Here is a 230,686-nt window from a genome sequence, read left to right on the forward strand (position 1 = left end):
GACCGTCGCGAGCGCTCTGGGTGAGGTTGACGGTGTACTGGTCCAGCGCCGGAGTCTTGCCGTTGCCCTTGGTGGTGGCGCCTGTGCTTGCGTCAGCGTTCGCCAGCGGCTTGCTCAGTTTGGTCTCGGGGCTGCCCTCGACCAGCGCGCTCAGGTTGAGACGCAGGTCGTCGGCGTTGATTTTTTCCAGTTCCGGGGCCGAACCGATGACCACGCGACGCAGTGCATCGTCGTCCAGCAGGGCCTGAATCAGGTGCCCGGTGCGAATCTGCGACTGACCGAACTCGATCGACGCCAGCACCCAGGCCTGTTCGATCATGCGGGTGATGTGCGGCGAGAGGGCCGGTGTACGTGTGTTGCCCTTCTTGAAGGTCCCCAGCGCCGTTACCAGCTGCGCTTGCAGGCGATCAGGCACCACATCGTAGTGACGCAGGATCACTGGCAGGTCGTTCTCGTTGCTGTCGAGCAATTGCAAAAGCAAATGCTCGACCTCTACGTCGTAATGGTTCTCCGACAGGCACAGCGCTGCAGCGCTCTCAGTGGCGGTACGGCTCGTTTCGTTCAGCTTGGCGAACAGGGACTTCAGGTTCACAGGGAGACCCCATCAAAAGGAATGTGAAAAAGGGCGCAACGTGAAGGCTCCACGTCGACACCGGGGCGTTTGAGCCAGCCAAGCCAGCCCAGAGATACGTTGCCTTGGCGGCCCAGTCGGGCCACGGGTACAGCTTCGGGTTTGAGCTTCGGCGCAATCTGGAAGTCCAGTTCGGCACCGATATAAAAACGCACCAGTTCAACCAGCTTCTGGTAATCCACAGCGCCCGGCTGGAAACGCTGGTAATCGACCAGCTCCAGCGGACCCATTTCGATACGCACGCACGACTGGTAATCCCAGACGCGATTGCCGGCCACGGCGCTTTGCCCGAGCACAGCATTTTTGCGACCCAGTTGCGTGCACTGGCTGCTGTCGAGCTTCAGCCAGCGTCCGGCAAACTGCTGGACCTTGAACGGCAGCGAGAAATAAAAACTCAGCATGACCTCCAGGTTCAGGGCATTACGGGGCTTCTGGGCAAACATTCCCGAGAAATAACTGAACAGTTCGCGACGCAGTGGCGACTCGCCCTTGTCGAATTTGCGTTTCAGCGCCTCAGGACCGAAGCCCACAAGGTTGAGCAAATAACGATCAAAGTTCGATGTGCCGCTGCGCTCGTACTCGATGTAAAACTTGTACTTCTGCCAGGCTTCGTAAAACAGCGTGGTCATGCGGTGCGAAAAAACATCCAGAAACGCATGCGCAGCGTCATCCCGATACTGGATGTGCCGATCGATAAGCAGCTCGGTGTAAGGGCGCGGCAATACGCCAGACGGCCCGACCAGCCCCATGAACGTGACTTGCACCTCGGACAGCGGCAAACCTGCGGCCGATACCTTGCCCTCGCGTTCGAACTGCAGATCACTGACTTCACTGGCCGGGAAGTTGAGTGACAGCTGCGAACGAAAACGCAGGGGGTCTTCATGCGGCCTGGTTTCCAGGTCCATGCGCCCGTTTCTGCTGTAGTGCAGGCGAAGCAAACGCACCAACTGAAAAAATTCGAATCGGTGCGGCTCAGCCCTTGCCTGGTCAATCAGACCAGGGGTTGATCGCCTGTTCGCGGGGGCCATTGGACCACTCTCTTTTCGCGCTGCAAGGTGCGAAGGGTTAATTGGGTAAAGCTGTTCATCGAGCAGTACTGGCCGAAGAAGTGGTCAAGCACCATGCCGAACAGAAATACGCCGCTGCCGGTGTACTGACTTTCATCGAATTTCAGCGTGATGCCGACGCCGCGAACAAAGTTCGGGCGTGGATGGCCGATACGCGCCACCACCGGTTCGCTGGTCACCGAAACAATGCCGTTGATCTGCTTGCGGATCGCCGACACGTTGCGGTAGTTGTAAAGCGACAGCAGCTCGAGCAGCACTTCGCGCCCCTTTGAAACCAGCGACATGTGGTTGAGCGACAGGTGGGAAATCAAACGCCAGATGACCCCGTTGCCCAGCGGTACTCGGACCGTCGCGGTGGGCTTGCGCAGGCAGCGAATGTCTTTGATCACCGAGTTGGACGGAATATTGAAGTCTCCGCGCTCGCCGCCAAATGGCAGCATCAGCGGCAGGTCGCGGTTGCTGCACGTCAGGCGGATACTCAGCGTGTCGTTATTGGAGTCAAGCAGCTCCAGATCACGGTCCACGACCCGGATGAACATGTTCGAGCCATCGCTTTGCCGGCTTTGCGTAGGGCGCCGCCGGGCTATCCAGAAACTCTGCCCCGGGCCTTGATCGCCGCGAGGTTCAAAGAACGGATGGCAGGTGCCGACCTGGTCGTTGCCGTTGATTTTCTTCACGCGGCGCACGCGGTCGATCGATACCACTTCGGCGGAGCTTTGCAGGCGCACGTCCGGCGTTACGGCGTATTCATGCTGCACGTGGGTCAGCTTGATCGGCTCGGCCTGTTGGCGGAACAGGTTGATTATCGGGGTGCAGTTGAGCTTGAAATTGTTACGGCCGATGTTCTGGGTCAGGCGTGCCAACCGATCTGTCAGGTCGTAATCGGAAAAGTAGAAATTGATTTCGACTTTGGCGATCTCTTTGCCCGCCAGGATGCGCGCAAAGCCCGACAGGTCGAAGAACATGAACTTGTCCGGGAACGTGAAGTACTCGTGCAGCAGTCGATAACCCAGAAACGAGCGCTCCGAGTAATCCACCAGGCCTTCATCCAGGCCATAGCCCACGGACTTCAACGCACCAGCTGGCAGTACCACCTCGCGAATCCGTCCTTCGTCTTCGAACGACAATGTGGCCTTGGCCAGGTTGTTGAACAGCAGCTCGTACAACTGATGCATGAGCGTGCTTTCGCCATCGAGGAAAAAGCGCAGGCGGTCCAGTTCCATCTTGCCAAACAGGACATCGGAAGTAGCGGCCAGACCGATGCGCAGGCGTGCAATCAGGTCTGCACTGTGGCCGTTGAACGCCGAGCGCTCCATTTCAATGAAAGAAGCGCTTTGCACTGCAACCGGCCACATCTCGACCGGGTAGCACGTACGAAACTTGCACACGATGCCGTCCACCGCATTGGCGTGCAGCTCTGTGTGGCGGGCCACTCGATAGGACTCGGTGACCTTTTCCTGCTTGCCCATGTTGAACTCGACGATGGACATCGAGGGGGTAGGGCGCAGGTAATGCGGGTACAGCACCTCCAGAAACGACTCGACGATTTCCGGAAACTCGTCATCGAGTTTCTTGTGTACGCGCGCAGAAAGGAACGAGAACGCCTCGATCAGGCGCTCGGTGTGCGGGTCCTCGCAATTGTCGCCTTCGATCAAAAGCCGCGACGCGATCTTCGGATATTGAGCGGCGAATTCCTGGCCCAGAAAGCGCAGGTGCGAGAGTTCTTTCTCGTAGTAGGGCAGCAGATCGTCGAGCATCAGTTGAGGTTCTGCACTTTGTATTCCTGAGTGTTGACCTGCAGCACAGCGTCAAAAGAAACCTGACGCGAAATGTCCTGCAGGCGCAGTACTGCGTCCACACGAAAAGTCAGCATGCGTTGGCCGGTCTGTTGTGCAAGCAACTGGACTTTCACGCTACGAAAGCGTCGGTCGCCCACGGTGATCGCCTTTTCCAGCTGACGCTGGATCAGCAGACGATCCTGTGGGTCGAGCACGCTCCGACTGGTGAAGTCGGGCATACCGTAATCGAGAATGGTACCGCTCAGATTGGCGAAGCCTTCCAGCTCGCCAGCGACCAGAGACTGGCGAGTGTTCACCAGAATCTCCAGGTCCCGAACGATGCTGGCCTTGTAATCGGCCAGCGAGCAAAGACGTTGCGATGATGCTTCCATGGACTGATGCGGACGATCGTCGAGCAATCGATCCAGCAATGAAGGCAACAGCTTGTGTTGGCTACTCATGTTGCCTCCCTGGCCACGTAATGGATGTTGTTAGCCGCGAGTTGATTGCGGCAATTCGGCGACCAGACGCAACGAAGCTGTCAGTTCATCCAGTTGGTAATGCGGACGCAGGTAAGTCACAGCCTTATAGACGCCCGGTTTGCCAGGCACTTCGAAGACTTCGGCCCGCGCTTCACGCAACGGGAACTTGGCCTTGGCTTCCTGGCTGGCGGTATCGTCCAGCAACACATAGCTCGACAGCCACTTGTTGAGGAACAGCTCGACGTCCTTGCGGGATGCAAAACTACCGATCTTGTCGCGCATGATCGCTTTCATGTAGTGAGCGATACGCGAGGTCGCGAAGATGTACTGCAGCTGCGCCGAAAGACGGGCGTTGGCGTTGGCGATATCGGTGTTGTACTGCTTCTGCTTCTGGGTCGACTGAGTGCCGAAGAACGCGGCGTAGTCAGTGCCTTTGCAATGCACCAGAGGGATGAACCCCAGGTCCGACAGCTCTTTCTCGCGACGGTCGGTGATAGCAATTTCAGTCGGGCATTTGAGCGCGATTTCGCCGTCATCGGTCTTGAAGGTGTGAGTCGGCAGGCCTTCGACCAGACCACCGCCTTCCACGCCGCGGATCGCCACACACCAGCCGTAGCGGGAGAATGCGTCGGTCACGCGAGTGCCCAGTGCGTAGGCAGCGTTCATCCACAGGTATTTGTTGTGGTCACGGCCATCGACGCTTTCGACAAAGTTGAATTCTTCGACTGGCGTGGTATCCGGGCCATACGGCAGGCGACCGAGCACGTGCGGCAGGGTCAGGCCGACGTAACGGGAGTCTTCGGAGGCGCGGAACGACTTCCACTTGGCGTATTCAACGGTGTCGAAGATTTTCGCCAGGTCGCGAGGACCGGCCATGTCGGTGAACGAGTCCCAGCCGAACAGCTCTGCCGAGGCTGCCGAAATGAACGGCGCGTGGGCTGCTGCTGCAACGTGGGAGATCTCTTCCAGCAGGTACATGTCTTCCGGGCTGCGGTTGAACTCGTAGTCACCCAGCAACATGCCGAACGGCGCACCACCGAAGGTGCCGTACTCTTCTTCGTAGATCTTCTTGAACAGCGCGCTCTGGTCGAATTCGGAGGAAGCCTTGAGGTCACGGACCAGGTCTTTTTTCGATGCGTTGAGCAGATGAATCTTCAGCGTGGTGCTGGTCTCGGTCTGGTCAACCTGGTATTTCAGGCCGCGCCAGGAGGCTTCGAGCTGTTGGAACTCACGAGCATGCATAATCTCGTTCATCTGCTCGGAAAGCATCGAATCGATTTCAGCGATGCGTGCATCGAGCACGGCGATCAGGTCCTTGCTCGGCGTCATCTCGCCTTCCAGCACCTGGGCCACGAGTTCGCCGATCAGGTCGCGGGTACGGGTACGCTCGGTTTCGGAGCGTGCAACGCGGCTTTCGGAAATGATGCTGTCGAGCAAGGAAGATTGCGGGGCGAAGTTTTCAACTTCAACCAGAGCGCCGTCCTGCTGAGTCGCGGTTTGCTTATCGGTCATCGTCAGGCTCCTCCTTACTCTTTGCTATCGGTGGCTGGAACGGCTGCTTCGCGACCGAACTCCTTGCCCAGGGTTTTAAGCTTTTCAGTGTTCTGCAACACGTCCATCAGCAGCTCTTCAAGCTTGTCGTTGCCTCCCATCTTGTTGCGCAGGTCAGCCAGCTTGTTGCGCACTTCCAGCAGCTTGCGCAGCGGCTCGACCTGACGCACCACGTTCTGTGGCTCGAAGTCTTCAAGCGCATTGAAGTTCAACTCGACGCCGAGCTGAGTACCGTCTTTGGCCAGCGTATTGTCGACGCGATAGGACAGGCGCGGCTTGATGCCCTTGAGAACGCCGTTGAAGTTGTCTCGATCAATGAAGATGAACTTGCGATCCTTCAGCTTGGGCAGCGGCTCCAGCGGGTTGCCGGAGAAATCCCCCAAAACGCCTACGACGAATGGCAGCTCTTTCTTTTCCTGAGCATCGCCGATATCGACGTCGTAGGTAATGTGGACCCGAGGCGCGCGAACGCGGTCAAGCTTGTGCTGGGTACTTTCCTTCTTCGCCATCGTCATCTCCTGTGCGAGCAACTCGCTGCAAGTCGTTTGCGTACCGGGCCTGCTGCAGGCCAGGCGCGATTAGAGTCCTTCAATCGTCAGCAAAAGGCGCTGACGGATTTCATCGTTCATTTCCAGAATATTTTCGTGTCCGACCAACTCTTCGAAGCTTGTATTACCTGCGATCTGCGTGCTGTTGCGGATGACCGATTCATCCGGCAGCTCGGAGCGCACAGGTGAACTGATCACACAAAACGGCAGATCGCCGAAGTCTTTCAAACGCTCGAAACTGACCGGAAAGCGCAGCCCTTCGAACAGGCGGCTCATGCCCGGCGACTTGCTCAGGCAATAGAACAGCACCAGATAATGCACAACGTAGCGATACAGCTCTGCGCTGCTGCGATTCGGGTCCTTGATCACTTTGCGAAACTGCGCCAGCTCGAACGAGTTGAAGCCCACCACCCAGCGAACCGGGCTGGTGATGCGAATGGTCTGCCCGCTTTGTGACAGCACCATGTCGTATTCAAGCGGGAACAGCTCAGGCGTCGTGCTGATCAGGTTCAGTGGCACTTCCAGTTCGTTGACCAGCTTGAACGGCTCTGCCGATGCAATGCGGTCATAGAGCTCCTTGAGCTCTTTGAAGTGGTGCTGTGTCTCGCGACCACTGCTACGTTGTGCGCCCTGCAGGTATTCACCGAAGAATGTCTGCGGGCGTATCAGCAACGCCAGGGTCGACAGATAGTCGGACGCCTGCACCTTGAGCGCGTCGGAAATAGCGCGCGTCTGTTTGCGCAGCTTGATCAATGCTTCTATATCGAACGTCTGAGTCATCGGTACATCGTCCTTGAACCCTTCACGACCGCTTCCCGGATCAGACCGGGGACGGGGAGGGGCTGCGAGTTTCTCGACTGCACACCTGCTCACGAAGTGGTTTTGAAATGAATCACTGCAAAACGCACGGACATAATGAGGAAGGATCTTGTACTGGCATATAGGAATCGTATAGCCAGCAATGTGGTCTATGGCAGTACTTTTGGTAGGAAAGTTCCTACAGACGGTAGATATTTTCTCGGTTTTGTTACACTAAGCAATGATGTCCATATGCTATCACGGTATTAGATTGCGCCCTGCATATAAGCTCAGGCTTTGATTTCAAAGGGTTTAGGCCGTGTGCTCGTATGCTTTTCCGGCGTCAAATTAAGCTTAAAAAGATGAACCGATTAAGCGACGAAGGATTAGTTTTCGGGGTTTAACGCTGACACGATGAAAATCGAAATGAATTGTCGCGAAGAAAAATGATGGCACCTCGAGTCTTTTTTCGTCCCGAGCGTGACTCAGTGCACAGCCGTGAGAAGCGCGGTTGATCGGTTGCGCGACGTTGTTACATCTTCGCGTGGAACGCGGTATAACGCCGTCAGCGCAATACCCTTCTGCAGTGATGCAAGGTGGATGCGCCTGTACGCATGCGCCAGTGGCGCTTTGTCTCATGGACCTGTGCTCGCCAAGGATAGCCAGCAGCGACGCACCTCTTGAGCCTGCCTCATGAAAATCTACAAGCTTATTGCTGTACTCATTTTGCTGCCCCTGGGCCTGAATCTGGTGGGCGTCTGGCAGTTACAGCGCAGTCTCGACAACACTCAGCGGCTGACCGAGATCCAGGCTGACCTGTTGCATGCTCGTCCCTCTCTCGAAAAACTTGCCAGATCGCCCAGCGCGCTTACCCGGACTATCGAGATAGACGGAGAAAATCTCAGTATCTCGATGGCGCTGTCTCGTCTCGAAGAGGCACAAGAGGGGCTCGGCACTGTGCTGGTGCTGGGCAACGTAACCACCTGGCTGGCCCGGGCTGTCATTATCCTTGGCCTGCTGGCTGCTCTGGTCGGCGCTGTCGGGCTGGCAGGGCTTAAATGGGCCGGCTCGCGCGCACTCCATTCCCGCGAGCGATTGCTGCATACCTTCAGCCGGGTCAGTCGTGTTATGCCTTTTGTATTGGTGGGGCACATCGTCGCGATGGGCGCGGCAGTCTCTGCCATCCTCAGCTTTGAAGCCCTTGGGATGTGGCACTTGGGGCGTATGTCGGCGGGCGAGCTCAAATTGATCATCGTGGTACTGATGGTGGTCGCTGCGTGCCTGTATTCGATCTGGCACATGGGTAAGCAGCTGCGCGTCATGCTGCGCATGTTCGAACCTGTCGCGATGCAGGTTCTGGGGCGGCAAGTCACGGCCGACGAGGCGCCGGTGCTTTGGACTTATGTTCGCGAACTGGCTGAGCGGCTCGGCGCGTTGTCGCCGGATCACATCGTGCTGGGCATGGCTGAAGGCTTTTACGTCACATCGAGCGACGTCTCCCTTCTTCCGTCCGAAGTCGTGCTCAAGGGGCGAACCCTGTATGTGCCAATCATGTACCTGGGGCTGCTCGATGCCGCCGAGACCAGTGCGGTGATTGGTCATGAGCTGGCACACTTTGCTGGCGAGGACACCGAGTACAGCCTGCGCTTTCTGCCGATTTACGACGGCATCGGTCGCAGCCTGGGCGTGATTGCAGAAACCATGCTGGTCAGCGATTTACTGCCGCGCACGCTTTTGCGGCCGGCATTCACGCTGGGCCTCTACTTGATGGAAAGCTTCGATCACGCCGTCAACCACTGGAGCCGCGTCCGCGAGCTGGCTGCCGATGCTGCGGGTGCGAGCCTGGCCGGTACTGCGCCAGCGGCCTCGGCGCTGGTGCGTATCTCGGCCATTGATCCGCTGTTGCAGGAGCGCATCTACGCGCACATTGCGCGTGCCACCAACCCCAGGCGCGGTGAAGTATTCACCAAGGATCTGCCAGACAGCGTGTTGCACGGGCTGGCCGACAAAGCATTCACGCTGCCTGACGAAGAAATGGGCGTACAGCTCCCGCATCCCTCGGACACGCACCCTTCAAACGGCGAGCGTATCGCCGCGCTGCAGGTTGCTGCCGACGAGGCGATCCGCACCGGCACCCGGCCTGTCGTGGCAGCCCAGGCCCGCGCCGCAATGGACCATTACTTCACCAACCCTCAGGCACTGCGCACTCGTCTTACCGAGGACTTCATCAAGCATCATGTGGCAAATGATGCTGAGGTGGTGACCGAACTGCGTGCCCAAGCGAGCACTGTCACCGGTGACGTTGCTTTGCATGAAGGCGCGTTTCTGCGGGGTGCGCTACTCAGCGTATTCCTCGGTTCTCTGCTGGTGCTGGGCATTTTTTTGATGGTCAAATCGCTGTCATTGCCAGAGACGATTACAGACAAACGAAATCATATGCTGATTGCCGGGGGCATCTTGACGATGTTCATGCTCATTCTGCTGCCAGCCTTGCTGCGTCTGTGCCTGCGAGCCGACAAGACCGCCCTGGCGCTTACTCCCGATCACTTCGTGTTCGCGAACCTTAAGTCCCCCGTCCCGGTCCACCACATCGCTGATTTCGGTCTGCATGTCGCCTATGGGACCATTCTGACCCTTTATCTGGAAGACGATGCACCCTTGCCCGAGCGCGCGTCACGTTCGTTCTCTATGCCGAACGCGAAAGTCCACGCGAAAAAGCGTCAGATCATTCTGATGCTGGCGCAGTTCTGCTGTGACGGCAAAAAGCTCAAGCCCGACGAGCTGGGCCAACTGCTCGCGGATTACGTCAACGCGGGTACTGCGCGACATTTGCTGCAGCAGCGCTTCAAGCAGGGCAAGCGATAAGCTGTGAGCGGGTTGACGTAAAGCGCGGGGGCTTTTCTGCAGGCAATAAAAAACCCGCCGAAGCGGGTTTTTCCAAGACCATCCCGACTCCCTGTCGGCTGCCTCCGAGGCGATGGTCGATCATCCTTGATCGTGGTGAACTCCTGTTCACCACTTGATGGATCCAATATTACGAGGCTTGGGAAGGGTCGGAAATAGCCAACTTCCTCCAGCGCGTGTAAGCCTTTCGCTATACCTCGTCGGGTCGGCCTCAAGAGAGGGGACGAGAGGCAGGGCATTTGACGTCAGGAAAAATCTTTGCACATGCCGATCGTTTGCAGGCAAAAATCGCAGGCAATAAAAAACCCGCCGAAGCGGGTTTGTACCAAGACCATTCCAACTCCCTGTCGGCTGCCTTCCCGGCGATTGTCGATCGTCCCTGATCCTAGCGAACTCCTTGTTCACCAGTTGTTGGATCCAATCTTACGGTTCTGACAGCAGGTGTAAAATAGCCATTCGCTTCATTGCGTGTAAGCCATTGGCTATACATGTGTACGTTTTTGCAGATTATCAGGTGCCCGGCCATCCACCGGAAATTAGCAAATACCGGCAAAACTACTGTGGCAGAGCGTCGCAGGCTTGTTTTTCAGGGTGAGAAAGTCGCAGTCACTTCACAATAGCGCTGCTGGGCTTTTTTACTGTCCTCGTCGCGATTTCTGACGGCGCGCTTGGTCCACTCGCGGCACTCTTCCCTGAAGTTGACCTCTGCCGCCTTGCGACACTCGCGTCGTTCGAATGAACGAATGGCGAAGTTTTCGCAAACGCTGTCAGCATCGATCGTGTTGCCGTACACCCGCCACTGCGCGCGGTAGCGGTTTCTGCCGTCCGCTTCGCGAATGGAGGCCGTCGCTACGTTGTAAGGCCTGGACGAGCGCGTGGAATTGCGTGAAGCATCTGCCTTGAAATCGGCCATATAGCCTGCAGACACCATGCCTTTTGCCGGTTCTGCCTGAGCGGGGCGAGGAAGCTGGCCAAATCGACAGTTCGCCACCGCCTCATCGATGACGTTGCCGTTTTTCATGCAGTCATCCAGAGGTTGCACAGGGGCGGGGGGCGCCAAAGTGGCCGCGATCGGCACAAGCTCTGCGGTTTTTCGAATGTGCGAGGGCGCAGTATTGGCGGCCAAGGGCTGCGTCTCGGCCTCGGCTGTCTCGGTTTCAGGTATGGACTGCACCACAGGCGTTACTGCCAGCGCTTTTGGACTTCGCGTATGTGAGGCGACCAGGCCGGCGACGCAGGCTGCAGCTATAAGACACGCCAGCCACAGGCCATAAGGGCGTGAACGGCGAGGCGTATCGACGCGCATGCGACGTGGATGGGAGCCCAGCACCACATCGACCTGACCGGGCACGAGGCGCTGAATGTGGATGATCCCATCGTCTTCGGGTTGTTGTAGGGAATCCATTCCTGCTCCTGATCAAGCGATGTTCGGTCGTGATATTACAATGATATCGGCCGGTGGGTAGAGTTTCTGCAACGTTTTGGCGCTATGTGCATCGAGCGCTGGCGCGCTAAGGTTGTGACCGTTTTGTTGACTGATGAAAGGACCACGAATGCACCAGCGTCTTGAACAGGTTTTTGGGTACACCCAGTTCCGACCGGGGCAGGAGGCAGCCATTAGTGCAGTGCTGGCGAGGCGTTCGGCGGCGGCCATCTTTCCGACTGGCTCAGGCAAGTCGCTATGTTACCAATTGCCCGCGCTGATGTTGCCGCATTTGACGCTTGTGGTGTCGCCTTTGCTGGCGCTTATTCAGGATCAACTGGCCTTTTTGCATCGTCACGGCATTTCGGCAGCAAGTATCGATTCGGCGCAGAGTCGTGATGATGTCGCTGACGTGATGGCAAGGGCGCGTTCCGGGGAGCTGAAAATCCTGATGATTTCGGTCGAGCGCCTCAAGAATGAGCGCTTCCGGAATTTTATCGCTCAAGTGCCGATTTCCTTGCTGGTGGTCGACGAGGCGCATTGTATATCGGAATGGGGGCATAACTTCCGGCCCGACTACCTGAAACTGCCGGACTATCAGCGCGAATTCAATATCCCTCAGACCTTGCTGCTTACCGCGACTGCCACGCCGCAAGTCATTATCGATATGCAGGACAAATTCGCCATTGCCCCGGACGACGTGGTCACCACCGGCTTCTACCGCGCCAACCTGCATTTGTGGGTCAAGCCAGTCAGCGGGCGTGACAAAAGACGACGTCTGGTCGAATGGCTCAACGAGCGACAGGGGCAGCCCACCATTGTTTACGTGACCCTGCAAAAGACCGCTGAGCACATCGCTGCACATCTTGAGCAGAACAGGCTACCCGCCAGCGCCTACCATGCCGGATTGCCCAACGATCAGCGCGAGTCGATCCAGAAACGCTTCATGGACGGCAGCCTCAACTGCATCGTGGCCACCATCGCGTTCGGGATGGGCATCGACAAAAGCGACATTCGCAACGTGGTGCATTTCGATCTGCCCAAATCCATCGAAAACTACAGCCAGGAAATCGGCCGGGCAGGGCGCGATGGTGCCGCGTCCGATTGTCTGGTGCTGGCTAATCGCGACAGCCTCAACGTGCTGGAAAACTTCGTGTATGGCGACACGCCAGAGCGTGAGGGTATTGCGCGTGTGCTGGAGGATCTACTCAATGCGCGCCAGGACGGCCAATGGGAATTTCTGCTCGGGCCGCTGGCAGATCTCAGCAACATTCGTCAGTTGCCGCTGAAGACACTGCTGGTACAACTTGAGCTGCGCGGGATCATCGCACCGCGATACGCGTACTTTGCGGAATACCGTTTCAAGTTCCTGCTACAACCCAATGACCTGATGGCGCGCTTCGAAGGGGAGCGGCAACAGTTCGTGCAGGCGCTGATCGACACATCCAGCAGGGCGCGGACCTGGGCCACGGTGAACTTTGATGCGATGTATCAGCAATACGGCGCCGAGCGCGCGCGTGTGGTCAAGGCATTGGACTACTTTCAGGAAAAGGGCTGGATCGAGCTTGAAAGCAAACAGATGACCGAGGTGTACAGCCTGCTGCGCAGCGATTTCGATCCGCAGGCGCTGAGCACCGAGCTTCACGACTATTTCGTCCATCATGAAGCCACCGAAGTGGCGCGCATTCACGCAATGCTTGATGTGTTCTCCAGCGATCAGTGCCTGACCCATCGACTGGCCCGCTATTTCGGCGACCACAAGGCACCTGAGCGCTGTGGGCATTGTTCGGTCTGCCACGGTGAAGTTGCCCACCTGCCCGAGCCGCCGGCATTGGAGCCGTTGCCGAACCGTGATTTTCAGCAACTGTGCGGAGGTTTTATCCACAAGCACCAGGATTACACTGGCCACCCGCCGAGTACTGAATGCCTGACGCGTTTCCTCTGCGGTATCAGTGTGCCGCTGTTCACTAAGCTGAAAGCCCGCGCGACCGCAGGTTTTGCCGTGCTGGAAGATTACCCTTATGCGCAGGTAAGGGCGTGGGTGCAGACGACGGCTGAAAGCTGAGACCAGCCAGAACGACAACCGGCCGCTCGAGAGCGGCCGGTTGTTGATGCACCAACGTTCAGGCGATCAGGTCAGTCGCGATAGCGACCACGATGACCGTGGTGTTTGGGGCGATGACCATTACCACGGTATTCACGACGGTCGTCACTGCGGCTTTTGTTGCCCATGTAGTTGCCCGCCATGGCACCGCCACCGCCACCTACCGCTGAACCGACCAGGCTGCCGGTACTGCCGCCGACGCTGCGGCCCAGAACGTTACCGCCTGCTGCGCCCAGACCACCGCCAATAGCGGCTTCTGTACGATTGCGACGGTCTGCGCCGACTGCGCCACCGGCTGCACCGCCAACGCCAGCGCCAATCGCTGAACCGGTGTTGCCGCCGAGCTGTTGACCGACGGCCGAACCGAGTACCCCACCCAATGCTCCGCCTACGCCTGACTCGAGATTGCCTGCAGAGGCTGCACCGCCGATCAGGGTAAGAGACAACAACAGTATCGAGGAATACTTCATGTGTGGAATCTCATAGGGATGACGGCGCGATATTGGTGTCAAGTGAAGAATGTAGCAATTCAAATCCGACGAGTAACACGTTTGCCACAAATAAGCCTAAGTTACTGTTTTAGCTAAGGAACTAAAATCAGAAAATGCAGTCTCAGGTTACTTGCAAAAGGCCCGTTTCAATTGAAACGGGCCTTTTTTGTGGGCGGATTCAAACGACCCTGTGCGTTAGATAATCCGTGCCGACTCTGCTGAACGCTCAAGTCGTATCGCGACAAACTTCGATGTCGGCGTGCTGCTGCCTTCACCGACGCTTTCCAGCGGCACCAATGGGTTGACCTCTGGGTAGTAAGCTGCAGCTTGACCGGCTGGAATGTCAAACGGCAACAGGGTGAAGCCTTTCACGCGGCGCTCGCGGTTGTCGCCCCAGATTGAGATCAGGTCGGCTTTCTGGCCTGGCTGGAAGCCCAGGCGAATAATGTCCGCCTCGTTGACGAACAGCACATCACGCTGACCTTTTACACCGCGATAACGGTCATCAAGGCCGTAGATCGTAGTGTTGTACTGATCGTGGGAACGCATCGACTGCATGATCAGGTCCGGAACCTCGCCGGTCGAACTGATGCCTTCATGGATCAGCTTCAACGGCAGGGCGTTGGGCTTGAAGTTGGCGCGGGTCGACGCAGTGTTCCAGCGGCGAGCACCGGCGGCGTTACCCAGGTAGAAGCCGCCCGGGTGCTTAAGGCGCTCGTTGAAGTCCTTGAAACCCGGAATGGTGTCGGCAATCAGATCACGAATACGGTTGTAGTCCTGCACCAGCCACAGCCAGTCCACCGGCTTTTTGCCGAGTGTGGCGTGGGCGATGCCGGCAATGATCGCTGGCTCCGAACGCATCTGCTTCGACAGTGGCTGCAACTGACCGTTGGACGCATGCACCATGCTGAACGAGTCTTCCACTGTGACCGCTTGCGGGCCTTCGCCCTGCATGTCGATATCGGTTCGACCGAAGCATGGCAGGATCAGCGCGTCCTTGCCGTGGAACAGGTGGCTGCGGTTGAGCTTCGTGCTGATTTGCACCGTCAGGTCGCATTTGCTGAGTGCTTCGGCGGTGCGATGGCTGTCCGGGGTTGCCTGTGCGAAGTTGCCGCCCAGCGCGATGAACACCTTGGAGCGCCCTTCGGCCATGGCGTGAATCGCTTCGACGACGTTATGGCCGTTGTCGCGCGGTACCTGGAACTGGAAGCGTTTTTCCAGTGCATCAAGGAAGAACGCCGGTGGACGTTCGTTGATGCCCATAGTGCGGTCGCCCTGCACGTTGCTGTGACCACGAACCGGGCACAGACCGGCACCCGGACGGCCAATGTTGCCGCGCAGCAGCATCAGGTTGGAAATTTCCTGGATGGTCGCGACCGAGTGGCGATGCTGGGTGATACCCATCGCCCAGCACATGATGACGTTCTTGCCTTTGGCGTACATGCGCGCCGACTGTTCGATGTCAGTCAGAGGCAGGCCGGACTGCTCGACGATCTCGTCCCATGACGTGTCATCAATAGCTGCCAGATAGTCCAGCACACCTTCGGTGTGTTCGTTGAGGAAGGCGTGGTCAAACACCGATGCTTCGTTGGCCAGCTGCGCTTCGCGCTCCCAGCGCAGCAGGAACTTGGCCATGCCGCGCAGCAATGCCATGTCACCACCCAGTGCAGGACGAAAGTAAGCGGTGTTGGTTGGACGGTCACCGTTGGTGAGCATCTCGACCGGGTGCTGCGGATGCTGGAAACGCTCCAGACCGCGCTCCTTGAGGGGGTTGACACATACCACCTGAGCGCCGCGCTGTACTGCTTCACGCAGCGGTTCAAGCATGCGCGGGTGGTTGGTGCCAGGGTTCTGGCCGAGGACGAAAATGGCGTCGGCGTGTTCGAAGTCTTCGAACGTCACAGTGCCTTTACCCACACCCACGCTTTGCGACAACGCAACGCCACTGGCTTCGTGGCACATGTTCGAGCAGTCAGGGAAGTTGTTGGTACCGAAGGCGCGCACGAACAGCTGGTACAGGTACGCGGCTTCGTTGCTGGCCCGGCCCGACGTGTAGAACTCGGCCATGTTCGGGCTGGGCAGGTTATTCAGGTGTTTGGCGATCAGCGAGAAGGCGTTGTCCCAGCTGACAGGCTTGTAACGGTCGGTTTCTGCGTCGTAAACCATCGGCTCGGTCAGACGGCCCTGATACTCAAGCCAGTAGTCGCTTTGCTCCATCAGGGAGCTGACGCTGTGACGGGCGAAGAAGGCCGGATCGACGCGGCGTTTGGTGGCTTCCCAGTTGACGGCCTTGGCGCCGTTCTCGCAGAACTTGACCATGCCGCTTTCCGGCGAATCGCCCCACGCGCAGCCCGGGCAGTCGAAACCGCCGTTCTGGTTGGTCTTGAGCATCATGCGCAGGTTCTTCAGCGCGTTGTCACTGCCCAGCCAGTGTTGCGTCACGCTGATCAGTGCGCCCCAACCGCCTGCCGCACCTTTGTATGGCTTGTAGCGGGGGATAGGAGTCTTGTCGGCTTGGTGATGAGTGCTCACGGTTGAATCTCCATCGCAGGGCTATAGACCCGCGGCGCACTGTGCTGCGGCAGGTGAATTAAATTGAGGTTGTGACGGCGAGCCCATTGCAGGGCAAGACCGGTGGGCGACGACAGGCTGATCAGTGTCTGGATGCCGGCGCGTAATACTTTCTGAATCAGTTCCAGGCTGCAGCGGCTGGTCACGATGGCCACGCCGCCTTGCACAGGTATGTCCTGGCGGATGAGCGCGCCGATCAGCTTGTCCAGCGCATTGTGTCGGCCGATGTCTTCACGGCCCAGCAGCAACTGGCCGGCGCCGTCCATGAACACTGCCGCATGCACGGCACCGCAATGCCGGCCAAGGGGCTGGAACTCGCCGATACGCTGGCGCAGGCCTTCCAGCCATTCAATCGGCGGCAGAGGCGCACCGGGCAAGACGTTCAGTTCAGGCAGTGCCTGCTCGACCGCTTCGACGCCGCACAGCCCGCAACCGCTGGTGCCAGCCAGTTGCCTGCGCTGCTGCTTGAGTTCCCAGAAGGCGCGGCTGGATATCTCGACATCGGCCTGCATCGCCGAGCCGCATCCGCTGAGTTTGAAGTCGTAGATTTCATCACGCGCGGCAATGATCCCGCTGCCCAGGCTGAAACCGACGATGAAGTCTTCGAGGTCGGTCGGGCTGACCAGCATGACGGCCTGGCTGATGCCGTTGTAGGCGATGGCCAATGCCACTTCTTCGGCGAGCGCATTGCGTGCAGCGTCCCGCCCCTCGAGGTTCGAGTAGCTGTAGGTCTGACTTGCTTCAGGGGCTGGCGCAGCAACGGGCGCCGAGCTGGCCTTGCGCGTGACGTGCATGGGCTTAGGTACCGGCAGATTGACATCTGCAAGACTAGGCGTCTTATTGGCTATCGTCTAATCGCTAATGCCGATATGCCGATAGATGACGTCGATCAGCACGTCAGCGAGGGATTTCTGCTACCAGTGCAAAACAGGCTTCTGCCAGCGCCGAGCGCGGCGCACTGCGGCGCATGATCAGGCCCAGCCGGGCCAATGTCCGTGCGTCGGCAATCGGGTGCAGACGCAGGTGCTCGGTGAGCGTTTCCAGACCGCCATCCAGCGGCATGATTGCGCAGCAGAAGCCGCCATGTACCGCCTGAAGCAACTGATGAACGGCATCGGTCTGGATCAGCGGGTGAGGTTGCAGGTTGCGGCTGTGGAAGTTGTGGTCGATCGATTGCCGAAAATGCATGCCGCTGGTCAGCATGCCCAGTGGCAGCTCGACAAGATCCGCCCAGCTCAGCGGATCTTCACCGAATGAAAAATGCCGACGGTCATACAGCAGGCCCATGTGCGTGTCGTCCAGGGTCAGCGAGTCGAAACGTTCACTGTCCAGTCGCTCCAGATAGGAGACGCCCAGATCGATACGATTGCTTGCCAGTTGCTCCAGCACCTGTTCGGAGCTGAGTGAAGATAATTCAAAACGCAGGTTGGGATGCAGCTGATGCAATCGGTGCAACAAAGGCAGCGGATCGAAACTCGATAATGGCACCACGCCCAGGCGCAGCGTACCGACAAGATGCCCTCGACAGGCAGCGGCTTCGGCCTGCAAGCCATCGTAAGCGGCCAGCACCGTGCGCGCCCATGCCAGCACCCGTTCGCCAGGCGCTGTGAAACCTTCAAAACGCTGGCCCCGGTTGACCAGTGGCAAGCCAAGCTCTTCTTCCAGATTGCGCAGGCGCATCGACAAGGTCGGCTGGGTGATATTGCAGTGCGCAGCCGCTTGGCCGAAGTGCCTTGTTTCGTCGAGGGCGATCAGAAATTTAAGTTGCTTGATGTCCATGTTCCCTCCGGTGGGCAGTCCAGGCCGTCGATTCTACTCGCTCAGGCTGAGGGTTGGTCGAGCAACCTGGTTCGCAAGCCTGCAGCCCGCGAGTTGCGAGGGCTGCAGCTGTCGGCGTCATAACCCTTTGATCAGCTCCCGATAATCTTCCACGGCGGCAAATTCCTCAGTGTCTTTCGGCCCTTTTTGGCTATTGGGCTGGCTGACGGCCAGCAACTGCGCAACGCCGAATTGGCGGGCGCTGCGCAGGACCGGCAGGGTGTCGTCGATGAACAGGCTGCGTGCCGGATCAAAGTCGGTCTCAGCCTGCAGGGCATCCCAGAATTGCTGGTTTTCTTTGGGAAAGCCGTAATCATGAGAGCTGATCATGCGTTCGAAATAGGGCGCCAGTTCGATGCGCTCCATCTTCAATGACAACGAATCACGATGTGCGTTGGTGATCATGATCACCCGCTTGCCGGCTTGCTTGATGGCCGCCAGAAAAGTCTCGGCATCCGGGCGAAGCGCAATCATGTGCGCAATTTCCCGTTTCAGGTCACGAACCGACAGCTTCAGTTCAGTACTCCAGAAATCCAGACAGTACCAGTTGAGCGTGCCGGCGTTATTCTCGAACAGCGGCTTCAGCTCGAGCCACGCCATGGCGAAACTGATACCGTGAAGTTCGGCGTAACGTTGTGGCAAATGCTGCATCCAGAAGTGTTCATCGTAATGCAGGTCGAGCAACGTACCGTCCATATCCAACAGGACGGTATCGATTTCGCTCCAGGGCATGGAAAGCATTCTGGCCTCGTCAGGGGTTGATATCGGTTAAGCATATCCGACACAGACATCGGGAAAAGCTCGGTATAGTACCTCGTTCATGTAAAGGAGCCTGTCATGCGTCAGAAACCTACCGTACTCGCCCGCGCAATCGTCGCCAGCAGTCGTCTGTTCCGCGTTGAAGAGCTGCAATTGCGCTTTGCCAATGGCGTCGAGCGGACTTACGAGCGTCTGGCCAGCAGGGGCACAGGCCCTGGCGCGGTGATGATCGTGGCAATGCTCGATGCCGACCACGCCGTATTGATCGAAGAGTATTGCGGCGGCACGGATGAATACGAGCTGTCCTTGCCCAAGGGTTTGATCGAGCCTGGCGAAGATGTGCTGGCGGCTGCCAACCGCGAGCTCAAGGAAGAAGCCGGGTTTGGTGCCCGACAACTGGAGCTGCTCACCGAACTGTCGTTGTCGCCTGGTTACATGAGCCAGAAGATTCAGGTGGTGCTGGCTACCGAGCTTTATGAAGAGCGGCTGGAGGGCGACGAGCCTGAGCCGATCCGGGTTGACCGGATCAACCTGCGGGAGCTGTCGAGCCTGGCGCAGAACGCGCAGTTCAGCGAAGGTCGGGCACTGGCCGCGTTGTACCTCACCCGCGACCTGTTGACCCAGCGTGGACTGTTCCAGCCATGACCGATTCGTTGCAAAAGCTGCCCCATCCATTGCTTGCTCCCGTAATAGAACTGGCTCGACTGGCGGGCGAGGTGATCCTGCCGTTCTGGCGTGCCAACGTCACCGTGACCACCAAAGCGGATGACTCACCGGTGACGGCCGCCGATATGGCCGCGCATCAGGTGCTGGTCGAGGGCTTGCAGGCGCTTGATCCGAGCATTCATGTGCTCTCCGAAGAGGACGCCGATATCCCACTCGGCGAACGGGCGAACTGGGAGCGCTGGTGGCTGGTCGATCCGCTGGACGGCACCAAGGAATTCATCTCCGGCAGTGAAGAGTTCACCGTCAATATCGCACTGATCGAGCGTGGCCAGGTGGTATTCGGTGTGGTCTCGATGCCCACCAACAACCGCTGTTATTTCGGTGGCGCCGGGCTCGGTGCATGGCGCAGCGATGACATCGATCACTGCGAGCCGATTGCCATGCGCAACCAGTCTGGTGACGGACAGACCTTTACTGTGGTCGCCAGCCGCCGCCATTCCAGCCCTGAGCAGGAGCACTTGCTGGCCGGTCTGGCCAGCGGGCTTGGACCTTTGCAACTGACCAATATCGGCAGCTCGTTGAAATTCTGCCTGCTGGCTGAAGGCGCTGCCGATTGCTACCCCAGGCTGGCCCCGACTTCGCAATGGGACACCGCTGCGGCGCAAGGCGTGCTTGAGGGTGCCGGAGGCGCCGTGCTGCAGCTGGACGGCAAGCCGTTCAGCTACCCGCCCCGCGAATCGCTGCTCAACCCGTTCTTCCTGGCGCTACCCGCCAACGCCGCATGGCGCGACAAGCTGCTGGTGCTGGCGCAGTCCTGAAGCCGGCGCGCTCTTGTGTGAGCGAGCCGAGCGACGCTTGGCTATCGTGCCAATGCGGAGCGTGGGGACGACTTTGATAAGCTCCCGCACACATCACCTGTGCAACACAAACTGTCCCACAAAACGCACCGCCTGTTCTTCGCTGTCCTGCTCTGTAATGCAGGTGTGCAGCGTCAGGCGAGCGCGGCCTCGGCGTTGGTAGGTGGCGATGAATCTGTCCCACTGCGCAGCGTCTGGCGCGTCGCAACGGGCGATGGCGTCGTTGCGTACCGGCAATGGGTAGCTGATTTGCCCATCCTGAATCACGATGTGCCCGTCGCCGATTCCCGCCTCGCGCAACCGCAGGTGCAGCCAGCCCCAGCCAGCCAGCACTGCACCGCAATACAGGCTGCCGCCGAACAGCGTGCTCTTGTGATTGACGTTGGGGGCCAGCGGCAGGTGCAGGCGTAGCGTGTGATGCTGCCAGTCAATCACCTGCATGCCCATTTCGCGGGTCAGCGGAATGTCGTGGTGCAGGACCTTTTCCAGCTCGCGGGCTGCACTTTCTTCAGGCTCAATCTGCGTCATCGGCGCCTCCGCTGTTATCGCCAAAATTCAGGCCGTGTTTGCGCAGTTTGTCGTGCAGGGTCTTGCGTGGCACACCCAGCGCTTCCGCCAGGCTGCGCACCGAGCTGTGTGGGCGGGCCAGTTCGGCGGCAATCAGGGCCCGCTCGAAGCTCTCTACCTGATCACTCAGGCCACCGCTAGGCGGGGGCGCCTGATCGGCATCACCGCCTTCCAGCTCCAGTTCCAGCCCAAGCGCGAAGCGTTCGGCGGCGTTCTGCAGCTCGCGGACATTACCCGGCCAGTTGTGGCGCAGCAGCAATGCTCTCTGCCCCGGCTTGAGCTCCTGCTTGAGAATGCCGTGGCGCATGCTGGCCGCGTCGGCGTAATGCTCGAACAGCAGCAGTGCGTCTTCGCCACGTTCGCGCAGCGGTGGTATCCGCAACGAGGCCACGTTCAGCCGATAATACAAGTCGGCCCGGAAACGGCCCTGATCGGCCGCCTGGCGCAGGTCTTCCTTGGTGGCGGCGATGATGCGGATGTCCAGCGGGATCTGTTGATTGCTGCCCATCCGTTCCACCACGCGCTCTTGCAACAGACGCAGCAGCTTGACCTGCACATCCAGGCTCATGCTTTCGATTTCATCGAGGAACAGCGTACCGCCGTTGGCAAACTCGAACTTGCCGATGCGTCGCTTTTGCGCGCCGGTAAATGCGCCGGGTTCGTGACCGAACAGCTCGCTTTCGACCACCGATTCAGCCAGCGCCCCAGCATTGATCGCCACGAACGGGCCGCTGCGGCGATTGGAAAGGTCGTGCAGGGCGCGGGCGACCACCTCTTTGCCGGCGCCTGTTTCACCAAGAATCAACACGTCGGCACGCGTCCCGGCCAGTGCGCCTATCTGCTCGCGCAAGCGCAGGATCGGCGGTGACTGGCCAATCAGGCGCGTGCTCAATTGCTGACGGTCGCTCAGGGCCAGACGCAGGCTGCGGTTGTCCAGCACTAGCCGACGCAGCGCCAGAGCGCGGCGCACGCTGTCGAGCATCGCATCACTGGCGAAGGGTTTTTCCAGAAAATCGTAAGCCCCGGCGCGCATGGCTTTGACCGCCAGAGGTACGTCGCCATGACCGGTGATGAGTAACACTGGCAGGTCAGGGTCCTGCTGGTGGAGCTGGTCGAGTAGTTCCAGGCCATCCATGCCCTGCATGCGGATGTCGCTGACCACCACGCCTGGCCAGTCACGCTCGATGCGCTCGGCAAGGCCCGAAGCCTGGGGCAGCGACAGAACATTCAGACCGGCCAGGTCCAGCGTCTGGCGCAGGGCCTGACGCAGGTGCGAGTCGTCGTCGATCAGCACCACCTGGATCTGGCTGTCGATGGCTGTGTCGGAACTCATGCGGAAAGGTCCTCTGGCGGTTGAAGGTTAGCCCCGGAAGCGCCGGCACACAGGCGCAGGGTAAGCACCGCGCCCCCGCTGGGATGGTTGGCGAACAACAGCTCTCCGCCCAGCGCGCGCATCAGCGTATCGCAAATTGCCAGCCCCAGCCCAAGGCCCTGAGTGCGGGTCTTGGTGGTAAAGAATGGCTCGCGCGCGCGCGCCAGCGCTTCCTCGGAAAAGCCGGGGCCGTTATCACGAATGTACAGATTGACGCCCTGAGCGGTTTGCTCGGCACTTATCCACAGCCTGCGCGGCGGGCCTTTTTCGGTAAGTGCGTCCAGCGCGTTGGCCAGCAGGTTGCCCAGCACTTGTCGCAAGCGGGTTTCGCCAGCCTGCACCCAAAGTGTCGCGTCGGGCAGGTCGCGGATCAGCTCGACTTCCATGGCACGCCGACGTTTGGCCAGCAATGCGAGTGCATCATCCAGCGCCGGTTGCAGCGCAACACTTTCAGGTGCGTGGCGGTCGCGTCGGGCGAAGGCGCGCAGGTGAGCGATGATCGAGGCCATGCGCCCGGTCAGCTCGCTGATCAGCTTGAGGTTGCCGCGTGCCTCTTCAGTGCGCTGGTGATCAAGCAGCACTTCAGCGTTTTCCGCGTAGCTGCGGATGGCGGCCAAGGGCTGATTCAGTTCGTGACTGATGCTCGCCGACATGGTGCCCAGTGCCGTGAGCTTGCTGGTCTGGACCAGTTCGTCCTGAGCCTGCACCAGTTCCTGCTGCGCCTGTTCGCGCTCCAGCACTTCCTGACGCAAGCGGCTGTTGAGGCCTTCAAGGTCGCTGGTGCGCTCGATCACACGCATTTCCAGTTCGCGTCGCGCCTTGGCCTCGAAAGCGATGCGATCCAGGTAATGACGCCGACGCTGCATCATCAAGCCCAGCAACAGCATCAACACCAGAAGCGCAGCACCGCCAATCGCTACCACTGTGCGCACCTGTCGGTCGAGCAGCGCACGCGGGGCTAGAATATTCACGTTCCAGCCGGTCTCGTCGATGGCCTGGGTCTGGGTCAGCCAGGCGTTTTCATCAATCCTCAAAGGGCGCGGATCGCGGGTCGGGTAGGACTGGATCGACACGATGGCCTTTTTCTCGTCATCGGTCAGGTCGCGGGTTGCCCGAAAGCGCCACTCGGGGTTGGACGTCAGGATCACCACGCCGCTCTGATCGGTCAGCAGCAGTTGCTCAGGCGTCTTGCCCCACAGGGTTTCGGTGTGGTCCAGATCGACCTTGACCACCAGCACGCCGATGACTCGCTCGCCATCGCTTACCGGCCCCGCGAAGAAGTAGCCTCGCTTGGCCGACGTGGTCCCCAGGCCGAAGAAACGACCGGTTCTGCCTGCCAGTGCGTCAATGAAATATGGGCGGAACGAGAAGTTGCGACCAATGAAACTGTCTTTGTGCTCTGAGTTGGAGGCGGCCAGGGTCAGGCCGTTGGCGTCCATCAGGTACATCACGTCGGCGCCGGTCTGACGGGTAATGTCGCTCAGCAGATGGTTGGCTTTTTCCAGCGTGGCGGCATCTTTCGGATCCGCCAGTGCGCCGCGCAAGGCAGGCAGGTTGCCGAGAATCTGAGGCAGAGTTTCGTAGCGGTGCAAGGTGCCGAGCAGGTTGGCGACATAAAGGTCGAGGGTCTGGCGGTTCTGATTGGCCAGTACATTGCGGTAATAGCGCTCGGCCAGATGCTCCAGCGGCCACAGCAACGGCGCCAGGCAGATCGCCAGAAGGGCAAGGCTGCGCCAGCGAGGGCGGGGTGGCAGAGCAGGGGTCATGGTCATCGATTGGGCGTCGCCGAGTGGTTGACGATGCCTGCGGGCAACATGGCCGCGACAGGCAACAGAAACACCCGGTCGATCCTGACATGGGCATCAGGCGCGTATTATGCCCGCCACCGACTTGTCAGGCACCCCGACAATTGGCCGGGCTGCCTTATGGCACAGGTTCAGGGGAACAGGTCGGCTTCTTTCAGGCTTTTGCCTTGCTGATCCTTGGCCGACAGGCTGGGTTGGCCGTCGAACTGCCAGTCGATGGCCAGGTCCGGGTCGTTCCAGGCAATGCAACGCTCGGCCGAAGGCGTGTAGTAATCGGTGGTCTTGTAGAGGAACTCGGCCTGCTCGCTGAGTACCACGAAGCCATGCGCGAAACCTTCCGGAACCCAAAGCTGGCGGGCGTTTTCGGCGGACAGCTCGACGGCGACCCATTGGCCGAAGTTCGGCGATCTGCGGCGAATGTCCACTGCAACGTCCAGCACTTTGCCAGCGGTGACTCGCACCAGTTTGCCCTGCGCGTTTTCGATCTGGTAATGCAGGCCGCGCAGCACGCCTTGCTGCGAGCGCGAGTGGTTGTCCTGCACGAACTGCCGGGTCAGGCCGGTGGCTTCCTGAAAAGCCTTGGCGTTGAAGCTTTCATAGAAGAAGCCTCGTTCATCACCGAATACTCTGGGTTCCAGAATCACGACTTCCGGCAATTTTGTTGCGACTACGTTCACGTGGCTTCCCCTGCGATGTTCAATAAATGGTGGCGGCTCGACAATCTGCACTGCGGTGCGCCTGTCGAGAAGAGTAAGGCTCAGGCAATCAAGTCTCTGGGTTCAGTGAAACCCAGGCGCTCGCCCTGATAACTGCCGTCCTGAACCCGGCGGCACCAGTCCAGATTGTCCAGATACCACTGCACGGTCTTGCGTAGCCCGGACTCGAAGGTTTCTTCGGGTGTCCAGCCCAGTTCGTTGTCGATCTTGCTGGCATCGATTGCGTAACGCTGATCGTGGCCCGGCCGGTCGGTCACGTAGGTGATCAGGTCGCTGTACTGTTGCACACCGTCCGGATGCTGCGGCGCGAGTTCATCCAGCAGGGTGCAGATGCCACGCACGACGTCGATGTTCTTCTGCTCGTTGTGACCGCCGATGTTGTACGTCTCACCGACCTTACCTTCGGTCACGACCTTGAGCAGCGCCCGCGCGTGATCCTCGACATACAGCCAGTCCCGCACTTGCAGACCATTGCCGTACACCGGCAGCGGTTTGCCCGCCAAGGCATTGAGAATGACCAGCGGGATCAGCTTTTCGGGGAAGTGAAACGGCCCGTAGTTGTTTGAGCAGTTGGTCACCACCACCGGCAGGCCGTACGTGCGATGCCAGGCACGAACCAGATGATCGGACGCGGCCTTGCTCGCCGAATAGGGCGAGCTGGGCGCATAAGGCGTGGTTTCGGTGAACAGATCATCGACACCGTGCAGGTCGCCGTACACCTCGTCGGTGGAGATATGGTGAAAGCGGAACGCCTGACGCTCGGCTTCCGGCAGCTTCAGCCAGTAGGCACGCGTGGCCTCCAGCAGGCTGTAAGTGCCGACGATGTTGGTCTGTACGAACTCGGCAGGGCCATTGATGGAGCGGTCTACGTGCGACTCGGCCGCCAGGTGCATAATTGCCTGGGGCGCAAACCGCTCAAGCACCGCGCTGACTCTGGACTGATCACAGATATCCGCTTGCACGAACTCATAGCGCGTGTCGGTGGCAATGGGCTGTAACGATTCGAGATTGCCTGCGTAGGTCAATTTGTCGAAGTTAAGCACGTCATGTGCGGTGTTGTTTATCAGGTGACGGATCAGTGCAGAGCCGATGAAACCTGCGCCCCCGGTAACCAGAATTCGCATGAACTGACCTTCTTGTGTGTTTTGAAGTAATGCAGCATAGCGTCTCACCGCCTGATACAGGACCTGGTCATCACACTTGAGTCGGGAATCGGGCAAAACGGCGCTCATCTCTTCGGGGTGCGGCGGCCGTTCGAAGGGGATGTGCGCCGATGCCCTATAGTGGGCTGGCTACCCTTGCACCTACAGCCCTTCAATACTCACAGGTTCTTACAGACATTGAGGTCATGATGCCGCTCGCCACGCTTATCCGCCGTTCCAGCCTGCCTTGCCCTGAGGTCAGTCTTGATCAGGCGCTTCAATTGCTCGAACGTCATTACGCTTTGAGCGGGACCTTGAAGGCGCTGGGCAGCCAGCAGGATCGCAACTTTCTGCTCGAAACAGGCACGCGCCGCTACGTGCTGAAAATTTGTCACGGCGCCTATTCTCCGGCAGAGCTGAACGCTCAGCATGCAGCGCTGGAGCATTTGGCCAGCCACCGTGTAGTCAGCGTACCGGGGGTGATCCGCACCAGTGACGGCCAGTCGTTGTTGTCTATCGAGATCGACGGCAAGGCGGTGCATGCCCGCCTGCTGGAGTTCATCGACGGTCAGTCCCTGGGCCACGTCGGTCATTTGAGCCACGAGGTGGTGACGGCGTTAGGCGAGCTGTGCGCCCACGTAGACCTGTCGCTGGCTGATTTCGAGCATCCCGGCCTGGAGCGCATTCTGCAATGGGACCCGCGCCACGCCCATGCGCTGATCAAGCACCTGCTGCCGGTGATCAAGGATGCCGACGCCCGCGCCTGTGTGGCCGAGGCGGGGGATCAGGCCCATCGCTGTCTTCTGCCATTGATCCCGGCCCTGCCGATACAGGCCGTGCACCTGGACATCACTGAGCACAATGTCGTCTGGCAGCGCAATAGCCATCGTCAATGGCAAATGCAGGGGCTGATTGATTTCGGGGATCTTGTCAGGACCTGGCGGGTGGCCGACCTGTCGGTGACCTGCGCCGCCCTGCTGCACCATGCCGAGGGCGATCCGCTGTACATCCTGCCGGCAATCCGCGCCTACCATGCGCTTAACCCGCTGAAGGCCGAGGAGTTGCAGGCGCTCTGGCCGTTGATTGTCGCGCGTTCTGCGGTGCTGGTGCTCAGCAGCGAGCAACAGGCCAGTGTCGAGCCAGGCAATGCGTACATTCAGGCCAACCTTGCGGGCGAATGGAACATCTTCGACGTCGCTACTTCTGTGCCGATGGCGCTGATGGAAGCGGCGATTCTGCAGGCAGTGGGCATGGATTTCCCCGCTGTCGATCAGCCAGTTTATCAGCCGCTGCTGCCCGCTCTGCAGGGGCTCAGGCCGACAGTGGTCGACTTGGGCGTGCTCAGTGAACACTTCGTCGCAGGCAACTGGGAGCAGAGCGGTATCGATGAATACCTGCTCTCGCAAGCGGCGGGTGACGATGGCCTGGCTGCCAGTCGTTTCGGCGAATACCGGCTGTCGCGCACCCTGCCTGACTGCGCGAAAGAGCCCGAGACTTTCGCCCTGCATGTCGAACTGCACGTGCCCGCCGACACCGCGCTGCATGCGCCATTCGATGCGACGTTGCGTCTGACCGCCGACGCTGCGTTGTTACTGATCGGGGATGGAATCAATCTGAAACTGTGGGGCGTGCTGCCAGCTGCGGCGCTGCCTGAGCGGGTTGAGGCTGGCGCATTGCTTGGGCGCGGCGCTGGCTCGCTGCTGGTGCAACTGTGTAGCGCCGCAGACCTTAACCCGCCGCTGTTCACCACGCCTTCCCGGGCGGCAGCCTGGCGCAGCTTCTGTCTATCGCCCTCGGCCTTGCTCGGTTTCGACTGCGACGCACCAGCGCTTCAGGACCCGACCGCATTGCTGGCGCGCCGTGACGCCAGCTTCGCCCGGTCGCAAAAACACTACTATCAGGCACCGCCCCAGATCGAGCGCGGCTGGCGCAATCACCTGATCGACATGCAGGGCCGCTCGTATCTGGACATGCTCAATAACGTCGCCGTCCTCGGCCACGGTCACCCGCGTATGGCGCATGAAGCCGCTCGACAGTGGTCGCTGCTCAACACCAACTCGCGTTTTCACTACGCGGCAATCGCCGAGTTTTCCGAGCGCCTGCTCAAGCTGGCCCCTAATGGCATGGATCGCGTATTTCTGGTCAACAGCGGCACCGAGGCCAATGACCTGGCGATCAGGCTGGCCTGGGCCTACAGTGGCGGGCGCGACATCCTCAGTGTGCTGGAGGCGTATCACGGCTGGTCGGTGGCGACCGATGCCATTTCAACGTCGATCGCCGACAACCCGCAGGCGCTCAGTACGCGACCGGACTGGGTGCATCCGGTGACTGCACCCAACACCTACCGCGGGCCGTTTCGCGGCGCGGACAGCGCGCCCGAGTACGTGCGCAGCGTCGATCAGGCGCTGACCACGCTGGCTGAGCAGCAACGGCAGGTGGCAGGCTTTATCTGCGAGCCGGTTTATGGCAACGCAGGCGGGATCTCCTTGCCACCAGGTTATCTGCAGCAGGTGTATCAAAAGGTTCGCGCTGCGGGTGGCGTATGCATTGCCGATGAAGTGCAGGTGGGGTATGGCCGCCTGGGTCATTATTTCTGGGGTTTCGAAGAGCAGGGCGTGGTGCCGGACATCATCAGCATGGCCAAAGGCATGGGCAACGGTCACCCGCTGGGGGCAGTCATCACCCGCCGTGAGGTTGCCGAGGCGCTGGAGGCCGAAGGGTATTTCTTTTCGTCGTCCGGCGGCAGCCCGGTCAGTTGCCGGATCGGCATGGCGGTGCTGGACGTCATGGAAGAAGAACAACTCTGGGACAACGCGCGGGAGGTAGGCGACCACTTCAAGGTGCGTTTGCAGGCGCTTGCCGACCAGCACCCGCTGGTAGGCGCAGTGCATGGCATGGGCTTTTATCTGGGCGTGGAACTGGTCCGCGACCGCCAAACTCTGGAGCCCGCTACAGAAGAAACCACACAGCTCTGCGAACGCCTGCGCGAACTGGGCATCTTCATGCAGCCGACTGGCGACTACCTGAACATCCTGAAAATCAAACCCCCGATGTGCACCACCCGCCAGAGCGTGGATTTTTTTGTCGATAACGTGTCGAAAGTGCTGCACGAGCTCGAATAGAGGACGCAGAGCGTCCAGAACGGCATGCCAACGTGGAGCATGGGCACGATAGAGCTCGCCGGACGCTATCGTTCCGCACGCTCCAGCGTGGGAATGCCTTGGGTTAGGCTCCGCGTCACACCCGGCCCAAGGAAATGAGCGTAGTCATGAGTTATAAGCAGATTAATATCGGCAAAATGTAAAAATATATCTAAGATATTCCATTTTTCCGCTTTTAATGCCGATTTGTATCCGTTATAAAGGCGTTCATAATCGTCATTGCTCGTCTGCTATGGTGTTAAGTCCTTTGCAACCGCCCCTAGAGATATTTTCATGAGCCGTATTGTTTCTGTCGCTGCTACCCAGATGGCCTGCTCCTGGGACCTGGAAGCCAACATCGAGACCGCTGAAAAGCTGGTGCGCGAAGCTGCCGCCAAGGGCGCCCAGATCATCCTGATTCAAGAGCTGTTCGAGACCCCGTACTTCTGCCAGAAGCCGAACCCGGACTACCTGCAGTTGGCGACTACTCTTGAGTCCAACGTCGCGATCAAGCATTTCCAGAAGATCGCCAAAGAACTGCAAGTCGTGCTGCCGATCAGCTTTTTCGAACTGGCGGGGCGTGCGCGTTTCAACAGCATTGCGATCATCGACGCAGACGGCACCAACTTGGGCATCTACCGCAAGAGCCACATTCCGGACGGCCCTGGGTATCACGAAAAGTACTACTTCAACCCAGGCGACACCGGCTTCAAGGTCTGGCAGACCCGCTACGCGAAAATCGGCGTCGGCATCTGCTGGGACCAGTGGTTCCCGGAGTGCGCGCGCAGCATGGCGTTGCAGGGTGCGGAAATCCTTTTCTACCCGACCGCCATCGGCAGCGAGCCGCATGACAAGACCATCAGCTCCCGCGACCACTGGCAGCGTGTGCAACAGGGCCATGCCGGCGCGAACCTGATGCCGCTGATCGCCAGCAACCGCATCGGCAACGAAGAGCAGGACGGCTACGACATCACCTTCTATGGCTCGTCGTTCATCGCCAACCAGTTCGGCGAGAAAGTCGCCGAGCTCAATGAAGCCGAAGAAGGCGTCTTGGTCCACAGTTTCGATCTGGACGAACTGGAGCACATCCGCAGCGCTTGGGGCACCTTCCGTGATCGTCGTCCGAACCTGTACGGCGCGGTCAAGACCCTCGACGGTTCGCTGGAGTCCTGATCGCCATGACCACGCTCAACAGCACGCCACGCGCCGATGGTTTCCACATGCCGGCCGAATGGGCGCCGCAAACCCAGGTATGGATGGTCTGGCCTGAGCGCCCGGACAACTGGCGCTTGGGCGGCAAGCCCGCCCAGGCTGCACACGTTGCCGTCGCCAAGGCCATCGCCCGCTTCGAGCCGGTGACGGTCGCGGTGTCTGCAGGGCAGTACGACAATGCCCGTGCGCGTCTGGACATGCCGAACATTCGTGTTGTGGAAATGAGCAGCAACGACGCCTGGGTGCGCGACAGCGGTCCGACTTTCGTCATCAATGACCGCGGCGAAGTGCGTGGCGTGAATTGGGAATTTAATGCCTGGGGCGGTTTCGACGGCGGGCTTTACGCGCCGTGGAATCTCGACTCGCAACTGGGCAGCAAAGTGCTGGAAATCGAGCGCTGCCCACGTTACGCCACCGAAGGCTTCGTGCTGGAAGGCGGTTCGATTCACGTCGATGGTGAAGGCACGCTGATCACCACCGAAGAATGCCTGCTCAATCGCAACCGCAATCCTCACCTGACTCGTGGACAGATCGAAGCGGTGCTGAGCGATTACTTGGCTGTGGATAAGACCATCTGGCTGCCCGATGGCCTGTTCAACGACGAAACCGATGGGCATGTGGATAACTTCTGCTGCTATATCCGTCCGGGTGAGGTGTTACTGGCCTGGACCGATGATCCCGAAGACCCCAACTACTCACGTTGTCACGCAGCGATGAGTATTTTTGAAAACACTCAGGATGCTCAGGGGCGTTCGTTTATCGTTCATAAAATGCCGATTCCCGGTCCACTGTTCGCTACAGAAGAAGAGTGTGCTGGCGTTGATCAGGTGCATGGTAGTCAGGAGCGCAACCCATCGGTACGTCTGGCCGGGTCTTACGTGAACTTTCTGATCGTCAACGGCGGCATCATCGCGCCGAGTTTCGATGACCCTATGGATAAGAAGGCCCGTGACATCCTGCAAACGCTGTTTCCAGAGCATGAAATAGTCATGGTGCCGGGCCGGGAATTGCTGCTCGGTGGCGGCAATATTCACTGCCTGACGCAGCAGCAGCCTGCTCCTCGTCACGGGTAATACTTCGTAACTAGTTGTATCTGGCACTAACCAACTGGTCCCGATATTGCTCTACTAAGCCCATCATCTGATGGGCTTTTTTGTAGTGGTCTAATGATTCCGGACACTCATTTAGGCGAGAATATCGCCAGATATAGAGGTGTCTGATGACCAAGCAACGCCGTACCTTCTCCGCTGAATTCAAACGTGAGGCCGCAGGCCTCGTGCTCGATCAAGGTTATAGCCATGTCGAAGCTTCTCGCTCGCTTGGAGTGGTCGAGTCTGCGCTGCGTCGCTGGGTTAGCCAGCTCCAGCAGGAGCGCAATGGCGTGACGCCTCAGAGCAAAGCCCTGACGCCCGAGCAGCAGAAAATTCAGGAGCTGGAAGCGCGCATCGCTCGTCTTGAGCGGGAGAAATCCATTTTAAAAAAGGCTACCGCGCTCTTGATGTCGGAAGAACACGAGCGCTTGCGCTGATCGATCAGCTAGGTGCCCATGAGCCGATCGAATTGCTGTGCGAGATGTTCGAGACACCTCGCTCGTGCTACTACGACCATTGCCAGCGGCGTCGGGCTCCAGACACCGAGCGGGTTCGTTTACTCAGTCGAGTCAATGAGCTGTTCGGGCAAAGTCGAAGCGCTGCTGGCAGCCGCAGTATCGTTTCGGTATTGCAGGAAGATGGCGAGCAAATTGGCCGGTTCAAGGTACGTGGCCTGATGCGGGAACTGGGATTAATCAGCAAGCAACCTGGCTCTCATGCTTATAAAAAAGCAACAGTGGAGAGGCCTGACATTCCGAACATTTTGAATCGGCAGTTCGATGTACCCGCGCCCAATCAGGTTTGGTGTGGCGACATCACCTACATCTGGGCGCAAGGAAAATGGCATTACCTGGCGGTGGTTATGGATCTTTATGCGCGTCGGGTGGTGGGCTGGGCGTTTTCAAACAAACCGGACACGGACTTGGTCATCAAGGCGCTGGACATGGCTTATGAGCAACGCGGCAAGCCTCAGGGCCTGCTGTTTCACTCAGATCAGGGCTCCCAATATGGGAGCCGACAGTTTCGCCAGCGGCTTTGGCGATACCGCATGCGCCAGAGCATGAGTCGCCGAGGTAATTGCTACGACAACTCGCCGATGGAGCGTGTATTCCGCAGCTTGAAAACCGAGTGGATACCCGCCGTGGGCTACATGACGGCCCAAGAGGCACAGCGGGATATCAGTCATTATCTGATGCATCGCTACAACTGGGTTCGGCCACACCAGTTCAATAATGGACTGGCACCCGCTCAGTACGAGAAAAAACTTAACGTCGTGTCCGGGATCAGTTGACCACTACACTAGCCTGTTTTTTGTCATTGTAAACTCAGTGACGACATTGATTAGGCGTATAGCCAGCATCGCTCCGGGCCCACTCTAGACCTATCCTAAACCTACTCAAGTCTTGAATAAACGCTGATACTCATATCGACGTAATGCATTGCGCTTCGGCCACTGCTCAGGAAGCCAGTGATCAGCTTAAGGTGTAGGGGCGAAGCATCATGCTACCGTCATCTATTCGCTTTATAAGGCGTCGGCATCGCTTAAGCCATCAATCGCGCATGTCGGGGAACTGCCTACTGCCAGGTTTGAAGCGCCAGATCTGCAGCGTGGGTCAAAGCTACGGCCGCGACCGACAGGCCGCTGGCTATGTTGTAATTAAACATCTTCGAGGTCATACGCTCGTGTGACCGCCGGAAATGCGCAGGTAAACGCCTCGATTTGTCGGGAAGTTTGCTTGTCTGGAATACTGGTTTTCGGTTTATGAGGATGAAGGAGGTGGCTGTGAGCGCGGACGAGATTGAGATACGCCGTTTTGTGCCGAGCGATGAGTCAGGTGTATTGGCGCTGATTCTGCCCATTCAGCGCGAGGAATTCGACATAGCCATCACTGCCGAGGATCAGCCTGACCTGAAGGCGATTTCGGTGTTTTATCAGACCGGTGCCGGCGACTTCTGGGTTGCCGTACAAGGTGAGCGCGTGATCGGAAGCATTGCGCTCAAAGACATCGGTTCAGGCCACGCTGCGCTACGAAAGATGTTTGTTGCGGCGCCGTTTCGCGGGCGTGAGTTTTCGGTTGGGGCAAGGTTGCTGGATTGCTTGATCAAGCAATCCACTCTCAGGGGCGTTACTGACATATTCCTGGGCACGACCGACAAATTCCTTGCTGCGCATCGGTTCTATGAAAAGCACGGTTTCAGAGAAATCGTCAAAGAAGCGCTTCCCGCGAGCTTTCCGTTGATCGCCGTTGACAGCAAGTTCTACCTGCTGGAACTCAGCGCAGAGTAGTCGCCTGGCCGCACAGGCGTTGGATCGGCTTAAGCCCACATCCGTGTACTGCTGGCAGCATAAGACGCAGGCGAAACCGCGTGCCCCTTCACGTTTAGGTTTGCTGTATGCCTGACTGGTTTTTAAGTGCGCTGAAAATACCCATGGCCGAGCTGTCACCCGAGGTGATGGTGGCGGCATAGTTGGCAGGGTATTGCGCTTTTTCTATGGGTGGCAGTTGGTCGTAGTGTGCGAGAAGCATGACCAGTGTTTGAGTGCTTTCGCCGGTTTCGTTGTATTCATCGGTGTAGCGCTTACAGATAGCTGCTTTCCATGTTTGCTCTTGAATGTGGTTCTCAAATGAGGCTGCACTTCTTTCGTTCACTGTAAAATCGCCAGATTCGTCGTACATAATCAGCCTCAGTTGATCCTGAGGCAAACCGGCAAAAGGGTTCGCCCCAGAACCATTATTGAATTTTGTAGCCTGTCTGGCCCTTTCGAGCAGCGCTGGATCGTCCGTGTCGGGTACTTCCGCATCGTGCAGCGCCCTGTGGGCGTAATAATGTGTACCCGCGATGTTATCGTTAATGGATTTTGCCAGCGCATTCAGTTCTTTGACGTTCAGGTTGGCGTCGCGAGCCAAGGCACGCACCGCGCTACTGTTCAACTGACTGGATAATGTTGAAAGTGTTGCTCTGTCAGCGGAGCGTTCAGAAGGTAGTTCAGTGGGTGCTAATGTGCGAACAAGAGGGGAGGCTGTTTTCGCGCTAGTTGTTATGACAGTACTGGGGGTGAGATTTGTGATGTAAGAGATGTCGAACATGCTGCGTCCTCGCGTCAGTGGCCGATCCATGGCTTAATATTCTGTCTCTGTATCGGCACTGCCAGGGTTCGCTTTAGGTTTCTTCGAGAAAAGGCGTACGCGTCGACATGCAACGCGCACGCCTTTATACTATTTCATGGTGAACTCGGCAGTCCATGCATAAGTGGAGAGGCTGGTTACTCTGGAGGTCGCAGTACAAATTGCACCTCCTTCTGGCGTTGCGGTCCGGTTCCATTTCGGCAGCTTGACCCCGCCCGCACCCTGAGCCTTTATGAAGGTGGTCGAGAATGCACAGGCTTTGGAACCCATGACGTAACGAACACTGGCGTAGTTGGTATCTGGTGAGATCTTGCTTTGTATGGAGTACGTATCTAAACCACCTGGGCGAACGTTAGATTCAATCGGTGATCTGGCGTTTTGCTTGGCTGACATCTCATTGCGGGTGACAGGTTTATATTCCGCCACCTCTGTCCCCAGATTTTTGAACACTACCGTTACCGGCGGTCCCGCATGCGCCGCAACGATGCTGAATAGTGTTGCAAGAGCAATGGCTGAGCGTAAAAAAATTTTGTTTTCCATGAGTGGTAGTTCCTGAGTTTATTACCGAATTTGTTGTTTGGGTAATGCGTGTCCGGGGCAATAAAGGTCAGCGTGAATTCACGGCCGACGGTTTTCGTTCAGGCAAGCATGGTGATGTGCCTGTACGTAAAGTGGGTGCGTCAGTCACATTAATTACTGTTGATTAGATAATAGATAGAGGAAATCTGCGCCGAAGATAAGCGCTGTTCCGCTGGGTGGGGCAGAAGAAAAATCTAAATTTCCGCAGCCCGTGAAGATATTTAACACAGTAGGCAGGTGAGTAAAGTAGGACGTTTCTGATTGTTTGTTAATCAGTTAATAAACATTATTGCGCTTGTCTTTTAGTGCAGTGTTGGATTAACTGCGCTGGCGGGAGTTATATACCTATGTAGAAAATGCGCCCTACAGAGCTGAAGGGCGCAACAAACTCGTTTCACGTCACCGCATAGAACTTGCGCACATACCCCGTGCTGGTCCACTTGCAGGGTGCGCCTTGGGCGACGAATACTGTGTCGCCTGTGTTCACCGTCAGGCTTGGGCCGTTTTCCAGACTCAGCTCGACGCTGCCTTCTATCAGGTTCATCAGTTCGTGGATCTTGTGCGGACGCGAGATGCGTTCGTAGGGGGTGGAATCCCACACACCGATGCGCAGGGTGCTTGCGGTGTCCTCGAACAAATTGTTGCTGCGGCACTGCGGCAGCGGGCTGATCATGATCGCCGGGTCTGGCGGCGAGGAGGGCGTGAGCATGGCGAGGCGGTCGAGCGGGACGATGCCGGGTTTGTCTGGCCCGCTGGTCTTAGTCGACGTGCAGAACGCCCAGAGGCTGTCCGGTTGTGCTTCGATTTGCACGTGAGTGCCGCGACCGATCACCGCGCTTTCACCGGTGCTGATGGTGATGCGGTGGGTGCCGGAGCTCAGCGTTGCGGACCCGCGATGCATCACGAGCATTTCGGTGTAGGGATAGGCCTCTACTGTTAGTGATGTGCCGAAGTGAACCACACCGGCAGCGATGCCCTGATCATCGATGAACGCCGTGCGACGGCCATTATCGAACGGGTCATGCGCGTCGAGGGGGCCGGCGGTGAATTCGGTGTCTACCGGGCTGAGGTCGGCACGGGCAAGCAGCAATACAGTTGGGTGGGGCATTGACTTGGTTCCTGAGTTTGACGAGTCGATGATCGTTCCCACGCTCTGGCGTGGTAATCCATTTCGTGACCTCTGCGTCACATGTTCAAGCCCGGACGCAGCGCGTCCGGAGCTGCTTGCCAGCGCGGAGCATTGGCAAGACAGTGTTCTTGAGCTGGCTCCTAACCGATTGCCTGAGTAATCAGCGCAAACTGGCGCACGCCCTGGCTAGATTGCGGCACTGCGCCCATGCTCATGCAGGTCACGCTGTCGACGCGTTTGAGGCCCGCCTCTTCCAGCCAGTCGTCCAGGCCACACTCGGCCGGGATATCGATGCGAACGAAGGCGTAGGGCACTTTGGTCAGCAATTGCCCGATCATGTGCCGGGCCTGATCGACTGTCTGGGCAACCACCGGACCAATGCACAGGCCACGGCCGAATGGGCGGAGTAAAGCGAAGGCCTGCAGTTGGCCGTCACGTTCGATACCGACGGCATGTTCGATGTCGTTCAGCAAATCGCCCAGCGTGACTGAGCGATCCATGCCCGAACCGGCGTTTGCCAGTTCCAGCACGCGAGGATGGTCAGCTTCGCTGAGGGCGCGACAGTCTTCCCCGGCGTTCAACCCGTTCGGTGTCGGTTGTTGCGCCTGACCCTGGCGCTGGTGAACCTCGCCAAAGCTGACGAACCCCATTTTTTCGTACAGTGGCGCGCCTGCCAGCGTCGCGTTGAGCACGGCGGTACGCGGTGGAACGCTGCCTACCGCCATCTCCATCAACTTGCGACCAATGCCCTTGCCCTGATAGTCACCGCTGACGATAACCAGCCCGATGGTCGAGAATTTACCCTGATGGCAGGCGAACGCACTGCCGATCAAACGGCCGTTATGTAACGCGACGAAGCCCTGCGCGACACGTTGCAGCATGGCCCAGTCTTCAAGTCGATGCGGCCACTTCAAGGCGATGGACAATTCATGAGCGTTGCCGACGTCGGCTGCGGTCATGGGGCGGTATTCAAAGTCGAGGCGTTGCTGAGCGAGCATGACGTGTCTCCGTCCAGAAGAATGCACAGGCAATAAAAAGATACTGCAGACGTGCTGTATCCCACCTGCGGCGAGAGGTGACAAGAGGCGGGCGAGCATTCGGCAGATTCCGCAAACCACCGTTCGCCAGACCACAGTTACTGCTTAAATGAGTCGAAGACCCGGCAGCAAATGCTTGTGGTTTTTCGTGCCGATGAAGCTCTATATATAGCTGTCGGATTTTGCTCTCTCACTAATCGGCATGGCGGCGCAGGTTCTGCGGTGCAAAGCCGCGTGCTTGAGCCTGAGCGCCCTGAAAAGGGTCAAAAAGGCACTGAAAACCGGGGTTTGCCCAAGGCTGGAGCGCCCCGCAAAGTCTGCTGAGCGCATGCCTCAAAACGGTGGTTTCTATCAAGCAGCCATCACTTTTAACGCCATATGCTGATTTCACGGTGTTGTAATGAGGGTGTGCTGCAGCGTGCATCACCGCCCTTGAGACGAGGTCGGACTGCTCGTCATGCCATGACCTCAACAAACCTTCAGGACCGCACAAAATGAGCTTTCTTCGACCAAAATTCATTACGTTCGACTGCTACGGCACCTTGACCAATTTCCACATGGGCACCATGACGCGCGAGCTCTTCGCCGACCGCGTTCCGGCTGAACAAATGGATCAGTTCGTCAAGGATTTCTCGGCGTATCGCCTGGACCAGGTCATGGGTGACTGGATGCCTTATGACGAAATCCTGAAAGTCGCACTGGCTCGTACCTGCAAGCGCTGGAACGTTGAATACCGTGAAGAAGGCCAGCTCTATTACGACGCCGTGCCGACTTGGGGCCCGCATGCCGACGTGCCGGCCGGTCTGTCGAAAATCGCCGACAAGATCCCCTTGGTGATTTTCTCCAACGCCAGCGACAGCCAGATCATGTCCAACGTCGAGAAACTCGGCGCTCCTTTCCACAAGGTCTTCACCGCTGAACAGGCCCAAGCCTACAAGCCCCGTCTGGCTGCTTTTGAGTTCATGCTCGACAACCTGGGTTGCGGTCCGGACGACATCTTGCATGTGTCTTCCAGCTTCCGTTACGACCTGTTCTCGGCTCACGACATGAAAATCAGAAACAAGGCGTTTGTGGCTCGAGGCCACGAGCAACCAGCCAACAGCTCCTACGAATACCACCAGATCCCGGACATCGGCGGTCTGGCCGGGCTGGTAGGCCTTTAAGCCAGGCGCACGGGCAACACCGGCATTTTTCAAGGTGCTCTTCAATGAGTGAGAAGGGGAACAGAATGCGCAGTGAGTCTTACTGGCTCGACACCGCTCCAGATTTTACCGGCGCGCAAGATGGCGCAGTGGAGGGGCAAGCTGACGTGGTGGTGGTCGGTGGTGGTTTTACCGGGCTCGCGGCAGCACGTGCATTGGCCTTGAAAGGTGCCAGCGTGGTGGTTCTGGAATCTGGTCGGGTGATCGGCGAAGCGTCTGGCCGCAATGGCGGGCAGTGCAATACCGGTGTGGCTCAGGACTATGCCTCTTTGAGCACGACCCTGGGTGCCGATCAGGCGCGTGAGTATTACAAGGCTTATGAAAGCGCCGTGCAGAGCGTCGTGAACGTGATCGAGCAGGAAAGCATTGCCTGTGACATCAAGCGTAACGGCAAGCTCAAGCTGGCCGCCAAGCCTGGGCATTACGAAGGTCTGGCGCGCACCTGCGAGTTGATACGCCGTGAGGTCGATCCGGACGTCGAGCTGCTTTCGGCTCAAGACGTACGCAGCGAGATCGGTTCAAACGAATTTCACGGTGGCCTGCTGCAGCGCAACGGCGTGCAGATGCACGTTGGTCGTTTTGGCCTGGGCCTTGCTGATGCCGCTGTGCGTCATGGCGCACGGGTGTATCAGGGCGCTACGGTGAAGGACTGGAAAGCCAACCGTGGCGGCTTCGTGGTAAACACTTCAAAGGGCTCGATTCAGGCCGGCCAAGTGTTGCTGGCGACGGGTGCCTGTCAGCATGGCGGGCTGGGCTGGTATCGGCGTCGCATCGTGCCGGTCGGCAGTTTTGTGATTGTCACCGAAGTGTTGCCGCAGGCGCTGATCAATCAGTTGTTCCCCCATCAGCGTGCTTACGTGACCAGTCGCTTGATCGGCAACTATTTCCGCCTCACACCGGATAACCGTTTGCTGTTCGGCGGTCGGGCGCGCTTTGCCATGTCCAACAGCAGCTCCGACGCCAAAAGCGGCAAGGTGCTGCAAGCGGCGATGGTGCAGATGTTCCCGCAGCTGGCGCACGTCAAGGTCGACTATTGCTGGGGCGGACTGGTGGACATGACTTCCGATCGTTTGCCGCGTGCAGGCGAACACGACGGCGTCTTCTACTCGATGGGCTACAGCGGTCATGGTGTGCAGATGTCGGTACACATGGGCAAGGTGATGGCCGAGGTCATGGAAGGCAAAGCGCAAGCCAACCCATGGAAAGACCTGAAGTGGTCCGCCATTCCCGGCCACTTCGGCAAGCCCTGGTTTCTGCCTTTGGTAGGCGCTTATTACCGCTATCAGGACAGCCGCCACTGATTTTTCGTTTGACCGTCGTTGTGTGTGCATGAAGGACGCTCCGGCCAACCGTGAGCAACTCGGAATTTCCCCTTTTCGACAGGTAGAACTGATATGACTGACAAAAAAAACGACTCCACGTTGATCACAGGCGAAGACAGCCTGCGGGTTTTCGAAGGGCTCAATCGCGGTCTGTCACGTCGCGATGCGCTGCGCATGCTGGGCGTTGCAGGTGTGGTCGCGGCCGGCTCCACCAGCCTGTTCAGCGCGGCAGGTAAAGTCTTTGCCGATGACGCGGATGCTCCGGTCAAAGGCAAGCCGGGCGGTCGCATTCGGGTTGCCGGCATGTCCAGCTCCACGGCCGATACACTCGACCCGGCCAAGGGCGCGCTGTCCACCGACTATGTTCGCCATTTCATGTTCTACAACGGTCTTACCCGTTTCGACAGCCATCTGGTTCCGCACATGGAGCTGGCCGAGAAGATCGAAAGCGACAACGCCACAGTCTGGACCGTGACCTTGCGTAAGGGCGTGACTTTCCACAACGGCAAGGCATTGACTGCTGGCGACGTGGTGTTCTCTCTGTCGCGTCACAAGGACCCGGCCACCGGCTCGAAAGTGTTGCCACTGATGGCGCAGTTTTCCGAGATCAAGGCCACCGGCCCGATGGAAGTGCAGATCACCCTCAGTTCGCCAAACGCCGAGCTGCCGTCGATCCTCGCGGTATCGCATTTGCTGATCGTGCCCGAAGGCACCACCGATTTCAGCAAAGGCATCGGTACCGGCCCGTTCACCGTCAAGGAGTTCAACCCTGGCGTGCGTTCGGTCAGTGCGCGTAACCGCAACTACTGGAAGCCGGGCCTGCCCTACCTGGACGAGATCGAGTTCATCGCGATTGCCGACGAACCATCGCGGGTCAACGCGTTGCTGTCCGGCGACGTACACATGATCAACGAGGTCAACCCGCGCTCCACCTCGCGCATTGCGGCCAGTTCCACGCACCGTGTGGTCGATGCGCCGTCCGGCAACTACACCGACCTGATCATTCGTCAGGATCAGATGCCTGGCAAGAGCCCGGAATTTACCGAGGCCATGAAATACCTGCTGGACCGCGAACAGGTCAAGTCGGCGGTGTTCCGTGGTTATGCACGCGTCGGCAACGACCATCCGATCTCGCCTGGCTCGCGCTATTTCAACGCGGATCTGCCGCAGCGCGCCTACGATCCCGAGAAAGCCAAATTCCTGCTCAAGAAAGCCGGCATGGAAAGTATCACCATGGCCGTGGCGGCATCGCCTGCTGCGACCGGTTCGGTGGACATTGCGGTGTTGCTGCAACAGTCGGCCAAGCAGGCTGGTCTGACCCTCAACGTCAACCGTCTGCCAAGCGACGGCTACTGGTCCAACCACTGGATGAAGCATCCGCTGAGCTTCGGCAACATCAACCCGCGCCCGAACGCCGACGTGATCTTCTCGCAGTTCTTCCAGTCCACCGCGCCATGGAACGAATCCGGCTGGAAGAACGATCAGTTCGACCAGTTGCTGATGCTGGCCCGTGGTGAAACCGACGACACCAAACGCGCCAAGATGTATGGCGACATGCAGACGCTGGTCAGCCAGAACTGCGGCGTCGGCATCCCGGTTTTCATCAGCAATATCGATGGTGTGGACAAGCGTATCCAGGGCTATTCCAGCAACCCGCTGGGCGGCTTCATGGGTTACATGTTCAGCGAGCAGGTGTGGCTGGACGCGTAAATGAAACGCTGAATCGAGCGGGAGGTGCAGATGAATAGCAACACACTCTGGTTGATCGTGCAGCGCTTCGGCGCGGCGATCGTGACGTTGTTGATCGTTTCCATCGTGGTTTTCGCCATTACGGCGGTGCTGCCTGGAGACGCTGCGCAACAGGCTCTTGGGCAATTTGCGACGCCTGAACAAGTCGCGGCATTGCGGACAAAACTGGGCCTGGATCAACCCGGTGTGGTGCGTTATCTGCATTGGTTGACCAATCTGCTCGGTGGCAACTTCGGTGAGTCCGTTTCCAACGCGATGCCGGTTTCCGAGCTGATTGCAGGGCGTTTTCCCAATACCCTGATGCTGTCGGCAACCACCGCGCTGGTGTCGGTGCCTGTCGCTCTGGCGTTGGGCATTGGTGCCGCGATGTATCGCGGCAGTCGTCTGGACAGCGCCTTGAACTTCATCACGCTGACGCTGGTGGCGGTGCCCGAGTTTCTGGTGGCAACCCTGGCGGTGCTGATTTTCGCCGTCAACCTGGGCTGGCTCTCAGCCCTGTCGTATGGCGGCGATGTCAGTTCACCCTGGCAGTTCATGCGCACCTACGCATTGCCGGTCATGACCCTGTGCTGCGTAATCGTGGCGCAGATGGCGCGCATGACACGTGCTGCAGTCATCGACCAACTGGACAGCCCTTATGTGGAAATGGCGCGCCTCAAGGGCGTCGGACCGGTTCGCATCGTATTACGTCACGCACTGCCGAACGCCATCGGGCCGATCGTCAATGCAGTGGCCTTGAGCCTTTCCTACTTGCTGGGCGGGGTGGTCATCGTTGAAACCATCTTCAACTATCCCGGCATTGCCAGCCTGATGGTCGATGCCGTGACCAACCGAGACATGGCGCTGGTTCAGGGCTGCACCATGCTGTTCTGTTCCGCTTACCTGGGTCTGGTGCTGATGGCCGACCTGTGTGCAATTCTTTCTAACCCGAGGCTGAGAACCCAATGACTGAATTCATTGCGAAATCGACGCCTGTTGCGGCGGAACCGATGCCGAGCAAAAAAGTGTCCCGGCCGACCTCCTGGTTGGGCCTGTTGGGCGCGACGGTGTGCTTCATCTGGCTGATGGTCGCGCTGTTCGGACCCTGGCTCGCGCCGCATCCGGTGGGTGAGGTGGTTTCCGACAACATGTTCGAAAACATCAGCGCTGCTTACCCCTTTGGTACTGACTACCTGGGCCGTGACATGCTCAGCCGGGTACTGGTCGGCGCGCGCTTCACGGTGGGCCTGGCCTTGATTTCTGCCGTGTTGGCCAGTGGTCTCGGCACGTTGTGCGCGCTGCTGTCGGTGGTCGCGCCCAAGTGGCTGGACGAAGTCATCAGTCGCCTGATGGATGCGTTCATCTCGATCCCCAGCAAGATGCTGGCGCTGATCATGGTGTCGGCATTCGGATCGTCTGAAGTCTTGCTGATCTGCACGGCGGTGCTCAGTTACACGCCGGGTGCATTTCGTATTGCGCGCAGCCTGGCGGTGAATATCGAAGCGCTGGAATACGTGCAGGTAGCGCGTACCCGAGGCGAGGGCCGCATTTATATCGCCTGTCGGGAGATCCTGCCGAATATGCTCAACCCGGTCATGACTGACTTGGGGCTGCGCTTCGGTTTCATTGTGTTGCTGCTCAGCGGAATGAGCTTTCTGGGGCTCGGCGTGCAACCGCCCGACGCCGACCTTGGTTCGCTGGTGCGCGAAAACATCGGCGGCCTCAGTCAGGGCGCTCCGGCCATTGTGATTCCTGCGCTGGCGATCGGTACGCTGACCATCGGTGTCAACCTGTTTATCGACCGGTTGGCTTCACGGCGCGGTCGCCGTTCGGGAGGGCATTGATATGAGCCAGTTGATTCGAGTGCAAGACCTGCGCGTGGTAGCCGACGGCGATCACGGCGAACTGGAAATCGTCAAAGGCGTCAGTTTCTCGCTGGAAAAAGGCGAAGTGCTAGCGTTGATCGGTGAGTCCGGCTCAGGCAAGACCACCATTGCCCTGGCGCTGCTTGGCTATGCCCGACGTGGCTGCAAGCTGGCCGGCGGCGTGGTTCAGGTTGGTGAGCACGACATGCTCAACCTGCCGGAAAGCCAGTTGCAGGGCCTGCGTGGCAATCGTGTTTCCTACATTGCGCAAAGTGCGGCAGCGGCTTTCAACCCCGCGAAAAAGCTGATCGATCAGGTGATCGAGGGCGCGCTGATTCATGGCCTGGGCAGCCGTGCGGCGCTGGAGGCCAAAGCTGTCGAGTTGTTCCGAGACCTTGCGTTGCCCAACCCGGACACCATAGGCAAGCGTTATCCGCACCAGGTCTCAGGCGGCCAGTTGCAGCGTGTGATGGCGGCGATGGCGCTGATCAGCGATCCATTGCTGGTGATCCTCGACGAACCCACCACGGCCCTGGACGTGACCACGCAGATCGATGTGCTGCGCGCTTTCAAGCGTGTGGTGCGCGAGCGTGGGGCAACAGCGGTGTATGTTTCTCACGACCTGGCCGTCGTGGCGCAAATGGCTGACCAGATTGTCGTGCTCAACGGCGGGCAGATTGTCGAAACCAGCAGCACCGCGGCGCTGCTCGGCGGCCCACAAGACCCTTACAGCCAGAGTCTGCTGGCGGCGGCGCGTCCGGACAGAGTGCTGACCCCGGCCAGCGAGGTGGCCAAGGACAGCACGCTGTTGACCATCAAGGGCCTGACCGCTGGCTATGGCAAGAAGGACCTGCAAGGCATGCCGATGATTCGCGTGCTGGAAGGCATCGACCTTACCATCCGCCGTGGTCAGGCGGTCGGTGTGATCGGCGAATCCGGCTCGGGCAAATCAACCTTGGCTCGTGTGGTTGCCGGTCTGTTGGACCCGGCCCTCGGCAGCCTGACATTCGACGGTGCGGAATTGTCCGGCTCGCTGTCAGGCCGCACTGAAGAGCAGTTCCGGCGCATCCAGATGGTGTTCCAGAATGCCGACACCGCGCTCAACCCGATGCACAGCGTCAGCGCTATTCTCGCCCGACCGCTGAAGATGTATTTCGGGCTGAAAGGCAAGCCGCTGAACGATCGTATTGGTGAGCTGATGGACCTTGTGCGCCTGCCGCGCGAGCTGGCGGATCGGCGCCCCAATGAACTGTCTGGCGGGCAGAAACAACGCGTCAACCTGGCCCGTGCTTTGGCGGCCAAACCGGATTTGATCCTCTGTGATGAAGTGACGTCGGCGCTGGATACCGTGGTCGGCGCGTGCATTCTCGAACTGCTCGGCGAATTGCGTCGCAAGCTGGGTGTTTCCTACCTGTTCATCAGCCATGACATCTCCACTGTGCGTGCGCTGTGCGATGACATTGTGGTGATGTACAGCGGCCACAAGGTCGAAGAGGGCACCCGCGAGTCCTTCAGCCGCGTGCCCTTCCACCCGTACACCGACCTGTTGGTGCATTCTGTACCGGAGCTGCGTCAGGGCTGGCTGGAAAGCTGCGGCGTGACCAGCGGCAAGCTGCCGCCGATCAGTGCCCCGGCCAGTAATCCTGAGCTGTGTACTTTTCTCAATCGCTGCCCGTCCCGCGTCGAGGGCCTGTGCAACAAGACCGCTCCAGGCCGTCGCCGGATTGCTGGCGGCAGCGAAATCCTCTGCCATCGCGACGGCGACGAGCTGCAAGCCGTGCAGAAAGACCTGAACCCTGTCACTGCCGGAGCGTACGCATGAACAGCCGTTTTTTGAGGCTGGGCGAGCGTGATCGTCCGGTGGTGAGCCTCACGGTCGATGGCGCGTCCATCGAAGCCTTGCAAGGCGATACGCTGATGGTGGCGTTGCTGACACGCACGGCCGCTTTGCGCCAGTCCGAATTCGACGCCGGGCGGCGTGCCGGGTTTTGTCTGATGGGTGCCTGCCAGGACTGCTTGGTCTGGACGCGCAGCGGTGAACGGCTGCGCGCCTGCTCCAGTGAAGTCCGCGACGGGCTGGATATCGTCACCACTCAACCGGAGGCGAAATGGCCACTTCTTCACGGTTAGACGTTCAGAAACCTGCCAGCGCTCGAGTGGTCATCATTGGCGCTGGCCCGGCGGGCACCCGTTGTGCAGAAACCCTGCTGGCCGCCGGGATCAGACCGATTCTGATCGATGAGAACCGGCGTGACGGCGGGCAAATCTACCGTCGCCAGCCGGAAGGCTTCAAGCGTGATTATCCGGCGTTGTATGGCACTGAAGCAGCCAAGGCGCGCGACCTGCACGAAAGCTTCGATCGCTTGCGCACGCAGATCGACTATCGCCCCGATACCCTCGCCTGGAACCTCACGCCAGGCGAGCTGTGCTGCGCCAGCCAAGGCCTGCACACCGTGGTCGAGTACGACGCGCTGATGCTGTGCGCAGGCGCCACCGACCGTCTGATGCCGATCAAGGGCTGGCAACTGGCGGGCACCTACAGCCTGGGCGGTTCGCAGATCGCGCTCAAGTCGCAATCGGTCTCGATTGGCAGTCGCGTGGTGTTCATGGGCAGTGGCCCGTTGCTTTATCTGGTTGCCAGCCAGTACGTCAAGGCCGGTGCCGATGTCGCAGCGGTGCTCGATACTTCTCCGTTCAGCAAGCGCGTTGCCGCGATGCCCAAATTGCTGGCGCGCCCCGGTGTGCTGTTCGACGGCATGAAGCTTTTGGCCCGTTTATACAGCGCCAGGGTGCCGGTGCATCTTGGCGTGCAGCCTGAAGAAATTCTGGGTGACGAGCAGGCCGGTGTCTCGGGCGTGCGTGTGAAGCTTGCCAATGGCAAGTTGCTGACCGTCGATTGCGATGCGCTGGCGCTGGGTTATCACCTGCGCCCGGAAACCCAGCTGGCAGATCTGGCCGGTTGCGGCCTGCGTTTCGATGAGGATTCCGGGCAATGGGTGCTGGCGGTCGACGAAGAGGGCCGCACTTCGGTCAAAGGTGTCTATGCGGCGGGCGATGGTGCGAAGATTCGCGGTGCCGATGCCGCCGAGCAGGCAGGTAGACTGGCCGCGATGGCGCTGCTGGACGACCTTGGCCTGCCTGTGGATAACGCGCGTCGTGAAGACGTGCGCAAGCATTTGGTGGTGATGGACCGCTTCCGCGTTGGTCTCACCGAAGCATTCCCCTGGCCCTCCGCTCAAGCCGCTGCACTGCCCGATGACGCCATTGTCTGCCGTTGCGAAATGATCAGCGCAGGCGAGCTCCGTGGCGTGGTGCGTGAGAAAGGCGCTTGCGAGGTCAATCGCGCCAAGGCGTTCAGCCGTGTCGGTATGGGCCGCTGCCAAGGGCGTTATTGCTCGCAGGCCGGCGCCGAAGTGATCGCTGCCGAGGCCGGTGTGCCGGTCGAGCAAGTCGGTCGCCAGCGCGGTCAAGCGCCGGTCAAACCATTGTCGATGCTGGTGGACGAGGTGATTTCATGAAGCAGCCCAAGGTCGATGTACTGATAGTTGGTGGCGGTTTCATGGGCTCGGCGTCGGCGTTTTTTCTGCGGCAGCACGGCAAGTCGGTGACGCTGCTGGAGCGCGACGTGATCGGCCAGTATGCCAGCGGCGTGAACTTCGGCAATGTACGGCGCCAGGGTCGCCATCTGGGGCAACTGGAGTTGGCCAATCGCTCCCGGGCGTTGTGGCAGAAGCTGCCGCAACTGATCGGCGAAGACCTGGAGTTCCTGCCCAGCGGCCATATGCGCGTCTGCTACCGCGAAGACGAAATCTGCGAACTGGAAGCCTACGCGGCGGCTCCTGAAGCGCGCGAGCTGGACCTGAAAATCTACAGCGGGAAAGCACTGCACGAGCGCTTTCCGTTTCTCGGCCCCGACGTGAAGGGCGGCTCTTATGCGCCGCACGACGGCCACGCCAACCCGCGTCTCGCTGCACCTGCCTTTGCCCGCGCCGCAATCAGGGCCGGGGCGCGGATCGAAGAGCGCACCGAAGTGGCACAGGTCGAAAAGGTCGGTAACGCGTTCGAAGTAACCACCACTGACGGACGTGTCTTCACTGCCGATCAATTGCTGATCACCGCAGGCGCATGGGGGCAGAAACTCTCTGCGCAATTCGGCGAGCCGGTACCGCTAGACACTCACGGCCCGCAGATGGCTGTTACTGAACCGGTGCCTTACGCGCTGCCGACAGTGATTGGTGTGTTCACCAAAATCCCTCATGAAGTCATCTATTTTCGGCAGATTGCGCGCGGTAACATCGTCATCGGCGGTGGTTTTCGCAGCAAGCCGGACATGGCCAATCGTCGTGCCCATGTCGAGCCACGCAGCATCATCAATCAGGTGCAGCAGATGCGTCGTCTGCTGCCCGGCGTCGGTAATCTGAACATCATCCGCGTGTGGAGCGGCATCGAAGGCTACACGCCCGATTCACTGCCGGTGATGGGCGCCAGCGGTAAGGTCGACGGGCTGTTCTATGCGTTCGGCTTCTGCGGCCACGGCTTTCAGCTCGGCCCTGGCGTGGGCGACGTGATGGCCGAGCTGATCAGTACCGGCGCGACCAGCACTTCGATTAGCCCGTTCGACATCCGTCGTTTCGACCTTTTCAATGAACAAGCGAGCAAAGCCTCATGAGCCCACGCGCACTGGATATCCTCAAGCGCCTGATTGCCTTCGACACTGTGTCGTCTGAGCCAAACATGGCACTTATCGAATACGTCCGCGAGCTGCTGGCCAGCAAGGGCATCGAGTCGTTGATCGTCAAGGACGAAACTGGCAAGAAAGCCAACCTGTTCGCCAGTACCGGACCGCAAGACGTGCCCGGTGTGCTGCTTTCCGGCCACACCGACGTCGTGCCGGCGGCTGGTCAGGCGTGGACGATGCCGCCCTTTCAGGCAACGCTGCGTGACGGGCGCATCTATGGTCGTGGCACCTGCGACATGAAGGGTTTTATTGCGCTGGCCATCGACGCAATGCTCGATGCCGCAGACATGACGCTGCTCCGTCCGCTGCAACTGGCCTTGTCGCATGACGAAGAAATCGGCTGCGTCGGCGTGCGTCGGCTGCTGGACGTGCTGCATCTGGCACCGATGCGGCCCTTCCTGTGTGTGGTGGGCGAACCCACGATGATGCAGTTTGCGGTCGGACACAAAGGCAAGGCGTCCTATCGCACGTTCTGTCGCGGTCAGGAAGCGCACTCTTCGTTGGCGCCCAGGGCGGTTAACGCGATTCATCTGGCCAGCGATTTCATCGCCGAACTGCGCAAGAGCCAGAAGCAGATCGAACAGCAAGGCGCGCGTGACGAGGGTTATGACATCCCTTACAGCACCGTACACATCGGCCGTATCGATGGCGGCAAGGCGCTGAATATTGTGCCGAACCTGTGCACCATGGAGTTCGAGTACCGCAACCTGCCGGGTGACAATCCCGATGCATTGCTGGAGCAATTGCGCGAGCGTGCCGAGGTGCTGGTACGTGAAGCGCGACTGCTGTCGGGCGTGGCCGCCATCGAGATCGAAGTCATGAACGAATACCCGGCACTGGAGACTCACCCAAGCGTCGAAGCGGTGCGCATGCTGCATGCTTTTGCCGAGCCGGGTACGCAACACATCAAGGTGTCCTATGGCACCGAAGGCGGTCTGTTTGCAGGGCGACTCAACGTGCCGGTAGTGGTTTGCGGCCCGGGTTCCATCGAGCAGGCGCACAAGCCGGACGAGTTTATCGAAGAGAGTCAGATGGACGCAGGCGAGCGTTTTCTGCAAAGTCTGCTCGGCTCGCTGAAGCAGTAGAGGCTGCCGTCCGGGCGTAAATTTCAGCATCGGACACTGCCGTTATCCCGCTTTCAGCATCCTGGACTGTGACGTCTGCCTAGACTGGCAGGTATCCCGAAACAGGACTCGACCATGCTCAAGAATCAGTTGAAAGACCCCAGCCTGCTGGTAGACCGCGCTTACATCGATGGCCAATGGATCAACGCTGACGACGGCGCAACGCTGAAGGTGACCGACCCGGCAACGGGCGAAGTGATCGCAACGGTTCCGGCCCTGCAAGGGGTTGAAACCCGCCGTGCCATCGAGGCCGCTGATCGCGCCTGGCCGGCCTGGCGTGCCCGTCCTGCCGCCGAGCGGGCGGCCCTTCTGGATCGCTGGCATCAGGCAATGCTCGAGAACGTCGAAGACCTGGCGCTGATCATGACCTTCGAGCAAGGCAAGCCGCTGAACGAGGCTCGGGGCGAGATTCGCTACGGTGCCAGCTTCGTCAAATGGTTCGCCGAGGAGGCGCGTCGTTCCTACGGGGAAACCATCCCTGCGCCCAGTGCCGACCGTCGCCTGATGACGCTCAAGCAGCCGGTGGGTGTCTGCGCCGCGATCACGCCGTGGAATTTCCCCAACGCGATGATCACCCGTAAATGCGCACCAGCGCTGGCCGCGGGCTGCCCGATCATCGTCAAGCCTTCTGACCTTACGCCGCTGTCCGCTCTGGCGTTGGCAGTGCTGGCCGAGCGTGTAGGCATTCCTGCTGGTGTCTTCAACGTGGTCACTGGCATGCCTGCCGGCATCGGCGAAGAGCTGACCGGCAACCCGGTGGTGCGCAAGATTTCCTTCACCGGCTCCACGGCGGTGGGCCGTCTGTTGATGCGTCAAAGTGCCGAACACATCAAGCGTCTGAGCCTGGAACTTGGCGGCAACGCGCCGTTTGTCGTGTTCGACGACGCCGATCTGGAACAGGCCGTGGCTGGCATCATGCTCAGCAAGTTCCGCAACGCCGGTCAGACCTGCGTGTGTGCGAACCGGATTCTGGTGCAGAGCGGCATTTACGACCGCTTCGCTGCGCGGCTGGTGGAAGAGGTCGCCAAACTCAAGGTTGGCAATGGCCTGGAAGACGGCGTGACGATTGGTCCGCTGATCAACCCGGCAGCCGTCAGCAAGGTAGCCCGGCACATTGATGACGCGTTGAGCCAGGGCGCGAAATTGCTGTATGGGAAACGTCCCGAGGGCGACAGCCAGTTCGTCCAGCCAACGGTATTGGGCGATGCTCATGCAGGCATGCTGCTGGCCAACGAAGAGACCTTTGGCCCGGTCGCCCCGCTGATGCGCTTCACCGATGAAGCCGAGGCGCTGGCACTGGCCAACGCAACGCCTTATGGCCTTGGCGCGTATTACTTTACCCAGGACCTGCGCCGTTCGTGGCGTTTCGGCGAAGCGCTGGAGTTTGGCATGATCGGCCTCAACACCGGCATCATCTCTATGGAAGTCGCCCCATTCGGCGGCGTCAAACAGTCCGGCCTGGGCCGCGAGGGCTCCAGCTACGGTCTGGACGAATACCTGGAAGTGAAGGCGTTTCACGTGGGTGGGTTGTAGGGCGCGCAGCACAACCGACTCTCGCGCCCGTGCCCGCGTGACGATGGTGCCCATGCTCCGCGTGGGCATGCAGTTCGTGACGCCCCGCGTCACAAACCCACAGAGCGCCGCACGCTCAGGCCCGGACGCGGAGCGTCCAGAACTGCATGCCCACACGGAACTCTGGAACGATAATAATTAGTCAGTAACCCTGCCCGCGATCAACCTCGCCCTGCATTGCCTCACCCCGCTCAAAGCGGCGGATGTTGTCGAGCAGACCGGGGAATGCGCTTTCCGGCTGGGTCATGGCCGCGACGTGCGGCGTCAGCAGGATCTTCGGGTGTTTCCAGAATGGATGATCGGCAGGCGCGGGTTCCTGTTGCAACACATCCAGCACCGCAGCGCTCAACTGGCCGCTGTCCAGCGCTTCAAGCAGATCAGCCTCTACCAGATGCCCGCCACGGCCCATGTTGATGAGGGCTGCACCTTTGGGCAAGTGATCGAATAACTGGCGATTGAGGATACCTTCGGTTTGCCCCGTCAGCGGTAACACGCAAAGCAGAATGTCGCACTGCCCGAGAAATGCCTCCAGCTGTACCTCACCCGCATAACACGTCACACCGTCAAGCTGATGTTCGCTGCGTGCCCAGCCTGACAGCTCGAAACCGAACGGCTTCAGGCTCGCCAGAATCTGTTGCGCCTGCAAACCTAGGCCCATGACGCCCACCCGACGCTTGTGCGCCGGTATCAGCGGGTGAGCTTTCCACACGCCTTCGATCTGCTGCTGCTGATAACGCAGCATCTCTCTGTGCAGGCTCAGCACCGCAAAAGAAGCGTACTCGCACATCCCGCGACTGATGCCTGGATCCAGCAGGCGAACCACCGGCAGGGCTTTCGGGATACGGCTCAGGTCCAGTTGATCCACTCCGGCCGAGAGAGCAAACAGCACTTTCAGGTTGGGCAGCAGCTCCTGCAGGTCATCAGGCGCCAGCCAGGCGCCCAAGTAGTGGATGTCGGCCGGGTCGCCGATTTCTGGCCACACCCGCCATTCGATGTCCGGCGCGTGCTCGGCAAACAGGACACGCCAGCGTTCGGCGCGTGCGGGATCAGCTTTGTAGAGCAGGGCGGGCATGGGCATTTCCTGAGCATGAAAGTGGAGCCCCATCATGCAGCAAGTCGGGAGCAGGATCTGTCGAAACGGCCGTTTCCAGCGCCTCGCCACGCCTGAAAAGCAGCGCTGCCCGGCAGATTGCATGGTGCTTGCGGGGCATGAAGGAATCTGCCGTTTGCAAGGCGAAAAACAGTCGATATGGACTTCTGAGGGGCGAAGTTCGGCGTAGATCATTTCGCTGAACGCTTAACCTGAACACCATCGCAGCCACCCCCGCCGGCTGCCTGGCCCATGATAGGTAAAACCATGAACAGCAAAGTCGACGACACCCCTCATCTGATCCGCCAGCGCGACCAGTTTGTGCCGCGTGGCATTGTCACGGCCCACCCGCTGGTCATCGACCGCGCCCAGGGTTCTGAATTGTGGGACGTCGATGGCAAGCGCTACCTGGATTTCGTCGGCGGTATCGGCGTATTGAACATCGGCCACAACCACCCGAATGTGGTCAAGGCGATTCAGGCACAGCTGACCAAAGTCACCCACGCCTGCTTTCAGGTAGCCTCCTACCAGCCATACATCGACCTGGCTAAACGCTTGAGCTTGTTGATCGCAGGCCAGAGCGGCATCGATCACAAGGCAGTGTTTTTCACCTCCGGCGCCGAAGCTGTGGAAAATGCGGTGAAAATTGCCCGCGCCCACACCAATCGTCCGGCGATCATCTCGTTCCGGGGCGGCTTTCATGGCCGCACGCTGCTCGGCACCACGCTGACCGGCATGAGTCAGCCGTACAAGCAGAACTTCGGCCCGATGGCGCCTGAAGTGTTCCACACCCCGTACCCGAACGAGTACCGTGGCGTGACCACCGAAGTGGCACTGGCGGCATTGCATGAGCTGTTGGCTACCCAAGTAGCCCCGGATCGAGTGGCAGCCATTCTGATCGAACCCATGCAGGGCGATGGTGGCTTCCTGGCCGCGCCGGTCGAGTTCCTCAAGGCATTGCGTGCCCTGACCGAGAAACACGGCATCGTGCTGATTCTCGATGAAATCCAGACCGGTTTCGGTCGTACCGGCAAGTGGTTCGGCTTCGAACATTCGGGCATCCAGCCAGATCTGGTCACCGTTGCCAAAAGCCTCGCTGGCGGTATGCCGCTGTCAGGCGTTGTCGGACGCGCTGAAATCATGGATGCACCGCTTCCGGGCGGCCTGGGTGGCACTTACGGCGGTAATGCTCTGTCGTGCGCCGCCGCGCTGGCGGTCATCGATACGTACGAGCAGGAAAACCTGCTGGCGCGTGGCAAGCTACTGGGCGATCGCCTGCGTGCCGGTCTGCTAGCGCTCAAAGAGCGTTACAGCTTCATCGGCGACGTGCGCGGCACTGGCTTCATGCTCGCTATGGAAATGGTCAAGGACGATGCCGCGCGCAGTCCGGACGCCGATCTCAACCAGAAAATCATCGATCAGGCGCGCATTGGCGGTTTGCTGGTGATCAAGTGCGGTGTGTACCGCAACGTGCTGCGTTTCCTGGCACCGCTGGTGACCACCGAGCAGCAGATTGATGAAGCGCTGACCATCCTCGATGCCGCCTTGGCACGAGTATTGAAGTCCAGCTGAGCGTGAGCGTGGTCGCAGCTGTTGCGAGACGCTGCGACCACCAGCGCTGGGGATCATTGTTGAATGGAGACGTTGCCTGCCATGGGGCTTATTGATTACCGCGCATTACTGATCGATTGTGATGAGGTTCTGGTGGACCGCGACTCAGGCGTCTGGTCGGCCTTGCAGCCGTTACTGGATAACGGTCTGAGTACACCCGGCAAAGACCAGATACTCACTGAATTCAATGATGTCATCCGCACGTTGTACCCGCGCTTTGATGAATTGGGCTTCAGCGGGCTGCTGTGCTTTGCGCATCGACAGCTAGCTGAACGACTGGGGATCAAGGCGAGCTGGGAGGAAGGCATGAGTTTCGCCCGCTCAGTGTCGAACTGGACGCTGTTCGAGGATGCACCGGGCGCGATGCTCTACCTGCGCAAGTTCTACCGGCTGTTGGTTTACGCCGACCGTGATCTGCAGGATCGCGGCATCCTGTGCGAGCGATTGGGGCTCGAGCCTGACAGCCTGCTGTCGTTGACCACGCACCCGCTGGATGACACACGCTGGCTTGCCAAAATGGATCTGGACACCCGCGACACCCTGCTAGTATCCCGTCCACCGGCCTCTGCGCCGGGCCTGGGCGGGTTGTGCCTGATCCGCCGCAGCCGCGAAGAGCACAGTCAGCCTTGCGCCGCAGATATCTGCATCAACAGCATGGCGGACCTCGTTGCTCAGCATCAGCTGTCTTTACGGCGCTGATTTTGCTAGAAGGTAGGCACCGTAATGGCAATACATGAGGTAGGTGATGGAAGGCTTGGTCAAACTGGATCGGATTGATATCAATATCCTGGTAGAACTCCAGAAAGACGGGCGCATGACCAACGTCAGCCTGGCCGATGCAGTAGGGCTTTCCGCGAGCCCTTGCCTGCAACGCGTCAAACGACTTGAGTCGGCGGGTTACATCTCCAGTTACAAGGCGCACCTCAATCTCGCGAAAATCACCGAATCGGTTACCGTGTTCACGGAAATCTCCCTCAGCGACCACAAGCGCGAAGACTTCGCCAAGTTCGAAGCCAACATCCGCCATGTGGACGAAGTGCTCGAGTGCCATTTGATCAGTGGCGGCTACGATTACCTCGTGCGCTTCATGACCCGCAGCATTCAGCACTACCAGGAAGTGATTGAAGAACTGCTGGACAAGAACATCGGCATTTCCAAGTACTTCAGCTACATCGTCATCAAATCCCCGGTCATGAAAGACGGCGTGCCGTTGCGCAAATTGTTGCGGCATTGAAGCGGCTAAAAAAGAGCGCCGGCTTGCTGTGACGTTTGATTGTGTAGAGACACAGGTCACATCCAGACCGCATCTCATAATGGATAATCTCCAATCTTCCTCACCAGCCCGGCGCGTAGCGGGTTAGCGACGACATAGCGAGCCAGGCCGACCATGTCTTGCTCGTTGCGTACGGCATGATCGTGGTACCCGGACTGCCATAGAGTTTCGGGGTGGTCTCTGACTTTTCCGATGGCTATCGAGCTGCGAGCTGCGAGCTTTGAGCTGTCGCATCAGCATGGGCAGATCATTCTGTCTTAGCTCAAAAAGCCAATGAACGTGGTCGGGCATCACGACCCAGGCAAGCGACTTGACCAGTTCCTGCTCTTCGCAACGCCTCAGTTCTTTCACCAGCAAGCGTCCGAGGCGGAAGTCGGCAAACACAGGTTCGCGCCCCTTCGTGACTGACGTCACCATATAAATCTGGCCTATTACGGAGCATAGGCCCGTGCGCAAACGGCGTGACGCAGAGTAAGCATGCATTCCATGACCTCAAAGGCTATCTGAAGGGGAACGTTAGCGCTTGGAGCGGCGAAGCAGCGGAGGAATGCTTTACGGCATATTAATTCGGCGGTTGATAGCCAGTCTTCGCGGACAAGCGAAGCGTCGCCCGGTCCACTCCCACAGGGATCTCCCATAAGGATTCCAGAACACAGTTGCCTGAGCTCAGGCAAACACCAACCCCGACGAGCGCAGCAGTTCCTGTGTGTAGGCTTGCTGCGGCGCGGCGAAGATGTCGCGGGATGGGCCTTGTTCGACTACCTTGCCGTCCTTGATCACGATCAGGTCATGGGCCAGCGCGTGAACCACTGCCAGGTCGTGGCTGATGAACAGGTAGGTCAGGCCATGGCGGATTTGCAGATCGCGCAACAGCGCAACGATCTGCTTCTGCACGGTACGGTCGAGGGCTGAAGTCGGCTCGTCCAGCAGAATCAGGTCCGGTTCAAGTACCAGCGCCCGTGCGATGGAAATGCGCTGGCGTTGACCACCGGAAAACTCATGCGGGTAGCGATGCCTTGTCGCCGGGTCTAGCCCCACTTCCTGCAATACCCGGATCACCGTCTGCTCACGCTCTTTCGAAGTGCCGATTTTATGCGTCACCAGCCCTTCGGCGATGATCTGCTCTACGGTCATGCGCGGGCTGAGGCTGCCAAACGGGTCCTGAAACACCACCTGCAATTGCCGACGCAACGGGCGCATCAAGTGCTGGCTGTGCAGGCTCAGTTCCTTGGTGCCGAAACGGATGCTGCCCTCTGAATCCACCAGCCGCAAAATTGCCTGGCCCAACGTCGACTTGCCCGAGCCTGATTCACCGACGATGCCCAGCGTCTTGCCCTTGAGCAGCTCGAAACTCACGCCGTCCACTGCCTTCACATAATGCGGCTCGCGCTTGAACCAGGCTTTGCCCAGCGGAAACCAGACCTTCAGGTCCTGCACCGACAGCAACGTGTTGCTGTGCGTGGACGGCACCGGTTCGCCATCCGGTTCAGCGTTGATCAGCAGACGGCTGTAAGGGTGCTGCGGGCAGTCAAAAAGCGTCTGGCAATCGGCTTGCTCGACAATTTCACCCTCACGCATCACACAGACCCGCTGAGCAATGCGCCGCACCAGATTGAGGTCGTGACTGATCAGCAGCAGTGACATGTTCAGTCGCTGCTGCAACGATTTGAGCAGCTCGAGAATCTTCACCTGTACGGTCACGTCCAGCGCCGTGGTCGGCTCGTCGGCGATCAGCAAGTCGGGCTCGTTGGCCAGCGCCATGGCGATCATGATGCGCTGACGCTGCCCGCCCGATAGCTGGTGCGGATAGGCCTTGAGCCGCGACAGCGGATCGCGAATGCCGACCAGCTCCAGCAGCTCCAGGGTCCGGCTCAGTGCGGCCTTGCCCTTCAGGCCCTTGTGCGTGACGAGGATTTCGCCAATTTGCTTTTCGACCGTGTGCAGCGGGTTCAGCGAGCTCATGGGCTCCTGAAAAATCATCGCCACCCGGTTGCCGCGCAGGCTGCGCAATTGCTTGTCGCTGGCCGTGACCAGATCCAGGCCGTCATAGCGAATCGAACCCTGTGTACTGACGTTTTTCGGTGGCAGCAAGCGCAGAATCGAATGCGCGGTGACTGACTTGCCGGAGCCGGACTCGCCCACCAGCGCTAGGCATTCGCCACGGCGGATATCGAGGCTGATGCCATGCACCACTTCGTGGCCGTTGAAGGCGACCCGCAGGTCGCGAATTTCAATCAGGTTGTCTTGCATGTCAGCTCCGAGGATCAAACGCATCGCGGCAGGCTTCGCCGATGAACACCAGCAACGAAAGGATCAAGGCCAGCACCACAAACGCCGTCAGGCCAAGCCAGGGCGCTTGCAGATTGCGCTTGGCCTCTCCAATCAGCTCGCCCAGCGAAGCACTGCCCGCCGGCATGCCGAAACCGAGAAAATCCAGCGCAGTGAGGGTGGCGATGGCGCCGGTGATGATGAACGGCAGGTAGGTCGGGGTGCTGGTCATCGCGTTGGGCAGGATGTGCCGCCACATCAGCGCGGCATCGGTCAGGCCCAGTGCGCGGGCGGCTTTGACGTACTCCAGATTGCGCCCGCGCAGGAACTCGGCACGCACCACGTCCACCAGCGACAGCCAGGAAAACAGCGCCATGATGCCCAGCAACCACCAGAAACTCGGTGATACAAAGCCGGACAAAATGATCAGCAGGTACAGCACCGGCAAACCCGACCATATCTCTTGAATACGCTGGCCGATAAGGTCGGTCATGCCGCCGTAATACCCCTGAATCGCCCCGGCACATATCCCTATCACCGTGCTGATTAACGTCAACAACAGCGCGAACAGAATGGAGATTCGCGCGCCGAACAGCACTCGTGCCAACACGTCACGCGCCTGCTCGTCGGTGCCCAGCCAGTTGATGTGGTCAGGCGGGCTGGGCGACGGCGCGTCCAGATCGTAGTTGATGGTGTCGTAGCTGAACGGGATCGGCGCAAACAGCATCCAGCCGTTTTTCGCGGCGATCAGCTTGCGCACGTAGTCGCTGGCATAGTCCGGTTCGAAGAGCAGTTCGCCGCCGAAATCGGTTTCCATGTAGGTGTGCAACACCGGGTAATACATCTGCCCGTCGTAGCTGATCAGTAACGGTTTGTCGTTGGCGATGAGCTCGCCGCACAGGCACACCAGCATCAGCCCGATGAAGATCCACAGCGACCACCAGCCACGCCGGTTGGCCTTGAACAGGTCGAGGCGCCGCCGGGTCTGGGGAGAGAATTCGAACATCAGGCGCTCCTCGCGGAAAAGTCGATGCGCGGGTCGACCAGCGTGTAGCACAGGTCACCGATCAGTTTGATCAGCAGGCCGAACAGCGTGAACAGGAACAGCGTGCCGAACACAATCGGGTAATCGCGCGAAACCGCTGCCTCGTAACTCATTCGCCCCAAACCGTCGAGGCCAAAGATGGTTTCGATCAGCAGCGAGCCAGCGAAAAACACCTCGATCAATGCCTGCGGAATGCCGGCGATGACCAGCAGCATGGCGTTGCGAAACACATGGCCGTACAGCACGCGATGCTCGGTCAGGCCCTTGGCCCGCGCCGTGACCACGTACTGGCGGCTGATCTCGTTGAGGAAGCTGTTCTTGGTGAGGATGGTCAGCGTGGCGAACCCGCCGATCACCAGCGAACTGACCGGCAGCACCAGGTGCCACAGATAGTCTTTCACCTTGCCCCAGGTGCTCAGGCTGTCGAAGTTGTCCGAGAACAGCCCTTGCGCCGGAAACCAGCTCAGATAGCTGCCGCCGGCAAATACCACGATCAGCAGAATGGCGAACAGAAACGCTGGCGTCGCATAGCCGATGATCACCAGCGTGCTGCTCCACACATCGAACGCACTGCCATGCCGCACCGCTTTGCGAATGCCCAGCGGGATCGAAATCAGGTAGGTGATCAGCGTCGCCCAGAGCCCGAGAGACAGCGACACCGGCAGTTTCTGTGCAATCAGTTCGGTGACCGACGCACCCCTGAAGAAGCTGGTGCCGAAATCCAGTTGCGCGTAGTTCTTGAGCATCAGCCAGAGTCGTTCGTGCATTGGCTTGTCGAAACCGTAGTGCTCCTTGATCTGCTCGATCAGCGCCGGGTCAAGCCCTCGTGTGCTACGGCTGGCGGTGCCGCTGGCAGCCACTTCACCACCACCGCCACCGACCCCGTTGGGGCTGAAACCCTGAATGCGGGCGATGGCCTGCTCGACCGGGCCGCCGGGCGCGGCTTGCACGATCAGGAAGTTGACGATCAGGATTGCCAGCAGCGTGGGGATGATCAGCAGCAAGCGTCGAATCACGTAAGCCAGCATCTCAATGCTCCTTCGCAGCGGTGGTCTTGCCGTTTAGTGCCGCGGCCTGAGCGTTGGTCAGCGGCGTCGGGCTTATCTGCCACCAGGTTTCCAGCCCCACGTCGTAGATCGGCGCCACCGCAGGCATGCCAAAACGGTTGGCGAACACCAGCGGCGTGCCTTTGGAATAGTAATTGGGAATCATGTAGTAGCCCCATTGCAGGACCCGATCCAGCGCCCGCGCATACAGCACCATGTCATTGCGAGTGTTGGCGCTCACCAGCCCGTCGATCAACGTGTCTACCGCAGGGTTGCGTAGCACCATTGCATTGGAGCTGCCCACTTCTGTGGCGCTTTGCGAGCCGTACAGGTTGTACAGCTCGCGCCCTGGAGAAATGATGGGGTTGCCGTTTTTCGGCAGTGTGACCACGATCATGTCGTAGTCCCTTGCGTTGAGCCGGTTGATGTACTGCGCCGAATCGATACGCAGAAAATCCAGGGTGATACCGATCTGCGCCAGGGTGCGTTTGAACGGCAGAATCAGTCGGTCGAAACCGCCCTGACCGTCGAGAAAACTGAACACCATCGGCTCGCCCGCAGCGTTGACCAGCTTGTTGTCTTTCGGGTGCCAGCCAGCCTCTGCCAGCAGCTTCAGGGCCTGCAATTGTTTGTCACGAATGTAACCGCTGCCGTCGGTTTTTGGTGGTTGATAGACCGTGGTGAATACTTCGTCCGGCACCTGAGCGCGCAATGGTTCTAGAATCTTCAGCTCGGCGGGTGTCGGCAGTTCGGTGGCGGCCATGTCGCTTTTCGGAAAGTAGCTCTGCTCGCGCACGTAGAAATTGCGCATGACCCGGCGATTGATCCAGTCGAAATCCCACAGCAGCGACAGCGCTTCACGCACGCGGCGATCCTTGAAGATCGGGTTGTCCAGATTGAACACAAAGCCCTGCGCGGCGACCGGGCGCTGCTGGGCGAAGATGCGTTTCTGCAAGCGTCCGTCGTCTATCGCCGGGCCGCTGTAGCCGACCACGAAGCCGGAAGAAGAGAACTCGCGGTTGTAGTCGAAGGTTCCTGCCTGCAGCAGTTGGCGGGCTATCTCGGTGTCGCCGTAGTAGTTCACGCTGAGGCTGTCGAAGTTATACAGCCCACGGCTGACCGGCAGGTCCTTGCCCCACCAGTCCTTGACCCGTTCGAAGGTGACGCTGCGCCCGGCGTCGACCTTGGAGACTCGGTAAGGGCCATTGCCCAGCGGCGGCTCGAAACCGCCACCGTTGGCAAAGTCGCGGTTCTTCCACCAGTGCTCCGGCAGGATGTGCAGGCTGGCAATGTCCAGCGCCAGCATGCGGTTGAGGTTGTTCTTGAAGTCGAAGCGAATCTGTAGCGGCCCCTCGATGGTCACCTCTTTGACGTCGGCGAACATGGGGCGATAGCTGAAGCTGGCCTTGGTGGTCATCAGCTCGAAGGTGTAGCGCACGTCTTGTGCAGTGACGGGTTTGCCGTCCTCGAAGCGCGCGTTGGGGTTGAGGAAAAAGCGAATCCACAGACCGTCGGGATCCATCTCCATTTTTTCGGCAATCAGCCCATACACGGTGTACGGCTCATCCAGCGAGCGGTAGGCCAATGGCGAGTAGACCCAGCTGTCGACCTCCCTCACGTTGATGCCCTGATCGACGTAAGGGTTGAGGTAGTTGAACTGGCCGATTTCTTCCGCTGAGCGTGTCAGCGAGCCGCCTTTGGGGGCGTTCGGGTTGACGTAGTCGAAGTGCTGGAAGCCAGCCGGGTATTTCGGAGCTTCGCCATAGACCGTCAAGGCATGGGTCGGCGCCGCCTGCGCGACTGGCCAGCAACTCAATAGCGTGACACCCAGAATCAGGCGCCGCAGAAAACGGGAATGACGCAGCATGATGGGGCTTTCCTCGTGCGCACTGAATGACGATGAGCCGCGAAAAAGCCCCCGGCCGGGGAAGGTGGATGAAGCCTGGGCCGGAGGGGGCGAGCTCGCAATCAGACGTGGCCCACGGAGCGTGTATGGGCCACCTCGTTACACTCAGAAGTGGTAAGTCGCGCGTGCGAACAGGGTGCGGCCCAGCGGGTCGGCGTAGCGAGGGTCATAGCCGGACTGGAAGTTGTAGGCCTGGTTGGAGAACGGCGGGTTGCGGTCGAACATGTTGCGTACCCCTGCATCGATATCCAGCACCTTGTCGAAGGTATGACCCACCGACATGTCCCACAGCGCATACGACGCGACGCGGGCGTTGGTGGTGCGGTCATAGTCGTTGTAGCCGCTGGTGAAGCGGTTGGTGAGGGATGCACGGGTGTCACCCAGCGACCAGGTGCCGGTCAGTACGTGTTTCCAGCGCGCGATCACGCCATCTCCCTGGAAGTCGCCTACCTTGTCGGTGTAAGGGCCGTCGATGATGTTCTGGAAGTCATAACGGGTGACGTAAGTACCAGTCATGCCCAGACCGAACTGACCGTACGGCGTGTTCGGAAAGCGATAGTCTAGGGTCACGTCGATACCGCTGGTCTTGACGATGCCCAGGTTGGCGTTGCCGGTGACGATGTTGGCAATCGAACCGTCGGCGGCGCGTACGTAGCGGTCAGCGTAGGTGTTCGGGTCATCGAAAACGGTCGACTCAGGGAACGACTGAATCTGGTTGGAGATATGAATCCACCAGAAGTCCAGGCCCATCGACAGGTTGTTGACCGGCTGATAGACGAAGCCCAGCGTCATGTTGCGAGCTTTTTCCGGGGCCAGCTCAGTGTTGCCACCGCTGTTGTTGAGGAACTGTTGCGCGCAATCGCGTCCGGCGTTGCCACCCGGTTGCACAGTGCCACCGGCACAGAGTACCGGATCGTTGTAGTAGCCTTGGGTGTAGCTCAGGCTGCGCGGTGCATAGAGCTCATACAGTGACGGCGCGCGGAAGCCTTCGCTGTAGGCACCACGGACCACCAGTTGCTTGAACGGCTGGTAGCGGAACGAGTATTTGGGGTTGGTGGTGCTGCCGAAGTCACTGTATTTGTCGTGACGAACAGCGGCGGTCAGCTCCAGGCTGTCCAGTACCGGTACGTTAAGTTCGGCGTATTCGGCTTTGACACTGCGGTCGCCTTCTACGCTGCCGGCTGCATCCAGCCCCAGGCTGCTGATGTCGTTGACGAAGGGGTCGAAGTCCTGGTGCATCTTCTCCTTGCGGTATTCGCCGCCCAGCGCCAGGCCGGACGGGCCCGCGCCGAACCAGTCGCCGATTTCCCGGCTGATGCGTGCATCCAGCCCGGCCACCCGGCCTACGGCGCTGGAGTACTGACCGTGGTATTCGCTGGCATCGATCAGCGCCTGGCCTTGCGCCGTTTGCGGGCCGAACGGGTTGAGCACGCCATTGGCAAGGCCGTTCAGCATCGCCGAGTCGCTGACATAACCACTGGTAACCGATGAAAGTACCTTGTTCTGGTTGTACGAAGCGCCGACGTTATAGTCCCAGCCGCCCACCAGCCCGTCGAAATTCAGCAGAAAGCGCTGGCTGGTGTTCTGATCGTTGCCGCCACGCGGGCCTGCTGCGGTTTCGCGCCAGGCGGTGTTGACCGGTAGCGTCGGGTCGATGGTGAAATCGGTAGGTGCCGGGGTAATGCCGTTGCCAGGGTAGAAGGGTGACGACGCGTCCAGCGAAAGACCTGTGAGCGGCGCAGGGCCAATGCCGGTGTGGTTATTGTTGCGTGCCCAGAAATATTCGAGGCTGACGTTGTGATCGTCGGCCAGCTTGCCGGTGGCCTTGCCGAAGAATGAGGTCTTCTCGGTCTGCGGGATCAAGTCGATGTATTCGCGGGTGCTGAACCGGCAGATACCGTTGCTGGCGATCAGATTGGGGCCGCTGCAGTTTCTGCCCAGCGGGTTGCCGGAGTTGTCGCCCTGATAATAGTTGGCCGGGTAGGCGGTCCCGGAAGTCTGATTGAGCCCGCGTCCTGGCTGGTAATCCCGCGTGAACGAGCGGTCGTTGGCGTCCAGGTTCTGTTGCTTGTTGTAGTTGACCACGCCCATGACGTTGAAGCGGTCTTCTTCCAGATCACCGAAGCCCCAGCTGGCGCTCATGTCCTTGCTGGCACCGCCACCACTGGCAGTCGGCGTCTCGCCACCCAGCGTCAGGGTGCCGTCAGTCAGCGACTTTTTAGTGATGAAGTTGATCACACCGCCGATGGCGTCGGTGCCGTACAGCGCCGAGGCACCGTCACGCAGCACTTCGACGCGGTCGATGGCGGCGAACGGGATCATGTTCAGGTCGATGGCGCTGCCATTGGGTGTGCCCACACCGGAAATCGCATTGTTGGCCAGGCGACGGCCGTTGAGCAGCACCAGCGTCTTGTTCGCGCCAATGCCACGCATGTCGGCGAAGGAGGCACCACCGGTGCTGGCGCCAACCGAGCCGGCGCTGTTCTGGATCGACTGGCTGCCGGTGATGCGCTGGACCATTTCCTGAGTGGTGGTCACGCCCTGTTTCTTCAGGTCGTCGGCACGCAGGATGGTGATCGGCACAGCCGTTTCGGCATCGACCCGACGGATCGCCGAACCAGTCACTTCGACACGTTGCAATTGGGTCGTGGCAGGCACAACCGCTGCACTGGTGGACACCGCCGAAGCGCCTGTGTCCGCATCGACGGCTTCAGCCGCCTGGGCACCGCTCATGCCCATCGCCAATGCACAGAGCAAGGCACGTGGATGACGTCGGACCGCGAGGGCCAGTGGTTTGAGGGTGCAACCGGGAAGATTCATCAGCATGGTTAGTTCCGACTTGATCCAGACATTTATTGAAATGGCCTTGTGAGCCCTCTGTTCCCGACGCGGTTGTGCCGAGCGGGTATTCCACTTCTTTTTTCCAGCAAGCCGCTCCCCTCCAGGGGCTTTTCAGCCCACGGACGACCGCATTCACGGGAGTCGGGTCAGACGGCTGCGCGCGGCGAAACCGTCAAATCACTCAAGGGTTATTTCGCCGTCATGACGGAGATCTTCGTAATGCCGGAGCGTTCGATGGACGCCATCGCCTTGGCCACCTGGCCGTAATTCACGGCAGTGTCGGCCTGCAGCTGAACGCGGATTTCCGGGTCCTTTGCCTTTTCGTCCTGCAGGCTTTTTTCCAGCAGCTCCGGGGCGATTTCCGATTTGGCGAGGTAGAACTTGCCGTCCTGATCGACGCTGACCACCACCGGGTTTTTCTTCTCGGCGGGGGCGACTGCGTCGGTCTTGGGCAAGTTGACCTTGATCGCGTTGGTCATCAGCGGCGTGGTGACGATGAACACCACCAGCAGCACGAGCATCACGTCGACCAGCGGCGTGACGTTCATTTCGCTGAGTACTTCATCGCTGTCCTGAGTGGAGAAAGACATTAGCTGGCCTCCCGAACGGCATGGCCATTCTTGCTGGCGATGGGCTGGCGCGTGACAGCAAAGGCGCTGCGCTGGGCGAGGGCGTCGAAGTCGTGGGCGAAGTCATCCATGTCGGCCACGGCGAGCTTGAGGCGGCGCAGGAAGAAGTTGTAGATCAGCACTGCCGGCACGGCGACGGCGATACCCACGCCGGTGGCGACCAGCGCGTGACCGATAGGCCCGGCGACCGCTTCAAGGCTGGCCGAGCCGGTCACGCCGATGCTTTGCAGCGCTTCCATGATCCCCCAGACCGTACCGAACAGGCCGATGAAGGGCGCGGTGCTGCCGATACTGGCGAGAATCGCCTGGCCGCTTTCCAGCGCGCGACGCTCTTTTTGTATCTGCTGGCGCAGGTTGCGCTCCAGACGGTCCGAGCGGTTGATGGTGTGCGCCAATTGTTGCGTGGTGCGCGGCGACTCATCGACCGCCATAGCTTCAAAGCCACTGTTGGCGATACGCGCCAGCGCGCCAGGGTATTGCGCAGAATGCTCGGCAGCGGTGAGCAGGTCCGGTGCGCTCCAGAACGCTTTGGTGAACTGCTTGTTCTGCGACTTCTGCCGGACGTACTGCGCCGACTTGATCAGCAGCAATGCCCAACTCAATACGGAAAATACAATCAATGCCCAGAGCACGGCCGGGACGATCATGGAAGAGAGCGATGCGTTCATGGTTTAAACCTCACCAGCTTTGATAATTGAATGGTCGGTTGTCAGGTGCCGGGTCATTCCGGCAGCTTGAAGTCAATGGTCTGCGTCGCGACGCCTTCTATCGGCGTGTCCCCGCGCTTGGCCGGAATAAACTTCCAGTTGCGCACGGCCTCTACAGCCGCCTCGTCCAGTACCGGTTTGCCGCTGGATTTGGTCACCTCTACAGCGCCTGCGCGGCCGTTGGGCAGCACCTTGATGCGCAGCACCACACGACCCTCCCAACTGCGGCGCAAGGCCAGCCCCGGATACTCCGGTGGCGGATTGCCCAGGCTGGCGAGCCCGGAAACAGCAGCGCTCTCCTTGACCGGGGCGGGTGCTGCAGCGGGTGCCGGAGGCGCGGGCGCAGGGGTTGGCGGCGCAGGCGGACTTGGTGCAGCAGCAAGCGTCGGCGCGGGCGGTGTAGGCTTTTTCACCGGTTCAACTTTCTTCACCGGCTTGGGCTTCTCGACCTTTGGCTTCTCCACCGGTTTGGGGGGCGGCTCGACCGCGTCCGGGTCCTCGACCGGTTGTTCCGGTTCGGGTGGCGGCGGCGGGGGAGGTGGCGGAGGTGGTGGCTCGGGCGGCGGCGGTTCCGGCGCGGGCGGTGTCGGGCTGGTCAGTTCGATAGTCATTTCCGGAACTTGCGGCGCAACTTCCGGCACGGCTGGCTGGGCAGTTTGCATGGTCCACCAGATCACCCCGTGAATAAGTACTGACGCAGCAATCAATACCATTACTTGCGGCCTGTTAAAGCCGCCCGGGCGTGACGTATTGGCGTTGAAAGGGATGCCCTGCCACGCCGTCGAAGTATCATCGGGCGAGGGGGAAGGGACCGCTTTCATTATTACCGCATCATTCATTAACGCTCCCTCGGGTAGTTGAAGGGCAATAAAAAGCCGTTCGAATATTCCATGAATATTCGAGTGTGGTTATCCGCACGTTAATCAGGTGCATGACACCGCTGAACCTGCACACGGTGCAGGTTCACAGAGGGTGGCGCGTTCTAAACTATGGCGTTCCCATTGCTGATCCTTGTTTTCTTATCGTCATGTACGCGCACGTACAGTCGTGTTCCTGAGTGGATGCATTGCAACCGTTGTGCCAGAAGGCTCATGGGCTGCACGTTGATTACGCTTGCGCGTCGCATTCCTGCAACTATTTATCGAATACGGCGCCACGATCACTAAATACTGACTTTGAGGCTGATCCTTTAACTAAATCCTGGGGTGAAACCAGCCCCTCTGACTGTTCAGACGAATTGGAAAAGCATGACCTGCGGGTCACTTTTCGGTATGCACCAATAAAGGATGCACGTGTTCAGGTTGGTGCGTTAGTTGGTTGTTTGTTCTGGGCGGTCCCCTCGGGTGTCGGCGATCGATAAAGTTCTGGAATAAATAGCCACGTAAATAAGATGGCCAACAGGGACGAGTCCCGATAAAAAGTGTTCGACAATTTTTGCTGGTTAGTTGCGGAAACTGTCAGTCAGACAGGCACTACACTTTTAGTGCGCGCACAGTTACCCGCAGCCCTGATCAATCAATCAGAACGTCCTAAGGCAGGCGCGAATTCGCTTACGTAAAAAAGTGTCGGGTGTTCAATAAAAGACCGACGGGTACGGCAAAAGATGAAACCGGTGGGCGCGGCTGGTCGACGTCAAACACTAGCGCGAGGGCTGGTCGTCGGTGCGGCACGGGTCTTGAACGGTACTCATTTGTCACAGCTAGATTCCTTTCCTGGCGAGGCACGAGACTTTTGATCTGTTGCCTGCACTGTTAATGGACGCGTCGGCATCCGAAAACTGCACGTTGGTGCGTGTAAGCACCCCTTTGAATGCAGTGAGCACCATTGGTTGATGGCACGACAGTTCCACTTGAAAGAACTGTGCCAATTTGTGTCTTTTTGTATCTGGAGAGGTACATTTTCATGAAAAGCGCGCGGCAGGCTGCCAGCCAGGCAGCCTTTGCGGGCTTCAGACAGGAGGAAATGCGAGGGGGGGAGCCACTACGGGATGAGCGGCTCGAAGCGTAGTGCTCTGACTACCAGAACGTAGCAGGTGCGCTGAGCGCCTTGCTGAAAACCTCGATGGCGCGCTCTACATCTGCCTGCGTGGTGTAACGGCCAAGGCTGACGCGAACGCTGGCCAAGGCTTTCGCTGAATCCATACCCAGCGCAAGCAGCACATGCGAGGGCGCGTTGCTGGCCGAGTTACATGCCGACGTCGAGGACAGCGCCAGGCTGTGTGACAACTGCGAGCTGCTGAAACCACTGCGGGTGATGCACAGGTTCAGGGTGTGCGGAATGCGTTGTTCCGGACAGCCATTGAGTTGCACATCCGGTAAGGCCAACAACCCTTCACGCAGGTGATGACTCAGTTCCTCGATACGACGATTCTCGGCATCGGCCTGACTGATCGCCAGCGCAAACGCTGTGCCCATGCCGACGATCTGATGCGTTGCCAGCGTGCCTGACCTAAAGCCCCCCTCGTGCCCGCCACCGTGTATCTGCGCCTGAAGCAGCGAATGCGCGCGCGGTCCTACATACAGAGCGCCGATACCTTTGGGGCCATAGGCCTTGTGCGCAGAAAATGACATCAGGTCCACGTCGAGCCTAGACAGATCGACCTTCACCTTGCCCACTGCCTGCGCAGCGTCCACATGAAATAGCGCCCCGTGTTCACGCACGATAGCGCCAATGCTGGCGATATCGGTCAGTGTGCCCAACTCGTTGTTCACCAGCATCAACGAGACCAGCAGTGTGTCTTCGCGCAGGGCAGCCTGTACGGCGTGAGGCTGGATCAGGCCTTTGGCGTCCGGTTTCAACCAAGTGACAGGAAACCCCTGACGCTCCAGCGTGCTGACTGTGTCTAGCACCGCCTTGTGTTCCAGAACGCTGGTGATGATGTGCCGACGCTGCGCTGTACTGTCGTGAGCAATGCCCTTGATCGCCAGGTTGTTCGACTCGGTGGCACCGGATGTCCAGACCACGGTATCCGCTGGTGCGCCCACCGCGTCAGCCACCTGGCGGCGCGCCTGCTCGACCGCCTGACGCGCAACCTGACCGTAGCCATGCCCGCTGGACGCCGGATTACCGAAATGACCTTCGCGGCCCATGCAGGCAACCATGGCTTCGATAACCTGTTCATCGACAGGCGTGGTAGCGGCGTAATCCAGGTAGAGCGCAGAGGTGGTCATGGGCAATTCACTTTGTAATCGAGTCAGAGTCAAGGGCCAGCCTCGCAAGGCTGATGGCATAAAAGGTTACTGATCCCGAGGCGAAAATTTTTTGATATTTCCCTGAATGTCGGCAGCGGATGTGAAAAATTATTCGCTTATGGTTAGATTAATGCGATTAAAAATTCTATGATCACTGACATGCAGTAATCTCGTTCCTCACGCTCCATTGCCCGGCGTTATACGCAAGTCATGAAAAGCCCGCAAATAGGGCTGATACCCCAGCTTCTTGTGGAGTACATGTCCCTGTGGGAGTGAGCTTGCTCACGAGGCTGAGCGCATGGCGTGAGGAACGATCAGTATCAGTACCGACTTGAATCAGGAATCACTTATGGACAAGTTTGACCGGGCAATCCTCGACATCCTGCAAACCGACTGCACGCGCTCGGTCGCAGACATTGCCGAGCGCATCGGCCTTGGCAGCACGGCGTGCTGGCGACGCATCCAGAAGCTGGAAGAGGCCGGCATCATCGACCGCCGCGTCGCCCTGCTCAATCCGCACCGACTGAATGTGTCAGTCAGCGTCTTCGCCGCGATTCGCACCAACCAGCACAACGCTGCATGGCTAGAACAGTTCCACGCCGCCGTGGGTGACCTGCCTGAAGTGGTCGAGTGCTATCGCATGGCGGGTGACACCGATTACATGTTGCGCATCGTAGTCGCCGATATCGCGGGTTACGACGCTATCTATAAACAGCTGATCAGCATTCCCGGTATCAGCGACGTGAGCTCCAGTTTTGCAATGGAACAGATAAAGTTCACCACCGGCCTGCCACTGCAATATGCATCGTTTAGCGGATGAACGACGCCACGCTCGTCAATTGAATCGAACCCTTAGCCTCCTGCTGCGTCCACTTTCTTTGGCAAACCAAAAGGTGGCTGACATGACGACCGATCCGATACTCACAAACAGCGTCCCGAAAGAAGACCCTGCCAGCGCCATACTGGGCCAGTACGACCGCGAAGCCGATCCTGTTCTCGCCATGAATGCGAACACGCCAGGTGTCGGTTCGGCACAGGGTGACGAAGTGAAGAAGCGCACCGAGCACGAAGAGGCTTATGAGGATGATGAGCCGGAAGTGTATTCGGACGATCCGGATATTGTGGCGGATGAGGGCGGCGGCGTTTCGCCTGGTTAACAGCCAAGCGTTTCCTGCTCTACTCCTGACGCATTATGTGCTCGAGAACATCCGGCGGTGCCTTGCCATCTTCAAGGCCCGCCGCTGCCCGATCTATTCATCACTACAAATATCTCCGCGCGGTTCTGGCTTTGCTCTTATTCCATTTTTCGGCGTGGATTTCAGTGCTTTAGTTATATAAACGTTGATTTATCAAGAAAGATTTAGTCCCGCCGATAGGTTTAAGGACTCTCGAAAACCAGAGCGTGGTGACTGTTTTTCAAGGCTCTAAGTTTTCAAGGCTCGTCGTCTGGGCGCGAGTGTTTACCCGCTCACCGCTGCTTTCGTGGATCGAAATCAGATTTAAACGGTGACGCAGGAATTGCACGACTATTCTTTCAGCCTGTGGGGCGAATCATGAAAGGGCGAGGCAAAAAAGCAGCCTCGTAGTGCTCGCCTCAAGCCCTCAGGGTTTCTGAATGGCACTGACCATTTAACGATGATGGATAATCAATGAACCTGATAAATCGCACCAGTTTCGCTAGCAAACTCATGGCTTCGTTCATCGCCTGCGCCATCATCACGCTGATTGTGGGCGGTCTCGGCATGCTCGGGATCAACCGGCTGTCTTACGCGCTGCAGCAGACGTTCTCGAATAACCTGGTTTCGGTCGCCAGTACAAACGAGACCCTGACCGCGCTGACGACTCACAACCGGGGCCTTTATCGTTTGCTCGATGCCAAGGACAAGCCCACCGCAGAAAAGATGCGTAACAGCATCAATGGCGAAATGGAACGCGCTCAGAAAGTTTATGCGGTCTACCGGGCTACTCCGCTGGAAGATGATGAGCGTGTCGCTGGCGATCAATACGACGCCGTAATGCCGGGTTATATCGCTGCCGCCCAGAAAATCTTCGCACTGCAGGATGCAGGTAATCTGGAGGAGGCTCGCAGGCGACTGAACGAGCTGGCGGAAGGCGATTTCAACAAAGCCCGTGGCTATCTCCAGATAATGACGGACTCCAATAAACGTCAGATCAAAGAAGGCGCGGAGGAGGCTGACAAGCTGCAGAGTACTTCGGTCACGATGTTGTCGGTCGGGGTTGTCATCGCATTTCTGGTCGCAATCATGCTGGGCATCATGATCACCCGCATGATCACCCGACCACTGAAAACAGCGATCGAAGTTGCCCAGCGCATCGCCTCAGGTGATCTGACCCAATCAATTTCCAGTACGCGTGGCGACGAGGCAGGGCACTTGCTCAATGCGATCGGCACCATGCAAGGCAGCCTGAAACGAACGATTCAGGAGATTTCCAGCGCATCTGACCAACTCGCATCCGCTGCCGAAGAACTTGGTGCTGTGACGGAAGAAAGCACGCGCGGCCTCACACGGCAAAATGACGAGATTCAGCAAGCGGCTACGGCGGTCAACGAAATGACTGCCGCGGTAGAGGAAGTGGCCCGAAATGCGGTGTCCACGTCAGATGTCTCCAAAACGCTGGCCAGCGATGCCGTTGATGGGCGTGGGCAAGTGGATGACACGGTCAGGGGCATCGGCACGATGGTCAGCGAGATCACCGAGTCCACGGGTTCTGTCACGACGCTTGCCGGCCATGTGCGGGATATCAGCAAGGTCCTTGAGGTTATCCGCAGCATCGCGGAACAGACCAACCTGCTTGCACTCAACGCTGCTATCGAAGCGGCACGTGCCGGCGAACAAGGCCGAGGCTTTGCAGTCGTGGCCGATGAAGTCCGCGCGCTGGCTCACCGGACCCAGGCGTCGACGGTGGAAATCGAAGGCATGATCGGCACCGTGCAGTCCGGTGCCGACGGCGCGGTGGCTGCCATGAGCAAAAGCCTTGCGACCGCCACAAACACCCAACAGCTGGCGCAGCGCGCGGGTGCCGCACTGGAGAAAATCACCGGTGGGGTGGGGACGATCAACGAGCGCAACATGGTCATCGCTTCTGCGTCCGAAGAGCAGGCCCAGGTTGCACGCGAAGTGGATCGCAACCTGGTCAACATTCAAGAATTGAGTGCGCAGTCGGCAGCGGGTGCCAATCAGACCAGCGCATCCAGCCAGGAATTGTCGCGTCTGGCCACGTCGTTCAACACGCTGGTTGCACAATTCAAACTTTGATTCGCCGATAAAAAGTATTCCCCCGTTCGCAGCGGGGGAATACTTTCGGTTATCTAAGGCGCGGCAACAGTTGCAGCGTTTTTAGCTGACTTTGCCTTTCCCATATCAGGGACGAGAGGCAATCTCGTCCAGATGGTTCAGCAGGTCCAATGGGTCCTCGTAAACCCTCAGCGCGCCAGCCCGCTCAAGCTCGCCAATGTCATAGCCACCTGAAAGCAGGCCCACGCCAGTTGCCTTGCAGCGACGTGCCGCCAGCATGTCCCAGATGGCATCACCGATCACCAGACACTCGTCGATAGGCGCCTGTATTTTCTCCGCTGCCGCCAGAAACAGATCCGGGTCAGGCTTGCCGTAACTGACGTCATCACGATTAACGATGTTGATCTTATTGATGTCCAGTTTCAGCGCCTTCAAGTTGATCGTCGCCGTATCAAGCCCACCGCTCGTGGCGATGCACCACTTGAGGTTTTCCTTGTCGAGCGTCTCAAGCAACTCGATGGCGCCAGGCAGCGCAATGATCTGACCCTGAAGCCGCTCATACGCCCGAGCATGCTTTTCGCTGAGCCGTTCGGCCTGTTCTTCGCTGATGTTCAAACCAGTCTCACGTGACAACGACTTCAACATCAGCCCACCGCTCATGCCGATCTTGCGGTGAATACGCCACATCGCGAGCGGGATATTTTCTGCGTCCAGAGCTTCTTTCCAGGCGGCGACGTTCTGGTAGACGCTGTCAGTCAGCGTGCCGTCGAGGTCGAAGATGAAGGAGGTTTGGGGTCTCATAGGGTTACTCTTTTGAATTCGGATTGACCAACTGGCGAGGTCCGGAGCTTTGTGCTCGACACCTGTTTGGGGTGTCGGGAGTAAGGCGATCATCGCTGAAGCGACGGCTGTACCGGGGCTCCAGATAAGTCGTTGCCAATTGACGGGAAAGGGCTGATTTTTTGAGGTCAGATACTTTCTGAGTGCGTGGTGGGATGGCGGTTCGATCTTTCGGGCAGAGGGCAGCCTGGTAGCAGAAAAGCCTGATGATTCTCCAGCCGCGTTAACGCTGTAAGTAACTCTCCACCAGCGCCTGAATTCGCTCGGCGTCATCAGTGGCAACCGGGTTATAAACAATCATCGACAGATCGGGCCTGCCGTCCACTGCGAAGCTCGAATACTCCAGCTCAATCAGCCCATGATCCGGATGCCGCAGGCGTTTGGTGCCTTCGCCCTGTGAACGCACATCGTTGTCGCGCCATAACGTCGCGAAATCGACGCTTAGTGTGCAGAGCTCGTCAGCGAGTTCGTGAAGTTCCGACGCGGCCCCGGCACGTGTGGCGTCTGCTCTGAATGAGGCGACTATAAAGCGCGCGACGGCATACCAGTCATCCTGCTTGGCCCGCGTGGCGGAGTTGCAAAACATCAAACGCATGATGTTTCGCTGCTCTGGGGGCAGCAGGCTGTAGTCAGTAAACACGGCCGCCGCAGCGTTGTTCCAGGCTAGAACATCCCATGTGGCTGTCCTGATAAAAGCAGGGCTGAACGCGAGCGTATCCAGAATGCGTTGCAAGCGCGGCGACACACTTTCAGGCGCGCTGTAGAGAACTTCGGGCAGATGACCAAACGCAAGCATGAACAAGTGTTCCCGCTCGGGTTTGGTCATCAAGAGACTTTGCGCGATCCGTCCGAGGACTTGGGCAGACGGTGATCCACCACGCCCCTGTTCCAGCCATGCGTACCACGTCGCGCTGATATTGGCGCGTTGGGCAACTTCTTCCCGACGCAAGCCTGGCGTACGACGACGCGTTTGGGAAAGACCCAGACTCGCAGGGTCCAGACGAGCCCTACAGTCCTTCAAATACTTTCCCAGCGAGTTCGTCATGATGATCCTGTTGGTTTTTATACCCTGATAACGTCACGTCTTTTACCGGATAAACGTTACGCGCACTCTGGCGACTTAAGCAAAGAGAGATTTTAATATGCGCGTATTTATAACCGGCTCCACAGGCTTTATTGGCACTCAGGTCATCCGGGAACTGATCAACGCAGGCCACCAAGTAGTGGGGCTGACACGTTCAGAGGAGGGGGCTCGAGCTCTACTTGCCCTAGGAGCCGAATTCCATCGCGGAGATATCGAAGACCTGTCCAGCCTTCAACGTGGCGCAGAAAAGTGCGACGCGGTGATTCACACAGCCTTTGATCACAACTTCGCGCGCTTCGTCGTCAACTGCCAGAATGACGCTCGCGTTATCGACGCATTAGGTTCTGCGCTGGAAGGCTCGAATCGCCCTTTGGTTATCACCTCCAGCACGGCGATGGGCTCTTCATCACTAGGGCAGGCCGCAGATGAAGATCATTTCGATCCGATGCATTCCAACCCCCGGGTCGCGTCGGAACTCGCCGGGCAGGCGCTGCTGCAACGCGGCGTCAACGTAGTGGTCATGCGCCTCTCGCAGATTCACAACCCCGTCAAACAAGGCTTGGTCAGCGAAGTCATCAAGCACGCGCAGAAAAAAGGATGTTCGGCCTATATTGATCGGGGCCTGAATCAATGGTCCGCAGCGCCCCTTGAAGATACGGCGCGCCTCTACCGCCTCGCTCTGGAGAAGCATCGACCGGGGGCTCGTTATCATGCGACTGCCGAATCAGGCATCGCTTTTCGCCTGATTGCCGAGGCTATTGGAGAACGCCTCGGTCTGCCCACTTTGGCCGTGCCCGCCCATGAGGCTGCCGCGCACTTCGGCTGGCTGTCGACATTTGTGGGCAAGGACATGATCAGCCTGAGTCACAAGACACGCGAGCGCTTGGGATGGCAGCCCGATGGGCCAGGTTTGATTGAAGATTTGGAAAGTTGTTTGAAGGGTTAGTGGCCGCAGTCGGCATTACCACTCGGCAAAAAAACCGAATTGTTATTAACCTGCTCAGACTGATGATCGTAGGCACAACGATATTGGCGCGTTGCGCTCGCGATCCGGAAAGGCGTTCAGTGCAGGAACTGGCAGTAAGCGGCACAAAGAGCATGCTGCAAACTGACTCGGGTATGCAGAACATGCAGAACGTCCTGAAAAAGTACGCCAGCCTCGATGCCAAAGGCATAGAAAAGACCGTACTCGAAGAGGCTTGCTAGCAGCCGACCATCGCTGATGCAGACAAAGGCGTGTTGGGTGATATGAAGCGACAGTTCACCGAACGCTTTGGTATCGGGTGTCACCAGCCTTGAAACAATGGTGCAGAGCGCTGCCGAAACATTGCCCGCGACTGTCTATACGCCTGAGGGAAAAGGGCCGTTTCCGGTGGTGCCGTATTTTCATGGTGGAGGCTGGGTAATCGCTGGCCGCCATCTATACGACGGTGGTGCTCTCGGCGCCGCTGCGGTGATGGAGAAAGTTCAGGAGGCTCAGCAATATGCGGGTCAGCGCCTTAGAGCGAGTTTCGCTAATTAAGGATTGAGTGCAGGGACCCGGGTTCAGGTCGAGTTTTGATCTGTTTGCCGGGGTACTCGCGCAAATAGCCTAGTGTGAGCGAGGATGCGGTCAAACGACCACATCCTCAAACAGCATTTATTTAGGACTTGGGCCAAACCGATTAGGGCCTGGCTGACCTTCTTGAATCAGGAACACGAGGTTGGCGATCGGGACCAGCAACCACCAGCCACTGCGGTCGGTGTCGTGCAGCCTGCGAACACCCACTGCAACGCCCGGGACCAAGACGGCCAGGGAATACAGGTTAGTGAGTATGCCGCCATCGCCGAACAGTCCGCCGACAAAGCCGATGACCATCGAGATCAACACGTTGAACAGGAAAAACATCCAGTATTCTTTTCTGCGTGCCCGACCGGTAAATACGGCATATTTTTTCAGAACTTCGAAATACCAGTTTCCTGAAGGTGGGGTATCTGTATTTGTACCGGCAGGTGAAATGACCAGCTGCGGTGCTCCACAATGCGGGCACGTGTCAGCGTCGTCACTGATTTCTTTTGCACAACCACGACAAAATACCATCTCAATTCTTCCCTAAATCAGTTAGTAATTAATCCAATGAATATCAGTAGTGACACGGCGGATAGAACAGTCCCCGCAATCGCCAACCCGTTACCGGGTTTCTTTTTGTTGATGCTGATGACGCCCAGAACAAGCCCGGCTATTGAGAACATACCGAGCCCGACAATGGTGTCCAGGTCCCACTCGCCGTCGTCAAACAGGGCCAGCGTGCAGACGATGCTCAAGACCAGAGAGGTAATAGCCATCCACGGAGAGCCTGCGTCGCGCAGCTGTTTTGCGGGTATTGCGGAGATTTGACTGGCGCCACATTGTGGGCAACTGAGCGCCGTTTCATGTATTTCCTTTGCACAACCACGACAGAAGACCATCGCCATTATATTTCCCTATATCAAATAGCGTTCACGCCACGAGCAAGCGTTTAGACGCCGTGAAATTCTGGGGTAAAACGTTGGTGCTGCCAAGGGTTAGTTAATTAAATATAAGGTCGCATGATAGAAATTCAGCATATTTTCCGAACAGGCAGTCGGCTTGCCGTGTGTGCCATTGCCGCTTTAATCGTCGGTATCTATGGATGACTGATTTTGGTCAGCGTCGCATTGGAGCCATTTATACGCACTACCGCTTCGCCAACACCCTGGCCAACACAGCCGTCACCACCACAGCCAACAAAACGGCAGTCGTAATAGACAGAAGCGCGCCCCATTGCAATATGGAATACCTGAGGGTCAGGTAAAAGCTAACCACCCCGACAGCGCCAATGGCATTGCCCCGCACTATCGCTGCCAGTTCATAATGTCCGCCTTGGACGTGGACGAACACTGCAAGCGGCCAGGCGATGACCGGGATCGGCGCCAGCAGCCCACTGACCACAGGGCCGAGCCAGGTAGCGCTTGCGGTAATCGCCAGCAGCAGAAGGGTGGCCGTCAACATTCGCATCGGGATGACCCAGCGTGGCAGCGCGACGTATGCCGCTACTTCGGGCGGCGTCTGTTTCGAGGTGGCAACGATGATCAACGCAACCATCAGCAGCGTGAACATGATCGACAGCGCCAGTGATCCCGACAGGTTCATCAAAAAGGCCGTTGCGCCATACAACATCAAGGCCAAGACGCATCCAGCCATCGCTGAGACGCGTCGAGTGGCCAGGAAATAAAACAGATAAGTCGCTTGAATCGCCGCCAGCCCGGCCAATGCTCCGGGCACCGCCATCGATGCGAATGCGGTGCCCTGCTCAAGGCTGAGAAACAGCATGACCAGCGCCGAGGTCATCGGCAGGCCAGAGAGAAGCCCCGCCACGCCAGTGCCCGAGCGCCTGGCCGCCAATGAAATGGCCAGCATGAGCGCGGGGGTGATGAGCAACTTAAGGTAGAAGGCAGTCATGCAGAAGGCTTCATATCTGGGGGTGGGCTGGATGCTAAACCTTTTAGCGGTTGGCAACGATGCGTGTCTGCTCGGGATTACATCTGGCTTATACCCTTACACATATCGGCTCTATGTTAGCTGCTCTCGGGCCATCGCCCGACAGCGCATCCGCCAATAGCCAGAAACAGAAAAGCCCGGCGAACCGGGCTTTCTGAAAACGAGCAGTACTTACTTAGCTGTTTTCAACTTGATCACGTCACCGGAGACGGTAGTTGTATAACCGTTCAGGACCCAAGCCCAGAACCACTTCTCCTGCACTTGTGTATTGATCAGCGCGTCGCCGCCTCCAACAGCCTGCCCTGCTGCCGGATGATCACCTCTTCCAGGCCGTTGAGCGTAGACACCACACAACCCGAACCGGCGATGGCACGGCGCAAGCCCTGAGCGTCATCCAGCAAAGCCCCCCTCTATGCGCGCTACGCCAACAAAGAAGCGCTGTTCGAAGCTGTAGTGCGACGCCACGTAGCCGCCCTGCTGGTGCCCGCCGCAACGACTCCAGCGCTCCCACTCAAAGGCCGCCTGCGGCACGTGGGCCAAGGCATACTTGAACATGCGCTGCAAGCCGATACCCTGGCAATGATGCGCCTGGTGGTAGGCACCTCTAACCGCACCCCGCTGCTGGCTGCTGAAGTCAACCGAATAGGCTGGGAAGGCGGTTTCGCCAGAGTACGTTCGGCAATATTGGCAGGCCCGGACCAACCCACCGACCCTGACGCACTGGCCCGCCAATTCATCGACCTGGTGTTCGCCCCGCATCAGCTCAGAGCGCTGCTGGGTGAGGATCGGGGGGATCTGATTCAAGGTATTCCGGCACGGGTGGAATGGGGGTTGAGGTTGGTTGGGGTTGATGGGGTGAGGGGGTTGGGTTTTAGTGTTTTCGAGGGAATTCGGCTGATAGGTGAAGGCCTCGTGAGGAGCTTTTTAGAGGTCGACTGAGGCATTATTATTGGTAGTGTCATATTGACTAGTCGCGTAACACAGTATTTGGCGACGACGATTGGGACCGAATCTTGCTATTCGAAAATATCTTCTAGGACCATTTTAATAAACATATCGTTTAATGCTGAGTATTAAATTTAAACAGTCAAACAGATGAGAGGTGCCAAAAACTACACATTATACTGGTTGAGAAATCTCTACGACACGACGAGAAGTCACCGATTATGCTGTGCTGCCGCTGATTTTGACACTCTGGCCTCCTCGTTTTTTGGGTCAAGTAAGAACTGTCCATCTGAAGGTTTAGACTGTTTAAGAAATGAATATTTCTACCATGGTCGCCTAGCTCTAGCATAAAGCAGCACCTGCTAACAACTGACCAATTTGACAGGGATGCAATTTTTCTTTGCTTGTTAATGTCTGCATCCAGAAAAAGCAGCCATCACGGCGAAGATTATAACTGCGAATAAGGGTCTAAGTTGTGAGAGTCGAAAAGTCGTTTGACGAATTTGTTATGAGGTATGATGATGTTCATCGAGCGTACTGGGCAAATCAGCTTACTGAAAAAGGCCTTAAATCCTGGCATGAGGAAAGGCTAGAGGTAGTACTAACGCACGTCAAAAGCAAATCACATTTTTATGCAAAGCACTTCAAGAATATTTCACCTCAAGAGGTTTCGCTAAAGAATCTTACCTCCCTGCCTTTTACAACCAAGGAGGATTTAAGGGTGTCCATGCTACACATACTGTCTGGCGTATTAGAAGACAGCGTGTACTATTATGAAACCACCGGCACGACGGGCCCCGCGACACCTTGTCCTCGAGATAAAAAGGAAAGCTATGCGAGTAATAAGCAACTCGCGATGGCCTATAAGGCGGTACTGGAAAAACATTTTCCTAGAGAAAAAACTGTCGTGGGCATCATGGGCCCTACCGAAGTTCACTCTTTCGGCGACACTCTGGGTGATGTCTGTCAGCAGCTAGGCGTCTGTAGTGCCAAGATTTGGCCGCACTCTCCAGTCATTGGCTATCCCAAAACGCTCCAGTTAATGCGGGACTTGCGTATTGGCGTCGTTGCTTCCGCCCCAGGTTTACTGCTTGCGCTGGCTAAAGAGGCCGAGCGATTAGGCCTTAACCCGCGCGAGGACTTTTCGTTGCGGGCATTCATGATGAGTGGCGAGCTCTGTACGCCAGCGCTTAAAAATAATTTGTACAGCCTCTGGGGCTGCGAAGCGTACAACAGTTTATATGGCTCGCAGGAATCCATGATTATTGCCGCCACCAATGCCCATGACCAACTGGTACCTCATCGACTCAACTATATTATTGAAGTGTTGAACCCGAAAACGGGTGAGAGCCTCGGGGACAGTGGCGAGGGCGAGTTGTGTGTCACTATGCTGGTTGACGGAGTGAAACCCCTAATTCGTTATCGCACGGGTGATCTCGTCTGCATCCAAAAAACGGTAGAAAAACCGATTGCGCTCTCGCAAACAATGAGAGTGCTTGGCCGAGTCAAAGATTCTATGACGCTTAACGGCAAACTCTTCACCGCCGGCCATATTGAGCAGGCCCTACTCGAAGGTGTCGAACAATGTTTAGGTTACCAAATCGTCATCAATCGCGTTAATGGCAAGGACACGATAATAGCCAAAATTGAAATGTCCAGATTTTACCAAGGTGATCGCAGTCAATTAACGCTACTGGTTCGCGAGCGTATGCACGAGCGTCTAGAGGTCGATGCGACAATCATGGCAGTGGATGATTTAGATGATCATGTGAATTTGGGAAGTTGGTTCAGTTGGAAAGAAGCACGAATTATCGACCAGCGCAGCCTCTAGTCGAGGGTCTTATATGAGTATGTCTGTGCAGGTGATATCTACGAAAAACGAATTATTCAAAAGTGTGTGTTTTTTGAGGTCTCGCTACATCGGTGATAATCCAGCGAATGAAGAGTTTTTTGATGACGCGGAGGCGTTGCGAGACACCTGTTCCTACCACTTGGTCTATATGGATGGTGAGAGAGTCGTAGGTGCCATTCGAATAACGCCACTGGGTCATGGGATGAGCTTCGTCGAACGCCTTGTTAATATAGATCATCACTTCCCTGATCTGATGGGATCTTTTGATGCCAATAGACTAGTGTTAGATGAGAAATACAGAGGCGGTCCGCACTTAAGATTTTTTCTCCTGGAGACGGCTATTTGGTTGAAGGCGAACACGTCATTCCGATATATTTCGGCATTATGTCGGGGTCGTTTGGTTGCATTGTATGTTGATATTGGAGGGGTTGTTTTGGCCGACGACATCACTTGGGAAAGTCGCCAATCAACACGTGGTTATAGTTTGATATACCTAGAGATAGACACCGTCTTTAATACTATAAAAGGAAAAATATCCAATGGATGATTTCTTCAAAGAACTGGACGCTATCGTTGAAAGTGGCTGGGCAAAAATCAAAAAAGGTAACTACTGGACACACAGCCTTAGGTATCCGATTGCGGTAGAGCTTTATCAACAGGTGATGCTTCAGATTTACCACTACACCCGATTCAACTCAATCAATCAGGCGGCCTGTGCGTTCAGCGCGGATCCGGAACAGACAACGCTGCTGCGATTTGTCTACAAGCATGCGCTCGAAGAGTTAGGGCACGAGAAGATGGTGATTCGCGACTTGGAGTCGATAGGCGCGCTACCCGCATTATTACCTGCGCCGCTTGCCCCCACTCAAGCGCTGATCGCTTATCTGAACGATGTGGCCATTCGCCAGGGGCCGGTCGCTCGCTTGGGATACAGCTATTGGGCAGAAGAGGTTTACGGCCATATCCAGCCAATACTGAACAAGTTTCGCTTGGACCTCGGTCTTGTAGACGAGCAAATGACATTCTTTGTTGCTCATTCGAGCATTGACGAAAAACATTCTGAAGAAGTGCGAGTGGCTATGCAGCGCTCGGTGAAAACAGGTGAAGAGCGGGCGATGATCAAAGAAGTGGCAAGGGTTACGCTATACCTCACTGGGCAGTTGCTGGAGGAATCATTTCTAGAGTATGAACGCCTTGCTGAGATGCCATTGCTCAAGGCGTCTTGAACTAATGAAGTTGATCGTTATCGTGGGTTCAAATCGGACGCATGGGGTCAGCGGCCGAGTGGTGTCGTTGATTCGGCGCCACTTGGAAGGACGCGCCTTAGTTAAAGATTTCTGGCTTCGAGACTATCGTATCGATTATTGCGATGCCGATAATGCCTGTTCAAAAACTGATTGCTCTTTGTCTGATGATGTCGCTTTGATCGTTGGCGAGATGGTTAAGGCAGACGCAGTCCTGTATCTCCCGGTGATGCATGCATATGGAGCTAACAGTCGTTTTCAGGCATTTTTGGAACGTGTTGGGTATGGCTTTTTGCGTCCGCGAGAGCGGCCATTACGAGACAAGCTCGCAGCGGTAGCAGTAGTGGGACGTCGATATGGTCACACCGCTGTATTTGGTCAGGTTGTGCTCAACGCCCTTCTGAACAAAATGGTGTTAGTCGGCTCAGGGTTTCCGGCTACGTTCAATAGCCAACTGGTTCAAGACCCAGAGGCGGAGCAGGCACTTCGGGAAACGCTGGATCGTCTCGTGGAGTACTACCAGAAACTAAACGAGCGACCCCGCCATGTCGAGCACCAGCGTTTGCTTAAACAAGTCCAATTTCAGACAGGATAGCGTGTAAATGCCTATACGAGATACATTGATAGCCGTATTCGTGGCTTTTCTATGGGGTGCGCAAGTGACAGCCGTTAAAATAGGCGGGGAAGAACTTCCGCCAATCCTTATGGTTGCTATGCGATTCGCGTTGATTGCTGTCGTGCTACTGCCGTTTTGCGGAGTTCCCAAGCGCAGCGAACTATCAAAAGTCTTCTACATTGCCTCGTTAACTGGAGCGCTGCATTTTGGATTGCTGTACTGCGGTATTTTACATGTAGATGCTTCGACTTCTGCTGTTGCATACCAACTGACAACACCTTTCACTCTTTTGCTAGGGGGGGTGGTGTTTGGGGAGCGCATCACGTTGCCGGTGATGGTGGGTATCATAATCGCACTGCTGGGTGTGCTGATGGTGGTCGGTGGAATAGGAAAAGGCGGCGAACTATCGGGGATAGTGCTGGTGATAGCTGCCGCTTTTGTGTTCGCAGTGGGAACATTGCTCGCTAAAAGATGGGGGCCCTTTAACCCATTGACAATAAGCGCCTGGACAGCACTGATTGCAGCGCCCGAGTTACTGATGGTATCAGTTGCAGTGGAGCGCCCTGTGTGGGGGGAAGTCTTTACTACTAGTCCGATAGCATGGGCCGCCTTGTTATATACCGCTGTGAGCGGCGGACTCATTGGGTTTGGCCTGTGGTATTGGCTCTTGGGTCGCCACCCTATTCAGCGCTTAGCACCGTTTCTTTTATTGGTGCCAGTATTTGCAGTAGCGGTAAGCCAGTTGCTTCTGAGCGAGGAGTTATCGACAAACCTCATTATCGGCGGAGTGGCGGTCATAGTTGGTGTTGGGCTCTGCCAGGTACGTGGACTGCCCAAGAAGGTTTCAGTAAGCGGCAACCCTGCCGGTTGACCGGCGAGCCCGGTAAGAGGATTTCATGAATTGGGCAGGTCAATTATTACTGTTCGGTATGCGCGAGCAGAACAGGCATCGCTTCAGGCTCAAACTTCGACGCTGGAAAACAGAAAATTATGAAATTGCTTACTTATGCTCGAATGACCTCAATACTGGACCTACGTTGGTGTTTCTTCATGGATTAGGGGCCAGCAAGGATCAGTGGGGTCCACAAATCTACTCGTTGGTGGATACCTATAATTGTATTTTTTTGGATCTGCCCGGTGAGGGGGAGTCTTCGTTCGATACATCGCAAAGCTACAGCCCTGCAGCTCAGACGGAGCGGCTGAAGGCTTTTCTAGATTCGCAGCGTAGCAAAGGCTTTGTATTAATCGGCAGTTCTATCGGAGGCTGCATTGCCTGTATATACGCAGCTACTTTTCCTGCTGACGTCTCTCACCTGATCGCAATGGCACCGGCTGGTTTGCCTGCTTGGAGACCGAGCCTTGTCATGAAACAGTTTCTTGAATCTGGCAGGCATCCTTTTGGCTATCGAACTGTCGTCGAAATGGAAAAGTTTTGGAGCATTGCATTCCAGCACGCCCCCAGGATCCCGCTATTTATGGCGAAGGCTCTGGCCACTAAAGGGGCGCTTCGCTACAAAAATATTGTAAAAATAATGGCAGACTTTAAAGGGGCAGGTTTGTACCCGCTTGAGGCGCGACTTACTGAAATTCAAGCCCTGACTTTGATCGTTTGGGGTAGTGAAGACCGTATTTTTGATATTTCTTGTCTGGATAAAATCAGTAGCGACCTACCAAATGCAAGTATATGTATAATTGACGGTGCCGGACATGTTCCATACCTCGAGTGCAGTGAGCAGACCGTCACCGCTATTCGGAACTTTATTGCTGTATAGCGATTTTTCTCAATCAGATGCGAGAGGTTGGCAAAGCCCGAAAACTGTATATTGAGTCTCCAACGGCCTATGAGTAGCACCTCAAATAATTCAGGATCGTTTCTGCATTACCTTCAATCGGCGCAAGATGTAACAGTGTATTACAGAATGTCATTATTGTATGGTTCGCGAGACGCCCATTTCGGTACAGGGCATCCTGGCTTTCTATTTTCAACAGCAATATCGGGTGCCGCAAACTCTACTGCCAGTGCTATGCTGCATGTCAGCTAAGCATTAATTTAGTTTTAAATACACCTTCAGTGCTGTAGGAAGTTTCGTTATTTCTCATACGAAAATCTACATATGTCGGCGGGGCTAGCCGGCTTTCGTGTCTTTCCGGTACAGTACTCTCATTAAATTTGTGCGCCTCGATGAAAGGTGGAGAATGCCATAAATAACTAACTAGTTGTAGCGCCGAAATATTCTATAATTGAGTTTTTACGTTTTTCACCTGTCTACTTAAGGTGTTCGACAATAAAGGAAGCATTATGAGCAGGATAATTGCACCTGTCAGTGTGCAGCTACATACTGAGCGTCTGAAATGTGAAGCGTTGACAGTGTACAAGTTGGCGTTGGATGCCTTAGGTCCAGATAGCACATTTATTCTTGAATCTTTATCGGGTCCCAGTCGATATCGTAAAGCGACCATTATAGGGATGAACCCGTTGCTGTCAGTAAAGGTATATGAGGCATATGCAGAGCTTGAGGGGAACGAGCGGCTGATATGTTATCTAAGAAGCTCGCTGTTGGAGCGGGGCATCGTTCTGGATGAAAGCAAGCATATCTGTATTGACAATAATGATGCTGTATGGGATTTGCTACGCATGTTGCAAGGCTCATTCGACACTCCACGCCACGCTAATCCCAGCCTAGCTTTTTTTGGCTATCTTTCTTATGACAGCGTTCGATTCGTCGAGAAAATTCCCGATCTTACTGAGCGGACTACTGACTATCCAATCATAGCCCTCACCGTTTTTCAAACTCTGGTTTATTTCCACACAAACCAGACTGTAGAGGTGGTGGTTAATAATTGCCCTCTGTGGGACGCACGCAATACTCATGAATATGTTGCTCTGCTGGCCGACGCTGCAAGGAGTCCGCTCCCTGACGAGCAGATCGTTTACCCCTCAGTTACAGTTGCTCGCGATACGGTGGAAAAAGAGCAGTTCCTTGGTTGGGTCGACAAGGCGTTGGCGCATATCCACCAAGGTGACATCTATCAGATACAGCTGGGTCATGAGGTGCAGGTCGATACATCAGTCAAGCCCTTCGACGTATATCGAGCGCTGCGGAAGAACAATCCGTCACCCTATATGTATATGGCTAATCTGGGAGGTGTTGATCTGATTGGTGCTAGTCCCGAGTTATTTGTCCGAGTCAAAGATGAACTGATCGAAATGAGGCCTATCGCTGGGACCGTAGGTAAAAGGTCTGGCGTGTCTTCCAGCGAGTTGATCTTGAGCATGACACGCTCTGAAAAAGAGCGTGCTGAGCATTTAATGCTGGTCGACCTATGCAGGAACGATATCGGTCGTGTTTGTCAGCCGGGATCACTGGAGGTTGATGAGCTGATGCTGGTTGAGGAGTATTCGCACCTTTATCACATGGTCTCAAACGTGCGCGGCCTACTGAGAACGGGCTTTGATGCATTCGATGTTATCAAAGCGTCGTTTCCTGCGGGGACTATGACGGGTGCGCCGAAGATTCGGGCGATGCAAATTATAGAAAGTATGGAAAAAAACCGACGCGGTATATACGCCGGTGCGGTAGGTCTGATCGGATTTGATGGTAGTGTCAATACAGCTTTATGTATCCGTTCAGCCGTACATAAGGAGGGTACCTATTATTTAAGGGCTTCCGCAGGCGTAGTTGCAGACTCGGTGCCGGACAAGGAGTGGACAGAGACGTTTTATAAAATGGGCTCTGTCTATCGCGCGGTCACAGGAAAGGAGATGCTGCAGTGAGAGTTTTCCTGATAGATGCTTATGACAGCTTCGTATTTATTATCAGCCAGTACCTTGAGCAGTTAGGTTTGGAGACCCGCGTGGAGCGCAATGATTCTCCAAACCTGATAGAAAAGATCGAAGCTTATGCGCCAGATTTTTGCGTGCTGGGACCTGGCCCAGGTCATCCGCAGGATGCGGGTTATATAGAGTTAATCCAGCACTTTAAAGGACGATTGCCTATATTGGGTGTTTGCCTGGGGCACCAGGCTATTAGTCTTGCTTTTGGTGGTGCGGTTATTCGGGCTGACAATGTTATGCACGGAAAGGTCAGCATAATAGATAATGATGGCAAAGGTGTATATGCGCATACTGGCGGCAAGTCAATAAAAGCTACACGTTATCACTCTTTGATCATTGATGATAGGAAACTGCCTGACGTGCTGAGGGTTACCTCCACCTCAAACGATGACGGATATATCATGGGGGTTCGTCACCGCGAGTATCCATTGGAGGGCGTTCAGTTTCATCCCGAGAGTATTTTGACTGAAGATGGCCTTGGACTACTCCGAAGCTTTGTAGAAAAACACTGTCATCATCCGTAACGTAAAAAACAGGCGCGGACTTTCTGGATGTGACCCGCGCCTCAGACCTTTTATCATATAAAAATAAAAAGGATATTGTCTTGCTATCCAATTACAATAATACAAAAAAAGAAAAAATTCAAAAAAACGAATATCTAGAAGTGCTAGATGATTTCTCCTGTTTGGCGAAATTTTTGGATTGCCGCGATTGGGAAAGTCATTTACGAAAAGTATTATGTCGACTTGGTTACAAAACTTATTTGCTTAGCATTGGCGGCTTCACCACCAATGAACCATCCAATCGGATTATAACGACTTACCCTCTCGACTGGTTAAAATGCTATGAGGATGAAAACTTCATTCTAATAGATCCCATAGTCAAGCATTGCCGTAGGCACTTCATGCCGCTCTTTTGGGGTGGCGCCAGAAGGAGGGCGCGTGGCAGGCCAAAAGAGTTCTGGAGAGCACGCGAGCGCTATGGCCTGTCACAAGGGGTTAGCATTCCCTTGCGCTGTAGAGAAATGCTGGGCTCATTCAATGTTGCTCATCCAGTAGATTCTAATGAAGAGTTTGACGATGAAGTAAATGTGACTTTTGGAGTGCTCTTTATGTTAGTACCTTTTCTTCTGGAAGGCTCACAGAGACACTTGAAAGCACCGGGGGAGCAATCGTGCAGCCTCACAATGAGAGAGACTGAAGTCCTGAAATGGTCAGGGGCAGGCAAAACAACATGGGAGATAAGCCGCATCCTAGGCTGCTCTGAACGAACTGTAAACTTTCACATCGCCAATGCAAGTAGAAAACTAGGGGCCTCTAACCGATTGCAGGCGGTGGGTATGGCGTTGGCGCAGGAGTTTATTTCACTTTAATTAACGGAAATATGCTTATGTAATGCATATAGACATCGCGGTGAATGGCAGCTATTAATGTAGTGGTCTAATGATTCCGGACACTCATTTAGGCGAGAATATCGCCAGATATAGAGGTGTCTGATGACCAAGCAACGCCGTACCTTCTCCGCTGAATTCAAACGTGAGGCCGCAGGCCTCGTGCTCGATCAAGGTTATAGCCATGTCGAAGCTTCTCGCTCGCTTGGAGTGGTCGAGTCTGCGCTGCGTCGCTGGGTTAGCCAGCTCCAGCAGGAGCGCAATGGCGTGACGCCTCAGAGCAAAGCCCTGACGCCCGAGCAGCAGAAAATTCAGGAGCTGGAAGCGCGCATCGCTCGTCTTGAGCGGGAGAAATCCATTTTAAAAAAGGCTACCGCGCTCTTGATGTCGGAAGAACACGAGCGCTTGCGCTGATCGATCAGCTAGGTGCCCATGAGCCGATCGAATTGCTGTGCGAGATGTTCGAGACACCTCGCTCGTGCTACTACGACCATTGCCAGCGGCGTCGGGCTCCAGACACCGAGCGGGTTCGTTTACTCAGTCGAGTCAATGAGCTGTTCGGGCAAAGTCGAAGCGCTGCTGGCAGCCGCAGTATCGTTTCGGTATTGCAGGAAGATGGCGAGCAAATTGGCCGGTTCAAGGTACGTGGCCTGATGCGGGAACTGGGATTAATCAGCAAGCAACCTGGCTCTCATGCTTATAAAAAAGCAACAGTGGAGAGGCCTGACATTCCGAACATTTTGAATCGGCAGTTCGATGTACCCGCGCCCAATCAGGTTTGGTGTGGCGACATCACCTACATCTGGGCGCAAGGAAAATGGCATTACCTGGCGGTGGTTATGGATCTTTATGCGCGTCGGGTGGTGGGCTGGGCGTTTTCAAACAAACCGGACACGGACTTGGTCATCAAGGCGCTGGACATGGCTTATGAGCAACGCGGCAAGCCTCAGGGCCTGCTGTTTCACTCAGATCAGGGCTCCCAATATGGGAGCCGACAGTTTCGCCAGCGGCTTTGGCGATACCGCATGCGCCAGAGCATGAGTCGCCGAGGTAATTGCTACGACAACTCGCCGATGGAGCGTGTATTCCGCAGCTTGAAAACCGAGTGGATACCCGCCGTGGGCTACATGACGGCCCAAGAGGCACAGCGGGATATCAGTCATTATCTGATGCATCGCTACAACTGGGTTCGGCCACACCAGTTCAATAATGGACTGGCACCCGCTCAGTACGAGAAAAAACTTAACGTCGTGTCCGGGATCAGTTGACCACTACATAAAGGTTCAGGCTCACAGGTTACTTTACTCACCATCCGCACCACTCCCGCTTTGATCAGTAGTGCTTGTATCGACTTTTTTACCCGGGCCACGTCAATGGTTTCAAAAAAGCTTCGCTTCAATCGTTCGCAAGCGCTTGCCGACCTGAGTACCTAAACCGTCTCGCAATGAGGCACTGCCTTACATGCCAACTTTATCCAGCACCAAAAGTCGCTCGGGGGGCGCGGATTTGCACGCGACAATGGATTCCAATCCACAAGCTCAGAAACAAAAGACCGCACAAAGGGGTGGCGGGTTTCTTTGTAGACTGTCCACAAATCAAGACACTCCCCCAGGCGTCGTTTGAACTGGGCTGTCAGAGGCCCGTTTTATAAGGGTTACGCTGGTGGTGTTCTGGTTAGGCATACACGTAGGCATACAGGGCCCGCCGTGCTGGGTGTGCGCCAGGCTCGAAAATGAGAGTTTATACCCCAGCCTAGCACTGGTATCGATCCCTGATCATCCTGTCGAAATAAGTACCTTTCGAGCCAGCATCCATCAAGCCCTGATGGATGTTCGGCGGAACGTGGCAATAGTCGTAAGGACGTCCTCGCTTGAAAGTGATCCTCATCCTGCCTGTAGCGGGATCATAGCCGACAGCTGTGATCGCTGATGAGTTGACTCGAACCATGTCCATAGCGCTTTCCTTACTCCTGATTGATGACCTCTCGGTGCTGATACTAGTCGGTGTCTCGCTAGGAGGTGCCATTGAATCTGAGCAACAGGGTAGCCAAGCCGAAAGGCTGCTAGGTGACCTGAGCTTTTTTCTCCAGTAATGGGCATGAAAACAGCGACATCGTTACCGTGTCTGTAATGATCCCCCTTTGTGTTGCTGATAACGCATGCCTGGCGTCGGTCAACCGAGTCAACTCCGTCAACCTGTCAACTAACTTAAAAAATCCAGCCACTAGCACGAAGGCGCGGGTTCTTCGTCCCGTATCCTTCGGAAATACCCAGGGTCCCCGGCAAGCTACCGAGTGATGTGAAAATTCAGGGGTGAACCGTCGTTCACCAGGTTCACCTGTTCACTAAGCTGGCGAAACGTTAGCTACTCAAGATGCGCGGGTTTCCTACCCCGTAAGCAGTAGAAGACCTCAGGGACCCCGGCCCTGCGAGGATCTCCTCGCTGGTGGAGTCCATTTCAAAGGGGGGCGGGGCAGATGCCAGCTAAAGTCGTGTAACTGGTGTTACGGGTGTAGCGTTCTATCTCAACCTATTGAAAGTAAAGAATAAATTAAACGTAACACAAGCTCAAAAGGTTCTGTGTACGTAATGTAACAACAATGACCTGTGTAACGGCGTCGTTGCTGGACGTAGCAGTACGGGGCAACAACCGTTCTGCTTTGCTTGAGATAGACAGATCGTAGGGTTTAACCCGATTTTCTCATGCTGCGTCCGTATCCGGACGGCTAGCTGCTGCAGCGCCGGAGAGCGGGATTATTTGACAAACCGGGCTCTGTGAGGGAATATTTGCCGCAATTGCGCCTGATCCTCTGGTACCGGCAAGTCCGGTTCTATGGTTGGGCCTTCTTGTATCTGGGACACGGAAGTTGCGACAGCTAGCCCCTCCGAAACCATTCAAATCCTATAGCGACCTTGCCGGACTTTTGACCCGCCGCGGCATGGAGGTTGCGGACCCGCTTAGGGCTGAGCGTAAGCTTTCTCAAGTGGGCTATTACCGGCTCAGTGGATTCTGGTTTCCTGCACGGGATTTTGTGCGGGATCAGCACGGCCAAGTTACTATCTCCAACGTCACGCAGAAGCCTGTTCGCCAGGATGCCTTTGCGGCGGGCACCTCCTTTGATTCGGTCGTGGATCTATATCTTTTCGACAAAAAGCTTCGCCAGTTGATGCTCGATGCTATCGAGCGCATTGAAATTCATATGCGCTCAATAATTGCTCATGAGGTTGGATTCCACGATCCGCAAGCTTACCTAGAAGCGCGCTTCGTCAACCCCAGGCAAATCTTAAATTGGCAGGACGGGCGCGGTAGACAGCGCAACACTTGGAACGAGTGGCAGACCCGGCAAACGGAGCAAGTCAACCGTAGTCGGGAAGACTGCATCGAATGGCACCGGCAGAACTACAAAGCTATGCCTTTCTGGGTGGTCGTAGAAGCGTGGGACTTCGGCACTCTCTCTAAATACTTTGAAATACTGAAGGGAAGCTATCAGAACCGCATCGCAGCTCGGCTGGGCATCAGCAACGCTAAGGTACTGAAAGAATGGCTGCAGGGAATCAGCACTTTACGAAATCGTAGTGCTCACCATACTCGCATTTGGAATCAGGTTGCGTCGAATCAGATACCAGTGTTGCCCGCGGACGCTTACTTCCAAGCTTTGGCACTAGACCAAAACGCACTCAGCCGCCTCTACGGGATGATTTCGATTATCTGGTTCTTACTGCGCCACATCGGACCTGGGTCTCAGTGGCTGCGCCAAGTCGCGGATATAGTAGACACAAAGCCTGACTTGCCTGGCTGCCCGTTCGCATCGCTTGGCCTCCCATCCGAGGATGGGTTTCCACGTCAATTGTTTGGTATCTGAGCCGTTGCTGGCCGGACCCGCCTACCGGTAAAAGTAAGGACCTGTCGAGACGTGAATATGACGCATCGGTGAAGTTCAGGATGGGGTACTCTCATTGTCATCACAATGGAAGGTGGACGCGATGGAGAACGATGAACAATTGGAGCTTATTCTCGCGACTGCGTATACGCTTCTGCGCGCTGAAGGTGCTGACGACGCCGCTACTGTGGTCCGCGACTATCCGGCTCACGCCGAATTGACCGGACACGACAATTGGAACGGTGGCACGGATATCTGGGAGATCCAGTTCCGAATCCCCGCGCCGGAATTTGCCCGTCTTGGTAGCAGGCGTAGTCAATTAGAGGAACAGATAATCGCCAGACTCAAGGCCATCCTTGGGCATGAGACCCAAGATTGGTATTCAGCCCGGCTTGTGCCAGCTAAGGAATTCCGGGCAGATTGGCGATCCGACAAATCCGAGCTGCCGAAAAATGTTAGACAGAATATTTTGGATGGTCTCCGCCTTGAGGAAGTGAAGTGGTATGGCCAGCTAGACGATATTGAATTTTTAGGCCGCATGTACGATCTTCAAAAGCTCCCCTCTAACGATAGTCGCTATAAGGACGCGGCAGGAGATATCTACCAGCATCGCTTCAATAACGATGACTGGGATAGTGATTGGGTATTTAACGACAGTCGCTTTCAGCTCTTGGACGGGAGCGCTGAACAGTTCCTTCGCTTCCTCTGCGAGACTGTTCATCCAGTGGTTCGTCCCGTACGGGATGAAGCACTCAAGTTAGTGCTTCATTTTAATCAGCAGCTTCGATCGGCCGGTTGGGAATTGTTCGAGGAAGAGCACATAGCTGGGCGACCCCGCTTCGCCTTCCGCCTCGCGCATAACAACTCATCCCGTACAGTTCTCCGAGCCAAAACCGTAGCAGATGCACTGAATGCCGGATGGATGGCAAAAGAAATCGAGCGGCTCGAGAATGCTATTGAGCGTGATCCTGCTCTGGCCATAGGTACGGCTAAGGAGCTGATCGAAACGTGCTGTAAGTCCATCCTCACAAAACGTGAAATTTCTTTTACGAAGTCCGACGATTTGGGTGATCTTACAAAGAAAGTCACGAAAGCACTGCAGCTCGTCCCAGAGGGGATTAGCGAGGAGGCGAAGGGGGCCGAAAATATCAAAATGGTCCTTCGCAACCTTTCACAATTGACTAACAATCTGGCTCAGCTTCGTGGGCTATACGGTACCGGTCATGGGCGCGATGGACAACATCGTGGCTTGCAGCCAAGGCATGCCCGCCTTGCCGTTGCTTCAGCAGTGGCGTTTATCGATTTCGTGTCCGAAACTTACCGGTATAGAGAAAGCCAGAACTGCGGTGACAGCTCTGGCAGCTAGTGCGCGAACAACGGTGGAGAAACCTAGAGCTGCAAACCCGGTCGCGTTTGACTAAAGTCTGACTATCAGCCACGGCCACTTCAGGCTGAAAGCTACCCGTAATCAACGACAGCAATCAGCCAGGTTCGTAACTCGACCGACGGATGCGACCTAGACACTGTAAAAGGCTAAGGAGAACGTTTTGAGTGAAGCCAGTGCATGGGCGTGCGTGATAATCTAGGCCAATCGGCAAGCAGTTCCCTGGTCTGTGTTAAATTTTGCCAACGATTAGCTCGTTGCTCGGATTAAAAATATGTTGAAGTTCAACGAGATAGCAAAAGTTTTTTCAAGCAACAACATTAATTCTGTTTCGGAAGGGGATTTTTCTCTTGTAAAAAAAATAGCTGAGTGTTACCACGAAAGCTTCGATGATTTTTACACGGTAGGCAGTGTTTTTGACTTTTGCTACAGCCTGCTGTGCAAGGGTTATCGAAATGAGTATTATTATAAAAATGCTATCGCAAAAAAAATACTAATAGGCAGGCATTCGATAAAAAACTCGACGATGTTTACAGAGTTTCGGGTAGGTGTAAGTAAGGCTGACTGTGTAATTGTTAATGGTGTTTCTACCTGTTACGAAATAAAATCTGATTACGATAATTTAGGTCGACTAAGTTCTCAGATTGACTCCTATATGAAATTATTTGACAAGGTTAATGTGGTAGTCTCCGAAAAATATCTCAATTCAGTTTTGCACGCCGTGCCAGAGGAAGTCGGCGTAATATTGCTCAATAAGAGAGGGGGGTTTCGGGAGAAGAGGTCGGCGAAACAAATAGATACTCAGATTGACGTCCGGACTTTGATGCGCTCCCTTAGACGTGAAGAGTATGTGAGCCTCGCCGAGTCCTTATACGGTGGCGTTCCCGAGGTAGGTAATACTGAAATCTTTCGTGAGTGCGAAAAGCTCTTAGCATCTGCCTCTAACGAAAGAGTTCGCACGGAATTTAGGAAGGTCATTCGGCGGACGAGGGCTGTGGATAGAGAGTTCATATTGTCTCTACCAGCGTCTCTACTCGTGGCCGGAGTTGAATTTGGATTGGCCCGCAAGGCTAAAAACGGACTTGTGGAAAATATGAGTTCCATTTTAAGTAAGGAAGCTATATGTACTACCCAATTCTCAAAGGCAAACAATTTGAGCTAGCTGCATTGAGGGAGCTTATCGGATACATACCTACGGGTAATGTATGTCCGATATTAGAGCCGGTAAATTCGAATCTTGGTCCCTTAGTGGCTACTGTTTCAGAATTAACAACTTCGGGTGTCAGTTGTTGGGTTGTTATTAACCCGTCTCAAAGCGATTTTGTCGGTGGGTCTGGATCAACTATTACAGCTTCTCTAAATACGCTTTTTGCAGCGCTAGGTGTTTATCCAAACTTATACATACCATGTGTAAAGGTACGTGGCGCGGATGATTTATCTGCTATAGCATTGTTAAGAAGTTTGCCTGCTCCGTTTGTCGCCTATGTTGAGGGAGCGATTACTCCGGCTCTTAATTTAGACTTAATGCGTGCGTCTGTGGTGGCAATTAATCCAAGCAAAACGGAACATTCGGTTTGGGGTAATCTTCCACGTGTAGTTCTTTTTCATGATGGTTTTGACAAAAAGTCAAGAAACCTAGATTATGGCATAGAATCATTTTATTCGAATTACCATACTGAATATAGCCTGCACTCCAACGCTATTGGATTTGGTGACTATACGATTCTGAGTGAGCGCTTTTCTGAAGGCGGTGGTCCAGCATATGTCGTTACCTTGCACTTATCTTATTTAGATAGTTTGAGGTTGAATAATATGTATGTTCGTCACTTTTCTTCGTATTCCGACAATGATAGCCAAAGTGACCCTGGGGGTAAGTTTCGCGAGGCTCTTGATCTGCTTGTTTTGCATGTCACTGCCAATCCTGCAAATTTCGCAAACACGGCTGGACTTCAAGAGTTTATATCGCTCCATGGTACGCGTCACTATCCTGGCCTCGGAGTCGTAAAAAAAATATCAATCAAGCATCATATTCAGACGTTGTCAGTGTTTTAAAGCTCCGCTAAGGAGCGATCTCTAGCTGTAAGGCCGGACTAAATTTTTATCCAAATAAGAGTGCGGCCAAATAAATTATACTAATATCAATAGGGTTGGTGCGCAATTGAATACTATTTCACCATACACGATTCGCTGTTTTAATCCGTTGATGAAAGGCAAGAAAGTTGAGGATTCATATTCGCCCTTAGGAAGTATTGGTCAGTTTGATATGTATGAGGTTTTTAAATCATATATTACCGGCAAAGGAAAGACTTACCATATTTTGAAAGCTACTGAGCAAATCTATTCTTTTTCGGGCTTCAAGTTTAACGACTCTACTCGAGAAATCAGAGGAGTTGTCAGGGCTGGAAGTTACGGATCTAGAACCGATTTGGTAAATATTAAAACCGGGAATATCGATTTTAAACGTTTGGAAGAAAATGCTGAGGTTTTAAAGCATTATGTCAGGTTGTTTGTTCCGGCAGAGCTAAATGAGGGTGTAGTGCTTCTCCATAATCAGAAGAACGTGGGAGTAAAGACATTGATTTATGAGCTTCTGCGAGAAGAGTTTGCGAGTGTTACTGGCAGAGTGTTGCAAATGAATCCCCTATCTTATGAAAAAGCTTTTGAAGAGTGGAAGAAGGCTACCACCAAAGAGATAAAGTTAATTCGATTTCGCGGCATGAACGCCATCGAAGATCAAATCAAGAAGCTTGGTCACGACGAGACCGAGCATACCTATACAATCAAAGCGTCTCGGAAAAAAAACCTAGGTGCACTGGTTGACTACTTGACGCCAGGCACTCAGCAAAACACGACAGTAGAAATTCTTGCACCGCTTTGTGCTGAGGTGAAGACGGTTGTGGAAATGCATGGCAGGAAACGAACCTTTCGCCTCGGGAGCAGTCATAACAGCCAAGTTTGTGAAATTGATGTCGATGAGAAAAAAGTCACGATTACGGCGGGCAATCCGAATATTAAAGAATTTGATGCGTGGTGTAAGGTGCTACTTAATGAATTCCTTTCCACTATGTATCCTGGAATGGGCATAAAAGTATGAGCAGCAAAATAAATGTTAAGGATATTGTTTGCGGACATGTCAGAACTCTGTCGAATGTCAGCGGGGAGTGGTCATGGCTCGACTTTTTAACATTTTGCTTTGTTCCTTTGGCTCTCAGCGTCGCCAGCGTAGTTATTGGGTTCTCTTTGAATAAAGACGTTTCGTCACTTTTGGTAAACTTCGGAGCCATTTTTACAGCGCTTTTACTATCTGTTCTGGTTTTGGTCTTTGACCAAGAAAGTAAACTCGATGATAAATATCAGCGGGATATTGAGCTCAAACGAACTGTCGACGCGTTTTACGCTGCTAAGAAAAAGCTTTTAGATGAGCTTTATTATAATATTAGCTTTTCTATTCTCTCTTCTTTGGTTCTGATAACTACATGTTTTGCTTTTTCTATGGCAGACAGTTTTGTTGACCCTAAGATATCTTCAGTATCAGTATCAGTATCAGTATCAGTGTCAGTAATATTTTCCAAATTGGTTTTCACTCCACTTGCTGTATTTATCACGGTGAATTTGCTACTCACGATAATTATGATAGTTAAGCGCCTACATTCTCTACTTCGACCGAGGTGAGAGATAGTACACGACGTGCCCTATCATGGCCCATTTGCTGTACCGCATTAGCTTCTACTCTGTACGAGGTGCTCGCTCGCCAGTTGGAACACATTTGGTAAAAGCGTGTGAGAGATTCAACTAAGAAATTACCTACACCAAAAAGGGCCCTACTGGGCCCTTTTTCAGATGAAGCTGGTTTTACTTCTTCAGCCATCCCTCGACGGCGTCTGCACCGTATTCTGCTTTCCAGGCCTTCAATGCCTTGTGATTCCCACCTTTGGTTTCGATCACTTCACCTGTGTTCGGGTTCTTGTACACCTTAAGGTCACGGGGTTTGCGTGTGCCTGCAGGTTTTTCTGTGCTCGTGCTTCGGGCCGTGGCCTTCGGGTCCAGCAGGTTGACGATGTGCTTTAGGCTGAAGCCGTACTGTTCAAGCAGCTTGCGCAGCTTCGTTTCGAACTCGATTTCTTTCTTGAGCCTCTCATCGCCTTTCATGGTTTCCAGCGCCTGGAGCTGCTCGGCGAGGTGTTTTTCCAACTGGCGGTACTCTGCAAGTTTGGACATTATTTTTCCCTGTTTTTGATTGCGTGTGGTTATTCAGATCGAATGCGTCGTTCTCAAGTTCAGCCTATTTCCGGCGTGTCAGTTGGCTTTCAATGTGGTCCAGTTCCGCTCTGATGGCCTTGATGGTCAGCGCCTGGATCTGAATGGTTCTGGCCGGGGCCGCGTTGATGGTTTTCAGCAGGGTCTCCAAATGAGCTTTCCGGGCTTTGATCGTGTCAGACCAACTCGCGGCGTTCTGAGGTCGCTTGGTCATGGTCATTACTCTGTCGTTAGGCCAGGTGGCTCGTCTGTTCAGCCTGCAGACGTGTAGAGGTCTCGTTGAGTTGAAGCAGGTCCTGTGCGCCGTAGTTGCGCGCTCGGTCGGATAATTCATGCCACGTCCAGTTCCCGACGGTCTCGCCTTCCTGCGGAACCGCCAGTTTCAACAGGCTCACCTGATCACGTCCGAGCAGGTTGTAATTCGCCCAGAGCCTTCCACCGACTTCAAACAATGCCTTAGCGGCCTCGTTCCATTTCTCTTCAAGCACCGTCTGAGAGAGCCACAGGGCGTCGCGTTCGATGCCCTTGTGCTTTTCCTGAGCTTCGACGATGTATTGATCTACGGTCGCCAGCTCCTGCTTGAGGGCAGATATGATCAGGCCATGCCGACGATCATGTTCGGCGGCGGCAGTCAGGTTTTTTGCTGCTTTTTGCGCATCGGCACTGGCGATCTTTTCGCCTTCGGTGTCGCCCCATGCGACGGCCTGTGCATACGCAGTAGCCGCGTCCGTTTCGGCCTGCCGGGCTTTGGCCATGTCCTCTACCGCCTGTTGTTGGATCTGTTCAAGGCGGCTGCTGAGGCTCTGGCGCTTCGCATTCAGCTCCTGCTCGTCCGCCTTCCAGTTATTCATTGCCTCGACGTAACCCGCCATCAGGGAATCGCTATTGGCGAGGGTTTCGCGGCGATTGATCTTCTGATCCAACAAGTGAGCTTCGTATTTGCGTGAATCGAAAGGCCTTTTCAGCTCGTTGTACTTATGGCGCAATTCAAGCGCTTGATCCGCGTCGATGCCCTGATCATTCTCCAGCGCGGCTTCGAGGGGCAGCAGTTGGGTATGCAGTTGATTGGCCTCGTTCAGCAGTTGATCGCGGCGGTCTTTAAGTTCTTGAATCTCGTTCATGTGTCTGGTCTCTGTTCAATTCGATTGGGAGTTGGTTGAGTGGCTGGCGAGGCCGGGAATCAGCCGGCGCTACCTCGATCAGCAGGCATGCCCTTAGGCGGCCCGAGCCTCGCTTTCAGCCAATCCGGGAATCGTCTTCACGACGTAACAGCGTTGCGTGCCCAAGCCGGGTAGTCGGACCAGAGTCGATGCTTTGCCATCGTTCCCAGGCTCAATGACGCCTCGCTGCAGCAGCTCCTTGTTCACTGCGTTGATGTTCATGCCCCGGAATATCTCCGAGCGCCATGACTCGGGCAGGACGTAGTAGGTGTTGGTCGTGTGCAGGGCGTCGCCCAGGCCGTGTTCCATCGTCTTGCGAAAGCCAAGCCTGTCGATGGTGCGCGGACCGTGTTCGTCGACCTTCGCCGCCGCTGATTCCCACCGGGTAAAACGGCTTTCGCCGAAGCGCTCGATGACCTGGCGCAGTCGCGCCAAGATCGCATCACCTTCGAAGTTACCGGCACCCCCGCGCTCGTTCATCCAAGCGTTGAGGCACACCCGCGCAGCGGTTGTCGCGGTGCCGTCGGGCCAGCCGGTTATCCCCATTGCCGTGGCCAATTCTCCCGCTGCAGCGGCGAGGCCAAAGCGAGCGGCGGCGCGGTGAGCTTGTCCGCTCGCCGACGCAGGCAACGATTGGGCGATAAAGCCTTCCAGCGTGCGGCGCAGAATGGCGGACCAGGCGTGACGCTTATCGGGTTCGCACAAGGCTGTGAGAAACGCGGTAAGCGGTGTGCCGTAGTATTTGGCGACCCGCGCTTTGAGTGCGTCCGACAGCGCCGCTGCATCATCAAAGCCGTTCAATGCGTCGAACATGCCCAAGCCTTTGCTGGCATCGGCGGGGACTGCGAGCATGCGTACTTCCATGCCCGCTTTCAGTTCCTTGTTCGCTTCGGCCATGTGCTGGGCCAACGTCTTCTCGCCGGTGGAGAGGAACAGCAAACGCCACTCCTGCACCTGTCGGCCTGCCTGGCCTCGATCATTGGCCCGTGCCTTGCCGGTGCCGTTGCCCAGCATGTACACCGTCTCGCCGATGATGCGCGGATCGCACATGCCAATCTCGTCCAGCACCAGCAGGCCGTCGGAATGCGCGGCGGCGATGGACTCCAGTGCGTTGTCGGTTGAGCGCCAAGAACGCACCAGGCGCGGTCCGCCGTATATCGATGCGGCGACCTGCAGGTGTGTTGTCTTGCCGCCTGAGCTATCGCCATACAGGTGAAAGCCGCCCGACTCATGACCCAGCATGTGCAGTAACGGACCCGCGAAGGCCACGCCGACCACGAACGCCAGGCGATGGTTGCCAACGCATAACGCGCCGATCTGCTCCTGCCATTGCTCAAGCGTGCCCGCTTCGCTGATTGGCGGCAGTTGAGATCCTGCCTCGTAGAAGTGCAGGTGTTCGCTGTGCATGCCCACCTGTTGTTCCGGTAGGAGAAAGGCGTTGTCGTGCCAGCCCAGGCGAGTGACCAGTCGTGCCCGCTGTGCGCTGTCGAATCCGCCGAGGTAGCTCTGCAGGTCGTTGCGCGCATTGCGCCCTGATCTGCTGCCAGCCAGGCGCAGGCCCATGTCTACCAGCGGGCCGAGTACGTCCTTGCCGAAATCGCCGGTCATGGTGCGCGCCGGAATGTTCCAGCGCTTCTTGGCCCCGTCGGGGTCGTCGAACTCCACGAGCAGGCCCCAGTTGTGGCCTTTGTCATCGCGGGTCCGGGCGAGGATCTCCAGAGGCGAACACACCGGGCGCGCTTCGCCGTCGTCGCCTGCGTAAAAAACACCCTCGGGTGTCAGGCGAAAGCCGCCAGGCATTAGGTCGTTTTTCGGTTTTGCAGGGCGCTTGGCCGTTGGCTTCGTCTTCGCGTTTGGAGTGGGTTCGGGCTCCTCCGGTGCGGACGGTTCTTCTACCGAACCGAATAGCTCGCCACTGCGCTCCAGCTCGGCGAAATGGTCAGCTGTCCAGCCTTTGGCAGGAGCGTCGGCGGCATCATCACCGTTGTCCCATTGGCCACCTTTGGCGAAAGCAGCGCAGTCGTTTTTCATCGTGGGTTTACGCTTGAACACTTCCAGCGCGATGAACCTCACCGAGCCTGCGCCGATCTCGCGCAGCTTGTGGGCGACCGCGTCCATGCAGGCAGCGCCGCTGTCGTCGTTATCTGCCCACAACAGCACGTCGCGGCCTTTGAGCGGTGTCAGGTCTGCTTTATGCCAAGAGTTCGAACCGTTCGGCCAGCAGGTGGCCACGTGGCTCGGCATCAAATCAGCCGCTGCGTCAGCGGCCTTTTCGCCCTCGCACAAGACCACCGGCGCATCGGCACGGAGCGCCAATTCATCCAGGCGCAAAAGCGGCCGGGGCTCGGGCAGTCCTTGCCAACGCCATTGGGTCGTTTCGCCGTCGCTGCGTTTGCACCAGGTCAGCGGCGCAAAGACCTTTTTCGGTTTGCCGTCCTCATCGGGGCCGAGGTCGAACCGGTACAACGCCATGAGCGGATGGCCTTTGTCATCGCGATAAATCCAGACCTTGGATGGTGCGCCATGCTGCCGGTGTTTAACCGGGCATCTGTTCATCGCCTCGGCCGGGATCGGCTGGATAGCAATCCACTCGGGCGCTTTGCTTTTGGCCGGTGCGGGTTTGGCGGGCGCTGAGTCCGCAGTTACGCCGAGCAGATCCGCCAGTTTGTTGCAGGCCTCGACGTCAGTGCCGCCGTCGATGTAGCGGACCAGGTCGATCAAATCGCCGCCCTTGTCGCCGGTCGCGAAGTCAGACCAGGTGCCTTTGCTGATACTGATTTTCAGAGAGCCCGCACGCTTGTCCGTTCGGGTGGGGTTGGGTGCGGTGTACTCTTTGCCGCCGTCCACTCGCTTCCCGTTCGGGAGCCAGTGAGCGAGGACCTTGTCGATGTTGCGTAGCGCAGCAGTTTTGACCTGTGCGAACGAAGGGCGCTTTTTCGTGCCGGAGGTGCTCATGGGCGATCCTCCGTTGGAAACTGCAGGCTGGTGGTCACGTCATCAATGATGGCCTTGACCATATCGCCGAGGTAGTGGGCAGCCCACGCTGCGCTGCTGTCGTCGTTTATGCCCGCTTGAAGCGTCAGTTTGTTGATGCAGTCAGTCAGCACGGAGGCGTGTTCTAACGCCTCTTCGCAGGAAACGCCTGCATTGACGCTGAACAGCGGTTGGTTTCGGGCGTTGTATTTGGCAAAGGCAGTGTGCCCGGTGGTGTTGCCTTGGAATGACGCGCTCACAGGCCACCCCCTTGCGCAGGACCGCGGACCAGTTCGTCTGCGTGAAGCGCCAAGGTTCGTATCAGACCTAACGTGCCGCGTACGTCCCAGAGGGCGGCGGCGATGATGTGATTGGCTAAGCTGGGACCTTCATTTTCGAACTGGTCTTCAAGCAGTAGCAGCACCGAGCTGGCGCGGTCGACGGCGCAGGTTATGGCGTCGATGGGTACACCGGCGTCCGCTGTCGGATTAACGCAAAGCAGATCCTCGGGCAGGGAGGAGATCAGGGCGGTGTTCATTGGGCACCCCCTACGGTTTCCAGGGCGCGTGCTTTGGTCATGTGAGCGTTGTAGCGGGCAAGGCGTGTAGCGAGGCTGGAGTTGGCGTGTAAAGCGGCGAGAGCCATTGCGCGATGGGCAGCGGCGCGATTTTTGGATGGAATGAGGGCGTGCATATGTGGAACTCCAAGTTTGATTTGGAGCTGCCACCAAAACGTCGCCAAACGAATGAGGGTGGCAGCTGTACGCAGGTTGGCGAACCGGGAACTTGGAACCCGGCATACCCGAAGGTATCCCACGCACAGCCGCCATAAAATAATGCAGCGGGCACAAAAAAAGCGCCTGCTGTCTTATGGGGCGCTTGTGCGCCAAGTTTCTCAGGTCGCCAAACCTGATCGCTGAATTTGCAGCGACGGCCAGAGAATAACGCCCGGTTTTGGGATGTGCAACTGTTTGAGCGACTTGCACTCGCGTTCGATGCGAAATACATTTGACGTGCATATAGATTTACCTCGACGCCTCCGGTTGCCCCCGGAGGCGTTTTTGTTGGTGCGTGCGTCGAGTCTGAGACGCTATAGCTTTGGGCTCGGATGCCGGATCAAAGGCGAGCAGATCGGGCAGGGGAGACGTCAAGCCGCATGCGCTTCGGCGTCGAATAGCGGTGCGGGGACCTCGCCTTTTAGCCATGCGAGAATCTTCTGATCCTCTTTGCATCGACGGCGGTGCATGACAGTCAAGCGCTCGCGGCGCTCGGCAATGCTTTGCTCGACGTACGCAGCCAGGTCGTCTTTCAGGCGCATTTCGGTGTGTAGCTTTTTGCTGTCGGCTTGCTCGGTGGCGAGATCAGCAGCCAGATAGCCTTCCCAAAACTTCGATTCATTGGCAAAGCCGCCGGACTGGTCGACTAGCCAGTAAGTCACCCAGTCGTTGAGGCCGACCGTTCGCAATGCCCTACGGCGTCCTTCTTTCATCGCGAAATGGCCTGTGCCATGCACGCATGCAAACTCGCGTCGGATGGCGTGCGCACGAATCCAGTCCGGCACATTCCACGGGTTCGGTTTGAGAGGTAGGGCCATGCCATCCGGATTGAAAAAGATCGCTTCCTGCTCCAGACCATTCCAGCTGACGCCCGCGATGGTGCGACTTTTCCAGTTGAGTTCGCCCGGCTTGTAGAGCTGAAAACCGATGCTGTAGGAGTCGATGAAAGGGCCGTTGGTCTTTGGGAAACGATTGCTCATGCGGCCACCTGATCGCGAGCAGCGATGCGCGCTCGCGTCCATGCCTGAACTTCCCCCAAGACCCATGCTACGGGCGCACCTCGGGCGTTGCTGTTGCTCAGTTTTACTGGGAGCGGAAAGCCGCTGTCTTGTTGCTGCATCAGCTTGTAAATCGTGGGTCGGGCGAGGCCGACTATCGCAATGACTTCGCTGATGCGAATGAGTGTGGTAGCTGGATCACGAGCTGGGTGCGTGGTGTTAATTGCTTGCAGAGGGGATGACATAGCCGTGCCTATATGGTGAGAGACAGGCACAGACTAGGGAGGCGGAAAAAAGCAAACACGGTTTGCTTTTAAGAAAATTTACCGAGGTAAATAGCCACAGGTGACCAGGTATTTTTTGATGGTTGGCTCAGACGCTATACCCTGTTCTACCAATGCTCGTTTTAATGTTCGCTCTGAAATAGCCGGGTTGCCAAAAATGAGACGGTCGGCGGCTTTGCAAATGCGCTTGCGCAGGTCCGCTGCGTTCTGCTGCTTTACCGAGTCCGGGTGGCTGTTGGCCCTACCAGCCGCCGCGCCTCTTTGCGAAGCTTGAGCGGAAAACGCATTGGTCAGCGCCTTATTCAGCGCTTTCCTTAAAAAGTTGGCCACATTGAAATTGCCCTTCGCTACGTCGACCTCTTCAACCTGCTTGAAGATGCTCGCAAGCATGAGCGCCTTGTCGGCCTCGCCCATGAAGGTGCGAAAGGATTCACGAGCGTCAATCTCCGCACCCGGATGTTTTAGCCGCTCCTTACCTACCAGTGCGCAATACCTATCATGATCTGTGGCTTGCATTTGGGCGATGAGATCGACATCGAGCTCGAAGACGTAGAGTTCCGTTTCAAAGAGCCAGTTAGCGAGTACCTGGACAGCTTGAACGCTCTGCACCAGAGCGTAAGTTGCTACGAGTTGCGAGTCAGCATCGTTGCGGTCAACGCCAAGAAATCCTCTCATGACACTCGGCAGCGAACCGGAATCTCTATAGCTGGCCTGATCCTCAATCTCATCGCGAAGTCGGAACATCGTGGCCACTACCGATCCTGCTCGGTCAGGGTAGCTGCCATCCTCAAGCCAGAATGACGTGGCGTAATTGGCCACGTCTAGAGCCTCTTTGAAATGCTCACGAAATTGCGGATACAGCGCTAACTCATGCACGGCCTGTTCGATGTCTTCGAGTTCCTCAAGCAAATTGCTGACATCGCATCCAGCAATTTCAAGGCAACCAACCGGCATATTCTCATTGTCCATCGACCGCCCCTTGGCCCCGGCTCGTGTCACATTTACAGCGGTTCGGCAGTACCACAGGTCGGGCCAGCAGCGGGGTTGCTGGGGCAGTGTTGTTACACGATTCGGCCTCGTAACACGTCGCAATGTGTCGGCTACCTCGTCGTGTAACTTCCAATAATCCTATTATAATCAAATGGTTAAATAGATTCGCTACACCTGTAACACGAGTAACACCGCTTTTGGAGGGGGTATGGAATTGAGATCTCATACGGCCCTTCCAAATTGGCCTTGGACAACGTTGCCAGATGCTAGCTCGTCAAGATGATCGGCATACCACTGCATCATGACTTTACGTTGAGGTAAATAAACCGCCTTGTTGTATACCCCTGCGATTCCTTCCTTCACATGGGAAAGCTGCGCTTCAATATGATTTTCATCAAAACCCTGCTCGTTAAGGATCGTGCTTGCGATATGACGGAAGCCATGACCTGTTTGGCGTCCGCCATAACCAAGTCTCCGTAACGCCATCAGAAAAACGGTATTGCTGCGGGGTATAGTCCTATCTTTCCTGCCTGGAAACAGCAGTGGGTATGCTCCTGTAAGCGAGCGCAATTCAGTGATTGCTTCGACAGCTTGGCGGGATAGGGGAACCACGTGTTCACGCCGACGCTTCATGCGTTCGGCCGGGATCGTCCAGAGCTTTTTATTGAGATCAATCTCTGACCAGCGTGCTTCTCGAATTTCACTCGGGCGTGCGGCCAGCAGCGCAAGCAAGCGGAGCCCCAAACGAACATCCTTTGCATGAGGGTAAGAATTGATCGCACGGAGCAGTGCGGGTAGCTCTTCTACTGACACGTGCGCGTAGTTTTCAGCGCTACGGGTCTGAAGGAATTTGTTTAGACCTTCGAGAGGATTGTGGATGGCTCGCCCAGTTACGCGAGCCAAGTCATAGATCTCTTTGCAAGTGGCTCGGACTCTGCCCATTTGGTCAATGATCCCTTTCTGCTCCATGCTGCGCAGGAACTCCATCCATTCAAGAGGCAGTATCTCGGTATAAACCCGCTTCCCAAATATTGGAAACGCATGCAGCTCCAAAGCACCAATGATTCTCCGGGCGGTGCCTGCTTCCCAGCTCGACCGTCGGGAATCGAACCATTCCCGTGCTAGCGCTTCGAAAGTGTTATTGGCTGCCTCCAGGTCAGCAGCTCTCCTCGCCTGTTTGCTGACTAGCGGATTTTTTCCATTGGATGAGTCTTCGCGCAGTTGTGCAGCCTTCTGTCTAGCTAGAGAGCCGCTGACTTCCGGATAGCCGCCTAGCCCTAGCCAAGACCATTTTCCGTCTGGTTTCTTGTAACGCAATTCCCAAGACTTCTGGCCATTTGCTTTGACTCGAAAGTACAAGCCGTTGCCATCTTGCTCCCGATAGGTTGCATCCTCTGGTTCCAGCCCGGAGAGGGTTGTGTCAGCTAGCGGGCGGCGTTTGATGTCAGTACGTTTCACGGCTTGTATGCCTCCTGTTCAAGGAATTGTAAAGCATACACGTGGGCATACACGGCGTGAAGGTATAGGGGGGGATCGCTATGGATAGCCAGAGACAACAAAGCCCGCACAGGGCGGGCTTCTTAGGGGGATTCGTAGACTGTATGAGACAGGTCTAGATTGCTATATGGTGCACCAGGCGGGATTCGAACCCACGACCCCTGCCTTCGGAGGGCAGTACTCTATCCAGCTGAGCTACTGGTGCAGCGCGGGCGCCATGATACTCACATGGGTACGGGGCGTCCAGTTGCAGGCGGCTTGCAACGCAAATCATCCTGCGCGCCCGCAGACGGGCAGCCATGAGCATGCTTCGCTCCATATCTACTGACGCTCACACCGGTATAAACGGCTGCTTCCGGCACTGCCGTCGGGTGGTGCATGATGCAGCCAATACCGTCCAGCCAGATCGTTCTAACCGGGGGCACCTTATCAATCAGTTCAAAAGCATTGAGCGCAGCCCGTGCCGCGTTCTTATTACTGGGGCCAGTATCGCGGGTTGTGCTGCGGCCTGGTGGCTGACGCAGCGCGATTGCGATGTGACTGTTGTCGAGCAGGCGCCTGCCTTTCGCGATGGCGGGCAGAATGTGGATGTGCGGGGCGCGGCTCGGGAGGTCTTGCGCCTGATGGGGCTTGAGCAGGCGGTGAAGGATCTCAATACCGGCGAGACGGGGCTTGCGTGGGTCGATGAGGATAACCGCACGGCGGCGCGCATTGATCTGGCTGGTCTGGACGGAGACGGCCCGACGGCCGAGCTTGAGGTGTTGCGCGGTGATCTTGCGCGTCTGCTTTATGAGGTTTCGTCGGCTGACGCGTTTTATCGCTTTGGCGACCGCATTATTTCGGTCGAGCATGATGAGGAGGGTGTGTCGGTCACGTTCGAGAGTGGTGGCGTAGAGCGTTTTGATCTGTTGATCATTGCCGAGGGTGTCGGCTCGCGCACGCGGGAATTGGTGTTCCCCGGCGAGAATCAGCCGCGCCGGATGGACCTGGCCAGCGCGTTCTTTACCGTGCCTCGTGCGCCGACCGATAGCCAGACCGCGCGCTGGTATAACGCGGTGGGCGGTCGCAGTGCGGGCGTTCGTCCGGACAATCGCGGTACGACGCGTGCGTTCTTTAATGTGCAGGGCCGAAGCCACCTGACTGTCGGCAACAGCGTTGCCGAGCAGAAGGCGTTTCTTCAGGCGTCGTTTGCAGGCGCGGGCTGGGAGGTGCCTCGTCTGCTTGAGGGTATGGAGGCTGCGGACGACTTCTGGTTCGATGATTTGCGCCAGGTGAAGATTGATCGCTGGTCGAACGGCACGGTGGTGTTGCTGGGCGATGCGGCGTGGTGTGTCACGCCCTTGGGCGGGGTCGGCGCTTCGCTTGCCCTGATAGGCGCGTATGTACTGGCCGGCGAGCTCACCAAAACCGACTCTATTAAAGAGGCGCTCGCCGCTTACGAGTACGTTTTACGGCCTATGGTGAAAAAGTCGCAGAGCGTGCCGAAGCTTGTTCCGCGTTTGGTTCATCCTCGCAGTCGTACCGGTGTTACGATCCTTCGTGCCTTGCAGCGTATCGTTGCAACTCCCTTTATCAGCAAGCGTGCTGCCAGGGCGCTGACGCCGGCAGTCCAGTCGTTCACGCTGCCAGACTATCGATAGCGCTACAGGCGTGCGTTAAACCTGCGCCACTTGGAGAATAAAAATGGAATCGATACATCAGTGGCTGAGCTTCGCGATGATTGCCATGTTGGTTACGCTGACGCCCGGCCCGGCGGTGGTCATGGCGTTGTCGAACTCGATGAGCCACGGCCCGGCTCGGGCGATGATCGGTTCGCTCGGTAACGTGCTCGGGTTGATCATTGTTGCAACGGCGGTAACTGCAGGGCTGGGCGCGGTGCTGGTGGCGTCCGCCACGGCGTTTCTGGTCCTGAAGGTTGCAGGCGCGGGGTATCTGGTTTATCTGGGGATCAAGCAGTGGCGCAGCGCGCGAAGTGCATTCGATGAGCTGGCGACCGTGCCTAATGCGGTTTCTGCAGGCAGCCTGTTTGCAAAAGGCATCTCGGTGGCGCTGACCAACCCCAAGGCGATCCTGTTTTTCATCGCGTTTCTGCCGCAGTTCATCCAGACGGGCAATATGCAGATGGAACAGACCGGGGTGTTGATCCTGACTTTCGCCGGGTGCTCAATGGTCGCCCATGCCTTTTATGCGCTGTTGGCACTCAGACTCAAACGTCACCTCAACTCCGCGCGTCGGCGCAAATACGTCAATCGGGTGTTCGGCGCTTCGTTTATCGGTTTGGGGTTGAGCCTGTTCACATTGAAGGGCAAGGCGGCCTGAGCAACATCGGGCTGCAAGGTACCCGTGCTCCCAGGCTCGACGCTGATCAGAAAATCACACAACTCTTTAGAGCCGTTCTTTTTTTCGAACGGCCTATTGTCCTTTGCCCCCGCAATGCCTAGGATTCGTTTGAGATTTCAAACGCTCTTGTTCGGTCTTCCTGCTTTTATGCGCTGTGCATCGCTGGAACCCGATGGAATGTTTTCCTGGCGATGGCTTCCAAATGAGGTGCATCGATATTCAATTGTTCGCGCCGCCTGTGGGCGGTGCTGTTTAGGAGGCCGACATGCAGCTCAAAGATTCCACCCTGTTCCGCCAGCAAGCCTACATCAACGGCCAGTGGCTGGACGCGGACGGTGGTCAGTCGATCAAGGTCAACAACCCGGCCAACAATGAAATCCTCGGCACTGTTCCGAAAATGGGCGCTGCCGAGACGCGTCGGGCGATTGAGGCGGCCGACAAGGCGCTGCCGGCCTGGCGTGCGCTGACCGCCAAGGAGCGTGGCAATAAGCTGCGCCGCTGGTTCGAGCTGATGATCGAAAACCAGGACGACCTGGGTCTGTTGATGACGCTGGAGCAGGGCAAGCCGCTGGCTGAAGCCAAGGGCGAGATCACCTACGCTGCGTCATTCATCGAGTGGTTCGCCGAAGAAGCCAAGCGCGTCTATGGCGATGTGATCCCTGGTCACCAACCGGACAAGCGTCTGATTGTGCTCAAGCAGCCGATCGGTGTGACGGCGGCGATTACGCCTTGGAACTTCCCGGCGGCAATGATCACCCGCAAGGCCGGTCCTGCGCTGGCTGCGGGTTGCACCATGGTGCTCAAGCCTGCGTCGCAAACGCCGTTTTCTGCACTGGCGCTGGCTGAACTGGCCGAGCGTGCGGGCATCCCGGCGGGCGTGTTCAGTGTGGTAACGGGCAGCGCGGGCGATATCGGCAGCGAGCTGACCGGTAACCCGATCGTGCGCAAGTTGTCCTTCACGGGCTCGACCGACATTGGTCGTCAGTTGATGGCTGAATGCGCCAAGGACATCAAAAAGGTGTCGCTGGAGTTGGGCGGCAACGCGCCTTTCATCGTGTTCGACGATGCCGACCTCGACAAGGCAGTCGAAGGCGCGATGATTTCCAAGTACCGCAACAACGGCCAGACCTGCGTCTGTGCCAACCGAATCTATGTGCAGGACGCTGTGTATGACGCGTTCGCCGAGAAGCTCAAGGCCGCGGTCGGCAAGCTGAAGATCGGTAACGGTCTTGAAGAAGGCATCACCACCGGCCCGCTGATCGATGACAAGGCTGTGGCCAAGGTCAAGGAACACATCGCCGACGCGGTCGCCAAAGGCGCGACGGTGCTGACCGGCGGCAACAGCCTGGAAGGCTCGTTCTTCGAGCCGACCATTCTGGTCAACGTGTCGAAAGATGCCGCCGTTGCCAGGGAAGAAACCTTCGGTCCGCTGGCTCCGCTGTTCCGCTTCAAGGACGAGGCCGAAGTGATCGAGATGGCCAACGACACCGAGTTCGGTCTGGCGTCGTACTTCTATGCGCAGAACATGAGCCGCGTGTTCCGGGTCGCCGAGGCGCTGGAATATGGCATGGTGGGTATCAATACCGGCCTGATCTCCAACGAACTGGCACCGTTCGGCGGGATCAAGTCTTCGGGTCTGGGCCGTGAAGGCTCCAAGTACGGCATTGAAGACTACCTGGAAATCAAATACCTCTGCCTGTCGGTTTGACTGACTGACTCGGTCAGAATGACGCTTAGGCAGTGCAGCCGATGGCGCGCGAGAGCGACGTGTCATCGGCTTTTTGCAGCATCGCAGTTTCTTGGTGGCCTGAAGGCTGCAGCAGTCGATCATCGTATGCTGTTGCAGTTGATCCAGCCCGCTTGATCCTTGAACCACGCCGACCGATGAGCGGCGAATGAGGAATACATGAGCAAGACTAACGACTCCCTGATGCAACGCCGCCATGCCGCCGTACCACGCGGCGTTGGGCAGATACACCCGATCTTCGCTGCTTCGGCGAAGAACGCCACCGTAACTGACGTAGAAGGTCGTGAATTCATCGACTTCGCCGGCGGTATTGCGGTGTTGAACACCGGTCACCTGCACCCGAAGATCATCGCCGCCGTGCAAGAGCAGCTGACCAAGCTGAGCCATACCTGCTTCCAAGTGCTGGCGTACGAGCCATACGTCGAGTTGTGCGAAAAGATCAACGCCAAAGTGCCAGGTGATTTCGACAAGAAAACCCTGCTGGTGACCACGGGTTCCGAAGCGGTGGAAAACGCCGTCAAGATCGCCCGTGCTGCCACTGGCCGTGCCGGTGTGATCGCGTTCACCGGTGCTTATCATGGCCGTACCATGATGACCCTCGGTCTGACTGGCAAGGTTGTACCCTACTCGGCGGGCATGGGCCTGATGCCGGGCGGAATCTTCCGCGCACTGTACCCGTGCGAGTTGCATGGCGTGAGTGTCGACGATTCCATCGCCAGCATCGAGCGTATTTTCAAGAACGACGCCGAGCCGAAGGACATTGCGGCGATCATCATCGAACCCGTACAGGGCGAGGGTGGTTTCTACGTAGCGCCTAAAGCATTCATGCTGCGTCTGCGCGAGCTGTGCGACAAGCACGGTATTCTGCTGATTGCCGATGAAGTACAGACCGGCGCTGGCCGTACCGGCACGTTCTTCGCCATGGAGCAGATGGGTGTTTCTGCCGACCTGACTACTTTCGCCAAGTCCATCGCAGGCGGCTTCCCGCTGGCGGGCGTGTGCGGCAAGGCTGAATACATGGACGCCATCGCCCCTGGCGGTCTGGGCGGCACTTATGCCGGTAGCCCGGTGGCGTGCGCGGCAGCACTGGCGGTTCTGGATATCTTTGAAGAAGAGCATCTGCTGGAGCGCTGCAAGGCAGTAGGCGAGCGTCTGGTGACGTCGCTCAAGGAGATGCAGGCCAAGTACCCGGTGATCGGCGAAGTGCGAGCGTTGGGCGCGATGATCGCAGTCGAGCTGTTCGAAGACGGCGATTCGCACAAGCCTAACGCTGCTGCAGTGGCTCAGGTGGTCGCCAAGGCGCGCGACAAGGGCCTGATTCTGCTGTCATGCGGCACCTACGGTAACGTGTTGCGTGTGCTTGTACCGCTGACCGCCGAAGATGAATTGCTGAACCGTGGCCTGGCCATTCTCGACGAGTGCTTTGCTGAAATCGCGTAAAAAGTGTGAGGTCACGAATTGATTGATTTTTGACCAAACAGACAAAAAAAGCCCGTTCCGACGGGTTTTTTTTGGTCTGGAGCATGGTTTTTCGCTCTTTTGGCTATATCCGGGCGATTGCATTGGCTAAGGTGAGCGCATCGACATCGGAGAGTCATGATGACTGCTGTAGTTTTGCCCGCCGTACCTCGCGTACTGATTGCCGAGTCTGATCCGTGGGTGCGCGAGACGCTCAGCGACCTGGTGCTGGGTGTGCGTGGGGATGTCGAGCTAGAGATGTGTACCGATGGCAGACAAGCCGTCGAATGGATGAAAAAGCAACTGCCGGATCTGGTGATTGCCGCGCGCGAGTTGCCGGGCGTGGACGGTCTGAGCCTGTTGCGTGGCGTGCGCAATTTGCGTCGCCAGCCTGCCATTCCGTTCATCCTCATCAGCAACCGCAACGACAGCGCCAGCGTGCGTGAAGTGTTGCCGCTTGCGCCGACCGCTTATCTGACCAAACCACTGAACACCGAGGGGCTGCGTCAGCGTCTTGAAAGCCTGCTGCTGGAGCAACGCGCCGCTGCTCCGGGCGAGGTGCCAGCCCTGACGCCCGGGCTGACGCTGACCAAGTTTCTCGACAAGCGCCGAGACGTAGCCGACGGCGCGCCGCTGTACGTTGACGTAGCGACGGCAGTGAAGCTCAGTCAGACGCCGGGCGGCATCGACGTGGTGCTGCTCGAGCAGGAATTGCGCAACGATCCTCATATAACCGCGGTACTGATTGCTGCCGCCAACAGTGCTGCCCAGCACCTGGGCAAACCTGTCCAGACCATGGCAGGGGCGCTGGCTATTCTGGGGCCGGTGCAGGGCGCTAATATCGCGTCCGGGCTGGCGAAGAAACGCATGGCGGTGCTGACCGACGACGCGTTGCTGGCGCAGGCCCATGAGTTCTGGACGATGTCGCAACGCACCGCCGACTACGCACGCATTCTGGGCAGCATGCTGGAGCTGGATGCAGAGCGCTGCTTCTGCGCCGGTCTGCTGCAATCGTTGGGCGACCTGGCTGTATTGGGCTGCTTGCAGGAATGGCTGCTGGCGGGTGGCGAGCTGAATGAGCAGGTTATCCGGCAGTCACTGGAGCAATACTCGGCAGCCTTCGGTTCCGCGCTGCGCACCCGCTGGCGCTTGCCGCTGGAGCTGCGTGAGCTGATCGCTGCGGTGTATCAGTACAACACTGGCATCTTCACCCGCGAAGTGCTGGCAATGAACCTGGCGGGGCAGATGGCGCGTCTGGGTGAGGAGGAGAGTGTCACGACACTGGTCAAGACCAAGTCGGCGAAGTTATTGAAGCTGAGCGTCGGTGATCTGCAGCGCTTGCGCAAGAAACTGACCGGCGTGACTGACCCGAGCTTGCTGATACCGCTCCCGGTCGAGCCTGAAGTGGCTGTCGATGAGGTTAAAGAAGATGAGCCCGATTTGCTGGACCTGACGCCAGAGGCGCCTGCCAAGGAGCCTGCTGCTATCGAAGATTCTGCAGCCGCTGTTCCGGATTTACCGAAGAAATAAGAGCGTGACCAGCGTCAGGAGCGGACGCAGAGCGTCCAGAACGGCATGCTCACGCGGGGCATGGGCACGATAGTGATCTACCGACGATTATCGTTCCGCACGCTCCAGCGTGGGAATGCCTTGGGTGACGCTCTGCGTCACAAATCTGCGCCGCGCCGTTTGGCTGCCAGTTCTTGGCAGTTCGTGGACAAGTCCACTCCCACATACAGGCGGTTCCACATACTGGAGGTCACACATTCCGGGAGATCGTGGAAAAGCGGCGCGTCGCCCGGTCCACTCTTGCAATCCCCGGCTGATTCAAGCCGGTACGATCTGATTCTTGCCTTGGCGCTTGGCTTGATACATCGCCGCATCGGCGCGGCCGTAAAGGGCTTCGAGGCTTTGGTCTTCGGGGCCGAGGTTGGTCAGGCCCTGGCTGGCGGTGATGCTGAACGTCACGCCGCCTGACTGGAAATTCTGGCGCTGAATCTCGCGTTGCAGGCGCTCGGCAATCTGCATGGCCATATCCGGCGCGCAGCCGGGGAATACTGCGGCGAATTCTTCGCCGCCAATACGCCCGAACAAATCGCCACGCCTCAAGGCCGAGCGGCCGCTTTCCGCGATGCGTTGCAGGACGGTGTCGCCTTCTTGGTGGCCGTAAGTGTCGTTCACCAGCTTGAAGTCATCGATGTCCAGCAGCAGGAAGGCCAGCGGCGTACCGTTGAGGCGCGCCAGCTCGAATTCTCGCTGGGCGCATTCGAAGAAGTGCCGGCGGTTGCTGCTTTGGGTCAGTACGTCGGTGGTGGCCAGGCGCTGCAGTTCATCCTCGAGGTGTTTCTTCTCGGTGATATCTTCGGCAATGCCCACCACGATCAGGCGCTGGCTGGCATCGGCCCTGTGGCTGACGAAGCATTTATCGCTGAGCCAGCGTACCTCGCCATCTGCGCGAATGATCCGGTACTCGCGATCCTCGATCGAACCCTTCTCGATAACCTCGTTCAGGCTGCGCTCGGCGTAGTTCAGGTCGTCCGGGTAGATGCTGTCGCGCCACTCGCTGTAATCAGCCAATAGCAGGCCCGCCGAGCGTCCGAAGATGCGCTCGTAGGCAGGGCTGACATAAATCATGTGCTGGGTTTCCCAGTCGAACGCCCATAACACTGCGTTCACACTCACAAGCAATGAGCTGAACAGTTGTTCACGCTCGCTCAGACGTGCGACTTCTGCCTGTGCGTGCATCAGGGCTAACAGGGTTTCTGTGGCTGCGGGCATATCAGTGATCGGCGTGCCGGGTAGGGCTGTGGGAGACTGCTTTTCCATAAGAACCATCTCAAGCGTTTACGGCCAGTGCCGCGCCCTTTCCCGATTAGCGGGGAAGTTGGTGAGATAGGTCGGGAGGGGGATAAGTTCCGGGACCGGCGCGCCTGCGGGAGGCGCGCCGATCAACGGTATCAAGCGTGGGCGGGGCGCAGCGAGTAGGTTTTCAGCTGATCGGCGAAGTCGCGCAGGGACTGGATGCCACTGGCCTCGGCCTCGTGAATCCACTCTTTCATGGCAGACAGCATGTCATGACCGTTGCTGCTGGTCTTGACCCAGATCTGTTGCAGCGCCAGGCGCTTCTCGTAAATAACTTTCAATGCATGGCTGTGTTCCAGCATGGTCTGGATACGCAGATGGTGCTTGTCATCGAGCAGGCTGGTCTCCCGCGACAGCAGCCGTTTGGCGCGACGGAACTGGTGACGCACCGATTCGTCGGCCTTGCTCAGTTCCTGGGCAACCAGAGGCGCGATGACCAGCTTGCGATACTGGGCCATGATCTGGAAGCGATTGTTGAGAATCGCCATGGCGGTGTCCATGTCCATGCTGCCCTTGCCTTCGACCCGATGGGCGATGGGCGCGACCCGCTGGACCTTGGCCAGACGCAGAAAACTGAACACCTTGATCCACGCCCAGCCCATGTCGAACTCCCATGGCTTGACCGAAAGCTTGGCCGAGTTGGGGTAGGTATGGTGATTGTTGTGCAGCTCTTCGCCACCGATCACGATGCCCCACGGCACCAGATTGGTGGCCGCGTCCCGGCATTCGAAGTTGCGATAACCGACCGCATGGCCCAGGCCGTTGACTACGCCGGCGGCCCAGAACGGAATCCACATCATCTGTACGGCCCAGACGGTGATGCCGAGCGCGCCGAACAGCGCCACGTCGATCACGGCCATCAGGGCGATGCCCAGCAGCTTGTAGCGCGAGTAGAGGTTGCGCTCGATCCAGTCTTCCGGGCAGTTCTTGCCGTAGATACGCAGTGTGTCCTGATTCTGCGCTTCTTCGCGATACAGCTCGGCGCCTTTGAGAAGGACGGTGGACAGACCTTTGACGACCGGGCTGTGCGGGTCATCGACGGTTTCACATTTTGCGTGGTGCTTGCGGTGGATGGCTGTCCACTCGCGGGTGTTCTGGGCAGTGGTCAGCCACAGCCAGAAACGGAAGAAGTGTTTCAGCCCCGCATTGAGTTCAAGCGAGCGGTGGGCCGAGTAGCGGTGCAGATAGACCGTGACGCCAATAATAGTCACGTGAGTCATCACCAGCGTGACTGCTATTACCTGCCAGACGGAAAGGTCGAGCAAACCGTTGTACCACATAGGCTGTTTGGCCCTCGTAAAAAAACCGGTAAAGAAAAAAGTTGCCGGAGCATTATCACTGACATTACACAGAAAACCAGTCACCCTTTCAGATAAGAGTCGCAGGATGTTTCTTGCTTTATAATCCAGACCTTTCGCAAGGCATCCCGCTTTTATGTCCGATTATTCCCGAGACGCGCTGCGAACCGCCGTCCTGTATGGGGTGCTGTCGGTTTTGTGGTTCGCGACAGCCGACTTTCTTCTGCCCCTTTTCATCGTCGAACCGGCTCGACTGGCTATTGGCCAACAGATGATCGGTTACGGCTGGGTACTGCTTAGCGCCGTCATAATCTTCATTGCTCGTGACAGATTGATGAGCATTATCGGTGGCAAGGCGCTTTTCGAGCGTCGACAGCAGGACTACGAGCGGCTGTTGCTGGCGGCTGTGGTGTTCGACAGTACCCGTGAGGGCGTGCTGGTCAGCGATGCGCAAGGCCGTATCGTCCACGTCAATCGTGCGTTCATGGACATCACCGGCTATCAGGCCGATGAGGTGTTGGGCTTCAACCCCAGCAAATTCAAGTCGGGTCGGCACGGGCCTGAGTTCTACCGGCAGATGTATCACTCGCTTGTCAGCGCCGGGCAGTGGAGTGGCGAGATCTGGAACCGGCGCAAAAGCGGTGAAATCTATCCTCAGTGGCAAACCATTCGCAGCGTCAAGGGTGAGGACGGTCAGGTCCGGCATTTCGTGGCGGTGTTCTCCGACATCACTGCCATCAAGCGCTCCGAGCAGGAACTGGCGCAGCTGTCGCACTATGACGCCCTGACCGAACTGCCCAATCGCCTGCTGCTGACAGACCGTATCAGTCAGGGGCTGACCTCGGCGCGGTTCAGCAAGCGCGGCTGTGCGCTGTTGCTGGTGGATCTCGATAACTTCAGGAACATCAACGACAGCCTCGGTCACAACGTGGGCGATGAGGTGCTCAAGGCGGCTGCCGAGCGACTCAAGAGCGTGTCTGACAGCGAGATGACAGTGGCGCGTCTGGGTGGCGACGAATTCGCGCTACTGGTCAAGAATTGTCCCCAAATGGTGCATGCAGCGGCTCTGGCGCAACAGGTGATCGATGCATTCAAGGCGCCGTACGCCATCGCTGGTCATCAGTTGTTCGTTTCTGCCAGCATCGGTATCAGCCTGTTTCCCGGCGATGCGCTGACTGTCGAGCAACTGTTGCGCAACGCCGACTCTGCGCTGTTCAAGGCCAAGGGCGATGGCCGCGATGTGTTTGCTTTCTATACCGAGGAGCTGACCGCTCACGCCCAGCAGCGGGTGCAACTGGCCAGCGAGTTGCGCCAGGCCATCGCGCAGGCAGAACTGCGGGTTTTCTATCAGCCGGTTCACGACCTGGCGACCCGGCGTATATGCGGTGTCGAAGCGCTGGTGCGCTGGCAGCACCCCTCGCGCGGGATGGTCTCGCCCGGTGAATTCATCCCCATTGCCGAGCAAAGCGGGCTGATCGTCGATATCGATGCCTGGGTATTGAATACGGCCTGTCGGCAGATGAAAGCATGGCTGGCGGAGGGCGTGCCCATCGAATTTGTGGCGGTTAACGTGTCCAGCCGCCTGTTCAGCCGTGGTGATCTGGACCTTCAGGTTGCGCAGGTGTTGCGTGACACTGGGCTCGAGAGTGCGTTTCTGGAGTTGGAGGTCACTGAAAGTGCGGTGATGGAGAACCCGGATCAGGCCATCGAGCAATTGCACCGATTGCGCGAGATGGGCTTGAGCCTGGCGATTGACGACTTCGGTACGGGCTACTCTTCACTGCTGCGGCTCAAGCGCATGCCGGTGCAGAAACTCAAGATCGATCAGGGCTTTGTAGCTGGCTTGCCGAATGATCGTGATGATATCGCCATTGTCCGGGCCATCATCACACTGGCTTCCAGCCTTGGCATGCGCGTGCTGGCAGAAGGCATAGAGGAGGCCAGTCAGGCTGCATTTTTGTGGGAGAACGATTGCGAACTGGGGCAGGGCTACTGGTTTGCGCGGCCAATGGTCGCTCAGGCGATCGACTGGGCGCATGCTCCGGTTTTCGACCAGCAAAGCGGGTGAGCACAGCACGCGTGCCGGGGTGCGCAATGCACCTTGGTTTTGCGCCATTCCGCTAAAGTCATTTTGGTTATATCTGCATTCTTAAATAGTCTTTTTAAGAATATCTGCGCCTCACTATCATTGCGTCACCGCCATGGCCATCGACCCCAGTCGCGACGGCAGGCTTCTCACATGTCAAGGAATAAGATAATGAGCGCATCTCTACGTAGTGTTGACGGTCAGGACGAAGCAGCCATTCTGCGTGAGATTCAGAGTGCGTTGCGTGACCTGCGTTTTGGCGCCGTCGAAATTACTGTTCACAACGCGCAAGTAGTACAGATCGAGCGAAAGGAAAAATTTCGGTTGCAGAACTCTACTCCCAAGCAAAGCTGAGGCGACACCCGACTGGTCCACCGGAGGGCTTCATTCCAACTCCTGATACACCCTGAAAAGCAGCTCGCCAGCACGAATGCCGTTCTGACGCGCGAAGAAGAATTCAAACAGCCGACACACAGAATTTCCAGGAGCTTCAATCATGTCCATTCGCCGTTTTGCACTGGCGGCTATCGCCAGTGCTGTTTTCGCAGGTTCGGCTGTTGCCAAGGATTACGAGCTGCTCAACGTGTCGTACGATCCGACACGCGAGCTTTATCAGGATTACAACGCAGAATTCGTCAATTACTGGAAGAAGTCGCACCCGGACGACAAGGTCGATATCAAGCAGTCCCACGGTGGTTCGGGCAAGCAGGCGCGTGGCGTGATCGACGGCCTGCGTGCCGACGTGGTGACGCTGGCGCTGGCCGGTGACATCGACGAAATAGCCAAGCTGGGTAAGTCCCTGCCTGAAAACTGGCAGACCCGCCTGCCGGACGCGAGCACGCCGTATACCTCGACCATCGTGTTTCTGGTACGCAAGGGCAACCCGAAAGGCATCAAGGACTGGGGCGATCTCACCAAAGAGGGCGTGTCAGTGATCACGCCCAACCCGAAAACCTCGGGCGGTGCGCGCTGGAATTTCCTCGCCGCCTGGGCCTACGGTCTGAAAGCCGGCGGTGGTGACGAGGCCAAGGCCAAGGAGTACGTGCAAACACTGTTCAAGCACGTGCCGATTCTGGACACCGGTGCACGCGGTTCGACCATTACTTTTGTCAACAACGGTCAGGGCGATGTGTTGCTGGCCTGGGAAAACGAAGCGTTTCTCGCGCTGAAGGAAGACGGCGGCAAGGACAAGTTCGACATTGTCGTGCCTTCGCTGTCGATCCTCGCCGAGCCGCCAGTGGCTGTGGTCGACAAGAATGCCGAGAAGAAGGGCAACACCGAGATTGCCACCGAGTACCTCAAGCACCTGTACAGCAAGGAAGGTCAGGAAATTGCTGCAAAAAACTTCTATCGTCCACGTGATGCCGAAGTCGCTGCCAAGTACGAGAAGCAATTCCCGAAACTCGATCTGGTGACTATCGACAAAGACTTTGGTGGCTGGAAGACTGCTCAGCCGAAGTTTTTCAATGACGGCGGCGTGTTCGACCAGATTTACCAGGCGCAATAAGCCGACTGCGGGTGCTGCGCGAGTGGCATCGCAGACAGGGTAAAGCAGCCCGGACTGACGTCCGGGCTTCGTGCAAGTGAAACCAGGGACTTTTATGTCGCGTCGTATCTCCCCCGTCATACCCGGCTTCGGGCTGACGCTGGGCTACACCTTGGTGTACCTCAGTCTGATTGTGCTAATACCGCTGGCCGCCATGTTCGTGCATGCCGCGCAGCTTACCTGGGATCAGTTCTGGACCATCATCACCGCGCCTCGCGTGATCGCTGCCCTCAAACTGAGCTTCGGCACTGCCTTCTATGCGGCCCTTATCAATGGTGTGATCGGCACGCTGCTGGCCTGGGTGCTGGTACGTTACACCTTTCCCGGTCGCAAGATCATCGATGCGATGATCGATCTGCCGTTCGCCCTGCCGACCGCTGTGGCCGGCATCGCCCTGACAGCGCTGTACGCACCCAATGGCTGGGTCGGCCAGTTCGCTGCCGATCTGGGCTTCAAGATCGCCTACACGCCACTGGGCATCACCCTCGCGCTGACCTTCGTCACGCTGCCGTTCGTGGTGCGCACGGTGCAGCCGGTGCTGGCGGATATCCCCCGAGAAGTCGAAGAAGCCGCTGCCTGCCTTGGCGCCCGCCCGTGGCAGGTATTCCGCCACATTCTGGTGCCGGCATTGCTGCCTGCCTGGCTGACCGGGTTCGCCCTTGCGTTTGCCCGTGGTGTTGGCGAGTACGGCTCGGTTATTTTCATCGCCGGCAACATGCCGATGAAAACCGAGATTCTGCCGCTGCTGATCATGGTCAAACTCGACCAGTACGATTACACCGGCGCCACCGCTATCGGCGTGATGATGCTGGAGGTGTCCTTCATTCTGCTGCTGCTGATCAATCTGCTGCAGCGGCGCATCGAAACCCCATCCTGAGGAGGCGCAGAACATGTCTTATTCATCTGTTTCAGCCGCCGCCTCAGCCAACGCCGCCCGCCGTGGCAGCAAGGTCTCGCGGCGTATCCTGATCGGCCTGTGCTGGCTGGTGTTCGTGCTGTTTCTGGGCTTGCCACTGTTCATCGTGGTGTCTCAGGGGCTGAAGAACGGCCTGGGCGCTTTCTTCACCGCCATTCTTGAACCGGATGCCTTGTCGGCCCTCAAGCTGACGGTGATTGCGGTGCTGATTTCGGTGCCGCTCAATCTGGTGTTTGGCGTCAGCGCCGCATGGTGCGTGAGCAAATACTCGTTCCGCGGCAAGAGCATTCTGGTCACGCTGATCGATCTGCCGTTCTCGGTCTCGCCGGTCATCGCCGGGCTGGTCTACGTGCTTATGTTCGGCGCGCAGGGCCTGTTCGGGCCGTGGCTGCAGGATCACGACATCCAGATCGTATTTGCGCTGCCAGGCATTGTGCTGGCGACCATTTTCGTCACCGTGCCGTTCGTGGCACGTGAGCTGATCCCGCTGATGCAGGAGCAGGGCACGCAGGAAGAAGAGGCCGCGCGGCTACTCGGCGCCAATGGCTGGCAGATGTTCTGGCACGTCACGGTGCCGAACATCAAATGGGGCCTGATCTATGGTGTGGTGCTGTGTACCGCGCGGGCGATGGGCGAGTTCGGCGCTGTGTCAGTGGTGTCCGGGCACATTCGCGGCGTTACCAACACCCTGCCGCTGCACGTCGAAATTCTCTACAACGAGTACAACCACGTCGCAGCCTTTGCCGTGGCGAGCCTGTTGCTGATCCTGGCGCTGTTCATCCTGCTGCTCAAGCAGTGGAGCGAATCGCGCATTAACCGTCTGCGCCATAACGCGGCGGAGGAATAATCATGTCGATCGAAGTCCGTAACGTCAGCAAGAATTTCAACGCTTTCAAGGCTCTGAACAACATCAGTCTGGACATCCAGAGTGGCGAGCTGGTCGCTTTGCTGGGCCCTTCAGGCTGCGGCAAGACTACTTTGTTGCGCATTATTGCCGGTCTGGAAACTCCGGATGACGGCAGCATCGTCTTCCACGGCGAGGACGTTTCCGGTCATGACGTGCGTGATCGCAACGTCGGTTTCGTGTTTCAGCACTACGCGCTGTTCCGCCACATGACCGTGTTCGACAACGTCGCCTTCGGCCTGCGCATGAAGCCCAAGCGCGAGCGCCCGAATGAAACGCGCATCGCTGAAAAAGTCCACGAACTACTGAACATGGTGCAACTGGACTGGCTGGCGGATCGTTACCCGGAGCAGTTGTCAGGTGGTCAGCGTCAGCGTATCGCCCTGGCCCGCGCGCTGGCGGTAGAGCCCAAGGTGCTGCTGCTGGACGAGCCGTTCGGCGCGCTGGACGCGAAGGTTCGCAAGGAGCTGCGTCGCTGGCTGGCGCGCCTGCATGAAGACATCAACCTGACATCGGTGTTCGTGACCCACGATCAGGAGGAGGCCATGGAAGTGGCTGACCGCATCGTGGTGATGAACAAGGGCGTGATCGAACAGATCGGCTCGCCGGGCGAGGTGTATGAAAAGCCCTCCAACGATTTCGTCTACCACTTTCTCGGCGACTCCAACCGGCTCAGCCTGGGCGACGAAGGTCAGGTGCTGTTTCGCCCGCATGAAGTGTCGCTGTCGCGTCAGGAGCTCGAAGACCATCATGCCGCTGAAGTCCGCGACATCCGCCCGCTGGGTGCAACCACGCGGGTAACGCTGAAGGTCGAAGGGCAGAGCGAACTGATCGAAGCCGAAGTGGTGAAGGATCACGACAGCCTGGTGGGCCTTGCCAAAGGCGAGACATTGTTCTTCAAACCGAAGGTGTGGCAGAAGCTCTGAAGCGGTGGAGTGAGGGCGCTCGTTCCGGAGTGAAGTCTCTCGTTGCTCACGCAGCAGCCTTGCGCACTTTGCGCCCCGCTGGCCCGGAGCGTTCTTCGATAGCGTGCTGCAAGGGTTTGCGCAGGCCCATCAGGAACGCCAGTTCCGCGACCACGAACAGCGGGCCGATGATCAGGCCCGTCAGGTCATCGATGAATGCCGGTTTGCGGCCTTCGAAGTAATGGCCGATGAACTGGATAACCCAGCCGACCACAAACAGCCCGACACCCGCGCTCAGCCAGACCATAGTGGTCTGTTGTGCAAGGTTCGCCCCGGCCCAGAGGCACAACGCCAGTGATACCGCCATGACCGCACCCAGCGCCCGGTCCAGCCGTAGATAGAAAACAGTCGAACCCAGCGCCAGCAAGGCCGCAGGCGATACCCAGACCACGCCGATGTTCCAGCCAGGACGCGATAAAAGTACTGCCACTGCCAGCACTATTAACGGGATACCCACGAAGTGCGTCACGATATTGCGCGAATCACGGTGATAAGCGGCGTATTGGCTGAGATGATCGACAAGGGTTTTCATTATTATTCCTGCCTGAGACGTTAAGCCGGTCGAGCTGACGTTGTTTTACAACATGCAGGCCTGAGATAAAAGGGAGCACACATGACAAACGGAGTGTCTTGGCGGCCAAGGCTGCTGTCCGATTACTGGTTCTCCCATTTGCCTGCAGGTTTGCAGGATAGCCTGCTGGGGGCAGCGCACCAGTTGCGCAGGACGCCTGGCAGAATGCTGTTTAAAAAAGGCGATCCGCCGTGTGGCATTTATGTACTGCTGGAGGGCAGCGTGCGTATCGGCGCCCCCCGGGAGCAGCGTCTGTTGTCGCACATGCAGCCTGTATGTCCACCCTGCTGGTTCGGTGAAGTCTCATTGTTCGACGGGTTGCCGCGCCGTTTCGAGGTCCGTTCGCTGGAGCAGAGCATTTTTCTGCATTTCCCTCAGCAATATCTGGTCGAATTGCTCGACCGACAGCCGGAATACTGGCTTTCGTTTGCGGCTCTGCTCAGCCGAAAAATCGGTTTGCCACTGCAAAATCCGGAAAAAATGCAACAACTGCCTCCCCGGGCTCGTGTCGCGTGGCGTCTGCTGATGCTGAGCGAGGGCTATGGTCCGCTGAGTCATGCCCGGCGTGTGATAGCGCTGAATGACATTCAGGCGGTACAACGTCTGGCGCTCTCGCCTCCGGCCTTGGCTGAGGTGCTGCAGGACCTGCATGAGCGCAGGATTGTGCGCCTTGATGAAGGGCATCTTGAAGTGTTCGACGTGGAAAGGCTGCGCAGAATTGCCAACTTCTCCAAAGCGAAAGCGGTGTGCTGAGCAAGCCGGAAACATCCGGTAATGGCTCTGGCGCCTCTTCGATTGAGATAGCAAATGGGATTCACTATCATCTCGCCTCATTTGCGAACGCGAGATACCCCGATGCAGGCAAGCAAGCGTCTTCTGGCTGCCCTGACACTGACTTTACTGGGCAGCACCGCCCAGGCTGCCGATGAGGTGGTGGTGTACTCCTCTCGTATCGACGAGCTGATCAAACCGGTTTTCGATGCATACACCGCTAAAACCGGCGTGAAGATCAAGTTCATCACCGACAAGGAAGCGCCGCTGATGCAGCGCATCAAGGCCGAGGGCGAAAATGCGACCGCCGACCTGTTGCTGACGGTCGATGCCGGTAACCTCTGGCAGGCCGAGCAGATGGGTATCCTGCAGCCGTTCACCTCGCCTGTTATCGACGCCAACATTCCGCCTCAGTATCGCTCGTCCACACACAGCTGGACCGGGCTTAGCCTTCGCGCACGTACCATTGCCTACTCCACTGACCGGGTGAAGCCAGCCGAGTTGACGACGTACGAAGCGCTGGCCGACAAGCACTGGGAAGGACGCCTGTGCCTGCGCACTGCGAAGAAGGTCTACAACCAGTCGCTGACCGCCACCCTGATCGAAACCCACGGCGCCGAAGCCTCCGAGAAGATCCTCAAGGGCTGGGTGAACAACCTGTCCACCGACGTGTTTTCCGATGACATCGCAGTGCTTGAAGCGATCAACGCGGGGCAGTGCGATGTGGGCATCGTCAACTCTTACTACTATGGACGCCTGCACAAACAGAAGCCGGACCTGGCGGTAAAACTGTTCTGGCCGAACCAGTCCGACCGGGGCGTACACGTCAACCTGTCGGGCATCGGGCTGACCAGATATGCCCCGCATCCGGAAGCCGCCAAGGCACTGGTCGAGTGGATGACCGGTCCTGAGGCCCAGACGATTTTCTCCAGCGTCAATCAGGAGTTCCCGGCCAACCCGAAGGTGTCGCCCTCGGAAGAAGTGGCTAGCTGGGGTCAGTTCAAGGCCGACACCCTGCCGGTTGAAGTGGCAGGCAAGCGTCAGGCGGAAGCGATACGCATGATGGATCGTGCCGGCTGGAATTGATTTAATACCCACCGCCTTATCGCTCCCACGCTCCAGCGTGGGAGCGCCGTTCTGGACGCTCTGCTTCCGGTTTCGATAGATGTATCACTTAGTGACGTATCACTCCTGATTTCGAGAACCCCTTGGCCCATCCCGTCCAACGCCGCTGGTACCCGCTGGTTTTTGCCATCGCGGTACTGGTATTAATGCCACTGAGCGTGTTGCTGCTGTCGTGGGAGACCGTCGACACACAGATCTGGTCCCACCTGCTTGAAACCCAGATGTCGCGTCTGTTGAGCAACACGCTGATCCTGCTGCTGGGGGGCGGTGTCGGCGTCACGCTGTTGGGGGTTAGCCTGGCCTGGCTGACCAGCCTGTGCGAGTTCCCGGGCCGGCGCTGGCTGGACTGGGCGCTGATGCTGCCGTTCGCAATCCCTGCTTACGTATTGGCATTCGTCTTTGTCGGGCTGCTGGATTTTTCCGGGCCGGTGCAGAGCCTGATGCGCGAATGGTTCGGTTCAGGCCTGCGCCTGCCGCGAGTGCGCTCTACCGGCGGGGTGATCATCGTGCTGGTGCTGGTCTTCTACCCCTACGTCTACCTGCTGGCACGCACCGCCTTTCTGGCGCAAGGCAAAGGGTTGATGGAAGCTGCGCGGGTACTGGGCAACTCGCCTCTGCAAGCGTTCTGGCGCGTAGCGCTGCCCATGGCCCGTCCGGCGATCGGCGCGGGTGTGGCGCTGGCGCTCATGGAAACGCTGGCAGACTTCGGCGCTGTCTCGGTGTTCAACTTCGACACTTTCACCACAGCCATCTACAAGACCTGGTATGGCTTCTTCAGCCTGTCCAGCGCTGCTCAGCTGGCCAGCCTCTTACTCCTGGCGGTGCTCATTCTGTTGTACGGCGAACGCCGGGCCAGAGGTGCAAATCGACCCGCCAGCGAACGGCCTCGGGCTGCCGCGCTCTACCCGTTGCGGGGCCTCAAAGCGTGGGGCGCGAGCGCCTGGTGTGGACTGGTGTTTATCTGTGCTTTTGTCGTGCCGGTGCTGCAGTTGATCATCTGGGTCTGGCAGCGAGGCCGTTTCGATCTGGACGAGCGCTACACCGGGTTGATTCTGCACACCCTCTATCTGGGCGGCATGGCGGCGCTGATCACCGTCAGCGTTGCGCTGGTTCTGGCCTTCGCCCGACGCATGGCGCCTACGCCTGCCATACGTTCGGGCGTCAGCCTCGCCAACCTTGGCTACGCGCTGCCGGGTTCGGTGTTGGCAGTGTCGATCATGCTGGCATTCAGTTACCTGGACCGTGCGCTGGTCGTCCCGCTTTCGGGTTGGCTGGGAGGCGCAGGCAAGCCGCTGTTGCTGGGCAGCCTGTCGGCTCTGTTACTGGCGTATCTGGTGCGCTTCATTGCGGTGGCCTTCGGTCCGCTGGAGCACAGTCTGTCGCGCATTCGTCCTTCCTTGCCCGAAGCGGCCCGTAGCCTCGGCGTCAGCGGGCCAAAGTTGTTTCTCAACGTGTATTTGCCACTTCTGGTGCCTGGCGCGCTCAGCGCCGCGCTTCTGGTGTTCGTGGATGTGCTCAAGGAAATGCCTGCCACCCTGCTTATGCGCCCGTTTGGCTGGGATACGCTGGCCGTGCGGATCTTCGAAATGACCAGTGAGGGCGAGTGGACGCGAGCAGCGTTGCCAGCTTTGTCGCTTGTGCTTGTAGGATTATTACCCGTCATTGTGTTGATTCGGCGCTCTGCCCGTCAGATTGGTTAGGTGCGGGTCCCGCACCTTGCGGCTACAATGCGCCGCAATTGGTGCGGTCTGTCAGATTATTCGGTCAGCTGTAATGTGCTGCAAACTCCGGTTTATTGGGGGCTTGCCGATATTTTCTGCCCGCACCTTCGCCACGCCCGGAAGGAGAAACCCATGGGACAGCGTACCCCCCTGTTCGACCTGCACCTCGCTCTTGGGGCGAAAATGGTCGATTTTGGTGGTTGGGACATGCCATTGCATTATGGATCGCAGGTCGAGGAGCACCACCAGGTGCGTCGCGACTGTGGGGTCTTCGATGTCTCTCACATGAACGTGATCGACGTGCTCGGTCGTGATGCCCGAAGCTGGCTGCGTTATCTGCTGGCCAACGATGTCGACAGGCTCAAGACGCCGGGCAGGGCGCTTTACAGCGTCATGCTGGACGACGCAGGCGGCATCATCGACGACATGATCGTCTACCTCACGGCCGAGGGTTATCGTCTGGTGGTCAACGCCGCAAATGGCGCCAAGGACCTGGCCTGGATGAAGTCGCAACTGGGCGACGCCGAGGTGCAGCTGAACGAGCGGAGCGAGATGGCGATTCTGGCTATTCAGGGGCCACGCTCGCGGGCCAGAATTGCCGACCTGGTGACCAGCTCTCGCGCCAGGTTGATCAATGAGCTTAAACCGTTCGAAGGTCGTGATGACGCTGACTGGTTCATCGCGCGTACCGGTTATACCGGCGAAGACGGTCTGGAAATCATGCTGCCGGCCGAGCAGGCGCCGAGCTTTTTCAATGATCTGGTCGGTGCGGGCATTTCTCCCATCGGCCTTGGCGCCCGTGACACCTTGCGCCTCGAAGCCGGTATGAACCTTTATGGTCAGGACATCGGCGAGGGTGTTTCACCGCTGGTGTCGAATATTGCCTGGAGCATCGCCTGGGAGCCTTCCGAGCGTGATTTCATTGGGCGCAAGGCTCTGGAGCGCGAACGCGTTGACGGCATTGCCTCCAAGCTGGTCGGTCTGGTGCTCGAAGAGCGCGGCGTCTTGCGGGCGCATCAGGTTGTAAGAATCGCAGAAATTGGCGAAGGTGAGATCACCAGTGGTAGCTTCTCTCCTACGCTGAGCAAATCCATTGCCTTGGCGCGTGTGCCGATGGCGACTGCTGACCGGGCCGAGGTGGAAATCCGCGGCAAGTGGTATCCGGTGCGTGTCGTGCAGCCGGCCTTCGTGCGGCATGGCAAAGCCTTGATTTAACCTATGGCGGGTTTTCCGCTGACCCGATGTTGAGGATGACTAAATGAGCAATATTCCCGCCGAGCTGCGTTTCGCCGAAAGTCATGAATGGGCACGCCTGGAGGCTGACGGTACAGTGACCGTCGGTATCTCGGATCACGCACAGGAAGCGCTGGGCGATGTGGTGTTCGTCGAACTGCCGGAGATCGGCAAGGTATTCGCTGGCGGTGATGCCGCTGGTGTTGTCGAGTCGGTCAAGGCTGCCTCGGACATCTACTCACCTGTTGCGGGTGAGGTTGTCGCGGTCAACGAAGCACTGGGCGACTCGCCCGAATCGCTTAACAGCGAACCTTACAGTGCCTGGATCTTCAAGCTGAAACCTGCCAACGCTGAGGCTGATCTGGCCAAACTGCTGGACGCTGCAGGTTACAAAAGCGCCATCGGCGAGTAATTGCCGGATAAAAAAATGCCGCTCATCGAGCGGCATTTTTTATGCGTGACGCTTACTGGTTTTCAGCGACCAGGTTCTTGTCCAGGATCGCGTTGGCCAGCTCCATGTCCGTGGCTTTCAGGCCCGGATTTTCTTTACGCACTTGCTGGATAGCTGCTTCGAGGAACGGGCCGCGAATGTCGCCATTGCTGGCAACGTAGCTGCCGGCGTCATCTTGAGCGGCAACGATCAGCTTGTGATCCTTGAAGGTCAGGTAAGTCGAGCCAGTGGTGGCGCCCGAGGACAGCACATTACGCCAAAAGGTGTCAGCCATCGCTGAACCCATCGGGATGGAAAGCAAGGCTACGGTGGCGACAGCAAACTTGAGACGCATGATTTGGTACTCCAACTGTGGTTGTTCTGAGGGGTTGGATAGCTAAACCCACGAACTAGTTCAATCAATGTGTACCGGATAGTTCACTTTAGCGGATTTTCCTTAACAAGCCTGTTGGCACAGCCGCTGAAGAGGGCGCTCAACCCGCTCAGCGCTGCTCGCTCTGCGGCGTCACCCTCAGCACTTCTTCCAGTGTAGTCAGCCCAGCCGAGACCTTTTGTGCACCCGACAGGCGCAAGCTGCGCATGCCTTCCTTGAAGGCCTGACGGCGCATGGCAGTGAGGTCCAGGTCTGCGGAGATCAATGCCTTGATGTTGTCTGACATGACCATGATCTCGTAAACCCCGGCGCGGCCCCGATAGCCGGTATCGCGACATTCCACGCAGCCAACTGCCTGATGCGCACCAGCCGGTACGGGGGCTTGCCAGGGGCGTGTCAGGGTTTGCCAGTCAGTCTCGTTCAGATTGATCGGCGCCTTGCAGTGCGGGCACAGCGTACGCACCAGGCGTTGGGCCATCACGCCAAGTATCGTCGCCTTGAGCAGATAATGCGGTACTCCCAGCTCGAGCATACGGCTGATGGCGCTGGGCGCGTCGTTGGTGTGCAGCGTCGACAGCACCAGGTGACCAGTCAGTGCCGCCTGAATAGCCATTTCAGCTGTCTCCAGGTCGCGAATTTCGCCGATCATGATGATATCCGGGTCTTGCCGCATCAGGGCGCGCACGCCAGCGGCAAAGCTCAGATCAATGTTGTGCTGCACCTGCATCTGGTTGAAGGCGAGCTCGACCATCTCGATAGGGTCTTCGATGGTGCAGAGGTTGACCTCAGAGGTCGCGAGCTTTTTAAGAGTGGTGTACAGCGTGGTGGTCTTGCCCGAACCGGTCGGGCCGGTGACCAGAATGATGCCGTTGGGCTGGCGGGTCATCTCCTGCCAGCGACGCAGGTCATCACTGGAAAACCCCAGCTGGTCGAAGTCCTTGAGCAGTACTTCCGGGTCGAAAATCCGCATCACCATCTTTTCGCCGAATGCTGTGGGCAAGGTCGACAGGCGCAGCTCCACTTCACGATTTTCGGGCGTGGTGGTCTTGACCCGACCGTCCTGCGGTTTGCGCTTTTCGGCGACGTTCATCCGTCCGAGGCTCTTCAGGCGGCTGACAATGGCCATGATGACCTGTGCCGGGAACTGATAGACGTTGTGCAGCACGCCGTCGATGCGAAAGCGCACGGTGCCTTGTTCACGGCGCGGCTCTATGTGGATATCGCTGGCCCGTTGCTGAAACGCGTACTGGAACAGCCAGTCGACGATATTGACGATGTGCGCATCGTTGGCGTCGGGCTCCTGATCACTGGCCCCGAGCTTGAGCAACTGTTCGAAGTTGCCCATGTTGCTCATTTTCTGTTCGGACGCATTGGCGCCGCTGACCGACTTGGCCAGCCTGAAAAACTCCATCGCCATGCGCTGGATGTCTGCCGGGTTGGCGACGACGCGTTTCACCTGAAGCTTGAGCACATGTGAGAGGTCGGCTTCCCACGAGCGCACGTAGGGTTGGGCGCTGGCGATGGTCACTGATTCGCGATCGACTGCCACGGCCAGAATCTTGTGGCGCTGGGCGAATGCATAGGACATCAGTGGCGTGACCGCTGCGACATTGATCTTCAGCGGATCGATGCGCATGTAAGGCTGGCCACAGATTTTTGCCAGCCAGGCAGTCAGGGTTTCTACGTCCAGCTTTTTGCCGGGACGCTTCAGGTCGTCGAACTGCAGCGACGCCAGAAATTCGAGCGGGTGCAGTTGAATGTTTACCGCGCTGCGACGTTGCGCGAGTGCGGTCTCCGAGTCGTCCTGACTCAGGTAGCCTTCGGCAACCAGGTCACGCAACACATCGTTCAGATCGAGCCAGCGATCCTGTGAAGAAGGGGACAGGGCTGCCATGCGCGCTCCTTGGGGCAATTTGGTCATGTGACGCTGAACAAGCGTAGACGCCAAGCGTGACAGCGTTACTCGTTCTGTGCGACCGGGAATTACCGAAGCAGGCGAATTGATTCAGCCGCGGGCCAGCGCGATGTGAGTCTGTGGGGTTTTGAGAGCGTCGGTTTGTTCGACATCCACCGAGCAGACGTCGATCAGGTTGCGCATTTTTTCGCCAATGACCTGGGCCCGGTGCCAGCTCAGCCTGGCGACGTGGAGGTCGATGACCAGCATGCTTTCCTGCTGCACGACGCTGAGCTGGTGAGGAATCAGGTACTGCATCGCAAACAGGTTCAGCACTTGGCAAAGCAACGCTGGCTCGGCTTCGGCAACAATCCGATAGCGCGCGCAGCACGAAGCATTGCTGGATGACCAGCTGTCGGGGCGTTGCGAGAGGGTGGTCACGGCTTCGAGGTTGGGCATGCTGATACTCCAGAACGATGGTAGAAATTTTTACATGCGGCAAAAGAAATTTCTGGTCCATCATCAACTGGATTAGTCTTGTTAAGACTTGTTAATGCGTCAGTGACTGCTGCGGAAGAATAATTATGCAAACCGAGCTGGATGTGTACGACCGCAAGATTCTGGCTTTGCTGCAGGAGGACGCTTCGCTTTCCAGTGCGCAGATCGCCGAGCAGGTCGGCTTGTCGCAATCTCCTTGCTGGCGTCGCATTCAGCGGCTCAAGGATGAGGGGGTAATCCGGCGCCAGGTCGCGTTGCTGGACCGCAAGAAAATCGGTCTGAACACGCAGATTTTTGCCGAGGTCAAACTCAATGCCCACGGGCGCTCCAACTTCACCGAGTTCACCGATGCGATTCGTGGTTTTCCAGAGGTATTGGAGTGCTATGTGCTAATGGGGTCGGTGGATTTTCTGCTGCGCATCGTGACGCCGGACATCGAGGCTTATGAGCGGTTTTTCTTCGAAAAGCTGTCGCTGGTGCCCGGTATTCAGGAAGTGAACTCGACAGTGGCACTGTCAGAGATCAAATCCACCACCAGCCTGCCGCTATTGCGCCAGGGAGGCTGAATTCATGACCTTGTCCCGTCCTGAATAAGGTTTACACCTTCTGAACTTTCCTCAGGAGGACTCAATGGATTCGGGTAAAAGGCGCAGCCAGCGCGATTACACGCTAGCCTTTAAATTATCGGTCGTAGATCAAGTTGAAAAAGGCGAGTTGAGTTATAAAGAAGCCCAACGACGCTATGGCATCCAAGGCCGGTCGACGGTGCTGGTCTGGTTACGAAAGCACGGTCGACAGGATTGGAGCCAAGGCGCATCAATTCGAGAGCAGAGGAGCAGGTCCATGACCGAGCCAACCCTCCCGCCGACACCCGAGCAGCGGATTAAAGAGCTTGAAGAACAGCTGGCGCTGAGCAACCAGAAGGCTCAGTTCTTTGAAGCCGTCGTCAACGTTCTGAAAAATGACTACGGCGTTTCTGTCGTAAAAAAGCGACCCGGCAAGTCCTCTCGCAAGGGCAAATCCAAGACCTGAGCATTACCAGGGCTTGCCTGTTCATGGGGATTTCGCGCCAAGCGTATTACAAGCGTAATCGCGCTTTTGACGCGAGGGTCTGCCGAGACCAAGAGGTGGTGGACTTCGTTTTGGAAAAGCGGCGTCGCCAGCCCAGGCTGGGAACGCGCAAGCTGCACTACTTGATGAGCGTCGAAGCTCCTGCGTCGTTGTGCGTGGGTAGAGATCGTATGTTTACCATCCTTCGTGATGCGCGCGAGCTGGTTCCGCGCAAACGGGCTTATCACAAGACCACTCATAGCCATCATCGCTTCCGTCGCCACCCCAACCTGCTCAAAGCAGGTCCGCAACAAGTCGTGGCCCATGGACCCGAACAGGTCTGGGTTGCAGACATAACTTACCTGCCTACGCAGGAAAGCGTGGCCTACATGAGCCTTGTAACAGATGCGTACTCACGCAAGATCGTTGGCCATCACGTGCATGAAAGCCTGCATGCCCAATCGGTGATAAAGGCACTGGAAAAAGCGGTAGGAGAGCGAAAAACCGATCAGATGCTGATTCATCATTCAGATCGCGGCGTCCAGTACTGTTCCGATCTCTATCAGCAGCTGCATACCAGGCATGGAATCCGGTGCTCGATGACGGATGGCTATGACTGCTATCAGAACGCTATGGCCGAGCGAGTAAACGGGATTTTGAAGACCGAGTTTCTACTCCGTCGCCCTAAAGACTTGGCAGATGCAGTGAAAATGGTTGATGAATCAGTGCAGATCTACAATGGGGAGCGGCCACACTTAGCTCTGAAATACAAAACGCCCGATGCGGTGCATCGGGCATTTTGAGCGTGAAACAGGTGTAAACCTATTTCAGGACTAGACACCTCTTGCCAATTGCCTGCCGCACCGCACACCCAAAGCAGGGCGCAGAGCGTCCGATCTTGAGCCAGCGGCGTGGCGCAGGTTTGTGACGCAGAGCGTCACCCAAGGCATTCCCACGCTGGAGCGTGCGGAACGATAGTTACACGAGAGAACACAGCTCCAGCCTTACAAACGCAACAAGGTCTTCCATGCGCGGCTCTGGAAGACGGTGATGGCTTGCTGAACACGAGCATCGAGTACTTCGTCGCTGATGTCCAGATGGGCCAGTTCTTCCAGTTTGCGCATTTCGCCGTACAGGCGATCGAGCTCTGGCAGGTCCAGCGCGGCGCGTGCCCAGTGCAGCCAGGCTTGCATGCGTTCGATACGTGGCAGTTGCTCGGCCAGGTCTTCCGGTTGCTGCTGATAGCGGCTCAGTTGCAGGGACGTCGCCTCTTCGCCCAGCAGGCGAGGCAGCCAACTGCTCAGCAGGGCAGCGCCCTGGCGGTTGCCACGCGTGTTGCGCTCGGCGGTCCAGCTGCGGGCCAGCAGCCAGCGCGACGTGTTCAGTGAAAACTCGCCCCAGCGGGTGTCCTGCAATTCTTCAAGGAACTGCTCGTGAGCAGCGCCACGCACATCACCATCTTCCTGACCAGCCTGAACCAGTGGGCGCCAGTCTTCCAGCAGCGCGTCCAGCGAGGTACGTAGCTGGGCCGTCGAAGTGCGTGGTGCGGCCTGGCCGAGGCTGCTGGTCAGTGCGCGCAATTCGGCGAGCATCTCGACCCAGTCCTGCAGCAAACGCCAGTGGCCGTTGAAACGGTACTGCTCGGCCAGACGCTGGCTGCTGCCCAGCAAATGCCAGGCCAGCGCCGAGTAAGCATCATCCAGCGGGGTTTCTGCGTTCAGAACAGGCGCCGGGAGGCTCAATGAGTAGCTGCTGGCGTCGAGCAGGCGATAACCGCGCTCAGCCTTGCTGATGTCGCAGGGCATCAACGGCAGCGTTGCAGCCAGTTCAGCGGCCAGTTCCAGCAGCGCCGCAGGGTCGCCCTCGCGCAGCTCAAGCTCCAGCTCGCAGATTTCTTCCTTCTGCTTGCCTGCAACCACCTGGCCCAGGTCCAGCGCGGCTTCGATCACCACTTTGGTCTTTCCACGACCCCAGGCAATTTCGGCTTTTTCACGCACAAAGTCGGTAGTGAACAGCGGCTTGATGGTTTTCTTGTCCAGTTCGGCCAGTTGCTCGGGCCAGCAGTCGCCTTCGAGTTTTTTCAGGTCCAGCTTGGCTTTGGGCAGATCCCAGTTGTATTCGTTGCGCTCGGACAGGCCGGCCACACTTTGCCCGCGAGTCTTCATGGTCTGGATGATCTGATCGCCATCACGACGGATGCGCAGCGCCACTTTGGCGTGGGCCAGTTCGCGTTCAGGGGTATCGAAATACTGGTTCGACAGTTCCAGGCGCTCCCAGCCACTTTTGTTGCGCTTCTTGAGCAACGGGTGTTCGCGCAGTGCAGCGAGGGTCTCGCGGCTGACGCGGAGTTTGATTTCTGTTTCTTTTTGCATGGCCGGGGGAATCCAAACGCTGATACTGATAACGGAAGCGCAGCCCATGACTGAACGGCTGCTGATGGCGCCAGTGTACAGGACATGGCCCGAAACGGTTTATTCCTGGGTTGCTATGGCCCTATGATGGGCTGTGTTTCGTCTTGATTACAGGAAGCGTCCATGCCGTTGCCGTCCATGAAAGACCAGTTCGCCGCCTTGATCGCTGCGCCTTCGGTGAGCTGCACTCAGCCTTCCCTGGACCAGACCAACCGTCCTGTCATTGATCTGCTGGCCGGCTGGCTTGGGGATCTGGGTTTTGCCTGTGATATTCAGCAGGTGTCACCCGGCAAGTTCAATTTGCTGGCCACCTTCGGCACCGGGCCTGGCGGTCTGGTGCTGGCCGGCCACAGCGATACCGTGCCGTTCGACGAAGCGCTGTGGAAAACCGATCCGCTGAAGCTGACCGAAGTCGATGGCCGCTGGGTCGGGCTGGGCAGTTGCGACATGAAAGGCTTTTTCGCACTGGTGATCGAAGCCGTACGCGGGTTGCTTGATCAGCCGTTCAAGCAGCCGCTTCTGATCCTCGCCACCTGCGACGAAGAAAGCTCGATGGCCGGAGCCCGTGCGCTTGCAGACGCCGGACGCCCGCTGGGCCGCGCAGCGGTAATCGGCGAGCCGACCGGGCTCAAGCCGATCCGCATGCACAAAGGCGTGATGATGGAGCGCATCCATATTCTCGGGCGCAGCGGTCACTCCTCTGATCCGAGCCTGGGGCACAGCGCGCTGGAGGCCATGCACGACGCGATCAGCGAACTCAAGGGCCTGCGCACGCAATGGCAATCGGAATACCATAATCCGCAGTTCACTGTGCCGCAGCCTACCCTGAACCTGGGCTGCATTCATGGCGGCGACAACCCGAATCGCATTTGCGGCCAGTGTTCGCTGGAGTTCGATCTGCGCCCGTTACCGGGCATGGACCCTGACGTATTGCGTGCTGCGATCCGGCACAAGCTGCAACCTTTGGCTGAACTGCATCAGGTGCAGATCGACTACGCTCCACTGTTCCCCGAGTGTTCGCCGTTCGAGCAGGTGGCGGATGCCGAACTGGTGCGCGTTGCCGAACGACTGACCGGCCACACAGCGGCAGCAGTAGCATTCGGCACCGAAGCGCCTTATCTTCAGCGCCTCGGTTGCGAAACGCTGGTGCTGGGGCCTGGCGATATTGCCTGCGCGCATCAGCCGGGGGAATACCTCGAAATGTCACGTCTGGACCCTACAGTGCGTCTGTTACGTCAGTTGATCGAACATTATTGCCTGACGCCTCAATGAGTCAGGTTCCACAAGAGCCGAATACAAGGAGATTGCGCGTGCCAAGCCTGTTCCGACGATAACCACCACACCGTTGTGCGTGCTTTTTCTCTTCGTCCATTTTTCTACAGGCTCTTGTTGTCATGCCCGAATACGTCAACTGGCTACGCGATGCATCTCCTTACATCAATGCTCACCGCGATTGCACCTTCGTCGTCATGCTGCCCGGCGACGGCGTTGCACACCCCAACTTCGGCAATATCGTCCACGACCTGGTGCTGTTGCACAGCCTTGGGGTGCGGCTGGTGCTGGTGCATGGCTCGCGTCCACAGATCGAGAGCCGTCTGGCCCAGCGCGGGATTACCCCGCGTTATCATCGCGATTTGCGCATCACCGATACCGAGACACTGGAATGCGTGATCGATGCCGTCGGTCAGCTGCGCATCTCGATCGAGGCGCGTCTGTCGATGGACATGGCCGCTTCGCCCATGCAAGGTTCGCGGTTACGCGTCACCAGCGGCAACGTGGTGACCGCCCGGCCTATCGGCGTGCTGGAAGGTGTCGATTATCAGCACACCGGCGAAGTGCGCCGGGTTGACCGCAAGGGTATCAATCGTCTGCTGGACGAGCGTCACATCGTGCTGCTGTCGCCGCTGGGCTACTCGCCGACCGGCGAAATCTTCAACCTCGCCTGCGAAGACGTCGCCACACGCGCCGCTATCGATCTGGCCGCCGACAAACTGCTGCTGTTCGGCGCCGATGAGGGCCTTTTGGACGAGCAGGGACGGCTGGTACGCGAGTTGCGCCCTCAGCAGGTGCCTGCCCATTTGCAGCGCCTGGGCAGCAACTATCAGGCGGAATTGCTGGATGCAGCGGCAGAAGCCTGTCGTGGTGGTGTGGCCCGCAGCCATATCGTCAGCTATGCCGAGAATGGCGCACTGCTGACCGAGCTGTTCACCCGCGACGGTGGTGGCACGTTGGTCGCGCAGGAGCAATTCGAGCTGGTGCGCGAGGCGGCCATCGAAGACGTCGGCGGTCTGATGGACCTGATCACCCCGCTGGAAGAGCAGGGCATTCTGGTACGCCGCTCCAGAGAAGTGCTGGAGCGCGAGATTACCCAGTTCAGTGTGGTCGAGCGTGAAGGGATGATCATTGCCTGTGCCGCGTTGTACCCGATTGCCGACTCGGAGTCAGGCGAGCTGGCGTGTCTGGCGGTCAACCCCGAGTACCGGCATGGTGGTCGCGGTGACGAGTTGCTGGAGCGTATTGAAAACCGTGCCAGGGCATTGGGCATCAAGACCCTGTTCGTCCTCACCACCCGCACTGCGCACTGGTTCCGCGAGCGCGGTTTCGAGCCCAGCAGCGTAGACCGCCTGCCAAGCGCCCGCGCCTCGCTGTACAACTATCAGCGTAATTCGAAGATTTTCGAGAAGGCTATATAAGCGCTGGAGCGGACGCAGAGCGTGGGTACGATAGGTGTTCTTACAGACACCTGTCGTTCCTCACGCTCTGCGTGGGAATGCGGTTCGTGACGCTCGGCGTCACCTGCGCATCAGTTGCTGATCGACAGAATGCTCGCCTGATACGAGCCCACGAATGTGTCGAAATCCACCACTTCCTCCGTCGCTTCCAGCTCGGCCTGTTCCTCAAGGGAGGTTTTGGCCAGGGCTTCGAAGTGTGCCTGTTCTTCAGCGCTCAGCGGGTGAGTGCGGAAGTATTCGGCGTGGACCTGGCTTTGGCGAAGGGAGAACGCCGTGAAGCCTTCGTTGTGCGCCTTCATGCTGGCCAGCACCTGGGCTGAAGGGGTCAGCGCGGTGTCGTCGATCTTGGCCTGTTGCACGTCGATGGATTTGACGTGTTCATCTATGCCTTGCGCCTGATCCAGCAGTCGGGCAATGGGCGTGATTTTCTCCAACAGCTCGGTCGCCCATGCCTTGAGCTCGACAGGGCTGTTGTCGCGCAGCAGGTTCAGGCCCGGACGGCGACCTTCCTTGACCACCGAGAGGAAGTTCGAGCTTGCATTGGAACACTCGTGGCCAGCCAGTTGCTGGCTTTCCTCAAGGGCGCAATACAGCACGAACGCGTCGATGAAGCGTGATTGTTCCAGGCTGATGCCGGTCGGCAGAAACGGGTTGATGTCCAGGCAGCGTACTTCGACGTACTGCACGCCGCGGGCCACCAGCGCCTGAATCGGGCGTTCGCCGCTATAGGTCACGCGCTTGGGACGTATGTTGGAGTAGTACTCGTTTTCAATCTGCAACACATTGGTGTTGAGCTGAATCCATTCGCCGTTCTGGTCATGAGTACCGACATCGACGTACGGCTGATAAGGCGTTGCCACAGCCTTGCGCAGGCTGTCGGTGTAGCTGACCAGATCGTTGTAGCACGGCGTCAGGTCAGCCTGAGCGTCACTCTGATAACCCAGATCGCTCATGCGCAGGCTGGTGGCGTACGGCAAGTACAACGTGTCGGCGTCAAAGTGTTCCAGCTGATGCTCACGGCCGCGCAGGAAACCTGCGTCCAGCGCCGGTGATGCACCGAACAGGTACATCAGCAGCCAGCTGTAGCGGCGGAAGTTGCGAATCAGCGCGATGTAGGAATGCGACTGATAGTCCCGCGCGTCGCCGGCAAAGTCTTCGGTCTGCTTGAGCAGCGCCCAGGCGTCTTCCGGCAGCGAAAAATTATAGTGAATACCGGCAATGCACTGCATGGTCTTGCCATAACGCAGCGCCAGACCCTTGCGATAGACGTATTTGAGTTTGCCGATGTTCGAGGTGCCGTAATACGCGATCGGTATGTGCTCTTCGTCGGGCAAAGGGCACGGCATCGAAGGGCTCCAGAGCAGCTCGTTGTTCAGCTTGCTGTAGGCGAATCGATGGATCTTGTCCAGGCTGTCGAGGGTCTCGGCCGGGTTCTTCAGTGCGGGCGTGATGAACTCCAGCAGTGATTCGGAGTAATCGGTCGTGACCTGGCCGTTGGTGAGTGCTGCACCCAGAGCTTGAGGGTGGGGCGTGCACGCCAGTTCTGCCGTTGCAGTAACGCGCAGACATTCACGCTCGATACCGTGCAGGCACTGCTCCAGCAAAGAGAGGTTGTTGCGCTCGCCAAGCAAAGCAAGACGGCGGTTTAAAAGTTCGCTCAAGGTGTAATCCTTCACGCATCGGTCGCCCCGATATGGGGGTGGACTTGATGGTCTGCAAGGGTGAGGAGAGGAACTGGCGTGGTCGCCTGGTCGGGTCGTTGACGCCAGTTCACAATCATTGCTCTTCGTCGTACCACCCAAATGGACTCGGCACCACGCTAATGGTGCCGAAATTAACTCAAATGATGTCGGTACGGCTAGGTCCACTTCGCAATGACTGATTGCATCAGCCTCTGAGCGAGTCTAGATGACTGCAAATGTGCCTTGGGCTTTTGCGACGAGCTTGTCGCCCTGGACAACTTCCGCTTCTACCACCAGCGTGCGGCGACCCGCGTGCAGGACCTTGGCGATGCACAGAACTTCGCCGTCCGACACGCCACGTACATAGTTGATCTTGCACTCGATGGTCACGCTGCGCTGGTCGAAACCATGAACGCTGGAACAGGCCAGCCCCATGGCAATATCGACCAGACTGAAGATTGCCCCGCCGTGCATCACATTGCCGCGATTGCGCAGATGCGCTTCCAGTGGCAGTGCAACTTCGGCAACGCCTTCGTCAAGACGCCGCAGCTCGCAGCCGAGCATCTTGAAGTAGGCGCTGTGGGTCAGATCCTCGGGAATGTCCATCAACGCTTCTTCAACTGCTTGGCGTTGGCAAACAGCGACGCCATGGCGTTGTTGGCCGGTGCAGGTGCAGAGGTTTCCTTGCGCGGGGCGTTGTTCTGCTGACGCGGTGCCGAGCCTGGACGCGCGCCACGCGCACCATCGATTTTTTCGCCGGGTGTGTCGCTCATGCGCATCGACAGACCGACACGTTTACGCGGGATATCGACTTCCATGACTTTCACTTTCACCACGTCGCCGGCCTTGACTGCTTCACGCGGGTCTTTGATGAATTTCTCGGACAGCGCGGAGATGTGTACCAGACCGTCCTGATGCACGCCGATATCGACGAAAGCACCGAAGTTAGTGACGTTGGTCACGACGCCTTCGAGGATCATGCCCAGTTGCAGGTCCTTGAGGTCCTCGACGCCATCCTGAAATTCGGCGGTCTTGAACTCCGGGCGTGGATCGCGGCCAGGCTTCTCAAGCTCTTGCAGAATGTCCGTCACCGTCGGCAGACCAAAGGTCTCGTCAGTGAACTTCTTCGGGTCCAGACGCTTGAGAAAGCTGGCATCACCTATCAGCGAACGGATATCACGATCGGTTTCAGCCGCAATGCGCTGTACCAGCGGGTAGGCTTCAGGGTGAACGGCGGAAGAGTCCAGCGGATTGTCACCGGTCATGACTCGCAGGAAGCCTGCGGCCTGTTCAAACGTCTTTTCGCCCAAGCGACTGACTTTCTTCAGCGCTGCGCGTGTCTTGAACGCACCGTTTTCATCGCGATGCGCGACGATATTCTGGGCCAGCGTGGTGTTCAGGCCGGAAATGCGCGCCAACAGCGCCACCGATGCGGTGTTCACGTCCACGCCTACGGCGTTCACGCAATCTTCAACCACGGCGTCCAGGCCGCGAGCCAGCTTGAGCTGCGATACGTCATGCTGGTACTGACCGACGCCAATGGATTTCGGGTCGATTTTCACCAGTTCGGCGAGCGGATCCTGCAGGCGGCGGGCAATCGATACCGCACCACGGATCGACACGTCGAGGTCCGGGAACTCCTTGGCCGCCAGTTCCGAGGCGGAGTAGACCGAGGCGCCCGCTTCGGAAACCATGACCTTGGTCATCTTCAAACCTGGGTATTTCTTGATCAGCTCAGCGGCCAGCTTGTCGGTTTCGCGGCTGGCGGTGCCGTTGCCGATGGCAATCAGATCGACCGAGTGCTTGGCGCACAGGGCTGCCAGCACGGCGATGGTCTGGTCCCACTGGTTTTTCGGTACATGCGGATAAACGGTCGCGTAGTCGAGCAGCTTGCCGGTGGCATCCACCACGGCGACCTTGCAGCCGGTACGCAGGCCCGGGTCGAGGCCCATTGTGGCCCGCTGGCCAGCCGGAGCGGCGAGCAGCAGGTCGTGCAGGTTGTGGGCGAAAACGTTGATGGCTTCGGTTTCGGCGCCTTCACGCAGCTCGCCCAGCAGGTCGGTTTCCAGATGGCTATACAGCTTGACCTTCCAGGTCCAGCGGACCACTTCGGCCAGCCATTTGTCGGCAGGCCGGTTCTGATTCTGGATACCGAAACGCTCGCCGATCATCAGCTCGCAGGGGTGCATGGTGCCCGGCAGTTCTTCACCGACTTTCAGTGCGGAGCTGAGGAAACCTTCGTTGCGTCCGCGGAAAATCGCCAGCGCGCGGTGTGACGGCATGCTCTTGAGCGGTTCGTCATGTTCGAAATAGTCGCGGAACTTGGCGCCTTCCTCCTCCTTGCCAGGCACCACCCGAGCGCTGATCACCGCTTCCTGCTTGAGGAAACCGCGCAGCTTGTCGAGCAGTGAAGCGTCTTCGGCAAAGCGCTCCATCAGGATGTACTTGGCGCCTTCCAGTGCGGCCTTCACGTCGGCCACGCCTTTTTCGGCGTCGACAAAGCGGGCTGCTTCTGCTTCAGGAGCAAGGCTCGGGTCGTTGAACAGGCCGTCGGCCAGCTCGCCCAATCCGGCTTCAAGGGCGATCTGACCCTTGGTGCGGCGCTTCTGCTTATAAGGAAGATACAAATCTTCAAGACGCGTCTTGGTGTCGGCCAGCTTGATGTCTCGGGCCAGTTCCGGGGTCAGCTTGCCTTGCTCTTCGATGCTGGCAAGAATGCTGACGCGCCGGTCGTCCAGTTCGCGCAGATACCGCAGGCGCTCTTCCAGATGGCGTAATTGAGTGTCATCCAGGCTGCCGGTCACTTCCTTGCGATAGCGGGAAATGAAGGGCACGGTCGAGCCTTCATCCAGTAGTGCTACGGCCGCTGCGACCTGTTGTGGGCGTACACCGAGTTCTTCGGCGATGCGGCTGTTGATGCTGTCCATAAGACCACCTGGAGTTGTGAGCAAAAAACGGGGCTCGTACGAATTGTCTTGCCTGGATTTCGTTCGCCAGCATTTATATGTATGGCTGGCGAACCGCCATAAGCCCGGCTTTGCCTGACTTTGAAGGCGGCGCATTATACCCGGCAAAGGCGGATTAGGGGATTGGTCGATAAACGAGCTGTTTTTGAGCGAAAAGACAGGCGCAAGTGTCGCCCCCAGTAAAATCTGCTAACAATGCACACGGTGCGCATCACCGCAGCTACGCCATAATGCGCCCCGAGATCAGAGGAGCATCCGATGAGCAGCACCGCACAAAATGCTGAAGGCGAAAAAATCCTGATTGTCGATGACGATCCTGGGTTGAGCAGTCTCCTGGAACGGTTTTTTACCAGCAAGGGCTACCGCGCCCGCGCGGTGGCAAACGTGGAGCAAATGGACCGATTGCTGGCCCGTGAGGTTTTCAACCTTGTGGTGCTGGATTTGATGTTGCCTGGGGAAGATGGCCTTTCCGCGTGCCGCCGGCTGCGTGCCGCGAACAATCAGGTGCCGATTATCATGCTGACCGCCAAGGGCGATGAGCTGAGCCGCATCAAGGGGCTCGAACTGGGTGCCGATGATTACCTGGCCAAGCCGTTCAACCCGGATGAGCTGATGGCGCGGGTCAAGGCTGTATTGCGTCGTCAGGCAGCTCCGGTGCCGGGTGCGCCCGGCAGCGAGGACGAATCAGTCAGTTTTGGCGACTACGTGCTGTCGCTGGCGACACGCGAACTCAAGCGCGGTGAAGAAGTACACATGCTCACCACGGGCGAATTCGCAGTACTCAAGGCGCTGGTAATGCATGCTCGGGAGCCACTGACCCGGGACAAACTGATGAACCTGGCCCGTGGCCGCGAGTGGGATGCGCTGGAACGGTCCATCGACGTTCAGATATCCCGTTTGCGTCGCCTGATCGAACCAGACCCGTCCAAGCCTCGTTATATCCAGACAGTCTGGGGCGTCGGCTATGTATTCGTTCCGGATGGTGCCGGAAATCGCTGACAGCCTGGCTGTCAGCACAGAAATTCGTCATCCCTGCCAGTTACGTCAATAACCTTTCAGGAGGTTATCGACGTGCTGGTTTTTTGCGTTCGTCCATCGGGTCTCGCCCGCGTTCGGCAAACCTGCGAGCCTCGCTCGCCTTGCAAAGTGTATGGCTGCAGTTATGAAGACACCGCTCTGGTTCCCGCAAAGCTTTTTTTCCCGCACGCTCTGGCTGGTGCTCATCGTCGTGCTGTTTTCCAAGGCATTGACGCTGGTTTATCTGTTGATGAACGAGGACGTGCTGGTCGACAGGCAATACAGCCACGGCGTTGCGCTGACCCTGCGCGCGTATTGGGCTGCCGATGAAAATGATCGCGAAGCGATTGCCGAGGCGGCCGGCCTTATCCGGGTGGTTGGCGGGGGCGTGCCGGAAGGCGAGCAGCACTGGCCGTACAGCGAGATTTACCAGCGGCAGATGCAGGCTGAACTGGGGGCCGACACCGAAGTGCGTCTGCGTGTGCATGCACCGCCGGCACTTTGGGTACGAGCGCCGAGCCTGGGGGATGGCTGGCTGAAGGTACCGCTCTATCCGCATCCGTTGCGCGGGCAGAAAATCTGGAGCGTGCTGGGCTGGTTCCTGGCTATCGGGTTGTTGTCCACTGCATCAGCCTGGATCTTCGTGCGTCAGTTGAATCAGCCGCTCAAGCGGCTGGTGTTTGCCGCTCGACAGTTGGGGCAGGGCCGCAGCGTGCGTCTACCGGTCAGTGACACGCCCAGCGAGATGACTGAAGTGTATCGAGCCTTCAACCAGATGGCCGAAGACGTCGAACAGGCAGGTCAGGAGCGCGAACTGATGCTGGCAGGTGTGTCCCACGATTTGCGCACACCGCTCACTCGTCTGCGTCTTTCTCTGGAGCTGATGAACGACAACGAGTTTTCTGAAGGCATGGTGCGTGACATCGAGGATATGGATGCGATTCTCGATCAGTTCCTGGCATTCATTCGTGATGGGCGTGACGAAGAAATCGAGGAGGTCGATCTGGGCGACCTGGTTCGCGATGTCGTTGCGCCGTTCAACAGCGACGAGGACAGCATCCGACTGTGCCTGGAACCCATACCGCCCTTTCCGCTACGTAGAGTGTCGATGAAGCGTCTGTTGACCAACCTGATCGGCAATGCCCGCCATCACGCAGGTAACGGTATTGAAGTGGCGGCTTATGTCTCAGGCGACAGAAATGCGCCTTACGTGGTGTTGAGCGTGCTGGACAGAGGGGCGGGTATCGATCCATCCGAGCTGGACACCATCTTCAATCCGTTCATCCGGGGCGATCGTGCCCGTAGCGGCAAAGGCACCGGTCTGGGGCTGGCGATAGTCAAGCGTATTGCTGCCATGCACGGTGGTAATGTCGAGTTGAGAAACCGGTCGGGCGGTGGACTGGAAGCGAGAGTAAGGTTGCCGCTTGGACTGATGTTGCCGAGGGATGCCATCTAGGGCTAGTAATTCGGGGGGAATATAAAGCGCCATGCATGGCGACAGAAGGGCGCCTGATAAATCGAGGTGGCCTTATGGACGTGCATGGCGGCTTGCCTGACCCGGCCCATGATGGAAGTACTCCCTGTACTCCTAGGTCACGTCGATCCTTTCGATCAACGCATCCCGGCCCCCTGGTCATGTGCGTACCCTCTTCAGGTCGCACAACGCAGAAAGGCAGTGGCTTATGCAGTCACTGCCTTTCTGGATGAATCAATACCAGTTCGGGTCTTTGCGCAATTGCTCTTGCAACAGACCTTTCATACCTTCGTCAGGCTTACCCAGGTAGCGATAAGTCGCATGACGTGTCGGCGATTTGTCTGCAGGAAGACCCGCAGGCACTTCGACCAACATGGCGTAGGCATCTTCCTTATCGAGGCTCACAGCCACGATCAGGCGCTTGCTTTTGCACGTATCGGCGGTTTCGCAAAGCGGCCCCACCAGATAATTGTCACCGTCCTCGGTAACTGCCGTCATTTGCTGCTCGGAGGCACCAGACAGGTTTATCACCCACTCCGGCAACCGCTCTTCCTTCTTGACGACTTTCGTCCAGGTTGTGCGGTACTCAGGGGCAGAACTCAAAAGCTCATTGACCCTGGACTGCCCATCGTTGGCAGCCATGGCCATGGCACTGCCGCCCAATAGCAGGGCGGCGGCCAGCGTGCGAAATGACGTGTGCATCTTTAGCCTCGACCACGACGACCGAAGAAGAACGACACCACGAACATCACCAGGAATACGACGAACAGGATCTTGGCGATACCGGTTGCCGTGCCTGCGATACCGCCGAAGCCCAGTACTGCAGCGACGATGGCGATGATCAGAAACGTGATAGCCCAACTCAACATAGTGATACTCCTTTTTGATGCCGTTTTAATTAATAAAGGGTGCTGCGTTTTCTTCAAATCGGGTCAAAAAACCCATTTTTGCTGTGGCGCGACTTCATCCACCGAAACCAGGCCGTCTACAGGACGGACGCTCGAAGACATGTCCTTGGTCGCAGAAGCGCTTACTTCTCGATAGGAAATACTATTGCTGTGGATGAACGGCTGAATGGTTTGAGCTGCTTCGCTGGATGGATTCCAGCGCTGGAACTGCTGAATGGCGATCAGAGTGACAAGCAAGGCCAGCAGCAAAAACAGACCTTGCTGGAGGTGTAGAGGGGAGATACGAAACTGTGCAATACGCTGGCTGTTCATCTGCAAACTCCCCTGGCCTGTGCTGGCTTTCAATCTGATGGGTCTAGGTACAACGACCTCGTTGAAAGGGATATTGCAGACTGCATGCCAACTTCATAATCGTATTTAATATCAACTAAATCAGTGGCTTACGAACTGATCGCCAAGCCTTCTGCAAGCAAGCTGCACGATTACACCTTTGTAATCGTGCGTTCTGCACGAAGGAGGCGTTGAAAAGCCCGCTCGGTTCAGCCTGCGCTGCGCGCCATGACTTTCAATGCGTCACCGTTGACGCCTTTTACACCGCGAATATTTCGCGCGATTTCAACGGCCAGTTCTTTCTCGGCGAAGTTGGCGACCACGCCGTTGAGGCTGACGACACCGGCTTTGGTGTCCACCTTGATATTCATCCCGTCCAGATTGCGGCTGTAGATCAGGCTCGCTTTCACCTTGCTGGTGATCCACGCGTCACTCATTTCTTCAGTCGGTGTCAGCGTTTGCGGCTGAGCTTTCGCGGCAATGGAATCGGCAGCACTCAGGCTGATGAGGTTGTTGACGCTGACCACACCGTCGGTATTGCTCGCCAGACTGCCCGCCAGTTCCTTGGCCTCTGGGCTTTGCGCACGTCCCTTGAGGGTCACGACGCCGTCCTTGCTGTCGACGTCGATGTTCAGCGCCTCGGTGACGCTGCTCCACAGCAGCTTGGACTTGACCGTCGCGACCAGCGTCGCATCTTCGAAACGCTGGGCCATATTGGTTCTGGAGCCAGGCTCGCTGGCGACGGAAGGATCAATCTCCAGCTGATTGTCGACTTTTTCAATGCCCTTTGTGTCTAGCGCGATACGCTCGGCCAGCTCGCGATCAACCTGATCCTCGACCTTGCCTTTGAGAATGGCTGTGCCTTGCTCGACATCCACTTCGATCTTGAACGGGCTCAAATGTTTGTTCAATGCGAAGGCTGTCCAGATAGAGCCTTCCTGACGCGCCTCGCTGAGCTGGGTCTGCAGGTCAGTCTGGGCGAGAGCGGGGCCGCTGCCAAGCAGCGCAGCGCACGCGGTGATCAGGGCAATCTTTTTCAATGAGAACATGTGAGCTTTCCTTTTGAAGTGGGTTGTCGTCTCCGGATAGACGGTTTTAACGGCATAAACGCAGATTAATCGGCTCGTTCGCCATTGGGCGAACAGAGAGCTACCATGCATGCCGCAGAATCAATCAGAATTGACCATGCAACTTGCCCGATGATTCCGAGACTAACTGAGACAATTCATTAAGGAGCGTAGGAAAAATGGAAGCAGCCACTGAGAATCAGGGCCGTATTCTGCTTGTGGACGATGAGTCCGCCATCCTCCGCACCTTCCGGTACTGTCTGGAAGACGAAGGTTACAGTGTCGCCACTGCCAACAGCGCGGCGCAGGCTGACACGCTTATGCAACGCCAGGTGTTTGACCTTTGCTTTCTCGATTTGCGTCTGGGCGAAGACAACGGCCTCGATGTGCTGGCGCAGATGCGTATTCAGGCACCGTGGATGCGCGTGGTCATCGTCACCGCGCACTCGGCGGTCGACACCGCGGTGGATGCCATTCAGGCCGGCGCAGCCGACTATCTGGTAAAGCCCTGCAGCCCTGATCAATTGCGTCTCGCGACCGCCAAGCAGCTGGAAGTGCGTCAGCTGTCGGCGCGTCTCGAAGCGCTTGAGGGCGAAGTTCGCAAGCCAAAAGACGGCCTGGATTCGCACAGCCCATCCATGATGGCCATTCTGGAAACGGCCCGCCAGGTGGCGGTTACGGATGCCAACATCCTGATTCTGGGTGAGTCCGGTACCGGTAAAGGCGAGCTGGCACGGGCGATACACGGCTGGAGCAAGCGGGCCAAGAAGTCTTGCGTCACGATCAACTGCCCGTCGCTCACTGCTGAATTGATGGAAAGCGAGCTGTTCGGTCACAGCCGCGGCGCGTTCACCGGTGCCAGCGAGAGCACGCTGGGTCGCGTCAATCAGGCCGATGGCGGCACGCTGTTCCTTGACGAGATCGGTGATTTCCCGCTGACGCTGCAACCCAAGCTGCTGCGTTTCATTCAGGACAAGGAATACGAGCGAGTGGGGGACCCGGTGACCCGTCGTGCAGACGTGCGCATTCTGGCGGCCACCAACCTCAATCTGGAGGACATGGTGCGTAGCGGGCGCTTCCGCGAGGATTTGCTGTACCGGCTGAACGTGATCACCTTGCATCTGCCTGCCCTGCGCGAGCGCAGCGAAGACATACTGACCCTCGCAGACCGTTTTCTGGCGCGTTTCGTCAAGGAATACGCGCGACCGGCCCGAGGCTTCAGTGAAGAGGCGCGAGCCGCGCTGCTCAACTATCGCTGGCCTGGCAACATTCGTGAGCTGCGCAACGTGATCGAGCGAGCCAGCATCATCTGCCCGCAGGAGCGTGTCGAGATCAGTCACCTCGGCATGGCTGAGCAACCGACGAATAATGCACCACGAGTGGGTGCGGCGCTGAGTCTGGACGAGTTGGAAAAAGCTCACATCGGGGCCGTGCTGGCGACCAGCGAAACCCTCGATCAGGCAGCCAAGACACTGGGTATCGACGCTTCGACGCTTTACCGCAAACGTAAACAGTACAACTTGTGAATAATTTCTGATGAAACTGGCCATGAAGCTGCGCACACGCCTTTTTCTGAGCATCTCGGCCTTGATCACGGTCGCGCTGCTCGGATTGTTGCTGGGGCTCGTCAGCGTCATGCAGATGGCCCGCACTCAGGAATCATTGATTCAGCACAACTTCGCCATTCTGGATCTTGGCCTGAAGCTGCGTCAGAACCTGGGCGATCAACTGGTGTTGATGACCGGCTCGCAGCGCAACAAGCCCGAACTGCAGAAGATGCAGGCACAGTTCGAAGAGTTGCTGGAGCAGGGTTCGGTGCAGGATCCGCAGCAGAGCGTGCGTACCGGGTTCGAGTCCACCAAACGGGACTACCGGCACTTCATCGAGGTCTGGAACCGTCTGGGTGACGACCCGCGCGGTATTCGTGGTACGCCGCCACTGAGCGAAAGCTTCAATGCGTTGCGCAACGGGCTGCTGAACGTGCATCGCAAGGCGCTGGAAAACATCAGCAATGCCGAGATCAACTCGCGGGACCGCGCCTTGTGGATCGCGGGCCTGCTGGGACTGGTCGGGCTGGCAGTGCTGTGTATCGGTTTCGTGACCGCACACGGTATTGCACGTCGTTTCGGTGCGCCGATCGAAGCCTTGGCCAAGGCGGCCGATCGCATCGGCGAAGGCGACTATGAGGTCACTCTGCCGATATCTTCGGCTGCAGAAATGAACCTGCTGACCCGACGCTTCGGCATCATGGCTGAGGCCCTGCGTCAGCATCAGGCGACCAATGTCGACGAGCTGCTGGCGGGTCAACAGCGCTTGCAGGCGGTGCTCGACAGTATTGACGATGGCCTGTTGATGATTGATCGCCAAGGACATCTGGAGCACTTGAACCCGGTGGCCCAGCTTCAGCTCGGGTGGGATGAGAGTCGCCTCGGCGAGAGTCTCGGCGCTGCACTGAATCGCCCCGAACTGGATGAGCAATTGCATCTGATCCTGCGTGGCGGGACGCTGGAGCGCGCGCCGGAAGATCTGGCCATCGACATTGATGGTGAGTCGCGATTGCTGACCTATAGCATGACGCCGGTGAGCCACACCAAAGGCCATATCCTGGGTGCAGTGATGGTGCTGCACGATGTTACCGAGCAGCGGGCTTTCGAGCGAGTACGCAGCGAGTTTGTGCTGCGCGCTTCGCATGAGCTGCGTACACCGGTCACCGGCATGCACATGGCGTTCGGTCTGTTGCAGGAGCGCCTGCATTTCGCCCCGGAATCGCGCGAAGCGGATTTGCTCAATACGGTGACCGAAGAAATGCAGCGGTTGATGCAACTGATCAACGACCTGCTGAATTTCTCGCGCTATCAGAACGGTCTGCAGAAGCTCAAGCTGGCGCCGTGTTCCATCGAAACGTTGCTGGAAGAGGCCAAGGCGCGCTTCGAAGATCAGGCTCTGGAGCAGGACATCGTGCTGATGCTGGACATCCAGGAGCCTTTGCCACGCCTGCATGCCGACCAGTCTCAACTGGAACGTGTTCTGGACAACTTGCTGGATAACGCCCTGCGCCATACGCCACCCAAAGGCCTTATCCGTTTGCAGGCCAGACGCCACGGCGAGCGGGCGATCATCAGTGTCGAAGACAACGGCGAGGGCATTGCCTACGGGCAGCAGGGCCGGATCTTCGAACCCTTCGTTCAGGTCGGCCGCAAAAAAGGCGGTGCCGGCCTGGGGCTGGCGCTGTGCAAGGAAATCGTCCAGCTGCACGGCGGCCGAATGGGCGTCTACTCAAGGCCGGGGCAGGGCACGCAGTTCTACATGGCATTGCCGCTTTAAGGGGTTAAGCGGCAACACGCTGTTGATTGCGCCATGCGGTCAGTTCGAGTGGTTAAGCACCTGCAGAATTGCCGCGCTCTGGGCGTCAGGTTCGCCTTCGAAACGGGCAGGGCGGTAGTGCATCTGAAAGGCGGCCAGCACTTGGCGTGTCGCGACGTCGAGCTCTCCGGTCTGCGGTGTGCTGTAGCCCAGGCGCGCGAGCTGTTGCTGAAACCAGCTGATGCTCGGCAGGTTGACTGCCAGCAGCGCCTGACGTTGCGCAACCAGTGCTTCATCGGGCCAGACGCCAAGCCCTTCAGCGGCCAGGCGTTTCCACGGGAATAACGGACCTGGGTCTTGCTTGCGCAAGGGCGCAATGTCGCTGTGACCGATCACGTGCCTGGGGTCGATTTTGTTGCGCTTGACGATGTCTTTGAGCAGCACCGTGATCGACTGGACCTGTGCCTCGGTGTACGGATACCACAAGCGACCTGTCGGGGTGTCCTTGAAGCCCGGGTTGACGATCTCGATGCCTATCGAGCTGGAATTGAGCCATGTGCGCCCTTCCCATTCGCTCTCGCCAGCGTGCCAGGCCCGGGCATTTTCATCCACCAGCTTGTAGATCGTGGCCTGCTTGTCGTCGCCGATCAGGTAATGAGCGCTGACCTCGCCGTGGGTCAGCAATTGCAGGGATCGCTCCATCGACGTCGAGGTGTAGTGCATCACGACATACTGAACCCGGTTGTCGAAATTCGCCGACGGATGACTGGTGTCCAGCTTGGGGCCGCTGGAGCACGCCGTGAGGATGAGCATGAGGAGTGCAGAGAGATACAGCTTCATGGGATTGGCAGCGTCGGGAGGTAATGAAACATCATAACAAAACGCAGAAGAAATGCTTCACCGTCGAAACATTCGTTCAGTCAAAATGTTTCACTCAGCCTTGCTCTACCCGGTTGCGACCGTTTTCCTTGGCTTTGTACAGCGCCTGATCAGCGCGTTTGATCGCCGTATCGCTACGTTCGCCCTGTCGCAGCGCGGTGACTCCGAGGGATACGGTGATCGTGACGCGTTCGCCCTTGAAGTGGAACGGGCACTCTTCGACCGCCGTGCGCAGTTCGTCAAGCAGCGTCAGTCCTGTGCCGATAGGTGTGGCGGGCAGCAGCATGACGAACTCTTCACCGCCGAATCGGGCCATGAAGTCGTTCGGCCGCAGGCGTTTTTTAAGGACGTTGGCGACAATCTTGAGCACCTTGTCGCCTGCCAGATGACCGTACCCGTCGTTGATGCGTTTGAAGTGATCCAGATCGAGTATGCACACCAACAGGCTGTTTTTCGCTTGTTGCCACTGGGTCATCTCGAGTTCGAGGCGCTCGCCCCAGGCGGCACGGTTGGCAAGGCCGGTGAGGGGGTCAATCAAGGCTTTCTGGCGCTGTTCTTCCAGGTTGCTTCTGAACCCCAGTGCTTCCTGTTCCATGCTCGCCACACGAGCCGAAAGGCTTTGCAGTCGGGATGCAACCTCTTGCTCGCGGTCGTCGCGTTTACGCTGATAGTGGTCCATGGTGCTGAGCAGGCCTTCCAGGCGGTTATCCAGCACCTGCTTCAGACTGGTCAGGTCGGAGGCGTCCTGAACGCTGGTTTGCAGGCCGCCTACCTGTTCGCGCAACTGTTCGCTCAGGTCACGAGCAGTGGACTGAACCTCGGCGTGGTCCTCACTGGCGGCTTGCAAGTGGCTCTGGAATGATTCGAGCCGCTCGTTGAGCTGCTTGAGGTAAATACCGAATTCCTGCTGGCCACCGTTATTGATCGCCAGCATGAGCACGGCCAGGTCATCCAGAATAGGCAGCAGCTCATACCAGTTGAGCCCATGTTTCAGGCGTAGCTGCATATCCTCGACCTGTGGCCGAAAATGCTCCGACAAGGTCAGGTCGTTGAGCAGGCCCAGCAGTGTTTCTTCAATGTGAGAGGCTACCGAGCTGTAGCTGGGCTCGGGGGAAGAGGGCAGCGCGTAACCGTCATCGTCTTCAGCATCTTCCGGGTCTGGTGCGGGGGCTTCTTCCTGCTCGTCGAGTGGCGTGACGACCGGCGCCGGGCGTTGCTGGTAAGGCACGCTCGGTATGGGCGCGAGCCTGTCCGTGAAATCGACGGGTTCGACGTACGCATAGGCGCTTTCAGCGATCGACACGGCAGCGACTTCGGGCGCTGACGGAGCAACAGGCTCGACAACCGGTGAGGGCGCATCAGGTTCGGCGAGCGCTACGGTGGCCGGTGGGGCGGTTTCAGTCACAGGCTCAGGCACTGCCGAGTGTTCGATGACAGGCTCTGCGATCTCTACTGGCGCTGGCGTGAGGGGCGGTGGGGATGCTGTTGGCGCAGTGGCCGATTCGAGCGCTTCAGGCGTCTCTTCTCGAGGTTGTGGCGCAGGGGCGGGCGTATCGGTTTGAACGGTTTCAGCCTGCGCCGCTTCAGAAGGGTGTTCACTACCGTGCCCTTCCCGAGTGCCGAACAAGCGTTGCAGCAAGCCCTGGCGCGGCCCTTCTTCACTTTTTTCAAGCTGGCTGAGGGCCTGTCCCTGCAGGTTGCTCAACTCGCCGAGCAGCAGGGGCAGCTCGCGTGCCTGCGAGGCTCGCTCTTCGAGGTCCTTGGCGAAGCGCTTGAGTGGCTTGCGCGTCTCTCGTGACAGAGGAAGTGCCTGCAATTGCGCAACCAGTGCAGTCAGTGCCGAGCTTATCTGCCCGACCCGCACTTCACGGCGTTGCTCGGAATCCAGCACTGCTTTTTCAAGGCGCGGGATCAAGGCCGCAAGGCCGGCGTCCATGTCGTCGGTGCGGACGATTTCGCGCATTTCCTTCATGCATTCATCGACCGCCCGGTCAGAGCCTTCTGCCGCGAGGCTGCTGCGCACCAGACCGCGACGCAGCAAGTCGAGCCGCGCATCCCAGCGCTTTTCGAGCCTGTCCTGTTGCTCGATCCCTTTAAGGTATTTCTCTTTCCAACGCTCCGCGTCGTCGCTCATGCAAGGCTTCCACCAGAGGGCACAGGCAGTGAGTCCCCACGCAGTGAAGCTGGCAGGCGAATCTCGACGGCAACCGGCAGGTGATCGGAAATGGGTTGGGCCAGCACCTGCACCCGTTCGAGCGTCAGGGTCGGGCTGAGCAATATGTGATCAAGACAACGTTGCGGTCGCCAGCTTGGAAAGGTGGCTTCGATCTGCGGCGCCAGCAGGCCCAGATCCCGCAGCGGCGAGTGTTCCAGCAGATCATTGGCGTGGGTGTTCATGTCGCCCATCAGCACTTGATGACGATAGCCGCCGATCAGTTCGCGAATGTAGGCCAGTTGCCGAGTGCGCGTGCGCGTGCCGAGGGCCAGGTGCATCATGACCACCACCAGCGCGTCCTCGCCCTCGCCGAAACGTACGAGAATGGCGCCGCGCCCTGCAGGGCCGGGCAGCGGGTGATCCTCGATCTTGGCTGGGCGCAAACGGCTCAGCACGCCATTGCTGTGCTGGGCAAGACGCCCGAGGTTGCGATTGAGCTGTTGATACCAGTACGGGAAGCCGCCCAGTTGAGCGAGATGCTCGACCTGGTTGACGAAGCCGGAGCGCATGCTCCCGCCGTCGACTTCCTGAAGTGCCACCAGATCGAAATCGTTGATCAGCTCACCGATTTTCTGCAGGTTGCCGGCACGTCCGCCATGCGGCAGCAGATGCTGCCAGCTGCGCGTCAGGTAATGGTGGTAACGCTGTGTACTGATGCCGACCTGAATATTGAAGCTGAGCAAACGCAGCCTGCCGTCTTCCGGCAAGCCGTTTTGCATCAGATGATGTTCGTTGACCTGCGGATCATGCAGGCCAACGATACGCGGGCTACCTTTGCCCCAGCGGCGCATGACGAGCGCTTACTTGGCGGCTGCAGCAGCCGCCCGCTCTTTGGCAATCAACTGGTCGGCTACCTGCAAGGTCGCTTCCGGACCACCGGCAGAGCCCAGGTCAAAGCGGTACTTGCCATTGACGATCATGGTTGGAACGCCCGTAACTTCGTACTTCTTGGCCAGTTCCTTGTACTGCGCGATCTTGCCTTTTACGGCGAACGAATCGAACGTCTTGAGGAAGTCTTCCTTGTTGACGCCCTGAGTGGCGACGAAATCGGCCATGTCGTTCTTGTCGGTCAGACGCTTGCCGCCTTTCTGGATGGCGTCGAACACCGCAGCGTGAACCTTGTGTTCTACGCCCATGGTGTCGAGGGTGATGAACAGTTGACCATGAGCATCCCACGGGCCGCCGAACATGGCCGGGATACGGACGAAGTGTACGTCGGACGGAAGTTTTTCAACCCACGGGTTGATGGTCGGCTCGAACGCGTAGCAATGCGGGCAGCCATACCAGAACAGTTCGATGACTTCGATCTTGCCCGGCTCGGCCACAGGCACAGCGCTTTTCAGCTCGACGTATTGCTTGCCGGCCTCGATAGGCTCGGCGGCCTGGGCGGACATACCGAACAGACTGGCGGCAACCAGTGCGGCGCTGATGATCAGATTACGCATGCTTTACTCCTGAGCAGATTGGATCGCTTTCAAGCGACGGTGTTTCGACCGGGCGCGAAAGCCTGAGTTCGTTAGTGTAACGCTGAGGTTGTAAAAATGGGCGGCCTTGGATGGCCTTTTTGCATAAGGAGTGAAGCAGGTCATGTCTGAATGTTCCAGGCGCCCGCCAGAGCATTGTAATAAGGGGCGTCGAAGGTTCTGGGCGGGTGCCGCATTGCCCCGGCGGACCCGATGCTCAGCAAAAACCTTTCAGGATGAAAGCAGACTGCGTTCTAATGCGCGCATATGTCTTGCTTCGTCGTTGTTGTCGTGCTGACGGCAGGCGAAAACACACACAGAATTTGCAGCACTATATACTCTGCGCACCCCAATGAAATCGACACCTCTTGCCGCACCCTTTGCAGGCAAGGCCTTCACCGGAAATCACATGCAACTCAAAAACCCTATTCTCGGTCTGTGCCAACAGGCCACGTTCATGCTCAGCGCCGCCAAGGTCGACCAATGCCCCGATGACGAAGGTTTTGAAGTCGCATTTGCCGGTCGCTCCAATGCGGGCAAGTCGAGCGCGCTGAACACCCTGACCCACGCCAGCCTGGCGCGAACGTCCAAGACGCCAGGGCGTACGCAACTGCTGAACTTCTTTGGGCTGGACGAAGACCGTCGTCTGGTCGACCTGCCGGGTTACGGCTACGCCAAAGTGCCGATCCCGCTCAAGCTGCACTGGCAGCGTCACCTGGAAGCCTATCTGGGCAGTCGCGAAAGCCTGAAGGGCTTGATCCTGATGATGGATATCCGTCATCCAATGACTGACTTCGACCTATTGATGCTGGACTGGGCGATCGCCAGCAACATGCCGATGCACATCCTGCTGACCAAGGCCGACAAACTGACCTATGGCGCAGCCAAGAACACGCTGCTCAAGGTTCAGGCCGAAATTCGCAAGGGCTGGGGCGATGCTGTGAGCATCCAGCTGTTCTCTGCGCCCAAGCGCATGGGGCTGGAAGAGGCCTACACCGTTCTGGCCGACTGGATGGCGCTGGAAGACAAGGCGCCTGCGGAGTAAATCGCAGGCAAAAAAAGACCCCGGACTTCGCATGGGGAGGGGGAAGTTCCGGGGCTTAAGGTCCAGACCTTAGGGTGGGATCTGGATATATGCCAACACTTAACACAACTAGGAGCACGATGGATTTTTCAATCAATCGGAACCTCTGACTGCTCTGCAAAAGGTTAAGTTCCAGCAGTGAAGAAAAGTTCACATTTCCTTCAGGGTTTGACGAACCTTCTTACAGGTTCGTCTTTTCAGGCTCAATGTGCCTCGTCCCAATTGTTGCCGACACCCACTTCCACCAGCAGCGGAACGGCCAATTCTGCTGCACCGCTCATGTGCGGACGGATCTGCTCGCTGATCTGATCGACCAGGTCTTCGCGAACCTCCAGTACCAGTTCGTCGTGGACCTGCAGAATGACCCGCGCATCCAGGCCGGACTCTTCCAGCCAGCCATTCACCGCCACCATCGCCTTTTTGATGATGTCTGCCGCCGTGCCCTGCATCGGCGCGTTGATTGCCATGCGCTCTGCGCCTTTGCGCAGGGACGGGTTCTTGGCGTTGATGTCCGGCAGGTAAAGGCGACGACCAAAGATGGTTTCGACAAAACCCTGCTCGGCAGCCTGGGCGCGAGTGCGCTCCATGTAATCCAGCACGCCAGGGTAGCGGGCGAAATAGCGGTCTACATAGGCTTGTGACTGCTTGCGGTCCACACCTATCTGCTTGGCCAGGCCGAACGCGCTCATGCCATAGATCAGGCCGAAGTTGATCGCCTTGGCGCTGCGGCGCATGTCATGGGTGACGCCTTCCAGTTCGACACCGAAGACTTCCGCCGCTGTCGCCCGGTGAACGTCCAGGTCGTTGCGGAACGCATGCAGCAGGCCTTCGTCCCTGGCCAGGTGCGCCATGATCCGCAGTTCGATCTGCGAATAGTCCGCTGCCAGCAGCTTATAACCCTTCGGCGCCACGAATGCCTGTCGGATACGACGCCCTTCGGCGGTACGAATCGGGATGTTCTGCAGGTTCGGGTCGCTGGAGGACAGGCGTCCGGTCACGGCCACTGCCTGATGATAGGACGTATGAACACGGCCTGTACGCGGGTTGATCTGCTCGGGCAGGCGATCTGTGTAAGTGCTTTTCAGTTTGCTCATTGAGCGGTACTGCATCAGTACCTTGGGCAGCGGGAAGTCCTGCTCGGCCAGTTCGGACAGCACGGCCTCGGCAGTAGAAGGCTGGCCGGTCGCCGTTTTGCTCAGGATCGGCATGCCGAGTTTCTCATAGAGAATCACGCCAAGCTGCTTGGGCGAGCCCAGGTTGAATTCTTCACCGGCAATCGCGAAGGCTTCGCGCTCCAGTGCGGTCATCTTGTCGCCCAGTTCGACGCTCTGGATGCCCAGCAGGTTTGCATCAACCAGCGCGCCCTGGCGCTCGATACGGGCCAGCACGGGCACCAGCGGCATCTCGATGTCGCTCAGTACCGGCTGCAGGGTCGGGATCGCTGCCAGGCGCGTTTCGAATACTTCATGCAGGCGCAGCGTCAGGTCGGCCTCTTCAGCGGCATAGTTGCCAGCCTGCTCGATGGCAATCTGGTCGAAGGTCAGCTGCTTGGCGCCCTTGCCAGCGATGTCCTGAAAGTTGACCGGTGTGTGCGTGAGGTACTTGGCTACCAGGCTGTCGCGATCATGGCGGGTCGCGGTGGAGTCCAGCACGTAGGATTCCAGAATGGTGTCGAACCGCACACCTTGCAAATCGATGCCATGAGCCTGATCGCCGCCGATCGCGCAGTTGGCGAGCAGGTTGATGGCGAACTTGGCGTGCTGACCGACCTTGGTCTTGTCCGGGTCTTCGAGCAGCGGCTTGAGCGCCTTGAGCACGGTGTCCCGATCCAGCTGCTGCGGAACGCCCATGTACGAGTGGGTCAGTGGGATATAAGCCGCTTTGTGGGTCTGTATGGCAAAAGACAGGCCGACCAGCTGCGCGCGCTGGGCGTCGGTGCCGTTGCTCTGCGTCACGAAGGCGAACAGCGGAGCAGCCTGAAGCTTTTTCAGCCAGGCATCGAAACGGTCCTGCTCGAGGATGACTTCGTATGCGGCTTCTTTAGCCGCCACGGTGGGCTCTTCGACCACAAGTTCCTGCCCGGCACGCTTGGCGTCGCGCTGCAGGTCTTCGATCCAGCTCTTGAATTCCAGCTCGGCGTACAGCTCCATCAGCGTGTCGCGGTCGGGCTCGCCGCAATGCAGCTGGTCCAGCTCGATGTCCAGCGGCACGTCGATCTTGATGGTCGCCAGCTCGTAGGACAGGAAGGCCATCTCACGGTGTTCTTCGAGTTTGGCGGCGAGGGTCTTGGCGCCTCTGATTGGCAGGGTCGCGACCTTCTCGAGGTTGTCGTAAAGCTCCTTTATCCCGCCACCGACGCCGACCAACAGGCCGACTGCGGTTTTTTCACCGACCCCGGGCACGCCGGGGATGTTATCGACCTTGTCGCCCATCAGCGCCAGGTAATCGATGATGTGTTCCGGGCCGACGCCGAACTTCTCCTTCACGCCGGCCACGTCCAGCACGCTGCCGGTCATGGTATTGACCAGCGTGATATGCCCGTCGACCAGCTGCGCCATGTCCTTGTCGCCGGTGGAAATGACTACCGGGCGATCCGCCGCCGCGCTGCTGCGCGCCAGGGTGCCGATCACGTCATCCGCTTCGACGCCTTCGACGCATAGAAAGGGATAGCCCATGCCTTTGACGCAGGCATGCAGCAGATCGACCTGCACACGCAGGTCGTCCGGCATGCTGGGACGGTTGGCTTTGTAGTCGGTGTACAGCGCGTCCCGGAAAGTCCCGCCCTTGGCATCGAAGACCACGGCCAGCGGGCTTTCGGGGTACTGGCGGCGCAGGCTCTTGAGCATGTTCAGCACGCCCTTGACGGCGCCGGTCGGCAACCCTTTGGACGTGGTCAGGGGAGGCAGTGCGTGGAAGGCGCGGTAGAGGTAGGACGAACCGTCCACCAGGACGAGCGGCGCTTGGGTCATGAGCAGAATCAACCTTTTCGGCGGGGTCGGCGCTAGAATGCACGGACCATTGACGACAAAGGGACAAGGTTATCATGTGCAAGGTAAATCGACTGTTATTGACCGGCCTGTTGGCGCTTTGCCCTTTGCTTGCCGTGGCAGCGGAAGATCCGCCGTCGGCAGCGCCGGACGTTACCATTCGCACCGACGGCGACAGAACCATCAAGGAATATCGCCAGAACGGCTTCCTGTATGCGGTGAAGATCACCCCGAAGCACGGCAAACCCTATTTTCTGGTGCGCGCCGATGGTACAAGCCCTAACTTCATTCGTTCGGACCAACCGGATATGCTGATCCCTCAGTGGGAAATATTCAGCTGGTAGCACCCTTACATTCACTTTAATTGTTGGCAGTCCTGATATGTCCGTTTTTACCCCACTGGCTCGGCCCGAGCTGGAAACATTTCTCGCCCATTACGGGCTCGGCCGTTTGCTTGACTATCAGGGCATTGCTGCCGGTAGTGAAAACACCAATTACTTCATCAGCCTGGAGCAGGGCGAATTCGTCCTGACACTGGTCGAGCGCGGTCCTGTCCAGGAAATGCCGTTCTTCATCGAGCTGCTCGACGTGTTGCACGATGCCAGCTTGCCGGTGCCCTACGCTTTGCGTACCACTGACGGTCAGGCCCTGCGCGAGCTGGCGAACAAGCCTGCTCTTTTGCAGCCGCGCTTGCCGGGCAAGCATATCAGCGAGCCCAATACCCAGCATTGCGTACAGATCGGCGAACTGCTGGCCAATCTGCATCTGGCGACCCGCGAGCAGATTCTGGAGCGCAAGACCGATCGAGGTCTGGAGTGGATGCTTAGCGAAGGCCGCAATTTCCTGTCGCACCTGGGGGATGCCCAGCGCACGTTGCTGGAAACCAGCCTTCAGGAAATCGAAGACCTCAAGCCGCAGATCATGGCACTGCCGCGCGCCAACCTGCATGCCGACCTGTTTCGCGACAATGTATTGTTTGAAGGGACGCACCTGACCGGGCTGATCGACTTTTACAACGCCTGTTCGGGGCCGATGCTCTATGACCTGGCGATCGCGCTCAACGACTGGTGCTCACGCGAAAACGGCCAGCTCGACGCGGTCCGGGCGCGCGCCTTGTTAGGCGCCTATGCCGGCTTGCGTTCGTTCACTGCTGCGGAATCAAAGCTTTGGCCAACCATGTTGCGCATAGCTTGCGTGCGTTTCTGGCTGTCACGTTTGATCGCTGCCGAGACATTCGCCGGGCAGGATGTGCTGATCCACGACCCTGCGGAGTTCGAGCGCCGCCTGGCTGAGCGCCAGACGCCACACATCGCTTTGCCGTTTGCGCTCTGACTGACGTCCAGGCAACTGAATGATCGTCCCCACGCCCCGCCTGCTCGCGAAGACGGTGTGTGAGTCGATGTATTTTCGTCGATTACACAGTCCCCTTCGCGAACAAGTTCGCTCCCGCAATGCCCTGTGAGCAACTTGTGGGAGCGGACTTGTCCGCGAATAGGGCAGTACATTCACTGCATTTTCTGTGTCTGGCTATCGCCTTCGCGAGCAAGCGAAGCGTTGCCCGGCTCGCTCCCACGACCTCCGGCCAGAATCGGAGGCGCACGATGCGCCTCACATCAAGCCTTCAAAGACTGCTCAGGCAGCCCGCCAGATCATTCGCCAGCTTTTCCAGCACCTGCTCGTAACCCTGTGCAGTGGCCGGGGTGTAGCCGCCCAGCCCGTCGAGTTCCGCCAGCTTGACCGGCAGGCCTGCGCTCAGGGTTTCGGCCAAGCGTGGGCGCAGCGGCGGTTCGCTGAATACGCAGGTCTTGCCCACCGCCTTCAGGCGCTCGCGCATGGCGGCGACGTGCTGTGCGCCGGGCTGGATCTCGGCTGCGATGGCGAACACGCCCGCGTGCTTGAGCCCGTACGCTTCTTCGAAATAGTCGAATGCCTCGTGGAAAACGAAGTAAGGCTTGCCTGCAACAGCACTCACGCGACCCTTTATGCGGGCGTCCAGCGCATCGAGACGCTTGCTGAACGCTTCGGCGTTGCTGGTGTAGCGAGCCGCATTGGCCGGGTCTGCAGCGCTCAGGTCAGCAGCCATCTTCGCTGCGATGACCCGCGCGTTTACTGTCGACAGCCATAGGTGCGAGTCGAGACTGCCAGGTCGGTGATCGTGGTCATGCTCGTCTGCATCGTGATCATGATCGTGATCATCGTGAGAAGCGTTGTCTTCACCAAAGTGGCGCAAGTGCATGCCTGGTAGCGATTGCACGGCTACCGAAGGCAACTTGCGGCCCTGAAGCACGCGCGGCAGGAAGGTTTCCATGTCCGGGCCGATCCAGTAGAGCAAATCGACTTCCCCGACGCGCCGTACGTCGGACGGGCGCAGAGCGTAGTTATGCGGTGATGCTCCGGGCGGCAACAGCACCTCCGGCTTGCCGACACCGTCCTGCACAGCCGCTGCAATCAGCTGCAATGGCTTGATACTGGTCAGTACTCTGACCTCGGCCTGAGCAGGAGCAACGATCAGCAGGCTGACCCACAAAACAGCAAGTAGATTGAAAAGACGACGCACGCGAATCACTCATATAAGTCAGGAACAGGTAACATAATAACGTCTCTAGCCAATATCGTCGCTGCTCATGCCCAATACCCCCCTGGCCAGTCGCCCCCATGATCATTCCCACTGCGTTCATTCGGCGCTCGCCGAAGCCGACGCTTTGTGCATAAAGCAGGGGCTGCGCCTGACTACATTGCGCCGTCGCGTGCTGGAACTGGTGTGGCAAAGCCACAAGCCACTGGGTGCCTACGACATCCTGGCGGTTCTCAGTGAAGAAGACGGTCGCCGCGCTGCACCGCCTACGGTTTATCGCGCGCTGGATTTCCTGCTCGAGAATGGTCTGGTCCATCGTATTGCCTCGCTCAACGCCTTCACCGGCTGCAATCACCCGACGCACGCGCATCAGGGCCAGTTCCTGATCTGCCGTGTTTGCCATGCCGCTATCGAGTTGCAACATCCCGCGATCAGCAATGCCGTGGTCGACGCGGCTGCCGGCGTGGGCTTCGCGGTTGAAGGCCAGACGGTCGAGATCGTCGGCGTATGCTCCGGCTGCAAGGCCGCCTGATGACAGATGCATTGATACGTCTGGAGCAGATTGCCGTCACGCTGTCCGGGCAAGTGGTGCTGGACAACATCCAGCTCAGCGTGCGCCCCGGTGAAATCGTCACCTTGATCGGCCCCAATGGCGCAGGCAAGACCACGCTGGTGCGCGCCGTTCTGGGGTTGCTCAAGCCCGATTCGGGCACGGTCTGGCGCAAACCGAAGTTGCGTGTCGGTTACATGCCGCAAAAGCTGCACGTCGATCAGACCCTGCCACTGTCGGTGCTGCGCTTCCTGAGGCTGGTGCCCGGTGTGAGTCGTGCTGCCGCACAGTCGGCGCTCGAAGAAGTCGGTGCCGAGAAAGTCATCGACAGTCCCTTGCAGGGCATTTCCGGTGGTGAGATGCAGCGCGTCTTGCTGGCCCGCGCCCTGTTGCGCGAGCCGGAGCTGCTGGTGCTCGACGAACCCGTGCAGGGTGTCGATGTGGCCGGGCAGGCCGAGCTGTACAGCCTTATCACCCGGCTGCGCGATCGCCACCGGTGCGGTGTTCTGATGGTGTCCCACGACCTGCATCTGGTCATGAGCACGACCGATCAGGTGGTGTGTCTGAACCGCCATGTATGCTGCTCCGGTCATCCCGAACAGGTCAGTCATGATCCGGCGTTCGTTGAATTGTTCGGCAAGAATGCGCAAAGCCTGGCGATCTATCACCATCATCACGACCACGCTCATGACTTGCATGGTGCGGTGGTGACTGACGCCGCTACGCACCCCCACACTCACGTTCATGGAGACAACTGCAAGCATGGCTGATTTTCTACTGTATGCCTTGCTCGCAGGCGTTGCCCTCGCTGTAGTTGCTGGTCCGCTCGGGTCTTTTGTGGTCTGGCGGCGCATGGCGTACTTCGGCGACACACTGTCCCACGCCGCGTTGCTCGGCGTGGCGCTTGGCTTTTTGCTGGACATCAGCCCGACCATCGCAGTGACATTCGGTTGCCTGTTGCTGGCAGTGGTGCTGGTGACGCTGCAACAACGCCAGCCGCTGGCGTCGGACACATTGCTGGGTATTCTGGCGCCGAGCACCCTGTCGCTCGGGCTGGTGGTGCTCAGCTTCATGCATGAAGTGCGCATCGACCTCATGGCCTACCTGTTCGGTGATTTGCTGGCGATCAGCCCTGATGACCTGGCCTGGATCCTGGGCGGCAGTGCGCTGGTGCTGGTGCTGATCGTTGCGCTGTGGCGACCGCTGTTGGCGATAACCGTGCACGAGGAACTGGCACGTGTCGAAGGCCTGCCTGTCGCCGCACTGCGCATGGCGCTGATGCTGTTGATTGCTGTGGTGATCGCGGTCGCGATGAAAATCGTCGGGGTCTTGCTGATTACCTCGCTGTTGATCATTCCGGCAGCTGCGGCACAACGTCACGCCCGCTCACCGGAACAGATGGCATTGGGCGCAAGCGTGCTGGGCGTGATTGCAGTGTGTGTCGGGCTGTCATTATCATGGTTCAAGGACACCCCGGCAGGACCGTCTATAGTGGTATCCGCTGCGGCGTTGTTCTTGCTCAGCTTTGTTCTACCCAGGCGAGCGGTGTAGACTTGCTCGTTTTTTGCGCAAACTAGAGAATCGCAGGAATGAAGCCGCTCGCCCCACGCTATCTGCTGCTGGTCGCATTTTCCATCCTGTTGGGTGCCTGTCAGAGCGCGCCTGATGCCGAGACGCCTGCGTCCGATGTTCAGCCTGATGCCTTTGCGCAACTGGAACAGAACATCGCCAGCAACGAGCTGGCGACCGCAGAGGATCAGCTCGCTACGTTGCAGGCTGCCAATGCTTCGGACATCCGTCTTGAGCCTTTTCAGCGCCGTCTGGCCGAGGCATACCTGAGTCGCAGCCAGATCAGCCTGCAAAAGGGCGACATGAACGCAGCGGCCAGTGCGCTGAGCCGCGCCCGAGCATTGATGCCCAAGGCGCCGGCGCTGACCAGCGGAGTCAACGGCGCTATTGCCCATGCGCGCAAGGCAGAGCTGGAGAAAGCCGAAGCGGATTTGAAAGAGGCTGAAGCCCGAAGAGTGGCCAAGCTTGTCGATCCGTCTGCAGAAAGTACGATGATTGACCTGAAAATCGGCGATATGCGCGCACTGCGCCGACAGCTGGACGACATCGCGGCAGATACCGTGGCGTTCAATTGTGATGTGCTGTTAGTGGTGCCACGCACCGAAGATTACCCGTGGCTGGCTACATTGCTGACCAAGCGGGTGGTCAAGGCCAATCCGGATTTTGAGCTGCAATTGCGCCGGGAAATCGAGCGCAATGAAAAAGCGCACATTATTCTGACACCTGCCAAGTCCTGACCTGCTGTTTCAAAAGCGGACTTTCAGGCACTTATCGTTCCTCACGCTCCGCGCGGAAATACCGTGCGTGACGCTGTGCATGGCAAATCTGCGTCCATACTCAAGATCGGACGCAGACCATCCAGAAAAGCGTCCCCACGCTGGAGCGTGGGGACGCTAATCTAGCCACTCAGGCGTTTAGATCAAGCCGGAACAGCCTTGGCTTTCACTTCACGATCCCATACGCGGTGTTGTGCCATCGCATCGAAGAAGGTTTCGAACGACTTGCTGTCGGACACAACCAGCAGTCCTGCGTCTTCTTCCAGTCTCAGCAAGCTCAACAGATCCTTGGCTTCCCCGGCAACGGAGATGGCCTTGAGGTGCTTGTAGGCTTCCAGGATGAAGTGCAGCGCCACGCCATCGGTGCTAAGGGCTTTTACCGAGCCCGCGCCGCCTGGTACGAATACCGCGTCGAATGCTACCGAAGGCAGGCCTTCCGCCGAAGCGTCCACTGGCAGGCTCTTGCCGTCAGCAGTCTTCACCGGTGCGGAAGTCGGACCAAGTACTTTGGCGTGTGCGCCCTTGGCAGTCAGCGCGGCTTTCATGGCTTCGACCGCTTTGCCGTCTACGCCATTGGCCACGAGGATGGCAACTTTGCGCGAAACGATATCGCCAGACAGCAGGTTGACCTGACTTAGCGCCGGCGATTCTTTCACCGAGGTCGAACGTGCAGGCACGGTTCCGGCTGTTGGTGCCGGCAGGCCCAGGTTGGCTGCCACTCGGCTGGCCAGTTCCAGGTCGATGTTGGCCAGAATCTCGTTGACCTGACGGGCACGGATGTACTCGCGCTCGACCTTGCCCAACTCGAAGCTGTAGGCCGCGATGATGTGCTCTTTCTCGTGGTGGCTCATGCTCTGGAAGAACAGGGTGGCCTGAGAGAAGTGATCGCCGAACGACTCGCTGCGCTCACGTACCTTGTGCGCTTCGACGCGCTCAGGGTAAGTCTCGAAACCACCGTCCACTGCGGCCGCTGGCGTTTCTTTCGGCCAGCCGCCATCGATCGAGTTCGGCTCGTAGGAAGCGCGGCCCTTGTCGATGGTGGTGCGATGCTGGGCGTCGCGCTGACCGTTATGGTTCGGTGCAATCGGACGGTTGATCGGGATCTCGTGGAAGTTCGGACCACCGAGGCGGCTGATCTGCGTGTCAGTGTAGGAAAACAGTCGACCTTGCAGCAGCGGATCGTTGGAGAAGTCGATGCCTGGCACGATATGGCCCGGGCAGAAGGCGACCTGTTCAGTCTCGGCGAAATAGTTGTCCGGGTTACGGTTGAGCACCATTTTGCCCAGCGGGGTAACCGGCACCAGCTCTTCCGGGATGATCTTGGTCGGATCAAGCAGGTCGAAGTCGAACTTGTGTTCGTCTTCCTCGGCGACGATCTGCACGCCCAGTTCCCACTCTGGGTAGTCGCCCATTTCAATGGACTCCCACAGGTCGCGGCGGTGGAAATCGGTGTCCTTGCCGGCTAGCTTCTGTGCTTCGTCCCAGACCAGCGAGCACACGCCGAACTTGGGCTTCCAGTGGAATTTGACGAAGGTGGATTTGCCTTCGGTATTGATCATGCGGAACGTGTGGATACCAAAACCCTGCATGGTGCGCAGGCTTTTCGGGATGGCACGGTCAGACATGGTCCACAGCACCATGTGTGCGGATTCCGGCACCAGCGACACGAAGTCCCAGAAGGTGTCGTGCGCCGAACCACCGGTAGGGATTTCATTGTGCGGTTCTGGTTTTACCGCATGCACGAAGTCAGGGAACTTGATCGCGTCCTGAATGAAGAAGATCGGCATGTTGTTGCCCACCAGATCGAAGTTGCCTTCGTCGGTGTAGAACTTGACTGCAAAGCCACGCACGTCACGCACGGTATCGCCCGAGCCACGGGGGCCCTGAACGGTCGAGAAACGTGCGAAAACCGGGGTCTTCTTGCCCGGATCACGCAGGAAGCCTGCTTTACTCAGTGCGCCCTGGTCTTCGTACGTCTGAAAGTAGCCATGGGCTGCGGTGCCGCGGGCGTGGACGATACGCTCCGGGATGCGCTCGTGGTCAAAGTGCGTGATTTTTTCACGCATGATGAAGTCTTCGAGAAGCGAAGGGCCGCGACTGCCGACTTTCAGGGTGTTCTGGTTGTCGGCGATCTTGACGCCGTGGTTGGTGCGCAGCGCCTGGCTGGTCGCGTCCGAACGGAACTGCTCAAGGCTCTCGAGCTTGGCGTTGGTGTTGCCCCGATCCAGTGTGTCGGTGCCTGCCATTTCGCTTTTGGGTGTAGGGGTAATGGGCGGATTTTTCTCGCTAGCCATCAGAAACAACTCCTTATCTGGACCCAATCGTTGAGTTGGGTTCGCTGATTACGACTTCCCTGATGCAAGCGGGAAATCACGGTATCGAGAAAGTGACAGGTGCAGGAAACAGCCGTTCAGTTCAATTGAGCGCGTTTAGTACCAACGGTCGCGTTATGCCCAATACACAGACCCGCTTGCAAATAAATGCTAAGCACAGCGGGCAGGACAGGCTAAAATGCGCGCCCGGCTCAATCTGGCCGAGGTAACGAAGCAGGTGGAGCATGATCCACTGCGCTGATTTTTTAACGCGCCCCCACAAGGTTCGCTCCGTGATCGAGTTTCATAACGTCCACAAAACCTATCGGGTGGCAGGCAAGGAAATACCGGCCTTGCACCCCACCAGCCTGCGCGTCGACGACGGCCAGGTATTCGGCATCATTGGCCATTCAGGTGCTGGCAAAAGCACCCTGCTGCGCCTGATCAACCGGCTCGAAACCCCTAGCGGCGGGCAGATCGTGGTTGATGGCGAAGACGTCACGGCACTCGATGCCAATGGCCTGCGCCGCTTTCGGCAGCAAGTCGGGATGATCTTCCAGCACTTCAATCTGCTGGCCTCCAAAACCGTAGCCGACAACGTTGCGATGCCCCTGACCCTGGCGGGCGACATGCCGCGCAAGCAGATCGATCAGCGCGTGGCCGAGTTGCTTGAGCGGGTCGGGCTGTCCGATCACGCTAAAAAGTACCCGGCTCAATTGTCTGGCGGTCAGAAGCAGCGCGTCGGCATTGCTCGCGCCCTGGCGACCAAACCCAAGATCCTGCTGTGCGACGAAGCCACCAGCGCGCTGGACCCGCAGACCACTGCGTCGGTCCTGCAACTGCTGGCCGAGATCAATCGCGAACTGAAACTGACCATCGTGCTCATCACCCATGAAATGGACGTGATTCGTCGCGTCTGTGATCAGGTGGCGGTCATGGACGCAGGCGTCATCGTCGAGCAGGGCAGGGTGGCGGATGTGTTCTTGCATCCGCAGCACTCGACCACCAGGCGTTTTGTGCAGGAAGACGACCAGATCGATGAAAACGAACAGCGTGACGACTTCGCTCATGTAGAGGGCCGAATCGTGCGCCTGACCTTCCAGGGCGAGGCAACCTACGCGCCGCTGCTGGGCACCGTAGCGCGTGAAACCGGTGTCGACTATAGCATCCTGGCCGGTCGTATCGATCGCATCAAGGACACCCCTTACGGCCAACTCACGCTGGCGATCACCGGTGGCGACATGGACGCTGCCTTCGCGCGGTTCACCGCTGCCGATGTCCATATGGAGGTGCTGCGCTGATGGACGCTTTTCTGAACCTGTTTTCCAACGTCGACTGGTACGAGATATGGGTCGCCACCGGCGACACCATGATCATGCTCGTTGTGTCGCTGGGCTTCACCGTCCTCTTAGGCCTGCCGCTGGGCGTATTGATGTTTCTGACGTCGCCTCGTCAGTTGCTGGAACACAAACAGCTGTACGCCACCGTCGGCCTGATCGTGAATATGCTGCGTGCGTTGCCGTTCATCATTCTGCTGATCGTGATGATGCCGCTGACTGAAATCATCACCGGCACATCGCTGGGTATTCTGGGCACGTTGCCGCCGCTGATAGCAGGCGCCACGCCGTTTTTTGCGCGTCTGGTAGAAACCGCGTTGCGTGAAGTGGACCGCGGCATCATCGAAGCCACTCAGGCTATGGGCGCCACCACCCGGCAGATCATTCTCAAGGCGCTGCTGCCAGAAGCGCGGCCCGGCATTCTGGCGGCGATCACCGTGACCGCCATTGCGCTGGTGTCTTTCACCGCGATGGCAGGTGCGGTTGGCGCTGGCGGGCTTGGTGACCTGGCTATTCGTTACGGTTATCAGCGTTTCCAGAACGATGTGATGTTTGTGACGGTCGTATTGTTGCTGGTGCTGGTGCAGATACTGCAAACCATCGGCGACAGGCTGGTTGCGCACTTTACGCACCGCTGATCGAATCAGTTGGCATCGGCCCGTTACGTGCGGGCCTCAAAGGAGTTGTTGCATGAAAAAACTATTGGCCGTACTGGCCGCTGTTACTGCCTTGTCCGCGCAGGCCAACGAAACCCTGACCGTGGCTGCTTCGGCCGTGCCGCATGCCGAAATCCTCGAGTTCGTGAAACCGACGCTCGCCAAAGAGGGCGTAGACCTGCAGATCAAGGTATTCAACGATTACATCCAGCCGAACGTACAGGTTTCGCAAAATCGTATGGACGCCAACTTCTTCCAGCACCAGCCGTATCTGGACGAGTACAACAAGGGCAAGAATGCCGATCTGGTGGCTGTGGCCAAGGTTCACATCGAACCTTTCGGCGCGTATTCGGACAAGATCAAGTCCCTCGCAGACCTGCCAAGCGGTGCCAACGTCGCGTTGCCTAATGATGCCACCAACGAAGGTCGTGCATTGTTGCTGCTCGCCAAGGCGGGTTTGATTACGCTGAAAGACCCTACCAACATCCTGTCCAAGCCTTCTGATGTGGTCAACAACTCGAAAGACCTGAAATTCCGCGAGCTGGAAGCCGCTACGCTGCCGCGTGTGCTGACTCAAGTCGATCTGGCGCTGATCAACACCAACTATGCGCTGACGGCCGGGCTTGACCCAACCAAGGACGCGCTGATCCTCGAAAATGGCGATTCGCCTTACGCGAATATTCTGGTAGCCCGTCCGGACAACAAGGACTCGGACGCCATGAAAAAGCTGGCCGCCGCTCTGCAAAGCCCGGAAGTCAAAACATTCCTCGCCGAGAAGTATAAAGGCGCTGTGATTCCGGCGTTTTGATCTGAACTGATCGCGGCTGGAGATTCGGACGCTTTAACCCTTCTCCAGCAACCCCGGAAGCTGCTTCACCAGTTTTCGGGTATTCAGCGGGGCGCGAATAAAGCCTCGCTGGGTGCCGTCCGGGCCGATCAGGGCCAGGTTGCCACTGTGGTCGACAAAGTAGTTCGGTTTGCTGGTATCGGCGGGTATGAACGGAATGCTCACGCTGTTGGCCAGTTTCTGGATGTCGGCCACCGGCCCGGTCAAGCCGACGTAGTGCGTGTCGAAATAGCCCAGATATTGTTTGAGCTGCTGCGGGGTATCGCGGGCGGGATCGACACTGACCAGCACCACACGCATTCGCTTGACGGTTGCTTCAGGCAGCTCGCTGCGAATCTGCTTTATCTGCGCCAGGGTCGTCGGGCAGATATCCGGGCAGAAGGTGTAGCCGAAAAACATCAATGTCCACATGTCTTTCAGCTCATCAAGGGGCATGGCAGCGCCGTTCTGGTCGATCATGCTCAGCGCTGGCAGTTGCCGGCTTTTCGGTAGCAGAACAATACCTGCGTCATTGAGCGCTGCCTGGCTGGCTGGTCCGTCATCGGGCAGCAAGCGGCTGACGATCAGCCCCAGAATGAGCGCAACCAGCGCGGCAACGATAAAAACGGTCTTCTGGGTTCTGGTCATGGCTTTGGCTGGATGGCGTGGGTTGGGAATGATGGACTATATCTAAGGCAGAACCTAGGGCGTGGTGACGTCGAGCAATGTATAGGCAAGCGTCAATTGCCTCACATCTGCAGGCAGATCGCGATCAACGATGAAACGCACCGGCATTTCAATGCGTTCGCCTGGCTGCAGAGTCTGCTGGGTGAAACAGAAGCATTCGGTCTTGTGAAACCAGGCCGCTGCCTTGCCGGGTGAAATACCCGGTATTGCCTGGGCCTTCATCGGCTTGTCCGTGGGGTTTTGCGCTATGAAGGTCATTTCATTGACCGCGCCCGGATGCACAATCATCTGCCCGGCACGCGGATAGAACTGCCAGACCATGCCCGCTGCAGTCGTAGCGGCAAAACGAACCTCGACCTGACGGGCTGCATCAATCGGCTGGCTGTAGGCATCGGCGGTCTTGTCATGTCCGCTTACGGCTCGTATCAGCCAGTCATAAAGCGGCGGCAGTGCATATCCGCACGTGAACATGATGATCAGCAGCAGTATCAGCCGGCCAGCGAAGCGGCTTCGCGAAACAGATCGAGTCATGCGGGCTCACTTTTACATCAGTCTGTGTGTCGGGAAAGGGTTGATCGACATCAGAATAGCCGGTCTGCGCAAAAGGTAAGGCCGGCCATTGCCGCCGGGCCTTGCAGCACTTCTGAGCATGCCGTTTATAACCAATCGGGCGGCCAGAGCCCTGTTCGATATAGCCGATATATATAAACGTGCACCAGTTATGACAAAAACGTCTTAAGCATTTAGTTAATCAAGCTAACGTATGACTTTCCTTAACCAAACCACGGGGTTCAATACCCTCGGGAGTGCCTGACGCCATGAACACCGCCGCATTGCGCGAGCAGATACAACAAGCCCATCAACATGAGGCCCGAACCGGCCACCTATTGCAGCAACTGGAACAAAAGCTACCCCATCTTCATCCAGCCATCCACTTGCCGGATGTCGATGCAAAAGATGTTCTGACGCGGTTTGTCACCGCTTATATCGATCTGGTGCCGGACCTGCTGGACGCCGCTCATGATGTCGCGGTGGAAGCCGGGATTGAAGGGCAGATCAAGCCGGTGTTGAAGATTGCCGAGCAATTCTTTGCCGCCCCGCCAGCCTGTATGACCGGGCATGAGGGGTTGGAAGGCCTGCTGGATGAGGCTTATCTGGCGCACAGGCTGGTCGAGGAAGTGAACGATCTGTACATCAAGCATTTCGGTCAGCCGCTGATACCGTCCAACACCACGGTGGCCAGCGTGATCGCGCATCAATTGATTGGCGAGCAATTTGCCAACCAGCTGGACGAGGCGGTCCATCATGCGGTGGATCAACTGCTCGATGAGGACAGTTTCGCACTGGACTCTGTGGAGGCGTACCGCGAGAAATTGATAAGTCCTGATACGGGAGCCGCGTGGAAGCGTTGGCCAAGCCTGTCCCGACAACTTGGCATCGGTCTGGAGCTGGAACGCTCCGTCGTCTGACTCAGGCGCCCGACTGAATGTCTTCGCCAGCAATGGAAGGGGCCCAACAGTGCTCCGCTGCTACGCGAAGACCCATCCGACCCCCATCATTCCCAGGTAGCGGCGATCAGCTTGCGGCTGAACCGATACCCGTTGTCGTGTGGATGCGCCCTTCCAGACGACGCTTCAAACCGCGCGGCTCGATGACCAGCCGGGTTCCATGAGCGGCGTTGGAACGCCCCCACTCTTCCAGCAGTTCAAGGCAGGAGTGATCGATATAGGACAGGTTGCCCAGCGGCACATGCAAGGTGCTGCCTTGCGCAATCGTGCCCAACGCCTTGGTCAGTGCCGGCACCTTGAGAAAGGTTGCTGCACCTACCAGACGCAGTTCGTAGTCTTTTTCGCCTTCCAGTTTCACAACATTGATTTTCAAGCGTGACGCCTTGAACGCCAGCTTCACCAGTGTCATGCCGAAACCGACCAAAACGCCAGTCAGCAAATCGGTGAAGATGATCGCCACAGCGGTTGCTGCATAAGTGAACATCGGCATCCGGCCATAACGACCCAAGCCACGAAATGCCTTGAGATCGACCAGTTTCAGACCGGTATAGACGAGTACGCCAGCCAGACTTGCGACCGGAATGCTTTGCAGTACGCTTGACAGCAGCAGCACGAATGCCAGCAGCCATGTGCCGTGAAGGATGGTCGAGTAACGGGTTTTTGCGCCGGCCTGAACATTCGCCGAGCTGCGCACGATAACGCCGGTCATCGGCAGCGCGCCGAGCAGACCGCAGAGCATGTTGCCCACGCCCTGAGCACTCAGTTCCTTGTCGAAGTCGGAACGCTCGCCGCTGTGCATGCGATCGACCGCCGACGCAGACAACAGCGTTTCAGCACTGGCAATGAATGCCACCACGACTGCAGCAATCAGGATTGCCGGGTCAGCCAGGTTCATCAGGTCCGCCGGACGCAGCCAGTCAATAGCGTCGGCCAGGTTGTCCGGCACTTCAACGCGCTTGACCTGCAGGGCCAGGAATAGGCTTATACCGGTTGCGATACCGACACCCAGCAAGGCGCCGGGGACGAAGCGCAAGGATTGAGGACGAAATTTTTCCCAGCTCCACATGATCAGCATGGTGCCCAAACCGAGCATGCCGGCTTGCATGCCGGTGCCTGGCCCGATGGCCTGCATCACTGTGGCGGGGAAGCCGATCAGGTTATGCAGCCCGGAAGGTTGCGGGCCGCTGTCGAACATCACATGAGCCTGTGACAGAACAATCAGAACACCGATACCCGCCAGCATCCCGTAAACCACCGCGGGTGCCGTGACCCGGAACCAGCAGCCCAGCTTGAAGCGTCCGGCGAGCAACTGGAGCAGCCCGGCCAGCAGCAGGATTGGCCCCAGCATGGCCATGCCATGCTCACGCACGACTTCGAAGACCAGCACCGCCAGACCTGCGGCAGGACCACTGACCTGCAACGGCGAACCGGCTATCCAGCCGACGATCAGACCACCAATGATGCCGGTGATCAGACCTTTCGCTGGCGGCATGCCAGAAGCGATCGCGATCCCCATGCACAGCGGCAAAGCGACCAGGAACACGACCACGGAAGCTAAAAGCTCCCGTGGCAAGGCGGATTTCAGTTCTGCAATTCCCATGACGCTTCTCCGTGATTCCTCAGGCGAGGCAAGGCTGACGGCGCGCATCATGCGCAGCCGTCACCGTAAAAAGAGGTGCTTGCCTTCAGTCGTGAAGGATATCAGTCGACTGAAAAGCGTGCTTTCGGGGAGGCCATAGGTGCCGGGCCTTGGCCATCGAGGGGTACGAAGCTGTCACGCTCGGCATCGTAGGCCAGGATTTCGCTGGTTTCGATACTGTAGACCCAACCATGAATGAACAGCTGACCGCTGGCCATCTTCGCCGCAACCGAAGGGTGGGTACGCAAGTGTTGCAGCTGGGAAATCACGTTTTCCTGAGTCAGGACCTGCATGGTTTCCAGCTCGCCGCTGCAATTGCAGTTTTGCTCGACCACTGTACGGGCGACTTCGGCATGACGCAGCCAGGCTTTTACCGTCGGCATCTTGTCCAGGCTGTCCGGGTTGAGCACGGCACGCATGGCGCCGCAATCGGAGTGGCCGCAGACGATAATGTGCTGCACGCCCAGCGCAACCACGGCATATTCCAGCGCGGTTGAAACACCGCCGTTCATCTGACCGTATGGCGGCACGACGTTGCCGACGTTACGCGTCACGAACAGGTCGCCAGGCGAGCTTTGGGTAATCAGCTCGGGCACGATGCGCGAGTCGGCGCAGGTGATGAACATAGCCCGTGGCGACTGCGCGGTGGCCAGCTTCTTGAACAGTTCTTCCTGCTGGGGGAAGACCTCGTTACGAAAATGTACAAAGCCATCGACGATTTGTTTCAACGCTACGTCGGCGCTACTCATTTGGCTGTCTGTGCTGGACGACGTAGCCGAATGCTGGTTATCCGTGTCTCTCATCTGTTCATCCTCTCTGACGGATTGATGTGGATTTCTCATGCCTGTTTGACCAGAGCCGGATGTGATCCTGTAACAAGGAATCACGAACAAAATCCTGTGAGCGTTATTGCTGGTGACACTCAGGGTTACAGACTAATCGTCCAAGCTTAAGCGAAACTGAATGCGATGGCTCTGGCTCGCGGGTTTGCACGATAGTACCAAGTTGTTACAGCAGTGACATTTGCCCGCCGGGAGGGCAGAACGCTTCGCAATCCAGTGCGAAGCTTTCCCGACGGTTCAGCCCAAGACGTTTGACCGCCATCGCGTAACGCTGTGCCAGCAGGTCGGCAAACGGTCCCTCACCGCGCATGCGGGACCCGAACTCGCTGTTATAAAGCGCCCCGCCGCGGCTTTGACGTATAAGGCTCATGACATGATCCGCGCGTTGCGGGTAATGCGTCTTCAGCCACTCGTCGAACAACGGAGCTACCTCGAGTGGCAGGCGCAGCATCACGTAACTTGCGCTCAATGCACCTGCGGCTTTCGCCTCGCTCAACAGTGCCTCCAGTTCGCTGTCATTGATCATCGGGATCATTGGTGCGCACAGCACGCCAACCGGTACGCCCGCCTGACGCAATACGCGGATGGCGCGCAGACGGGCCTTGGGTGCAGCGGCCCTGGGTTCCAGAATGCATTTGAGTTCGTCGTCCAGCGTCGTCAGGCTGATGAATACCGATACCAGCCGCAATTTTGCCATTTCCGCCAGCAGATCCAGGTCCCGCAGGATCAGTGAACCTTTGGTAATGATGCTGACGGGATGACGATAACGCAGCAACACCTCAAGTGTGGCGCGTGTGATCCGGTACTCGCGCTCTATCGGCTGGTAGGGGTCGGTATTAGCCCCAAGCGTGATGGGCGCGCAGCGATAGCCTGGCTTGGAAAGTTGCTGCTCCAGCAGCGCCGCTGCATTGGTCTTGGCGATCAGTCGGGTTTCGAAATCCAGGCCCGGAGACATATCCCAATACGCATGGCTGGGCCTGGCGAAACAATAGATGCAGCTGTGCTAGATTATACGTACCGATAGGTTACTGAGCTTGCCACCGTGCCTCTATGCTTTCCATACGTTCGCTTTTCCAGCCAGAAACAGGCGGATGGTAATTCAGTCGTTCGCCAATCTGAGCGCATTGAATCCTTTGTCATTAGGCACAGCCTCACGGTTGATACCAGACTTGAGGATCATGGCATCAGTAGCTTCCGTGGTGCGAATGCAAAGAAAGGTCAGCTTTCGGGATTTCTTCAGAGGGTGCGTGATGGGGAGATTCCACGCGGCAGCTACCTTCTAATTGAGAACTGGGATCGGCTTTCACGTCAGGTACTGGATGCATCTATAGAGATATTTTCTGACCTGATCCGATCCGGTATCAAGATTGCCGTGTTGGACGAAGATACAGTTTATGACGATCTCACCAGCAACAGCTTCATCCGGGCCATTGTCCAGTTTGAAAGGGCTCACTCGGAAAGCTTACGCAAATCGGATATGTCGAAGGCGTCGTGGCGGGCTAAACACAAAGCGATGGGGGAAGGAAAGATCGCCACAGAGAAATGTCCCCAATGGCTAGCAGTGAAGGATGGGGTGTGGTGCCAGCTCGATGATATTTGCCTACACATTGAAACCATGTTTTCTCTCGCTCAGACCTATGGAGTGGCAGAAACAGGAAGACGCCTCAACACTAAATTTGGCACCAGCTATAAGACCCACCAGATTCAATACCTGTTACGCAACCGGCGTCTGCTAGGCGAGCACTCCCCGGTGGAGCGGAGCAAGGAGCACGGGAAAAATGTCCCCACCGGGCAACTGGTGGAACATTACTACCCTCAGGTAATCCCTCCAGCTACGTTTGAACAAGTACAGACAATCCTCAAGAGTAGAAAGCCGTTTTCAGGCAGGCAGGACGCCACCAACCTCAACATTTTCCGCAACCTTCTGGTGTGTGCTGAATGTGGCGGCAGCACACGGTTCATGCTCAGGAGCGGTAAGGAATTTTACTACTGCACAGCATCGATGACTGGCGGCTGTGTTGACGGTCAGATTAGGTCGATCCGGGGAGAATTCCTTCGCCGTGTATTGTTTAAATTTGAGCATTGGACTGCAATCCGCGATTACATTGCTGCTGGCTCAGATGTGCTGAAGACACTGAAGAAAGAAGAAACCGTCGCCGTTGCAAAACTGAACAGATTGGAAATCAAGGCAGAAGGTTTGAAGAATAAATTCGCTGCTGAAGATGACGAGGACAAAGCTGAAACTTACGTCGGCCTGCTCACTGACACCCGGAAAGCTATTGCCACTGCTAATGCTGATATTGATCGTATCAAGCAAGAGCTTGCCAGTCTGGACGGGGCATTTGCCCTTAGCGATAGTAACGTTGATTCCTTTGAGTCAATGCTGACATCTGACAGTGAACAAGCCCGTACCGACCGACAGCGGCTGAACAGATACCTGCGGGGAATATTCCTAAAGCTTGAGCTTCACTTCCCCACGCGCAGGTTGGTGACACAGCCCATACCCGCTTTGGCGAATAGAATCAGCCCAGTGGTTGCCTACGTCGAGCAGCCGAAAGATAAACGCACAGGCGATGATTACGGTCACCACACATGGATCAGTAAAGATAAACAGACGCTAATTATCAGGAGTATCAAAGCACGCCTGCGCAGGGCGGGCATTCCCTCGCCAACCTTTGAGCAAGTGAAGCCGATCTATGAGAGTGTTGTGTATACCCTCCTACCTAAGAGTAAGCCTCAGTGCAAGAATCAGTCTGAGCTGGCAGACCTTCCAGAAGAATTCAAAGGGCTAGTTTGGAAAGCTCCAGACCCATTTCTAAAGTAAAGGGGTGGTCAGCGGGTGCAAGTCGATCAAGAACGGCCTATTTCGGCGGTGTTTTATGGTGCCAAATCGCCGTTCTCTGAAAAGAGCTACCCTAGAAGCCTCTGACATCTACCGCCTCATTTGAATGCTTCAGAGCCGCTACACTTATCTAATAGCCATTGCAAGATATTAATTGCCAACTAAAATATATTCTGTATAATATTACGCACTTGTAAAATTTATGAGATCGGATTGTCCCTAATCAGGCTAAGTGGTCGGCTAGTGTGGTGGATTTGTGTCTTCCTGCACGAACTGGCAGCAACAATCTTAAATAGCGACCTACTGTGAGATGGGACAGGTCGATGGGTGAGCTTAAAGTCAGCACCCCCCAGCAGCTCTGCTAAAGCTGTGTGAACACTATCTGACTAGGTTAGGCATTAACAGTGTCCTAGCTCCAAAGGCAGCTACCCACCCGTGTAGACTGTAAGAATCTGAATACTCAGATTCAACTCACCTCGTCCCAATTTTGATGGCATCTAATGCTTCACGGGTATGGATTAGGGAGGACTTTAGGTTAACGCTCTTACTCGGTCTTAGGCAGATTATTCTGTACGGCTGGGTAAGGGTAGCTTTAACCAAAGTTCCTTCCTGAACCCATTTTGATTTTAGTAAACATTATAGATAAATATAGATTTAATCAGTAGATCACTACATACAAACTGAATTAAGCTCTAGTTAACTCAAATAAGTTATGAAGAAACAAGCAATATCAGGCACGACTCATAACAAGTAATAAGTTGCCACATATATATAACTAAATAGTCTTAACTAACTGCAAATAAATTTGCAATTAGAACACTAAGTATGAGATGATTCACTCTCAAATAAAGAAACAGCGCTAATTCAATTTTAATAGTACTCCGCTTTACCTTCTCGCTTTAATTAATACTTCTCAGCATCGCATACCTTCGCTTCATCTCAATATCCTTCTTTTAGACCTTACTCAGTTTGAGTTCAACCACTTGCTGTGCTTTTCCCCTAAGCGCACCAGTGGTTTTTTATTAACCTTTTTTCGTTAATCTAACATTTATATAAGCCAGTAACATAGGAGGCTTTTCTATGCCTATAACAATTACAAAAGTTTGCCAGTGGTGCGGAGCCAGTATGGAAACCACCAGATCTTCTAAGCGGTTATGCAGTGCAAGGTGTCATCAGGCTTTTCATCGGTGGCGCCAGAAGTTCTATCCAGCAGAGGGACCAGCATTTGGTTTCAAACTGATTGAAGAATGGGTGTCAGAGAACATACATCCAAATCCTAATCACAGTATTAACAAGGTAGCTGAACCTTAGCTCAGGCAAGCATTGGAATCGCCAGAGTGCTCGATTAAAAATAGATACGAACACAAACCCATAACTCAAAAAGGAAATAAAATGACTGAATGTATTATTTGCGGTACTGAATTTACACCTACTAATAAGGGTCACCGAAAATGTAGCAACCGTTGCTGTGTGTCTCTCTATGAAGCACGTTTCAAGGTAAGGACGAAAATCAAGGATGTGCTCAAATCATTACACACCCCTGAGCAAGTTAAAGAATTCCACTTGGCCTTAAACCAAATCTTTGGAGATGAAAACCATGCAAACTAAGATCATCAAAATTGCTTTCCCCTTGGATCTAATTGAATTGCTCGAACAAGAGGCCGAGCTTTATCCAAATTTCACTAAAATGATGCACGCGATAATTCGAAGACACTTCCTTCATCAACAGCTGAAGGAAGAGTTTGCTCGATTGAAGTAAGTAGTGATAAAGATTAATAAGTCTTAGCCCTACAACCCGCGTCTTAATTGATCTACAGCCAACCCAAGGTGATACATATATGAAAAAGATAAAGGTTTCATTGTCTCAAGAAGCCACAACATCTTTGCTTGAGCTAATGGAGCTGTGGGGTTATGACAGTCCTACACATACCTGCAACAAAGCAATAGATAAGCTGTTTAAATTAATCAAACTACAAGCCCCTCGTGAGGTAGAAGATGGTCCAGCGAAACAAGATTTGCAGCTATTGTGAAAGCCCGTACACAACGTCTCAGCATAAAAGCAAATATTGCACTCCAGCCTGCCGAGTAGCAAGCAACAACGCAAATGCAAGAAATAAGAAAGAGACAACACGGCTGAGTAAAGCTGAAAAGCGAATTGCTCGCCTTCCTGTATCTGAACACTGGTTGTGGCTTTCTCGTGAAGTACGCCGTGCAGGAACGGTAGAATGTTTACAAGGCCATACTCCTGAGACGCTCACCCAGCTTTTTGAGTTATACAATTACAAGCACAAGACATATGCGTACAACCCCGAAAGCAGGACAAGCAAGTTTCATACGGCTCATGTAGCACCAGTAAAGGGCACACACTCAGTAGGTTGTTTACATCCTCATAATCTTTTCATTGCTCCGGCGTTAGCCAATCAGGTGCATTCAACCAAATCATATGAAAGTATGGGGCTGTCAGTCAGTAGAGCGAGCCTCAAACAGAAATGGTTGATTGCAGATGACACGTCAGATAAAGACGTGCTGTCAAAAGTAGTAAAGTATTTGGGGGGCGTGTTGGTTGAATACGCTGAAAATAACAAGATTGATACATCACCTCGACTTTCCCAGGCACGCTGGATTAACAATAATATTCCTGACTGCGGGTTTACACTTACTCAACTTGAAAAGAAGGGCAAGCGGGAATTAGACAAGATGCGTGCAACCTTTGAAAACAAAGAACTGTATGAAATGGACCTGAGTCCTAAGCGTTCGATTCTGGTTGCGCTGGATGAATCTATAAGGCTCGCTGAACAGCTGCCCGCTGGTACGCACCGAGACAACATAGCCTTCTTCACTCCAGTCCTTCGGGCGGTTGCTGCGTGGCTTAGCCGTGAATCTGAACAGGAAGGCCTCAGTAGCATTTTGGAAAGGCCTTACGGTGCTGTGTGGGCCCCTCTGAAGCTCAGAGACGGTATGGACGCAAGCAAGCTCCGTGACTTCGTAAGCTTTCAGACGTTTCAGGCTATGCAGGGCAATCAGGTAGACAAAAAGCTAGTGTTGAATACGCTCCGTAAATATCTTTACGTCACCGATCTATCACCAGACTACAGCCGAAGCAACGATAGCATTCAAAAGTATCACACCGACCAATATGAAAGTTTCTACAAACAAGTGCCTGTAGTGCAAGATGCAATCATCTCTCTAGGGCTGTGTACCAAGCTTCAGGAATACGAGTATCTGGAAGAAGCAAAAGTAGCTAACGCTGAACTGGCTATGTTTGAAAGCTTCAACTATGTGTGTGGAACGGATGAATACGATTATTCGATGCTCAATATTCAGATTGAGGACGACTACCAACCTAACCCCTCAAACCCTAATCTAAGGAGGTTCATCGAACCAATCTATGTAGACTTCTAACAGCCGATTAGTAATAAAAAGATATTTAGCATTACGCTTCAAGCCTTGATATACAAGACCTCCACACAAATACATACATAACAAATTCTGTTCTTAACCGAACAAGATAGGGCAACTCTATTGCCTACACAAAAGCCAATACGGCATCAATAATAAAAGGAAATAACAATGAAAGAAATGTTTGTATCAAACGCAGGCTTCACAAGCCTTGCTCTTCTCGATGACCAGTCAGTGGAAATGCTTCAACTCAATAACATCAATGTCGTAAAAGCTGATGGTGTAGATATCGTCGCCTACAAGCTATTGAAGAAATTCAGTACAACAGGTGATGTAAAAACCAAAGATCTAATCAAGTCCAGCCCTATTCTCAAATCACAAATCAACGCTCAATAAGGAAATAAATTATGACTACTCAACATCACGTATCCCTGCAAACCTTCGCTTTTTCTAAAGAAGCACTGGACAAGCGATTGGCTAATGCCGAATTCACCTTCCTACGTAGCTACAACGCAGTTGACCGATTCTCTGGCCCTACCTCTATTCTAATGCCGCAACTGGAAACACTGTTCAAAGAAGGTCGTAGTTTGTCCGAACATCACAAACCGGAATCGACAATTTCACTAACTGTCTATCTGCTCAAAACAAATATTGATGAATTGCTGGCTGATTTGGCTAAGCAAACCGAAGCTCTGTACCTCAGCGAATTGGAGGAGGAGAAGAAACGTCAGCAAAGTATTCTTGAGCAGCAGTTGTATCAAGCCCAGAAGGACAAGGAGGCTAAGAAAGAATCAGATAAAGAAGCAAAGCTTCGAGCTGATGCAGCACAGCAAGCCGCAGAATACTTTCAAAACCTCAACACCAATTAATCTAATAAGTATGGAGCTACAATATGATGAAGAACGTTCTATTTCCAAAGACCCGCGAAGAGAAACTTCTAAGCACCAAGTATTTCAGCAAGACTGCAAAGACCACAATGCCTGCTGAGCCAGTAGCCGCTGTAAAGCCAAAGCTGTCAGATGATGAGATTCAAGTCTATGTAGATATGCTTCTTGAAGCGAGCAAGCACACAGAACCTGTAGATCACACCAAGGAGATACTATTGAAGAAGTATCCTAGAACAACAGTAGCAGGAAGCTAAGTAACTGAGATAGGGAGACTGACACCCTCCCTTCATCTTTCAACATGCCATGTTTATTGACGTCAATATTATAATAATCAAGCACGGACGGTTTCCGCTCCACAATCACGAGATAATACAATTAATACAAAAATAAATTACATAATTAGTGCAGCAGTGATAGCAATCGCAGCCACAACGCTCATGTTCACGTTGCACACATACAGCCAGGCACAGGCAGCAATGGAGCAGGTAGCGAACCTAACGCACGACCTCGCACAGCAACGGCTGATTCAACTTTCACAGGCCGCGTACGAGGAACAGAGGTTAAACACCCTATCTGAACGACTGGACAACACGACCAATCGCCTAGAGAGTAAAATGACTATCTTGGAGGCGCGACAGCGTATCCAATGACCCGCTATGGTTTTTTGTTTTAAAGGTTTCGGCTGATTGCGTTGCTCCCTATACTGAGAATTATTCAGTAGGCGTTTCAGGATTTTGATATCTGGCTACGAATCCTTTTAATTGATTCTGTCGCACTAACTGATCACGAATTCTCTCAGCCTCAGCACGCTCCTGAATCGGCCCAATAAAAACCCGATTAATACCTTCTTTAGTGACTATATACGACTCATACCCTAGACCAAGTAGTTTTAGCTTTAGACGCTCAGCAATACTTAGATTGGATAAGCTTGCGACTTGGACGGTCCATCTAATATTTTGTGATATAGCGTTCTCAGCCTTATGAACGTCAGATTTAAACTTGAAAGTTGACGGATTGTAATCTTCATCCTGGTTTTCTGATACCTTTTCTTGTTCTTTTACATCTTTAAAAACATCACCCGGTTTTCCGTACTCACGCTGGCCGTCTATAACCGCATAGTCACCAGAAAACGGAAGGAAGCAACCCCCAGCACTCGTCATCAAGAATCGAACTTTTACTTTCTGCCCTTTTTTTAAATTATAGCCGGCTCCTTTATCAAGGAAATCAACCTGCAAATCTTGAGTTCCGATGCCGTCTACGTTTAGCGAAACATCGTCAGCGTCAGCTAAAACAACTATGCCCGTCCAGACCATCCAGCGATTTTTGAAGTCGCTATCAAAAATATCGTCTTTCTTTTGATCGCTATATTTGCTAGCACAGCCAACCTCTGAGCTAACATCGTTATACGTCGCACTGCTATCAGGATACTTTTCCTCCAGCTGCTGTAGCTTTGATACGGGTTTGGATGACTTTGTATCAACGGCCTGAAGATCTTTAACCCCAGTTCCAGCATTCAAATATACATAAACAAATACAACAAGCCAGCACACCCCCAACGCCTTGACCTTGTTGCTATAGCCATCTCTGAGTAAAAACCAGAAGAATATGAATGGTGCAAAAACGATTCCCATAAACAGCCCAAAACCCAAAGTCCTTGATGGCTTAGGTAGTGCTCTCAAGCTGCCATCTATCTGACCACTAGCCGGCTTAGTTGCTGGTGCCCCACAGCTTGGGCAAGCTGGAGCTACATCACTGATTTTCTTCCCGCACTCATAGCAGTCAATAAGAGCCATTTTTGCACCTTAACTATACACACGGACGCGTTAATTATAAAAACATCGCACTTCAGCCAAGGCACTAACGCCGCGAAGCTCATTGAAAACTAATTGACCCATCAATACTACGTAAGACTTTCATAGGTTTCCCACCATACGCCCTAGGGTTAGGTTTTAACTCGCAGTCAAAGAGTCGGTAGGTTTCTTTGTTTTCACTGGACGTGTTTTTTTCAAAATATTCACAATCAACGGTTTTCAGGTAGGCGACTTGACCTGTCTGCAACCTGACCATACCAATGGCTTCGCCAAGACTTTTCCGGGGTGGTGCTGAAATCTCGCTGATTAGAAAAAGGTCGTTATTGACGGGCTTTCCGTAATTTAGGTGGCCGTACTCTGTTTTGACAAAGATCGTTAAACCTTCTTCGACTTTGTAAGAAACCAGCTTTTCCATTTGAGTTTCAGTGTATTTCTCTCCCACCTTTATACTTGCAGGTGGATCTGCCTGAGCCAGCCCTACGCTGGTGAATAGGAACGACCCACAAAGCATTGCTCTTAGCTGGAGTCCGTTCATAAATTGCTCCTTTCAGCCCAGATGTCACGATTAGTGTGTTCACGATTAGTGTGTTCACGATTAGATCACATCGGCACACGATACGGGAATGCCTTCTCCCTCCCTCCGCCATCGCTTCGGCCATCGAATTCGTGAGCTTCGTCTTGCTACTGGCATGACTCAAGAAGCCTTCGCGGATAGGTGTGGGTTCGCCAGAACCTACATGAGCCGTATTGAGACTGGTGGAGCCAACCCAAGCTTAGACGCGATCCAAACTTTGGCAGACGCATTGAAGGTTGATCTGTCGGTCTTGTTTACTGATATCTAAATCCCCGCCCCCCCTGAAGGCGAAAACTCTACAAACAGATCGACGAATGACCTCATAACAAATCTAGAACGAACGTTGTAGAAGTGTTAATATGGATTCCTAGCCCAGACATTCTGTCTGCCAAGGAGCCAAGACGATGAACAAGCCAGTACGTGTGATTGCCTACTACCGTGTTTCTACAAAGTCTCAAGGCGACAGTGGATTGGGTCTCGACTCTCAAAAGGAATACATCGAGCGTGCTGCGCTAGCGAACAATTGGGAAGTGGTCGATTCCTTCACCGACGTGGTGTCGGGCAAGCTCGCTATTGAAGATCGCCCTGAAGGTGCAAAGGCTTTGGCAGCGTGTAAGAAGGAAGGCGCTGTGCTCGCAGTAGCCAAGCTGGATCGTCTGTCCCGTTCGGTGCATCACATTGCCCGTCTGATGGAACAGACAAGCTTCAAGGTAGCAACGATGCCAGACGCAACCCCTTTTCAACTGCATCTGTTCGCAGCCCTCGCTGAACAGGAACGCAAGTTCATCAGCGACCGTACAAAAGACACCCTAGCGACTCTGAAGGCCAAGGCGGACAGTGGCAATGCCGAAGCTATGCAAAGTGTTCAGAACAGAGCAGACGCGTTAGCCAAGGGCCGTACTGACGCTAACCGGGCAAAAGCTCAAGACTCTGTTCAGGCGCGTGTAACCGCCTTTACGGCATCACTCCACGACCCAATCGAACTTTGCATCCGTCGTGGCGCTACTTCGCTACAACAAGTCGCTGAATGCTTGAATGGCAAGAAGGTTGTCACTGCGCGTGGCGGGGAATGGTCAGCGATGCAGGTAAGCCGTGTAATGCGGACTCTTGGACTGACTTTCGCCTGATGCATTCTTTCTTGTTGATGTGCGTGACACAGCACCGGATGAAGACCACCGATAGCATAAGGTGAACACCCTCAGGAACCCTCTTATCTAGGTAGTTTCAGCCCCTCTGAGGTGTTCTAGTGCCTCTTCCGTCTCAACGTCAAGGGTAGCCAGTGGGCCACCCCAAAGCGACCATATTTGCCGATTTAAAAAGGATGCAAATTCGCTTTTTTATTCGCGTACTAAGCGCATTTCCACCCTCGCTGATTCAGCAGCTTTTTCACTACCTCTTCAACCATTTTTTATAGGTGTAGAAAGCTTTCCCACTGGGCGACAGGAAGCTGGCCGCATAGTCATTCTCCTGGAACACCCGCACCTTCATTCCCGAGCTGATACGGCATTTACCGTCACTGACCATCTTGTTCGCTCCGTCCTCATCCCCGTCCTGCGCAAAGGCCCCGAATTCGTCTAGCGACTTTTGGCTACCGCAGTAGATGTATTCCTTTTTCAACGTGGCGTTGTATTCCACGTCTCCCCACTGAGCTATCGCCAATCCTGAAAAACCCAGCAACCCGACTACGACGATATTCCGAATCATTTCCTGCTCCATATTTTCCTGTCCGGCGATTCGCCTTGAGGGAAGGTATAGCAGTCGAATTTCTAGGGATGGGAGTAATTTCTGCTTAGTGAATCAATAGCCGCAAAGGTATATCAACGTTCGGTATCGGTACGAATTGTTGAGTACGGCCAGCCATGCTCGCAGCCTCTATAAGGGTTGATCGAACGATCAAAGGGAATGTCTGGAGAAATGTTGCGGGTGATGATGCTTTTGGCGGTCTCGTGGGTGACCTGTGTGCCCTGCGTCAGCGGGACTTCCTGATACCAGCCATCGTCCTCGGCCACAGACTGGCTGGGCGCAAAGCGGTTATGCGGATTGCTTGCCGTGCCACGACCACGGACTGGAGAGGGGCTGGACATCTGGCTGCACTTAAGTACTGTTTATGCATACAGTACAGCATAAGCCGAAGTGGATCGCCACGACACGTGTCGTGATTCACCGCTCGCCTGACGAGTGGTGAATCACGAGCGGACTGATCAGGCATCGCTCTGTTGCATCAGCTCTAATACCCGGTCAACCAGCTTGTTGATGCCGGCCGCGGCCTCGCCGATGCTTTTGGCAACCATGTAGGCGGGGGTGCTAACCAGCTTGCGTGCCTCGTCCTCGACGATGTCATCAACCGCGCATTCAATGTGGCTGCCGCCCATCCTGGTGATGGCTGCAGCGGTTTCGGCGTCGTTGCCGATGGTGCAGGTAACGCCCGGGCCATAGATCTTGGCCGCCAGGGCTGGCGTGATGCAGATCAGTCCAACCGGTTTGCCGGCTTCGGCGAACGCCTCGGCCAGCTCCAGCAGCCCGGCTTCCACCTGGCAGGCGTGACCTTGCAGGGCGAGGTCAGAGAGGTTTTTCGCTGCGCCGAAACCACCGGGGATGATCAGCGCGTCGAAATCTTCGACGTTCGCTTCGCGTATGTCTTTCACTTCGCCACGGGCAATGCGCGCGGATTCAATCAGCACGTTGCGCGATTCAGGCATCTCTTCGCCGGTCAGGTGATTGATGACATGGTGCTGAGCGATGTCCGGTGCGAAGCACTGAACCTGCGCACCACGTTGATCCAGGCGAAGCAGGGTCAAAACGCTTTCGTGAATTTCGGCGCCATCGTAGACACCGCAGCCGGACAGGATTACAGCCACTTTTTTCTGCATCGATTCGGCTCCTTGAGCGTCGGCAATCTGGGGCTTCTTTTAATTTGCCCTACCATTGATCGTTTTTGGGGCCGAGTGTTCAGTCAGTCGGTGAAGGCTGTGGGGGGCGGGCGAGGGCTGGAGGCGTTGGAGCGGGGGGCTGCTTAACGTGTTCGCCGAGCGAGCCCGCCGGGGCTGCACTCGGCACACGACGTTACGTTATTCTATTCGTCGGATTTTTTCTTCAGGTCGACCGGCACGGCAGTGGGCATGTCCAGGTCCGAAGCGGCTGCCGATGCGCAGAAGCGGCTCTTTTCTTCACGTTCTTCACGGGCGATGCGTGCGTTCTTGATGCGCCTGCGTATCCACAGGGCCAGGCCGAGCAATATCAGAGCGCCCAGCACCCAGAGTTCGTATTTCTTGACGTTGCCCAGCAGGCCTTCGAGAACCGCACCGAAGTGGTAGGCCGCCGAGCCCAGCGCCGCTGCCCAGACCGCAGCGCCGATGCCGTTGAGCAGCAGGTAGCGCCCGGGCGGATAGCCGGACAGGCCGATGGCTACCGGCATGACGGTCCGCAGGCCATAGACAAATCGGAAGCCCAGCACCCATATGTCCGGATGCTTGCGCACCAGCCTGAGCGCCTTGTCGCCCATGAGTTGCCAGCGCGGCTTGCGCGCCAGCAGTTTGCGTCCGTGCTTGCGCCCCATGAAGTACCACAGCTGGTCACCCGCATAGCTGCCAAAAAAGGCGACTACGATGACAATGTTGAGGTCCATGTAACCGCGAAACGCCAGAAAGCCGGCAAGAACAAGAATGGTCTCGCCTTCAAAAAAGGTGCCGAGGAACAGGGCGAAGTAGCCGAATTCGTTCAAGAAATTCTGGAGCATTGTCTGGATGCTGGCGAAATGAACGCGCAGCCTAACGCGCCGGACGGAATCATGAAAGTGTCGATATGTGTCTCGACGTTAAAGATTCTTGCAACCACAATGGTTGCATCCCCTGTAAGTCTGTGACCGCGACGTGCAGTCGCAGGTCGAACCATGACTGTCACACATTGGTCATAATGGCGGCTTATAACTGTCGCGCTTGCCCGCGTAAGCGGGCTCAGGAGTCTCGCCGTGAGCTTTACCCCCGCAAACCGCCTGTTTCCTCTCACTCGTCTGCGCCGTAATCGCCGCGACGACTTTTCCCGTCGGCTGGTGCGTGAAAACGTTGTCACCGTTGACGATCTGATTCTTCCCGTATTTGTGCTCGATGGTGAAAACCGTCGTGAGTCCATCGCATCGATGCCAGGCGTCGAGCGTCTGAGCGTTGATCTGCTTCTCAAGGAAGCCGAGCATTGGGTGGCGCTGGGTATTCCCGCGCTGGCGCTGTTCCCGGTAACACCGCCGGAAAAGAAGTCCCTCGACGGCGCCGAAGCCTGGAACCCCGACGGTATCGCCCAGCGTGCAACCCGCGCCCTGCGTGACCGTTTCCCAGAGCTGGGCGTCATCACTGATGTGGCGCTGGACCCGTTTACCACCCACGGTCAGGACGGCATTCTTGATGAAGAAGGCTATGTGCAGAACGACATTACTGTCGATGCGCTGGTCAAGCAGGCGTTGTCCCACGCCGATGCCGGTGCGCAGGTTATTGCGCCCTCGGACATGATGGACGGCCGTATTCAGGCCATTCGCGAGTCTCTGGAGCTGGCAGGGCACGTCAACGTACGAATCATGGCTTACTCGGCCAAATACGCCAGCGCCTACTACGGTCCGTTCCGCGATGCCGTGGGTTCTTCACTGAACCTGGGCAAGGCCAACAAGGCGTCTTATCAGATGGACCCTGCCAACAGCAACGAGGCGCTGCACGAAGTGGCGGCCGACCTTGCTGAAGGCGCCGACATGGTGATGGTCAAGCCAGGCATGCCTTATCTGGACATCCTTCACAGGGTCAAGGATGAGTTCAAGGTGCCGACCTTTGTCTATCAGGTCAGTGGTGAATACGCGATGCACATGGCAGCAATCCAGAACGGTTGGCTGAGTGAAGGGGTGATTCTGGAATCCCTCACTGCCTTCAAACGCGCAGGTGCCGACGGCATTCTTACTTATTTTGCCGTTCGTGCCGCTCAACTGTTGAAGGGGCAATAGCCTCACAGGAACATTCATGAATACCGAAGCACTCATCGAAGCCGCTGTTGAAGTCGATGCTCAGGAGGCAACACCCTTGGTTGAACCTGATATCGAAGTAATCCCGGCCATTGAGGCGCCTGCCGCTCCGGTGCCCGCCATCGTCGCTCCGAACCTGGACGACAGCAGTCTGTATATCCACCGCGAACTGTCCCAGTTGCAGTTCAATATCCGGGTATTGGAACAGGCGCTCGATGAGTCCTACCCGTTACTGGAGCGGTTGAAGTTTCTGCTGATCTTCTCCAGCAACCTTGATGAGTTCTTCGAGATTCGTGTTGCCGGCCTGAAGAAGCAGATCACGTTTGCCCGCGAGCAGGCAGGTGCCGACGGTTTGCAGCCGCATCAGGCACTGGCCAGAATCAGCGAGCTGGTTCACGGTCATGTGGATCGCCAGTACGCGATTCTCAATGACATCCTGCTGCCCGAGCTTGAAAAGCATCAGGTACGTTTTATTCGTCGTCGTCACTGGACCGCCAAGCTCAAGGCCTGGGTGCGTCGCTATTTCCGTGACGAGATTGCACCGATCATCACGCCGATCGGCCTGGACCCTACCCATCCGTTTCCATTGCTGGTCAACAAAAGCCTGAACTTCATTGTCGAGCTTGAAGGTATCGATGCCTTCGGTCGTGATTCAGGCCTTGCGATCATTCCCGCACCGCGCCTGTTGCCGCGCGTAATCAAAGTGCCGGAAGAGGTGTGCGGGCCTGGGGACAACTTCGTGTTCCTCTCGTCGATGATCCACGCGCATGCCGATGACCTGTTCCAGGGCATGAAGGTCAAGGGCTGCTATCAGTTCCGCCTGACCCGAAACGCCGATCTGGCACTGGACTCGGAAGACGTGGAAGACCTGGCGCGTGCCCTGCGCGGCGAGCTGTTCTCGCGTCGTTACGGCGATGCGGTGCGTCTGGAAGTGGCGGATACCTGCCCCAAACACTTGTCGGATTACCTGCTCAAGCAGTTCAACCTCAACGAGTCCGAACTGTATCAGGTCAACGGGCCGGTCAACCTGACGCGTCTGTTCAGCATCACTGGTCTGGACAGTCATCCAGAACTGCAATACCCGCCGTTCACTCCGGCTATTCCCAAGCTGCTGCAGAACAGCGAAAACGTTTTCAGCGTGATCAGCAAGCAGGACATTCTGTTGCTGCACCCTTTCGAGTCCTTTACTCCCGTGGTGGACCTGCTGCGTCAGGCCGCCAAGGACCCGCACGTTCTGGCGGTACGTCAGACGCTGTACCGCAGCGGCGCGAACTCGGAAATCGTCGATGCGCTGGTTGACGCCGCGCGTAACGGCAAAGAGGTCACCGCAGTGATTGAACTGCGTGCGCGGTTCGACGAAGAGTCCAACCTGCAACTGGCCAGTCGTCTTCAGGCTGCCGGTGCGGTGGTGATCTATGGCGTGGTCGGCTTCAAGACTCACGCCAAGATGATGCTGATCCTGCGCCGTGAGGCGGGTGAAATCGTGCGTTACGCGCACCTTGGCACCGGTAACTATCATGCCGGCAACGCGCGTCTTTATACCGACTACAGCCTGCTGACCTCCGACGATGCACTGTGCGAAGACGTCGGCAAACTGTTCAGTCAGTTGATCGGCATGGGCAAGACCCTGCGTATGAAGAAGCTGCTGCATGCGCCATTCACGCTGAAGAAGGGCATGCTCGACATGATCGCCCGCGAGACGCAGTTTGCGCTCGACGGCAAGCCTGCGCACATCATTGCCAAGTTCAACTCGCTGACTGATCCGAAGATCATCCGTGCGTTGTACAAGGCGAGTCAGTCCGGTGTGCGCATCGATCTGGTGGTACGCGGCATGTGCTGTCTGCGTCCGGGTATTGCCGGGGTCTCGCACAACATCCATGTGCGCTCGATCATCGGTCGCTTCCTGGAGCACACGCGGGTCTTCTACTTCCTCAATGGCGGCGACGAGCAGATGTTCCTGTCGAGCGCCGACTGGATGGAGCGTAACCTCGACAAGCGTGTCGAGACCTGCTTCCCGGTAGAGGGCAAGAAGCTGATTCTGCGCGTCAAGAAGGAGCTGGAAAGTTACCTGACCGACAACACCCACAGCTGGCTGCTGCAGTCAGACGGACGTTATGTGCGCAGTACGCCGACTGGCAATCAGAACCCGCGAAGTGCCCAGGCGACCCTGCTGGAGCGCCTGAGCAACCCTGTCCTCAGCGTACGCTGAAGACGATGCCGACTCGGGTCAGCCACTCCGCTTCCAGCGCGAAGTCTGCCTGAGTCAGCTGGTTGTTTTCCAGCCAGCCTTTCGGGAACTCGGCGTCCAGATTCGGGCCGTCGGCACGTAACACCACACGCGGCATCTCCTGGGTGCCGCGAATGTGGTGAAACAGAATCGCAAAGCGCAACAACACGCACAGACGAATCAGCTTGATGCCTTCCGCGCCGAACTCGGCGAACTTGTCCTTGGGAATGTTGCGGCGATGACCGCGTACCAGCAGGGCGAGCATTTGCTGGTCTTCGCGTGAAAACCCGGCAAGATCCGAGTGCTCGATCAGGTAGGCGCCATGCTTGTGGTAGTGATAGTGGGCGATGTCCAGCCCGATCTCATGCACCTTGGCGGCCCAGCTCAGCAGTTCGGCGTAGCTTTCGTGCTGCAGCTCCCAACTGTCGGCAACCTGCTCCAGCGCATGCAGCGCCTTGGCTTCGACGCGTGCCGCCTGTTCCAGATCAACGTGATACCGCTCCATCAGCGAGCTGAGCGTGCGCTCACGCACGTCTTCGTGATGGTGACGGCCCATCAGGTCGTACAGCACGCCTTCGCGCAATGCGCCTTCGCAGTGATCCATGCGCTTGAGTTCAAGCGCGTCGAAGATGGCTTCGAGAATCGCCAGGCCCGCCGGGAAAATGGTGCGGCGGTCGGGCTTGATGCCGTCGAAGTCGATTTTTTCGACGTCACCCAGTTTGAACAGTTTGCGCTTGAGCCATGCCAGGCCTTCGGCGTTGACCTCGCCTGCACCGTAACCATTGGCTTTGAGCGCCACACCGATAGCGCGAATGGTGCCCGATGAGCCGATGGCCTCATCCCACTTCAGGCGATGCAGCGCGTGTTCGATGCTCATGATTTCAAGCCGCGCAGCGGTGTAGGCCTGGGCGTAGCGCGCGGGTGTCACCTTGCCGTCGCGGAAATAGCGCTGAGTGAAACTCACGCATCCCATCTGCAGGCTTTCACGCAGCAGCGGCTCGAAGCGTTGGCCGATGATGAATTCGGTACTGCCGCCGCCGATGTCGGCAACCAGGCGCTTGCCAGGTGTGTCAGCCAGCGTATGCGACACGCCCAGATAAATGAGGCGCGCTTCTTCGCGTCCGGAAATCACTTCCACCGGATGGCCGAGAATTTCTTCGGCGCGGTGAATGAAATCGTTGCGGTTGCGGGCTTCGCGCAGGGCATTGGTGCCCACGATGCGCACAGCGCCGAGCGGCAGACCGTTGATCAACTGGGCAAAGCGTTTCAGGCAGTCGAGACCGCGCTGCATGGACTCTTCAGTCAGCTGGCGCTCTTCATCGATGCCGGCTGCCAACTGCACCTTTTCGCCCAGGCGCTCAAGAATGCGAATTTCGCCCTGATTGGCTTTCGCCACAACCATATGAAAGCTGTTTGAGCCCAGGTCGATGGCGGCGATCAGTGAAAGATTCTTGGGTGTTGAATGCGGCATGGTCAGAAAATCCAGTTCGATAACCGCACCATCGTGCCACGATCCATGTCTGTCGCCAACGCGAAGCTGTTCAGGCAGCGGAAATACCCGGTATTACTCTCGGACGTGGCTTATGGCTATAGGGTCGACGTGAGGGGCCTGTAACTATCGCGCCCCGCTCTGCGCAGGCAGTGGCGTGGCGCAGATTTGTGACGCAGAGCGTCACCCAAGGCATTCCCACGCTGGAGCGTGCGGAACGATAGTCTTCATGCAGATCACTATCGTGCCCATGCTCCAGCGTGGGCATGCCGTTCTGGGCGCTCTGCGTGCGGTTTTGACTACGCGTGCTCCGCAGTGCCGATGAAATTCGCCAGTTCGGGGGTTTTCGGGTTGGCGAAGAGCACCTTCGGGTCGCCCACTTCGTGCACCTTGCCCTGATGCATGAACACCAGTTTGTCGCCCACTTCACGCGCGAAGCGCATTTCGTGGGTGACCATGATCAGGGTCATGCCGTCAGCAGCCAGTTGGCGAACCACGCTGAGTACTTCGCTGACCAGTTCCGGGTCCAGCGCCGAGGTGATTTCGTCACACAGCAGCACCTTGGGCGACATCGCCAATGCCCGGGCAATCGCCACGCGTTGCTGCTGGCCGCCAGACAGGCGATCCGGGAAGGCATCGAACTTCTCGCCCAGCCCGACGCGCTCCAGCATCTTTTTCGCCAGCCTTGCGGCTTCAGCCTTCGGCACCTTCTGCACGACCTGCGGCGCGAGCATCACGTTCTCGCCCACGCTCAGGTGCGGGAACAGATTGAACTGCTGAAACACCATGCCGACCTTCTGGCGCAGAGTGCGCAGGTCGGCGCGTGCTGCGTCCAGGTACTCGCCATCGACCTCGATCACCCCATCATTGATCGACTCCAGACCATTGAGCGTGCGTAGCAGGGTGCTCTTGCCCGAACCACTGCGACCAATGATTGCCACGACCTGGCCTTCCTCGACCGACAGATCGATGCCCTTCAACACGTGGTGATCGCCATAGTATTTATGCAGGGCGGAAATTCTAAGCAGAGGCATGCAGTCTCCTTTCCAGGTAGCGCGCGCACAGCGACAAGGGGTAGCAAAGGATGAAATAGCCCAAGGCGACGAAGCCGTAGACCATGAAAGGTTCGAACGTGGCGTTGGCCAGCATGCTGCCAGTCTTGGTCAGTTCGGTGAAACCGATGATCGAGGTCACTGCGGTGCCTTTGACCACCTGAACGGAAAAGCCCACGGTCGGTGCTACCGCGATACGCAGTGCCTGAGGCAGGATCACGTAGCGCATCTGTTCGAGTGGACTCATCGCCAGGCTGGCGGATGCTTCCCACTGACCCTTGGAAATCGACTCAACGCAGCCACGCCAGATTTCGGCAAGGTAAGCACTGGTGAACAGCGTCAACGCCAGTGCAGCCGCTGCCCAGGGAGAAATGTTCAGGCCCATCAGGGCGACGCCGAAGAACACCAGAAACAGCTGCATCAGCAGTGGTGTGCCCTGAAACAGCTCTATATAAAGCTTGGCCATCACACGCGGCCCGGACTTTTCCGAAGTGCGCATGACCATTATCAGCAAGCCGATAAGCCCGCCGCCGATAAAGGCCACCAGCGACAGGGCCAGCGTCCATTGCAGACCGATCAGCAAGTTGCGCACGATGTCCCATAGGGTGAAATCCATCAGTGGCTCCTCGAGATGTAACGTCGTCCGATCCAGGCCAGCAATTGGCGGATCAGCAGCGCCATTGCCAGATAGATCAGCGTGGTCACGATGTAGGTTTCAAACGACCGGAAATTACGCGACTGGATGAAATTGGCGAAGAAGCTCAGTTCTTCTGTGGCAATTTGCGAGCAGACCGCCGAACCCAGCATCACGATGATGATCTGGCTGCTCAGCGCTGGCCAGACCTTGCCCAGCGCTGGCACCAGCACCACGTAACGAAAGGCTTCATAGCGATTCATCGCCAGCGCCGCCGATGCTTCAAGCTGACCTTTGGGGATCGCCTGAATACCGGCCCGCACGATTTCGGTCGAATAGGCCCCCAGATTGACAACCATCGCCAGCACAGCCGCCTGCCACTCGGTAATCTGCACGCCCAGCGACGGCAGACCGAAGAAGATGAAGAACAGCTGGACCAGAAACGGCGTGTTGCGGATCAGCTCGACATAGATGGCGAAAATCGTCGCAAAAGGCTGGATCTTCCAGGCCCTGACGACGGCACCGACGATGCCGAGGCTGACACCGAGCAGCGTACCGATGGCCGTCAGCTCCAGCGTGAGCAAAGCCCCGCGCAACAGCACGTCGAGGTTTTGCAGGACCGGTGTAAAGTCGAAGTGATAAGCCATTGGTGGATCCTGTGACCGAAAAGCAATAATCAGAGATCGGCAGGCAGCGGTTGCTTCAGCCAGGTCTCGGACGCTTTCTCCAGAGCGCCGTCAGCCTTGGCAGCGTTGAGAATTTCGTTGACCTTGCCCAACAGCTCTGGCTGGCCCTTGTTGACGCCAACGTAGACTGGCGAATCCTTGAGTTTTACTTTCAGCGCTGGAATGCGCTTGGGGTTGCGCTCGCTGATGGCGACCATCACCACGTTGCCGCTGGCGATCAGGTCGGTCTGACCTGCCAGGTAAGCCGCGATAGTCGAATTGTTGTCTTCGAAACGCTTGATGGTAGTGCCTTCAGGCGCCACGGCCGACAGCTCGATGTCCTCGATCGCGCCACGGGTCACACTGATGGTCTTGCCTTTCAGGTCAGCCACATCCTTGACCGGAGAGTCGGGCGGACCGAACACCGCCAGATAGAACGGCGCGTAGGCACGGGAGAAATCGATGACTTTCTCGCGGTCAGGATTCTTGCCCAGGCTGGAAATTACCAGATCAACCTTGCCGGTGGTGAGGAAGGGGATGCGGTTGGTGCTGTTGACCGGCGTCAGCTCGAGCTTGACCTTCAGCCTGTCAGCCAGCAGTTGCGCGGTGTCGATGTCCAGGCCACGTGGCTTCATATCCGGACCGACCGAGCCGAACGGCGGGAAGTCCTGCGGTACGGCGACCTTCAAGGTGCCGCGCGCTACGACGTCGTCCAGCCCGTTGGCGTGGGCGGGTGTCTGGCTCAGCATCAGACTGGCAAACAATGCAGTAAGCAGGGCGCTGTAACGCTTGGTCATGTGAAGTCTCCGGGCGAAACGAAAAGTGTTGGCCATTCTCCAGTGCACAGCGCATGCCATCCGCTCATTGCCTGCCGCAACTCAGGGTGTTCCGCACGATTATGGTCTTACTGGTCTGACCAGGTGGTGCTCCGTGCGCCCTGCTTTGGCGCGCCGGAATGCCCGGCCGCCCCAGTGCTGGGCGTCGCTTGCCGAATCTGCTGGATGGCGATAAAAGGGCTTTTTACTGGACTGACTGGCCTGAACAGTGATGCCGCATACTTCACTCGCAGTACCCGAATCGGCCCTCAGGGCCATTCGCAAACTGATTGCCGAGCAAGGCTACAAACCCGGCGAAAGCCTGCCGTCGCAACGCGACCTGGCGGCGTTGCTGGGTGTCAGCCGTGCATCGCTGCGTGAAGCCTTGTCCTCACTCACAGCCTTGGGCGTGGTCAGTGTTCAGCCGGGAAAAGGCGTGTTCGTGCAGTCGATTTCTGAACCAGAACAGCGCACGGGTGGATTTTCCTGGCCATTTGAAGCCCGGGTTTCGCCAGCAGACACTTTTCAATTGCGCTATGCCCTTGAAGGTTTTGCCGCAGGTCTGGCCGCAGTCACCCTGACCGCTGACGAGCGCGATGTGCTTGAAGACAACGTCGAAGCCATGCGTCTCGAGTTACGTGGCGGCGACTTCGAGGCTGCAGCCAGGCTGGATTTCGAGTTTCATCGGCATATTCTGGTTGCCAGCGGTAACCAGGCGATGCTGGGGATAGTGACGGCAGGTGCCGATATTTTTCTTGAAAGCCAGAAAATGCCTTTCATCCGTGCGGCGAGGGTCATGGAAACCTGGCAAGAGCATCGCAAGATCCTGCGTGCGCTGGCCCGCCACGTATCAGGCCCCGCACAAAAAGCCATGCAGGAGCATATTCGCGGCGCAGCGCTGCGCACCGGCATCGTTTTTGTCTCGCCATCAAGCTAGGCATCCCTCATAACTCCAGTCATGCGCCACCATAGCCAGAGTCAATGAAGCATCGCTTCCTGAATAGCATAAGGGGAGCTATGATGATCGTCTTTTGTAGCCTATGACCTCGGAGACTTCCATGAGCAACGACCTGATCAAAAACGTCACCGACGCCACTTTCGAAGCCGAAGTACTCAAGGCTGATGGTGCGGTGCTTGTTGATTACTGGGCTGAGTGGTGTGGCCCGTGCAAGATGATTGCCCCGGTGCTGGACGAAATCGCCACTACCTACCAAGGCAAGCTGACTGTCGCCAAACTGAACATCGATGAAAATCAGGACACCCCGGCCAAGCATGGCGTGCGTGGTATTCCTACGCTGATGCTGTTCAAGAACGGCAATGTTGAAGCGACCAAAGTGGGCGCGTTGTCGAAGTCGCAGCTGGCTGCATTTCTCGACGCCAACATCTGAAGCACTTCAAGGCCCCGCAAATAGCGGGGTTTTTTTCAGGCGTCATACTAGACGCCCGGAAAATCAGGTGGTACATTCGGCCCCGCAACGGCTTCTCCGTTGCCCCCTGCAAGCCGTCGCCGACGCTCTCCTTATCGATTTAGTACGCGATCCTGTCGCCTTCTCTGCGGCGCGGCCTCATTAAGCCAAAAGCTTAATTCCCCCTCCATACACGATTACGTCATTCCCCATATGAACCTGACTGAACTCAAGCAAAAGCCGATTACCGAATTGCTCGAAATGGCCGAACAGGCTGGCATAGAAAATATGGCCCGTTCGCGCAAGCAGGACGTCATTTTTTCCCTGCTTAAACGGCACGCCAAAAGTGGCGAGGAAATATCCGGTGATGGCGTGCTGGAGATTCTCCAGGACGGCTTCGGTTTCCTGCGCTCCGCAGACGCTTCCTACCTGGCCGGCCCGGATGACATCTACGTCTCCCCTAGCCAGATCCGGCGCTTCAACCTGCGTACCGGCGACACTATCGTTGGCAAGATCCGTCCACCAAAAGAAGGTGAGCGTTATTTCGCTCTGCTCAAGGTCGATACGATCAACTACGATCGTCCGGAAAACGCCAAGAACAAGATTCTGTTCGAAAACCTGACGCCGTTGTTCCCGACGATCCGCATGAAGATGGAAGCCGGCAACGGTTCCACCGAAGACCTGACCGGTCGTGTGATCGATCTGTGTGCACCGATCGGCAAAGGTCAGCGTGGTCTGATCGTTGCTCCGCCGAAAGCGGGCAAGACCATCATGCTGCAGAACATCGCGTCGAACATCACGCGTAACAACCCGGAAGTGCATCTGATCGTACTGTTGATCGATGAGCGCCCGGAAGAAGTAACCGAAATGCAGCGCACCGTGCGCGGCGAAGTGGTTGCTTCGACATTCGACGAACCGCCAACCCGTCACGTACAGGTTGCCGAAATGGTGATCGAGAAGGCCAAACGCCTGGTCGAGCACAAGAAAGACGTCGTCATCCTGCTCGACTCCATCACCCGTCTGGCTCGCGCCTACAATACCGTCATCCCGAGCTCCGGCAAGGTACTGACCGGTGGTGTCGATGCTCACGCACTCGAGAAACCAAAGCGTTTCTTCGGTGCTGCGCGAAACATCGAAGAGGGCGGCTCGTTGACCATCATCGCCACCGCGCTGGTTGAAACCGGTTCGAAGATGGACGAAGTCATCTACGAAGAGTTCAAGGGTACCGGCAACATGGAGCTGCCTCTGGATCGCAAGATCGCAGAGAAGCGCGTGTTCCCGGCCATCAACATCAACCGCTCCGGCACCCGCCGCGAAGAGCTGTTGACCGCTGATGACGAGTTGCAGCGCATGTGGATCCTGCGCAAGCTGCTGCACCCGATGGACGAAGTCGCGGCGATCGAGTTCCTGATCGACAAGCTCAAGCAGACCAAGACCAACGACGAGTTCTTCCTGTCCATGAAACGCAAGTAACAGACAGGCTGGCTCAAAAAATGGTGTCCTTCGGGGCACCATTTTTTTTGCCTGTGCGCCGCGGATTAGCTGCCTTGAAGGGCTGGAGCAGGTAGGATGTGTGTCTATTTGGATAAATGGCCGGGTTAATGAAATTCAAAGATCTAAGGGATTTCGTGCAGCAGCTTGAGCAGCGCGGAGAGTTGAAGCGCATCCACATGCCTATCTCCCCAGTGCTGGAAATGACTGAAATCTGTGACCGTACCTTGCGCGCCAAGGGGCCGGCCCTGCTGTTCGAAAAACCGGTCGGCTTTGATATCCCGGTGCTGGGCAACCTGTTCGGTACGCCCGAGCGCGTCGCGATGGGCATGGGCGCCGAGGCGGTCAGCGAGCTGCGCGAGATCGGCAAGTTGCTGGCGTTCCTCAAGGAACCCGAGCCGCCCAAGGGCTTGAAGGATGCCTGGTCCAAACTGCCGATTTTCCGCAAGGTCATTGCCATGGCGCCCAAGGTCGTCAAGGACGCACCCTGCCAGGAGGTTGTCATTGAAGGTGACGACGTCGATCTCGGCATGCTGCCTGTGCAGACCTGCTGGCCGGGCGACGTTGCACCGCTGATCACCTGGGGCCTGACGGTCACCAAAGGTCCGAACAAAGAGCGCCAGAATCTCGGAATCTATCGCCAGCAAGTCATTGGCCGTAACAAGATCATCATGCGCTGGCTGAGCCATCGAGGCGGCGCGCTGGACTTCCGGGACTGGTGCGCAAAGCACCCCGGCGAACCTTATCCGGTTGCCGTCGCGCTGGGCGCCGACCCGGCGACCATTCTCGGTGCCGTAACACCCGTGCCGGACAGCCTCTCCGAGTATGCCTTCGCCGGCCTGCTGCGAGGTTCGCGCACCGAGCTGATCAAATGCCGTGGCAGCAACCTGCAGGTGCCTGCCAGCGCTGAAATCGTGCTTGAGGGCGTGATTCATCCGGGCGAAATGGCTGACGAAGGGCCTTACGGCGACCACACCGGTTACTACAACGAAGTCGACAGCTTCCCGGTGCTGACCGTCGAGCGCATCACGCACCGCATCAAGCCGATCTATCACAGCACTTACACCGGACGGCCACCGGATGAGCCTGCGATTCTTGGCGTCGCCCTGAACGAAGTGTTCGTGCCGATCCTGCAAAAACAGTTTCCCGAAATCGTCGATTTCTACCTGCCGCCGGAAGGTTGCTCGTATCGCATGGCGGTGGTGACCATCAAGAAACAGTATCCCGGCCACGCAAAACGCGTGATGCTGGGCGTCTGGTCGTTCTTGCGCCAGTTCATGTACACCAAGTTCGTGATCGTCACCGACGACGACATCAATGCGCGCGACTGGAATGACGTTATCTGGGCCATTACCACCCGAATGGACCCCAAGCGCGACACGGTCATGATCGATAACACACCCATCGATTACCTCGACTTCGCGTCTCCGGTCTCGGGGTTGGGATCGAAAATGGGGTTGGATGCCACTAATAAATGGCCAGGCGAGACCACGCGCGAGTGGGGCAGGGCGATCGTCAAGGACGAAGCCACCACACGCCGTGTGGACGAGATCTGGACTCAGCTGGGAATAGATTGATGCGTGTAACCTTGCAGCCTTCAGGGGCAGTGCTGGAAACCCTGCCGGGCGAGCGGATCCTTGATGCTGCACAGCGCCTGGGCCACGAATGCCCACAGAGCTGTCGCAACGGCAATTGCCATGTGTGCTCGGCCTTGCTGGTCGAAGGCCGCGTGACACAGTCGGGTCAGGTTCTGGATCACGGCGAAATTCATACCTGTGTGGCCGAGCCGCTTGAAGATTGCGTGGTGCTCTGGGATGGCGTGCTGGCCAAGGGCGAATTACCGGTACGCAGCTTTGCGTGCCAAGTGAGCGAGTGTGTCGAGGTGGGAGGCGATGTCTGGCGTGTCGGCCTGCGCGCTCCTGCAGGCAAGTCGCCGCGTTATCACGCGGGGCAGTACTTGATGATCGAGCGGGATAATGGCGACAAGTCGGCATTCTCCATCGCCTCTGCTCCGCACAACGGGCGTGATCTTGAATTGCATGTACTGGCTCGCGAAGACAGTGCGCGCAGCTTGATCGAGCAGTTGCAACGCAACAAAATGGCGCGCGTCGAACTGCCGTTCGGTGACACCCACCTTGCCGAGCTGCCTGAAGGGCCGCTGGTCCTGATCGCTGCCGGTACGGGCATGGCGCAGATGAACAGCCTTATCGAACATTGTCGTTCCCGGGGCTTCAAGTACCCGGTACACCTGTATTGGGGCGTGCGGCGGCCTGACGATTTTTATCAGGTCAGTCACTGGGATGAGTGGGCGAAGCTGCCCAATCTCTTTCTGCACAAAGTCGTCAGCGATGTGTGCGGGTGGGAGGGTCGTTGCGGCCTGCTGCACGAGGCCGTCTGCGAGGACATCAAGGACCTGTCCGGCGTGCATGTCTACGCCAGCGGCTCGCCTGCGATGATTTACGGAACGCTCGATGCGTTGGTCAATGCCGGTATGGACGCCCATCAGATGCGCGCAGATGTATTTGCCTACGCACCTCGTCCATGACGCCGGACTGACGGCAACACAACTGGAGTGTAAATTGCTTCAACTTTTTGTAGTTTCTGGCGATGTCATTGAGTAACCAGACGATTTTTGGCAAGACAGGCCTTCGGCCTTGAGCGTTAACCGAACCACGATACCTTGATGCCGCTCACCCACGAGCGATTCAGCGGGGCTCGGTAAAGACTGACAGTCAGCCTGTCAGGGAGGCAAATGGAGAATCCACTCAACGAATTGGCCGCTGCGGTACACGACGGCCTTGGCCTGACGTACCCGCCCGTTATAGATATGGGCCCTCAGCTTACTCGCGAGCAACTGCTCGCATCCATGAGCGCCACCATGCGCAGCCACAAGGGTGGCCCGGTCTGGCTGTTCGCTTACGGCTCGCTCATCTGGCGCCCCGAATGCACGGCCTTAGAAAGCCAGCGCGCTCGCGTGCACGGTTATCATCGCGGCCTTTACCTGTGGTCCCATGAGCATCGGGGTACGCCGGAAGCGCCTGGCCTGGTATTCGGGCTGGATCGTGGCGGCTCATGCACCGGTTTCGCTTATCGCTTGCCGGATGAGTGCCTGGAAAAATCGCTGCTGGCCTTGTGGGAGCGCGAGATGCCTTATCCCTCGTATCGACCGCACTGGCTCAACTGCCGTCTTGAAGATGGTCGAAAAGTGCAGGCGTTGGGGTTCGTGCTGGAGCGGCATTTGCCCAGCTACGCGGGCAACCTGCCAGACAGCGTGTTGAGCCAGGTGCTGGCCACCGCCAGCGGGCGTTATGGAACCACCCGCGAATACGTTGAGCAGACTGCCAAGGCCCTGCGTAGCCACGCCATGCCAGACCTGAATCTGGAGGCGCGGCTCAAACGCTGCTGGTCAGAGACTGCCTGACTGGCCCTTGGTTTCGGGTGCGTCTCTGGACGTACTGGCGACCTGCTTGTGCCTCAGGGTCGGCGCGAGGAACACCATCGCCATGATGCATGCGCCGATCAACAGCACGAAGCCGCCATCCCAGCCAAAATGGTCCACGGTGTAGCCCATCGCCGCGCTGGCCGCGACCGAGCCGCCCAAGTAGCCGAACAGTCCAGTAAAGCCAGCCGCTGTGCCTGCTGCCTTCTTCGGCGCCAGTTCCAGCGCCTGCAAGCCGATCAGCATTACCGGGCCGTAGATCAGAAAGCCAATGGACACCAGCGCGATCATGTCGACGGTCGGGTTGCCTTCAGGGTTCAGCCAGTACACCAGCGTAGCGATGGTCACCAGAAACATGAATACCATGCCGGTCAGGCCGCGATTGCCCTTGAAAATCTTGTCGGACATCCAGCCGCACAACAGCGTGCCCGGAATGCCCGCCCACTCGTAGAGGAAGTAAGCCCATGAGGTCTTGTCGACCGTGAAGTGCTTGGCCTCTTTCAGGTAAGTCGGTGCCCAGTCCAGTACGCCGTAGCGCAACAGATAGACGAACACGTTGGCCATCGCGATGTACCACAGGAATTTATTGCGCAGCACGTATTTGACGAAGATTTCCCTGGCGCTGAACTCTTCCTCATGGCTTTCATCGTAGCCTTCCGGGTAGTCGTTCTTGTAATGCTCGATAGGTGGCAGGCCCACGGATTGCGGCGTGTCGCGCATCGTGGCGAAGGCGAAGACTGCGACCAGTAACGCAACAGCCGCCGGCACATAGAACGCCGCATGCCAGTCATTGGTCCAGCCCATGCCGAGCAGGAACAGCGGGCCGATCAGACCGCCACCGACGTTGTGCGCCACGTTCCAAACCGACACCACGCCGCCGCGCTCTTTCTGCGACCACCAGTGGACCATCGTCCGCCCGCTCGGTGGCCAGCCCATGCCCTGTGCCCAGCCATTGATGAACAGCAGCACGAACATGATCGTGACGCTGGACGTTGCCCAGGATGCAAACCCGAAGATGAACATGATCCCGGCAGAGACCAGCAGGCCGAACGGCAGGAAGTAACGAGGGTTGGAGCGGTCCGAAATGATCCCCATAAGGAATTTCGACAGGCCGTAAGCAATTGCGATGGCAGACATCGCCACGCCTAGCTGACCACGCGTATAGCCTTCGTCGATCAGGTACGGCATCGCCAGCGAGAAGTTCTTGCGCAGCAAATAGTAGCCGGCGTAACCGATAAAGATGCCTGCGAAGATCTGCCAGCGCAGGCGGCGATACGTGCTGTCGACCTTTTCTTCGGGAAGGGGTGTCTGGTGCCTGGCGGGACGGAAAAAACCAAACATGGAGATGCTCCTGATTATTGTTTTTCTTGCGAAAGCGAATATTACATTTTCGTTACAGAAAAAAGCAGTGCCTCCCGGCTGATTCTCTGCAGGGATTACGGACGTTTTCCTGTTCTTTTATGAACATTCGGCAAATGTTTGTTTGTGTATCAAGAGTTTGGGATTACTCCTACAGGTCTATCGGAAGTCGCGCGCTGACTGGCCGGCCGACAGCCTTTTACCATCGTCGTCACTGGGCCAACGGGGCGCATCAAGACAATGAGCCCATACAACAATGAGAATTTCCGCGTTCATGATTGCAGCAGCATTGGCCCTGCCTGTCAGCGCAGCCGAGTCATTTCTGGTGCCGATGCACACGCCGACACCGGTTTTTCCCGCCGAGCTGATCAAGACCCGCTACGCCGGCAAGGTTCGGGCGCAACTGTGGATAAAGTCCGACGGCCAGATCCGCGAAGTCAGGGCCATCGAGAGCTGCCACCCGCAGCTCACCGAAGCGGTAGAGCAAACGCTCCGCCAATGGCGCTACAAGCCCTGAATCGGCACCGTCCCGGTGATTTTCGGCTCCCACGGCTATCGGCGTTTCAACACCGAAGTCACCGTCGGCCTCGGCAACATTCGTTGCGGCTACCTCAACCACGAAGTGAAATCCGCCCGCCAGGGCTACCCCAAAGAGCCGCTGAGTAAAGTCAACGTGTTTTCCTATACCGGGCAAGCCTTGTTCGGCAGCCATGTTGCGCACCAGCGCACTGAACCCGAGCGCAAAGCGTTGCTGGAACAACTGGGTGCAGCGATACCGACAGTGGTGAGCAACTACAGGAGCAATCCTGACCACCGGTATGGGGATTATCTGCCAGCACCGGGGAGGGTGTTGATGGCGGGGCTGGCTGAGGGTAGCGAACGAGCCGCGGGCTGAGTGTGATTGTGCTTGCGGGGTTGCTTTGGGCGGGGGCAGCACAGGCGTTGCCGTCGTATCCGGTGCCGTTGTACATGCCGGAGCCGGACTATCCGGTGTCAGTGCGTTATGCCTTGGTAAAAAACAGTGTCACCGTCAGGATTTTCATTCAGGCCGACGGAGGTGTGCGCTTTCTTGAAGTGCGGGGGGCAACTGATCCGAGGTTCATCAGCCTGACCCGAAGTGCTGTTGAACAGTGGACCTTCGAACCCTGGGAGCCACCGGACTCTCATCCCGATGGCGAAGCAGTTACAGTCACGTTTACCTTCACAGGGCGACCGCACAGCAACCCGCCGCTGACATCCAATGCCGAGCTGAAGCAGGAGTTGTGCTGGCAGTTGAATAGGGAAATGTTCGAGTGTCGCAAATGGCGCAAGGACATCAAGCCGGACGTGATAATGCGAACAGAGCTGTACCTGTCGAGCGGTCCGGTCATAGAACAATTTCTCACCCTGGACAAGCGTCAGGCACTGGTTCTTGAACTGCTGGAGGCGGTGCCGAGTATTGTCGCTCAATGTCAAAAGAATCCGACGCGCAGGTATGTTGATTATTTGCCGGAGAATGTGAGGCAGCATCTTTGACTCTGGGGGGCTGAATGAGAGGGAACTTGTAGGGCAGTAATCCTCTTATTGACGATGAAGTTGCATTTGATCAGTATTTCCGCGATAGCTCAATAAGAGTAGGGCCTGCTCGGCTCAATGACGATATTGACGAGCAGGTATAGATTGTGCGGTGCGTAACTCGTACGGTAGCGGCCGGCGACAGTGGTTGGCTCTCGAACACTTTTAAAACTTTATGTCTGGACGTGCTAAGCAAGAGAGGCGACTACGCAGGAAAGTAAATTCCTCAGCTATACTGTAGTTTTTATAATCATCATACTATCCATATTATAAAAATCTTCTTCGTTGTATGAGTTTATAAGGCGTAGAGCGTACGTTGCCGGTTGCGAATTTTGCGATGCCGCTACAGTTGGCGGGTGGCCGTTTTGCATGAGAGACAAGTCTTGCTCGCTCAATTCCATACACAGTTCAGGTGCTGCAGCGATTAGCTTCCATATCGCTTCGCGCAACTGGCTAAAACGTTTAAAGACTTTGCCGCGCAGTTGACCTGCGACCAGAGACGGTACTGGAGAGCTCTGTGCAGTCAGCCAATTACCCGCCGCAGGTTTGCCATCCCCACTTGCTATTCCAGGGTACTCTGAGTTGCTCTTGAATATGGCATACACGGGATCTCTACCTGTGTCTTCAGGAAATACGATGATAACGTCGTTGAAATAGATCTCATCCGCAATTTCAAGTTCCTCCAACACAGGAGTTCTAGACACTGAAAGATAGCCATGACTAACCGTTTCATCTGTGTCAGTTACAGGTCCTATCATTTCTTTTGGTACTGTATCAGTCCCCCATATTATGTGCTTGGCAGCGGAGCCTGGGCAAATACATCGATAAGTTTTTTGTTCACTGTTCCAGACTGCAGGCAGCACTCTGACCTCGGAAGAAATTGATACACCATTGGTAGAGACCACGTAAGCATGAGCAAGCTCCTCTACGTTGGCCAATCCATAATGCAGGCTTCCATGACGCATAGCTGTCATACCTGTTGCTATCCGAAACGGCATAGTGACTACAGCAACGGATTCAGCCAAGTAATGCCAGTCGCGCCCATCAATAGGTATTAGGCTTTCGAGGGGTAAAGTTATAGCAAAGGGATCGCCGCACCCGGGTCTTTCAAAGTCGAAAGTTACAACACTTGCCTTAAGGCTGGCGTGAGATGAAGCTCTCTCCCAAGCCATCCCCGCTACCGCAGACTGAACGGCATTATCTAGGCCATAAATTGGTCGTGTATAAGTAGAGAACTTTGACGGGTCTAACGTCAAAATACGAGGTGTGTTATCGGCCTCAACAATGTTGGCAAAGTAGGTATGAACTTTGGTTGTAGGTCCTGAGTGTGTCGCCTTGGCGATACGAAGCTGCTGTTTTTCGACAGTTCTGAATACTTCTTGGGCTTGGGTGTGTAGCTCAGCATGACGTTGTTCGAGTCGTGCTAGCTCCGCCATGTGTCGATCGCTCCCCTCGCGTATTCTTTGGTGAGCGGCAATCCAAATATCTTGGCTAGCTTGCTTTTGACCTGAGGAGAGTGCAGCGATGCGGAGTGCGAATGAGACGTCAGATTTGAGTCGACTATGTTCGGAAAAAGAGCGAATGACCTTGTCTCTGAGGACTTCTAGGGAAGACAAGATTTCGCCTACGTCGAGGAAATCTTTTAAAGTGAACTGTTCGGATTTTTCGATCAAAAAGTTTGTAGAGCAGTTTTTTAGTAACCTCTCGAAGTGATCCAATGCTTCCTGAGTTAATATCAGGGTTTCGTTAACTCTTGAGATGATCTTTTGAGATTTTACTTCTGCTTGTAGAGCTTTTTTTATTGCATGATCTTGAGCGTTAAAACTTGTTGTTCGCGAAGCATGAGACAGTGCTTCAGGTAGAATGTCATCTTTGAAGGCTGTTTTGCCCTGCTGGTAATATGCTGTTATAATATGCGAAATAACGCGATCTATGCCACTGTAGAATGTATTTCCAAAGTCATCGGCCTTTGGGTAGAATAGCAAGTCTGCTCCCTCTGAAAGGTCAACTATTTCGTCGAAGTGTCTAATCATTTTATCGTGTTGCGCTTTGTCAGTTCTTACAGTCCATATCTGGCTCAATAACGTTGAGAATTCCTGTTGGGTGTAGTCCTTGAGTGCTTGCTTTAATTCCATTTTTCAAAATCCTTAGTAGAATATAGTTTGCGCTAAATAGCAATTTCCAGGGTTTAATTTTTTCCATTGATGTTCTGAATGTGATGTCAGTGGTTGCAGTTTTAATGAGGTGTGTTTGGTTTTTAAATGATCTGCCGCATGTCATACGGCCGTAGGCGCTTTTTTGGCCTCTGATATCATTATATTTACAGTCGCTGTTAGTTTGTAATTACATTCAGCGACTTTTAAATCAACGACCTTTGTCTATGAGTGAGAAAACTATGGCATTCACATCCATCGACTCAAGGTACTGAATCTGAAGTCTGGTATTTGGGTAGGTTTCAGGGCTCAAGGAGTAGTATTCCCAACCCCCTGTAATTCCCATCGGCTCGGGTAGTTTCACCGGTCCGGAAGACTCCAGAGGTTCGCCTAAAAGCGCTCTAACGGTTGTTTGATGCGTTAGTTGACGGTAGGGTGCAGGTAGCTCTCCGGTATAGGCAACAGTAGAGGGCGTCGATTTCAGAAGCGTAATGCAAATTGATTCCAATCGTTCCGTTTCTGCCCAGAAGCTCATTGAAAGCCCAAGCTGGGGCTCTAAATATAGTTCATCTATGCCAGGGAATAACTCAATCAAACCATCGTCGTGAACCAAGGACTTTGATACGAGTTCTCCATAGGTTCTCCCTAAATTGCTAATCCAGGTTTCAATCATCAGTGCGCTCATTGGTACCACCCTTGCTCAATGTTCAATCTGTGAAGTTTGTCTCGAGCAACTTCAATTTCAGTTTCTAAAAAACCGTCTTCTAGTAAACCTGGCTTGATCGCATCCAGGTTACTATTGACCGCAGCTCTTAAGTCCGACGAATCGAGGGCCTGTTTCGCCCGAGTGTTTCTTCCCCCATACGTCTCGCTGTATCTCTGATGAACTCTGGCAGGTATTGCAATGCTCGGAGCCCTTTGTAACACGTCGAATAAGAAACGGAAGTCGGCCTTGTCTGGAAATGTGTCCAGAATATACTTTTTAAGTGCCTGCCTTGAAACAATATGATCAATGTCCAATCCGTCTAGTCGGCTACGTCCGCTCAAGTCGTTATACGGCCCAACCTCAAGGGGATCAACCGGCGGCCCGGCAAAAACCAGACCCGGCGAAGGCAAGTCATCCTCGTTACCATAGCCCGGAATATCGTGAATCATATCCTGCGGGTCAACGGCCGGATGTGCTGCGATTTTGGGTTTGACGGGTTCAGTTGTTTCGCCGGGATACAAGCTCGGTATGTGTGATGCTGCTGGTAATTCGGTAGAGCCAATGTCTCGGTTTCCGGGTGGGATCAGTGGAGTCCACGTCTGGCTTGCGCTTGAAGCAGGCCAAGCCGAGAGATTTGAGATTGCGCGGCTTACGCCATGAGAGCTGTTTGGCCGTGTGATTCTCAGTGTGTCCAGGTCGTAAATTGCATTGCCGTCGTTGGCTGCATTGCCATAACGCAGTTCAAACTCTCGTCTTTCGGCTGCCCAAGCGGCTTTCGGCGCATAAGGGGCGTATCCTCGCCTCATACGCGTTTGGTTAATTTCGTCAAAGGCATTGCCGAGGATTACATCTCGTGCGATAGCTTTCCAGAAAGCTTTTTCAAACGTGTCCTGCGACTTAAATCCACGCTCACGCAGTACGTCGCCCAATTGCGTCGGTATCGCTACACCGTGTTCGTGGGCGATATTTTCCCACCAGCCCGCAGCAGCGGGCTGACCATTACCTTTTACTACCCCCGAGCCGAGCGGTTCATTGAGGAAGGTAAAATACTGAGGCGACCAGCCCAGCGCGAGTGGAAAAAAGACGATGCAATCGTTGATACGAGCGTCGACCCCATCAGGGACGTTAAATACCTGCTGAGTATTGGTCATCATCAGAGGTGATTTAGCGTGAGTGCTGACGACATTGGTCAGAGGTGCTGGTGCAGGCGCATTGAATATCAGTTGTTTAGTGTAGTGGTCAACTGATCCCGGACACGACGTTAAGTTTTTTCTCGTACTGAGCGGGTGCCAGTCCATTATTGAACTGGTGTGGCCGAACCCAGTTGTAGCGATGCATCAGATAATGACTGATATCCCGCTGTGCCTCTTGGGCCGTCATGTAGCCCACGGCGGGTATCCACTCGGTTTTCAAGCTGCGGAATACACGCTCCATCGGCGAGTTGTCGTAGCAATTACCTCGGCGACTCATGCTCTGGCGCATGCGGTATCGCCAAAGCCGCTGGCGAAACTGTCGGCTCCCATATTGGGAGCCCTGATCTGAGTGAAACAGCAGGCCCTGAGGCTTGCCGCGTTGCTCATAAGCCATGTCCAGCGCCTTGATGACCAAGTCCGTGTCCGGTTTGTTTGAAAACGCCCAGCCCACCACCCGACGCGCATAAAGATCCATAACCACCGCCAGGTAATGCCATTTTCCTTGCGCCCAGATGTAGGTGATGTCGCCACACCAAACCTGATTGGGCGCGGGTACATCGAACTGCCGATTCAAAATGTTCGGAATGTCAGGCCTCTCCACTGTTGCTTTTTTATAAGCATGAGAGCCAGGTTGCTTGCTGATTAATCCCAGTTCCCGCATCAGGCCACGTACCTTGAACCGGCCAATTTGCTCGCCATCTTCCTGCAATACCGAAACGATACTGCGGCTGCCAGCAGCGCTTCGACTTTGCCCGAACAGCTCATTGACTCGACTGAGTAAACGAACCCGCTCGGTGTCTGGAGCCCGACGCCGCTGGCAATGGTCGTAGTAGCACGAGCGAGGTGTCTCGAACATCTCGCACAGCAATTCGATCGGCTCATGGGCACCTAGCTGATCGATCAGCGCAAGCGCTCGTGTTCTTCCGACATCAAGAGCGCGGTAGCCTTTTTTAAAATGGATTTCTCCCGCTCAAGACGAGCGATGCGCGCTTCCAGCTCCTGAATTTTCTGCTGCTCGGGCGTCAGGGCTTTGCTCTGAGGCGTCACGCCATTGCGCTCCTGCTGGAGCTGGCTAACCCAGCGACGCAGCGCAGACTCGACCACTCCAAGCGAGCGAGAAGCTTCGACATGGCTATAACCTTGATCGAGCACGAGGCCTGCGGCCTCACGTTTGAATTCAGCGGAGAAGGTACGGCGTTGCTTGGTCATCAGACACCTCTATATCTGGCGATATTCTCGCCTAAATGAGTGTCCGGAATCATTAGACCACTACAAATGAGTGTCCGGAATCATTAGACCACTACAATGAGCCCTGAAAAGGTTTCGCCGTTATGGCGACGGAAGGGGATCTCAAGATTGTGGATATCGCCGGTTTGCAGTTGCTGAAGAATCTTCGGCCCCATCCCGGGCACCGCCCATAGGTCCAGCTCGGTGGGGGTTTTGCCGATCACGTCATCTATGGCAAGCCCCGTCTGTTCGACGAACGCCTCGTTGGCATCCATGATGTGCCCATCAATGAGGCTGGCTATGATCATTGCGTCCGGGCATTGGGCGAAGACCGTCGCAAACCTGCCTTCTGACAGACGCAGGGCTTCCCGGTCGCTAATGTCGATCATTGGTCCACGCATAAGTGGTTCACTTCCGTGTCTGATCATTACTGAGATGTTGTGGCGCGGCCTTGGGCCAGGTGTCGAACCAGTGCCTGCCCCGAAAGCGCTGTATCCGGGTAGATACATAGTTGTAGGTCAATTCGCCGAGGCCTGCAATTAGACCGATGGCTGACAGCGCGTAATGTCGACCAGGTTACATATCGGTCAGTCTGGAGGGGATTCTGGTTCGCCAGAAACGCAAAACCCCCGGCAGGCCGGGGGGGTTGGTGACGCGCTGGTGCGATTACTCGTCGAGGAACGAGCGCAGATGCTCGCTTCGGGTCGGGTGACGCAGTTTGCGCAGTGCCTTGGCTTCGATCTGACGAATCCGCTCGCGGGTCACGTCAAACTGCTTACCGACCTCTTCAAGCGTGTGGTCGGTATTCATATCGATGCCGAAACGCATACGCAGAACCTTGGCTTCACGGGCGGTGAGGCCCGACAGCACTTCGCGTGTCGCTTCTTTCAGGCTTTCAACAGTGGCGACATCGATTGGCGACTGCATGGTCGAGTCTTCGATGAAGTCACCCAGGTGCGAATCTTCGTCGTCACCGATCGGGGTTTCCATGGAGATCGGCTCTTTGGCGATCTTCAGTACCTTGCGAATTTTGTCCTCAGGCATTTCCATGCGTTCGCCCAGCTCTTCCGGAGTCGGTTCACGACCCATTTCCTGCAGCATCTGGCGGGAAATACGGTTGAGCTTGTTGATCGTCTCGATCATGTGCACCGGAATACGAATGGTGCGTGCCTGGTCGGCAATCGAGCGAGTGATCGCCTGACGGATCCACCATGTGGCATACGTCGAGAACTTGTAACCACGACGGTATTCGAACTTGTCCACAGCCTTCATCAAGCCGATGTTGCCTTCCTGGATCAGATCGAGGAATTGCAGGCCACGGTTGGTGTACTTCTTGGCGATGGAGATCACCAGACGCAAGTTCGCTTCAACCATCTCTTTCTTCGCGCGGCGGGCCTTGGCCTCACCGATCGACATGCGACGATTGATGTCCTTGATCTCGGCGATTTTCAGGCCGGTCTCTTCTTCCAGTGCAGACAGCTTCTGCTGGCAACGCTGGATATCAGGTTGCAGACGAGCGATGGCTTCGGCGTACTTGCTCTTGCCTTTGGCCAGTGCGTCAGTCCAGCTTTCGTCAACTTCGTTGCCCGGGAACTGGCGCAGGAAGTCGGCGCGCGGCATACGTGCATCACGTACACACAGCTGCATGATGGCGCGTTCCTGGGCACGAAGGCGCTCAAGGGCACCACGCACACGCTCTACCAGACCTTCAAACTGTTTTGGAACCAGTTTGATCGGCATGAACAGTTCGGCAAGTGCAACCATTTCGGCAATGGCGTGCTTGTCGTCGCGGCCAAGCTTCTTCAGTGCCTTGCGGGTGATTTCCATCTGATCGGAAACCGCACCGAAGCGCTGCTGGGCGATGACCGGATCAGGGCCGCTCTCGACCTCGTCTTCTTCATCGCTGGCGTCTGCCGACTCTTCCTCTTCGTCGTCACCTTCTGCCTTGGCGGCTTTGGGGTCGACGGGCGGAGGCACTTCGGCAGGCGGCGCAATGCCGTCGTCCGGGTCGATATAACCGCTCAATACATCGGAGAGGCGACCGCCTTCGCTGGTGACACGTGTGTACTCGGAAAGAATATGGTCAACCGTGCCAGGGAAGTGCGCGATTGCGCCCATCACTTCACGGATGCCTTCTTCGATACGTTTGGCGATTTCGATTTCGCCTTCACGGGTCAGAAGCTCAACGGTGCCCATTTCACGCATGTACATACGAACGGGATCGGTGGTGCGCCCGATGTCGGTTTCGACCGCTGCCAATGCTGCGGCCGCTTCTTCAGCGGCTGCCTCATCGGTATCGGCGTCGGCCAGCATCAAGGCGTCCGCATCCGGAGCACTCTCGTGTACCGGGATCCCCATGTCGTTGATCATGCGGATGATGTCTTCCACCTGCTCGGGATCTGAAATATCCTCGGGCAAGTGGTCGTTGACCTCTGCGTAAGTCAGATACTTCTGCTCACGACCCAGGGTGATCAACTCTTTGATACGAGATTGCTGTTGCGCTTTTCCGGACATAACACCCTATCCACTGAAGGTCTTGGCGGGCAAAAAACAAGCCGAGGATTATACCCGAGCTATGACCTCACGCGCCAGTTGAGGTCGGGTTTTGTGCAGAATCATTACGACTGAGCAGCTTTACAAGCTGCGCTTTCTCTTCGGCCGTCAGGCCGGTGTCACGATCTTTTCTGATCAATTGATCAATATTTCGCGAACGTTGGTCCGCCGATAGCTTAGTTATAGTGTCGAAAAACTGTTGTTCAAGGTTATCGGCCTCAATCAGCCACTCCTTTTCGGCCAGGGCACGCAACAAGCGGCCCTGCTCGGTCCCATGCCATCGTGCTATCAACTGTAACGACCGCAGGTTGGGATTCTTTTGCCTCGCTTCGATGAGCGCGACAAGTAATTGTGCGATTGACTGGTCTTCTGCCGCGAAATGGCTGGCATTTTCGACCTTTTCGGCGAGTTCCGGGTGATGCAGCAGTGTCCGCAAGGCGGCCTGCATCGGCGGCTCGACCGCTGTGGGGACGCGTGGCGTGCGCGGTTCGAAGTCCTGGCGCTTGCCTTTTTTGCCCCAGGGCTTGTTGTCCCATTTTTTTTGATTTGGGCCGCCGGTTTTCTTCGCCGTCCATTCCTGCGGCTGTTCGTAGCCGCCCTGTGGCTGATAGTCGGCGAAGTCAGGCATCGCATCGTAATCGACATACGGGTTGTAGCTTGGCGGCGCATCAGCGGGTACGCTTTGCACCAGCTGGCTGACGGCCTCGCCAGTGAGCCCGGTTATTTCGGTCAGGCGCTGACGCATCAGAATACGCAGGTTGGCGCCTGGCACTTTATCGATCAATGGTGCTGCGAGCGTGGCCATGTGCGCTTTGCCCTCAAGCGAGCGCGGGTCGGATTCTTTGGTCAGTTGCTCGAAAAAATAGTCGGCCAGCGGCTGGGCATGTTGATTGATGCGCGCCTTGAACGCGTCGGTGCCTTCGGAGCGCACCAGTGTGTCCGGGTCTTCGCCTTCAGGCAGGAACAGAAAGCGCGCTCGCCGACCGTCCTGAAGGTTCGACAGGGTGGCCTCAAGCGCTCGCCATGCTGCGTTGCGCCCGGCCTGATCGCCGTCGAAACAGAACAAGACGTTGGGCACGACTCTGAACAAGCGTTTCAGATGCTCTTCGCTGGTGGCGGTGCCCAGCGTGGCCACGGCATTGCGCAAGCCTTGCTGGGCCAGGGCGATCACGTCCATGTAGCCTTCAACGACAATGATTTCATCGAGGTTGCGATTGAATTTGCGCGCTTCGAACAGCCCGTAGAGCTCCTGGCCCTTGTGGAAAACAGGTGTTTCCGGGGAGTTCAGGTACTTGGGTTTGTCATCACCCAGCACGCGCCCGCCAAAGGCGATGACCCGGCCTCGGGAGTCGCGGATCGGAAACATGACCCGGTCGCGGAAGCGGTCATAACGTTTGCCGGTTTCGGCGTTCTCGATCAGCAGGCCTGCGTCGATCATGACCTTTTGCTGTAACGAATCGCTGCTCAGGTGCTTGTAAAGGTTGTCCCAGCCAGGCGGCGCGAAGCCCAGGCCGAAATCCCGGGCTATTTCACCGGAAAGGCCACGGCCCTTGAGGTAATCCACCGCTGCCTTGCGCGATGGATGGCTTTTCAGGGCTTGACGATAGAACTCTGCGGCAGCGGTCAGCAGCGGGTAAAGCGGAGAATCGGTCGGCTGACGGGGCTTCTGACCCTTGACGCCCTGTTCGCGGGGCACTTCCATGCCGGCGGCTTTGGCGAGGTCTTCGACAGCCTGGGGGAAATCCAGGTTGTCGTGGTCCATGATGAAGCCGAGTGCGTTGCCGCCTGCGCCGCAGCCAAAGCAGTAGTAAAACTGTTTGTCCGGACTGACGCTGAAAGAGGGTGTCTTCTCTTTGTGGAAAGGGCAGCACGCGCTGTAGTTCTTGCCGGATTTCTTGAGCTGCACGCGCGAACTGACAACATCGACAATGTCGGTGCGGTTCAGAAGGTCGTCGATAAAGCTCTGGGGGATCAGCCCGGCCATGGCGTTCTCGTCATTCAAGCGTGTTGCAGAAGTATCGGGAGACTCTACGAGCGTTCCGTCAGCCTGTCAGCCGTCTTTTTGCATTGAAAAGGCAACAAGCGGGCACGTCTTTGCATCCGAAGGTCGGTGCTGTGTTCTTGAATAAAGGGGGCAAGTGATTGTGCAGACAGGTCATCGAGCCAAAGGCTTGAATGCGCATTCCAGTTGCCTGAAACGACGCTGCCTTGGCTGAGCTTCTTGCGAAGTCATCAAGGCATACTCGTCTTGTCATTGGTCGATCTGCTGCCCGAGTGGGCGTGACCAATGCTGCCTGTGAACAGGCTGGACGTGCTTGACTGGATGTATGGGTCGCATCGGCGGCCTGGACAGTTCAATCAATCTAGCTAACGCAAAACAGCAAAGCTTTAACTGCCGACAGCCCGGCTGTGTGGCCGGGCAAGGCAGAAGCTTGCGACGAAAGTCTGTAAATTAATACAGACGAACGGCGCGGCGCTGTTCGCGCTGGACTTTCTTGGCGTGGCGTTTGACAGCAGCTGCTGCCTTGCGCTTACGCTCCGAAGTCGGCTTCTCGTAAAATTCGCGGCTACGAACTTCAGCCAGAACACCGGCTTTTTCGCAGGAGCGCTTGAAACGACGCAGAGCTACGTCGAAGGGTTCGTTCTCTTTAACTTTGACGGCTGGCATCCAGAGCTACCTTCATTCATTACCGGGGTCAACGCTTAGTGCAAACACTGCACAAAAGTACGTCGGTTTTTAAGGGTTGCGGATGTTAACCCCTCATTGAGAGGAATGCAAAGCCTCTGATCGAAAACCGCTGGTCGGCACCTCGGGTGGCGACTATTATGCGCGCCTTCAAACCTGCCCCCAACAAGGCGCAACCCATGCTAGTACTGGGATTAGAAACCTCCTGCGACGAAACCGGAGTCGCGTTATATGACAGCGAACGCGGTTTGCTGGCAGACGCATTATTCAGTCAAATCGACCTGCACCGCGCTTACGGCGGGGTAGTGCCGGAGCTTGCCTCGCGTGATCACGTCAAGCGCATGCTGCCCCTGATTCGCCAGACACTGGCCGAAGCCGACTGTGTTGCCACGGATATCGACGCTATTGCATACACCGCCGGTCCTGGCCTGGTGGGTGCGTTGCTGGTCGGTGCGTCGTGCGCTCAGGCGCTGGCATTTGCGTGGGATATTCCCGCGCTGGGTGTGCACCACATGGAGGGCCATTTGCTGGCTCCGATGCTGGAAGAGAACCCGCCGCAGTTTCCGTTCGTCGCTCTGCTGGTGTCCGGTGGTCATACCCAGCTGGTGCGTGTCGACGGCATCGGCCAGTACGAGCTGCTGGGCGAGACGCTGGATGATGCCGCAGGCGAAGCGTTCGACAAGACCGCGAAGATGATGGGCATGCAGTATCCCGGTGGCCCGGAGATCTCGAAGGCGGCCATGCACGGTGTGCCGGGGCGTTTTGTCTTCCCCAGGCCGATGACTGATCGCCCGGGGTTGGAATTTAGCTTCAGCGGGTTGAAAACCTCTGCGCTCAATACCTGGCAGCAGCGCCAGAGTGCTGGAGACGACAGTGAGCAAACCCGCTGCGACATCGCGCTGGCCTTCCAGCAGGCGGTGGTGGAGACTTTGACCATCAAGTGCAAGCGCGCGCTCAAGCAGACCGGGCTCAAGAGCCTGGTCATCGCTGGCGGCGTCAGTGCCAACAAGGCGCTGCGGGTTTCGCTGGAGAGCATGCTTGGCGACCTGCGTGGGCATGTTTATTACGCCCGGCCGGAATTCTGCACTGACAACGGCGCGATGATCGCCTTTGCCGGCTGCCAGCGTCTGCAGGCAGGGCAAAAGGAAGATTTGAGCATCAGTGTGCAGGCGCGCTGGCCTATGGAGCAGTTGTCGGGAATCTGAACGTGCGTGAGGGTGGCGTTTTTGCACTGTCGCTCAGAAATGCCGTTCGCGCCCGGCGAGCAGGTCGCGTAGATTGCCGCGATGGCGCCAGACGATGAGCAGGGTCAGCACGCTCATTGGCAGCAAGGCGTGAGGTTCCTGCCAGGCCAGTAACGGCAGCGTCAGGGGCGTGGCGATCAGCGCCGCAAGCGAGCTGGTTCGGGTCAGGTAGAAGGTCAGCAGCCAGGCGACTATCGCCAGTGCTGCTGCCGGTGGATATAGCCCGAGCAATACGCCAGCAGCAGTTGCGACGCCTTTTCCGCCGCGAAACCTGAAGTACAGCGGGAACAGGTGGCCGAGCACGGCGCAGACGCCGAGCCAGCCTTGTTGCGATGGATCAAGGCCCCAGGCGCCGGCGAGCAGTACCGGAACTATGCCCTTGCAGAGGTCGCCGAGCAGAGTAAGGATGGCCAGTTTCTTTCCGGCCAGACGCAACATGTTGGTGGCGCCGGCATTGCCGGAACCGCTGGCGCGCGGGTCCGGGCTGCCACTGAGACGGCTGAGCAGGATGGCAAAGGACAGTGAGCCGAGCAGGTAGGCGAAAGTCGCCAGTAACCAAAACATGCTAACCATTCCGGGCGAGGATGCCCTGATTCTAACGGCGCATCGCGCCCTTGTCGTGCAGTGGAGAGTAGTGCTTGGACAGAGTTTTCATTGAGGGCCTTGAGGTCGATACCGTCATCGGCGCGTATGACTGGGAGCGCGGCATTCGTCAGTGCCTGCGTCTGGACCTCGTTTTTGCCTGGGACAATCGCCCTGCCGCTGCGGGTGACGACCTGAGCAAGGCGCTCGACTACGCCAGTGTTTCAGCACGCATTCAGGCGTTTGCCGAGCAGGCACAGTTTCAACTGGTCGAGACCTTCGCCGAACGTCTGGCTGAAGTGCTGATGAGCGAATTCAATATCCCCTGGCTGCGTCTGAAAGTGACCAAGCCGGGCGCCGTTGCTGCCGCCTCCGGCGTCGGCGTGGAGATCGAGCGCGGATGTCGCTGACCCGGATTTTCCTCGGTCTGGGGAGCAACATCGAGCGTGAGCGGCACCTGCAGGCGGGGCTTGAGGCGCTGGATGGTTTTTTGACCGACATGACTTGCTCTCCGGTGTTCGAGAGCCATGCAGTGGGCATCAAGAGTGGGCCATTCTTCAATCTGGTGGTTTCGGCGCTGACCGAGCTGCCGCTGACCGAGCTCGACCGCCGCCTGAAGTTCATCGAGGCGGACAACGGTCGATATGCGCCTGATCGTGTGGGCCTGCCGCTGGATATCGACGTGCTGCTGTACGGCGAACAGGTTGGCAATTTCGACGGGCTGATACTGCCGAGGGCTGAGATCCTCAAGAACGCCTTCGTTTTGCGCCCACTTGCATTGATTGCCCCCGAACGTGAGCATCCGGGAGTGGGTGTCTCGTTTGGCAAATTATGGGCTGATGCGCAGATAGATCAGCAGCTCTGGCCTGTTGCGTTTGAGTGGCGTGGTGTGGGGCTGACGCCTGAAGGTTTGCTGCGTAGCTGAGGTTGCTTGGGGTTCAGGGAAGACGCTTCTCGTGCGATGCAGGTAGTGAGGCTTCGTCGTCCATTAGGGGCTGAAGATCGGGCGCGGAGCGTCCAGGGCTGCGCTACCACGCTGGAGCGTGGAAGCGATAGACAGACGTTCAGCGCTGGGAGCGATAAGGTGAGCGAGTCAGTCAGGCGGCATGCTCGGCCTTGTAGATTTTCAGTGCCTTCAAGCGCTCGTTCTTCAGTGCATCACCCAGTTCCTTGCCTTTGAGGCCCTGTTCCAGCAGTGGCTGTACTGAAACCGTGCGTGCAGCCTCGGCTGCGCCGCGTAGGTAGTCGGCCTGTGGGTAACTGCGTTGCTCGAAGCCCTGACGGCCTCGTGCGTCCATTTCGCAGGCGGCAATGAATTCCTCGAATCGCTGCGGGCGGCGATAGACGTCGAAGCTGTGCAGCAGGTCCAGCAAGGTCGAGGGTTTCAGTTCCAGCGCGCGGTGCCCATGAGTGTGGTACTGGCCAACCAGCAGCGCCAGTTCCTGACAGTCCTTGGGTACCCGAAAACGTTCGCTGACTGCTTTTATCGGACGCAGGCCGGTGTGCTCGTGGGCAATATGGCGGGGCCACTCGGATTCGGGCGTCAAGCCTTTGCCCAAGTCGTGCAGCAGGCAGGCCCAGCGTACGTTCAGCGGATGCTGATGACGGGCAGACTGCTCAAGCACGCTCAGTACATGCACGCCGGTGTCTATTTCCGGATGGTGCGCAGCCGGCTGCGGAACGCCGAACAGCGCTTCGACCTCCGGCATCAATTCTCCGAGCGCACCGCAGTCGTGCAGTACCTGGATGAATACCTGGGGCTGTTCTTCCATCAGCGCGCGCGAGATTTCTTTCCAGCTTCGCTCGGCGGTCAGGGCCTTGAGTTCGCCTGACTCACTAAGCTGCCGCATGAGGTCCATCGTTTCGGGGGCGATGCTGAAACCGTAGCCGGCATAACGCGCGGCGAATCGGGCGACGCGCAGAACTCTGAGCGGATCTTCAGCGAAAGCGGGCGAAACGTGACGCAAGATACGCGCTTCCAGGTCTCGCTGGCCATTGTAGGGGTCGGTCAGATTGCCGTCCTTGTCCTCGGCCATCGCATTGATGGTCAGGTCGCGACGGATCAGGTCTTGCTCGAGCGTGACCTCTGGGCTTGCGTGAAAAACAAAGCCGCCATAACCCACGCCGCTTTTGCGCTCGGTGCGCGCGAGCGCATATTCCTCGTTGGTCAGCGGGTGCAGGAACACCGGGAAGTCTGTGCCGACCGGGCGATAGCCCTTGACCAGCATTTCCTCGGTACTCGCGCCCACCACTACCCAATCGATGTCCGTGACGGGTTGCCCCAGCAGGCGGTCGCGTACTGCACCGCCAACTTTATAAATCTGCATAAAAAACCTCCGTAAGCGCGACAGGATAAACCCTGTGTCGCACTCGCGGAGGCCAAACCGATGGCATGGCGGATAATTAATCGTTACCGCTTGCCAGCCTAGAGGTGTACGACCGCCAAATCACGCCGGGGAAACTCACTGTCGGCGTTTTCGCTTCTTGGCGGTACATGGTGTGTCTTGACGACTTCGTCGTCTTGAACCGTCTCCAGATGGATGTCGAAACCCCATAACCGATGCAAGTGCTTCAGCACTTCGTCCGTCGAGTCGCCCAGCGGTTTGCGGTTGTGCTGCTGGTGGCGCAGGGTCAGCGAGCGATCGCCGCGTCGATCAATGCTGTAGATCTGTATGTTGGGCTCACGGTTGCCGAGGTTGTACTGGGCGGCGAGGATTTCGCGGATTGTCCGGTAGCCGTTTTCATCGTGAATGGCAGGCACGACCAAGTCTTCTTTCTGATCGTCGTCCATGATGCTGAATAGCTTGAGGTCACGAATGACCTTCGGCGACAGGTATTGGAGGATGAAACTCTCATCCTTGAAGCTGCTCATTGCGAACTTGATCGCCGTCAGCCAGTCGGTTCCGGCGATTTCCGGAAACCACTGGCGGTCCTCATCCGTGGGGTGCTCGCACATCCGTCGGATGTCCTGATACATCGCGAAACCCAGAGTGTATGGGTTGATGCCGCTGTAGTAAGGGCTGTCGAAGCCAGGCTGGTAGATCACACTGGTGTGTGACTGCAGGAACTCCATCATGAAGCCGTCAGTGACAAGGCCTTCGTCGTACAGGTCGTTCATCAACGTGTAGTGCCAGAAGGTCGCCCAGCCTTCATTCATCACTTGGGTCTGGCGTTGCGGATAGAAGTATTGAGCAATCTTGCGCACGATCCGCACCACTTCACGCTGCCAGGGCTCCAGCAACGGCGCGTGCTTCTCGATGAAGTAAAGAATGTTTTCCTGCGGTTCGGCAGGGAAGCGGGCATTGTCTTCCTTGCTACTTTTGTCGGCGTTCTTCGGAATGGTGCGCCAAAGATCGTTGATCTGCCGTTGCAGATGTTCTTCACGATCTTTCTGTCGACGCCGCTCTTCTTCGGCAGAAATCGGGTACGGACGCTTGTAGCGGTCCACCCCGTAGTTCATAAGTGCATGGCAGGAGTCGAGCAGGTCTTCCACGGCATCGATCCCGTGGCGTTCTTCGCACTGCATGATGTACTGCTTGGCGAACACCAGATAATCAATAATCGAACTGGCGTCGGTCCAGGTACGGAACAGGTAATTGCCTTTGAAAAAGCTGTTGTGCCCATAGCAGGCGTGAGCGACGACCAGCGCCTGCATGCAGATGGTGTTCTCTTCCATCAGATAGGCGATGCAAGGGTCCGAGTTGATCACGATCTCGTAGGCCAGCCCCATCTGGCCCCGCGAGTAGGATTTTTCGGTGCTGAGGAAGTGTTTGCCGTAGGACCAGTGGTGATAGCCAAGTGGCATACCCACCGAGGCATAGGCGTCCATCATTTGCTCGGCGGTAATCACCTCGATCTGATTGGGATAGGTATCCAGGGCGTACCGCTCGGCAATTCTGCCGATTTCCCGGTCGTAGGCCCGGATCAGTTCGAACGTCCACTCTGACCCGATGGAGAGGGGTTGGCGTTTCTGCTCTCTGGCGCTCATGACACTAACCTTCGCTGGAAGAGTTCGCGGAATACCGGATAGATATCGCCGGCAGAGACCAGCTGCTGCTGGGCGAACGTATCGGCGAACTCGTCACTGATACGCTCGTATTCGTACCACAAGGCCTGATGTTCACGCGGCGTGATTTCCACGTACGTGTAGTACTGCACGAAGGGCATGATCTGCTTGGTCAGGATCTCGCGGCAGATGGGAGAGTCGTCGTTCCAGTTGTCGCCGTCCGAAGCCTGGGCTGCGTAAATGTTCCAGTCACTGGCCGGGTAGCGCGCAGCCATGATTTCCTGCATCAGTTTCAGAGCGCTTGAAACGATGGTGCCGCCTGTTTCCCGGGAGTAAAAAAACTCTTCTTCGTCCACTTCGCGGGCACTGGTGTGATGACGAATGAAAACGACGTCGATTTTGTCGTAATTACGCTTGAGGAACAGGTACAGCAGGATGAAGAACCGTTTGGCGATGTCTTTGGTGGCTTGGGTCATGGAGCCGGAAACGTCCATCAGGCAGAACATGACGGCCTTGGAACTTGGGTTGGGCTGTTTGACCAGCAGGTTGTATTTGAGGTCGAACGTGTCCAGGTAAGGCACGCGACGAATGCGCGCCTTGAGTTTCTCGATATCGGTTTCCAGCAACTGAATGTCGCCGAAATTGTCTGGCTCCTCGCGTTTCAAGCGCTCAAGTTCGCTGGTCGCTTCGCGGAGTTTTGCCCGGCTGCTGCCTGACAGTGCGATGCGTCGTGCGTGGGCCGAGCGCAGTGTGCGGATGATGTTGATGCGCGACGGATTGCCTTCGTTACTGATCCCGGCCCTTACCGTCTTGAACGTGTCTGTGCCGGTCAGGTTGCGTTTGACCAGATTGGGCAGCTCGAGGTCTTCGAACATGAACTCGAGAAACTCTTCCTGAGTGATCTGAAACGAAAACTCGTCCATGCCTTCGCCGGAGTTACCTGCCTTGCCTGGCCCTTTGCCTCCGCCGCCACCTTGCGGGCGGGCGATATGTTCGCCGGTGGTGAATTCCTTGTTGCCAGGGTGAACGACCGTCTGCTTGCCGCCACGACCGTGGTGCAGCACCGGCTCGTCGATGTCGCGCCCGGGAATACTGATCTGCTCGCCGTGTTCCATGTCCGTGATGGAGCGCCGGCTGACCGCTTCCTCGACCGCCTTCTTGATATGGTCACGGTAACGACGGAGAAACCTCTGCCGGTTTACCGTGCTCTTGTTCTTGCCGTTGAGACGTCGGTCGATTACATAGCTCATAGGCCCCTCCGGGGAGCTTCAAGTTTTAAGCTTCAAGCTGCAGGCGAGTGCTTTGTCAGCCTGGAGTCCGGGCCTGACTGCTGCTCGCGTGCAGCCAATAGCTTGAAGCTTGCACCTGCCTTATTGCGACTTGCGCACGCGCAGATACCATTCGGAAAGCAGGCGAACCTGTTTGTCCGTATAGCCCCTCTCGACCATTCGAGTGACGAAGTCGTTGTGCTTCTGCTGATCCTCTTTGCTGGCTTTGGCGTTGAAGCTGATGACCGGCAGGAGGTCCTCGGTGTTGGAGAACATTTTCTTCTCGATCACCACCCGCAGCTTTTCGTAGCTGAGCCAGGTCGGGTTCTTGCCGTTGTTGTTGGCACGGGCGCGCAGCACGAAATTGACAATCTCGTTACGGAAATCTTTCGGGTTGCTGATACCAGCCGGTTTTTCGATCTTTTCCAGTTCTTCGTTCAGGGCCACGCGGTTGAGAATTTCGCCGGTTTCGGGGTCGCGGTATTCCTGATCCTGAATCCAGAAGTCCGCGTACAGCACATAGCGATCGAAGATGTTCTGCCCGTATTCGCTGTAGGACTCCAGGTACGCAGTCTGGATTTCCTTGCCGATGAACTCGATGTAACGCGGTGCCAGGTACTCCTTGATGAACCGTAGGTAGCGCTCGCGGGTTTCAGCGGGGAATTGTTCCTGTTCGATCTGCTGTTCCAGCACATAAAGCAGGTGAACCGGGTTAGCGGCGATTTCGTGTGGGTCGAAGTTGAAGACCTTGGACAGAATCTTGAACGCAAAGCGGGTAGACAGGCCGTTCATGCCTTCGTCGACGCCTGCGCTGTCGCGGTACTCCTGTATCGACTTGGCCTTGGGGTCGGTGTCTTTCAGGTTCTCACCGTCATACACGCGCATCTTGGAGTAGATATTGGAATTATCCGGCTCCTTGAGACGAGAGAGGGTGGTGAACTGGGCAAGCATCTTCAGGGTGTCGGGTGCGCAGTGCGCTTTGGCCAGCGAGCTGTTGAACAGCAACTTGTCGTAGATCTTGATCTCGTCGCTGACACGCAGGCAATAAGGCACCTTCACGATGTAGATACGGTCGATGAAGGCTTCATTGTTCTTGTTGTTGCGGAAGCTGTGCCATTCCGATTCGTTAGAGTGCGCCAGCAGGATACCGGTGAACGGGATCGCCCCCAGGCCTTCGGTACTGTTGTAGTTACCTTCCTGAGTCGCCGTCAGTAAAGGGTGCAGGACCTTGATGGGCGCCTTGAACATCTCGACGAATTCCATCATCCCCTGGTTGGCGCGGCACAGTGCGCCGGAGTAACTGTAAGCGTCGGCGTCGTTCTGTGGGTACTCTTCCAGTTTGCGGATATCGACCTTGCCGACCAGCGCGGAAATATCCTGGTTGTTCTCGTCGCCCGGCTCGGTTTTCGCCACAGCGATCTGATTGAGGATAGAGGGGTAGAGCTTGACCACCCTGAACTGGCTGATGTCGCCCCCGAACTCGGCCAAACGCTTGGTCGCCCACGGCGACATGATGGTGCTCAGGTAGCGACGCGGAATTCCGAAATCTTCTTCCAGAATCGCGCCGTCCTCAGTGGCGTTGAAAAGACCCAGCGGCGATTCGAAGACTGGCGAGCCCTTGATCGCATAGAACGGGACCTTCTCGATCAGTTGCTTGAGCTTTTCAGCCAGGGACGACTTGCCACCGCCCACCGGGCCGAGCAGATAGAGGATTTGTTTCTTCTCTTCCAGGCCTTGGGCGGCATGGCGGAAATACGAGACGATCTGGTCGATGCATTCTTCCATCCCGTGGAAGTCGGCGAAGGCCGGATAGCGGCGTATGACCTTGTTGGAGAATATTCGCGATAACCGGGAGTTGGCGGATGTGTCCACCAGTTCGGGTTCGCCTATGGCCAGCAGCAGACGTTCTGCGGCTGAGGCGTAGGCGCTGCGATCCTGTTTGCAGAGCTCTAGATACTCCTGTAGCGAGAGCTCTTCCTGTCGTGTGCTTTCAAAGCGGTCTTTGAAGTGGCTGAATATGCTCATGACGTCACCTCGCTCGATACGTAGAGCCGGCGGCGGATCTCAGTCGATGCTGGCAGTAGCCGGTTTACCCGGTCACTGTTTACCCCCCAGAACACCTTAAAAGTAACTACCGATGACCCACGCGCCGGTGTACCGGCTCTCCCCTGAATACGGATGGCCTGGGCTAAGGATAGTTCGGATTCGGAAAGATAAAGAAGGGATGCGCGAGAAGAGGGGGTGACCGTTCGTCAGATGAAGCGCGAGCCCGCGTAGGACGCGGGATCAGCTGTCATAAAAATATTTTGTATCAGCCTTGTGCGGTTTCTGACGGATAAGTGGCGCGCCAGAGCTCGAAACCACCGTCCACGCTGTACACGTCCGAGAAACCCTGGCCCACCAGATAGGCTGCGGCGCTCTGGCTGGAATTGCCGTGATAGCAGACTACTACCAGCGGTTTGTCCAGGTCGGCCTCGCGGATGAAGTCGGCTATGGACTGGTTATCCAGATGCAGGGAATCAGGAATGTGATTGCTCTGAAAGGCCTGAGCATCACGAACATCGACCAGCACGGCGCCTTGTTCGCGCAGTGCCTGAGCCTGTTCAGGCGGGATACGTTTGAATTCGGTCATTGCTGGGGCTCCTGAGCCTGAGGTTGCTGGGTTTGCGCGGTGCCGGGCTGCGTGCGGACAATCGGTCCGGTGGCAGCGTTGCCGACAGCATCGCAATTGCACAGATGGCGTTCAAGTGTATCGACGTTGAGCAGAGTCATGGCCCCGCCCCAGACACAGCCACTGTCGAGCGCAAAGACACCGGGTTCGTCGCAATGGCCTTCCAGTGCTGCCCAGTGGCCGAAGATGATTTTCACCTCGCGAGTCTTGCGGCTCTTGTGGTCGAACCAAGGAGCGTAGCCAGGCATGGCGGTTCCGACGCCTTCCTTGCTCTTCAGGTCGAGCTTGCCATCGCTGGTGCAGAAGCGCATGCGCGTGAAGTAGTTGGTGATCACTCGCAAACGTGCCACGCCTTTCAGGCTGCTGTGCCATTTTGCCGGTTCGTTACCGTACATGCCGTCGAGGAAGACGCCACAGGACTGATCGTCTTGCAGCGTCTGCTCCACTTCGGCGGCGCACTTCAGGGCCTTATTGAGCGACCACTGCGGGGCTATGCCGGCATGCACCAGAGCAACGTTACGTTTTTCGTCGTAATGCATGAGTTTCTGCCGGCGCAGCCAGCCCAGCAATTCGTCGCGATCCGGGGCTTCAAGGATCTCACGCAGCGTGTCGCCTTTTTTCAGGCGCTCAGCGTTGCGCGCAGCGGCAAGCAGGTGCAGGTCATGGTTACCCAGTACGCAGACGAGCGATTCGCGGATGCTATAGAGGTAACGCAGGGTTTCCAGCGACTGGGGACCGCGGTTGACCAGATCGCCGACCAGCCAGAGCTGATCCTGATCCGGATCGAACTGAACATGCTCCAGCAGGCATTTCAGGGGTTCGAGGCAACCTTGCAGGTCGCCTGCCGCGTAAACCGCCATCAGTGCAGCGAGCCCGGAACGGCCAGGCGGAACGGCGCGATCACCGCATCGAAGCGTTTGCCGTCTTCGGCCAGCATCTGATAAGTACCCTGCATGATACCCACCTTGGTGGTCATTACTGTGCCGCTGCTGTAGGTATGGCTTTGCCCGACCTTGATCAGCGGCTGTTGTCCCACAACACCTTCGCCACGAACTTCCTCGACATGGCCGTCACCATCAGTAATGACCCAATGGCGTGACAGCAGCTTGGCGGGCAGTTCGCCGTTGTTCTGCACCGTGATGGTGTAGGCGAAGGCGAAGCGGTTCTGCTCGGGTTGCGATTGTTCTGCGAGAAAGCGCGTGATGACGCTGACGTCGACCTGATAACGAGAATCTGACATGCAGTAGGCCTTGAAATCCATTGCGAAAAAACGCGCGTGTGCGGCAGATAGAAGAGCTTAGGACAAGTAGCCGGAAAGGGACGACGGTATAGCCGTCTACCTGTCCCGAAAGGTTACTCCGTCACAACCTTTTCACTGAGTGTGTCAGCCAGTCGAACAAACGCTGCCAGGTCCAGTTGCTCGGGACGCAGGCTGCCGTCCACCCCGGAAGCCGTGATCTCGTCGCTGCTGAGCAACAGTTTGAGCGTGTTGCGCAAGGTCTTGCGGCGCTGGTTGAACGCTTCGCGCACGACCCGCTCCAGTACGCGGTGATCCTTGGCCTGGTGTGGCAGTGTTTCATGTGGGACCAGGCGGACGATGGCCGAGTCTACTTTCGGCGGCGGATTGAAAGCCCCCGGTCCGACATTGAACAAGTGTTCGACGCGGCAATGGTACTGAACCATGATCGACAGGCGGCCCCAGTCACCACCGCCAGGCCCGGCAGCCATGCGTTCGACCACCTCTTTCTGCAACATGAAGTGCATGTCGCGAATAAGGCTGGCGTTTTGCAGCAGGTGAAAGATCAGCGGTGTAGAGATGTTGTAAGGCAGGTTGCCGACTACGCGCAAGCTGCGAGGCTCTGCACCCAGACTGTTGAAATCGAATTTCAGGGCATCGCCTTGATGCAGGCTGAAGTTCGGCTTGCCGGCGAACTGGCTGTTGAGGATCGGGATCAGGTCCTTGTCGAGCTCGACCACGTCCAGCTGGGCACCGCTGTTGAGCAGCCCCTCGGTCAGCGCGCCCTGGCCCGGGCCGATTTCCAGCAGGCGTTCTTCGGATTTGGCGCGAATGGCACGCAGGATCTTGTCGATAACGCCTGCATCGTGCAGGAAGTTCTGTCCGAAACGCTTGCGCGCCCGGTGTTGGTATTGCTCGGTCATGAATGGGTCTCGGCCATCTGGTAGGCGGTTTGCAGCGCAACGTGCAGGCTGCCGGTGTCGATGTTCGCACTGCCGGCCAGATCCAGCGCCGTGCCGTGGTCGACAGAGGTGCGGATGATCGGCAAGCCAAGCGTCACATTGACGGCTGCGCCGAAACCTTTGTATTTCAGCACGGGCAAGCCTTGGTCGTGGTACATCGCCAGCACTGCATCGCAATGCTCCAGATATTTTGGGGTAAACAGAGTGTCGGCAGGCAGCGGGCCGCGTAGGTCCAGCCCTTCGCTGCGCAGGCGCTCCAGAGTCGGTTCGATGATGTCGATTTCCTCACGGCCCAGATGCCCGCTTTCGCCAGCATGGGGATTGAGGCCGCAGACCATAATGCGCGGTTTCGCGATGCCGAACTTGTTGACCAGATCGGCGTGCAGGATGCGCGTAACGCGTTCCAGCCGGTCGGGTGTGATGGCGTCGGCCACCTCGCGCAGGGGCAGGTGAGTGGTCACCAGCGCGACACGTAGATCGCCGGTTGCCAGCATCATCACCACCTGTTCGGTGTGGGTCAGTTCGGCGAGGAATTCGGTGTGCCCGGAAAAAGCGATGCCACCGTCGTTGATGACACCCTTGTGCACGGGCGCGGTGATCATGCCGCTGAAAAGTCCGTCGAGGCAGCCTTGCCCGGCACGGGTCAGGGTCTGCAGCACGAACGCGGCGTTGGCCTTGTTCAGTACGCCTGTTTGTACAGGTTCCGCCAATGGCGTGTCCCAGACATACAGGCTCCCTGCAGGCGCAGGCAGATCGGGGAGGGTATCAGGCGTGACGTCGAGCAGACTGACCGCCACGCCCAGCTGCGCGGCCCGCTCAAGAAGCAGGTCACGGCTGGTAATGGCAATCAGGGGGTAGGGCTGAGGCTGAGTGGCGAGCAGCAGGCAGAGGTCAGGACCTATGCCGGCCGGCTCGCCGGGTGTCAGAGCGAAACGCTTTGGTTTCACTGTTCAGCCTGAGTCGCGCCAGGGAGTTTGATCTCGACGTAGGCTTCGTCACGAATCTGACGCAGCCAGGTTTGCAGCTCTTCGTCGTACTTGCGATTGCGCAGCACGCTCAACGCTTGCTGCTCACGCGCCTGACCGGTTGCATCTGTGGCACGACGGCCAAGCACTTCCAGTACATGCCAGCCGTAAGCGGTCTTGAACGGTTTGGACAACGTGCCCTGCGGCGTGCTGTTCATGACTTCGCGGAACTCCGGAACCAGAGAGTTCGGGTCAACCCAGTTCAGATCGCCGCCGTTAAGCGCCGAGCCCGGGTCTTCCGAGAAGCTTTTGGCCAGCGTCGCGAAGTCTTCGCCATTCTCGATGCGTTCGTAGATTTTTTGTGCAAGCAGCTTGGTCGCTTCTTCGCTGCGGATTTCACTTGGCTTGATCAGGATATGGCGCACATGCACTTCATCGCGCATCTGTGCCTGGCCTTGGCCGCCACGTTTTTCCAGCAGTTTGAGAATAATGAAGCCACCCGGCGTACGTGCTGGAGGCGTCACATCACCAATAGGCATCGAACTGAGCATGTCTCCGAACGGCGGCGGCAGTTGAGCGGCTTTACGCCAGCCCATGTCGCCACCTTCCAGTGCGTTTTCGCTGGAGGAAGTGGTGGCGGCGAGCTTGGCAAAGTCAGCACCTTTCTTCGCCTGATCATAGATGCTCTTGGCCTTGAGGGCTGCAGCCTGAATGACATCCGAAGATGCGCTGTCAGGCGTGGCGATCAGGATGTTGGCAAGGTGAAACTCTTCAGACAATTGAGCCTTGCCCTGGTCGGAGGCGAGGAAGTTTTTGACTTCCTGCTCGGAGACCTGAATACGCTCTGCCACCCGGCGCTGACGCACCCGGCTGATGATCATTTCCCGACGAACCTGCTCGCGAGCATCGTCGTAGGACACGCCATCATGGATCAGCGCGGCGCGGAACTGCTCCACGCTCATGTTGTTGCGCTGGGCAATGGAGGCGATTGCCTGGTTCAGTTCGTCATCGCTGACACGAATGCCGGACCGCTCGCCCATCTGCAATTGCAGGTTTTCCAGAATCAGACGATCCAGAACCTGCTTTTGCAGTGCTTCGGCCGGCGGAACGCCAGAGCCGCGCTTGGCGATGGTTTGCTGAACCTCATGAACCCGCTGGTCCACCTGGCTTTTCATGATCACGTCGTTATCGACGATGGCCGCAACACTGTCCAGAGGCTGAACCGCTGCATGCACAGCACCGCTCAGGAGTAACGCGCCCAGCATCAGCGGGCGCAGACAATCAGAAAGCTTGGTCTTCACGTTCACGATAACCTTGAATGCCTTTGTCGAGGAAGCTGTCTACTTTGGCGCCAGTTACACCGCCGAGCCCCTTCAACACGATTTGTAGGAATATGCCGCGGTCGCCTTTCTCGTTCTGAGGTGCAGCCTGGCTGAACTCGTCATAGTCGATCCAGTAGCGGTTGACCAGACGCATCTTCCAGCAGCAGTTGTCGTACTCGAACCCGCCGAATGCTTCGATGGTGCGCGCACGGTTGTAGTCATACTGCCAGCGGCTGATCACGCTCCACTGCGGCACGATAGGCCAGATGACCGAGAAATCGTGCTGTTGAATCTTGTAGTAGTCCTTCACGTAGTTCGGTGAGCCAGGCGTGCCGTAGTCGCCACCCCCTACGATCCAGCGACCAGTGCTTTCGTCGTAACGAATCTGGTCGTTGCGATAGCGATAGCCCAGGTTGACGATTTTGTTGGGTTCGGCTTCAGGCTGGTAATGGAACATCGCGCTGCCCGAACGGGTGCTCTTGCTGTCCGGATCCCAGTTGAAATCGGAGTTGAAGCGCCAGTCGCGGTTGAAGCGGTATTCGTATTCCAGAGCGTAAGGCGAAACGTTGGCACGCGCGTCATCACGATCTGCAAACTGAACGCCAGGCAGTTGCACCTTGCGGTCTTCGAAATAGACGGCCTGACCAATGCTGAAGCGTTGACGTTCGAAACCGTTGTCTTCGATCCAGCGGTTGGTGATGCCCAGCGAGAGCTTGTTCTCGTCGCCGATGCGATCGGAACCGGTAAAGCGGTTATCGCGGAACAGCGAGGAGTAGCTGAAAGTACTTTCGCTTGTGTCAAACACCGGAATGTCGTTCTGGTCTTTCTCTGGAACATAGAGATAGAACAGGCGAGGTTCCAGTGTCTGGCGATAATCCTTGCCGAACCAGTTGGTATTGCGGTCGAAGTACAGGCCGCTATCGACGCTGAAGATCGGCACGCTGCGGCTTTGGCTGCTGTTGTATTGTTCATCAGCCAGCAACGAGGCTTTGCCCTGGCTGTCCAGATCCAGATCGTACTGGGTGTAGACATACTTGAGCTTCGGTGTCAGGAAACCGTAGGACCAGTTCATCGGCAGGCTGACGGATGGCGCCAGGTTCAGGCGGTCGCCATTGGCTCGGGCCAAGCCTGAGATGTTTTCGTCTAGACGTCTTTCCGGATTGCCGTTTTCATCGATGAACGATCCGCTGCGCAGATCACGCTCGAAACGTACAGCCTCAGTCTGATAATCGAACTTCAGGCCGCCCGGGTTATAAGGCAACGTACCGTTCAGTGTCAGCTGTGGCAAACGGTTGTAAGGGGTAACGTTCGCAACCGTCGCCAGCTTGTAGGCCTGAGCGTTGAGCACTGCCGAGTAGCTGTCGCCACGGTAGGTCAGGGAGCCCTGCTGGTTGATGTAGTCAGTGCGTTTAACGCCGATCTGATCGGTTTCCAGGTCCTGGAAGTAATACGGGTCGCTGATGTCGGTGTAATCAACCTGGGTCAGCCAGCGTGTATCAAGCCCGCCCTTGTGCTGCCAGTTGATCATCCAGCGAGTCTTGTCGTAGTCCGACTGCTGTTTGCGTTCGTCGTTTTCGTCGTTCAGGTATGCGCCGCCGAACTGGCCTTCGCTGCCTTTGGTCAGGTAGCGGAACTCGCCTTCCATCAGCAAGCCGCGGTCAGCCATGTAGCGCGGGTACAACGTGGCGTCGTAGTTCGGCGCCAGGTTGAAGTAGTAAGGCGTGACGAGCGTGAAGCCGTTGTCGCCGCCTGCCGCAATAGTCGGCGGCAGGAAGCCTGACTGGCGACGGTCGTCGATCGGGAAATAGATATAGGGCGTGTAAAGGACCGGAATGTCCTTGACCCGCAGGGTAACGTTGGTCGCCGTACCGAAGCCGGTGGCCGGGTTCAGCGTAATGTTGTTGCCCTTGAGCGTCCAGGCGTTGCTGTTCGGTTCGCACGTGGTGTACGTACCGTCCTTGAGCCGGATGATCGCGTTCTCGGCACGCTTGGCGTATAGAGCGTTACCGCGAATGTTGGACTTGTGCAGGACGTATTCGGCGTTGTCGACACGGGCTTCGCCGGTATCGAGCTGCAGCTCGGCCTTGTCGCCGACGATCAGTGCACCGTTGTCGCGCAGACGGACATCGCCGTTCAGCTCGCCACGGTTTTCTGCCTGATGCAGGGCGGCCTCCTGGGCCTGGACCTGCATGCTGCCCTGACGCATGACGACATCACCGGCGAGGGTCGCGACCTGTGCTTCCTGCTCGTAACGCGAAGCCTTGGCTCCCACGAACATCGGCGCGTCTTTCATCGGCGTCTTGTCGTCCATGCCAGGACGGATCGGCTCGACATAGGCACCCGAGCAATACGGGCCGGTCTCGGCCAGTTGCGCTGCGGTGAG

The 230,686-nt window shown here is 57.1% G+C and carries 202 protein-coding genes, 1 tRNA gene and 7 pseudogenes (2 of these 210 only partly in view); 100 read left to right on the plus strand and 110 right to left on the minus strand.

Annotation, left to right across the window (positions count from 1 at the left end; genetic code table 11):
• The 7 genes from tssH to I9H09_RS01110 all read right to left on the minus strand — a co-directional run.
• Window positions 1–592 carry the start of a type VI secretion system ATPase TssH gene (gene tssH / locus I9H09_RS01080; RefSeq protein WP_122323623.1) on the minus strand. 2,012 nt of this gene lie to the left of the window's left edge, so only the first 592 of its 2,604 coding nucleotides appear in the window; its start codon is at window positions 590–592; the stop codon falls past the left edge of the window.
• A complete protein-coding gene (gene tssG, locus I9H09_RS01085; RefSeq protein ID WP_053479503.1) occupies window positions 589–1,659 on the minus strand; it encodes a type VI secretion system baseplate subunit TssG in 1,071 nt (356 codons plus the stop codon). Before tssG ends, tssH begins: the two co-directional genes overlap by 4 nt.
• Window positions 1,623–3,455 (minus strand): type VI secretion system baseplate subunit TssF, encoded by a 1,833-nt coding sequence (gene tssF, locus I9H09_RS01090; protein ID WP_005895954.1) that lies wholly within the window; start codon window positions 3,453–3,455, stop codon window positions 1,623–1,625. The genes tssG and tssF overlap by 37 nt, the downstream gene beginning before the upstream one ends.
• The gene (tssE, locus tag I9H09_RS01095) at window positions 3,455–3,937 is read right to left on the minus strand and encodes a type VI secretion system baseplate subunit TssE (protein ID WP_005895957.1); all 483 of its coding nucleotides are present in this window, start codon (window positions 3,935–3,937) and stop codon (window positions 3,455–3,457) included. The genes tssF and tssE overlap by 1 nt, the downstream gene beginning before the upstream one ends.
• Before the next feature lie 30 nt (window positions 3,938–3,967).
• On the minus strand, window positions 3,968–5,470 hold the full coding sequence (tssC, locus tag I9H09_RS01100) for a type VI secretion system contractile sheath large subunit (protein WP_122346846.1): 1,503 nt from the start codon (window positions 5,468–5,470) through the stop codon (window positions 3,968–3,970).
• A gap of 14 nt (window positions 5,471–5,484) precedes the next feature.
• On the minus strand, window positions 5,485–6,018 hold the full coding sequence (gene tssB / locus I9H09_RS01105) for a type VI secretion system contractile sheath small subunit (RefSeq protein ID WP_122346845.1): 534 nt from the start codon (window positions 6,016–6,018) through the stop codon (window positions 5,485–5,487).
• 69 nt (window positions 6,019–6,087) lie between these two features.
• Complete coding sequence (locus I9H09_RS01110) at window positions 6,088–6,837, minus strand: hypothetical protein (RefSeq protein ID WP_005895970.1); 750 nt, start codon at window positions 6,835–6,837, stop codon at window positions 6,088–6,090.
• A gap of 711 nt (window positions 6,838–7,548) precedes the next feature.
• Here I9H09_RS01110 and I9H09_RS01115 point away from each other — a divergent pair.
• Complete coding sequence (locus tag I9H09_RS01115) at window positions 7,549–9,720, plus strand: M48 family metallopeptidase (protein WP_122323625.1); 2,172 nt, start codon at window positions 7,549–7,551, stop codon at window positions 9,718–9,720.
• A 625-nt stretch (window positions 9,721–10,345) separates the two neighbouring features.
• Here I9H09_RS01115 and I9H09_RS01120 read toward each other — a convergent pair.
• On the minus strand, window positions 10,346–11,164 hold the full coding sequence (locus I9H09_RS01120; protein ID WP_122312223.1) for a hypothetical protein: 819 nt from the start codon (window positions 11,162–11,164) through the stop codon (window positions 10,346–10,348).
• A gap of 148 nt (window positions 11,165–11,312) precedes the next feature.
• Here I9H09_RS01120 and I9H09_RS01125 point away from each other — a divergent pair, with 148 nt between their 5' ends.
• Window positions 11,313–13,247 (plus strand): RecQ family ATP-dependent DNA helicase, encoded by a 1,935-nt coding sequence (locus I9H09_RS01125; RefSeq protein WP_236502460.1) that lies wholly within the window; start codon window positions 11,313–11,315, stop codon window positions 13,245–13,247.
• A 71-nt stretch (window positions 13,248–13,318) separates the two neighbouring features.
• Here I9H09_RS01125 and I9H09_RS01130 read toward each other — a convergent pair whose 3' ends face one another.
• From I9H09_RS01130 to yrfG, 5 genes are all read right to left on the minus strand, one after another.
• The gene (locus I9H09_RS01130) at window positions 13,319–13,756 is read right to left on the minus strand and encodes a glycine zipper domain-containing protein (protein WP_005895984.1); all 438 of its coding nucleotides are present in this window, start codon (window positions 13,754–13,756) and stop codon (window positions 13,319–13,321) included.
• 216 nt (window positions 13,757–13,972) lie between these two features.
• Window positions 13,973–16,309, minus strand: a complete 2,337-nt coding sequence (locus I9H09_RS01135) for an FdhF/YdeP family oxidoreductase (protein WP_122324186.1) — start codon at window positions 16,307–16,309, stop codon at window positions 13,973–13,975.
• The gene (gene fdhD / locus I9H09_RS01140) at window positions 16,306–17,142 is read right to left on the minus strand and encodes a formate dehydrogenase accessory sulfurtransferase FdhD (RefSeq protein WP_122346843.1); all 837 of its coding nucleotides are present in this window, start codon (window positions 17,140–17,142) and stop codon (window positions 16,306–16,308) included. Before fdhD ends, I9H09_RS01135 begins: the two co-directional genes overlap by 4 nt.
• 103 nt (window positions 17,143–17,245) lie before the next feature.
• The gene (locus I9H09_RS01145) at window positions 17,246–18,127 is read right to left on the minus strand and encodes a LysR family transcriptional regulator (RefSeq protein WP_122346842.1); all 882 of its coding nucleotides are present in this window, start codon (window positions 18,125–18,127) and stop codon (window positions 17,246–17,248) included.
• Between the two features lie 117 nt (window positions 18,128–18,244).
• A complete protein-coding gene (gene yrfG / locus I9H09_RS01150; RefSeq protein ID WP_024670242.1) occupies window positions 18,245–18,907 on the minus strand; it encodes a GMP/IMP nucleotidase in 663 nt (220 codons plus the stop codon).
• Window positions 18,908–19,003: 96 nt separating this feature from the next.
• Between yrfG and nudE the strand changes: the two genes are divergently transcribed.
• Both nudE and cysQ read left to right on the plus strand, forming a co-directional pair.
• Window positions 19,004–19,570: an ADP compounds hydrolase NudE gene (nudE, locus tag I9H09_RS01155; RefSeq protein ID WP_005895991.1), complete on the plus strand. Its 567-nt coding sequence runs from the start codon at window positions 19,004–19,006 to the stop codon at window positions 19,568–19,570.
• Entirely contained in the window at window positions 19,567–20,409 is an 843-nt protein-coding gene (gene cysQ / locus I9H09_RS01160; RefSeq protein WP_236502461.1) for a 3'(2'),5'-bisphosphate nucleotidase CysQ, read from the plus strand. Before nudE ends, cysQ begins: the two co-directional genes overlap by 4 nt.
• Window positions 20,410–20,502: 93 nt before the next feature.
• Here the strand turns inward: cysQ and I9H09_RS01165 are convergent, their stop codons facing one another.
• From I9H09_RS01165 to rfbB, 5 genes are all read right to left on the minus strand, one after another.
• Entirely contained in the window at window positions 20,503–20,976 is a 474-nt protein-coding gene (locus tag I9H09_RS01165; RefSeq protein ID WP_005895995.1) for a YiiD C-terminal domain-containing protein, read from the minus strand.
• The gene (locus tag I9H09_RS01170) at window positions 20,963–22,348 is read right to left on the minus strand and encodes a sigma-54-dependent transcriptional regulator (protein ID WP_122324189.1); all 1,386 of its coding nucleotides are present in this window, start codon (window positions 22,346–22,348) and stop codon (window positions 20,963–20,965) included. The genes I9H09_RS01165 and I9H09_RS01170 overlap by 14 nt, the downstream gene beginning before the upstream one ends.
• Window positions 22,345–24,153: a sensor histidine kinase gene (locus I9H09_RS01175; protein WP_032619206.1), complete on the minus strand. Its 1,809-nt coding sequence runs from the start codon at window positions 24,151–24,153 to the stop codon at window positions 22,345–22,347. Before I9H09_RS01175 ends, I9H09_RS01170 begins: the two co-directional genes overlap by 4 nt.
• A gap of 170 nt (window positions 24,154–24,323) precedes the next feature.
• Window positions 24,324–24,869: a dTDP-4-dehydrorhamnose 3,5-epimerase gene (gene rfbC, locus I9H09_RS01180; protein WP_122346858.1), complete on the minus strand. Its 546-nt coding sequence runs from the start codon at window positions 24,867–24,869 to the stop codon at window positions 24,324–24,326.
• 80 nt (window positions 24,870–24,949) lie between these two features.
• Window positions 24,950–26,032, minus strand: coding sequence for a dTDP-glucose 4,6-dehydratase (gene rfbB, locus I9H09_RS01185; RefSeq protein ID WP_122346857.1), 1,083 nt, complete (start codon window positions 26,030–26,032; stop codon window positions 24,950–24,952).
• A gap of 227 nt (window positions 26,033–26,259) precedes the next feature.
• Between rfbB and I9H09_RS01190 the strand changes: the two genes are divergently transcribed.
• The 5 genes from I9H09_RS01190 to I9H09_RS01210 all read left to right on the plus strand — a co-directional run bounded on the left by I9H09_RS01190 (window position 26,260) and on the right by I9H09_RS01210 (window position 33,780).
• On the plus strand, window positions 26,260–29,172 hold the full coding sequence (locus I9H09_RS01190; protein WP_122346840.1) for an aminotransferase: 2,913 nt from the start codon (window positions 26,260–26,262) through the stop codon (window positions 29,170–29,172).
• A 312-nt stretch (window positions 29,173–29,484) separates the two neighbouring features.
• Window positions 29,485–30,363, plus strand: coding sequence for an N-carbamoylputrescine amidase (aguB, locus tag I9H09_RS01195; protein ID WP_005896010.1), 879 nt, complete (start codon window positions 29,485–29,487; stop codon window positions 30,361–30,363).
• A 5-nt stretch (window positions 30,364–30,368) separates the two neighbouring features.
• Complete coding sequence (aguA, locus tag I9H09_RS01200; protein WP_122312215.1) at window positions 30,369–31,475, plus strand: agmatine deiminase; 1,107 nt, start codon at window positions 30,369–30,371, stop codon at window positions 31,473–31,475.
• A gap of 146 nt (window positions 31,476–31,621) precedes the next feature.
• A protein-coding gene (locus I9H09_RS01205; protein WP_122346372.1) for an IS3 family transposase occupies window positions 31,622–32,784 on the plus strand; the annotation gives its coding sequence in 2 pieces (ribosomal slippage) (window positions 31,622–31,877 and window positions 31,877–32,784; 1,164 coding nt in all).
• Between the two features lie 477 nt (window positions 32,785–33,261).
• Window positions 33,262–33,780 (plus strand): GNAT family N-acetyltransferase, encoded by a 519-nt coding sequence (locus tag I9H09_RS01210; RefSeq protein WP_268949025.1) that lies wholly within the window; start codon window positions 33,262–33,264, stop codon window positions 33,778–33,780.
• Window positions 33,781–33,874: 94 nt separating this feature from the next.
• Here the strand turns inward: I9H09_RS01210 and I9H09_RS01215 are convergent, their stop codons facing one another.
• The 4 genes from I9H09_RS01215 to I9H09_RS01230 all read right to left on the minus strand — a co-directional run bounded on the left by I9H09_RS01215 (window position 33,875) and on the right by I9H09_RS01230 (window position 37,327).
• A complete protein-coding gene (locus I9H09_RS01215) occupies window positions 33,875–34,582 on the minus strand; it encodes a hypothetical protein (protein ID WP_054997198.1) in 708 nt (235 codons plus the stop codon).
• Between the two features lie 129 nt (window positions 34,583–34,711).
• Window positions 34,712–35,161: a hypothetical protein gene (locus tag I9H09_RS01220; protein WP_054997199.1), complete on the minus strand. Its 450-nt coding sequence runs from the start codon at window positions 35,159–35,161 to the stop codon at window positions 34,712–34,714.
• Window positions 35,162–35,594: 433 nt separating this feature from the next.
• A complete protein-coding gene (locus tag I9H09_RS01225; RefSeq protein WP_054997200.1) occupies window positions 35,595–36,308 on the minus strand; it encodes a cupin domain-containing protein in 714 nt (237 codons plus the stop codon).
• 161 nt (window positions 36,309–36,469) lie between these two features.
• Window positions 36,470–37,327, minus strand: a complete 858-nt coding sequence (locus I9H09_RS01230) for a GNAT family N-acetyltransferase (protein ID WP_054997201.1) — start codon at window positions 37,325–37,327, stop codon at window positions 36,470–36,472.
• A gap of 533 nt (window positions 37,328–37,860) precedes the next feature.
• Between I9H09_RS01230 and I9H09_RS01235 the strand changes: the two genes are divergently transcribed.
• The 11 genes from I9H09_RS01235 to I9H09_RS01285 all read left to right on the plus strand — a co-directional run bounded on the left by I9H09_RS01235 (window position 37,861) and on the right by I9H09_RS01285 (window position 50,878).
• Window positions 37,861–38,529, plus strand: a complete 669-nt coding sequence (locus I9H09_RS01235) for a haloacid dehalogenase type II (protein WP_024668952.1) — start codon at window positions 37,861–37,863, stop codon at window positions 38,527–38,529.
• Window positions 38,530–38,594: 65 nt separating this feature from the next.
• Window positions 38,595–39,869: an NAD(P)/FAD-dependent oxidoreductase gene (locus I9H09_RS01240; protein ID WP_005887829.1), complete on the plus strand. Its 1,275-nt coding sequence runs from the start codon at window positions 38,595–38,597 to the stop codon at window positions 39,867–39,869.
• Between the two features lie 93 nt (window positions 39,870–39,962).
• On the plus strand, window positions 39,963–41,600 hold the full coding sequence (locus tag I9H09_RS01245) for an ABC transporter substrate-binding protein (RefSeq protein WP_122324799.1): 1,638 nt from the start codon (window positions 39,963–39,965) through the stop codon (window positions 41,598–41,600).
• A gap of 30 nt (window positions 41,601–41,630) precedes the next feature.
• Window positions 41,631–42,587 carry an ABC transporter permease gene (locus tag I9H09_RS01250; protein WP_122347774.1) on the plus strand — a complete coding sequence of 319 codons (957 nt, stop codon included), beginning with the start codon at window positions 41,631–41,633 and terminating at the stop codon, window positions 42,585–42,587.
• Entirely contained in the window at window positions 42,584–43,462 is an 879-nt protein-coding gene (locus I9H09_RS01255; protein WP_005887835.1) for an ABC transporter permease, read from the plus strand. Before I9H09_RS01250 ends, I9H09_RS01255 begins: the two co-directional genes overlap by 4 nt.
• Before the next feature lies 1 nt (window position 43,463).
• Window positions 43,464–45,305: an ABC transporter ATP-binding protein gene (locus tag I9H09_RS01260; protein ID WP_053480936.1), complete on the plus strand. Its 1,842-nt coding sequence runs from the start codon at window positions 43,464–43,466 to the stop codon at window positions 45,303–45,305.
• Window positions 45,302–45,613, plus strand: a complete 312-nt coding sequence (locus I9H09_RS01265) for a (2Fe-2S)-binding protein (RefSeq protein ID WP_122324734.1) — start codon at window positions 45,302–45,304, stop codon at window positions 45,611–45,613. Before I9H09_RS01260 ends, I9H09_RS01265 begins: the two co-directional genes overlap by 4 nt.
• On the plus strand, window positions 45,592–47,001 hold the full coding sequence (locus tag I9H09_RS01270) for an FAD/NAD(P)-dependent oxidoreductase (protein ID WP_122324733.1): 1,410 nt from the start codon (window positions 45,592–45,594) through the stop codon (window positions 46,999–47,001). Before I9H09_RS01265 ends, I9H09_RS01270 begins: the two co-directional genes overlap by 22 nt.
• On the plus strand, window positions 46,998–48,152 hold the full coding sequence (locus I9H09_RS01275) for an NAD(P)/FAD-dependent oxidoreductase (RefSeq protein ID WP_122324732.1): 1,155 nt from the start codon (window positions 46,998–47,000) through the stop codon (window positions 48,150–48,152). The genes I9H09_RS01270 and I9H09_RS01275 overlap by 4 nt, the downstream gene beginning before the upstream one ends.
• Entirely contained in the window at window positions 48,149–49,306 is a 1,158-nt protein-coding gene (argE, locus tag I9H09_RS01280; protein ID WP_054989854.1) for an acetylornithine deacetylase, read from the plus strand. The genes I9H09_RS01275 and argE (I9H09_RS01280) overlap by 4 nt, the downstream gene beginning before the upstream one ends.
• A 114-nt stretch (window positions 49,307–49,420) precedes the next feature.
• On the plus strand, window positions 49,421–50,878 hold the full coding sequence (locus I9H09_RS01285; RefSeq protein ID WP_122324731.1) for an NAD-dependent succinate-semialdehyde dehydrogenase: 1,458 nt from the start codon (window positions 49,421–49,423) through the stop codon (window positions 50,876–50,878).
• Between the two features lie 181 nt (window positions 50,879–51,059).
• Here I9H09_RS01285 and I9H09_RS01290 read toward each other — a convergent pair whose 3' ends face one another.
• Window positions 51,060–51,989, minus strand: coding sequence for a 2-hydroxyacid dehydrogenase (locus tag I9H09_RS01290; RefSeq protein ID WP_122324730.1), 930 nt, complete (start codon window positions 51,987–51,989; stop codon window positions 51,060–51,062).
• 285 nt (window positions 51,990–52,274) lie between these two features.
• Between I9H09_RS01290 and gabT (I9H09_RS01295) the strand changes: the two genes are divergently transcribed.
• The 3 genes from gabT (I9H09_RS01295) to I9H09_RS01305 all read left to right on the plus strand — a co-directional run bounded on the left by gabT (I9H09_RS01295) (window position 52,275) and on the right by I9H09_RS01305 (window position 54,852).
• Window positions 52,275–53,579, plus strand: coding sequence for a 4-aminobutyrate--2-oxoglutarate transaminase (gene gabT, locus I9H09_RS01295; RefSeq protein ID WP_005887847.1), 1,305 nt, complete (start codon window positions 52,275–52,277; stop codon window positions 53,577–53,579).
• A gap of 81 nt (window positions 53,580–53,660) precedes the next feature.
• A complete protein-coding gene (locus I9H09_RS01300; RefSeq protein ID WP_005887848.1) occupies window positions 53,661–54,317 on the plus strand; it encodes an HAD family hydrolase in 657 nt (218 codons plus the stop codon).
• Between the two features lie 46 nt (window positions 54,318–54,363).
• Window positions 54,364–54,852, plus strand: a complete 489-nt coding sequence (locus I9H09_RS01305) for an Lrp/AsnC family transcriptional regulator (protein ID WP_002555947.1) — start codon at window positions 54,364–54,366, stop codon at window positions 54,850–54,852.
• A gap of 74 nt (window positions 54,853–54,926) precedes the next feature.
• On the opposite strand, the pseudogene I9H09_RS01310 reads toward I9H09_RS01305, so the two are convergent.
• The 10 genes and pseudogenes from I9H09_RS01310 to I9H09_RS01355 form a co-directional block, all read right to left on the minus strand.
• Window positions 54,927–55,374: pseudogene (locus I9H09_RS01310) on the minus strand (REP-associated tyrosine transposase).
• A 183-nt stretch (window positions 55,375–55,557) separates the two neighbouring features.
• Window positions 55,558–57,141, minus strand: a complete 1,584-nt coding sequence (locus tag I9H09_RS01315) for an ABC transporter ATP-binding protein (protein ID WP_054997202.1) — start codon at window positions 57,139–57,141, stop codon at window positions 55,558–55,560.
• 1 nt (window position 57,142) lies between these two features.
• Window positions 57,143–58,165, minus strand: a complete 1,023-nt coding sequence (locus tag I9H09_RS01320) for an ABC transporter permease (protein WP_236502500.1) — start codon at window positions 58,163–58,165, stop codon at window positions 57,143–57,145.
• Entirely contained in the window at window positions 58,165–59,232 is a 1,068-nt protein-coding gene (locus tag I9H09_RS01325) for a microcin C ABC transporter permease YejB (protein ID WP_054997204.1), read from the minus strand. Before I9H09_RS01325 ends, I9H09_RS01320 begins: the two co-directional genes overlap by 1 nt.
• Window position 59,233: 1 nt before the next feature.
• Window positions 59,234–61,117, minus strand: a complete 1,884-nt coding sequence (locus I9H09_RS01330) for an extracellular solute-binding protein (RefSeq protein WP_054997205.1) — start codon at window positions 61,115–61,117, stop codon at window positions 59,234–59,236.
• A 144-nt stretch (window positions 61,118–61,261) separates the two neighbouring features.
• Window positions 61,262–63,982, minus strand: coding sequence for a TonB-dependent receptor (locus tag I9H09_RS01335; RefSeq protein WP_054997206.1), 2,721 nt, complete (start codon window positions 63,980–63,982; stop codon window positions 61,262–61,264).
• Window positions 63,983–64,185: 203 nt separating this feature from the next.
• Window positions 64,186–64,587 carry an ExbD/TolR family protein gene (locus I9H09_RS01340; protein ID WP_002555939.1) on the minus strand — a complete coding sequence of 134 codons (402 nt, stop codon included), beginning with the start codon at window positions 64,585–64,587 and terminating at the stop codon, window positions 64,186–64,188.
• Window positions 64,587–65,273, minus strand: coding sequence for a MotA/TolQ/ExbB proton channel family protein (locus I9H09_RS01345; RefSeq protein WP_010220340.1), 687 nt, complete (start codon window positions 65,271–65,273; stop codon window positions 64,587–64,589). Before I9H09_RS01345 ends, I9H09_RS01340 begins: the two co-directional genes overlap by 1 nt.
• Before the next feature lie 74 nt (window positions 65,274–65,347).
• Window positions 65,348–66,172, minus strand: coding sequence for an energy transducer TonB (locus tag I9H09_RS01350; protein ID WP_248972591.1), 825 nt, complete (start codon window positions 66,170–66,172; stop codon window positions 65,348–65,350).
• Between the two features lie 1,176 nt (window positions 66,173–67,348).
• Entirely contained in the window at window positions 67,349–68,503 is a 1,155-nt protein-coding gene (locus I9H09_RS01355) for a cysteine desulfurase family protein (protein WP_005887870.1), read from the minus strand.
• A 370-nt stretch (window positions 68,504–68,873) separates the two neighbouring features.
• Here I9H09_RS01355 and I9H09_RS01360 point away from each other — a divergent pair, with 370 nt between their 5' ends.
• From I9H09_RS01360 to I9H09_RS01370, 3 genes are all read left to right on the plus strand, one after another.
• Window positions 68,874–69,344: an Lrp/AsnC family transcriptional regulator gene (locus I9H09_RS01360; protein WP_054997770.1), complete on the plus strand. Its 471-nt coding sequence runs from the start codon at window positions 68,874–68,876 to the stop codon at window positions 69,342–69,344.
• Window positions 69,345–69,426: 82 nt separating this feature from the next.
• Complete coding sequence (locus I9H09_RS01365) at window positions 69,427–69,681, plus strand: hypothetical protein (RefSeq protein ID WP_122347784.1); 255 nt, start codon at window positions 69,427–69,429, stop codon at window positions 69,679–69,681.
• 492 nt (window positions 69,682–70,173) lie between these two features.
• On the plus strand, window positions 70,174–71,802 hold the full coding sequence (locus tag I9H09_RS01370; RefSeq protein ID WP_122312671.1) for a methyl-accepting chemotaxis protein: 1,629 nt from the start codon (window positions 70,174–70,176) through the stop codon (window positions 71,800–71,802).
• A 105-nt stretch (window positions 71,803–71,907) separates the two neighbouring features.
• Here the strand turns inward: I9H09_RS01370 and I9H09_RS01375 are convergent, their stop codons facing one another.
• Together I9H09_RS01375 and I9H09_RS01380 are read right to left on the minus strand one after the other, a co-directional pair.
• Window positions 71,908–72,582 (minus strand): HAD family hydrolase, encoded by a 675-nt coding sequence (locus I9H09_RS01375; protein ID WP_005887877.1) that lies wholly within the window; start codon window positions 72,580–72,582, stop codon window positions 71,908–71,910.
• A 262-nt stretch (window positions 72,583–72,844) separates the two neighbouring features.
• A complete protein-coding gene (locus tag I9H09_RS01380) occupies window positions 72,845–73,666 on the minus strand; it encodes a helix-turn-helix transcriptional regulator (RefSeq protein ID WP_122347783.1) in 822 nt (273 codons plus the stop codon).
• A gap of 97 nt (window positions 73,667–73,763) precedes the next feature.
• On the opposite strand from I9H09_RS01380, the gene I9H09_RS01385 reads away from it, so the two are divergent.
• Complete coding sequence (locus tag I9H09_RS01385) at window positions 73,764–74,651, plus strand: SDR family oxidoreductase (RefSeq protein ID WP_005887881.1); 888 nt, start codon at window positions 73,764–73,766, stop codon at window positions 74,649–74,651.
• A gap of 693 nt (window positions 74,652–75,344) precedes the next feature.
• Here the strand turns inward: I9H09_RS01385 and I9H09_RS01390 are convergent.
• The 4 genes from I9H09_RS01390 to I9H09_RS26865 all read right to left on the minus strand — a co-directional run bounded on the left by I9H09_RS01390 (window position 75,345) and on the right by I9H09_RS26865 (window position 77,605).
• Entirely contained in the window at window positions 75,345–75,785 is a 441-nt protein-coding gene (locus I9H09_RS01390; RefSeq protein WP_122347782.1) for a DUF805 domain-containing protein, read from the minus strand.
• Between the two features lie 17 nt (window positions 75,786–75,802).
• Window positions 75,803–76,159: a DUF4190 domain-containing protein gene (locus I9H09_RS01395; protein ID WP_024671412.1), complete on the minus strand. Its 357-nt coding sequence runs from the start codon at window positions 76,157–76,159 to the stop codon at window positions 75,803–75,805.
• Window positions 76,160–76,400: 241 nt separating this feature from the next.
• Window positions 76,401–77,165 (minus strand): hypothetical protein, encoded by a 765-nt coding sequence (locus tag I9H09_RS01400; RefSeq protein ID WP_122347781.1) that lies wholly within the window; start codon window positions 77,163–77,165, stop codon window positions 76,401–76,403.
• Window positions 77,166–77,476: 311 nt separating this feature from the next.
• Window positions 77,477–77,605 (minus strand): hypothetical protein, encoded by a 129-nt coding sequence (locus I9H09_RS26865; RefSeq protein ID WP_005887891.1) that lies wholly within the window; start codon window positions 77,603–77,605, stop codon window positions 77,477–77,479.
• A 178-nt stretch (window positions 77,606–77,783) separates the two neighbouring features.
• Between I9H09_RS26865 and I9H09_RS01405 the strand changes: the two genes are divergently transcribed.
• The 11 genes from I9H09_RS01405 to I9H09_RS01455 all read left to right on the plus strand — a co-directional run bounded on the left by I9H09_RS01405 (window position 77,784) and on the right by I9H09_RS01455 (window position 88,354).
• On the plus strand, window positions 77,784–78,143 hold the full coding sequence (locus I9H09_RS01405; RefSeq protein ID WP_234778579.1) for a TetR family transcriptional regulator C-terminal domain-containing protein: 360 nt from the start codon (window positions 77,784–77,786) through the stop codon (window positions 78,141–78,143).
• 514 nt (window positions 78,144–78,657) lie between these two features.
• Window positions 78,658–79,980 carry a phenylacetate--CoA ligase family protein gene (locus tag I9H09_RS01410; RefSeq protein WP_054991213.1) on the plus strand — a complete coding sequence of 441 codons (1,323 nt, stop codon included), beginning with the start codon at window positions 78,658–78,660 and terminating at the stop codon, window positions 79,978–79,980.
• A gap of 13 nt (window positions 79,981–79,993) precedes the next feature.
• Complete coding sequence (locus I9H09_RS01415; RefSeq protein ID WP_236502612.1) at window positions 79,994–80,548, plus strand: acetyltransferase; 555 nt, start codon at window positions 79,994–79,996, stop codon at window positions 80,546–80,548.
• A complete protein-coding gene (locus I9H09_RS01420) occupies window positions 80,541–81,227 on the plus strand; it encodes an iron-containing redox enzyme family protein (protein ID WP_005887899.1) in 687 nt (228 codons plus the stop codon). The genes I9H09_RS01415 and I9H09_RS01420 overlap by 8 nt, the downstream gene beginning before the upstream one ends.
• Before the next feature lie 4 nt (window positions 81,228–81,231).
• On the plus strand, window positions 81,232–81,840 hold the full coding sequence (locus tag I9H09_RS01425; protein ID WP_236502611.1) for a flavodoxin family protein: 609 nt from the start codon (window positions 81,232–81,234) through the stop codon (window positions 81,838–81,840).
• Window positions 81,841–81,847: 7 nt separating this feature from the next.
• Window positions 81,848–82,732 (plus strand): DMT family transporter, encoded by an 885-nt coding sequence (locus I9H09_RS01430; RefSeq protein ID WP_236502610.1) that lies wholly within the window; start codon window positions 81,848–81,850, stop codon window positions 82,730–82,732.
• 25 nt (window positions 82,733–82,757) lie between these two features.
• Window positions 82,758–83,633: an alpha/beta fold hydrolase gene (locus I9H09_RS01435; protein ID WP_236502609.1), complete on the plus strand. Its 876-nt coding sequence runs from the start codon at window positions 82,758–82,760 to the stop codon at window positions 83,631–83,633.
• Between the two features lie 527 nt (window positions 83,634–84,160).
• A complete protein-coding gene (locus I9H09_RS01440; RefSeq protein WP_236502608.1) occupies window positions 84,161–85,636 on the plus strand; it encodes an anthranilate synthase component I family protein in 1,476 nt (491 codons plus the stop codon).
• Window positions 85,633–86,220: an anthranilate synthase component II gene (locus I9H09_RS01445; RefSeq protein WP_236502607.1), complete on the plus strand. Its 588-nt coding sequence runs from the start codon at window positions 85,633–85,635 to the stop codon at window positions 86,218–86,220. Before I9H09_RS01440 ends, I9H09_RS01445 begins: the two co-directional genes overlap by 4 nt.
• A 29-nt stretch (window positions 86,221–86,249) precedes the next feature.
• Complete coding sequence (locus tag I9H09_RS01450) at window positions 86,250–87,068, plus strand: helix-turn-helix transcriptional regulator (RefSeq protein ID WP_236502606.1); 819 nt, start codon at window positions 86,250–86,252, stop codon at window positions 87,066–87,068.
• Window positions 87,069–87,191: 123 nt separating this feature from the next.
• Window positions 87,192–88,354, plus strand: a protein-coding gene (locus I9H09_RS01455) for an IS3 family transposase (RefSeq protein WP_122346372.1) whose coding sequence is annotated in 2 segments (ribosomal slippage) — window positions 87,192–87,447 and window positions 87,447–88,354 — 1,164 coding nt in all. Because the reading frame shifts where the segments join, the coding sequence is not laid out codon by codon here.
• A gap of 484 nt (window positions 88,355–88,838) precedes the next feature.
• Here I9H09_RS01455 and I9H09_RS01460 read toward each other — a convergent pair.
• Window positions 88,839–89,111, minus strand: a complete 273-nt coding sequence (locus tag I9H09_RS01460; RefSeq protein WP_329610888.1) for a KTSC domain-containing protein — start codon at window positions 89,109–89,111, stop codon at window positions 88,839–88,841.
• Window positions 89,112–89,952: 841 nt separating this feature from the next.
• Here I9H09_RS01460 and I9H09_RS01465 point away from each other — a divergent pair.
• The 6 genes from I9H09_RS01465 (at window position 89,953) to I9H09_RS01490 (ending at window position 96,022) form a co-directional block, all read left to right on the plus strand.
• On the plus strand, window positions 89,953–90,948 hold the full coding sequence (locus I9H09_RS01465) for an Abi family protein (protein WP_236502442.1): 996 nt from the start codon (window positions 89,953–89,955) through the stop codon (window positions 90,946–90,948).
• A 121-nt stretch (window positions 90,949–91,069) separates the two neighbouring features.
• Window positions 91,070–92,332 (plus strand): abortive infection family protein, encoded by a 1,263-nt coding sequence (locus I9H09_RS01470; protein WP_236502443.1) that lies wholly within the window; start codon window positions 91,070–91,072, stop codon window positions 92,330–92,332.
• A gap of 292 nt (window positions 92,333–92,624) precedes the next feature.
• Window positions 92,625–93,512: a sce7726 family protein gene (locus I9H09_RS01475; protein WP_236502444.1), complete on the plus strand. Its 888-nt coding sequence runs from the start codon at window positions 92,625–92,627 to the stop codon at window positions 93,510–93,512.
• Window positions 93,473–94,402, plus strand: coding sequence for a sce7725 family protein (locus I9H09_RS01480; RefSeq protein WP_236502445.1), 930 nt, complete (start codon window positions 93,473–93,475; stop codon window positions 94,400–94,402). The genes I9H09_RS01475 and I9H09_RS01480 overlap by 40 nt, the downstream gene beginning before the upstream one ends.
• A 106-nt stretch (window positions 94,403–94,508) precedes the next feature.
• Window positions 94,509–95,444, plus strand: a complete 936-nt coding sequence (locus I9H09_RS01485) for a hypothetical protein (RefSeq protein ID WP_236502446.1) — start codon at window positions 94,509–94,511, stop codon at window positions 95,442–95,444.
• Window positions 95,441–96,022 (plus strand): hypothetical protein, encoded by a 582-nt coding sequence (locus I9H09_RS01490; RefSeq protein WP_236502447.1) that lies wholly within the window; start codon window positions 95,441–95,443, stop codon window positions 96,020–96,022. Before I9H09_RS01485 ends, I9H09_RS01490 begins: the two co-directional genes overlap by 4 nt.
• A gap of 180 nt (window positions 96,023–96,202) precedes the next feature.
• On the opposite strand, the gene I9H09_RS01495 is transcribed toward I9H09_RS01490, so the two are convergent.
• From I9H09_RS01495 to I9H09_RS01545, 11 genes are all read right to left on the minus strand, one after another.
• Window positions 96,203–96,568 carry a histone-like nucleoid-structuring protein, MvaT/MvaU family gene (locus tag I9H09_RS01495; RefSeq protein ID WP_236502448.1) on the minus strand — a complete coding sequence of 122 codons (366 nt, stop codon included), beginning with the start codon at window positions 96,566–96,568 and terminating at the stop codon, window positions 96,203–96,205.
• A 64-nt stretch (window positions 96,569–96,632) separates the two neighbouring features.
• Window positions 96,633–96,827 (minus strand): hypothetical protein, encoded by a 195-nt coding sequence (locus tag I9H09_RS01500; RefSeq protein WP_236502449.1) that lies wholly within the window; start codon window positions 96,825–96,827, stop codon window positions 96,633–96,635.
• Between the two features lie 10 nt (window positions 96,828–96,837).
• Window positions 96,838–97,728, minus strand: a complete 891-nt coding sequence (locus tag I9H09_RS01505) for a chromosome segregation protein SMC (protein ID WP_236502450.1) — start codon at window positions 97,726–97,728, stop codon at window positions 96,838–96,840.
• A 93-nt stretch (window positions 97,729–97,821) separates the two neighbouring features.
• Window positions 97,822–100,722, minus strand: coding sequence for a DUF927 domain-containing protein (locus tag I9H09_RS01510; RefSeq protein ID WP_236502451.1), 2,901 nt, complete (start codon window positions 100,720–100,722; stop codon window positions 97,822–97,824).
• Complete coding sequence (locus I9H09_RS01515; protein ID WP_236502452.1) at window positions 100,719–101,000, minus strand: DUF3077 domain-containing protein; 282 nt, start codon at window positions 100,998–101,000, stop codon at window positions 100,719–100,721. Before I9H09_RS01515 ends, I9H09_RS01510 begins: the two co-directional genes overlap by 4 nt.
• Window positions 100,997–101,278 (minus strand): hypothetical protein, encoded by a 282-nt coding sequence (locus I9H09_RS01520; protein ID WP_236502453.1) that lies wholly within the window; start codon window positions 101,276–101,278, stop codon window positions 100,997–100,999. Before I9H09_RS01520 ends, I9H09_RS01515 begins: the two co-directional genes overlap by 4 nt.
• Window positions 101,279–101,886: 608 nt before the next feature.
• Window positions 101,887–102,495: a hypothetical protein gene (locus tag I9H09_RS01525; protein ID WP_236502454.1), complete on the minus strand. Its 609-nt coding sequence runs from the start codon at window positions 102,493–102,495 to the stop codon at window positions 101,887–101,889.
• On the minus strand, window positions 102,492–102,758 hold the full coding sequence (locus I9H09_RS01530; protein ID WP_122325781.1) for a helix-turn-helix transcriptional regulator: 267 nt from the start codon (window positions 102,756–102,758) through the stop codon (window positions 102,492–102,494). The genes I9H09_RS01525 and I9H09_RS01530 overlap by 4 nt, the downstream gene beginning before the upstream one ends.
• Window positions 102,759–102,836: 78 nt before the next feature.
• A complete protein-coding gene (locus tag I9H09_RS01535; RefSeq protein ID WP_236502455.1) occupies window positions 102,837–103,766 on the minus strand; it encodes a hypothetical protein in 930 nt (309 codons plus the stop codon).
• A 243-nt stretch (window positions 103,767–104,009) separates the two neighbouring features.
• Window positions 104,010–105,245: a tyrosine-type recombinase/integrase gene (locus I9H09_RS01540; protein ID WP_236502456.1), complete on the minus strand. Its 1,236-nt coding sequence runs from the start codon at window positions 105,243–105,245 to the stop codon at window positions 104,010–104,012.
• Window positions 105,246–105,412: 167 nt separating this feature from the next.
• Window positions 105,413–105,489 (minus strand) — tRNA-Arg (locus tag I9H09_RS01545).
• A 166-nt stretch (window positions 105,490–105,655) separates the two neighbouring features.
• Here I9H09_RS01545 and I9H09_RS01550 point away from each other — a divergent pair.
• From I9H09_RS01550 to I9H09_RS01570, 5 genes are all read left to right on the plus strand, one after another.
• Window positions 105,656–106,924: an FAD-dependent monooxygenase gene (locus tag I9H09_RS01550; RefSeq protein ID WP_055004640.1), complete on the plus strand. Its 1,269-nt coding sequence runs from the start codon at window positions 105,656–105,658 to the stop codon at window positions 106,922–106,924.
• Between the two features lie 43 nt (window positions 106,925–106,967).
• Window positions 106,968–107,603, plus strand: coding sequence for a LysE family translocator (locus tag I9H09_RS01555; protein WP_024671774.1), 636 nt, complete (start codon window positions 106,968–106,970; stop codon window positions 107,601–107,603).
• Between the two features lie 286 nt (window positions 107,604–107,889).
• Entirely contained in the window at window positions 107,890–109,332 is a 1,443-nt protein-coding gene (gabD, locus tag I9H09_RS01560) for an NADP-dependent succinate-semialdehyde dehydrogenase (protein WP_005887923.1), read from the plus strand.
• A 198-nt stretch (window positions 109,333–109,530) separates the two neighbouring features.
• Window positions 109,531–110,811: a 4-aminobutyrate--2-oxoglutarate transaminase gene (gene gabT, locus I9H09_RS01565; RefSeq protein ID WP_005887924.1), complete on the plus strand. Its 1,281-nt coding sequence runs from the start codon at window positions 109,531–109,533 to the stop codon at window positions 110,809–110,811.
• Window positions 110,812–110,967: 156 nt separating this feature from the next.
• Window positions 110,968–112,359: a response regulator gene (locus I9H09_RS01570; protein WP_183142374.1), complete on the plus strand. Its 1,392-nt coding sequence runs from the start codon at window positions 110,968–110,970 to the stop codon at window positions 112,357–112,359.
• Window positions 112,360–112,656: 297 nt separating this feature from the next.
• Here I9H09_RS01570 and I9H09_RS01575 read toward each other — a convergent pair whose 3' ends face one another.
• Together I9H09_RS01575 and desA are read right to left on the minus strand one after the other, a co-directional pair.
• On the minus strand, window positions 112,657–113,655 hold the full coding sequence (locus tag I9H09_RS01575) for a GGDEF domain-containing protein (RefSeq protein WP_005887926.1): 999 nt from the start codon (window positions 113,653–113,655) through the stop codon (window positions 112,657–112,659).
• A 131-nt stretch (window positions 113,656–113,786) separates the two neighbouring features.
• Complete coding sequence (gene desA / locus I9H09_RS01580) at window positions 113,787–114,971, minus strand: delta-9 fatty acid desaturase DesA (RefSeq protein WP_122346295.1); 1,185 nt, start codon at window positions 114,969–114,971, stop codon at window positions 113,787–113,789.
• 154 nt (window positions 114,972–115,125) lie between these two features.
• Here desA and dibA point away from each other — a divergent pair, with 154 nt between their 5' ends.
• The 6 genes from dibA to I9H09_RS01610 all read left to right on the plus strand — a co-directional run bounded on the left by dibA (window position 115,126) and on the right by I9H09_RS01610 (window position 121,367).
• Complete coding sequence (dibA, locus tag I9H09_RS01585) at window positions 115,126–117,057, plus strand: phosphodiesterase DibA (protein ID WP_122346294.1); 1,932 nt, start codon at window positions 115,126–115,128, stop codon at window positions 117,055–117,057.
• A gap of 189 nt (window positions 117,058–117,246) precedes the next feature.
• Window positions 117,247–117,429 (plus strand): sulfur starvation response protein OscA, encoded by a 183-nt coding sequence (oscA, locus tag I9H09_RS01590; protein ID WP_005887929.1) that lies wholly within the window; start codon window positions 117,247–117,249, stop codon window positions 117,427–117,429.
• A 142-nt stretch (window positions 117,430–117,571) separates the two neighbouring features.
• Entirely contained in the window at window positions 117,572–118,582 is a 1,011-nt protein-coding gene (locus tag I9H09_RS01595; RefSeq protein WP_024691206.1) for a sulfate ABC transporter substrate-binding protein, read from the plus strand.
• Window positions 118,583–118,676: 94 nt separating this feature from the next.
• On the plus strand, window positions 118,677–119,498 hold the full coding sequence (cysT, locus tag I9H09_RS01600; RefSeq protein WP_236502457.1) for a sulfate ABC transporter permease subunit CysT: 822 nt from the start codon (window positions 118,677–118,679) through the stop codon (window positions 119,496–119,498).
• A 13-nt stretch (window positions 119,499–119,511) separates the two neighbouring features.
• A complete protein-coding gene (gene cysW, locus I9H09_RS01605) occupies window positions 119,512–120,384 on the plus strand; it encodes a sulfate ABC transporter permease subunit CysW (RefSeq protein ID WP_005887936.1) in 873 nt (290 codons plus the stop codon).
• Between the two features lie 2 nt (window positions 120,385–120,386).
• Window positions 120,387–121,367, plus strand: a complete 981-nt coding sequence (locus I9H09_RS01610; RefSeq protein WP_024669150.1) for a sulfate/molybdate ABC transporter ATP-binding protein — start codon at window positions 120,387–120,389, stop codon at window positions 121,365–121,367.
• Window positions 121,368–121,413: 46 nt separating this feature from the next.
• On the opposite strand, the gene I9H09_RS01615 is transcribed toward I9H09_RS01610, so the two are convergent.
• A complete protein-coding gene (locus I9H09_RS01615; RefSeq protein ID WP_122311287.1) occupies window positions 121,414–121,938 on the minus strand; it encodes an Mpo1 family 2-hydroxy fatty acid dioxygenase in 525 nt (174 codons plus the stop codon).
• A gap of 81 nt (window positions 121,939–122,019) precedes the next feature.
• On the opposite strand from I9H09_RS01615, the gene I9H09_RS01620 reads away from it, so the two are divergent.
• From I9H09_RS01620 to gcvH, 5 genes are all read left to right on the plus strand, one after another.
• Window positions 122,020–122,730: a Crp/Fnr family transcriptional regulator gene (locus tag I9H09_RS01620; RefSeq protein WP_122324830.1), complete on the plus strand. Its 711-nt coding sequence runs from the start codon at window positions 122,020–122,022 to the stop codon at window positions 122,728–122,730.
• A gap of 102 nt (window positions 122,731–122,832) precedes the next feature.
• Window positions 122,833–123,834 (plus strand): extracellular solute-binding protein, encoded by a 1,002-nt coding sequence (locus I9H09_RS01625; protein ID WP_054991211.1) that lies wholly within the window; start codon window positions 122,833–122,835, stop codon window positions 123,832–123,834.
• 122 nt (window positions 123,835–123,956) lie between these two features.
• On the plus strand, window positions 123,957–125,573 hold the full coding sequence (locus tag I9H09_RS01630; RefSeq protein WP_122346293.1) for an ABC transporter permease: 1,617 nt from the start codon (window positions 123,957–123,959) through the stop codon (window positions 125,571–125,573).
• Between the two features lie 153 nt (window positions 125,574–125,726).
• Window positions 125,727–126,809: a glycine cleavage system aminomethyltransferase GcvT gene (gene gcvT / locus I9H09_RS01635; protein WP_005887949.1), complete on the plus strand. Its 1,083-nt coding sequence runs from the start codon at window positions 125,727–125,729 to the stop codon at window positions 126,807–126,809.
• 43 nt (window positions 126,810–126,852) lie between these two features.
• On the plus strand, window positions 126,853–127,239 hold the full coding sequence (gcvH, locus tag I9H09_RS01640; protein WP_024669155.1) for a glycine cleavage system protein GcvH: 387 nt from the start codon (window positions 126,853–126,855) through the stop codon (window positions 127,237–127,239).
• Between the two features lie 52 nt (window positions 127,240–127,291).
• Here gcvH and I9H09_RS01645 read toward each other — a convergent pair whose 3' ends face one another.
• The 3 genes from I9H09_RS01645 to I9H09_RS01655 form a co-directional block, all read right to left on the minus strand.
• Window positions 127,292–127,612 (minus strand): DUF2388 domain-containing protein, encoded by a 321-nt coding sequence (locus tag I9H09_RS01645; RefSeq protein WP_005887951.1) that lies wholly within the window; start codon window positions 127,610–127,612, stop codon window positions 127,292–127,294.
• A gap of 148 nt (window positions 127,613–127,760) precedes the next feature.
• A complete protein-coding gene (gene tfpB, locus I9H09_RS01650; RefSeq protein WP_122346292.1) occupies window positions 127,761–129,545 on the minus strand; it encodes a type IV pilus assembly ATPase TfpB in 1,785 nt (594 codons plus the stop codon).
• A 111-nt stretch (window positions 129,546–129,656) separates the two neighbouring features.
• Window positions 129,657–130,004, minus strand: coding sequence for a hypothetical protein (locus I9H09_RS01655; RefSeq protein ID WP_122346291.1), 348 nt, complete (start codon window positions 130,002–130,004; stop codon window positions 129,657–129,659).
• 125 nt (window positions 130,005–130,129) lie between these two features.
• Here I9H09_RS01655 and I9H09_RS01660 point away from each other — a divergent pair, with 125 nt between their 5' ends.
• Both I9H09_RS01660 and I9H09_RS01665 read left to right on the plus strand, forming a co-directional pair.
• Window positions 130,130–130,609 carry an Lrp/AsnC family transcriptional regulator gene (locus tag I9H09_RS01660; RefSeq protein ID WP_053481053.1) on the plus strand — a complete coding sequence of 160 codons (480 nt, stop codon included), beginning with the start codon at window positions 130,130–130,132 and terminating at the stop codon, window positions 130,607–130,609.
• A 64-nt stretch (window positions 130,610–130,673) separates the two neighbouring features.
• A protein-coding gene (locus tag I9H09_RS01665) for an IS3 family transposase (protein ID WP_183136713.1) occupies window positions 130,674–131,896 on the plus strand; the annotation gives its coding sequence in 2 pieces (ribosomal slippage) (window positions 130,674–131,025 and window positions 131,025–131,896; 1,224 coding nt in all).
• Between the two features lie 201 nt (window positions 131,897–132,097).
• Here the strand turns inward: I9H09_RS01665 and I9H09_RS01670 are convergent.
• Window positions 132,098–133,465, minus strand: coding sequence for a CYTH domain-containing protein (locus I9H09_RS01670; RefSeq protein ID WP_005887956.1), 1,368 nt, complete (start codon window positions 133,463–133,465; stop codon window positions 132,098–132,100).
• A gap of 162 nt (window positions 133,466–133,627) precedes the next feature.
• On the opposite strand from I9H09_RS01670, the gene argE (I9H09_RS01675) reads away from it, so the two are divergent.
• Together argE (I9H09_RS01675) and argA are read left to right on the plus strand one after the other, a co-directional pair.
• Window positions 133,628–134,776, plus strand: coding sequence for an acetylornithine deacetylase (argE, locus tag I9H09_RS01675; RefSeq protein WP_122324835.1), 1,149 nt, complete (start codon window positions 133,628–133,630; stop codon window positions 134,774–134,776).
• A gap of 122 nt (window positions 134,777–134,898) precedes the next feature.
• Window positions 134,899–136,197, plus strand: a complete 1,299-nt coding sequence (gene argA, locus I9H09_RS01680; RefSeq protein WP_005887958.1) for an amino-acid N-acetyltransferase — start codon at window positions 134,899–134,901, stop codon at window positions 136,195–136,197.
• Window positions 136,198–136,307: 110 nt separating this feature from the next.
• Here the strand turns inward: argA and gshA are convergent, their stop codons facing one another.
• From gshA to I9H09_RS01695, 3 genes are all read right to left on the minus strand, one after another.
• Window positions 136,308–137,897: a glutamate--cysteine ligase gene (gene gshA, locus I9H09_RS01685; protein ID WP_005887959.1), complete on the minus strand. Its 1,590-nt coding sequence runs from the start codon at window positions 137,895–137,897 to the stop codon at window positions 136,308–136,310.
• Window positions 137,898–138,140: 243 nt separating this feature from the next.
• On the minus strand, window positions 138,141–138,524 hold the full coding sequence (locus tag I9H09_RS01690) for a PaaI family thioesterase (protein WP_005887960.1): 384 nt from the start codon (window positions 138,522–138,524) through the stop codon (window positions 138,141–138,143).
• Window positions 138,524–140,845, minus strand: coding sequence for a Tex family protein (locus tag I9H09_RS01695; RefSeq protein WP_053931666.1), 2,322 nt, complete (start codon window positions 140,843–140,845; stop codon window positions 138,524–138,526). The genes I9H09_RS01690 and I9H09_RS01695 overlap by 1 nt, the downstream gene beginning before the upstream one ends.
• Before the next feature lie 297 nt (window positions 140,846–141,142).
• Between I9H09_RS01695 and ompR the strand changes: the two genes are divergently transcribed.
• Together ompR and I9H09_RS01705 are read left to right on the plus strand one after the other, a co-directional pair.
• A complete protein-coding gene (gene ompR, locus I9H09_RS01700) occupies window positions 141,143–141,883 on the plus strand; it encodes an osmolarity response regulator transcription factor OmpR (protein WP_005887962.1) in 741 nt (246 codons plus the stop codon).
• A gap of 163 nt (window positions 141,884–142,046) precedes the next feature.
• Entirely contained in the window at window positions 142,047–143,357 is a 1,311-nt protein-coding gene (locus tag I9H09_RS01705; protein ID WP_183142467.1) for an ATP-binding protein, read from the plus strand.
• Window positions 143,358–143,609: 252 nt separating this feature from the next.
• On the opposite strand, the gene I9H09_RS01710 is transcribed toward I9H09_RS01705, so the two are convergent.
• From I9H09_RS01710 to I9H09_RS01725, 4 genes are all read right to left on the minus strand, one after another.
• Window positions 143,610–144,077: an inhibitor of vertebrate lysozyme family protein gene (locus I9H09_RS01710; RefSeq protein WP_005887964.1), complete on the minus strand. Its 468-nt coding sequence runs from the start codon at window positions 144,075–144,077 to the stop codon at window positions 143,610–143,612.
• A gap of 2 nt (window positions 144,078–144,079) precedes the next feature.
• Window positions 144,080–144,244: a DUF1328 domain-containing protein gene (locus I9H09_RS01715; RefSeq protein WP_002555679.1), complete on the minus strand. Its 165-nt coding sequence runs from the start codon at window positions 144,242–144,244 to the stop codon at window positions 144,080–144,082.
• Between the two features lie 63 nt (window positions 144,245–144,307).
• Window positions 144,308–144,595, minus strand: coding sequence for a hypothetical protein (locus I9H09_RS01720; protein WP_122324154.1), 288 nt, complete (start codon window positions 144,593–144,595; stop codon window positions 144,308–144,310).
• Window positions 144,596–144,822: 227 nt separating this feature from the next.
• Window positions 144,823–145,662, minus strand: coding sequence for a BON domain-containing protein (locus I9H09_RS01725; RefSeq protein ID WP_024690855.1), 840 nt, complete (start codon window positions 145,660–145,662; stop codon window positions 144,823–144,825).
• Window positions 145,663–145,859: 197 nt separating this feature from the next.
• Between I9H09_RS01725 and algB the strand changes: the two genes are divergently transcribed.
• Both algB and I9H09_RS01735 read left to right on the plus strand, forming a co-directional pair.
• Window positions 145,860–147,206 carry a sigma-54-dependent response regulator transcription factor AlgB gene (algB, locus tag I9H09_RS01730; RefSeq protein ID WP_002555682.1) on the plus strand — a complete coding sequence of 449 codons (1,347 nt, stop codon included), beginning with the start codon at window positions 145,860–145,862 and terminating at the stop codon, window positions 147,204–147,206.
• 10 nt (window positions 147,207–147,216) lie between these two features.
• The gene (locus tag I9H09_RS01735) at window positions 147,217–149,004 is read left to right on the plus strand and encodes a KinB sensor domain-containing domain (protein ID WP_122367046.1); all 1,788 of its coding nucleotides are present in this window, start codon (window positions 147,217–147,219) and stop codon (window positions 149,002–149,004) included.
• Between the two features lie 39 nt (window positions 149,005–149,043).
• Here I9H09_RS01735 and I9H09_RS01740 read toward each other — a convergent pair whose 3' ends face one another.
• From I9H09_RS01740 to I9H09_RS01755, 5 genes and pseudogenes are all read right to left on the minus strand, one after another.
• Window positions 149,044–149,823, minus strand: a complete 780-nt coding sequence (locus I9H09_RS01740; RefSeq protein WP_053481049.1) for an N-acetylmuramoyl-L-alanine amidase — start codon at window positions 149,821–149,823, stop codon at window positions 149,044–149,046.
• A gap of 94 nt (window positions 149,824–149,917) precedes the next feature.
• Window positions 149,918–151,219: pseudogene (locus I9H09_RS27030) on the minus strand (GGDEF domain-containing protein); the annotation flags it as partial.
• 216 nt (window positions 151,220–151,435) lie between these two features.
• Window positions 151,436–151,996 (minus strand): annotated as a pseudogene (locus I9H09_RS27035) (hypothetical protein); the annotation flags it as partial.
• Window positions 151,993–152,868, minus strand: coding sequence for an endonuclease/exonuclease/phosphatase family protein (locus I9H09_RS01750; RefSeq protein ID WP_005887975.1), 876 nt, complete (start codon window positions 152,866–152,868; stop codon window positions 151,993–151,995). The pseudogene I9H09_RS27035 and the gene I9H09_RS01750, both read right to left, overlap by 4 nt.
• A 9-nt stretch (window positions 152,869–152,877) precedes the next feature.
• Complete coding sequence (locus tag I9H09_RS01755; protein ID WP_005887977.1) at window positions 152,878–153,522, minus strand: thiol:disulfide interchange protein DsbA/DsbL; 645 nt, start codon at window positions 153,520–153,522, stop codon at window positions 152,878–152,880.
• Between the two features lie 427 nt (window positions 153,523–153,949).
• On the opposite strand from I9H09_RS01755, the gene yihA reads away from it, so the two are divergent.
• On the plus strand, window positions 153,950–154,585 hold the full coding sequence (yihA, locus tag I9H09_RS01760) for a ribosome biogenesis GTP-binding protein YihA/YsxC (protein ID WP_005887979.1): 636 nt from the start codon (window positions 153,950–153,952) through the stop codon (window positions 154,583–154,585).
• Window positions 154,586–154,827: 242 nt separating this feature from the next.
• Here the strand turns inward: yihA and polA are convergent, their stop codons facing one another.
• Entirely contained in the window at window positions 154,828–157,593 is a 2,766-nt protein-coding gene (polA, locus tag I9H09_RS01765) for a DNA polymerase I (protein ID WP_024669165.1), read from the minus strand.
• Window positions 157,594–157,667: 74 nt separating this feature from the next.
• Here polA and I9H09_RS01770 point away from each other — a divergent pair, with 74 nt between their 5' ends.
• On the plus strand, window positions 157,668–157,955 hold the full coding sequence (locus tag I9H09_RS01770; protein WP_024669166.1) for a DUF2782 domain-containing protein: 288 nt from the start codon (window positions 157,668–157,670) through the stop codon (window positions 157,953–157,955).
• 37 nt (window positions 157,956–157,992) lie between these two features.
• Window positions 157,993–158,943 carry a homoserine kinase gene (locus I9H09_RS01775; protein WP_005887984.1) on the plus strand — a complete coding sequence of 317 codons (951 nt, stop codon included), beginning with the start codon at window positions 157,993–157,995 and terminating at the stop codon, window positions 158,941–158,943.
• Window positions 158,944–159,232: 289 nt separating this feature from the next.
• Here I9H09_RS01775 and znuA read toward each other — a convergent pair whose 3' ends face one another.
• Complete coding sequence (gene znuA, locus I9H09_RS01780) at window positions 159,233–160,168, minus strand: zinc ABC transporter substrate-binding protein ZnuA (RefSeq protein ID WP_122311273.1); 936 nt, start codon at window positions 160,166–160,168, stop codon at window positions 159,233–159,235.
• 67 nt (window positions 160,169–160,235) lie between these two features.
• Between znuA and I9H09_RS01785 the strand changes: the two genes are divergently transcribed.
• From I9H09_RS01785 to I9H09_RS01800, 4 genes are read left to right on the plus strand one after another with little or no spacing between them, the layout of a single operon-like run.
• Window positions 160,236–160,718 (plus strand): Fur family transcriptional regulator, encoded by a 483-nt coding sequence (locus tag I9H09_RS01785; protein WP_005887988.1) that lies wholly within the window; start codon window positions 160,236–160,238, stop codon window positions 160,716–160,718.
• Window positions 160,718–161,506, plus strand: a complete 789-nt coding sequence (gene znuC, locus I9H09_RS01790) for a zinc ABC transporter ATP-binding protein ZnuC (protein ID WP_024669169.1) — start codon at window positions 160,718–160,720, stop codon at window positions 161,504–161,506. The genes I9H09_RS01785 and znuC overlap by 1 nt, the downstream gene beginning before the upstream one ends.
• Window positions 161,499–162,287, plus strand: a complete 789-nt coding sequence (znuB, locus tag I9H09_RS01795) for a zinc ABC transporter permease subunit ZnuB (protein WP_005887992.1) — start codon at window positions 161,499–161,501, stop codon at window positions 162,285–162,287. The genes znuC and znuB overlap by 8 nt, the downstream gene beginning before the upstream one ends.
• 38 nt (window positions 162,288–162,325) lie before the next feature.
• A complete protein-coding gene (locus tag I9H09_RS01800) occupies window positions 162,326–163,042 on the plus strand; it encodes a PA5502 family lipoprotein (protein WP_122311269.1) in 717 nt (238 codons plus the stop codon).
• Window positions 163,043–163,224: 182 nt separating this feature from the next.
• Here I9H09_RS01800 and katE read toward each other — a convergent pair whose 3' ends face one another.
• Window positions 163,225–165,375 (minus strand): catalase HPII, encoded by a 2,151-nt coding sequence (gene katE / locus I9H09_RS01805; RefSeq protein ID WP_053931662.1) that lies wholly within the window; start codon window positions 165,373–165,375, stop codon window positions 163,225–163,227.
• A 311-nt stretch (window positions 165,376–165,686) separates the two neighbouring features.
• Between katE and I9H09_RS01810 the strand changes: the two genes are divergently transcribed.
• The 3 genes from I9H09_RS01810 to I9H09_RS01820 are packed head-to-tail and all read left to right on the plus strand — an operon-like array spanning window position 165,687 to window position 168,194.
• Complete coding sequence (locus I9H09_RS01810; protein WP_024669171.1) at window positions 165,687–166,694, plus strand: methionine ABC transporter ATP-binding protein; 1,008 nt, start codon at window positions 165,687–165,689, stop codon at window positions 166,692–166,694.
• A complete protein-coding gene (locus I9H09_RS01815; RefSeq protein ID WP_005888000.1) occupies window positions 166,694–167,368 on the plus strand; it encodes a methionine ABC transporter permease in 675 nt (224 codons plus the stop codon). Before I9H09_RS01810 ends, I9H09_RS01815 begins: the two co-directional genes overlap by 1 nt.
• A 52-nt stretch (window positions 167,369–167,420) precedes the next feature.
• Complete coding sequence (locus tag I9H09_RS01820) at window positions 167,421–168,194, plus strand: MetQ/NlpA family ABC transporter substrate-binding protein (protein ID WP_005888002.1); 774 nt, start codon at window positions 167,421–167,423, stop codon at window positions 168,192–168,194.
• A 33-nt stretch (window positions 168,195–168,227) separates the two neighbouring features.
• On the opposite strand, the gene I9H09_RS01825 is transcribed toward I9H09_RS01820, so the two are convergent.
• Together I9H09_RS01825 and I9H09_RS01830 are read right to left on the minus strand one after the other, a co-directional pair.
• Complete coding sequence (locus tag I9H09_RS01825; protein WP_122347284.1) at window positions 168,228–168,860, minus strand: SCO family protein; 633 nt, start codon at window positions 168,858–168,860, stop codon at window positions 168,228–168,230.
• Window positions 168,861–168,914: 54 nt separating this feature from the next.
• Window positions 168,915–169,430 (minus strand): cytochrome c oxidase assembly protein, encoded by a 516-nt coding sequence (locus I9H09_RS01830; protein ID WP_054991166.1) that lies wholly within the window; start codon window positions 169,428–169,430, stop codon window positions 168,915–168,917.
• A gap of 287 nt (window positions 169,431–169,717) precedes the next feature.
• Between I9H09_RS01830 and I9H09_RS01835 the strand changes: the two genes are divergently transcribed.
• Window positions 169,718–170,368: a hypothetical protein gene (locus tag I9H09_RS01835; RefSeq protein WP_005888008.1), complete on the plus strand. Its 651-nt coding sequence runs from the start codon at window positions 169,718–169,720 to the stop codon at window positions 170,366–170,368.
• 106 nt (window positions 170,369–170,474) lie between these two features.
• Here the strand turns inward: I9H09_RS01835 and I9H09_RS01840 are convergent, their stop codons facing one another.
• The 3 genes and pseudogenes from I9H09_RS01840 to I9H09_RS01850 form a co-directional block, all read right to left on the minus strand.
• The gene (locus tag I9H09_RS01840) at window positions 170,475–172,007 is read right to left on the minus strand and encodes a SulP family inorganic anion transporter (protein WP_053481042.1); all 1,533 of its coding nucleotides are present in this window, start codon (window positions 172,005–172,007) and stop codon (window positions 170,475–170,477) included.
• A gap of 101 nt (window positions 172,008–172,108) precedes the next feature.
• A complete protein-coding gene (locus I9H09_RS01845) occupies window positions 172,109–172,849 on the minus strand; it encodes a carbonic anhydrase (RefSeq protein ID WP_024669173.1) in 741 nt (246 codons plus the stop codon).
• A 205-nt stretch (window positions 172,850–173,054) separates the two neighbouring features.
• Window positions 173,055–173,891, minus strand: a pseudogene (locus I9H09_RS01850) (PA0069 family radical SAM protein); the annotation flags it as partial.
• Between the two features lie 39 nt (window positions 173,892–173,930).
• Between I9H09_RS01850 and I9H09_RS01855 the strand changes: the two are divergent.
• The 6 genes from I9H09_RS01855 to I9H09_RS01880 all read left to right on the plus strand — a co-directional run bounded on the left by I9H09_RS01855 (window position 173,931) and on the right by I9H09_RS01880 (window position 180,270).
• Entirely contained in the window at window positions 173,931–175,712 is a 1,782-nt protein-coding gene (locus I9H09_RS01855) for a recombinase family protein (RefSeq protein WP_236502436.1), read from the plus strand.
• Window positions 175,713–177,568: 1,856 nt separating this feature from the next.
• The gene (locus I9H09_RS01860; protein WP_236502641.1) at window positions 177,569–177,760 is read left to right on the plus strand and encodes a hypothetical protein; all 192 of its coding nucleotides are present in this window, start codon (window positions 177,569–177,571) and stop codon (window positions 177,758–177,760) included.
• The gene (locus I9H09_RS01865; protein WP_236502640.1) at window positions 177,726–179,132 is read left to right on the plus strand and encodes a hypothetical protein; all 1,407 of its coding nucleotides are present in this window, start codon (window positions 177,726–177,728) and stop codon (window positions 179,130–179,132) included. The genes I9H09_RS01860 and I9H09_RS01865 overlap by 35 nt, the downstream gene beginning before the upstream one ends.
• A gap of 168 nt (window positions 179,133–179,300) precedes the next feature.
• Window positions 179,301–179,525, plus strand: a complete 225-nt coding sequence (locus tag I9H09_RS01870; protein WP_101159643.1) for a hypothetical protein — start codon at window positions 179,301–179,303, stop codon at window positions 179,523–179,525.
• Window positions 179,526–179,536: 11 nt separating this feature from the next.
• On the plus strand, window positions 179,537–179,998 hold the full coding sequence (locus I9H09_RS01875; RefSeq protein WP_248972592.1) for a hypothetical protein: 462 nt from the start codon (window positions 179,537–179,539) through the stop codon (window positions 179,996–179,998).
• 23 nt (window positions 179,999–180,021) lie between these two features.
• Window positions 180,022–180,270 (plus strand): hypothetical protein, encoded by a 249-nt coding sequence (locus I9H09_RS01880; RefSeq protein WP_236502518.1) that lies wholly within the window; start codon window positions 180,022–180,024, stop codon window positions 180,268–180,270.
• Between the two features lie 456 nt (window positions 180,271–180,726).
• On the opposite strand, the gene I9H09_RS01885 is transcribed toward I9H09_RS01880, so the two are convergent.
• Window positions 180,727–181,809 (minus strand): SPOR domain-containing protein, encoded by a 1,083-nt coding sequence (locus I9H09_RS01885; protein ID WP_236502517.1) that lies wholly within the window; start codon window positions 181,807–181,809, stop codon window positions 180,727–180,729.
• 79 nt (window positions 181,810–181,888) lie between these two features.
• Window positions 181,889–182,362 carry a hypothetical protein gene (locus tag I9H09_RS01890; RefSeq protein ID WP_028621458.1) on the minus strand — a complete coding sequence of 158 codons (474 nt, stop codon included), beginning with the start codon at window positions 182,360–182,362 and terminating at the stop codon, window positions 181,889–181,891.
• Between the two features lie 88 nt (window positions 182,363–182,450).
• Between I9H09_RS01890 and I9H09_RS01895 the strand changes: the two genes are divergently transcribed.
• Window positions 182,451–182,669, plus strand: a complete 219-nt coding sequence (locus tag I9H09_RS01895; protein WP_101159640.1) for a helix-turn-helix domain-containing protein — start codon at window positions 182,451–182,453, stop codon at window positions 182,667–182,669.
• A gap of 136 nt (window positions 182,670–182,805) precedes the next feature.
• Window positions 182,806–183,528, plus strand: coding sequence for a recombinase family protein (locus tag I9H09_RS01900; protein ID WP_236502516.1), 723 nt, complete (start codon window positions 182,806–182,808; stop codon window positions 183,526–183,528).
• 262 nt (window positions 183,529–183,790) lie between these two features.
• On the opposite strand, the gene I9H09_RS01905 is transcribed toward I9H09_RS01900, so the two are convergent.
• The 4 genes and pseudogenes from I9H09_RS01905 to I9H09_RS01920 form a co-directional block, all read right to left on the minus strand.
• Window positions 183,791–184,105, minus strand: a complete 315-nt coding sequence (locus I9H09_RS01905) for a hypothetical protein (RefSeq protein ID WP_101159638.1) — start codon at window positions 184,103–184,105, stop codon at window positions 183,791–183,793.
• Window positions 184,106–184,236: 131 nt separating this feature from the next.
• A pseudogene (locus I9H09_RS01910) lies at window positions 184,237–184,485 on the minus strand (PA0069 family radical SAM protein); the annotation flags it as partial.
• A gap of 117 nt (window positions 184,486–184,602) precedes the next feature.
• The gene (gene elbB / locus I9H09_RS01915; protein WP_122347286.1) at window positions 184,603–185,271 is read right to left on the minus strand and encodes an isoprenoid biosynthesis glyoxalase ElbB; all 669 of its coding nucleotides are present in this window, start codon (window positions 185,269–185,271) and stop codon (window positions 184,603–184,605) included.
• A 203-nt stretch (window positions 185,272–185,474) separates the two neighbouring features.
• Window positions 185,475–186,137 carry a DedA family protein gene (locus I9H09_RS01920; RefSeq protein ID WP_005888013.1) on the minus strand — a complete coding sequence of 221 codons (663 nt, stop codon included), beginning with the start codon at window positions 186,135–186,137 and terminating at the stop codon, window positions 185,475–185,477.
• Window positions 186,138–186,368: 231 nt separating this feature from the next.
• Between I9H09_RS01920 and hemB the strand changes: the two genes are divergently transcribed.
• Window positions 186,369–187,379 (plus strand): porphobilinogen synthase, encoded by a 1,011-nt coding sequence (hemB, locus tag I9H09_RS01925; protein ID WP_024669175.1) that lies wholly within the window; start codon window positions 186,369–186,371, stop codon window positions 187,377–187,379.
• 16 nt (window positions 187,380–187,395) lie between these two features.
• Window positions 187,396–189,606: a polyphosphate kinase 1 gene (gene ppk1 / locus I9H09_RS01930; RefSeq protein ID WP_005888019.1), complete on the plus strand. Its 2,211-nt coding sequence runs from the start codon at window positions 187,396–187,398 to the stop codon at window positions 189,604–189,606.
• Here the strand turns inward: ppk1 and ppx are convergent.
• The 5 genes from ppx to I9H09_RS01955 form a co-directional block, all read right to left on the minus strand.
• A complete protein-coding gene (gene ppx, locus I9H09_RS01935; RefSeq protein ID WP_005888021.1) occupies window positions 189,593–191,095 on the minus strand; it encodes an exopolyphosphatase in 1,503 nt (500 codons plus the stop codon). The two genes, ppk1 and ppx, sit on opposite strands and share 14 nt — an antisense overlap.
• A gap of 317 nt (window positions 191,096–191,412) precedes the next feature.
• Window positions 191,413–192,147, minus strand: a complete 735-nt coding sequence (locus I9H09_RS01940; protein ID WP_005888022.1) for an amino acid ABC transporter ATP-binding protein — start codon at window positions 192,145–192,147, stop codon at window positions 191,413–191,415.
• On the minus strand, window positions 192,134–192,784 hold the full coding sequence (locus I9H09_RS01945) for an amino acid ABC transporter permease (RefSeq protein WP_032618371.1): 651 nt from the start codon (window positions 192,782–192,784) through the stop codon (window positions 192,134–192,136). The genes I9H09_RS01940 and I9H09_RS01945 overlap by 14 nt, the downstream gene beginning before the upstream one ends.
• Window positions 192,781–193,446, minus strand: a complete 666-nt coding sequence (locus I9H09_RS01950) for an amino acid ABC transporter permease (RefSeq protein ID WP_122347287.1) — start codon at window positions 193,444–193,446, stop codon at window positions 192,781–192,783. Before I9H09_RS01950 ends, I9H09_RS01945 begins: the two co-directional genes overlap by 4 nt.
• 29 nt (window positions 193,447–193,475) lie before the next feature.
• A complete protein-coding gene (locus I9H09_RS01955; protein WP_053481041.1) occupies window positions 193,476–194,261 on the minus strand; it encodes a transporter substrate-binding domain-containing protein in 786 nt (261 codons plus the stop codon).
• Window positions 194,262–194,511: 250 nt separating this feature from the next.
• Between I9H09_RS01955 and I9H09_RS01960 the strand changes: the two genes are divergently transcribed.
• The 6 genes from I9H09_RS01960 (at window position 194,512) to I9H09_RS01985 (ending at window position 200,597) form a co-directional block, all read left to right on the plus strand.
• A complete protein-coding gene (locus I9H09_RS01960) occupies window positions 194,512–195,216 on the plus strand; it encodes a FadR/GntR family transcriptional regulator (protein WP_122324897.1) in 705 nt (234 codons plus the stop codon).
• Window positions 195,217–195,337: 121 nt separating this feature from the next.
• Window positions 195,338–195,667: a thioredoxin TrxA gene (gene trxA / locus I9H09_RS01965; protein ID WP_005888029.1), complete on the plus strand. Its 330-nt coding sequence runs from the start codon at window positions 195,338–195,340 to the stop codon at window positions 195,665–195,667.
• Between the two features lie 231 nt (window positions 195,668–195,898).
• Window positions 195,899–197,158 carry a transcription termination factor Rho gene (gene rho / locus I9H09_RS01970; protein WP_002551560.1) on the plus strand — a complete coding sequence of 420 codons (1,260 nt, stop codon included), beginning with the start codon at window positions 195,899–195,901 and terminating at the stop codon, window positions 197,156–197,158.
• Window positions 197,159–197,286: 128 nt separating this feature from the next.
• Entirely contained in the window at window positions 197,287–198,753 is a 1,467-nt protein-coding gene (ubiD, locus tag I9H09_RS01975) for a 4-hydroxy-3-polyprenylbenzoate decarboxylase (RefSeq protein ID WP_024669147.1), read from the plus strand.
• Window positions 198,753–199,721 carry a CDP-6-deoxy-delta-3,4-glucoseen reductase gene (locus I9H09_RS01980; protein WP_122324895.1) on the plus strand — a complete coding sequence of 323 codons (969 nt, stop codon included), beginning with the start codon at window positions 198,753–198,755 and terminating at the stop codon, window positions 199,719–199,721. Before ubiD ends, I9H09_RS01980 begins: the two co-directional genes overlap by 1 nt.
• 207 nt (window positions 199,722–199,928) lie before the next feature.
• Window positions 199,929–200,597, plus strand: coding sequence for a gamma-glutamylcyclotransferase (locus I9H09_RS01985; RefSeq protein WP_122347289.1), 669 nt, complete (start codon window positions 199,929–199,931; stop codon window positions 200,595–200,597).
• Here the strand turns inward: I9H09_RS01985 and glpT are convergent.
• Window positions 200,583–201,956, minus strand: a complete 1,374-nt coding sequence (gene glpT / locus I9H09_RS01990) for a glycerol-3-phosphate transporter (protein ID WP_122312655.1) — start codon at window positions 201,954–201,956, stop codon at window positions 200,583–200,585. The two genes, I9H09_RS01985 and glpT, sit on opposite strands and share 15 nt — an antisense overlap.
• A 274-nt stretch (window positions 201,957–202,230) precedes the next feature.
• Between glpT and I9H09_RS01995 the strand changes: the two are divergent.
• Together I9H09_RS01995 and I9H09_RS02000 are read left to right on the plus strand one after the other, a co-directional pair.
• Window positions 202,231–202,869, plus strand: a pseudogene (locus tag I9H09_RS01995) (energy transducer TonB).
• Complete coding sequence (locus I9H09_RS02000; protein ID WP_122312654.1) at window positions 202,866–203,489, plus strand: energy transducer TonB; 624 nt, start codon at window positions 202,866–202,868, stop codon at window positions 203,487–203,489. The pseudogene I9H09_RS01995 and the gene I9H09_RS02000 overlap by 4 nt, the downstream one beginning before the upstream one ends.
• A gap of 269 nt (window positions 203,490–203,758) precedes the next feature.
• On the opposite strand, the gene I9H09_RS02005 is transcribed toward I9H09_RS02000, so the two are convergent.
• From I9H09_RS02005 to rpsU, 8 genes and pseudogenes are all read right to left on the minus strand, one after another.
• Complete coding sequence (locus I9H09_RS02005) at window positions 203,759–205,663, minus strand: S-type pyocin domain-containing protein (RefSeq protein WP_236502515.1); 1,905 nt, start codon at window positions 205,661–205,663, stop codon at window positions 203,759–203,761.
• Window positions 205,664–205,892: 229 nt separating this feature from the next.
• Window positions 205,893–206,366: a DUF6392 family protein gene (locus I9H09_RS02010; protein ID WP_060412455.1), complete on the minus strand. Its 474-nt coding sequence runs from the start codon at window positions 206,364–206,366 to the stop codon at window positions 205,893–205,895.
• Entirely contained in the window at window positions 206,363–207,685 is a 1,323-nt protein-coding gene (locus I9H09_RS02015; protein WP_248972593.1) for a hypothetical protein, read from the minus strand. The genes I9H09_RS02010 and I9H09_RS02015 overlap by 4 nt, the downstream gene beginning before the upstream one ends.
• A protein-coding gene (locus tag I9H09_RS02020; protein ID WP_122346372.1) for an IS3 family transposase occupies window positions 207,627–208,789 on the minus strand; the annotation gives its coding sequence in 2 pieces (ribosomal slippage) (window positions 207,627–208,534 and window positions 208,534–208,789; 1,164 coding nt in all). Before I9H09_RS02020 ends, I9H09_RS02015 begins: the two co-directional genes overlap by 59 nt.
• A 95-nt stretch (window positions 208,790–208,884) precedes the next feature.
• Window positions 208,885–209,196, minus strand: a pseudogene (locus I9H09_RS02025) (PAS domain S-box protein); the annotation flags it as partial.
• Between the two features lie 277 nt (window positions 209,197–209,473).
• A complete protein-coding gene (gene rpoD, locus I9H09_RS02030; protein WP_005896584.1) occupies window positions 209,474–211,321 on the minus strand; it encodes an RNA polymerase sigma factor RpoD in 1,848 nt (615 codons plus the stop codon).
• Between the two features lie 67 nt (window positions 211,322–211,388).
• Window positions 211,389–213,344: a DNA primase gene (dnaG, locus tag I9H09_RS02035; protein ID WP_122346691.1), complete on the minus strand. Its 1,956-nt coding sequence runs from the start codon at window positions 213,342–213,344 to the stop codon at window positions 211,389–211,391.
• Between the two features lie 468 nt (window positions 213,345–213,812).
• Window positions 213,813–214,028 carry a 30S ribosomal protein S21 gene (gene rpsU, locus I9H09_RS02040; protein ID WP_002551877.1) on the minus strand — a complete coding sequence of 72 codons (216 nt, stop codon included), beginning with the start codon at window positions 214,026–214,028 and terminating at the stop codon, window positions 213,813–213,815.
• Window positions 214,029–214,225: 197 nt separating this feature from the next.
• Here rpsU and tsaD point away from each other — a divergent pair, with 197 nt between their 5' ends.
• Window positions 214,226–215,251: a tRNA (adenosine(37)-N6)-threonylcarbamoyltransferase complex transferase subunit TsaD gene (gene tsaD / locus I9H09_RS02045; RefSeq protein WP_122312083.1), complete on the plus strand. Its 1,026-nt coding sequence runs from the start codon at window positions 214,226–214,228 to the stop codon at window positions 215,249–215,251.
• A 33-nt stretch (window positions 215,252–215,284) separates the two neighbouring features.
• Here the strand turns inward: tsaD and plsY are convergent, their stop codons facing one another.
• Window positions 215,285–215,854, minus strand: coding sequence for a glycerol-3-phosphate 1-O-acyltransferase PlsY (plsY, locus tag I9H09_RS02050; protein ID WP_183130737.1), 570 nt, complete (start codon window positions 215,852–215,854; stop codon window positions 215,285–215,287).
• Between the two features lie 74 nt (window positions 215,855–215,928).
• Here plsY and folB point away from each other — a divergent pair, with 74 nt between their 5' ends.
• Window positions 215,929–216,282 (plus strand): dihydroneopterin aldolase, encoded by a 354-nt coding sequence (gene folB / locus I9H09_RS02055; protein WP_024669225.1) that lies wholly within the window; start codon window positions 215,929–215,931, stop codon window positions 216,280–216,282.
• Window positions 216,273–216,797: a 2-amino-4-hydroxy-6-hydroxymethyldihydropteridine diphosphokinase gene (gene folK, locus I9H09_RS02060; RefSeq protein ID WP_024669226.1), complete on the plus strand. Its 525-nt coding sequence runs from the start codon at window positions 216,273–216,275 to the stop codon at window positions 216,795–216,797. Before folB ends, folK begins: the two co-directional genes overlap by 10 nt.
• Window positions 216,798–216,969: 172 nt before the next feature.
• Here folK and I9H09_RS02065 read toward each other — a convergent pair whose 3' ends face one another.
• The 11 genes from I9H09_RS02065 to I9H09_RS02115 all read right to left on the minus strand — a co-directional run.
• The gene (locus I9H09_RS02065) at window positions 216,970–218,199 is read right to left on the minus strand and encodes a multifunctional CCA addition/repair protein (RefSeq protein ID WP_122346690.1); all 1,230 of its coding nucleotides are present in this window, start codon (window positions 218,197–218,199) and stop codon (window positions 216,970–216,972) included.
• A gap of 98 nt (window positions 218,200–218,297) precedes the next feature.
• Window positions 218,298–219,860: a SpoVR family protein gene (locus I9H09_RS02070; RefSeq protein WP_005896606.1), complete on the minus strand. Its 1,563-nt coding sequence runs from the start codon at window positions 219,858–219,860 to the stop codon at window positions 218,298–218,300.
• On the minus strand, window positions 219,857–221,128 hold the full coding sequence (locus tag I9H09_RS02075) for a YeaH/YhbH family protein (RefSeq protein WP_024689686.1): 1,272 nt from the start codon (window positions 221,126–221,128) through the stop codon (window positions 219,857–219,859). The genes I9H09_RS02070 and I9H09_RS02075 overlap by 4 nt, the downstream gene beginning before the upstream one ends.
• Window positions 221,129–221,248: 120 nt before the next feature.
• Window positions 221,249–223,171 carry a PrkA family serine protein kinase gene (locus I9H09_RS02080; RefSeq protein ID WP_122346689.1) on the minus strand — a complete coding sequence of 641 codons (1,923 nt, stop codon included), beginning with the start codon at window positions 223,169–223,171 and terminating at the stop codon, window positions 221,249–221,251.
• 286 nt (window positions 223,172–223,457) lie between these two features.
• Window positions 223,458–223,778, minus strand: a complete 321-nt coding sequence (gene glpE, locus I9H09_RS02085; RefSeq protein ID WP_005896614.1) for a thiosulfate sulfurtransferase GlpE — start codon at window positions 223,776–223,778, stop codon at window positions 223,458–223,460.
• On the minus strand, window positions 223,775–224,677 hold the full coding sequence (locus tag I9H09_RS02090; RefSeq protein WP_122312010.1) for a symmetrical bis(5'-nucleosyl)-tetraphosphatase: 903 nt from the start codon (window positions 224,675–224,677) through the stop codon (window positions 223,775–223,777). Before I9H09_RS02090 ends, glpE begins: the two co-directional genes overlap by 4 nt.
• Entirely contained in the window at window positions 224,677–225,057 is a 381-nt protein-coding gene (gene apaG, locus I9H09_RS02095) for a Co2+/Mg2+ efflux protein ApaG (protein WP_005896618.1), read from the minus strand. Before apaG ends, I9H09_RS02090 begins: the two co-directional genes overlap by 1 nt.
• 113 nt (window positions 225,058–225,170) lie before the next feature.
• The gene (rsmA, locus tag I9H09_RS02100) at window positions 225,171–225,977 is read right to left on the minus strand and encodes a 16S rRNA (adenine(1518)-N(6)/adenine(1519)-N(6))-dimethyltransferase RsmA (protein WP_053931841.1); all 807 of its coding nucleotides are present in this window, start codon (window positions 225,975–225,977) and stop codon (window positions 225,171–225,173) included.
• Window positions 225,974–226,963, minus strand: coding sequence for a 4-hydroxythreonine-4-phosphate dehydrogenase PdxA (gene pdxA, locus I9H09_RS02105; RefSeq protein WP_122325383.1), 990 nt, complete (start codon window positions 226,961–226,963; stop codon window positions 225,974–225,976). Before pdxA ends, rsmA begins: the two co-directional genes overlap by 4 nt.
• Entirely contained in the window at window positions 226,960–228,282 is a 1,323-nt protein-coding gene (locus I9H09_RS02110; RefSeq protein ID WP_024669232.1) for a peptidylprolyl isomerase, read from the minus strand. The genes pdxA and I9H09_RS02110 overlap by 4 nt, the downstream gene beginning before the upstream one ends.
• Window positions 228,263–230,686: the 3' portion of an LPS-assembly protein LptD gene (locus I9H09_RS02115; protein WP_122312008.1), read on the minus strand. 357 nt of this gene lie beyond the right edge of the window; only the last 2,424 of its 2,781 coding nucleotides appear in the window; the start codon falls outside the window, past its right edge; the stop codon is at window positions 228,263–228,265. Before I9H09_RS02115 ends, I9H09_RS02110 begins: the two co-directional genes overlap by 20 nt.

Origin of the sequence: Pseudomonas tremae (assembly GCF_023278125.1) — a bacterium.
Taxonomy (GTDB): Bacteria; Pseudomonadota; Gammaproteobacteria; order Pseudomonadales; family Pseudomonadaceae; genus Aquipseudomonas; species Aquipseudomonas tremae.

What these genes read in the sequence shown, in the direction of transcription:
- tssG (WP_053479503.1), bottom strand. Translation starts at nt 1,659, where the DNA reads ATGGCCCCCGCGAACAGGCGATCAACCCCTGGTCTGATTGACCAGGCA.
- tssF (WP_005895954.1), bottom strand. Translation starts at nt 3,455, where the DNA reads ATGCTCGACGATCTGCTGCCCTACTACGAGAAAGAACTCTCGCACCTG.
- tssE (WP_005895957.1), bottom strand. Translation starts at nt 3,937, where the DNA reads ATGAGTAGCCAACACAAGCTGTTGCCTTCATTGCTGGATCGATTGCTC.
- tssC (WP_122346846.1), bottom strand. Translation starts at nt 5,470, where the DNA reads ATGACCGATAAGCAAACCGCGACTCAGCAGGACGGCGCTCTGGTTGAA.
- tssB (WP_122346845.1), bottom strand. Translation starts at nt 6,018, where the DNA reads ATGGCGAAGAAGGAAAGTACCCAGCACAAGCTTGACCGCGTTCGCGCG.
- I9H09_RS01110 (WP_005895970.1), bottom strand. Translation starts at nt 6,837, where the DNA reads ATGACTCAGACGTTCGATATAGAAGCATTGATCAAGCTGCGCAAACAG.
- I9H09_RS01115 (WP_122323625.1), top strand. Translation starts at nt 7,549, where the DNA reads ATGAAAATCTACAAGCTTATTGCTGTACTCATTTTGCTGCCCCTGGGC.
- I9H09_RS01120 (WP_122312223.1), bottom strand. Translation starts at nt 11,164, where the DNA reads ATGGATTCCCTACAACAACCCGAAGACGATGGGATCATCCACATTCAG.
- I9H09_RS01125 (WP_236502460.1), top strand. Translation starts at nt 11,313, where the DNA reads ATGCACCAGCGTCTTGAACAGGTTTTTGGGTACACCCAGTTCCGACCG.
- I9H09_RS01130 (WP_005895984.1), bottom strand. Translation starts at nt 13,756, where the DNA reads ATGAAGTATTCCTCGATACTGTTGTTGTCTCTTACCCTGATCGGCGGT.
- fdhD (WP_122346843.1), bottom strand. Translation starts at nt 17,142, where the DNA reads ATGCACGTCACGCGCAAGGCCAGCTCGGCGCCCGTTGCTGCGCCAGCC.
- I9H09_RS01145 (WP_122346842.1), bottom strand. Translation starts at nt 18,127, where the DNA reads ATGGACATCAAGCAACTTAAATTTCTGATCGCCCTCGACGAAACAAGG.
- yrfG (WP_024670242.1), bottom strand. Translation starts at nt 18,907, where the DNA reads ATGCTTTCCATGCCCTGGAGCGAAATCGATACCGTCCTGTTGGATATG.
- nudE (WP_005895991.1), top strand. Translation starts at nt 19,004, where the DNA reads ATGCGTCAGAAACCTACCGTACTCGCCCGCGCAATCGTCGCCAGCAGT.
- cysQ (WP_236502461.1), top strand. Translation starts at nt 19,567, where the DNA reads ATGACCGATTCGTTGCAAAAGCTGCCCCATCCATTGCTTGCTCCCGTA.
- I9H09_RS01165 (WP_005895995.1), bottom strand. Translation starts at nt 20,976, where the DNA reads ATGACGCAGATTGAGCCTGAAGAAAGTGCAGCCCGCGAGCTGGAAAAG.
- I9H09_RS01170 (WP_122324189.1), bottom strand. Translation starts at nt 22,348, where the DNA reads ATGAGTTCCGACACAGCCATCGACAGCCAGATCCAGGTGGTGCTGATC.
- I9H09_RS01175 (WP_032619206.1), bottom strand. Translation starts at nt 24,153, where the DNA reads ATGACCCCTGCTCTGCCACCCCGCCCTCGCTGGCGCAGCCTTGCCCTT.
- rfbB (WP_122346857.1), bottom strand. Translation starts at nt 26,032, where the DNA reads ATGCGAATTCTGGTTACCGGGGGCGCAGGTTTCATCGGCTCTGCACTG.
- I9H09_RS01190 (WP_122346840.1), top strand. Translation starts at nt 26,260, where the DNA reads ATGCCGCTCGCCACGCTTATCCGCCGTTCCAGCCTGCCTTGCCCTGAG.
- aguB (WP_005896010.1), top strand. Translation starts at nt 29,485, where the DNA reads ATGAGCCGTATTGTTTCTGTCGCTGCTACCCAGATGGCCTGCTCCTGG.
- aguA (WP_122312215.1), top strand. Translation starts at nt 30,369, where the DNA reads ATGACCACGCTCAACAGCACGCCACGCGCCGATGGTTTCCACATGCCG.
- I9H09_RS01210 (WP_268949025.1), top strand. Translation starts at nt 33,262, where the DNA reads ATGAAGGAGGTGGCTGTGAGCGCGGACGAGATTGAGATACGCCGTTTT.
- I9H09_RS01215 (WP_054997198.1), bottom strand. Translation starts at nt 34,582, where the DNA reads ATGTTCGACATCTCTTACATCACAAATCTCACCCCCAGTACTGTCATA.
- I9H09_RS01220 (WP_054997199.1), bottom strand. Translation starts at nt 35,161, where the DNA reads ATGGAAAACAAAATTTTTTTACGCTCAGCCATTGCTCTTGCAACACTA.
- I9H09_RS01225 (WP_054997200.1), bottom strand. Translation starts at nt 36,308, where the DNA reads ATGCCCCACCCAACTGTATTGCTGCTTGCCCGTGCCGACCTCAGCCCG.
- I9H09_RS01230 (WP_054997201.1), bottom strand. Translation starts at nt 37,327, where the DNA reads ATGCTCGCTCAGCAACGCCTCGACTTTGAATACCGCCCCATGACCGCA.
- I9H09_RS01235 (WP_024668952.1), top strand. Translation starts at nt 37,861, where the DNA reads ATGAGCTTTCTTCGACCAAAATTCATTACGTTCGACTGCTACGGCACC.
- I9H09_RS01240 (WP_005887829.1), top strand. Translation starts at nt 38,595, where the DNA reads ATGCGCAGTGAGTCTTACTGGCTCGACACCGCTCCAGATTTTACCGGC.
- I9H09_RS01245 (WP_122324799.1), top strand. Translation starts at nt 39,963, where the DNA reads ATGACTGACAAAAAAAACGACTCCACGTTGATCACAGGCGAAGACAGC.
- I9H09_RS01250 (WP_122347774.1), top strand. Translation starts at nt 41,631, where the DNA reads ATGAATAGCAACACACTCTGGTTGATCGTGCAGCGCTTCGGCGCGGCG.
- I9H09_RS01255 (WP_005887835.1), top strand. Translation starts at nt 42,584, where the DNA reads ATGACTGAATTCATTGCGAAATCGACGCCTGTTGCGGCGGAACCGATG.
- I9H09_RS01260 (WP_053480936.1), top strand. Translation starts at nt 43,464, where the DNA reads ATGAGCCAGTTGATTCGAGTGCAAGACCTGCGCGTGGTAGCCGACGGC.
- I9H09_RS01265 (WP_122324734.1), top strand. Translation starts at nt 45,302, where the DNA reads ATGAACAGCCGTTTTTTGAGGCTGGGCGAGCGTGATCGTCCGGTGGTG.
- I9H09_RS01270 (WP_122324733.1), top strand. Translation starts at nt 45,592, where the DNA reads ATGGCCACTTCTTCACGGTTAGACGTTCAGAAACCTGCCAGCGCTCGA.
- I9H09_RS01275 (WP_122324732.1), top strand. Translation starts at nt 46,998, where the DNA reads ATGAAGCAGCCCAAGGTCGATGTACTGATAGTTGGTGGCGGTTTCATG.
- argE (WP_054989854.1), top strand. Translation starts at nt 48,149, where the DNA reads ATGAGCCCACGCGCACTGGATATCCTCAAGCGCCTGATTGCCTTCGAC.
- I9H09_RS01285 (WP_122324731.1), top strand. Translation starts at nt 49,421, where the DNA reads ATGCTCAAGAATCAGTTGAAAGACCCCAGCCTGCTGGTAGACCGCGCT.
- I9H09_RS01290 (WP_122324730.1), bottom strand. Translation starts at nt 51,989, where the DNA reads ATGCCCGCCCTGCTCTACAAAGCTGATCCCGCACGCGCCGAACGCTGG.
- gabT (WP_005887847.1), top strand. Translation starts at nt 52,275, where the DNA reads ATGAACAGCAAAGTCGACGACACCCCTCATCTGATCCGCCAGCGCGAC.
- I9H09_RS01300 (WP_005887848.1), top strand. Translation starts at nt 53,661, where the DNA reads ATGGGGCTTATTGATTACCGCGCATTACTGATCGATTGTGATGAGGTT.
- I9H09_RS01305 (WP_002555947.1), top strand. Translation starts at nt 54,364, where the DNA reads ATGGAAGGCTTGGTCAAACTGGATCGGATTGATATCAATATCCTGGTA.
- I9H09_RS01315 (WP_054997202.1), bottom strand. Translation starts at nt 57,141, where the DNA reads ATGCAAGACAACCTGATTGAAATTCGCGACCTGCGGGTCGCCTTCAAC.
- I9H09_RS01320 (WP_236502500.1), bottom strand. Translation starts at nt 58,165, where the DNA reads ATGTTCGAATTCTCTCCCCAGACCCGGCGGCGCCTCGACCTGTTCAAG.
- I9H09_RS01325 (WP_054997204.1), bottom strand. Translation starts at nt 59,232, where the DNA reads ATGCTGGCTTACGTGATTCGACGCTTGCTGCTGATCATCCCCACGCTG.
- I9H09_RS01330 (WP_054997205.1), bottom strand. Translation starts at nt 61,117, where the DNA reads ATGCTGCGTCATTCCCGTTTTCTGCGGCGCCTGATTCTGGGTGTCACG.
- I9H09_RS01335 (WP_054997206.1), bottom strand. Translation starts at nt 63,982, where the DNA reads ATGCTGATGAATCTTCCCGGTTGCACCCTCAAACCACTGGCCCTCGCG.
- I9H09_RS01340 (WP_002555939.1), bottom strand. Translation starts at nt 64,587, where the DNA reads ATGTCTTTCTCCACTCAGGACAGCGATGAAGTACTCAGCGAAATGAAC.
- I9H09_RS01345 (WP_010220340.1), bottom strand. Translation starts at nt 65,273, where the DNA reads ATGATCGTCCCGGCCGTGCTCTGGGCATTGATTGTATTTTCCGTATTG.
- I9H09_RS01350 (WP_248972591.1), bottom strand. Translation starts at nt 66,172, where the DNA reads ATGAATGATGCGGTAATAATGAAAGCGGTCCCTTCCCCCTCGCCCGAT.
- I9H09_RS01355 (WP_005887870.1), bottom strand. Translation starts at nt 68,503, where the DNA reads ATGACCACCTCTGCGCTCTACCTGGATTACGCCGCTACCACGCCTGTC.
- I9H09_RS01360 (WP_054997770.1), top strand. Translation starts at nt 68,874, where the DNA reads ATGGACAAGTTTGACCGGGCAATCCTCGACATCCTGCAAACCGACTGC.
- I9H09_RS01365 (WP_122347784.1), top strand. Translation starts at nt 69,427, where the DNA reads ATGACGACCGATCCGATACTCACAAACAGCGTCCCGAAAGAAGACCCT.
- I9H09_RS01370 (WP_122312671.1), top strand. Translation starts at nt 70,174, where the DNA reads ATGAACCTGATAAATCGCACCAGTTTCGCTAGCAAACTCATGGCTTCG.
- I9H09_RS01375 (WP_005887877.1), bottom strand. Translation starts at nt 72,582, where the DNA reads ATGAGACCCCAAACCTCCTTCATCTTCGACCTCGACGGCACGCTGACT.
- I9H09_RS01380 (WP_122347783.1), bottom strand. Translation starts at nt 73,666, where the DNA reads ATGACGAACTCGCTGGGAAAGTATTTGAAGGACTGTAGGGCTCGTCTG.
- I9H09_RS01385 (WP_005887881.1), top strand. Translation starts at nt 73,764, where the DNA reads ATGCGCGTATTTATAACCGGCTCCACAGGCTTTATTGGCACTCAGGTC.
- I9H09_RS01390 (WP_122347782.1), bottom strand. Translation starts at nt 75,785, where the DNA reads ATGGTATTTTGTCGTGGTTGTGCAAAAGAAATCAGTGACGACGCTGAC.
- I9H09_RS01395 (WP_024671412.1), bottom strand. Translation starts at nt 76,159, where the DNA reads ATGGCGATGGTCTTCTGTCGTGGTTGTGCAAAGGAAATACATGAAACG.
- I9H09_RS01400 (WP_122347781.1), bottom strand. Translation starts at nt 77,165, where the DNA reads ATGACTGCCTTCTACCTTAAGTTGCTCATCACCCCCGCGCTCATGCTG.
- I9H09_RS01405 (WP_234778579.1), top strand. Translation starts at nt 77,784, where the DNA reads ATGATGCGCCTGGTGGTAGGCACCTCTAACCGCACCCCGCTGCTGGCT.
- I9H09_RS01410 (WP_054991213.1), top strand. Translation starts at nt 78,658, where the DNA reads ATGAGGTATGATGATGTTCATCGAGCGTACTGGGCAAATCAGCTTACT.
- I9H09_RS01415 (WP_236502612.1), top strand. Translation starts at nt 79,994, where the DNA reads ATGAGTATGTCTGTGCAGGTGATATCTACGAAAAACGAATTATTCAAA.
- I9H09_RS01420 (WP_005887899.1), top strand. Translation starts at nt 80,541, where the DNA reads ATGGATGATTTCTTCAAAGAACTGGACGCTATCGTTGAAAGTGGCTGG.
- I9H09_RS01425 (WP_236502611.1), top strand. Translation starts at nt 81,232, where the DNA reads ATGAAGTTGATCGTTATCGTGGGTTCAAATCGGACGCATGGGGTCAGC.
- I9H09_RS01430 (WP_236502610.1), top strand. Translation starts at nt 81,848, where the DNA reads ATGCCTATACGAGATACATTGATAGCCGTATTCGTGGCTTTTCTATGG.
- I9H09_RS01435 (WP_236502609.1), top strand. Translation starts at nt 82,758, where the DNA reads ATGAATTGGGCAGGTCAATTATTACTGTTCGGTATGCGCGAGCAGAAC.
- I9H09_RS01440 (WP_236502608.1), top strand. Translation starts at nt 84,161, where the DNA reads ATGAGCAGGATAATTGCACCTGTCAGTGTGCAGCTACATACTGAGCGT.
- I9H09_RS01460 (WP_329610888.1), bottom strand. Translation starts at nt 89,111, where the DNA reads ATGGCACCTCCTAGCGAGACACCGACTAGTATCAGCACCGAGAGGTCA.
- I9H09_RS01470 (WP_236502443.1), top strand. Translation starts at nt 91,070, where the DNA reads ATGGAGAACGATGAACAATTGGAGCTTATTCTCGCGACTGCGTATACG.
- I9H09_RS01475 (WP_236502444.1), top strand. Translation starts at nt 92,625, where the DNA reads ATGTTGAAGTTCAACGAGATAGCAAAAGTTTTTTCAAGCAACAACATT.
- I9H09_RS01480 (WP_236502445.1), top strand. Translation starts at nt 93,473, where the DNA reads ATGTACTACCCAATTCTCAAAGGCAAACAATTTGAGCTAGCTGCATTG.
- I9H09_RS01490 (WP_236502447.1), top strand. Translation starts at nt 95,441, where the DNA reads ATGAGCAGCAAAATAAATGTTAAGGATATTGTTTGCGGACATGTCAGA.
- I9H09_RS01495 (WP_236502448.1), bottom strand. Translation starts at nt 96,568, where the DNA reads ATGTCCAAACTTGCAGAGTACCGCCAGTTGGAAAAACACCTCGCCGAG.
- I9H09_RS01500 (WP_236502449.1), bottom strand. Translation starts at nt 96,827, where the DNA reads ATGACCATGACCAAGCGACCTCAGAACGCCGCGAGTTGGTCTGACACG.
- I9H09_RS01505 (WP_236502450.1), bottom strand. Translation starts at nt 97,728, where the DNA reads ATGAACGAGATTCAAGAACTTAAAGACCGCCGCGATCAACTGCTGAAC.
- I9H09_RS01510 (WP_236502451.1), bottom strand. Translation starts at nt 100,722, where the DNA reads ATGAGCACCTCCGGCACGAAAAAGCGCCCTTCGTTCGCACAGGTCAAA.
- I9H09_RS01520 (WP_236502453.1), bottom strand. Translation starts at nt 101,278, where the DNA reads ATGAACACCGCCCTGATCTCCTCCCTGCCCGAGGATCTGCTTTGCGTT.
- I9H09_RS01525 (WP_236502454.1), bottom strand. Translation starts at nt 102,495, where the DNA reads ATGAGCAATCGTTTCCCAAAGACCAACGGCCCTTTCATCGACTCCTAC.
- I9H09_RS01530 (WP_122325781.1), bottom strand. Translation starts at nt 102,758, where the DNA reads ATGTCATCCCCTCTGCAAGCAATTAACACCACGCACCCAGCTCGTGAT.
- I9H09_RS01535 (WP_236502455.1), bottom strand. Translation starts at nt 103,766, where the DNA reads ATGGACAATGAGAATATGCCGGTTGGTTGCCTTGAAATTGCTGGATGC.
- I9H09_RS01555 (WP_024671774.1), top strand. Translation starts at nt 106,968, where the DNA reads ATGGAATCGATACATCAGTGGCTGAGCTTCGCGATGATTGCCATGTTG.
- gabD (WP_005887923.1), top strand. Translation starts at nt 107,890, where the DNA reads ATGCAGCTCAAAGATTCCACCCTGTTCCGCCAGCAAGCCTACATCAAC.
- gabT (WP_005887924.1), top strand. Translation starts at nt 109,531, where the DNA reads ATGAGCAAGACTAACGACTCCCTGATGCAACGCCGCCATGCCGCCGTA.
- I9H09_RS01570 (WP_183142374.1), top strand. Translation starts at nt 110,968, where the DNA reads ATGATGACTGCTGTAGTTTTGCCCGCCGTACCTCGCGTACTGATTGCC.
- I9H09_RS01575 (WP_005887926.1), bottom strand. Translation starts at nt 113,655, where the DNA reads ATGGAAAAGCAGTCTCCCACAGCCCTACCCGGCACGCCGATCACTGAT.
- desA (WP_122346295.1), bottom strand. Translation starts at nt 114,971, where the DNA reads ATGTGGTACAACGGTTTGCTCGACCTTTCCGTCTGGCAGGTAATAGCA.
- dibA (WP_122346294.1), top strand. Translation starts at nt 115,126, where the DNA reads ATGTCCGATTATTCCCGAGACGCGCTGCGAACCGCCGTCCTGTATGGG.
- oscA (WP_005887929.1), top strand. Translation starts at nt 117,247, where the DNA reads ATGAGCGCATCTCTACGTAGTGTTGACGGTCAGGACGAAGCAGCCATT.
- I9H09_RS01595 (WP_024691206.1), top strand. Translation starts at nt 117,572, where the DNA reads ATGTCCATTCGCCGTTTTGCACTGGCGGCTATCGCCAGTGCTGTTTTC.
- cysT (WP_236502457.1), top strand. Translation starts at nt 118,677, where the DNA reads ATGTCGCGTCGTATCTCCCCCGTCATACCCGGCTTCGGGCTGACGCTG.
- cysW (WP_005887936.1), top strand. Translation starts at nt 119,512, where the DNA reads ATGTCTTATTCATCTGTTTCAGCCGCCGCCTCAGCCAACGCCGCCCGC.
- I9H09_RS01610 (WP_024669150.1), top strand. Translation starts at nt 120,387, where the DNA reads ATGTCGATCGAAGTCCGTAACGTCAGCAAGAATTTCAACGCTTTCAAG.
- I9H09_RS01615 (WP_122311287.1), bottom strand. Translation starts at nt 121,938, where the DNA reads ATGAAAACCCTTGTCGATCATCTCAGCCAATACGCCGCTTATCACCGT.
- I9H09_RS01620 (WP_122324830.1), top strand. Translation starts at nt 122,020, where the DNA reads ATGACAAACGGAGTGTCTTGGCGGCCAAGGCTGCTGTCCGATTACTGG.
- I9H09_RS01625 (WP_054991211.1), top strand. Translation starts at nt 122,833, where the DNA reads ATGCAGGCAAGCAAGCGTCTTCTGGCTGCCCTGACACTGACTTTACTG.
- gcvT (WP_005887949.1), top strand. Translation starts at nt 125,727, where the DNA reads ATGGGACAGCGTACCCCCCTGTTCGACCTGCACCTCGCTCTTGGGGCG.
- gcvH (WP_024669155.1), top strand. Translation starts at nt 126,853, where the DNA reads ATGAGCAATATTCCCGCCGAGCTGCGTTTCGCCGAAAGTCATGAATGG.
- I9H09_RS01645 (WP_005887951.1), bottom strand. Translation starts at nt 127,612, where the DNA reads ATGCGTCTCAAGTTTGCTGTCGCCACCGTAGCCTTGCTTTCCATCCCG.
- tfpB (WP_122346292.1), bottom strand. Translation starts at nt 129,545, where the DNA reads ATGGCAGCCCTGTCCCCTTCTTCACAGGATCGCTGGCTCGATCTGAAC.
- I9H09_RS01655 (WP_122346291.1), bottom strand. Translation starts at nt 130,004, where the DNA reads ATGCCCAACCTCGAAGCCGTGACCACCCTCTCGCAACGCCCCGACAGC.
- I9H09_RS01660 (WP_053481053.1), top strand. Translation starts at nt 130,130, where the DNA reads ATGCAAACCGAGCTGGATGTGTACGACCGCAAGATTCTGGCTTTGCTG.
- I9H09_RS01670 (WP_005887956.1), bottom strand. Translation starts at nt 133,465, where the DNA reads ATGCAAAAAGAAACAGAAATCAAACTCCGCGTCAGCCGCGAGACCCTC.
- argE (WP_122324835.1), top strand. Translation starts at nt 133,628, where the DNA reads ATGCCGTTGCCGTCCATGAAAGACCAGTTCGCCGCCTTGATCGCTGCG.
- argA (WP_005887958.1), top strand. Translation starts at nt 134,899, where the DNA reads ATGCCCGAATACGTCAACTGGCTACGCGATGCATCTCCTTACATCAAT.
- I9H09_RS01690 (WP_005887960.1), bottom strand. Translation starts at nt 138,524, where the DNA reads ATGGACATTCCCGAGGATCTGACCCACAGCGCCTACTTCAAGATGCTC.
- I9H09_RS01695 (WP_053931666.1), bottom strand. Translation starts at nt 140,845, where the DNA reads ATGGACAGCATCAACAGCCGCATCGCCGAAGAACTCGGTGTACGCCCA.
- ompR (WP_005887962.1), top strand. Translation starts at nt 141,143, where the DNA reads ATGAGCAGCACCGCACAAAATGCTGAAGGCGAAAAAATCCTGATTGTC.
- I9H09_RS01705 (WP_183142467.1), top strand. Translation starts at nt 142,047, where the DNA reads ATGAAGACACCGCTCTGGTTCCCGCAAAGCTTTTTTTCCCGCACGCTC.
- I9H09_RS01710 (WP_005887964.1), bottom strand. Translation starts at nt 144,077, where the DNA reads ATGCACACGTCATTTCGCACGCTGGCCGCCGCCCTGCTATTGGGCGGC.
- I9H09_RS01715 (WP_002555679.1), bottom strand. Translation starts at nt 144,244, where the DNA reads ATGTTGAGTTGGGCTATCACGTTTCTGATCATCGCCATCGTCGCTGCA.
- I9H09_RS01720 (WP_122324154.1), bottom strand. Translation starts at nt 144,595, where the DNA reads ATGAACAGCCAGCGTATTGCACAGTTTCGTATCTCCCCTCTACACCTC.
- I9H09_RS01725 (WP_024690855.1), bottom strand. Translation starts at nt 145,662, where the DNA reads ATGTTCTCATTGAAAAAGATTGCCCTGATCACCGCGTGCGCTGCGCTG.
- algB (WP_002555682.1), top strand. Translation starts at nt 145,860, where the DNA reads ATGGAAGCAGCCACTGAGAATCAGGGCCGTATTCTGCTTGTGGACGAT.
- I9H09_RS01735 (WP_122367046.1), top strand. Translation starts at nt 147,217, where the DNA reads ATGAAACTGGCCATGAAGCTGCGCACACGCCTTTTTCTGAGCATCTCG.
- I9H09_RS01740 (WP_053481049.1), bottom strand. Translation starts at nt 149,823, where the DNA reads ATGAAGCTGTATCTCTCTGCACTCCTCATGCTCATCCTCACGGCGTGC.
- I9H09_RS01750 (WP_005887975.1), bottom strand. Translation starts at nt 152,868, where the DNA reads ATGCGCCGCTGGGGCAAAGGTAGCCCGCGTATCGTTGGCCTGCATGAT.
- I9H09_RS01755 (WP_005887977.1), bottom strand. Translation starts at nt 153,522, where the DNA reads ATGCGTAATCTGATCATCAGCGCCGCACTGGTTGCCGCCAGTCTGTTC.
- yihA (WP_005887979.1), top strand. Translation starts at nt 153,950, where the DNA reads ATGCAACTCAAAAACCCTATTCTCGGTCTGTGCCAACAGGCCACGTTC.
- polA (WP_024669165.1), bottom strand. Translation starts at nt 157,593, where the DNA reads ATGACCCAAGCGCCGCTCGTCCTGGTGGACGGTTCGTCCTACCTCTAC.
- I9H09_RS01770 (WP_024669166.1), top strand. Translation starts at nt 157,668, where the DNA reads ATGTGCAAGGTAAATCGACTGTTATTGACCGGCCTGTTGGCGCTTTGC.
- I9H09_RS01775 (WP_005887984.1), top strand. Translation starts at nt 157,993, where the DNA reads ATGTCCGTTTTTACCCCACTGGCTCGGCCCGAGCTGGAAACATTTCTC.
- I9H09_RS01785 (WP_005887988.1), top strand. Translation starts at nt 160,236, where the DNA reads ATGCCCAATACCCCCCTGGCCAGTCGCCCCCATGATCATTCCCACTGC.
- znuC (WP_024669169.1), top strand. Translation starts at nt 160,718, where the DNA reads ATGACAGATGCATTGATACGTCTGGAGCAGATTGCCGTCACGCTGTCC.
- znuB (WP_005887992.1), top strand. Translation starts at nt 161,499, where the DNA reads ATGGCTGATTTTCTACTGTATGCCTTGCTCGCAGGCGTTGCCCTCGCT.
- I9H09_RS01800 (WP_122311269.1), top strand. Translation starts at nt 162,326, where the DNA reads ATGAAGCCGCTCGCCCCACGCTATCTGCTGCTGGTCGCATTTTCCATC.
- katE (WP_053931662.1), bottom strand. Translation starts at nt 165,375, where the DNA reads ATGGCTAGCGAGAAAAATCCGCCCATTACCCCTACACCCAAAAGCGAA.
- I9H09_RS01815 (WP_005888000.1), top strand. Translation starts at nt 166,694, where the DNA reads ATGGACGCTTTTCTGAACCTGTTTTCCAACGTCGACTGGTACGAGATA.
- I9H09_RS01820 (WP_005888002.1), top strand. Translation starts at nt 167,421, where the DNA reads ATGAAAAAACTATTGGCCGTACTGGCCGCTGTTACTGCCTTGTCCGCG.
- I9H09_RS01825 (WP_122347284.1), bottom strand. Translation starts at nt 168,860, where the DNA reads ATGACCAGAACCCAGAAGACCGTTTTTATCGTTGCCGCGCTGGTTGCG.
- I9H09_RS01830 (WP_054991166.1), bottom strand. Translation starts at nt 169,430, where the DNA reads ATGACTCGATCTGTTTCGCGAAGCCGCTTCGCTGGCCGGCTGATACTG.
- I9H09_RS01835 (WP_005888008.1), top strand. Translation starts at nt 169,718, where the DNA reads ATGAACACCGCCGCATTGCGCGAGCAGATACAACAAGCCCATCAACAT.
- I9H09_RS01840 (WP_053481042.1), bottom strand. Translation starts at nt 172,007, where the DNA reads ATGGGAATTGCAGAACTGAAATCCGCCTTGCCACGGGAGCTTTTAGCT.
- I9H09_RS01845 (WP_024669173.1), bottom strand. Translation starts at nt 172,849, where the DNA reads ATGAGAGACACGGATAACCAGCATTCGGCTACGTCGTCCAGCACAGAC.
- I9H09_RS01860 (WP_236502641.1), top strand. Translation starts at nt 177,569, where the DNA reads ATGAAAAAGATAAAGGTTTCATTGTCTCAAGAAGCCACAACATCTTTG.
- I9H09_RS01865 (WP_236502640.1), top strand. Translation starts at nt 177,726, where the DNA reads ATGGTCCAGCGAAACAAGATTTGCAGCTATTGTGAAAGCCCGTACACA.
- I9H09_RS01870 (WP_101159643.1), top strand. Translation starts at nt 179,301, where the DNA reads ATGAAAGAAATGTTTGTATCAAACGCAGGCTTCACAAGCCTTGCTCTT.
- I9H09_RS01875 (WP_248972592.1), top strand. Translation starts at nt 179,537, where the DNA reads ATGACTACTCAACATCACGTATCCCTGCAAACCTTCGCTTTTTCTAAA.
- I9H09_RS01880 (WP_236502518.1), top strand. Translation starts at nt 180,022, where the DNA reads ATGATGAAGAACGTTCTATTTCCAAAGACCCGCGAAGAGAAACTTCTA.
- I9H09_RS01885 (WP_236502517.1), bottom strand. Translation starts at nt 181,809, where the DNA reads ATGGCTCTTATTGACTGCTATGAGTGCGGGAAGAAAATCAGTGATGTA.
- I9H09_RS01890 (WP_028621458.1), bottom strand. Translation starts at nt 182,362, where the DNA reads ATGAACGGACTCCAGCTAAGAGCAATGCTTTGTGGGTCGTTCCTATTC.
- I9H09_RS01895 (WP_101159640.1), top strand. Translation starts at nt 182,451, where the DNA reads ATGCCTTCTCCCTCCCTCCGCCATCGCTTCGGCCATCGAATTCGTGAG.
- I9H09_RS01900 (WP_236502516.1), top strand. Translation starts at nt 182,806, where the DNA reads ATGAACAAGCCAGTACGTGTGATTGCCTACTACCGTGTTTCTACAAAG.
- I9H09_RS01905 (WP_101159638.1), bottom strand. Translation starts at nt 184,105, where the DNA reads ATGATTCGGAATATCGTCGTAGTCGGGTTGCTGGGTTTTTCAGGATTG.
- elbB (WP_122347286.1), bottom strand. Translation starts at nt 185,271, where the DNA reads ATGCAGAAAAAAGTGGCTGTAATCCTGTCCGGCTGCGGTGTCTACGAT.
- I9H09_RS01920 (WP_005888013.1), bottom strand. Translation starts at nt 186,137, where the DNA reads ATGCTCCAGAATTTCTTGAACGAATTCGGCTACTTCGCCCTGTTCCTC.
- ppk1 (WP_005888019.1), top strand. Translation starts at nt 187,396, where the DNA reads ATGAATACCGAAGCACTCATCGAAGCCGCTGTTGAAGTCGATGCTCAG.
- ppx (WP_005888021.1), bottom strand. Translation starts at nt 191,095, where the DNA reads ATGCCGCATTCAACACCCAAGAATCTTTCACTGATCGCCGCCATCGAC.
- I9H09_RS01940 (WP_005888022.1), bottom strand. Translation starts at nt 192,147, where the DNA reads ATGCCTCTGCTTAGAATTTCCGCCCTGCATAAATACTATGGCGATCAC.
- I9H09_RS01950 (WP_122347287.1), bottom strand. Translation starts at nt 193,446, where the DNA reads ATGGCTTATCACTTCGACTTTACACCGGTCCTGCAAAACCTCGACGTG.
- I9H09_RS01955 (WP_053481041.1), bottom strand. Translation starts at nt 194,261, where the DNA reads ATGACCAAGCGTTACAGCGCCCTGCTTACTGCATTGTTTGCCAGTCTG.
- I9H09_RS01960 (WP_122324897.1), top strand. Translation starts at nt 194,512, where the DNA reads ATGCCGCATACTTCACTCGCAGTACCCGAATCGGCCCTCAGGGCCATT.
- trxA (WP_005888029.1), top strand. Translation starts at nt 195,338, where the DNA reads ATGAGCAACGACCTGATCAAAAACGTCACCGACGCCACTTTCGAAGCC.
- rho (WP_002551560.1), top strand. Translation starts at nt 195,899, where the DNA reads ATGAACCTGACTGAACTCAAGCAAAAGCCGATTACCGAATTGCTCGAA.
- ubiD (WP_024669147.1), top strand. Translation starts at nt 197,287, where the DNA reads ATGAAATTCAAAGATCTAAGGGATTTCGTGCAGCAGCTTGAGCAGCGC.
- I9H09_RS01980 (WP_122324895.1), top strand. Translation starts at nt 198,753, where the DNA reads ATGCGTGTAACCTTGCAGCCTTCAGGGGCAGTGCTGGAAACCCTGCCG.
- I9H09_RS01985 (WP_122347289.1), top strand. Translation starts at nt 199,929, where the DNA reads ATGGAGAATCCACTCAACGAATTGGCCGCTGCGGTACACGACGGCCTT.
- glpT (WP_122312655.1), bottom strand. Translation starts at nt 201,956, where the DNA reads ATGTTTGGTTTTTTCCGTCCCGCCAGGCACCAGACACCCCTTCCCGAA.
- I9H09_RS02005 (WP_236502515.1), bottom strand. Translation starts at nt 205,663, where the DNA reads ATGGAATTAAAGCAAGCACTCAAGGACTACACCCAACAGGAATTCTCA.
- I9H09_RS02010 (WP_060412455.1), bottom strand. Translation starts at nt 206,366, where the DNA reads ATGAGCGCACTGATGATTGAAACCTGGATTAGCAATTTAGGGAGAACC.
- I9H09_RS02015 (WP_248972593.1), bottom strand. Translation starts at nt 207,685, where the DNA reads ATGGACTGGCACCCGCTCAGTACGAGAAAAAACTTAACGTCGTGTCCG.
- rpoD (WP_005896584.1), bottom strand. Translation starts at nt 211,321, where the DNA reads ATGTCCGGAAAAGCGCAACAGCAATCTCGTATCAAAGAGTTGATCACC.
- dnaG (WP_122346691.1), bottom strand. Translation starts at nt 213,344, where the DNA reads ATGGCCGGGCTGATCCCCCAGAGCTTTATCGACGACCTTCTGAACCGC.
- rpsU (WP_002551877.1), bottom strand. Translation starts at nt 214,028, where the DNA reads ATGCCAGCCGTCAAAGTTAAAGAGAACGAACCCTTCGACGTAGCTCTG.
- tsaD (WP_122312083.1), top strand. Translation starts at nt 214,226, where the DNA reads ATGCTAGTACTGGGATTAGAAACCTCCTGCGACGAAACCGGAGTCGCG.
- plsY (WP_183130737.1), bottom strand. Translation starts at nt 215,854, where the DNA reads ATGTTTTGGTTACTGGCGACTTTCGCCTACCTGCTCGGCTCACTGTCC.
- folK (WP_024669226.1), top strand. Translation starts at nt 216,273, where the DNA reads ATGTCGCTGACCCGGATTTTCCTCGGTCTGGGGAGCAACATCGAGCGT.
- I9H09_RS02065 (WP_122346690.1), bottom strand. Translation starts at nt 218,199, where the DNA reads ATGCAGATTTATAAAGTTGGCGGTGCAGTACGCGACCGCCTGCTGGGG.
- I9H09_RS02070 (WP_005896606.1), bottom strand. Translation starts at nt 219,860, where the DNA reads ATGAGCGCCAGAGAGCAGAAACGCCAACCCCTCTCCATCGGGTCAGAG.
- I9H09_RS02075 (WP_024689686.1), bottom strand. Translation starts at nt 221,128, where the DNA reads ATGAGCTATGTAATCGACCGACGTCTCAACGGCAAGAACAAGAGCACG.
- I9H09_RS02080 (WP_122346689.1), bottom strand. Translation starts at nt 223,171, where the DNA reads ATGAGCATATTCAGCCACTTCAAAGACCGCTTTGAAAGCACACGACAG.
- glpE (WP_005896614.1), bottom strand. Translation starts at nt 223,778, where the DNA reads ATGACCGAATTCAAACGTATCCCGCCTGAACAGGCTCAGGCACTGCGC.
- I9H09_RS02090 (WP_122312010.1), bottom strand. Translation starts at nt 224,677, where the DNA reads ATGGCGGTTTACGCGGCAGGCGACCTGCAAGGTTGCCTCGAACCCCTG.
- apaG (WP_005896618.1), bottom strand. Translation starts at nt 225,057, where the DNA reads ATGTCAGATTCTCGTTATCAGGTCGACGTCAGCGTCATCACGCGCTTT.
- rsmA (WP_053931841.1), bottom strand. Translation starts at nt 225,977, where the DNA reads ATGACCGAGCAATACCAACACCGGGCGCGCAAGCGTTTCGGACAGAAC.